Below are 230,686 nucleotides of genomic sequence, written 5' to 3'. Positions count from 1 at the left end.
TGTACAAGTAATTGGCCGCACGAGCGTGCGTCGGGGCCGGGTCCGCCACGGCGGGACCGGATGCGGCGGCCCCGAAGCCCGTCAGTGCGGCGGCGACCAGCGCGAGTCGTCTGCGGTTGTCCTTCGAGACGAGACACCCCCGTGAAGACCCCCTGTTCATCGCGGACCGTGGCGTGAGCTCCGCCGGAAGTCCGGTCGACGGCGGCTGATCAGAACAATTCATATCCGGCCTGGGCATGCGGCCAAGATGGCAGGGTGAGGTAAGAGAAGCGTGAGAGGCCGTCACTCGAGGCCGGGTGGGCGGCTTTTTACCCGGGGCATGGCATTCCTCGGTGAACATTTCCTGCTCAAGAAGCAGGTCCGGCGTGCAACGCGACCTGGTGACCGACAGCCGTTACCGACCTTTTCCGGGTTCGCGCCAGAACGGCGAGGCGGTCGGTGGTGCACGGGGTGGGGTTGGCCAGGCTCCGCTTGCAATACACCCATATCCCCTCCACCGCGTTCGCGTGAGGATCAGGCCCGCACCGGAAGCGGTGATCGGTGACGTTGCGTGCCGGCCGGATACCTGTTGGCAATGGGGCCGGTCGACTCCCCCCTCACGGCCCAATGGCCCCTCCCGTCGGCAGTGCCCGGGCGAAAGCATGGAGTTACTGGCAAGGCAGGGGGTGAGCGAGGATGTTGCAGCTGACGGCAACGAGGGGCACGGAGATACTCCGGCGGGCCCGGAGGATGAGCGACAACGCTCGCCATCAATATGCCGACGCGCAGCGGATGCGCGAGGATCTCGCGATGATGCTGGCCAAGGCCCGCCTGGCGGCTTCCGGCACGTCTTGCGAACCCACCAGGCCGCAAGCAGGGCTGAGCGCCCGGCGGAGGCGGCCGTCCGGCCTGGACCGGTGAAGGGTGGAGCACGCCACCCCCACCAGCCCCGCAGGCAGTATCGGCATGACCTGCTGCCCGGGCGCCGACACCGGCACCTGGCAGACTGCCCCCATCGGGCTTGTTCGTGGTGAAGACACGCAGGGTCAAACCCGCCCCAATGCCACGAACTCCCTTCCCTCCGCGCCCCATTGCTCCGCCACCGCCCACCCCGCCTCCCGCGCGTGCCGCAGCAGCGCCGGCGCGCCGACCCGGGCCCACGGGAACGAGGAGCCCAGGCGTCCCCGGCCGTCGTCCACCCGGACCTCCACCCGTTCGTCCACGTCCGCCGGCACCGCCTCCACGAGCAACACGCCCGCCGGTGACACGACTTCAGCGACCCGTGCCAGCAGGGCCGCCGGGTCCCCGCCGATCCCGACGTTGCCGTCGACGAGGAGGGCCGTCCCCCAACGGCCCTCCCCCGGGAGCCGGTCGAAGACCGAGCGGCACAGGGCCGCTCCCCCGGTGCGGCGGGTGCGGGTGACGGCGGCGGGGCTGACGTCCACGCCCAGGGCCGGGTGGCCCAGGGCGGCCAGGGCCGTGACGAGGCGGCCGGGGCCGCAGCCGATGTCGATGACCGTGCCGTGGCAGCGGGCGAGGACGGTCATGTCCGCCGGGTCCGGCGCGGCGCACCAGCGTTCCACTTCCAGCGGGAGCAGCCAGCCGTCCGGGCGGCGCAGGAACAGCGGGCCGCTGCCGGCCCGTACCGCGTCCGCGTACGGGTCCGCGCACCACGCCGTCATCGGGCGAGCCGGGCGGCCAGGGCCGCGAAGCGGCCGTGCGGGGCGGCGGCGGCCACTCGGGGCACGTCCGACGCCGTGTCGACGTCGCGGAGTTCGGGGAGTTCGCGGACGGCGAGCCCCGCCGCCTCCAGCCGGGCGCGCTGATGTGCGCCCGTCCGCGGCGTCGACATCGGTACGCCGCGCAGGAGTTCGGGGCGGGGGGCGGCCAGCCCCAGGGCCCAGAAGCCGCCGTCCGCCGCGGGGCCGATCCACGCGTCGCAGGCGTGCCAGGCGTCGGCCGTCAGTGCCGGGGCGAGCAACTCGGCCGTCACCTGCGGGGTGTCCATGCCGACGAGAACGGTCGGGCCCGCACACCGCGCGAAGGCGTCCGCAAGGCGCTCGTCCAGCCCGCCCGCACACTGCGGCACGACGTCGAAGCCCGCCGGAAGCCACGGTCCGGGGCGGCCGTCGAGGGCGAGCACGCGGCGGGCGGCGGGCATGGCGCGTACGGCGTCCAGGGTGTCCGCGAGGGCCGCTTCGGCCAGTGCCGCGGCCTCGTCGGGGGTGTACGGGGGCGTGAGGCGCGTCTTGACGCGGCCCGGGCGGGGTTCTTTGGCGATCACCAGGAGCGTCGTCACCGCAGCACCGCCCGCATGTCGCGCACCGCGCACCACGTGCCGCGCCAGGTGCCGGTCACCTTCGACCGGCCCGTGCGCGGCAGGTACGGCACGTCCGTCTCCATCACCCGCCAGCCCTCGGCGGCGGCGCGGACGACCATCTCCAGCGGGTAGCCGCTGCGCCGGTCGGTCAGGCCCAGGGCCAGCAGCGGCTCGCGCCGGGCGGCCCGCATCGGGCCGAGGTCGTGCACGGGCAGGCCCGTGCGGCCGCGGATCATGCGGGCGAGGGCGAGGTTGCCGAGGCGGGCGTGGAGGGGCCAGGCGCCACGGCCCTGCGGGCGGCGGCGGCCGAGGACGAGGTCGGCGGAGCCGTCGCGGACGGCCTCGACGAGCCCGGTGAGCAGGCCGGGGTCGAGCGAGGCGTCGCAGTCGCAGAAGCACACGACGTCCGCGGTGGCGGCCCGCAGCCCGGCGTGGCATGCGGCGCCGAAGCCGCGGCGCGGTTCGTGGACGACGGTGGCGCCGAGCGCGCGGGCGACGTCCGCGGAGCCGTCGGTCGAGCCGTTGTCGACGACGACGGCGCGCCAGCCGTCGGGGATGCGGGCCAGCACCCAGGGCAGGGCGGCGGCCTCGTCGAGGCAGGGGAGGACGACGTCCACGGGGGCCGTCACCTCGGAGGGTGTGGTCGAGTGGGTCACCCCTCTCACCTTACGAAGACAATTCCGGCAATTCGGATCCACGGTCCTTACAGAACAAGGACGTCACTCCTGGTGAGAGCTCTCCGCACGGCATCGCGGGCGCGACAGTGCGAGGCTTGCGGCATGCAGCAGCACCCCCTGCCCCCGTCCCGCGTCCTCGTCGTCGACGACGACCCCACCGTCGCCGAGGTCGTCGCCGGATACCTCGACCGCGCCGGCTTCGCCGTCGACCGCGCCGCCGACGGACCCGCCGCCCTGCAACGGGCCGCGGCCGCCCCGCCCGCCCTCGTCGTGCTCGACCTGATGCTGCCCGGCATGGACGGGCTGGAGGTGTGCCGGCGACTGCGCGCCGACCACGGAACACTGCCGGTCGTCATGCTGACGGCACGCGGCGACGAGGACGACCGCATCCTCGGCCTGGAGGTCGGCGCCGACGACTACGTCACCAAGCCGTTCTCGCCCCGCGAGCTCGTCCTGCGCGTCGAGGCCGTGCTGCGCCGCGCGCGGGCCGCCGTCCCCGCGTCCGCTCCCCCGCTGCGCGCCGCCGGGCTGACGCTCGACCCGGTGGGCCGCCGTGCCACCCGTGACGGAGTCGAACTCGCCCTCACCCTGCGCGAGTTCGACCTGCTGGCGTTCCTGCTGCGGCACCCCGGACGGGCCTGCAGCCGCGAGGAACTGATGCGCGAGGTGTGGGGCTGGGAGTTCGGCGACCTGTCCACGGTGACCGTGCACGTACGACGACTGCGCGCCAAGGTCGAGGACGACCCCGCACAGCCGCAGCTGATCCGCACCGTGTGGGGCGTCGGATACCGCTTCGAGGGCGAAAAGGAGACCGGCTCGTGAAGGATGTCCTGCTGATCGCCCTGTACGCCTTCCTCGGCGCGGCGGCGGCCGGGCTGGTCGGGGCCGTCGCCCTGCGGGCACTGCGCCACCGGTCGGTGGCGGTGTCGCTGACCGTGGTCGCCACGGTGTCGGTGACAGCGATGCTCGCCGGGACGCTGGCCGTCGCGTGGGCCATGTTCCTGTCCTCGCACGACCTCACGGTGGTGACGACGGTGTGCGCGATGGCCGCCGTGGTATCGCTGGCGACGGCGCTGCTGCTCGGGCGCTGGGTGGTCGCCCGCAGCAACGCCCTGACGCAGGCGGCCCGTTCCTTCGGCGAGGGCGGCAGCTTCGCCGCGCCGGGCGGCAGCGCGACCGCCGAACTCGCCGCGCTCGGCCGCGCGTTGGCGGCCACGAGCGAGAAGCTGGCGCGGTCGCGGGAGCGCGAGCAGGCACTGGAGGCGTCCCGGCGCGAGCTCGTCGCGTGGATCTCGCACGACCTGCGGACGCCGCTGGCCGGGCTGCGGGCCATGTCCGAGGCGCTGGAGGACGGCATGGCCGAGGACCCCGAGCGCTACTTCCGCCAGATCCGCACCGAGGTGGACCGGCTCAACTCCATGGTCGGCGACCTCTTCGAACTGTCCCGCATCCATGCCGGGGCGCTGCCGCTGAGCATCGGGCGGATGTCGGTGTACGACCTGGTGGGCGACGCCCTGGCCGGGGTCGGGCCGCTGGCGCGGGAGCACGGGGTGCGGCTCGTGGGCGACGCGGTCGAGGCGCTTCCCGTCGAGGTCGACGGGAAGGAGATGACGCGGGTGCTGGGCAACCTCCTCGTCAACGCGATCCGCCGGACACCGGCCGACGGGACGGTGGCGGTGGCGGCGCAGCGCGAGGCGGACACGGTGGTGGTGTCCGTGACGGACGGGTGCGGGGGGATTCCGGAGGAGGACCTTCCGCGCGTCTTCGACACGGGGTGGCGGGGGACGGAGGCGCGGACGCCTCCGGCGGGGGCGGGACTTGGGCTCGCTATTGTGCGGGGGATTGTGGAGGCCCACGCGGGGCGCGCTGCGGTGCGGAACGTGCCGGGAGGCTGCTGTTTCGAGATCGTATTGCCGGCACCGGGGTGACCGGAGGTGGTTGCGGCCGGTGGGCACAACCAGGGGGCGCGCCCCGTAAGGGGCGCGGGGAACTGCGCGATCAGCCCCCACCGACCCGCACTCAACCCGCCAGCTCGGCCACCCCCTCCGCAAAGCCCACCCCCGGGCGCCAGCCCAGCTCGTCCCGCAACCGCCGCGACGTAGCCGTCACATGGCGGACGTCGCCCAGGCGGTACTCCCCCGTCACCACCGGCTCCGGGCCCCCGCACGTCGCCGCCAGGGCACCGGCCAGCTCCCCGATCGTGCGCGGGCTGTCGCTGCCGCAGTTGTACGCCCTCAGCCCGCCGCCGGGCGAATCCGCCGCCAGCGCGAGCGCATTGGCCTGCGCCACGTCCCGCACGTGCACGAAGTCCCGCCGCTGGCCGCCGTCCTCGAAGACCCTCGGCGCCTCGCCCCGTGCGAGTGCCGAGCGGAAGAGCGACGCCACGCCCGCGTAGGGCGTGTTGCGCGGCATTCCGGGCCCGTACACGTTGTGGTAGCGCAGCGCCACCGCGCTGCCGCCCGTCGCGCGGGCCCAGGACGCCGCCAGGTGTTCCTGGGCGACCTTGGTCGCCGCGTACACGTTGCGCGGGTCCAGCGGCGCGTCCTCGTCCACGAGGCCCGGGGCCAACTCCCGCCCGCAGCGCGGGCACGGCGGCTCGAAGCGGCCCGCCTCCAGGGCCCGGGGGTCCCGCGGGCCGGGGCGGACCGGGCCGTGGGCGGGGCACTCGTAGCGGCCCTCGCCGTAGACGACCATCGACCCGGCGAGCACCAGGGTCCGTACGCCCGCCGCGTGCATGCCGGCCAGCAGCACCGCCGTGCCGAGGTCGTTGCGGGCCACGTACGCGGGCGCGTCCGCGAAGTCCTTGCCGAGGCCGACCATCGCGGCCTGGTGGCACACGGCGTCGATGCCCTTCAAGGCCCGTGCCACGGCCCCGGGATCGCGGACGTCGTCCGTGGGCACGAGCCCGGTGTCCATGACGACGGGCTCGTGCCCACGGGCGGTGAGGGCACTGACGATGTGCGAGCCGATGAAGCCCGCGCCTCCGGTGACGAGTACACGCATGGCCCCGACGCTAGAGGCACTTCACCGGCCGCGCACCGTTCAGGGGCGCTCCGTCACAGGTCCGTAAGACCCGTACTCCGCGCCGCCCAGCGCTGTTCGACCTTGCCGAAGCGCCAGTACGCGAGGGCGATGGCCCACACCACCACGAACAGGCCGACGATGACGAAACCGACGTTGTCGAGGTCGAGACCCGAGATCCAGCCCGTGACCGCGTCGTTCAGGTCGAGCTTCTCGTGCAGGACGCCGACGAGTTCGATGGTGCCGATGAGGAAGGCGACGGCGATCGACAGTCCGGTGATGGTGAGGTTGTAGTAGACCTTGCGGACGGGGTTGGAGAACGCCCACTGGTAGGCGAAGTTCATGAACGTGCCGTCGAGCGTGTCGAACAGGCTCATGCCGGCCGCGAACAGCAGCGGCAGGCACACGATGGCGTACCAGGGCAGGCCGGCGGCGGCGCCGCTGCCCGCCATCACCATCAGGGTGACCTCGGTGGCGGTGTCGAAGCCGAGGCCGAAGAGGAAGCCCAGCGGGTACATCTGGCCGGGGCGGGTGATGGAGCGCGTGAAGCGGCCGAGGATGCGGTTCATGAAGCCGCGCGAGTCCAGTTGCTGTTCCAGCTCGGCCTCGTCGTAGCGGCCCTCGCGCATGGCGCGGAAGATGCGCAGGATGCCTGCGAGGGCGACGAGGTTGAGGGCGGCGATGAGGTAGAGGAAGCCGCCGGAGACGGTGGTGCCGACGACACCGAGCGTCTGGTGGGTGGTGGAGTTCTCGTTCATCAGCGTCCCGGCCAGGTGCGTGCCCCCGGCGACCAGGGCGGCCATGATGACGACCACGCTGGAGTGGCCGAGCGCGAACCAGAACCCGACCGAGACCGGACGCTTGCCGTCCGCCATCAGCTTGCGGGTGGTGTTGTCGATGGCGGCGATGTGGTCCGCGTCGAACGCGTGCCGCATGCCGAGGGTGTAGGCGGTGATGCCGAGCCCGACGCCGTAGACCTTGGAACCCACGGTGTAGTGGTTGGGGACGACGAGCAGGAGGAGCACGCCGAAGGCTATGACGTGCAGTGCGGCTAGGACGGCCAGCAGGCCGGCGGTGCGCACGGTGTCCTGGCGGCGCCATTGGAAGGACGGCGGTGTACTGCGGGGGGTCTCTGTGGTGGGCAGAGTCATCTGCGGGTCACGCTCCAGCACCTCGTGGATCAGTTCGTGAGATGCCGTGGCCGGTCTCCTGGCTTACGGGTCCGTACGCGCCCGCCCCTGCCTTCCCGGCCGCCGGATGCGGCCAGTGGCACCGCGCGCCCCGCAAGGGACGTACGGAAAAGGGCGGAAGCTCCCCGATCACAGTGGCGAGGGCCGCTCCGGAATGGGGCCACAAAGGCCCGCCACCGGTCTTCCCGAACACCACGGCCGGGCCACCCTAACGCCCTGACCTCAGGCGGAGGCAAAGATGTGGCAATTGCCATGCCCATGCAGCGGAACGGGTACCGACACTTCTGTGCCGGGGTCCGCATGTGATGGACGGTCACGCAGGCCGGTGCTACGAGTGCAGCAGTGGGCGACGAGAGAGGGCTGACCGCCATGGCAGCAGAAGACAGAGACCGCAAACCCGGCGTACCGGAGCCCGGCTTCGAGCGCCGCATCGGGCTGTTCCAGGCGACGGCCATCAACATGAGCCAGATGTGCGGGATAGGGCCCTTCGTCACCATTCCGCTCATGGTCACGGCCTTCGGCGGCCCGCAGGCCGTCATCGGCTTCGTCGCGGGCGCCGTGCTGGCCCTCGCCGACGGGCTGATCTGGGCCGAGCTGGGGGCCTCCCTGCCGGGCGCGGGCGGCAGTTACGTGTATCTGCGGCAGGCCTACCAGTACCGCACCGGCAAGCTGATGCCGTTCCTGTTCGTCTGGACGGCGATGCTCTTCATCCCGCTCGCGATGGCCACGGGCGTCATCGGCTTCGTGCAGTACCTCGGTTACCTGTGGCCCGGGATGACGCAGACCCAAGGGGACGTCACCGGGCTGGTGTTCCTCGCGGTGGTCGTCGCGCTGCTGTGGCGGCGGGTGGAGAACATCGCGCGGATCACCGCCGTGCTGTGGGGGGTGATGCTCGCCTCCATCATCCTCGTCATCATCGCGGCCTTCACCCACTTCAGCCCCCACCTCGCCTTCACCTACCCCGCCCACGCCTTCGCCGTGACGACCAACCACTTCTGGCTGGGCTTCGCCGCGGGCCTGACGATCGGCATCTACGACTACGGCGGCTACAACACGGCCGCGTACATGGGCGCCGAGATCAAGAACCCCGGGCGCACCCTGCCGCGTGCCATCGTCTGGTCCATCTTCGGCATCATGGCGGTCTATCTGCTGCTGCAGATCGGCACCCTCGGGGTCGTCGACTGGCACGAGATGCTGGACCCGAACTCCACGGCCGGCTCCTCCGTGGCCTCGGCGGTGCTGGAGCGGACGTGGGGCAGGCGCGCCGCGGACGTCGTCACCGTGCTGATCCTCGTCACCGCCTTCGCCTCGGTCTTCACGGGGCTGCTGGGCGGCTCCCGGGTGCCCTACGACGCCGCGCGGGAGAAGGTCTTCTTCCGCCCCTTCGGCACCCTGCACCCGCGGCACCGCTTCCCGGTGCTGCCGCTGGTGACGATGGGGGTCATCGGCGCGATCGGCTTCCTGATCGGGCGTCACACCGACCTCAACACGCTGATCCAGCTGCTGACCACCGTCATGGTGATCGTCCAGGCACTGTCCCAGGTGCTGGCCGCCACCGTGCTGCGGCACCGCCAGCCGGGCCTGCGGCGGCCGTACCGGATGTGGCTCTACCCGCTGCCCAGCGTGGTCGCGGCGGCGGGCTGGATCGTCATCTACGGCTACGCGGACCGCAGTTCCCCGGGGCGGCACCCCATCGAGTGGTCGCTGGTGTGGGTCGCGGCGGGCTGCGTGGCGTTCGTGCTGTGGTCGGCGTACGAGAAGGTGTGGCCGTTCGGGCCGCGGGAGATCAGCGAGGAGTACCTCCACCCCGTCGCCGCGAGCGGCGAACCCGAGGACGACCCCGGCAGCACCGAACCCGCGTCCGCCTGACGGCGGCCGGCCCCGCGGCCGCCCGCCTTGATCACCTTTGTCCGGCCCGACAGCGGCTTCGTGGCCGAACGGTGATAAAACGGCACCCATGCCCGTGACCTCCGCTCCCGCCTCCAGCCCCCCTGCCGCCTCGCCACGCCGGCTGCTCTGGCACCGGCTGATATTCGGGCTCTGTTACCGGCCCGTCGACGTGCTCGACGAGGCCCGGGACCGGAGCGTCTGGGGGGCGGCCATGTTCCTCAGCCTGCTGTGCGGGGCGCTGGGGACGCTGGGCAAGGACTCCTTCTGGGTCCAGTGGGGCGTGAGTCCCGTCCTCGCCCTGGAGGCCATGGCCATCGCCTCCGGGGTGACGCTGGTGGCCACCCTGTTCCTCGGCGCCGTCACCCACGCCATCGCGCGGCGCCTGGGCGGCAACGGCAGGTTCGCGCCGACCACCGGCCTGTTCGCCGTCGTCTTCTGGGCGACGGACCTGCCGCGCCTGTTCCTCAACACCTGGCTGCCGGTGGACTCCGTGCCGGTGCGGGCGGCCGCCTCCGTCACCGCGGTCTTCGGCTGCGTGATCGCCACGCTGCTGATCCGCGGTCAGCACCACCTGCCCACGCACAAGGCCGTGGCCTCGGTGGCGATCCAGATGGCGGCGGCGGTGGCCCTGCTCAAGTTCCCGCCGGGAAGCGCCTGACGGACCGGCGTACGGTCCGGTGCGCGAAGGCCCGCCCGGTGCGACGGGGGATGCACACCGGGCGGGCTCGAGAACAGTTCTACCTCATCAAGGATGGGGTATGCACCAAAAACCTGTTCGCTTTGTCGATTACCAGCGAACGGGGAGCGAAATCAGGCCACGCGCCCGGACGGCCGGACGCCACCTCAGCTGTTCCCTCGGAACGTCGAGTTCCAGCGTCCCGAAGCGCTCCAGCAGCGCCGCCAGCGCCGTCTCCGTCTCCATCCGGGCCAGCGGAGCGCCCAGGCAGTAGTGGATGCCATGGCCCAGCGCCAGGCTCCCCGATCGGTCCCGCCGCAGGTCAAGGCGGTCGGGGTCGGGAAAGTGGTGCGGATCGCGGTCGGCCGAGGCCAGCGACAGCAGCACCGTCTCCCCGGCCGGCACGGTCACCCCGCCGATCTCTACGTCCTCCAGCGGGAAGCGGCGGATGGCCAGCGCCGCGGGTCCTTCCCAGCGCGCGAACTCCTCGACGGCCGCTCCGAGACCGTCCGGATTCGTTCGCAGCTCCTGCAGCAGTTCCGGGTGATCGAGGAGGGCCAGCACCGCGTTGGCGATGAGATGGACCGTGTTCTCGTACCCGGCGAAGAGGATGAGGAAGGCCAGCGAGGTCAGTTCGTCCCCGGACAGGGTGTCCCCGTCGTCCTGCACCGCGATCATGTCCGAGAGCAGGTCGTCGCCCGGCGCGGCCCGCTTGGCCGCGATCAGGTCCGTGAGGAAGCGCATCATGCTGCCGATCGCCTCCTTCATCAGGTGCGGACGCTCCGGGTCCGGCGTCATCAACCGGTCGGTCCAGGACCGGAAGTCCGGCCGGTCCGCCTGCGGGACGCCGAGCAGGTCGCAGATGACGGCGATGGGCAGCGGCCCCGCGTAGGCGGTCAGCAGATCCGCCCGGCCCGCGCCCTCGACCGCGTCCAGGAGGTCGTCGGCGATCCTCCGCACCGGCTCCCGGAGCCGCTCGACCCGGCCCGGGGTGAAGGCCTTCGCCACCAGGCGGCGCACCCGGGTGTGGTCCGGCGGGTCCATGTTCAGCAGGTTGGCGTCCAGGGCCGGGGGCAGTGAGAAGCCCGCGTAATTGCCGGGCGCGGCATGGCGCTTGTCCAGCGAGAGCCGGGGGTCGGCGAGGCCCCGGCGGACGTCCTCGTAACGCGTCACCAGCCAGGCGGGGCGGCCGTCGGTGCCGGTGATCCGGTGTACGGGGGCCGCTGCGCGGAGCCGCGCGTACGTCCCGTAGGGGTCCTCGATGAGCGGGGCGACGTCGATGGGTTGCATGGCACCTGACCCTATGTGTCCGGCTGGTCGCGCCCGCGCGGCGGAGCCGCATGATGTTGCAGCCCCGCGCCCCTTTCGGGGCGCGGGGTCTGCGGCGCAGGCGGCCTTGACCCCCGTCCAGGGCCGCCTCGTCCAGTTCACGCCGTCAAGGACGGCGTGCCGCGCTGATCTCCCGGAGTTCGTCGAGCACGGAGTCCACCAGCGGGTCGTGGTAGACGTCCGCGACACGGGCCAAGTGCTCGTGCTCCTCGGCCGGATCGGCGCTCACCGTCATCACGACGCTGTCCGCGTGGGGCGTCGCGACGTGCCCGGTGACCTGGTTGGCGAGGCCGCGGCGGAGCGCCGCCGCCTCCACCGCCGCGGCGAGCCGGTGCTCGTCCAGCCCGGCGGCCTGTGCCCGACGCCGGGCCACGTCGAGCGTCATGGGCTCGACATGGCGCCGGATGCCGCGCTGGATGTCCCGGATCTCGGCCATGCGCCGGTTGGCGCGCCACTCCAGATCGGCGAACGGCCAGCGGCCCGACCAGCGGGACTCCTCGATGGTGACCTCGGGAGCATGGGCGGTGACCTCCTCCCACAGCGGCTGCAGCCGCCGCAGCCGGCGCCAGGCGGCCACGCGGGGGCCGACGGCCGGCAGCGAGAAGCCCAGCAGGACGAGCAGCGCGGCGACCGAAGCGCTCATCGGCGCCACGCCGTTGGAGAGCCAGTACACGTCGTGGCCGGCCCAGCTGAGCACGAAGCCGGTGAGCTTGCACAGGCAGTACAGCAGGCCCAGCCAGCAGCCGGCGGCCAGCGTCCGCAGCCCCTTGGAGAGCCAGGAGCGGCCGATGCGGCGGGCGTAGCGCGGGCACAGCCAGCCGAGTCCGGCGAGGCTCGTCCCGAAGACGGCCAGGTACAGCACCAGGAAGGCGACGACGCCGGGGGCGTCCGCGTAGGCGGTGCTGAAGTCGCGCGGATGCTCCACGGCGTCGGGGCGTCCGACCGCAAAGCACACAATGGCCGCTGCCCAGGCCACCGCCACGACGGCCACCGCGAACCGGGACCGGGAGGCGGCGCGGGCGTGGGCCTCCTCGTCGCCGCGGCTGGTCCAGCGCAGCAGCAGCACGGTGGCGCCGGAGGCGAACAGCACGACGGCCGAGTAGAGGAACACCATGGCCAGGTTGGCCACACCGGTCAGCCGGTCGAAGGCGCGGTAGACGCTGGGCGCCGAGAACAGGAAGACGACGGGCACGCCCGCGGTCATCAGCGCGGTCAGCCCCAGGTCGACGTTGCCGCGGTCGCGGAACCAGGCGCGGGCCTTGTAGCCGACGATGGCCCAGGTGACGGCGCTGAAGGTCAGGTAGAGGGCGTCAAAGAACACCGGCACCGCCTTCCGCCGGCCCGCCGCCGGTCTCGCGGATCTGCTTCCGCACGTGCTGCAACGCGGGCCCGAGCGAGGCGGCGAGTTCGGCCGCCTGCCCCTCCAGCAGGGCCTCCTGGCCCGGCGGCGGGGGCACGACGCGCGCCATCAGCAGGGTGCCGAGGATCTCGGTCTCGCGCTCGGTGAGGTTGTCGTAGCAGTGGTGGCGGGCGAGGCCCATGGTCAGGCCCATGCGCCGCATGGCGGTGGCCACGTCGACGGACGGGGTCCACACCTTGAGCGCGTCCTCGGTGACGGCCGGGTCCTGGTCGTGGCCCAGGAGCAGGTGGCCGATCTCGTGCAGCACGATGTGCACCTGGTGCCAGGGGGAGGTCTTCTGCTCGTAGACGATCCAGAACGCGTCGTCCGTGGTGGCCGTCATGCCGGAGACCACCCCGTCCAGGCTCATCGGCACCAGGTGGATGGGCCGGCCCACGTGGCGCGCGACGGCGTCGCACATGCCCTGGAGATCGGCAGACGCGGGCAGCGCGAGCTCATGGATGAGCTGCTTGCACCGCCGTCGTATCCGCCCCACTCGCATGCCTCCTGCACCGTCCTCGTCCTCGGTACGCCGCCAGTACGTGAAGAGCCGCTCCTCGTGCGCTTCTGCCGTGACGGTCACGGGTGTTCCCCTCCCCCCGTGCCCGGCGGGTCGGCGGGGAGGTTCATCTGCTGCCGGAACTGGCAGATGATGGTGGTCAGGCTGTCCTGCACCTCCGGCGGGAGTCCCACCGACCGCAGGGCGATCGCCCGTACGCGCTGATCCCTCATGGCGACGAGGAAGCGGACTTCCTCCTCGACCCGTGCGGCCTGGGAGGCCGACAGATCCCCCATCAGGTAACCGACGGGCACGGCAAAGAATTTCGCCAGCGCCCGCAGCACGTCCGGGCTGGGGTTGGCCCGCTTGCCGTTGCGCAGCATCGACAAGTACTGCTCGGTCAGCGAGACGCCGCCGTACTCCCCGGCCCCGCGGCTGATCTCCTCGGCCACGTGCCCGTTGGTGTACGGCGCCCCCGGCGGGTGCATGTTCGCGAACAGGTAGTTGAGCCGCTGCGCGAGCGGACTGCCCTTCTCACGTGCCGTCCTGTCCGGCCTTTCCCCCCCGACTGCCATCTGCCCCGTCCCCGTTCGTGCGAGCCCTGCTGTCCTGCTGTCCTGCCGTCTTTCACGGCCAGTTAAGCCTGGACCGGCCGCGATGGGCATCGTGCCACGGGATGCGCGGCGAGCACTAGTCCGTCCCTGGTTACGAGGAGGTGAAGGACTTAACCGGGGGTTGAGGACGGGGGTGAGGGCGGAGCCGGCAAGGACGCGTCGAGGAGGCTGCAAGGATTCCGCCACACCGCGCGGGGATTCCCGCCCTCACACGAAGCAGGCGCGCGGGCGCGGGGAACCGCGCCGGGCGCGCCGGGATTCATGGGGGAGGGTGTCATGTCTGCTTCTCGCGGACACACGCAAGCGCAGGCGGACCCGGCGGACCGGTGGCTCACGCTGCCGGGCCGGAAACGGGTCCTGGTCGTCGTGCACACGGTCACCTACGGGCAGCGGCTGCACGACGTGTTCTCGCTCCTGGAGGGCGACTTACGCATCCAGGTGGTCTTCACGGTGGCCCCGCACGCGCTCGGCGAGGGCGCCGTCGGGTATCTGCAGGGCCTGGGGGTGCCCGTGCTGCCCTGGAGGGAGGCGGTGCGGACCGAGTTCGACCTGGCGCTGGCCGCGGGGTCGCGGGGGATCGACAGGCTCCGCGCCCCGGTCGTCCGGCTGTCCCACGGCGCCGGGCACATCAAGCTGGTGCGCGACGGTACGACGGCGCCGCCCGCCGAGCGTCCGACGGGCATGCTCAGCCGCCCGTACCTGACCCGGGGCGGCCGGGTCGTCCCGGCGGCCATAGCCCTCGCCCACGAACGGGACCTGGCGGAGCTGACGCGCTGGTGCCCCGAGGCCGCCCCCGTGGCGGAGATCGTCGGGGATCCCTGCCACGACCGGATCGTCGCCAGCCTTCCGCACCGCGCGCGGTACCGCAGGGCGCTGGGGCTCGGACCGCGGCAGCAGCTGGTGGCGGTGACCACCACCTGGGGCCGCTCCTCGTCCTTCGGCCGCTTCGACGCCCTGCTGCCGCGACTGATCGGCGAACTGGCCCCCGAGCGCTACCGGGTGGCCGTCCTCATCCACCCCAACGTGTGGGCCGGGCACGGGGACTGGCAGGTCCGCACCTGGCTGGAGAGCTGCCGGAGGCGCGGGGTGACGCTGGTGCCGCCGGAGACGGACTGGCAGGCGCTCCTGGTCGCCGCCGACGCCGTCATCGGCGACCACGGCTCGCTCACCTCCTACGCCACCGTGACCGACGCGCCCATCCTGCTGGCGCGCTTCCCGGAGCGGGAGGTCAGCCCGTCCTCCCCCGCCGCCGCGCTCGCCCTGGCGGCCCCCGCCCTCTCGCCCCTCCACCCGCTGGAGCCGCAACTGCGCTACGCCGCAGCGGAGTACCGGCGGCACGAGTACGAGCGGGTCGCGGCGCTGCTCACCTCCGAGCCCGGCCGCTTCGACCGGCTCATGCGCGCGCTGATGTACCGCCTGCTCGGCCTGGGCCGGCCCGCCTACGCGCCGGTCACCCGCCCCGCCGCGACCCCGCCGCCGCTGGAGCCCTCTCCGGCGCTCCGCACCGGGCGGCGGCCGTGACGGCGGGCACGGCCGCGCACCCGCCGGGGCGCCGCCGGGAAGGTGACGTGCACTGGTGCGCGGACCCGGACGCCCGGCGGGACGGGCCCTGGGCGGACTGCGCCGACGTGCTGCACTGCAGCCGTCCGGCACCCGGCACCGGGGCGGCGGTGCGGCGGGCCCGGCGGCTGCTGCACCGTCATCCGGGCTGTCTGCTGGTGGCGGTTCCGTGCGCGGAGAACGGGTACGTCATCGGGCTGCGCGACGGACGGTTCCTCGCGGCGGCTCCGGACGCCGGGACCGCCCGCGGCATGACCGGCCGGGAGGCCTGTGCACTGGCGTCCTTCCTCTACGGCCGGCTGGTCACGGGCCGGTCACCGGAGCGGCCGACCACCGTGGTGCTCTCGGGCGCGGGCCGGACGCTGCGGCTGCGCCTGGCAGTTCTGGCGTGATGCCGACGGCCCCGGGGCCTCGGGCTCAGTCCGGTGCCCCGGGGCCGGTGGCGCCGGTTTCGTGAAGCCGGGCTCTCAGCCGCGTCGCGTCGGAGGGGCTGATCGGTTCGTAGCGTTCCAGTGACCGGGCGAACCACCGGCGGGCCTCCGTGAGGTCGGCCGCGTCCCCTGCCACCAGCCCGATCATCTCCATTGTGCGGGCCTGCCAATGCAGGGATCCGGCGGCCTCGAAGTCGGCCAGAGCTTGCAGGAGTTGCCGGGTGCCCGTCCGCGGGTCCCCGGCACGGGCCGTGGCCCGGCCCAGGTGGGCGAGGGCCCGGGCCGCGTCGTAGGGGTCGGACTCCGCCACGAGTTCGGCCCGGGCCCGCGAGAGGTGGACGACCGCCGCCCCGGGTCCGTTCCGCGCCAGGGCCGTCTCACCCAGGCTCAGCCGGGACAGTGCCGCGCCGCGCCGGTACCCGATGGCCTCGCGCAGGGCGAGGGCGCGGGAGAAGAACTCCTCCGCCTCCTGCAGGCGGCCGGCGCCGAGATGCGCCTTGCCCAGTCCGTGCAGGGCCTGCGCCTGCTGGCGTACGTCCCCGTCCGCGGCCGCCAGGGCGAGCGCATCGGCGAACCACTGAGCCGCCTCGTCGAACCGGCCCGCGTTGCACAGCCCGTTGCCGCCCGAGGTCAGCATCCTCCCCTCGCCCGCGCGGTCACCCGCCCGCCGCGCCGCCGCGAGCCCCGCCTCGTGGGCCTCCGTCCACAACTCGTAGGGCCGCAGCCGGAGGAAGAGCGGCCACATCGCGTCGGCGAGCTGCCATGCGCTGCCGTCCCAGCCCGCCTCGACGGCCAGCCGCAGGGCCGCCATGAGCGTGGTGCGGTGCTCGTCCAGCCAGGCGAGGGCCCCGGCCGGTGCGTCGAACGGCACGGGGCCGGCCGGCGGGTGGGCATAGTCGCGCACGAGCGTGCGATGGCTGGGGGTGAGCAGTTCCTCGGCGGAGGTGGCGGTGGCGAGGCACCAGTCGACGAACCGGCGGCGGATCCGCGTCCGTTGCTCCTCGGGCACCTCGGACTCCGCGCAGCGGCGCGCGTGTTGACCGACGAGGTCGTGGAAGCGGTATCCGCCCGTGCCGAAGTCCTCGAGCAGGTTCGCCTCGACCAGCCGGCCCAACAGGTGCTCCGCCTCCTCCGGCACCGATCCGCCCGCGGCGGCGACCAGATGGGCGTCGTAGTGCGCGAGCGGCAGCAGGCCCAGACACCGGTAGACGCAGGCGGTCCCGGAGTCCAGGACGCCGTAGGAGGCGTCGAGTGCGGTGCGCACGGCCGTCTCCCCTTCGACGCTGAGCACGTCCAGCGGGCCCCGGCCGCGCTCCAGCGCGGAGGCCAGCGCCGACACCGGGCGCCGTGGCCGGGCGGCGAGCTGGGCGGCGGCGAGGCAGACCGCGAGCGGCAGGCACGCGCACAGGCTCACGACCTGACGGGCCGCTCCGCAGTCCTGCGCGACCCGGTCCGCACCGACGCCGCGGCGGAACAGCTCCAGGGCCGCGGCCGGATCGAGCATGCCGACCTGGTGGAACGCCGCGCCTTCGAGCACCAGCCCGGTCAGCCGCTGCCTGCTCGTGACCACCACGAGGCCGCCCGGGGCGGCGGGCAGCAGCGCGCGCACCTGCGCGGCCGACAGGGCGTTGTCGAGCATGACGGCCAGCCGCAGCTCGGCGGTCAACGACCGCCACAGGGCGACCTGTTCCTCGAGGGCAGCGGGAATGGCGGTCACTCCCAGGGCGCGCAGGAAGGCCGCCAGCGCCTCCGACGGCCGCATCGGACCGGTCGGCGCGTAGGCCTGCAGGTCGGCGTAGAGCTGGCCGTCGGGAAACTCGCCGGGCATGCCGCTCAGCCAGCGGGTGACGAGCGTCGTCTTGCCGACCCCCGCCGGGCCGCTGACCACGATCAGCCGTGGTGCGGAACCGCGTTGGGACGCGCGCAGGGCGTCGAGCACCCGCAGATCGCCGACCCGGTCGGTGAAGTGCGCCGGCACCGGCGCGAGCTGGCGCGGCGTGGGCGGCGGCAGCGACGGCGCCGCCGTGTGATGCAGATGGACGCCGCCGTGGATGTCGCGGGCCTGCACGGCGGAACCGTCCACCCGCGCCGCGCGCCCCAGGGCGTTGACATGCCGCGCAGTGATCCCCTCGGCCGTCGGCTCGTCCTCTCCGAGCGAGTCCGCCATGCCCTCCCCTGCCTGCCGACCCCTTGCCCCGAGGCACACGCGCCGCCTCCCGGCAACCGATGGCCCGAGCACTACCCATCTCCGACCGGATCCGACCGTCCGTGACGGTACCGACGGCGATTCACGGCCAGTACCGACCCCCTCACAATCTGGTCCATGGTTTGACGCTATGTCATGCTCAACCCCCGAGATAGCCGTCCCGTGAGGAAGGGGCGCAGATGGAGTTCCGCCTGTTGGGCACCATCGAACTGCGGGCCGGTGACCGGCGCAGCACACTCGGCTCCGGCAAGGAACGCTGCACTCTCGCGGCCCTCGCGTACGACGTGGGCCGCCCGGTCAGCCTGGACACCCTGGTCCACCGGGTCTGGGACGACGAACCCCCGCTCCGCGCCCGGGAAGGCCTCTACACCTACATCTCGCGCATCCGCTCCGCGCTCCGCCGGATCGGCGGGCCGGGCGCGCCCCGGCTGACCATGCAGGCGCACACCTACGTGCTGGAGGCCGACCCGGAGTCCGTGGACCTGCGCCGCCATGCCGCACTCACCGCGCAGGCCCGCGCCCTGGCCGGTGGCAGCGACGCCCAGCAGGTGCTGGGCCTCCTGGACGAGGCGGCCCGGCTGTGGCGGGGCGAGCCCCTGGCCGGGCTGCAGGGCTCCTGGGCCGCGCACGTCCGGGCCGCGGCCGAGGCCGCGCACCTCGCGGTCACCGTCACCCGGGCCGGACTGGGCATGCGGCGGGGCCGCTTCGCGGAGGCCGTCCCCGATCTGTCGGCACTGGCCGGCCGGTATCCCACGGACGAGACCCTGGCCGGACACCTTGCGCTCGCACTGCACGGATCCGGCCGCACCGCCGAGGCCATGCTCCTCCTCCAGCAGGTCACCCGCCGACTCGTGAACGAGCACGGCACCGACCCCGGCGAGGAGCTCCGGCGCATTCAACAGGGCGTCCTGGGCGGCGTCCCCGCCCTGCACCTGATCCCGCACCCGGGCGCGTCCGGCACGGACACGGAGCGCGCCCCGGTCCCCGACAACCTGCCGCGCGACGTGCCCTGGGTGGGGCGCGCCGCGGAGCTGGAGCGGCTGACGACGGCCATGGCGCCGGACGGCGGCGGACCCCGCGCCGTCGTCGCCCTGGAGGCGATCGACGGGATGGGCGGTGTCGGCAAGACCTCGCTCGCCGTCCATGCCGCGCACGAGCTGCGCGACCGCTTTCCCGACGGCCGCATCTACCTCGACCTGCGGGCCCACGCGACCTTCCAGGAACCCCTGGGCCCGGAGGCGGCGCTGGGCCGGCTGCTGCGGCTGCTCGGCATCCCGGCCACGGACCTCCCCCTCTTTCTGGACGAGTTGACGGCTCTGTGGCGCACCATGCTGGCCGACCGGAGGGCCATCGTCATCCTGGACGACGCGGCGGGGCCCGACCAGGTACGGCCGCTGCTCCCGGGCCTCACCCCCTCCCAGGTCATCATCACCAGCCGCCGCAGGCTGACCGGACTGCCCGGCGTCAGGCCCATCTCCCTGGACGTGCTCGCGCCCGCGGAGGCCATCACCCTCTTCAGCGACCGTGTGGGCGCCCGCTGTTGTGCGGACGCCCCGGAAACGGCCGAGATCGTGCGCCTGTGCGGCTACCTCCCGCTCGCCATCGAGATGGCGGCGAGCCGCTTTCTGGCGCACGGTTCGTGGACCGCGCACGACCTGGTCGCCCGGCTCGCGCGTCTGGACCGCCTCGCCGAGATCCGCGACGGCCACCGTGACCTGGCCCGCACCTTCGCCTTCTCGTACCGGTCGCTGACCCGCGTGCAGCAGACCGTCTTCCGCAGGCTCAGCCTGCACATCGGCTCCGAGTTCGGCGCGTACGCGGCCGCGGCGCTCACCGGACTGACGCTCGACGACACCGAGCGGGTCCTGGAGGACCTCCTCAACTGCCATCTGCTGGAGGAACCCACACCGCACCGCTACCGCATCCACGACCTGCTGCGGGAGTACGCCCGGACGCTCGCCGCCGCCGAGTGCGACGACGGCGAGCGGGACGGACTGGCCGTCCACCGGCTGCTCGACTTCTATCTGGACTGCGCGGACCGCGCCGACCGCATGCTCTTCCCGCACCGCCCGCGCACCCCCGTGACGCTCCTCCGCCCTCCGGCGGCGGCACCGTCGTGGCTCGACCCCGTGGGCCCGCAGGAGTGGTTCGCCACCGAGGCCGCCAACCTCCTGGCCGCACTCGAGTACGCGCACGAGTACGCCCCGCCCCGGCAGGCGGCCCTGCTCGCCCATGCGCTCGGCGGATTCCTGGACGCCGAGGGGCTGTGGGCCGTGGCCGAGCCGCTGCACCGGCAGGCGGTCGGCCACTGGCTGGAGACGGGTGACCGCCGGGCCGAGGCCCGTTCCCTGGTGGACCTGAGCGTGGTGCACACCCGCGGCACGCACTACGAGGAGGCCATCCGCTGTGCCAGACGGGCCCGCGAACTCGCCCGCGCCACGGGGGACCTCACCACCGAGCCGGAGGCGCTGCACCGGCTGGCGCTCCCCCTCTCCTACACCGCACGCGACCACGAGGCGCTGGCCCACCAGCAAGAGGCCCTGCTGATCCTGATGCAGACCGGCGACCGATTACAACAGGCCCACAGCCTCAACAACATGGGCATCATGCTGCTCAACCTGGGCCGCCACCAGGAGGCTCTCGACTGCTTCCGCGATGCGCTCGGCCGCTTCCATGAGGTCGACGACCGCCGGGGCCAGTGCCGGATCCTCAACAACCTCGGCGAGATCTACAGCCTCCTCGGGGAGCACGAACGGGCGGCCCGCTCCTACACACAGGCCCTGGCCCTGGCACGGGCCGGCGGCAACCGCGCATACCGGGCGACCGTCGAGATGAACCTGGCACAGGTCCTGATCGAATCCGACGACATCGCATCCGGCGAACAGCCGCACGTTCTGTGCCGCAGGGCCCTGGCCACCTTCCGCAGCATGGGCGACCGGCGCCACGAGTCCATCGCCCTCAACGCCCTCGGCAACGCGCTGAGATGCGCCGGTCACGACGACGAGGCGCTGGCCCACCATGCGGCGTCCCTCGCCCTGGCCCGACGCATCGGCGCCCCGCACGAGGAGGCCCACGCCCTGCGCGACCTCGCCCTGACCGAGATCCGCACCGGCCGACTCCGAAACGCCGCGGGGCACCTGGCCGACGCCCTCACGATCAACCGGCGCGTCCATGCCCGTCTGGAGGTGGTCATGACGCTCGAAGTCCTGGCCGAGCTGCGCATACGGACCGGAGACCCGGACACCGCGGACGCACTGCGCCGCGAGGCGGGGGCGCTGCGCGAGCGGCTGGGGAGGCCGGGGCCCGATCAAGCTCGCGATGAAGTTCGCGACGTTGCGATCAATACCGATCAACTTGGCAGGGGTCCCTAGTCTGTAAAGCCGCGAGGCGCTACGGTCTTCGCCGTGAGGCCGACGATCTTTCGAAAGCAGCACAACTGTGCGCGGTTTCACGGCAGTTCACACCGACCACATCACGTTAGGAACGTACCTAGTGCTCAGTGCCATCGGTCGACGCGCCTTGGCCGTCGTCCTCACCGCCGTCGCCATGACGACCGTCATCGCAGCAACCCCGGCCGCGGCGGTGTGCATCGCCTCCTGAGCGGGGCCGTCGTACCCGCCGGGAAGCCCGCAAGGCGCCTCGGCGGGCCCGCCCGTCACCGGCTGATCTACGGTTGGCTGCAGCGCAGTGCGCACCGGCAACGGGAAAGGGTGCGGAAAGGGGTTGCAAAGCAACTTGCGAGACGGTGCAGGAAACATACCGCGGGAGCCGGGAGCCGGGAGCCGGGTGATCTGGTGGTGCCGGTGGGCGACGACGCCCGCCGCTGGAAGACCTTTCCGGGCAAACGGACCCTGGTGACGGCAGCGCGCACGGTCACCTCCGCCGTCCGCCTCCTCGAAGTCCTCCCCGCCCTGCTGCACTCGGACCCACGCGTCGACGTCGTGTTCGCCTGTGACCCGGGTTCCGCCTTCGGCAACGGCGTCCCCGACCTGATCCGCGCGGCCGGCGCACGTATGATGCCCTGGGACCAGCTCTCCCGCATCACCTGCAAGCTCATCTTCACAGCCAGCGAGAACCTCGAACTGCCCGACGTCGACTGCCCCGTGCTCGTCCTGCCGCACGGCGTCGGCTTCCACAAGCTCGTCCCCGACGCCCGCGGAACCGGTCGGCGGCTCTCCGGGGTGATGGACGACGCACGTGCCTGGCACACCGTCTCCCACCCCGACCAGCTGTGCCAACTGGACCGGTACCACCCGTCCTTGAGCGCCCGCACCCGCATGGTCGGCGACCCGTGCTACGACCGGCTGCTGGCGTCGTCGCCGCTGCGCGACCGGTACCGGAAGGCGCTCGGCCTGCGCGACGGCCAGCGGCTCGTCGTGGTGAGCTCCACGTGGGGCGAACAGTCCCTGCTCGGCACCGACCCCGGCCTTCCGGCCCGGCTCGTGGGCGCGCTGCCCCTCGACGAATACCGGGTGGCCGCCGTCGCCCATCCCAACGTGTGGGCCGCACACGGCGCCTACCAGGTCCGGCTGGTCGAGGCGGCCGCCCTGCGCGGGGGCCTCCTGCTCGTACCCCCGGAGCGCGGCTGGCAGGCGGCCCTGATCGCCGCGGACGCCGTGATCGGCGACCACGGTTCGGTGACGCTCTACGGAGCGGCGCTCGGCAAGCCCGTCCTGCTCGCGGCGTTCGGCGAGGAGTCCGTACCGGACACGCCCCTGGCCGAACTGAGCCGGATCGCTCCACGCCTGGACCCGCACGGTCCGCTCGCGGCCCAGGTGGAACAGGCGATCGCGGAGCACGACACGGAACGCACGGCGAAGGTCGCAGGCGGCGCCTTCGCCGAACCCGGCCATGCGCTGGAGCGGTTGCGCACAACGTTCTACGAATTGCTGGGACTCCCGGAACCGACCGCCGCACCGCCACCGCTCCACGCGTGGCCCGAGCCGTCCGTGGAGCGACGCGAGGTCACGACGATGTCGGTGCGGACTCTCGTCACCGAGGAGGACGGCGAGTGGACGGTGACCGTGCACCGCCGACCGGGAGCGGGCCCGGCACCGGAGGACTCCGGGGCGGAGTTTCATCACCTGTCCTGCGACGACGGGGAGACGGACCTTCGACTCCGCCCGAGCGCCTCGGTGTTCACGTCACGGGAGTCCGCCGGCTCGGCCGTCGAAGCCGTGCGCCGGGCCCGCGAAAGGCTCGCCGAACTGCGGGGACTCCGGTTGATGACCGTGCCCGTGCCGGGCGGCTGGCTGACCGTGCTGCGCGACGGCCGCATCGTCGAGTCGACGGCGACAGGCCCGTTGACGGACCCGGGCCTCATCGCCGCCGTGGCCTACGCATGCCTGCGCACCGGCCATCCCCTGACAGGAACGGTGACGCTACGCGCCGGGGAGCGCGAGGAGGACGTAACCCTGCGGGTGCGGCCCCGCGCCCCGTAAGGGGCGCGGGGCTCTGCTCATTATGCGGCTCCGCCGCATGGGCGCGACCAGCCACGAACAACCCGCGGCCGCACACACTCAGTCCCCCAAGCCCTCCAGCCGCTCACGCAGTTCCCCGGTACGGGGACTCCCATCCGCCTCATGGATCTCCAGCGCCCTGGTCAAATACCGCCGAAGCCCCGCACGGTCACCCTGCCGAGCAGCAATGCCCGCCAACTCCTCGCTCACCTGCGCCTCGTAGTACACGGCCTGCTGCTCGCGGAGCATCTGCACGGCCCGCTCCAGCACGGCCAGCGCCTCGGCCTCGCGGCCCAGCCGGTCGTGCGCCCGGCCCACTGCGGCCAGCGCCCGCCCCGCCATGCGCGCATCGCCGAGCTCCACCAACTGCTCGTACGCCTCCGACAGCGTGGCCAGTGCCCGCTCCGAGTCGCCCGAGGCGTCCTGCGTGCAGCCCATGAAGTAGCGGGCCAGGGCGGCGCCGCGCCATTCCCGGGCGTCGATGTTCAGCGCGAGGCAATGCTCGTACTCCTGCACGGCCCGGTCCGGGTCGACGTGGTCCCAGTAGCGTCCGGCGAATTCCCGGACGGAGGCGCGCAGTACCGGGTGCCCGGAGGCGTCCGCGAGTCCGACGGCACGGTCGATCTCGCGGCGGGCCCGGTCCGCGGCGCCGACGTCCATCAGGGGCCGGGACAGCAGGCTGCGCAGCCGCGCTTCGGCGGCCCCGTCCCCGGTCCGGGCGGCGGCGTCCGCCCCCAGGGTCCCGGACTCGATCCAGTCGGTGAGGTGCCGGTGGTGGAAGTACAGCGCGGTGAGGGACTCGGCGAGCTGCCACGCCTGCCGGTCCAGGCCGTGCGCGGCGGCGGCCCGCAGGGTGGCCAGGGCGTCCGCCCGCTCGGTCTCCAGCCACGCGAGCGCCGCGTCGCGGGCGCCGGACCCGGTGAAAGGGTCCGGCCGGTCCGCGAGCAGGACGCCGTGGTCGGTGATGCGCAGCCGGCTTCCCATGACGGCGCGGTCGGCGAAGGCTGCTCGGGTGACGTAGTGGTCGACGACCCGGCGCACGACGGCTTCCCTCTCCTCTGTCGGCTCGTCGGCTTCGGCAGTCGCCCGGGCGTGCAGCTGCACGAGGCCGTGGAGGCGGTGCCGGCCGTCCTCGGTGGTCTCCAGGAGGCTCGCGGTATCCAGCACGTCGAGCACGTCCTGCACCGAGGCGGGGTCCCGCCCGTCCGCGGCGGCTGCCGTCCCCGCGTCGAAGGTGCGGACGGGCAGGAGCCCGAGCCGGCGGTGGAGACGGGCCGCGTCGGCCGGCAGGTCCCGGAGGACGACGGAGAGGAGGGCGGTCACGCTGTGCCGCCCGGCGCCCGAACCGATGGACAGCGCGGCCATCCTGCCGCTCTCCTCGGCGAGTTCGGCATCGAGCGCGGCCGGGGTGAGCCTGCGGTGCTGCACCAGCCTCGCCGCGGCGATGTGCAGGGCCACAGGCAGTCCGCCGCAGTGCTGTACGAGCCGGTCCACCGCTTCCGCCTCGCCGCGCAGCCGCTCCTCCCCGCACAGCCGGACGAACAGCTCGCGGCCGCTGTCGGCGCCGAGCGGTTCGAGGGGCATCAGGTGTGCGCCGTCCAGGACGAGCTCGCCCAGGCGGCGGCTGCTCGTGACGAGCACGGCGCTGCCGGGCGCGGCCGGGACCAGTGCGCTGACGTGCGCCGGGTGCGTGACGTCGTCCAGGACGACGAGGAGGCTGCGCCCGGCGGTACGGGTCCGGTAGAGCCCGGAGAGCTCGGCGAGGGTGGCGGGCAGATGCCGGTCCGCCACCCCGAGGGCGCGCAGGCACCGGGCCAGCCCGCCCGCGACGTCCGCACCGCCGGGCTCGCCCCGCAGTTCCGCGAAGTCGACATGGATCTCCCCTCCCGGGTATCGGCCACGCGCCTGCTCCGCCCAGCGGCGGACCGTGGTGCTCTTGCCGACGCCGGGAAGCCCGCTGAGCACGGCGATGCGCGGCGGCCCGCCCTCCCCCTCGGCGAACCAGCTGTCCATTTCGGCCAGTTCGACGGTTCGGTTGACGAAATGCGGTGTGCAGGGCGGTACTTCGTGCGGAATCCCGCGGTCCGCCGGAGCGTGCTCGTGGTGCTCGTATGTCACGCTCCGGGCCTGGATGACCGTGTCGGCGCTGCCCGAGAACTCGTTGCGGACGGTCACGGAAACCCCGCTACCGGCCGGTCCAGTTGATGTCCCGTGCCTGGATCACGGTGCCGGAGATGCGTGCGTTCTCGCCGACCGTGTTCGTCACCCGGCTGTTGTCCACCGACACCTGCAGCCGCGCCGCCTGCTCCTCCCACTCCCGGTACTCCGCGGCGAACCGCGGGTCCTGCCGGGCCTGACCGAAGATCAGCGCCGACAGTTCCTGCACCTGTTCGCGGTCCTGCGGGTCGAGCGGCAGCACCAGCGTGCCGCTGTCGCCCTCCTCCTCGCGGCCGCGGCCGAACGCGCGGCGGACGAGGCCCGTCAGGGACTCCCACGCCTGGCGGCCGGCCTCCGTTCCGACGGAACCCGCCGCAGCCGTCACCGCGGTGGTCACCGCGCCCAAGGACACCGGATCGACCATCAGTCAACTCCCCCACCTGAGCAGCCCCAACAGCTTCTGACGCGCTCAGGCTACCGCGGCCCTCCGACAGGCCCTGTGCGGCGTCCCGGTGAATCCTGTCGCGCCGGGCTCTCGTCACCCGCCTCCCCCGCGTAGGACGATGGCACGCTCGCCTCATCCGACCGTCCTCGCACCAGGGAGGAACCCGTTCATGAGACGCACCGGAAGACCCTCGCCCTCGGCAGGGCCCCTGGCCATACGCGGCTTCACCGCCCTGCTCCTCGCCCTGCTGATGGCGACGCCGTTCACCCCGGCCGCGCAGGCCGCCGGCCGGGCGCCGCACACACGCGCGGCCGCACGTGCGGCCGGCGACTTCTGGACGGCCGAGCGCATGGAGGCCGCCCTTCCCGCCGTCGACGGGCGCCGCGCGGAGCACACCGGCGCGGCGGAGCCCGTACCGCCCAGCCACCCCTTCAACGGGCTGCCGCAAGTGGGCACGTTCTTCTGGACGGACGGCCACAACACCGGCCGCTTCTGCGGCGGCACCGTGGTGCGCAGCCCGCACCACGACCTGGTCGTGAGCGCCGCCCACTGCCTGCGCTCGCCCGATCCCAAGAAGCACTTCTCGTTCGTGCCGCAGTACCACGACGGCCTCAAGCCGCACGGCATCTTCCCGGTCGAGCTCATCTACCTCGACCAGCGTTACTACGATCTCGGCACGAACGGCGGCGCGCGCTGGGACTTCGCGGTCGTGCGGCTCGGGCAGCGCGAGGACGGCGAGGACGTGCAGGAGGCCGTCGGCGGGTTCGACCTGTCCTTCCACCCCGGGTACCGTCACGAGGACGTCCGGCTGATCGGTTACCCGGGCAGCAGCGACGCGAAGTACCCCAAGCCGCTCGACTGCCGCTCCTCGACGCACCGTTACACCAGCACGGACCCGGCCGCACCGGGCGACTTCCTGGAGATCGCGTGCGCGGGTTACGTCGGCGGCACGTCGGGCGGACCGTTCCTGGTGCGCGGACCCTGGGGCTACGAGCTGATCGGGGTCATCGGCGGGTATCACACCGGCGGTGACACACCGGACATCTCCTACAGCTCGTACTTCAACGACGCCCTGCTCGACCTGTACCTGTCCGCGGTCGACGGCGAGCCGCCCGCCCACAAGTGACCGACGCCGTGCGGGGCACTGCCCCGCACGGCTTTGCGGTCGTCGTCAGCGCCGGTGCGGGTGACGCGTCAGCGTGTAGCCGCCCACGGCCGCGAGGGCGGCGAGGACGGCACCGCCCACGGTCCACGCCCAGCGGTCCGACCACCAGCTGCCGTTCCAGCCGCCGTCGGGCTCGGCCACGGCCACGGCGTGCAGGGGCGCGCCCAGCTCGCCGCCCCCGGCCTGGGCTCCCCCGGCGTCCTTCGCGGTCGCCTTGACCTCGGCGTGCACGGGCGTGCCGAGGTCGGTGGCGGGCGCGTCCGTGACGGTGAGCCGCAGGTAGTAGGCGCCGGGCAGCGGGTCGTCGGACCAGCGCTCGGCCCACGGCCGCACCGTCCGCAGGGTGCAGGTGAGGGTCACCGTGGCATCCGTCCGCGAGACGTGCTTCGACGGCTCGCCGGAGGCGCAGGCCTGGCGGCGGCGCAGTCCGTCGAAGAGGTCGATCTGCCAGGTGGCCGGCCCGCTGCGCACGGACGCCTCCGGCAGGGTCACCGTCGCGGTGGCCGTGACCTGCTGGCCGGCCCCCGCGGGGAACTGCCAGTAGAGGTAGTCGCCGGTGGAGCCCTGTGCCGCGGCCTGCTCGCCCGGCTTGACGGGCGTGGCGGTACGGAAGGACGTACCGGCCTCGGACGGTGCACTGTCGTCGGCGACGGCGGCCGGGGCCGCCGCGCACAGCGCCGCTCCGGCGAGCAGCGCCGCGGCCACGGTGCGCCGCGTCCGCTCGAAGATCTGCCGGTTCATCAGTTCTCCCTCCACACCGCGACGCGCCAGCGGGCCAGCCAGCCCCACAGCAGGCCGGCGAGCAGGCCGGTCACGCCGAGCACGGCCAGCAGGATCCAGCCCCGGCCCAGGCCGAAGGCGGCCAGGTCGGAGGGGTTGTCGGGGGACTTCACCAGATCCACGGCGAGTTCGACGGGCAGGCCCGGGTCGCGCTTGACGGAGGGCGGTGCGGAGAAGGAGTTGGAGACCTCCAGGCAGACCGACTCGGCCTTCTGGCCATCGTTCTTCTTCGCCTTGCCGGTCGCGTAGCGCAGACCCGTGGCCATGACGTCGGTGCGGCCGCTGCCGGCGTCGTTGCCCCGGACGAGCTCCTGCCCGTTCTCGCCCACGGCTCTCAGCAGGACGCCGTAGTCCCGGTCGACCTGCCGGTCCGCGGCCACGCTGACCGAGGCCCGCAGCTCCTGACCGGGCTTCATCTTGACGCGGTACCAGCGGTGCTCGGCGAACTGCTCGCGGTCGGTGAAGACACCGGCACCGAGCTCGGGCGCGGTGGCGCACGCGTTGGCGCCCTGGACGGGCTTGACGGTCTCGGCAGGGGTTTCGGACCGTTTCACGAGCTGCTTGACGCGGCCGGTGAGCTCCTTGCGGTGCCGCACGGTGGTGTACGTGCCGCCGGTGGCCTCGGCGATGCAGGTCAGCTGCTCGCGGGTCTTGTCGTCGTGGGCCAGGCCGAGGGTGTCCACGGTCAAGTGGGTTCCCTTGGCGGCCAGTTCGCGGGCCACCTCGCAGGGGTCGGGCTGGCCGCAGGTATCCTCGCCGTCGGTGATGAGGACGACGCGGCGGGTGCCGCCGTCGGTGCCGAGGTCCTGGTCGGCACCGCGCAGTGCGAGGCTGATCGGCGTCCAGCCGGTCGGGCGCAGGGTGGCGACGGCCGTCTTGGCGTCGGTCTTGTCCACCTTGCCGACGGGGTAGAGCTGCTTGCTGTCCTTGCAGCCGATCTCCTTGTCGTCACCGGGGTAGGTGGCGCCGAGGGTGCGGATGCCGAGCCGCACGCCGTCCGGCAGCGCGTCGATGACGTCGTCGAACGCCTGCTGCGCGGCGGACATGCGGGAACCGCCGTCGATGTCGCGCGTGCTCATCGAGCCGCTGACGTCGAGGACCAGCTCGACCTTCGGGGAGTCCTTCGGGGGCCCGTCGGCGGCGTGTGCCGGCACCACGCCCCCGGCCAGGGCGGCGAGCAGGGCACACGCGCCCGCCGCGAGCCGTCTTGTGATGATCATCCGAGGATCCTAGGGGCGGTCGGCGGGCGGGCTCAAAACGGGTGTGCGCCCCCCAGTACTTCCTGCAGGGAACTGCCGTGCTCGGCCCAGGCCCGCAGCCGTTCGCGGTCGATCCAGTGGACGCCGTACCGGTCGCCCCACTCCCTCGCGTCGCGCGTGAGGCCCCCGTTGGTCACCACGACGGCGACGTCGGCACCGTGCACGGGTGTTGCGGTGCCCTTCGCCTTGCTCCGGCCCGGTGCCGGCGCAGCACCCCGGAGTGCGTCGACTGCAGGCTCGTCGCGGTTGCTCGCGCAGTTCCCCACGCCTCGTAAGGGGCGCGGGGAACTGCGCGACCAGCCGCAACGGACCCGCCAGCTACTCCCCGCCCTCCAGGTCCCCCTCCGTCTCCAGGAACGCCTCCCGCAGACCCGCGAGGGTCTGCGGGTCCGGCTTGGCCCACATCCCCCGGCTCTCCGCCTCCAGCAACCGCTCCGCGATGCCGTGCAGGGCCCAGGGGTTGGCCTCCTGGAGGAAGGCTCGGTTCTCCGGGTCGAGGACGTATGTCTGGGCTAGCTTGTCGTACATCCAGTCGGGGACGACGCCGGTGGTGGCGTCGTAGCCGAACAGGTAGTCCACGGTGGCGGCGAGTTCGAAGGCGCCCTTGTAGCCGTGGCGGCGCATGGCCTCGATCCAGCGGGGGTTGACCACGCGGGCGCGGAAGACGCGGGAGGTCTCCTCGACGAGGGTGCGGGTGCGGACCGTCTCCGGGCGGGTGGAGTCGCCGATGTAGGCCTCGGGGGCGGTGCCCCTGAGCGCCTTGACGGTGGCCACCATGCCGCCGTGGTACTGGAAGTAGTCGTCGGAGTCGGCGATGTCGTGCTCGCGCGTGTCGGTGTTCTTGGCGGCGACCGCGATGCGCTTGTACGCGCTCTCCATCTCCGCGCGGGCCGGGCGGCCTTCGAGGCCGCGGCCGTAGGCGTAGCCGCCCCAGGTCGTGTAGACCTCGGCGAGGTCGGCGTCGGTGCGCCAGTCGCGGCTGTCGATGAGCTGGAGCAGTCCGGCGCCGTAGGTGCCCGGCCGGGAGCCGAAGATCCTTGTGGTGGCGCGGCGTTCGTCGCCGTGCTCGGCGAGGTCGGCCCGGGCGTGGGCGCGGACGAAGTTCTGCCCGTCGGGCTCGTCCAGCGAGGCGGCCAGCCGCACCGCGTCGTCGAGCAGGCCGATGACGTGCGGGAAGGCGTCGCGGAAGAAGCCGCTGATGCGGAGGGTGACGTCGATGCGGGGGCGGCCCAACTCCTCTGGTTCGATGGGCTCCAGGCCCGTCACGCGGCGCGAGGCGTCGTCCCAGACCGGCCGGACGCCCAGCAGGGCGAGGGCCTCGGCGACGTCGTCGCCGGCGGTACGCATGGCGCTCGTCCCCCACAGGGACAGGCCGACCGACGTCGGCCAGTCGCCGTTGTCGGTGCGGTAGCGCTCCACCAGGGAGTCGGCGAGGGCCTGTCCGGTCTCCCAGGCGAGGCGGCTGGGGACGGCCTTGGGGTCGACGGAGTAGAAGTTGCGGCCGGTGGGCAGCACGTTGACCAGGCCGCGCAGGGGGGAGCCGGAGGGGCCTGCGGGAACGAAGCGGCCGTCCAGCGCCCTTACGGCGTTGCCGAGCTCGTCCGTCGTCGCGGCCAGGCGGGGGACGACCTCGCGCGCCGCGAAGTCCAGGACGGCGGCGACCTGTTCGCCGTGCTCGGTGGGCACGGCCGCCGGGTCCCAGCCGGCGGCCTCCATGGCCTCCACCAGGGCGCGGGCCTTCTCCTCCGCCTCGTCCGCCGTCGTCCGCGTCGCCGCGGACTCGTCGAGACCGAGCGCCTCGCGCAGGCCCGGCAGGGCCGCCGTGCCGCCCCAGATCTGGCGGGCGCGCAGGATCGACAGGACCAGGTTCACTCGGTCGGCGCCGGCCGGGGCGTTGCCCAGCACATGCAGGCCGTCGCGGATCTGGGCGTCCTTGACCTCGCACAGCCAGCCGTCGACGTGCAGCAGGAAGTCGTCGAAGCCGTCGTCCCCGGGACGCTCCTCCATGCCGAGGTCGTGGTCGAGCCGGGCGGCCTGGATCAGGGTCCAGATCTGGGCGCGGATGGCCGGGAGCTTGGCCGGGTCCATGGACGAGATCTGGGCGTACTCGTCGAGGAGTTGCTCCAGGCGCGCGATGTCGCCGTAGGACTCGGCGCGGGCCATGGGCGGCACGAGGTGGTCGACGAGCGTGGCGTGGGCGCGGCGCTTGGCCTGGGTGCCCTCGCCCGGGTCGTTGACGAGGAAGGGGTAGACGAGCGGCAGGTCGCCGAGGGCGGCGTCGGGGCCGCAGGCGGCGGACAGGCCGGCGTTCTTGCCGGGCAGCCACTCCAGGTTGCCGTGCTTGCCGAGGTGCACCATCGCGTCGGCGCCGAAGCCGCCGTCCTCGCGGGAGGCCGCGATCCAGCGGTAGGCGGCCAGGTAGTGGTGCGAGGGCGGCAGATCGGGATCGTGGTAGATGGCGATGGGGTTCTCGCCGAAGCCGCGCGGCGGCTGGATGAGGATCAGCAGGTTGCCGCGGCGCAGGGCGGCCAGCACGATGTCGCCCTCGGGGTTGCGGCTGCGGTCGAGGAACATCTCGCCGGGCGCGGGCCCCCAGTGCTCCTCGACGGCCTCGCGCAGTTCGGCCGGGAGCTGGGCGTACCAGCGCTTGTAGTCGGCGGCCGGGATGCGGACGGGGTTGCGGGCGAGCTGTTCCTCGGTGAGCCAGTCCTGGTCGTGGCCGCCGGCCTCGATGAGGGCGTAGATGAGCTCGTCACCGTCGCCGGACGCGAGGCCCGGGACCTCTTCGTCGCCGAAGTCGTAGCCCTCCGCGCGGAGTCGGCGCAGCAGGGCGACGGCGCTGGCGGGGGTGTCGAGGCCGACGGCGTTGCCGATGCGGGAGTGCTTGGTGGGGTAGGCGGAGAGCACGAGGGCGATCCGCTTCTCGGCTGCCGGGATGTGGCGCAGGCGGGCGTGGCGTACGGCGATGCCGGCGACGCGGGCGGCGCGCTCGGGGTCGGCGACGTAGGCGGGCAGGCCGTCCTCGTCGACCTCCTTGAAGGAGAACGGGACGGTGATGATGCGCCCGTCGAACTCCGGCACGGCGACCTGGGTCGCGGAGTCGAGCGGGGAGAGCCCCTCGTCGTTCTCCTCCCACGCGCTGCGCGGGCCGGTGAGGCACAGGGCCTGCAGGATCGGCACGTCCAGGGAGGCGAGCGCACCCGCGTCCCAGGACTCGTCGTCGCCGCCCGCCGAGGCCTCGGCGGGCCGGGTGCCGCCGGCGGCGAGCACGGTGGTGACGACGACGTCGGCAGCGCGCAGGGCGTCGACGAGTTCGGTCTCGGGGGCGCGCAGCGAGGCGACGTACAGCGGCAGCGCCCGGCCGCCCGCGTCCTCGACGGCACCGCAGAGGGCGTCGACGAAGGCGGTGTTGCCGCTCATGTGGTGGGCGCGGTAGTAGAGCACGGCGACGAGCGGGCCGCCGGGGTTGTCCGCGCGCGGGGTGCGCTCGAGCTCGCCCCAGGACGGGGCGGGGGCGGGCGGTTCGAACCCGTGGCCGGTGAGCAGCACGGTGTCGGAGAGGAACCGCGCCAGCTGGTCGAGGTTGGCGGGCCCGCCGTGGGCGAGGTAGGCGTGGGCCTCGGCGGCGATGCCGATGGGCACGGTCGAGTGCTCCATCAGCTGGGCGTCGGGCGCCTGTTCACCGGTGAGGACGACGACGGGCCGCTCCCCCGCGAGCAGCAGGTCCAGCCCTTCCTGCCAGGCGCGGACGCCGCCGAGGAGCCGTACGACGACGAGGTCGGTGTCCTCCAGCAGCACGGGCAGCTCTTCGAGCGCGAGCCGGGCGGGGTTGGCGAGCCGGTACGGGACCGGGCCGCCGGCCGCGCGGGCGCTGAGCAGGTCGGTGTCGGACGTCGACAGGAGAAGGATGCGCATGCTGCGGCTGGCCCTTCCTCGGGGTCCGCGCCCCGGGTGGTCGTGAGGACGGCGGGAGTTCCTGACTCGCCCGGCGTCTCACCGCCGCGCTCACAGTGGCGGGACCGTGCCGGAATCACACCGGCTTCCTCCCCTGTCGCCGTCTCTGGCGTGGTCATACTAGCGGGGGCGGAGGGGCGCCCCGAAGGGGCGCGAGACAGTTTCGATATGCGGCTCCGCCGCGTGGGCGCGACCGGCCTCCACCGACCCGCAGTCGGCCGACGGGCCCGGCAGCACCCCCCACCGTGGGTATGCTCGCCGCCATGCCCGCCCCCACCGACCCCCCTGTCCGCACCGGCGGCGACCGCTGCCCCGGTGCACTCCGACTGCACACCGCGGACGACGGCGCGCTGGCGCGCATCCGGCTGCCGGGCGGCCTCCTGACGGCCCGTCAGGCATCGGTAATGGCCGACCTGGCCGACGAGTTGGGCGACGGACACCTCGACCTCACCTCCCGCGGCAACGTCCAGCTCCGCGCCCTGCCCGCCACCTGCGGCAGTGAACTCGGCAACCGCCTCCGCGAGGCCGGCCTGCTGCCCTCCGAACAGCACGACCGCGTACGGAACGTGGCGGCGTCCCCGCTCTGCGGCCTCGACGGCCCGGCTCCCGCCGACGTCCAGGCCTGGGCCCGCGAACTGGACCGGCTCCTCTGCGCGAACCCGAACATCACTGAGCTTTCCGGACGTTTCCTCTTCGGCCTGGACGACGGCCGCGGCGATATCGCCGCCCTCGTCCCCGATGTGACATTGATCGCAACGGACGACGGACACGCCCTGCTCTCCTACGCGGCGGCCGGCTCCTGCCTGCGCATCCCCGCTGCGCACGCCCCGCGCGCGGCCGTGCTCGCGGCCGAGTGGTTCCTGAGCGAGCGGCGTCGCAACGGCAGCACCGCCTGGCGGGTCGCCGAACTCCCCGCCGGACAGCGGCCGCGCCTGGACGTGTTGGGGCAACAGCTCGCCGCCGAGGGCATCGCCGCCGAGTCGGCCGAGAGGGCTCCGCGGACGGGCACCCCCACGCCCCCCGGACTCGTCCCCGGCCCCGGCGGCCGGACCGCGCTGTCGGTCACGGCCCCGCTCGGCCGTCTGAACACCGGCCAGTGGCGGCTGCTGTGCGCAACGGCCGGTTCCGGCGAGCTGCGCGTGACCCCGTGGCGCGGCATCGTCGTCCCCGGCCTCCCCGCCGACGAGGCCCCCGCCCGCCTGACGGCCCTCGCGGAGGCGGGACTCGTCACCTCCCCCGAATCCGCCTGGCACCGCGCGGGCGCGTGCGCCGGCCGCCCCGGCTGCGCCAAGTCCCGTGCGGACGTACGGGCGGACGCGGCGGCCTGCCTCGCGCGGTCCGCCCCCGGGCAGCCCCTGCCCGTGTACTGGTCGGGGTGCGAACGCCGTTGCGGCCACCCCGCCGACAGCGGCTGGTGGGTGGACGTCCTGGCGACGGGCGACGGCTACCGCATCGCGATACGCGACGGGGCGACGGAGACGGCACCGGTGACGGTGCCGTCAGCAGACCTGGCCGGCGCGGTGGCGGCGGCCCGTACCACCACACGATGAACGACGAGGGCGACGAGGGCACAGTGTTCGACTACGACAAGGACGGCGCGTCCATCTACCGCCAGTCCTTCGCCACCATCCGCGCCGAGGCCGACCTCGGCGGACTGCCGCCGGACGTCGGCAAGGTGGCCGTGCGCATGATCCACGCGTGCGGGATGACCGATCTCGTCCGCGACCTGGCCTGGTCCCCGCAGGCCGTGGCCCGCGCCCGCGAGGCGCTGCGCGCGGGTGCGCCCGTCCTGTGCGACGCCAACATGGTCGCCAGCGGCGTCACCCGCAAGCGGCTGCCCGCGGACAACGAGGTGCTGTGCACCCTCGCCGACCCGTCGGTGCCCGAACTGGCCCGGCGCATGGGCACCACGCGCAGCGCCGCGGCCCTGGAACTCTGGCGCGACAGGCTGGACGGCGCGGTGGTGGCCGTCGGCAACGCGCCGACCGCGCTGTTCCGCCTGCTGGAGATGGTCGCGGAGGGCGCACCGCGCCCGGCGGCCGTGCTCGGCATACCGGTCGGCTTCATCGGTGCCGCCGAGTCCAAGGAGGCGCTGGCGAGCAACCGGTTGGGGCTGGAGTACCTGGTGGTGCGGGGGCGGCGCGGCGGCAGTGCCATGGCCGCGGCCGCGATCAATGCGATAGCGAGCGAGGAAGAGTGAGCGAGCACAAGTCCGGACGGCTCTACGGAGTGGGCCTCGGCCCCGGCGACCCGTCCCTGATGACCGTACGGGCGGTGGAGGTCGTCGCCGCCGCCGACGTCGTCGCCTACCACAGCGCCCGGCACGGCCGCTCCATCGCGCGCACCATCGCCGAACGCCACCTGCGCCCCGACCACATCGAGGAGCGGCTCGTCTACCCCGTCACCACGGAGACGACCGACCACCCGGGCGGCTACCGGGGCGCGATGGAGGAGTTCTACGAGGAGGCCGCCGCCCGGCTGGCCGCGCACCTGGACGCCGGGCGCACCGTGGCCGTGCTCGCCGAGGGCGACCCGCTCTTCTACAGCTCGTACATGCACATGCACAAGCGGCTGGCCCACCGCTACCCGACCGAGGTCGTCCCCGGCGTCACCTCGGTGAGCGCGGCCGCGGCCCGGCTCGGCGAGCCGCTGGTGGAGGGCGAGGAGGTGCTGACGATCCTTCCGGGCACCCTGCCCGAGGAGGAGCTGACGGCCCGCCTGGCCGCCACCGACTCGGCCGTGGTCATGAAGCTCGGCCGCACCTTCCCCGCGGTGAAGGGCGCGCTGGAGCGCTCGGGCCGCCTGGCGGAGGCACGGTACGTCGAGCGCGCCACGATGAGCGGGGAGCGCACGGGCCGCGTTGCGGACGTGGACCCCGGGTCCGTGCCGTACTTCTCGGTGGCGGTGCTGCCGAGCCATGGGGGTACCTCCCATGCCGTTCAGGCTATGGGGGAGGGCGCCGAGCCCGTTGCGGAGGGCCGGGGCGAGGTCACGGTCGTCGGGCTCGGCCCGGCGGGGCCGCTGTGGCTGACGCCCGAGGCGCGGGGCGCGCTGGCGGCCGCGGAGGACCTGGTCGGCTACACGACCTACCTGGACCGGGTGCCGGTGCGCCCGGGGCAGCAGCGGCACGCCTCGGACAACAAGGTGGAGTCCGAACGCGCCGAGTTCGCCCTGGACCTGGCCCGGCAGGGCCGCCGGGTCGCCGTCGTCTCGTCCGGCGACCCCGGGGTCTTCGCCATGGCCACCGCGGTGCTGGAGGTCGCCTCGGAGGGCCCGTACCGCGAGGTGCCGGTGCGGGTGGTCCCCGGCATGACGGCCGCCCACGCGGCGGCGTCCCGCGCGGGCGCCCCGCTGGGTCACGACTACGCGGTCGTCTCGCTGTCCGACCGCCTCAAGCCGTGGGAGGTCGTCGCGGAACGCCTGCGCGCGGCGGCGGCAGCGGACCTGGTGCTGGCGCTGTACAACCCCGGTTCGCGCAGCCGCACCTGGCAGGTGGGCAAGGCGCGGGACGTCCTCCTGGAGCACCGGGCGCCCGAGACCCCGGTGGTCCTCGGGCGCGACGTGGGCGGCCCGGAGGAGAGCGTACGGATCGTCCGCCTCGGCGAACTGGTGCCGGAGGAGGTCGACATGCGGACGATCCTCATCGTGGGCTCGACGCAGACGCGGGCGGTGCGGCGCGCCTCCGGCGAGGAAATCGTGTGGACCCCGAGGCGGTACCCGGAGGGGTAAGTCGGGGCTGCGCCCCGTAAGGGGCGCGGGGCTGTGACACCATGCGGCTCCGCCGCGTGGGCGCGACCGGCGGATCTTCGTCGCCCCGGCACCACGGCGCCCCGTAAGGGGCGCGGGGAACTGCGCGAGCAACCACGACGGCCCACGGCCGACGTCCCCGGGGCTACGCCCCGGAACCCCAGGGGCAGTGCCTCAACTGCAGGCCGGTAGGGGCTTGTCGCGCAGTTCCCCGCGCCCCTTACGGGGCGCCGTGGTGCCGGGGCGGCACAGCCACGCAACCGCCCCGGCCACGTCAGTGGCCACGGGCACACCCTCCGGCACCGGGGGCCGCCTCACCACGACGACCGGTACCCCCGCCTCCCGCGCAGCGACGAGCTTCGCGGCCGTGGCAACGGCCCCGCTGTCCTTCGTCACCAGCACATCGATGCGATGCCGCCGCAGCAGCTCCCGCTCCCCCTCCACCGTGAACGGGCCCCGGTCCAGCAGCACGTCCATCCGGGCCGGCACCGCACCTTCCGGCGCGTCCACGGAGCGCACGAGGAACCACATATCCTCGAGGTGCGCAAAAGCCGCCAGTCCCATCCGTCCCGTGGTCAGGAACGCCCGTTCCCCCAGCGCGGGCAGCGCACTCGCCGCCTCCTCCAGAGAGGCGACGTCGTGCCAGTCGTCACCGGGCCCCGCGACCCAACCGGGGCGGCGGAGGGCCAGCAGGGGAACATGGACGTCCGCGGCGGCCTGCGCCGCGTTGAAACTGATCGTGCCGGCGAAAGGATGGGTGGCGTCGATGAGCGCGTCCACCTGCTGCTCGCGCAGCCAGCGGGCCAGGCCTTCGGGTCCCCCGAACCCCCCGATCCGTACCTCGCCCGCCGGCAGCCGGGGTTGTGCGACGCGGCCGGCCAGCGAGCTGGTGACCCGCAGCGACGGGTCTGCGACCAGCTCGGCTGCGAGGTGCCGCGCCTCGGTGGTGCCGCCGAGGATCAGGACGTGGCGCACGTCGCTCCCCCTTACGTTCACGTTCACGCTCGCCAACCCTAGGCCAGGAGCGCCCCGTGGCTGACGCCGAGGCAACCGGCGGCCGTACCGCTCAGCTCCAGCACACCGGCCTCCGGCACGGCTGGACGACCGGGGCCTGCGCCACCGCGGCCACCACGGCCGCGTACACGGCGCTGCTCACCGGGGAGTTCCCCGACCCCGTGACGATCACCCTGCCCAAGGGGCAGACGCCGGCGTTCGCGCTCGCCGCGGAGGAGAAGAGTGCGGGCCGGGCGATGGCGGCCGTCGTCAAGGACGCCGGTGACGACCCGGACGTCACGCACGGCGCCCTGGTCCGCGCCACGGTCCGGGCCCTGCCGGCCGGTTCGGGCGTGGTGTTCCGGGCCGGTCCGGGCGTGGGCACGGTCACCCGGCCCGGGCTGCCGCTGGCCGTGGGCGAGCCCGCGATCAACCCCGTGCCCCGGCAGATGATGCGCGAGCACGTGGCCGCCGTGGCGGAGCGGCACCGCGGCACGGGCGACGTCGAGATCGAGATCTCGGTCGACAACGGCGAGGAGATCGCCCGTTCCACCTGGAACCCGCGCCTGGGCATCCTGGGCGGGCTGTCGGTCCTCGGCACGACCGGCATCGTCGTGCCGTACTCCTGCTCGGCCTGGATCGACAGCATCCGGCGCGGCGTGGACGTCGCCCGCGCGGCGGGCCGCCGGCACGTGGCGGGGTGTACGGGCTCGACCTCGGAGAAGGTCGCGGTGGCCGTGCACGGCCTGCCGGAGGACGCGCTGCTGGACATGGGCGACTTCGCGGGCGCGGTGCTCAAGTACATCCGGCGCCACCCGGTGGACCGGCTCACGATCGCGGGCGGCTTCGCGAAGCTGTCGAAACTGGCGGCCGGGCACCTGGACCTGCACTCGTCCCGCTCCCAGGTCGACAAGGGCTTCCTCGCCCGGCTGGCCCGCCGGGGCGGGGCGGACGAGGCGCTGGCGGAGTCGGTCGCCGCGGCCAACACGGGCCTGGACGCGCTGCAGCAGTGCGCGGCCCGGGGCGTCCGGCTGGGCGACCTCGTCGCCGCCACGGCCCGCGACGAGGCGCTGACGGTGCTGCGGGGCGCACCGGTCAGCGTGGACGTCATCTGCATCGACCGCGCGGGCACGATCGTGGGCCGCGCGGACCCGCGGGGCCCGCGCCCTTGAGCTACGGCTGCCCGCACCGCTCTCTGTCCGTCGAGTACAGATAGCTGTCCGGGAACTGCTCCGCCCCCAGCGGCCGCCCCACGACGATCACAGCCGTGCGCAGCACACCCGCGGCCTTCACCTGATCCGCGATGTCCGACAGCGTGCCGCGCAGCACCAGTTCGTCCGGCCGGCTGGCCATCGCGACGACGGCCGCCGGGCAGTCGGCCCCGTAGTGCGGGAGCAGTTCGGCGACGACCTCGTCCGCGTAGCGGGCGGCGAGGTGGAGGACGAGCAGGGCGCCGCTGCGGCCGAGGGTGGCGAGGTCCTCGCCGGGGGGCATCGGGGTGGCCTGGCGGGCGATGCGGGTGAGGATGACGGTCTGGCCGACGGTGGGCACGGTCAGTTCGCGGCCGAGGGCCGCCGCCGCGGCGGCGAACGCCGGGACGCCGGGGACGATCTCGTACGGGATGTCCACCGCGTCGAGCCGCCGCATCTGCTCGGCCACGGCGCTGAAGACCGACGGGTCGCCGGAGTGCAGCCGGGCCACGTCGTGGCCAGCCTCGTGGGCGCGGACGAACTCCTCGGTGATCCGGTCCAGATCGAGCCGGGCGGTGTCGACGAGCCGGGCGTCCGGCGGGCATTCGGCGAGGAGTTCGCGCGGCACGAGGCTGCCCGCGTACAGGCAGACCCCGCAGCGCGCCAGCGTCCGCACGCCGCGCACCGTGATCAGGTCGGCGGCGCCGGGGCCGGCGCCGATGAAGTACACGGTCATGGCTGTTGGCCTTCCTTGGTGACGGACCACTGGGTGACCGGCATGGCCTGACGCCAGCCGGTGAAGCCGCCGACGGGCACGGCACGGGCGACCGCGAGGCGGGTGAGGTCGCCGCCGCGGCGCCGGTACCAGTCGGCGAGCAGGGCCTCGGATTCGAGGGTGACGGTGTTGGCGACGAGCCGTCCCCCCGCGGGTAGCGCGTCCCAGCATGCCGCGAGCAGGCCGGGCGCGGTGAGGCCGCCGCCGATGAACACCGCGTCGGGGACGGGCAGTTCGGCCAGTGCTCCGGGGGCCGCCCCGGTGACGACGCGCAGGGCGGGCACGCCGAGCGACTCGGCGTTGCGGGCGATGCGGGCGGCGCGTACGGGGTCGCGCTCGACGGTGACGGCCCGGCAGGAGCGGTGGGCGCGCATCCACTCGATGCCGACGGACCCCGAGCCGCCGCCGATGTCCCACAGCAGTTCGCCGGGGGCGGGGGCGAGGGCGGCGAGCGTCACGGCCCGGACATGACGCTTCGTCAACTGTCCGTCGTTCTCGAAGACTTCGTCCGGCAGACCGGGGGCGACGCCGAGCCGGAGCGCGCCGGGGGCGGTACGGCACTCCACGGCGATGACGTTGAGCGGGTCGCCGGGCGGATGCGGCCAGTCGTCGGCGGTGCCGTCCACGCGGCGCTCGCAGTCGCCGCCGAGCTGCTCCAGGACGGTCAACCGGCTGGGCCCGAAGCCGCGTTCGCGCAGCAGCGCGGCGACCTCGGCGGGCGTGCCGGCCCCGGTGCTGAGCACCAGCAGCCGGCGGCCCTCGTGCAGGGCGGCACCGAGCGCGGCGAGCGGGCGGCCGACGAGGCTGATCACCTCGGCGTCGTCCAGCGGCAGCCCCAGCCGGGCACAGGCGTACGAGACCGAGGACGGGTGCGGCAGCACCCGCAGCCGGTCGGCGCCGAGCACCTCGACGAGGGTGCGGCCGATGCCGAAGAACATGGGGTCGCCGCTGGCCAGGACGCACACCCGTCGCCCGGCGTGCGCGGCGAACAGTCCCGGGACGGCGGGGCGCAGGGGCGAGGGCCAGGCGACGCGCTCCCCGGGGCACTCCGCGGGGACGAGGCCGAGCTGGCGCGGTCCGCCGACGAGGACCTCGGCCCGGCGCAGGGCGTCCTGGGACGCGGGGGCGAGGCCGGGCCAGCCGTCGGCGCCGATACCCACGACGGTGATGGGGAGGTCAGTCACGCCGGAACTCTACTGACCTGGGCGGATACCCGGGGAGCCGGGTCTCGCCCAGGACCTTGTTGCATAGACTATGCAATTGCAACTGACAAGTAAAAGGCGGAGGCGGAGCGTGAGGCAATCACCGGTGGTGCTGGGGATCGAGTCGTCGTGCGACGAGACCGGCGCCGGTCTGGTCCGGGACGGCAGGCTGCTGGGCCACGCGGTCGCGTCCAGCATGGACGAGCACGCGCGCTTCGGCGGGGTCGTCCCGGAGATCGCGGCCCGGGCCCATGTGCACGCCGCCGCGCCCGTGGTCCACGCCGCCCTGGCCGACGCGGGCCTGACGATGGCCGACATCGACGCGGTCGCGGTGACGACGGGCCCCGGGCTGTCCGGAGCTCTCCAGGTCGGCGTCGCGGCCGCGAAGAGCCTGGCCTACGCGCTGGACGTGCCGCTGTACGGCGTGCACCACCTCGCCGGGCACGTGGCCGCCGACACGCTGGAGCACGGCCCGCTGCCCAACCCCTGCATGGTGCTGATCGTCTCCGGGGGCCACACGTCACTGCTGCTGGTACGGGACCTGGCGCGCGACCCGATCGTGCACCTCGGCGACACCCTCGACGACGCGGCCGGCGAGTGCTTCGACAAGGTGGCCCGCGTCTTCGGCCTGCCCTACCCGGGCGGTCCCGCCGTCGACCGCGCGGCCCGCGAGGGCGACCCGCGGGCGGTGCCGTTCCCGCGGCCGCTCACCACGCGGCCCGAGCACCGCTACGCGTTCTCCTTCTCGGGCCTCAAGACGGCCGCCGCCCGCTGGGCCGAGGAACACCGCGCCGCCGGGCGGCCGTTGCCCGTCGCGGACGGGGCGGCCTCTCTGCAGGAGGCGGTGGCCGACGTGCTCACACGCAAGGCGGTAGCCGCCTGCTCGGAGCACGGCGTGGGCACCCTGGTGGTGGTCGGCGGCGTGGCCGCCAACTCCCGCGTGCGGGCGCTGGCCCAGGAGCGGTGCGCCGCCGCGGGGGTCGAACTGCGCGTCCCGCCGCTGCGGCTGTGCACCGACAACGGGGCGATGGTCGCGGCGGTGGGCGACCTGCTGGTCCGTGCCGGCGCGGAGCCGGCGCCGCTGGACGTGACGGTGGACCCGTCGGCGCCGCTGGAGTACGCGGCGCTGCACCCGGCGGCGTCCGGGCTCTACCAGTTGGCGGGCCGGTAGTCCTTCAGGAAGCACCCGTAGAGGTCCTCGCCCTGCTCGCCGCGCACGATCGGGTCGTAGACCCGCGCCGCGCCGTCGACCAGGTCGAGCGGGGCGTGGAAGCCCGCCTCCGCCAGCCGGACCTTGTCCGGGTGCGGCCGCTCGTCCGTGATCCAGCCCGTGTCGACGCTGGTCATCAGGATGCCGTCGGTCTGGAACATCTCCTGCGCACTGGTGCGCGTGAGCATGTTGAGCGCGGCCTTGGCCATGTTGGTGTGCGGGTGGCCCGCGCCCTTGTAACCGCGGCTGAAGACGCCCTCCATCGCGGAGACGTTGACCACGTACGTGCGGCGCGCCGGGGACGCCGCCATGGCTGGCCGCAGCCGGTTGACCAGGACGAACGGTGCCGTGACGTTGCAGAGCTGCACTTCGAGCAGCTCGACCGGGTCGACGTCGCCGACCGCCTGGATCCAGGTGTTGGTCGCGTCCAGGTCGGGGACGAGCCCGCCCGCGTCGATCGCGGTGCCCGCCTCGACCCGGGCCGGCGAGGCGGAGCCGCTGGTCAGGGCGAGCTCGGTGAGGGCCTGCGGGGTCAGGCCGTCGTGGTTGCCGCCCGCGGGGCCGGGCAGCTCGGGCTGCGCGCCGCTGCCGAAGGCGCCGAAGACCTCGCAGGCCGGCAGCTCGCCGGCCGGGAGCGGGGCGGCCTCGGCGGCTATGAGCTCGCTGTAGGCGGCGTTGGTGCGGCGCACGGTCTGCGCCGCGTTGTTGATCAGGATGTCGAGCGGGCCCTCGGCGGCGACGGAGTCGGCCAGCGCCACGACCTGCGCGGGGTCGCGCAGGTCGATGCCGACGACCTTCAGCCGGTGCATCCAGTCCGCGCTGTCCTCCATCGCCTTGAAGCGCCGGACGGCGTCGTTCGGGAAGCGCGTGGTGACCGTGGTGTGCGCGCCGTCCCGCAGCAGCCGCAGGGCGATGTACATGCCGATCTTCGCGCGGCCGCCGGTGAGCAGGGCCCGCTTCCCGGTCAGGTCCGTGCGGGCGTCCCGGCGGGCGCGGTTCTCCGCGGCGCAGGACCGGCACAGCTGGTGGTAGAAGGCGTCGACCTCGGTGTACCGGTCCTTGCAGGTGTAGCAGGAGCGCGGGCGCTCCAGGATGCCGACGATCTGCGTGGCGGCGGTGGCGGCGAGCGGGATGCCGCGGGTCTCGTCGTCGATGCGGTCGGCGGCACCGGTGGCCGTGGCCTCGGTGACCGCCTTGTCGTGGGCCGTCTTGGCCGCCCGGCGCTCCTGGCGGCGGCGCTGCTTCACCGTCCGGTAGATGCCGGCGGTGGCCCGGCGGACCGTGATCGCGTCGGGGTGGTCGACGGGCAGCGCGTCGAGCTCCTCCAGCACGCTCAGGCAGATCGCCATCCGCTCCGGGTCTATGCCCGCCTGCCCGGCTGCCCCGTGCGCCCCGCCGCGGCTTTCTTCAGTGACCGTCATCGCCGCTGTCGTATCCCAGTCCGTCTGTTCGAATCAAAGCTTCTGTGCAGGGTACGTAGGCGGGAGCAGGAGCGCCAAACCCGTCGAAGCAAGTGACAGGCACATGCCATCCACGGCGGCCACCCCGGCCTCGCACACCCCTCCGCCCCAGCCTCCACCACCCGGTTCCCAAGCCCCGTACATCACATCCGACTTATTGGTCTCTCCGGGTTAATTAGGCGGCATAGAGCGCAAATTGGCCCAACACGTCCGGAATCGCCGGTCACAATTGCCTCTCAACACCCCTTAGAAAGGTTTAACCATGTCGCGTATCGCCAAGGCAGCCCTGCTGACCGCCGCCGCAGGCGTCGCCGTCACCGGCGCCACGGGCATCGCCACCGCCGACTCCGGCGCGGAGGGCGCGGCCGTAGGCTCTCCCGGCGTCGTCTCCGGCAACACGATCCAGGTGCCGATCCAGCTCCCGATCAACCTGTGCGGCAACGCCATCGACATCGTCGGTCTGCTCAACCCGACCTTCGGTAACACCTGCGTCAACAGCTGAGCCGCCCGCCGAGCGCGCGTTCACAGCCGGATCGCGCGCACCGCGCGGGAGAGGGTCACAGTCAGCCGCCGGAGCCCTCTCCCGCGCGTTCGTGGCGCCCATCGACCTCCTGATGGGCGCCACTGGCATGTCCGGACCCGGCCGACGGCTCGCGGTCCCCGCCAGCGGCGCGGGACGGCTCCGGCCGCTTGGCGCCGGGCAGGTCGGGTATGTCGACGATCGGCGGCAGGTCGCGGGTCAGCCGCGTGTGGTGTTCGTCCATGACGTACGCCTGGCCTGTCTGGAGTGGGGACGGTTCACATCCGCCCGTCGGTACGGGGCGGGGGTGCCCGGCGCTCAGGCCGGGGCGAGCAGCTGGCGGCGCAGGTCGGCGCAGGTGCGGCTGAGGATCCGGGAGATCTGCATCTGGGAGACGCCCAGCCGCAGACCGATCTGCTGCTGCGTGAGGTCGCCGAAGAAGCGCCAGTACAGCACGTACTTCTCCCGCTCGGGCAGGGCGTCCAGGAGCGGTTTGAGGGACTGCCGGTCGACGACCAGGTCCAGGGCACCGTCGCCCTGTCCCAGGGTGTCGGCGAGCGGGAGCTCCTCGCCGGGGGCGACCGACTGGTCGAGGGAGAGCGTGTGGTGCACGCCGTCCGCGTCGAGCCCGCGCCGCACCTCCGCCTCGGACAGCCCGGTCTCCGCCGCGAGTTCGCGCAGGCTGACCAGGGTCCGGCGGCCACGCTGCTCGAGCCGGGCGCGGGCGGCGCGGACCGTGGCCCGCAACTCCTGGTCCCGGCGCGGGATGTGCAGGGACCAGACGTGATCGCGGATGTGGCGCTTGAGCTCCCCGTTGATGGTGGGGACGGCGAAGGACTCGAAGGCGAAGCCGAGACCCGGGTCGAAGCGGTCGACCGCGTGCACCAGGGCCAGCGCGGCGACCTGCCGCAGATCCGCCGGGCTCTCCCCGCACTTGCGGTAGCGCAGGCTGATGCGTTCGGCCATGGGCAGCCAGGCGGCGATCACCTCCTGGCGCAGCCGGTCGCGCTCCGCGCCAGGGGGCAGGGAGTTCAGGCGCAGGAAGGGGGCGGCGTCGGGTGCGTCGTGCGTCGACTCGGCCATCACGGTTGTCCCCTCGCTCGATGCGTTGCGCTCCACGGGAAGGGCGGTGCCTCGACTGCGGGCCGGTGGGGGCTGATCGCGCCCACGCGGCGGAGCCGCATATCGATACAGCCCCGCGCCCCTTACGGGGCACGGTTCCGCATCTCTGGTGCGGCTGCCCTTGCGTTCCGCCCGCAAACGCAGTCGATTCAGCATGCCCCCGGATGGATCAGGGCGCGACTCGGAGCGGTCGCGTGATCACGCAAGGTGACGGCCGTGACGTGCGTTACAACCGTGCCGTCTTGACGCACAGCCCGTGTAATCGATTACCTAGGGCCCCATGGCGAACATCAAGGACGTGGCCGAGCGCGCCGGCGTATCCGTCGCCACCGTCTCCCGCGTGCTCAACGGCCGCGCCCCCGTGGCCGAGACCCGGGACCGGGTGCTGGCCGCGGTCGCGGAGCTGGGCTACCGGCCCAACGTGGTCGCCCGCGCCCTGCGCACCGCGCGGACCCGGACGTTCGGGCTCGTCATCAGCGACCTGCGCAACCCCTTCTTCACCGAGCTGGCCGACGCCGTCGAGCAGGAGGCGCGGCGGCTCGGCTACAGCCTGATCATCGGCAACGCGGGCGAGAGCCCCGGGCAGCAGGACGACTACATCCGCACCCTCCTCGACCGCCGGATCGACGGGCTGATGGTCAGCTCCGCCGGCACGGGCTCGTCGATGCTGCACGAGGCCGTCGCCTCCGGTACGCCCCTCGTCCTGCTCGACCGGGCGCTGCCCGGCATCGCCGCGCCCTGCGTCCGCGCCGAGGGCGGTACGGCCCTGGGCGAACTCGCCGCGCACCTGGCCGCGTTGGACCGGCGCCGGCCCGCGGTCATCGTCGCGCCCGCCGGCACCCCGACCGGGGACGAGCGCCTGGAGCAGTTCCGCGCCGCGCTGGCCGGGCACGGGATCGCACTGTCCGCGGAGCGGATCGCGGCCTCGCCCGACCTCAGCCCGGCCGGCGGCCGGGAGATGATGCGCCGGCTGCTGGACCTCCCCGAACCGCCGGACGCCGTGCTGGCCACCGACAACCTGATGGCGCTGGGCGCCCTGGACGAGGTGCGGGCCCGCGGGCTGTGCATCCCCGCCGACCTGGCCCTGGTGGCCTTCGACGACGTGGCCTGGTTCGCCCACCTCGATCCCCCGCTGACCGCCGTCGCGCAGCCCACGCGCGAGCTGGGCCGGGCCGCCGTGCACACCCTGCTGGAGCGGATCGAGGGCCGCGAGGCCCCGTCCGTCCTGCTGCCCGCCCGGCTCGTGGTACGGCGCTCCTGCGGAGAGCCTCCCGTCCACTGACAGACGACACCCAAGAGAGGGGCAGCGCATGACGGGCGTCAACGACGACGTACCGGACGGCGGCCGTGAACTCCTGCGCGTGGCGGGGGTGACCAAGTCCTTCCCGGGCGTACGCGCCCTGGACGGCGTGGACTTGAGCCTGCGCGCGGGCGAGGTGCACGTGCTGCTCGGGGAGAACGGCGCCGGCAAGAGCACGCTCATCAAGATGCTCTCCGGCGCCCACCGCCCCGACGCGGGCCGCATCCTGGTGGACGGGAAGGAGACGGCGATCCACTCGGCGCAGGACGCGGAGCGGCTGGGAATCGCCACGATCCACCAGGAGTTCAACCTCGTCCCGGACCTCACCGTCGCCGAGAACCTCTTCCTCGGCCGCCAGCCGCGCACCCGTCTCGGCCTGATCGACCGGCGCGCCCTGCACGCCCGTGCCGCCCAACTGCTGCGCCGGGTCCGGCTGGACGTGCCGGTCACCGCGTCCGTGCGCGAACTGGGCATCGCCCAGCTGCAGATGGTGGAGATCGCCAAGGCGCTGAGCCTGGACGCCCGCGTTCTGATCATGGACGAGCCGACCGCGGTGCTCACCTCCGAGGAGGTCGGCACCCTCTTCGGCATCGTCCGCGAGCTGCGCGCGGGCGGCACCGGCGTCGTCTTCATCACCCACCACCTGGAGGAGATCGCGGCTCTCGGAGACCGCGTGACCGTCCTGCGGGACGGGCGCTCGGTGGCCGAAGTGCCCGCCTCCACCGGCGAGAACGAGCTGATCCGGCTCATGGTCGGCCGCGACATCGCGGAGCAGTACCCGCGCGAGCGCCCGGCCGCGCCGGGGGCACCGCTGCTGCGGGTGCGCGGGCTGACGCGCGGCGGGACCGGGAAGGGGCCTGCCTTCCGGGACGTCGGCTTCGAGGTCCGGGCCGGTGAAGTGGTCGGCCTGGCCGGGCTGGTGGGTGCGGGACGCACCGAAGTGGCCCGGGCGCTCTTCGGGGTGGACCGCTACGACGCCGGGACGGTCGAGGTGGAGGGCGCGGTGCTGCCCCCGGGCGACGTGCGGGCCGCGATGCGGGCCGGGCTCGGGCTCGTGCCGGAGGACCGCAAGGCCCAGGGGCTGGTGCTGGACGCCTCGTTGCAGGACAACCTGGCCCTCGCCCGGCTGCGCCTCGACACCCGGGCCGGCCTGGTCGACCGGCGGGCGCAGCACCGCGCGGCGGCCGAGGTCGCCGAGCGGCTGAAGGTGCGGATGAGCGGGCTCGGGCAGAGCGCGCGCACCCTGTCCGGCGGCAACCAGCAGAAGATCGTCATCGGCAAGTGGCTGCTGGCCGGGACCCGGCTGCTGATCCTCGACGAGCCCACGCGCGGCATCGACGTCGGGGCGAAGGTCGAGATCTACCGGCTCGTCAACGACCTCACGGCGGCGGGCTGCGCGGTGCTGATGATCTCCAGCGACCTGCCGGAGGTCCTCGGCATGAGCGACCGGGTGCTGGTGATGTCCCAGGGGCGGCTCGCCGGCGAGCTGTCGGGCGAACGGGCCACGCAGGACGCGGTGATGGAGCTGGCGGTGCGGCCGCCGGACGGTACGGACGTCAAGGATCAGGTGCAGAGCGCGATGGAGGGCTCGGATGTCGGCTGAGGCACAGGCCGCGGTGGTGCAGGTGCCCGGGAACGCTCCCGGGCGGTGGTTCTCGAAGGCGGTGCTGCGCAACGGCCCGCTGGGCGGCCTGGCCGCGCTGGTCGTGGTGATGGCCGTCCTCTCGCGGGACTTCCTGAACGGGCAGAACCTCCTCAACGTCGGCGTCCAGGCGTCGGTGACGGCGATCCTGGCGTTCGGCGTCACGTTCGTCATCGTGTCGGCGGGCATCGACCTGTCGGTCGGCTCGGTGGCCGCGCTCTCGGCGACCGTCGTCGCGTGGGCCGCCGCGGACGGCGGCCTGCCCGTATGGCTCGCGGTGCTGCTGGGGCTCGCGGTGGGCGCGGGGGCGGGCCTGATATCGGGTGCCCTGGTCGCGTACGGCAGACTCCCGGCGTTCATCGCCACGCTGGCGATGCTCTCGGTGGGCCGCGGCCTGGCCCTGGTGATCTCGGGCGGCTCCCCCATCGCCTTCCCGTCGCCGGTCGGCAGGCTCGGTGACACGCTGGGCGGCTGGCTGCCGGTGCCGGTGCTGGTGATGGCCGCGATGGGGCTGATCGCGGCGCTGGTCCTGGCGCGTACGTACACGGGCCGGGCGATGTTCGCGATCGGCGGCAACGAGGAGGCGGCCCGGCTGTCGGGCATCGACGTGCGGCGCCGCAAGCTCGTGATCTACGCGCTCTCCGGGCTGTTCGCCGCCGTGGCCGGGATCGTCCTGGCCGCCCGGCTGACCTCGGCGCAGCCGCAGGCCGCGGTCGGCTACGAACTCGACGCCATCGCCGCCGTGGTGATCGGCGGGGCGAGCCTGTCGGGCGGCTCCGGCAAGGCGTCGGGCACGCTCATCGGCGCCCTGATCCTGGCGGTGCTGCGCAACGGCCTCAACCTGCTGAGCGTGTCGGCCTTCTGGCAGCAGGTCGCCACGGGCCTGGTCATCGCGGTCGCGGTGCTCCTGGACACGTTGCGCCGCCGGAGCGCGCGGTGAGGGGCCGGGCGGTCGTGTCGGCCATGGTGCTGCTGGGCACCGTCGCCCTGGCGGGCTGCGACCGGGGCGGGCACACGGACCTGGGGCTGGCGCTGTCCACGATGAACAACCCGTTCTTCGTGGGCATCAAGAAGGGCGCCCAGGCCGAGGCGAAGGCGCGCGGCCTGAAGATCAACATCACGGACGCGCAGAACGACCCCATGCAGCAGGTCAACCAGTTGGAGACCTTCACCAGCCAGGACGTGAAGGCCGCCGTCATCAACCCGGTCGACTCCGACGCGGCCGTCCCCGCGGTGGGCGTGGCCCGCCGGGCGAAGGTGCCGGTGATCTCCCTCGACCGGGGCGTCAACGGGCCCGGGGCGGACTCGACGATCGCCTCCGACAACGTGGCGGGCGGGAGGCTGGCGGCGAAGACCCTGGCCGAGGCGCTCGGCGGCAAGGGGAAGGTCGCCTTCCTGGAGGGCCAGCCCGGGACCTCGGCCGCCCGCGAGCGCGGCAAGGGGTTCGAGGAGGGCATGAAGGACTGGCCCGGCATCCAGGTTGTCGCCCGCCAGCCCGCGGACTTCGACCGCACCAAGGGCATGGACGTGATGGCCAACACGCTCCAGGCCCACCGCGACGTCACGGGCGTCTTCGCCGCCAACGACGAGATGGCGCTGGGCGCGGCCAAGGCGCTCGGCCGGGCCGCGGGGACGTCGGTGAAGGTCGTGGCGTTCGACGGCACCCCGGACGGCATCGCCGCGGTCCGCGCGGGCACGCTGACCGCGACCGTCGCCCAGCAGCCGGAGCTGCTCGGCCGGCAGGCGGTGGCCTGGGCGGTCCGGGCGTCCCGGGGTGAGAAGCTGCCGCAGCAGGTGAAGGTGCCGGTCGTGCTGGTGACGGCGAAGAACGTGGCGCAGTTCGACAAGTTCGACAAGTGAGGGATCGGAAGAACATGCAGGACCTCGACTACGACGTGCTGGTGATCGGCTCCGCCAACGCGGACCTGACGGTCCGGGTGGACCGCCGCCCGGGGCCGGGCGAGACCGTGCCGGGTACGGACCTGGTCGAGTCCGCGGGCGGCAAGGGCGCCAACCAGGCCGCAGCCGCGGCCCGGCTCGGCGCGCGAACCGCCCTGCTGGCCAAGGTCGGTGACGATGCGTTCGGGGAACTGCTGCTCGCCGCGCAGCGGGCCGCGGGCACCGAACTGCGGCACGTGCTCGTGGAGCCGGGTGCGCGGACGGGCACGGCGATGATCGTCGTCGGCCCGGACGGGGACAACCAGATCGTGGTCTCGCCGGGGGCCAACGCCCGGCTGTCGGCGGCGGACGTGCGGGCGGCGCGGGACGTCGTCGCCGCGGCGCGCGTGGTGTCGCTGCAGTGGGAGGTGCCGGAGGAGACGGTGGCCGCGGCGGTGGCGGTGACCGGGGAGACCGGGGCGCGGGTGGTGCTCAATCCGTCGCCCGTGCCGCGCGCGCTGCGCGCGGGGCTGGTGGGGGCGGCGGATCCGTTGGTGGTCAACGAGCATGAGGCGCAGCGGCTTTCCGGGGTGTCCGGGGGGAACCCGGAGGGGTGGGCCCGTGCGCTGCGGGAGTCGGGGGCGCGGTCGGTGGTGGTGACGCTGGGCGGCGAGGGTGCGCTCGTCCTCGCCGGGGAGGGGGATCCCGTACGGATCCCCGGGGTCGAGGTCGAGGTGGTCGACACCACCGGGGCCGGTGACGCCTTCACCGGTGCGCTGGCGGCGCGGCTGGCCCGGGGGGCCTCGCTGGAGGAGGCGGCGCGGTTCGCGGTGCGGGTGGGGGCCGTTTCCGTGACGCGGGCGGGGGCGCAGCCGTCGTATCCGGGGGCGGACGAGATTCCGGGGGCCTGAGCCCGGCGTTCGTCTGCGGGTTGTTCGGGGTTGCCCGCAGCCGAAGCCCCGCACCCCCTGGCGGGGAACCAGCCCCAGGGCCGGTTCCACGTCCAGCAGAGCCAGTTCCTCCGACGCCGCCAGCTCGCCCGGCAGGGAACCCAGCAACCGGTACGCGCGCAGCGCAGCGTCCAGGTGGCGGCCCGCCGCCGTCGGGCGGTGGAGGGTGCGGCACTGGCGGCCCAGCGCCAGGTGGGCCCGTGCCGTCAGGGCGAGGTCGTCCGCCCGGGCCGCCGCCACCAGGGCCGCCCGCAGGCGGCGGTCAGCCTCGTCGAAGTGGCCGTCGGCCGCCGCGAGTTCGCCCAGGCCCAGCTGGGCCGCCGCCTCCCCCGCCGGGTCACCCTGTTCGCGTGCCAGCCGCAGCACCTCGCGGTACGCGGCCACGGCCTGGGCGAAACGCTCCTGCCTCGAGTGGGCACCGGCCAGCCGGCACAGCGCCCGGACCGCCTCGCGCCGTGCGCCGCCGCGCGTCCCGAACAGCAGGGCGCCGGCGCGGTCGTGCGCCTCCTGCCGGTCGTGGGCCGGGTCCTCCGTCTCGGCGCGTTCCCGCGCGTAGAGCCGCAGCAGACCGGGGAGACGGTAGCGCTCGCCGCCGTCGGTGCCGGTGCCCGTGTACGTGAGCAGGTTCACCGCGGCCAGCCGTTCCAGCAGGTCCTCCGCCGCCGCTGCCGGCACGCCCAGCAGGACGCCCACGGCCCAGGCGGTGACGTCCGGCGTGTCCAGCAGGGCGAGCGTGCGGTAGGCCCGGGCCGTCTCCGCGGGCAGCCGGTGGTAGCTGCGCCCGAGGCTGGTGCGCAGGTCGAGCCCGCCGAGGGAGAGTTCGTCCAGCCGCCGCCGCTCGTCCGCGAGCCGGCCGGCCAGCAGGCCGACGGACCACTCCGGCCGGGCGGCCAGGCGTCCCGCGGCGATGCGCAGCGCGAGCGGCAGGCCGTCGCACAGCGCACACAGCCGCCGCACCGCCTCCTGTTCGGCGGTGCACCGCTCCTCCCCCGCGATCCGGCCGACGAGCGCGGCCGCCTCCGGTCCGGGCAGCGGGCCGAGGCCGACCAGGACGGCGCCCCGGGAGACGGCCGTGTGGTCAGCCTGCTGCCGGCTGGTCGCCAGCACCCGGCTGCGGCCGCTGTCCGGGAGGAACGGCAGCATTCGGGCGGGAGCAGGGATGTTGTCGAGCAGGACGAGGACGCGGCGACTCGCCAGCGCCGCCCGGTAGCACGCGGCGCGTTCGTCCCGGCCTTCGGGGATCCGCGTGCCGAGCGCCCGCAGAAAGCGGCCCATCAGAGCGTGGACGACGGCCGGGCCGTCGTCGTGCGCGGCAAGGTCCGCGTAGAGCACACCGTCGGGGAAGGCCGCCGCGGACCGGTGTGCCCAGTGCACGGCGAGCCCGCTCTTGCCGACTCCGGCGGGACCGGTCACCAGCGCCCCGTACGACGGAGTGCTCAGCAGCGTGTCAAGGCACTGCAGTTCCGCCCGTCTCCCGGTGAACCCCATCACGTCCGGCGGAAGTTGGCCCCGCGCAGGCGGCCGCGGCTCTGCCCTGGGCGCCGGCAACGGCACTTCGCGCAGGACCGTGTAGTAGAGGGCCCGTACGGCCGGCCCGGGTTCGCGGCCGAGCTCCGCGGTGCAGCGGTGCCGCCAGGCGCGGAACTCCTCGGCCGCCTCGGCGTGCCGGCCGGAACGGTACTGCGCCAGCATGAGGTTGTGCCGCAGCTGTTCGTGCAGCGGGTGGTCGCGGACGGCGGCCGTCAGGGCCGGGACGAGCTGCCGGTGGCGGCCAGCTTCGAGTTCGGCGCCGCTCCAGGCCGTGCAGACCTCCAGGTGCCGGGCCCGCAGCCGGTCCGCCTCGGTCCGGAGCACCGGGCCGACGAGGCCGGCCGGCGCGGGCCCGTTCCACAGGTCGAGGGCGCGCCGGTAGAGCCGGCCGGCCTCGCCGAACGCGCCCTTGCCCGCCGCTTCGCGTGCGGCGGCTGCCAGGGCGTCGAAGGCGCCGACGTCCGCGCGGACGGCCCCGGCGGGGATCCGGTAGCCGGCGGGGCCGCCCAGGACGACCGGGGCGTCATGGCCCGCGGCGCGGAACGCCGCGCGCAGGGCCAGGACATGCAGGGCGGTGCGGGTCCGTGCCGAGGCCGGCGGCCGCCCGTCCCACAGGGCGGCCGCGAGTTCGGCGGCGGGCACCTCCCGGCCGCGCGCCAGGACGAGCAGGGCGAGGACGGTGCGCTGCGCGCGGCTGCCGATGCCGACCGGTGTGCCGCCGACGCGCACGGACAGCGGTCCGAGGAGGGTGACGCTCACCTCCCGCGGCCCGTCCTGCCGTTGTACCTCCGTCGTGCCGCCGAGTCCGCTCATGTCTGCCCCCGTCGTCCGCGGCCGGGCGGCCGCGCACCGTCGTTCCCCGCGAGGCGGCGCACCCGCGGGGTGGTTCCCCCGTGCCGGCCGACGGGCCGTCACATGGACCTGCGCTCCAGTTCGATGGCGAACCGCAGCCAGGTCTCGGCGGTGTGCCGGGCGGCCTGGGCCACCATCGTGCGGCGATGTGCGGGCACGCTCTCCAGCAGCCGGCGCCACCGCTCGCCGCCCATGGCGTTGGCGCTCAGCAGGTGCAGCAGGGTCCGCCCGCCCTCGGTGAAGCGGAGCGAGGGGTCCTTGCGCAGCTTGGGCAGGGGGGCGCCGCCGGTCTCGTCCGGCGTGCCGTCGGCGGTGGCCTTCGGCGCCGGGGCGGGGCGGCGAGGAGCGTGTAACGTCATCTCGGCGGCGAGCCGGCTCTCTGCGTCGCGCAGTTTCTTGGGCACCGGATCCTGGCCCGTGCGCAGCCGTTCGCGCACGTCCCGTGCGGTGCCGAGCGCTATGCCGGCGACGTCGGCTATCTCGCGCAGGGTGGCCTGCGGCTTGGCCTCGATCAGGGCGCGGGCGCGGCGGCGGCCCTCGGCGGCGTTGAGCGGGCGGACCCGGCCGTCCCGCCCGGTACGGGCGTGCACCTGCGCGGCCTCGCCCGCGGCGCGCCTGCGGAGGGAGGCGACCGTGCTGGCGGAGAGTCCGGCGGTCGAGGCGATGAGCCGGTCCGACCAGTGCGGGTGGGTGTGGATGATGCGGGTGGCGGCGGCCGCGCGGTCGGCCTGGGTGAGCGGCAGCCCCTGAAGGGTGTTCAGGCGGACCGCGTGGACGAAGGCGTCGTCCTCGCTGCCGTCGAAGAAGCGGGCCGTGATGCGCTCGTCGCCGCGCAGCCGGGCCGCCCGCAGCCGGTGCATGCCGTCGACGACGCGCATGGTGGCGCGGTGCACGACGATCGGCGGGAGCGGGCACTGGGCCCCCACGAGCGTCTGTACGTGCCGTGGATCCTCTCCCGCCACCCGGGGCGAGTGGGAGGGCCGCAGGGATCCGACCAGGAGCACGACCGTCCGCTGCGCCTCCAGGCCGCCCGTGCAGCCGTCCTCCGTCCCGTCCTCCGTCCCGCAGGCCGTCTCCGCTGTCGTCGTCTGTCCACACGTCGTCACGACATCCCCCATCCAGAAGAACCTTCTGCCGGGCGACGGACCGCACGGCAGGGGGAAGCCTGGAAACCGCCCCCGCCAACTGGTGATTGATTGCCGGAGCAGGGCGTCCAACACCAGTCGATCCAGTCGCCAGCAGGACGCTATGGAGCGACCGCCACCGCTGTCAACCGCATTACGGCCGCGGGCACATGGACGCACTTGGACCTGGCCGGTGCCCCTTACGCTAGATTGACCGCGGGGAGGGAGGTGGAATCATGAACGAACCGGACACCACGGCCGAGCACACGCTCGCCGACAAGCTGAATCACCTTTTCCGGACAGTGGTGCCGGCCGGCCGGGAGCCGTACACCACCGAGGAAGTGGCCCGCACGATCACGGCGGGTGGCGTGCCGATCTCCGGCAGTTACATCTGGCTGCTGCGCAAGGGCCAGCGGAACAACCCGACACTGCGTCACGTGGAGGCGCTCGCGAAGTTCTTCGGGGTGCCTCCGGCGTACTTCTTCGACGACCGGGTCACGGCCGCCGTCAACGCCGACCTCCGACTGCTGGTGGCTCTGCGGGACACCCAGGTGCAGCGCGTCGCCCTGCGGGCGGCCGGGCTCTCCCCCGAGAGCCTGCACTCGATCAACGAAGTGATCGAGCGGGTACGGGAACTGGAGGGTCTGCCGACCGCTCCGCCCGAGAGGCACTCCTAACGGCTTCCACGGGGCCCGCCCGGGCTCCCTCTCGAAGAGCCGTGATCGCCCCGGTCCGGAGCAGGCCGGGACGGACACGGCGGCCATGGGACAGATACGGGGGACCACGCCGTGAACTTCAAGAGGCTGCACCGGCGAAGCCTGGAGCTGGTCCGCAGCCTGGACATACCGTCACCGTTCGACATCTGGGAACTGTGCGGGCGCGTGGCCGAACGGCACGGCCGCCCCATCCGCCTGGAACCCGTCCGGCTGCCCGTGGACGGGCCCTGCGGACTCTGGATCTCGGCCACGGACGTCGACTACATCTTCTACGAGCAGGACACCGGCCGGCTCCACCAGGAACACATCATCGCCCACGAGTTGGGCCATGTGATCTGCGGGCACAAGGAGAACGCGGTCCTGGGCGAGGAGACGTCCCGGCTGCTGCTGCCGAACCTCGACCCGCAGATGGTCCAGGGCGTCCTGGCCCGCACGTACTACACCTCGGCCGAGGAACAGGAGGCCGAGATGGTCGCGTCGCTGATCCTCCAGGAGGCCAACAGGCCTCCCCTCGAACGCAATTGGACCGTGCCGCGCGAGGCGGCCGAGCGCGTGCAGCGTCTGGACCGTTCGCTGCGCAACACCGCCCCCTCCCCCCAGGACGACCTGTGATACCTGCGTTCCACCTGCTCGGCGCCGTCGCCGCCTGGGCGGGCCTGTTCTACAAGTGCCGTGCCCTGCGCCGGAATCCCGGGGACCGCGCCCTGCTCGCGCTGTGCGCGGTCTTCGCGCTGTCGGGGATGAGCTTCTTCGTCTCGCTGCCGCACGTGTGGATCCTGGTCGACCGGCTGGCCGGAGTGCCCAACATCGCGGCGCTGCTGGCACAGAGCTGCGTCGTCGCCCTGATCGTCGGCCAGCAGACCGTGCTCACCCACTGGGCGCGCCCGCCGGAGACGGCGCGGCGGCTAGTCCGCTGGCAACTGGCCTTCTGCGCCACGGCCATTGCGGTACTGGTCGTGCTCTTCTGCCTGCTCACCCCGGCCCGCCAGCGGCCGAAGGACTTCACGCTCTACTACGTCCACGACCCCTACTACATCGCCTACTTGTCCGTCTACATCGGCATCTACCTGGCCGGGGAGATCAACGTCGTCCGTGCCTGCTCCGGCTACGCCCGGGTGGCCGGGCGTACGTGGCTGCGGCTGGGCCTGCTGGTCACGGCGGCCGGTGCGTTCCTGACCCTCGGCTACGGGGCCATCCGGGCCGGGAACGTCCTCGGCATCGCCTTCGGCTTCGACCTGCGCGCGTGGGAGACCACGGCCTGGGTGTGCGGGGACGTCGGCTCCGCGCTGACCCTGGTGGGCTGGACGCTGCCGGGCTGGGGGCCGCAGGTGGCCGCGGCCGGGCGCTGGGCGACGGCCTACCGGCGCCACCGCCGGTTGTACCCGCTGTGGACGGAGCTGCACCGGGCCGTCCCCTCCATCGCGCTGGCACCCGCGCGCAGCGCGCTCGCCGACCGGCTGGCAGTGCGGCAGCTGGAGTTCCGCCTCTACCGCAGGGTCATCGAGATCCGCGACGGGCAGCTCGCCCTGCGCGCCCACGCCGCTCCGGAGACCGTGACCACGGCCCTGCGCGAGGGCGCACAGGCGGGCCTGTCGGGGGACGCGCTCAGCGCGCACGCCGAGGCGGTGCGGATCAGGGCGGCGCTGACGGCCCGGGCGCAGGGCCGCACCGTGCCCGCCGAGGAGTCCGGGGCGCTGGACCACTGCCCGGCGCACCCCGACCTCGCGACGGAGACCGCCTGGCTGGTGCGGGTGGCGGAGGCGTTCCGCTGACGCGGGCGGGACGTTGATAACGTCCTGCCGACGATCACGATCACCATCCGACCGGGAGGACCACTGTGCCGGAGCACGAGCTCGCAACCACCTCGCTCGGCAAGTCCGTTGACATCCACCGCCCCGAGGGCGTCACCGCCCCCGCCGCGCCGACGGTGCTGCTGTGGCACGGCAGCGGGCCCGACGAGCGGGACGTGATGGGGCCGCTGGCACGGGCGGTGGCCGGGCACGGCGTCGTCGTGCTCGTGCCCGACTGGCGTGCGGACGCGGCGGACGGCGGGCGGGCCGAACTGCTGGACTCGCTGGCCTTCGCCCGCGACCATGCGGCCGGCGGCCGCCTCGTCCTCGCCGGCTGGTCGGCGGGGGCCCCGGCCGCGGTGGGGGTCGCGCTGCGCCCGGAGACGGCCGGGGGCTGGCGGCCCGCGGCGGTCGTGGGCATCGCGGCCCAGTACGACCGCCCGGCGCGCACGACGGGAACGGTGCTGTTCGACGACCTTGCCGCGGGCCGGGCGGCGGACGAGCCCGTGCCGGTGCGGCTGGTGCACGGCACGCAGGACACGCTGGAGGACGTGGCGTTCTCGCGCACGTTCCGCACCGCACTCGCGGAGCACGGCTGGACGGCGGAGCTCGCGGAGATCCCCGCCGACCACGCCGGGTCGATCATGACCGAGTACGACCCGGCCGCACGCCGCTGCCTGGAGAGCCGGGACCCCGCGGTGCGGGAGGCGGCGGCGGTGACGGCACAGGTGATCGCGGACGTCGCGCTCCGGCCCTAGCCGGGCAGGGACGTCAGCCGGCCACCCGGTCCCCGCGCAGGAGGCCCGAGCCCTCCGGCACGGCGGCCGGGTCGCTGCCGAGGTCGACCGCCTTGTTGTGCTCGTCGACGAAGACGACGCGCGGCTCGAAGGCCTTGGCCTCGGCGTCGTCCATGGAGCCGTAGGCGATGACGATGACCAGGTCCCCCGGGCTGATCAGCCGCGCGGCCGCACCGTTGATGCCGATCACGCCCGTGCCCCGGGGGCCCTCGATCACGTACGTGGACAGCCGGGCGCCGTTGTCGATGTCGACGATGTCGACCTTCTCGCCGGGCAGCAGGTCGGCGGCGTCCATGAGGTCGGCGTCGATCGTCAGCGAACCGACGTAGTGCAGGTCGGCCTGCGTCACGGTGGCCCGGTGGATTTTGGACTTCATCATGGTGCGGTACATCGAGGCACTCCCGAAAGATAGGCTCCCTGCCTGCGTTTGTGCAGGTCAAGGGCGTGCCCCCTACTTTACAGGGCCCAGGCGGGTCGTACCGGGGATCGTGCGGCGCCGAGTAGATTATGACGCAGCCCACATTTCCGGTCGTCTGTGATGTGAGGAGCAGGGCATGCGCGAAGGCCTGGTCGTCGGCACGAAGCACACCCATCGCTATGTGGTTCCGCCGGACAAGACGGTACGGCATCTCTATGCCGAATCGCCCGAGTTCGCCACCTTCCCCGAGGTGTTCGCCACCGGATTCATGGTCGGCCTGATGGAGTGGACATGCGTCCGTGCGATGCAGCCGTTCCTGGCACCGGGCGAGGGCAGTCTGGGGACGGCGATCTCCGTGACGCACTCGGCCGCAACACCCCCCGGACTCACCGTCACGGCCACCGTGGAACTGGTGGAGGCACGTGGGCGGCGGCTCACGTGGCAGGTGACGGCGCATGACGGCGTCGACGAGATCGGCTCGGGAACGCACGAGCGCGCCGTGGTCGACCTGGACCGCTTCACGCAGGGCGTCAAGGAGAAACTGCGCCGCGCAACAGCGCTTTCCGAATAGAGAATTGGCCGGACTCCCCGTCCCCCTCGGTCCATGATTCCGCGCAACCTGGCGGTCTGTGCGACGCGTTGTGCGGCATCACATCACCGAAAGAAGAGGGGGCGAGGAGACGTGCGGTCCACGGCCGGACACGATGCACCGCTCTCCCTGCAGGCCATCAGCGAGCTGGTGGCCGCGGAGGAGGCCGAGCAGTCCGAGGTCCTCCACCTCACCGCCAACGAGACGGTGCTGTCCCCGCGGGCCCGGGGCATGCTGGCGAGCCCGCTGGCCGGGCGGTATCTGCTGGAGCACCTGGAGATGCGGCAGTCGTCCCCCGCCCGGCTGGGCAATCTGCTGCTGCGCGGCCTGGACCGGATCGACGCGATCGAGCGGTCGGCGGCCGAGGTGTGCTCCCGCCTCTTCGGGAGCACATACGCCGAATTCCGCTGCCTTTCCGGCCTTCATGCCCTGCAGACCGCACTGGCCGCGCTCTCGGAACCGGGCGACACCGTGATGCGTGTAGCCACCAAGGATGGCGGGAACCCCTTCACTGAGCTGATGTGCCGTGCTTTCGGGCGGCGGAGCCTCAGTTATGTCTTCCACGACGACCAATCGCTGGACGCCGGCCGGACGAGAGAAGTCCTGGAAAGAGCGCGGCCGTCCCTCCTCCTCGTCGACCCGACCAACCATCTCTTCCCCTTCCCCCTCGCCGAACTCAAGGAGATCGCGGGCGACGTACCGGTGGTCTTCGACGCGTCGCACACTCTCGGCCTGATCGCGGGCGGCCGGTTCCAGGACCCGCTCCGCGAGGGTGCGGCGCTCATGCTGGCCAACACGCATGTGACGTTCTTCGGGCCGCAGAAGGGCCTGGTCCTCGGCAACGACCGGAATCTCATGGAGAAACTGGGCTACACCCTCTCCTCGGGAACGGTGAGCAGCCAGCACACCGCCTCGACCATCGCCCTGTTCGTCGCACTGCACGAAATGTGGCACGACGGGCGCGCGTACGCGGACCGCGTGGTGGACAACGCCGGGCTGCTGGCCGCACGCCTCCGGGAGCGCGGCGTCCCGGTCCTCGCCGAGGAGCGCGGCTTCACGGCGAACCACATGTTCTTCGTCGACACGCACGCGGCCGGCACCGGCCCCGTGGTGCTGGACCGGCTGGTGCGGGCCAACGTGTCGGCCAACCGGGTCGTGGCCTTCAACCGGGACACGATCAGGTTCGGGGTGCAGGAGGTCACGCGCCGGGGATACGGCGACGCCGAACTCACCGAAGCGGCCGGCCTCCTGGCCCCGTTGCTCCTCGGCACGGAGAAGCCCGAGCGGATCCGGCCGAGGATCGTGGAACTCGTACGACAGCACGATGCGGTGCATTTCACCGGTGACGCGTCGGCGACGGTCGGCCGGGCGGCGGCCGCCCCGGACCGGCCGGCCGCCTCCGGCCGGCCGCGGTGGATCGCATGGCGGCTGGATCCCGCCACCGCGCTCCCGCAGGGGGACTCCTTCGACCGGGTACGCGAACTCGGCGCCCTCGCCGGGGCGTTCCCGCACCAGATCGACTCCGCGGGCAACATCAGCTTCGCCGATCCCCGGGGCCGCCACTTCGTCACGGCAAGCGGCGCGTACATCAAGGACCTTGCGCCGGAGCACTTCGTGGAGGTCACCGGACTCGACGGCTGGACGCTACACTGCCGGGGCGACCGGCCGCCCTCCGCCGAGGTGTATCTGCACCACCTGCTGCGGGAGCACACGGGCGCCGCGTACATCGTGCACAACCACTGCATTCTGGGACGGGATGCGGAGGACGAGAAGGACGTCCTCGTCCTTCCGCCTCAGGAGTACGGAAGCGTGGCGCTGGCCGAGGCGGTCGCCGACGCGGCGGCCGACAGCCAGGTGATGTACGTCAGGCGCCACGGCCTCGTCTTCTGGGCGCCGGAATACGAGGAATGCCGTGCCCTGGTGGAGCAACTCGGCCGCAGGACCGGGGTGTTCTAGGGCGTGTCCGATGGGTCGGTGCGGGTCCTGCGGCGTCCGGTGCTGGGGGCACCTCCTGGGGGCACCCCCAGCGGTAGCTGGGGGAGCATCGCAAGGCGGAGCACCATCCGCGTACTGGGCGTACTCGGGTGATGCGACAACACGGCGAGGCGCCGTGCCTGGGGGCACCTCCTGGGGGCACCCCCAGCGGTAGCTGGGGGAGGTAGCTGGGGGAGCGTCGCAGGGCCTGTGCTGACCCATCGGACACGCCCTAGCCCCCTAGCGGCGCACGGAGGTCGTCTCCTCGGCGGGAGCCGCCGCCCTGACCCGGTCGTCGCGCAGCGCCGGGCGGGTGACGAACACGGTCAGCAGCGTCACCACCCCTGCCGCGAGCAGGCACCGGGGATAGCCGAACGCCCCGGCCGAGACGGTGAACAGATAGGGCGCACCGAAGCCGATGTAGATGAGCATGTAGAAGATCGCGACGAAGGCGGCCAACTCGCCTTCTTCGGCCAGGAGTTCCACTTCCCTCAGCCCCGACACGAGCAGCATGCCGTAACTGGCGCCGAGGAGAAGCGCGGCCGCGGGGACGACCGCGACCCAGCCGGAGGCCGCGGCTCCGGCGGCGACGACGAATCCGGCGGTGGCCAGCAGCAGCCCCACGACGGCGGCCCGCGCCGTGCCGCCCCGCGCGGCGAGCCGTCTCGTCATCGGCTGCACGGCGATCCCGGTGCCGAGGGTCAGGGCGGTGACGGCCCCGGTGAAGGCGACGCCGAGCCCGTGGGTGTGCGGAGCGGCCAGCGCCGTCAAGGTGGCGAAGACGGCGGTCGCGGTGCCGAACACCCACGGCGCCCAGACCGCCACGCCCAGCAGGAACCGCTTCCGCCGCGCCGCGCGGGGAGCCCGCCAGGGGGCGGGGTCCCGCTCCGCTGCCGGATCCGGCAGCCGCCACGCCAGGGGCGTCACCACGGCCATGATCAGCAGGTGCGGGACGTACGGCATGATCCGCGGCAGCGGGAGCCACTGTCCGGCCATGCCGGAGACCAGCGGTCCGCCGCCGAAGCCGGCGGACAGGAAGACGGCCGCCCGGCGCGCGCCCGCACCGGCCGGGGCCTGCACCGACAGCTCCTTCACCCATGCGCTTCCCGCGCTGAAGGCGGCCCCCGACGCCACTCCGGCCAGGAAGCGGCCCACATAGAGCAGTTCGGGCCGCGTTCCGCCCGCCATCAGCACGAGCGTCGCGACCGAAGACAGCAGCACGACCGGCCGGATGACGGTGCGCCTGCCCCGGCGGTCCGAATACGGCCCGGCGACGAGCAGGGCGGGGATGAGGCCCAGTGCGTACATCCCGAACATCGCCGTGAGGGCCGCCTCGGAGAGCCCGTTCTGCTCCCGGTACACCCGCAGCATGGGCGAGAACTGGTTGGCGCCCCATCCGACGCCGAACATCGCGAGGGCGGCACGCGCCCAGGCCGGGGGAACCTTCGACCGCATGCCCGGCTCCCTCTCGTCGGGAAACGCCAGAAGCGTTGGCGATGCGGCCATGCTAGGCGAGGCCCGTTGGCACGGCCACGCAGTTATGCGCCGACCGGGCCGGGGCGGGCGGCGTCACTCACTGCACCCCCGTCGCTTTGAGTGACCGCCGCACGCGGCGACTGGGACGTTAGCGATCTCGTGCGGGATATTGCAACTTGCTGCACCGGCGCGCAACGTACTGCACCGCCCCTCGGCAGCAATACGGACATTTGCTCCCGGAGCCCGAACTGTCGCCCCTGCGACTGGATCACCCTTTCACCAGGGCGTTAAAGTCCTGCGGTCAGGGGGCCGAACGCAGACGCGCGGGGGAGAAGAGCAGTGCTGCAGCAGGGGGGAGACGCGCGCATCCACCGGGCGAAGGCCGAAGTCGCCCGCCGCCTGCGGTACGTCCGGCAGCACCACCCCGAAGGACCGTTCACGCTGGCCGGACTCGCGGAGCGGGCCGGGGTCTCCAAGCGGACCCTGTCCCACGCCGAATCCGCGGACGGCTGCAACCTCACGCTGGAGACGCTGCTCAAGGTCTCGCACAGCCTGGGCATTTCGCGCGACGCCTACTTCCTCGACGAGCAGGTCTTCGAGCAGGTGAACACAGAACTTGCCGAACCGGCCGAGCCCGTCGCGCCCGCCGCGCCGGTGGACCGGCTGGCGGGGCTCATCGGCGAGATCCTCGCCTCCGCCGCCCAGGCGCAGCACGCCTTACGGGACCTCCCGGCGCCCCCTCCGGGCCGGCCGGGCCGCGACGACGAACGTCGATGATGGTGATGCGCTGGCGGCGGAGGAGATCCGCGAACGACACCGGGCCGGCCCCGTCCTTCCGGCAGCAGTGCGAGGAGCGCGTCCGCGCCCTCGGGCTGCCCGAGGGCGAGTTGACCCTGCAGGCGCTCTGCGCCCACATCGGCGCCTGCCTCGGCCGCACGGTCCACCTGGTGCCCCTGCCGCTCCCCGCGGGCAGCCCGGACGGCATGTGGATCTCGGCCGAGGGCAGCGACTTCATCGCCTTCGAGGCGCGGCTGGCCCCGGTCCACCAGCGCCAGGTGATCCTGCACGAGCTCGGGCACCTGGTCTGCGACCACGAGGCCGCCCCGGTGATGTCCCCCGAGGCGACCCGGCTGCTGATGCCCTCCCTCGACCCCGGCCTGGTGCAGCGGGTGCTGGGGCGCGAGCACGCCCACTCCCCCGCCGAGCGCGAGGCCGAGTTCGTCGGTTCGCTGCTGGGGCGGCGGATCGGCACCTGGACGCCGCAGCGGACGTGGCAGGTGCCGCCGGAGGCGGCGGAGCTGGCGGCCCGGCTGTCGGCGCTCGAGAGCCCGGCACACCGGAGCGGAGAAGAGAAAGCGCAATGAACCAGCTCAACGGCATCATGTATCCGGCGTGCGCCGCAGTGAACCTGCTGGCGTTCCTCTACAAGCTGCGGATCCTCCGCAGGGACCGGTCGCCCGCCCAGTGGGCGCTCGTCGGGAACTTCCTCTTCCCGTTCCTGATCTTCACGGTCTCGACCCCGGCGGTCTGGGTGGCCACCAGCGAGGCCGTCGGCATCCGCAACTTCTCGGGGCTGTTCACCCAGAGCTGCGTGATGCTGCTGACCGCCTGCCAGCAACTCGTCCTGCTGCACCTCACGTACGAGCGCGACGTGGCCTGGCGCAGGGCCGCGCCCCGGCTCATCGGCATCGGCGCGGTCCTCGCCGTCATGGTGACGCTCTTCTCGGCCGCCACCGAACTGCAGGAGAAGCCCACGGACTTCGCCCTGTCCAAGGCGCAGTTCTACCCCGCCTACCTCGCCGTCTACCTGATCGCCTACGCCTGGAACCAGGTCGACGTGTGCATCCTGTGCTGGCGCTACGCGGGCATCGCCCCGACGCCCTGGCTGCGCCGCGGGCTGCGGCTCGTCAGCATGACGCTGCCCGCCGCGATGCTCTACGCGGGCTGCCGGTTCGCCGACATCGTGGCCGGGCAGTTCGGCACCAGCGGGCACGCCTGGGAGCCGCTGGTGCCGATCGCGGTGACGGTCAACACCATCGGCAAGACGGCCGGCTGGACCATGCCCGACTGGGGGCGTTCGCTCAGCGCCCTGCGCGAGCGCGCGGAGCTGCGCCGCGCCCACCGCGAACTCACCCCGCTGCACGCCGCGTTGACGGCCCACGTCCCCGAACCCGTACTGGAGCTGGAGCCCGGCGCCGACCGGCGCACCCGGCTCTACCGCACCGTGATCGAGATCCGGGACGCCCAGTGGGCGCTGCGGGTCTGGATGGACCCGGCGGTCGCCGCGGCGGCGCGGTCCCACGGCGCGGAGGCCGGCCTGTCGGGCGATGCCCTGGCCGCCGCGGTCGAGGCGGCCCAGCTCGCCGGGGCGCTGCGGGCCAAGGAGGCGGACGTGCGGCCCGTCGAGCACGCGAGCACCCCGCTGGCGGCCGGTCCCGAGGACCTGGCGGCCGAACTGGCCTTCCAGCGCGGGCTCGCCCGCGCCTTCGCCGCGTCGCCGGCCGTCGCGGCCGCTCTCGCGCAGACCCCGCTCACCGCCGCCCCGGAGAGGACCGCATGACCCGCCAGGCCCCGACCGCCCAGCACCTCCCGCAGCCGTTCGACGCCGCCTTCTTCGCCGACCCGTACCGGGGATACGCGCGGCTGCGCGAGACGGCGCCCGTCCACCGGATAGCGCTGCCGGACGGCTCCCCGGTGTGGCTGGTGACGCGGGAGGCCGACGTGCGCGCCTGGATCACGGATCCGCGACTGTCGGTCAACAAGGCGCGCTCGGGCGTCGGTTACAAGGGCTTCTCCCTTCCCCCGGCCCTGGACGCCAATCTGCTGAACATCGATCCCGAGGACCATCTGCGGCTGCGCCGCCTGGTCTCCAAGGGCTTCACACCGCGCCGGGTCGAGGACCTGGGCGGGCTCGTGCAGGCGGCGGCCGACCGCCTCGCCGACGGGCTCGCGGCCGGCATGGACGCGCACGGCGGCGCCGATCTGGTCACCGCGTTCAGCAATCCGCTGCCGCTGGTCGTGATCGGCGACCTGCTGGGCGTCCCGGAACCGGACCGGCGGCCGTTCTCCGCCTGGATCGGCACGATGCTGGCGCCCGAGCACCCGGGCCAGGTGACGGAGGCCGTCGGCCGCGTGCACCGCTTCCTGCAGGAGCTGGTCGCCGCCCGGCGCGCGGCGCCCGGGGACGACCTGCTCTCCGCCCTGATCGTGGCCCGCGACGAGGGCGACCGGCTCGACGAGGACGAGCTGGTCTCGCTGGCGTTCCTGATCCTGATGGCGGGCAGCGAGAACGCCCAGCACCTCATCAGCGGCGGCCTGCTGACGCTGCTGCAGCACCCGGAGCAGCTGGCCGCGGTGCGCGCCGAGCCGGAGCTGCTGCCGGGCGCCGTGGAGGAGCTCCTGCGGTACGCGCACCCCAACCAGATGGCCATCCGCCGATTTCCCGTCGAGCCGGTGGAGATCGGCGGCGTCGCCGTGCCGCCGGGCGACACCGTCATGCTGTGCCTGGCCTCGGCCCACCGCGACCCGGAGCGCTACCCCGAGCCCGACCGCTTCGACATCCGCCGCGCGGACAAGGCCCACCTGGCGCTCGGCCAGGGCATCCACTACTGCCTGGGCGCGCCGCTGGCCCGCATGGAGATCCGGATCGCGCTGGCGACGCTGCTGCACCGCTTCCCGGACCTGGAACTCGCGGTGCCCGCAGACGAGTTGCAGTGGCGCACGTCGTTCCGCTCGCGGGCGCTCAGGGCTCTTCCGGTCCGCGGTACGGGCCGACGCGGGCGATGAGCAGGGCGACGTCGTCCTGGTCGTTGTCCTCGCGCAGGGCCGTCAGCAGCAGGTCGCAGGTCTCCTCCAGGTCGCGCCGGGGCCCGTCGAGGAGGGCGAGCAGCGCCTGCAGGCGGACGTCGATGGCCTCGTCCCGGGTCTCGACGAGGCCGTCGGTGTAGAGCACCAGCTGGTCGCCGGGCGCCAGGGTCATGCCGATGCTCTCGAAGGGGACGCCGCCGACGCCGAGCGGGGCGCCGGTCGGCAGGTCGAGCAGGAGGGGGCGTTCGCCCGGGCGCATCAGCACCGGGGGCAGGTGCCCCGCGGTGGCGACCCGGCAGAGGCCGGCGGCGGGGTCGCAGACGGCGTAGACGCAGGTGGCGATCGTCTGGTCGAGACCACTGGCGGTCCGGTCCAGGTGCTCCAGCACCTGCGCGGGGTCGAGGCCCAGCCCGGAGAGGGTGCGGGAGGCGGTGCGCAGCTGGCCCATGGCCGCGGCCGCGTTGATGCCGCTGCCCATGACGTCGCCGACCACCAGGGCGCTGGCGCCCCCGGACTGCGGGACGACGTCGAACCAGTCGCCGCCCACCTGGCTGGCCGCCCCGGCGGGCTGGTAGCGGTAGGCGACCTCCATGCCCTCGGGCTGCTGGGGCCGCTGGGGCAGCAGATTGCGCTGGAGGGTGAGCACGGTGGCGCGCTCGCGCTGGAACCAGCGGGCGTTGTCGATACAGACCGCGGCCCGGGCGGCGAGTTCGGCGGCGAGGACGACGTCGTCCTCGCCGAAGGGCTCGGGGTTGCTGACGCGCTTGAGGTCCAGGGCGCCGAGGACCTCGCCCCGGGCGATCAGCGGGACGGCGATGTAGGAGTGCACCCCGGCGCGCTCCAGCAGGGCGGCGGCCTTCTCGTTGCGGGCGATGCGGGCCAGGTCCCCCGGGCCCACGCGGGGCAGGTGGACGGGGCGGCCGGTGCGCACGCACCGGCTGACCAGGCGGTCGGCGTCGTACTGGGCGATCTGCCCCGTCGGGTCGGCGGCGGCCGCCGCCGAGGTGGCGCCGGGGGTGCGGGCGGCGGCCACGGCCAGGGCCCGGAAGACGACGTCCCCGTCGCCGGTGACCGCCGGGCCGCCCTGCAGGATGACGTCCAGCACGTCGACGGCGGCCACGTCGGCGAGGCGGGGCACGACGACCTCGGCGAGTTCCCGGGCCGTCTGGTCGAGGTCGAGCGTGGTGCCGATGTGCACGGAGGCGTCGGCGATCAGCTGCATGCGGCGGCGGAACTCCTCGATGGCGCGGTGCCGGTCGGTGACGTCCACGACGGAGACGGCGAGGCCCAGCACCCGGCCCCCGGGGTCCTCCAGGCGGTAGTACGAGACCAGCTGGGCCTGGCCGGATACGGCGGCGCCGCCCGCCAGGCCCACGGCGAGCTGGTCGAGCAGCGGGGTGCCGGTCGCGAGCACACGGAGCAGGTCGGCCTCGATCTGCGTCACGTCGGCGTGCGGCAGGGCCTCGGCCACGGTCTTGCCGAGGTGCTCCTCGGCCGGGAGGCCGTGCATGCGCTCCAGGGCGGGGTTGACCATCAGGTAGCGCAGGTCGGTGTCCAGGACGGCCAGCCCGATCGGGGAGCGGTCGATGAGCTGCAGCGAGAGCGCCAGGTGGCGTTCGACGTCGCGCAGCACCCTCTGGTCGGTGGCGATGCCCAGGGCGTAGCGGTGGCCGTGCTGGTCGTCCAGGCGCATGTTGCGGAACTCCAGCAGCAGCGGCCTGCCGTCCTTGTGCAGGGCGGGGAAGACGCCGGCCCAGCTCCTGCCCTCCCCCATCACGTGGGCGAAGAGCCCCAGGACCTCCTTGCGGTGCTGCTCGGCGACCAGCAGCGGGGCCGCGTGCCGGCCGAGCGCCTCGGCGGCCGTCCAGCCGAAGAGATCCTCGGCCTGCCTGCTCCACAGCACGATCCGCCCGTCCTGGTCGAGCACCACGGCGGCCACGCCCAGCTTGTCCAGGAGGCTTCCGGGCGCGTAGGCGACGGGCCCGTCGGACTCCTGGCGCGGCGGGAGCGCGTCGCTGGTGCCCATCCCGGGTCCTCCTTCCGCCGCCGCCCTAGGGGGTGTCCGATGGGTCAGTGCGGGCCCTGCGGCGTCCGGTGCTGGGGGCACCTCCCAGCGGTAGCTGGGGGAGCATCGCAAGGCGGAGCATCATCCGCGTACTGGGCGTACTCGGGTGATGCGACAACACGGCGAGGCGCCGTACCTGGGGGCACCTCCTGGGGGCACCCCCAGCGGTAGCTGGGGGAGGTAGCTGGGGGAGCGTCGCAGGGCCCGCACTGACCCATCGGACGCCCCCTAGCCGCCGCAGGTTTCCATGGTCCCCCCGAACCGGGCGGGTCCGCAGCCTGCGGCTCACCGGGCGGGGGCGGCTCCCGGGAGCGGAAGGGTGAACCAGACGGTGGTGCCCGTGCCGGACGCGTGGTGGCCCCACCGGTCCGCGAGCTGTTCGACGAGCCACATGCCGCGGCCGTTCTCGCTGTCCGCCGCGGCCTGCCCGCACCGCGGCGCCCGGCCCCCGGTGTCGGTGACCCGGGCGAGCAGGTGCGCGGGGGTGCGGCCGAGGGAGAGCTCGACGTCGCCGGTGCCTCCGCAGCCGTGCACGACGGCGTTGGTGACCAGCTCGGAGAGCAGCAGCACGGTGTCGTCGGCGAGGTCCTGCAGTCCCCACTCGGCGAGCAGCCGCCCGGCGAAGCGCCGGGCGGCAGCCACGGACCGGGGCGAGGCGGGGAGCGAGACGGCGTGCCCGGGCGCAGGGGTGGAGGCGGCGCGGGCCACGGGCGCGGGACTCAGGGTGTCACGGGTGAATACAGGCATCTGGCCCTGGCTCTGGTGCGATCGAGTGAGCGGGTTCCTCAACGTTCGCTCGCTTTCCGCCAGAGGTCTATACCCCAGGAGTCACAGAATCCTCACGAAGTGCGGTCCGCGCAGTCCCCCGGCCCGCAAGGGGGCGCGGGGAACTGCGCGGCCGGCCTGGAGCAGGCGGAGCGGCTAGGCGCTCGGGCACTGCTTCCAGGCGAGGTGGTAGATGGTGTTGATGTCGGCGTCCGTCGAGTCCATGGCCATGAAGCTCGTCGTTCTCCTCGGGTCCGAGGAGCCGGCGCCGACCCTCAGCTCGGTGTTGATGTTGAAGTTCCGCTGCTCACCGCAGGGCGCCCAGACCAGCGAGGCGACGTCGACGGAGTCGGTGACCTGCCAGTTGTCGCTGTACGGGCCGCTGAAGTAGTGGCTGCTGGGCGTGGTGACGGGCGAGCCCTGGAAGTAGTACGAGGCCTTCTGCTGGCCGTTCGCGCCGTCCGCGAGGCTGGCGAAGCCGCGGTAGTCGGCGCTGGCGATCGCGTAGGTGAAGCCCTGCGGGACGTGGACGATCAGGTTGAGCTGGCAGTTCTTGCGGAAGTCCGTGGGCTTGGCACCCACACCGACCTGGGCGAGGTACTCGCTGTAGGTGACGGTGAAGGCCGTGTTGTCCGGGGAGACCGCCACGGCTGCGGTTCCCGCGGGACAGCCCGATCCGTTGACCGTGGCGATCTCGATCACGATCTTGTCGGGCGGCGGGTCCTTGATGGTGCTGGGGTGGGTGGAGAACGACGAGGCGAGTAACGCCGCTATCGCTCCTGCTGTGAACAGACCGCCGGGCATGGCGCTCCAATCATCGGTTGTCTTCGGACCGCGAAGGCCCGAGGGGAAGACAAGGAAGACCTGGGAATCCTCACGGGGTACCCCTGAGCGGTAGGGCAGGCGTCCGGATTCGAGGAGTGCCGGGCCGTGATGCGCATGTCAGCGCGCGGTTTCCCACGGCCCGTGGGACGGACGAGCGTTCGGAATGATAGGGAGGGCGCGGGGAGTTGGCCAGACTTACCGGCAGGGGGAGGGAGTGCCTCCGGAAGGGGGGTTCCGCAGATCTGGCCGAAAATCGTCGTCAACCCTTGTAACGCCTGGTCAAGGGGGCGCGGGGCGCCCCGGGACCCTTGCGCCGCGGCACCTCGTCGCGCAGACTGGCTTTTAGGCAGAGCTAAAGGTGGCATCCTCGGAGGAGGACATCCCCGTGGGGACATCCTCGTGGAGGAGCAGCACATCTGACGACGCGACAGCTGTCGCGGGAGCACTGGGGGGCACCATGGCCTGGGGACGGACGGACAAGGCGGGAACCGACTACGGCGACCCCCAGGCCGCGGGCGGCAGGCTGGCCCGGCAGGCGACGGCCTCGCTCGCAGGGCTCCTCGCCGAACGCGGCATGACCCGCAAGGACTTGGCCGACCGCATGGGCGTCTCGCCGGGCCGGGTGAGCCAGATCCTCTCCGGCGGCGAGAACCTCACCCTCCGCTCCCTCGCCGCCGTCGCCGAATGTCTCGACGCCAGGGTCGAGATCGTCTTCTCCGACTCCCCCGGCACCCACGAGCCCGCCGGCACCAGGCCGGACGCACACCACGCGACCGCACCGGCCGGGACGTACGCCCACTCACGCCTTCGCTGAACCGCCGCCCGCCATCTGCTCCATGGCCGCACACGACAGGTGCTGCCGCTTGAGCTCCAGGAGCCGCTCCGCATCGCTGCGCTTGCCGTGGGCGTGCGCCAGCTCCAGCAGGCAGACCAGATACTGCTCCGTCTCACCGAATGCCCGGCGCACCCGGCGGATCTCCTCCCGCGTGGCCGGCCGGGCCTGCTGCTGACAGGCCTTCTCGACCTTCGTCTCCACCGTAATCCACCGCTGCGCGGCCGTCCGCACCTCGTTGTGACGGTCGTTGATCTCCCGCTTCATCTGGGTGCGCAGCCGTACGGGACGCCCCGGGGCGTCCACCCGCTGCAGCAGATGATGACGGACACCGCCCGCAAAGGCGTCGATGTCCCAGCAGTCGCGGAATCCCCCGGCCATACGCTCGCACCACTCGGCCCGGTCGGTCCGCAGACGCAGGGCCAGCTGATACAGCAACAGCGAATTGCCGAGGGTGAGCACGGCCATGACGGCGCTCTTGTCACCCTGCTCCCCGCGGCCGCGCGGCGCGACGCCCCAGCCGGCCGCGGCACCCACCGCCACGGGCGGCACGCTCGACGCGTGCGGCAGCAGCAGACCACTGGCCACGGCCGCCATGCCGGAGGTCCACAGCACCACGGCGACCGTCAGCCCCACCGAGCGGACCGTGCCCAGCAGCCGCCCGTCCTCGCGGAACCGGAAGATCAGGCACACCCAGGTCACGGGCGCGCACACGGCGGCGGGCAGTACCCACTCCGAGATCAAGGACGCCTGGTCCCCTGCCACATCGGCTCCCAGCTCTCACTCACAGCCCACCGTCACAACAAAATGATGTTCCCATCGCCCACTGTCACGGCGGGCAACGATCGGGCCAAGCTCCGGGGCGACCGCACGAATCGAGCCAGGACATCGAGCCAGGACAGGGCACGGTGCCGGGAGCACCATGGAAGGGCAGACGGCCATGGTCCCGACCCGGCAGGAGCCCGCCGATGGCGCGCGGAGCGTTGCGGATCTACCTCGGGGCCGCCCCCGGGGTGGGGAAGACCTACGCCATGCTCGAGGAGGGCCGGCGGCTGCGTGACCGGGGCGCGGACGTGGTCATCGGGTTCGCCGAGCCGCACGGACGGCGGCTCACCGCCGCCCTGGCCGAGGGGCTGGAGACGGTCCCGCGCCGCACCCTGGTGCACCGCGGGGCCTCGTTCACCGAGATGGACCTGGACGCCGTGCTCGCCCGCCGCCCGCAGACCGCCCTGGTCGACGAACTGGCCCACACCGACGTGCCGGGCTGCCGCAACGCCAAGCGCTGGCAGGACGTGGAGGAGCTGCTGGACGCGGGGATCGACGTCGTCACCACGCTCAACGTCCAGCACCTGGAGTCCCTCAACGACGTGGTCGAACAGATCACGGGCACCGTCCAGCACGAGACGCTGCCGGACGAGGTGGCCCGGCGGGCCGCCCAGATCGAACTGGTCGACCTCCCGCCCGAGGTGCTGCGCCGCCGTATGGTGCACGGCGACATCTACCCGGCGGACCGCATCGAGTCCGCGCTGACGCACTACTTCCGGGTCGGCAACCTCACCGCACTGCGCGAACTGGCCCTGCTGTGGCTCGCCGACCGGGTAGAGGAGGGGCTCCAGCGCTACCGCACCGACCACGGCATCTCCACCCCCTGGGAGACCCGCGAGCGGATCCTGGTCGGCCTGACCGGCGGCGCGGAGGGCGAGACGCTCATCCGGCGCGCCGCCCGGATCACCGCGCGCACCCCCGGCAGCGAGCTGCTGGCGCTCCACGTCGTCCCGGGCGATGCGCTCGTGGGCGGCAGCCCGGCCGCGCTCGACGGCCAGCGCGCCCTCGTGGAGTCCCTGGGAGGCAGCTACCACCAGGTCACCGGTGACGATGTCGTCGAAGGGCTGCTGGAGTTCGCCCGGGCGGAGAACGTCACCCAGATCGTGCTGGGCGCGAGCCGCCGGGGCCGGCTCTCGCTGCTGCTGCGCGCCGGGGTGGGGCAGCGGACGATCCACGGCTCCGGGCCCGTCGACGTGCACGTCGTCACGCACGAGGCGGCGGCCGGCTCCGGCGCCCTGGCCCGGCTGCCGCTGCCGCTGCCGTACCGGGGCACCGGCCGGCGGCGGTACTGGCTGGCGACCGCGGGCACGGTGCTCCTGCTGCCCGCGCTGACCTGGGCCCTGACGGCGCTGCGGGGCCGTCTCGACCTCTCCGCCGACCTGGTCCTCTACCTGCTGGCCGTCGTGGTGATCGCCCTCGTCGGGGGGCTGTGGCCGGCCCTGGTCGCCGCCGTGGCCGCGGTGCTGCTGGCGGACTACTGGTTCACCCCTCCCGCGTACTCCTTCGCCGTCGAGCACGGGCACGACGTCCTCGCGCTCGTCGTCTTCGTCACCGTCGCCGCGCTCGTCGGCTCGGCCGCGGGGACGGCCGCCCGGCGCACGTACCAGGCGGTGCGCGCCACGTCCGAGGCCCGGGCCCTGAGCCGGCTGGCCACGGCGATGATGCACGGGCAGGACCTGCCCGCGCTCATGGAGCAGATCCGGGAGAACTTCGGCCTCACCGCGGTGAGTCTGCTCGAACGGGACCCCGGTCCGGGCGCCCGGCCCCGCTGGTACGTCGTCGCCAGCGCGGGCGACCGGCCGCCCGAACGGCCTTACGACGGCGACCTGGAGAGCCCCGTCGACGACAGCCTCACCCTCGCGGCGCGCGGCCAGGGGCTGAGCCGGGAGGACCGGCAGCTCCTCGCCGCGTGCGCCGCGCAGCTCGCGGTGGCCTACACCCACGGCCGGCTCGCCCGGCACGCCGAGGAGACGGACACCTTCGCCGCCGCCGAGCGCACCCGCGCCTCGCTCCTGGTCACGGCGGTACGCGAGTTGAGGGCGTGCCTGGACACCGCCGCCGGGGCCCTCGCGCGGACGGACGAGCCGGAGCAGGCGCGGACGCCCGCCGTCCGGTCGTCGGTGCGCCGCGCGCGGCGGCTCGCCGCCGATCTGGACGACCTGAGCCGACTGCACGCCGGAGCGCTCGACCTCTACCTCCGCCCGGTGGAGCTCGGCGAGGTACTGACCACGGCCCTGGACGACCTCGGTCCCGGCGGCCACACGCTCGTCCTCTCGCTGCCGGAGGAGCTGCCCGACGTCATCGCCGACGCGGCCCTGCTCACCCGCGCCCTCACCGCCCTCGCCGCCGACGCGCTGCGCCACAGCCCGGCCGGCCAACCACCCGTCGTCACCGCCGAGTTGCTGCCCGGCGGCCGGCTGGCGCTGCGCATCACGGACGGGACGGACGGCTCCCCGGCCCCGGCCGAGCGGGGCCGGACGCTGGCCCTGCGGCTGTCCCGCGATCTCGTCGAGGCCATGGGCGGTTCGCTGCGGTCCACGGGTGCGCGCGCCGCGGCCTTCGCGGTGACGCTCGTCCTGCCGGCCTCGGCGGCCCCCCCCCCCCCCCCCCCCCCCCCCCCCCCCCCCCCCCCCGCCGCCCCGTGATCCCACGCGTCAGCGTGTTCCCGGGCTGCACACCCCGCGTACCACTAGCGTGTGCGCCTGTGTACCCACCTTGTTCCTCCGGCGGCGCACCCGTGTCCGGGGTTCAGAACAAGCCATCGAACGCAATAAAGCCCCCGTCAATATGGCGCCCCTCGGCGTCAGGAGCGCGCTAAGAGGGCTCGCCAGGGCGGTTGTCCGGCGCTTCGCTACCGGTGGCTCGAACGAGTCGGCGCACACGCCGTCGGTCCGTCCCCCACAGCTCCCTCACAGGAACCGACGGCTCCTTCTTCCCACTTCCTCCCCTTCACGAGGTGTATCGCCCATGGCTGATCTCGCCTTCGTCGGCCTCACGATCGTGGCCTTCGTCCTGCTCCACCTGGCGGTCAAGGGGGTGGAGCGGCTGTGAGCATCGAGAACGTCGTCGGCCTCGTCGTGGCCGTGGGCCTGCTGCTCTACCTGCTGTACTGCCTGATCTTCCCGGAGAGGTTCTGAATGAACGACACCCTCGCGGGCTGGCTGCAGATCCTCGCCCTCGTGGCCGCACTCGCCCTGTGCCACCGGCCGTTGGGCGACTACATCGCGCACTGCCTGACCACCACCCGCCATCTGCGCGCCGAACGGTTCCTCTACCGCGCGGGCGGCGTCGACGGCGACGCCGAACAGACCTGGCCCGCCTACATGCGCAGCCTGCTGGCGTTCTCCGCCGTGTCCGTGCTGTTCCTCTACGCCTTCCTGCGGCTGCAGAACCACCTGCTGCTCTCGCTCGGCATGAAACCCGTCGCCCCGGACCTGGCGTTCAACACGGCCACGTCCTTCGTCACCAACACCAACTGGCAGGCGTACTCCGGCGAGTCGGCCATGGGACACCTGGTGCAGATGGCGGGCCTGGCGGTGCAGAACTTCGTCTCGGCGGCCGTCGGCATCGCGGTGGTCGCCGCCCTGATCCGCGGCTTCACCCGCAAGCGCACCCACCACATCGGCAACTTCTGGGTCGACCTGACCCGCATCGTGCTGCGCGTCCTGCTGCCGATCTCGTTCGTCTTCGCCCTCGTGCTCGTGGCGGCAGGGGTGATCCAGAACTTCCACGGCGTCCAGGCCCTGACGACCATCGCCGGCGACCACCAGAGCATCACCGGCGGTCCCGTCGCCTCCCAGGAAGCCATCAAGGAACTGGGCACCAACGGCGGCGGGTTCTACAACGCCAACTCCGCCCACCCCTTCGAGAACCCCACCGGCTTCACCGACCTCATTGAGATCTTCCTGCTCCTGGTGATCCCGTTCGCCCTGCCGCGCACCTTCGGCACCATGGTCCGCGACCGCCGCCAGGGGTACGCGATCGTCGCCGTCATGGCGCTGATCTGGGCGGCCTCGGTGACGGTCGTCACCATCAACGAGCTGCACAGCGTGAGCAGTCCGGTGGGGCACGCGGCGGGCGGCATGATGGAGGGCAAGGAGCAGCGGTTCGGCATCTGGTCCTCCGCCCTGTTCGCCGTCTCCACCACGCTCACCTCGTGCGGCGCGGTCAACGCCGCCCACGATTCGTTCTCGCCGGGCGGCGGCGGACTGCTGATCTTCAACATGATGCTGGGCGAGATCGCCCCCGGCGGCACCGGTTCCGGCCTCTACGGCATTCTCGTCCTGGCCGTCATCGCGGTCTTCGTCGCCGGGCTGATGGTCGGCCGCACGCCCGAATACCTCGGCAAGAAACTCGGCAGCCGCGAAATCAAGTTCGCTTCCCTCTACATTCTCACCACCCCCGCCATCGTCCTCGTCGGCGCGGGCATCGCCATGGCCCTGCCCGGGGAACAGAAGGCGATGACCAATTCCGGTCCGCACGGCTTCTCCGAGGTGCTCTACGCGTTCACCTCCGCCGCCAACAACAACGGCTCGGCCTTCGCCGGGCTGCAGGCCAACACCGCCTGGTACAACACCGCCCTCGGCCTGGTCATGGTCTTCGGCCGCTTCCTGCCCATGGTGTTCGTGCTGGCACTGGCCGGCGCCCTGGCCCGGCAGCGCCCGGTGCCCGTCACGGCCGGCACCCTGCCCACCCACCGGCCGCAGTTCGTCGGGCTGCTGACCGGCGTGATCCTCATCGTCGTCGGCCTCACCTACTTCCCGGCGCTGGCGCTGGGGCCGCTCGCGGAAGGGCTGCACTGATGTCCGAGTCGCTCCCCCAGCAACAACCCCAGCACCAGCCGCACCGCGTCTCGGGTGGCCTGCTCGACCCCCGGCAGCTGCTCACCTCGTTCCCCGACGCCGTGCGCAAGCTCGACCCACGGCTGATGGTCCGCAACCCGGTGATGTTCGTCGTCGAGGTCGGCGCCGTGCTGACGACCCTGTCGGCGCTGAAGAACCCCAGCGTCTTCGCCTGGGTGATCGCGGCATGGCTGTGGCTCACCACCGCCTTCGCCAACCTCTCGGAGGCGGTGGCCGAGGGCCGGGGCAAGGCCCAGGCCGAGACGCTGCGCCGCGCCCGGACGCACACCACGGCCCGCCGCGTCCCGGACTGGCGGTCCGGTGCCGAGGCACCGCGGGAGGAGGAGGTGGCCGCCTCCGAACTGCAGTTGGGCGACCACGTCGTCGTCGAGGCGGGGCAGATCATCCCCGGTGACGGGGACGTCGTCGAAGGCGTCGCGTCGGTGGACGAGTCGGCGATCACCGGTGAGTCGGCTCCGGTCATCCGCGAGTCCGGCGGCGACCGCTCGGCCGTCACCGGCGGTACGAAGGTGCTGTCCGACCGCATCGTCGTGAAGATCACCTCCAAACCGGGCGAGACCTTCATCGACCGCATGATCGCCCTGGTCGAGGGCGCGGCCCGGCAGAAGACGCCGAACGAGATCGCCCTCAACATCCTGCTCGCCTCGCTGACCATCGTCTTCATGATCGCCGTGGTCACCCTCCAGCCCTTCGCGATCTACGCGAAGGCCGAGCAGAGCATCGTCATCCTGGTGGCGCTCGTGGTCGCCCTGATCCCGACCACCATCGGCGCCCTGCTCTCCGCGATCGGCATCGCGGGCATGGACCGGCTCGTCCAGCGCAACGTCCTGGCCATGTCCGGCCGCGCGGTCGAGGCCGCCGGCGACGTCAACACCCTGCTGCTCGACAAGACCGGCACCATCACCCTCGGCAACCGCCAGGCCGCCGAGTTCCTCCCGGTCCAGGGGGTGGGCGCCGACGAACTGGCGGACGCCGCCCAGCTGTCCTCGCTCGCCGACGAGACGCCCGAGGGCCGTTCCGTCGTCGTCCTCGCCAAGTGGCGGTACTCGCTGCGGGCCCGCGGCGAAGGGGAGCTGGAGGGCGCCGAGTTCGTCCCCTTCACCGCGCAGACCCGGATGAGCGGCGTGGACGTCGACGGCCGCCGCATCCGCAAGGGCGCGGCCGGCTCGGTGACCGCCTGGGTGACCGACAGCGGCGGCCGCCCCGGGGAGGAGGTGCACGAGATCACCGAACGCATCTCGCAGAGCGGCGGCACCCCGCTGGTGGTGGCCGTGGACGACGCCGACGGCGCCCGGGTGCTGGGCGTCATCCACCTCAAGGACGTCGTCAAGGAGGGCATCCGGGAACGCTTCGAGGAACTGCGCCGCATGGGAATCCGCACCGTCATGATCACGGGTGACAACCCCCTGACCGCACAGGCGATCGCGGAGGAGGCGGGGGTCGACGACTTCCTGGCCGAGGCGACGCCCGAGGACAAGATGGCCCTCATCAAGCGCGAGCAGGCCGGCGGCAAGCTGGTCGCGATGACGGGCGACGGCACCAACGACGCCCCGGCGCTGGCCCAGGCCGACGTGGGCGTGGCCATGAACACCGGCACCTCGGCCGCCAAGGAGGCCGGGAACATGGTGGACCTGGACTCCAACCCCACCAAGCTCATCGAGATCGTCGAGATCGGCAAGCAACTGCTGATCACCCGCGGCGCCCTGACCACCTTCTCCATCGCCAACGACGTCGCCAAGTACTTCGCGATCATCCCCGCGATGTTCGCCGTCGCCTACCCCGGCCTCGACAGGCTCAACATCATGAAGCTGCACAGCCCGACGTCGGCCATCTCCTCCGCGATCATCTTCAACGCACTCATCATCGTCGCGCTGATCCCGCTCGCCCTGCGCGGCGTGCGCTATCGGCCCTCGTCCGCGGCGTCCCTGCTCAGCCGCAACATCTGGCTGTACGGGCTCGGCGGGCTCGTACTGCCCTTCGTCGGCATCAAACTCATCGACCTGGCCGTCCAGTTCGTCCCCGGCCTCCACTGACGGCAGCCAGAAAGCCCAGAAGGCGAAGAAGGCGAGTTTTCATGCTCCTGCGTCTCCCACCCGCGGCCCGGCAGTACCTGTCGGCCCTGCGCATCCTGCTGGTGCTGACGGTCGTCACCGGCATCGCCTACCCCCTGGCCGTCACCGGCATCGCGCAGGCGGTCTTCCCCCGCCAGGCCGGCGGCTCCCTGATCGAGGATCACGGCAGGCCCGTCGCCTCCGCGCTCCTCGGCCAGAACTTCGCCCTGCCGAAGCGGAACCCCGCGGACCCGGCCGAGCAACTGCGCCCCGATCCGCGGTGGTTCCAGCCCCGTCCCTCGGCCGCCGACGCGGGCAAGGGGGCGGGCCCCTACGACCCGACGAACTCCGGCGCGTCCAACCTCGGACCCACCAACCCCGATCTGGTCAAGACCGTCGGCGATCGTCGCGCCGCGGTGGCCGCGTTCGACGGGGTCGATCCGGGCAGCGTCCCGGCGGACGCCGTTACCGCCGGCGGTTCGGGGCTGGACCCGGACATCTCCCCCGCCTACGCCCGCGAACAGGCGGCCCGGGTGGCCCGGGCGCGGCAGCTGCCCGTCGACCGGGTACGCCGGCTCGTCGAGCAGCACGTCGACGGGCGCAGCCTCGGATTCCTGGGCGAGCCCCACGTCAATGTCGTGGAGCTCAACCAGGGCCTGGCGTCGCTGGGATGAACCACCGCTACCGGGGCAGCGCGGCCAGGAACTCCAACAGGGCCGCGTTGACCTCCTCGGGGCGCTCCTGCTGGGTCCAGTGACCGCAGCCGGGAAGGGTGATGCTGCGGTGCAGCCGCGGCAGGATCCGGTCCAGGTTGGAGAGCACCTGGTCCATGCCGGGGAAGCTGCGGACGAGGTCGCGGTCGCCGGACACGAAGAGGGCCGGGGCCTCGATGCCGCGGCCCTCGAAGGGGGCGAGCAGCTCCCAGTTGCGGTCGATGTTGCGGTACCAGTTCAGGCCGCCGGTGAAGGCGCGGTCGCCGTGGTGCGCGTACTCGCGGGCGAAGACCCGGACATCCTCCTCGGTGAGCCACGCGGGGAGCTCCTTGGGCTCCCGCATGGTGTCGAGGAGCGTGGCGCCGTCGGGGACGACCCAGGGGCGCGGCGGGTCCGTGGCCGGGCTGCCGCCGTCGCTGCCGGACAGGAGACTGCGGAAGGTGACCGTCGGGTCCTGCGCCAACTCGGCGTCGGCGACGCCCGGTTCCTGGAAGTACTGCTGGTAGAACCCGTCCCCGAGCACCGCGCGCAGCCGGGGCAGCGGGGGCTCCTCGCCGCGCGGCAGGTGCGGGACGCTCAGCCCGGCGACCGCACGCACCACGTCCGGGCGCAGCAGCGCCGTCGTCCAGGCGACCGGGGCGCCCCAGTCGTGGCCGACGACGACCGCGCGCTCCTCGCCCAGCGCGTGGATCAGCCCGATCACGTCGCCGGTGAGGTGCAGCAGGCTGTAGGCGGCGATGTCGTCGGGCTGGTCGCTGCGGGCGTACCCGCGCTGGTCCGGCGCCACGACCCGGTATCCGGCCGCGGCCAGGGGCGCGAACTGGTGGCGCCAGGAGTACCAGCACTCCGGGAAGCCGTGCAGCAGCAGGACCAGCGGGCCCTCCCCCTGCTCGGCGATGTGCAGCCTGATGCCGTTCACCTCGACGTGGCGGTGTTCCACCGCGACGCTCATGTGCCCTCCCCTGCTCGAAGGTTGATTCCCGCACGATACGCCGCGTGGCGACCGCGCGGTCAGTGCGCCCCGTGCGCGAGCCGTTCCAGGTCGGCGACGGCCGACTCGACGTGCGGCAGGGTCAGTATCTGCCGCTGGGCGCAGCGCACTTCTTCGGCGATCCGGGCATCGCCGAGCAGCCGCCCGCAGACGGCGGCGACCCGCCCGGGGTCCGGGACGGCGGCCGGGCCCGCGATGCTGTCGCCCAGCCCGAGCTTCTGCACCCGGTCCGCGTTGGCGGGCTGGTCGCCGAAGCGGGGCGCCACGGCCATGGGCACACCGGCGCCCACGGCCTCCCTGATGCTGTTGTATCCCCCGTGGGTGACGAGCAGTTGGGCGCACCGGAGCAGCAGGGGCTGGGGGAAGCGGTCCACCAGGTGCACGCCGCCGTCCGCCGGGTCGTGCGCGACCGGGAGACCTCCGGTGGCGACGACGGCCACACAGTCCAGCTGCGCCAGCCCCGCGACGACGGCGTTCAGCACCGGCGCGGCGTCGAAGGCGTTCCCCGGCAGCCCTGCCAGCATGGGCAGCACGGTGCCGAAGGCGGCGATCACCAGCGGTCTGTCCGTGGGCAGTTCGGCCATCCAGCCGGGCAGGGCCTCGGCGGGGTCGACGTCCGCGGGCTGGCGGTAGGCGAAGGTCGTGACGGCCGGGTGGGCCGTGAACGAGAAGGCGGGCGGCATGCAGTCCAGGCGGCCGTGCCGGTGGATCCAGTACGGATCGTCCGCGGCGGGCAGTCCCAGCCGGACGCGGTGTCCGTTCAGGACGGGCAGCAGGTGCACCGGGTCGAGGTGGTTGGCCGCGCCGGACGGCGCCGCCACGTGCGGAACGCCCAGCACCTCGGCCACCAGGCACCCGGCGAACTCGCCGCCGTCACGGACCAGCAGGTCCGGGCCGAAGTCGCGGGCGGCGGGCAGCAGCGCGGCACAGCTGTCGGCGAGGTGGGGGCCCGCGAAGAACTCCACGGCCCCCGCCCCCGGCGGCCCGGCCGCAGCGGCGGCCCCGCCCTCGCGGAAGCGACGGGCCATGTGTTCGTGGAGATCCGCCATGACCCCCGCGGTCCGCACCTGCCGGCCCGCGAAGCCGGCCACGAACTGCGGGGGTGCGGCGACGAGCACGGCATGGCCCGCCGCGGCCAGTGCCGAGACCAGCGGCAGCAGGGCCCTGGCATGCGAGGAGGATCCGGTGACGGTACAGAGCACGCGCACCCGGAAATCCCTGTCCCCGGAACCGCAAACGGAAACCCGCATTCATCCCCGGGACGGAAAATACCCCGGGCGGATTGACGCCCGGGGTATTTCTCTGCGTATATTGGATGTTTCCCTGCCCGGTCAATTCAGGCCAGGGGCAAGCTTTATAGGGGCATTCTATCGGGGCGGGAGCCGAATTGTCAAACGAGGAAATGCAGCGCGAGCAGGAATTCCTCGGTCTGCTGTACGCACGGCTCGCCGAACTGCGGGCGCGCGCCGAGGAGTCGGTGCGCGAGGCCCTGGGCCGGGACGGGCGCACCTTCCAGGCGCGCCTGGAGCGGGACGTGGCGGTGGCCGAGCAGTCCGGGCTGCTCGCCGCGTTCGACTCCGGGGAGCACGGACTGTGCTTCGGGCGGCTGGAGTTCCGCGACGGGCGCGACCACCACATCGGGCGCATCGGCATACGCAGCGACGACGCGGAGCGCACCCCGCTGGTCGTCGACTGGCGGGCCGAGGTCGCGCGGCCGTTCTACCTCGCCACCGGGCACACCCCGATGGGGCTGCGCCGCCGGCGGCACATCACCACCGAGCAGCGGCGGGTCACCGCGCTGCACGACGAGATCCTGGACCTCACCGACCCCGAACGCACCGGCCACGAGGGCGCGGACGCGGACGCGGTGCTGCTCGCCGCGCTGGACTCGGCGCGCACCGGGCGGATGCACGACATCGTGCAGACCATCCAGGCCGAGCAGGACCGCATCATCCGCGCCCCGCACCACGGCGTGCTCGTCGTCGAGGGCGGCCCGGGCACCGGCAAGACCGTCGTCGCCCTGCACCGCGCGGCGTACCTGCTGTACGCGCACCGGGAGCAGCTCGCCCGCCGGGCCGTGCTGATCGTCGGGCCCAACCCGGCGTTCCTCGGCTACATCGGCGAGGTGCTGCCCGCGCTCGGCGAGACGGGCGTGCTGCTGGCCACGCCCGGCGAGCTCTTCCCGGGCGTCGTCGCCACCGGCACCGACACCCCGCGGGCGGCCGCGGTCAAGGGCGGCGCGGCCATGGCCGAGGCGCTGGCGCGGTTCGTCCGCGACCGGCAGACCCTGCCCGCCCCCGAGATCGTGATCGACCACGAGGACGGCGAGCTCCGGCTGGACGCGGAGATCGCGGAGGCGGCCGGGCACCGGGCGCGCGAGACCGGGCTGCCGCACAACCTCGCCCGCCCCTACTTCGCCTTCGCCGTGATCGACGGGCTCACGGCCCGACTGGCCGACCGGCTCGGCGCGGACCCGTACGGCGGGCCGAACCTCCTCGGCCCGGACGACGTCGCCCAGCTCGGCAAGGCCGTCGCGGCCAGCACCGACGTGCACGCCGCCGTCGACGAACTGTGGCCGGCCCTCACCCCGCAGCAGCTGGTCGCCGACTTCCTCGAAGAGCCCGTGCACCTCCCGGAGGCGGACGCCGCGGCGATCCGCCGCGCGGGCGGCGCCTGGACGCCCGCGGACGTGCCGCTGCTGGACGAGGCCGCCGAGCTGCTCGGCGAGGACGACTCCGCGGCCCGCGCCGCCGCCGAGGCCGCACGGCAGGAGCGGATCGCCTACGCGCAGGGCGTGCTCGACCTCTCCTACGGCTCCCGCACCCAGGAGTTCGAGGACCGCGAGGACGAGGACTCGGAGGTGCTGGCCGCCCACGACCTGGTCGACGCGGAGCGGCTGGCCGAGCGGCACGAGGAGGCCGACCACCGCAGCGCGGCCGAGCGCGCCGCCGCCGACCGCACCTGGGCGTTCGGCCACATCATCGTGGACGAGGTGCAGGAGCTGTCCGCGATGGCGTGGCGGCTGCTGATGCGACGCTGCCCGACGCGGTCGATGACGCTGGTCGGCGACCCGGCGCAGACCGCCGAGCCGGGCGGCTGCGGCGCCTGGGAGAACATCCTCCCGCCCCACGTCGGCGACCGCTGGGAGCACGTCCGGCTCGGCGTCAACTACCGCACGCCCGCGGAGATCATGGAGGTGGCGGCGGACGTCGTGCGGTCCGCCGACGCCTCCTTCGTACCGCCGCGGTCCGTGCGCTCCACGGGCGTACGTCCCTGGGCGCTGCGGGCCGGCGAGCTGCCCCGGGCGGTGCACGAGGCGGTCGCGCGCGAGGCGCGGGCCGAGGGCCGTCTTGCGGTGATCGCCCCGCGCGAGCTGCTGCCCGCCCTGGCCGCAGCCCTCCCGGACGCGTCCTCCGGGCCCGCGCCCGATCTGACCCGGCCGGTCGTGCTGTTGGACCCGCGGCAGGCCAAGGGGCTGGAGTTCGACGCGGTGATCGTCGCGGAGCCGGCGGGGTTCGGCGCGAGCGATCTGTACGTCGCGCTGACCCGGGCGACGCAGCGGCTGGGCGTCGTGCACACGGGCGCCCTCCCGGCGGGGCTGGAGGGGCTTATGGGATGGGAGTGACTTCAGTGATCATTGGGCAGTAGCATGTCAACCATGGTCGCTCACAAGGCAGTTGTCGCAGTCGAGGTCAGGCCCCACCCCATCGCGGCGTGGTTCCATCACCTCCTGACGTTCCCGGTCGTCGAGATCGACGGCCGGGAGCACGTCATGAAGTGGGGCACCGGGAAGATTCCCGTTGCCGCCGGGCAGCACCGCATCCGCGTTTTCTTCCGGTACCGGGGGCAGAAGGAGGTTCGGCTCGCGCTGGCGAGCCGGGAGTTCACGGTGGACGGGTCCGCCCGGCGGGTGAGCATCACGGCTCGGCTGGGCGCGCGGAACGGGAGCCGGTTCCGGATCAGTGAACCGGCGACGCAGGCCTGACCTCCTGCAGCTGCAGGTCGTCGGTGGCTGGTCGCGCAGTTCCCCGCGCCCCTGACGGGGCGCGGCCTTCCGGGGTTGCGCACACCACCGCCGAGCCGATCATCACCAGGGCGAAGCTCCACAGGCCCATGGTGAGGATGATCGAGCCGTGCAGCACGATGTCCATGGCCAGTCCCGCCTTGCGCCAGCGGTCGGAGGCCAGGACGGAGACGCCGATGGCGATCTCGATGACCAGCGCACCCCAGGTGAGCGCGACCACGACGAACGCGTTCTTGGACAGGCCGAGGAAGAGGCCGTCCCAGGGCTGTCCCACACCGAACATGTTGTCGCGCAGGAAGTAGTACTCGGCCGTGCCGTTGGCCCAGTCCGCGACGCCGAACTTGCTGATGGCGCTGTCGAGATAGAGGTAGGCGATCTGCACCCGGATCGCCAGGAAGGCGACGAACGTGACCGTGCGCCACGAGGGGGCGAGCTCCCCGGTGGGCTGCTGCCAGTGCCAGGTGCGGTCGTCGGCCAGCCCGATGGGGATCAGGAGGAAGCACATGATCATGGCGACGGACTCGCCGCCGTCGGGCACCGCGATGCCGACCGCGATCGAGTAGGTGGCCCAGGCGTGCGGAATCGCCGTCCAGCGCGGACGGTATCCGCTGGCGGCCACCGCCAGGATCACGATCAGCAGCCAGCGTTGGGCCTCGTGCTCCGCCCCGGTGCCGCCGAGGCACAGCGCGGAGGCGGCGCGGACGGAGTTGCAGTGCGGGTAGTCGCCCATGCCGACGACCGGCACGAGCAGGGCCTTGACCGGGGTCAGCAGCAGATAGCTCAGCTGGGCCGCCGCGATGACGGTGCGCCCGGCGCCGAACCAGGGGGAGCGCATGTCGTGCCGGGCGGTGCGCCGGGCGAGGCGGTCGGCGAGGGACTGTACGGCGGGCATTATCGGCATCGGATGTCCAGGTGGGCGACGTGCTCGACGCGCCGGTCGTAGGAGACTTGGTTGCGGAAGCTCCACGGCACCGTCTTCTCCCGGGTGAGGTAGGCCTCACCGCAGACCGTCGGCACGGGGCTGGTGTTCTTCACCTTCAGCGCGGGTTTCGCCGACGCCTCCCGGAGACAGTCGTCGAGATAGCCGGCGCAGTCGGACCAGTGCTGCGTGGCGGCCGAGCTGAAGAAGCCGATCTCCGGGCCCTGGGCCCGCTGGGTGCGGGAGAGGCCGAAGAGGTTCGCGGGCGAACCCTGGGGCGTGTTCAGGAGGTTGTGCACCGAGCCGTCGGCTCCGTAGGAATAGATGCCGATCTGCTCGCCCTCCGGGTTCCGGGTGAAGAACGCCCAGTTCTCCGGAGTGAGGATGTTCAGGACCGGCCGCACCCCCTTGGAGTGGCGGCTGCTCAGCGCGTTGGTCGGCAGCGTGTAGAAGAGCGACAGCGCGAGGTGCCCGAAGACGAGCAGGCAGACGGTGGCGAACAGAGCGAGCTGGCGTACCGGGCCCTTCCCGGTTCCCGTCGGCGTCGGGCGGTGTTCTGTGGACGTACTGGTCATCCGGACATGGCCCCTATGCGGCGCTGGTACGGGTCGGGTCCCGTGCGGGTGAACGGGCCCTGCCGGACCGCGTTGTGCGCGACGCGGCCCGGCAGGGTGTCGGTGGGTCAGAGGCTCTTGGCCACTGCGGAGACGAAGTTGCCGGCGTCCAGGCTGTTGGGCTTGCTCATGTCGAAGCCGTAGCTCACCGCGGACGGGACCACGACGAGGGCGACGACCGCCTCGGTCGCACCGGCCACGTTGGCGTAGCCGATGGCGTTGATGGCACCGAGGACGTTGATCTCGATCACGGCGTTGGCGTCGTGCCAGACCCAGCCGTTGGCGCGGTCCGGGCTGTTGCCGGACTTCTTGTGCTGCGCGATGTAGGTCTTGACGTCGTCGTTCAGCCGCTCCATACCGGCCTTGGCCGCGTACGGGTCGCTGATCTGGACGGGGACGGTGACCTTGTCGTGGAAGTCGGTGTCGATCGCCTTGAGCTCCTTGGTGAACTCCGCGATCTGCTCGGGCGTCACCTTGTCGGCATCGGGCGTGCGGTGCGACCGGATCTGCTTGGCCAGGTCCGGGTGTTCGTCCGCCGCCTTGCCCTTGGCGAAGATGAGCAGGCCGACGATGTCCTCGTCGGAGTACTTGACGGTGTGCTTGGCGGCCTTGCCGGACAGCGGCGCGGTCACCCCGGAGTTCTTCGCGGGGGCGGCCACGGCCGCCGTGCCGGTGACGGCGCCCACGGTGAGGACGGCCGCTGCGCAGACGAGCGCAGCGCTCTTCTTCAGCTTCATTGAGGTACTTTCGTCGAGTCGTTGTCGAACGGGTTCCACCGCCCGGACGGCGGCGGGCCGGCGCTCCGCTCGCGGGCATGCAGAGGAGGAGCCCGGCGCTTGAGGACCGGTGGCGGAGGGAGTCGCCTCCGCCACCGGAAATCCGCGAAATGGTGTGCCGCGCGGCCGGTTCAGGCGGGGCCGTGGTGCTCGCGGCGCGCGGCGGCGTTGGCCGCGGCGACGGACGACACGGCGACGGCGATGTCCACGGCACCGCTCGCGGCGACGATGGCGACGTAGGCCCAAGTGGGGCCGTCGGCGAGGCCGTTGACCAGAACGGCGGCCGCGGCGACGAGCAGGACCGGGACCAGGCGCAGGTAGCGGCGGCGGGCAGCGTGCTGCCCGGCCTGCCAGGCGGCGTCGCTGTCCAGGGTCTCCCGGGTCCGCACGCCCACGAAGGTGTTCCGGCCGAGGGTGCCCTTCTTGCCGGCGCGGGTGACGGCGAGGACGACGAGAGCGGCGACGAGATAGATGGCGGCGAGAATGACGCCCACGGCGAGATGAGAACTCACGGTGCTGCTTCCCCCTTGGCGAGCCCACGTGATCGGCGACCCGGCCATCGTGGCACTGTCGTTCGAGGCGATCAACGGGGGGCGGTGAAATATTGATGACGTCCTGCCGCAGTTGAACATCCCCACACCACACCGCACTTGAGGCCGCTGCCGCACCGCCGCACCCGGCCCCTACCGGCCGGGGCCGGAAAACCGCAGCACCGAATAGCGCACAATGTCCCGATACCGCCCCCTACTCTGAGGGGCATGACGCAGACACCGGCAACGCGCGCCTATGACGAGCGCGCCCTCGTCCAGGGCACCGCCTGGGTCCTCGTCCTGCTGGCCCTCGGCATGGACGTCTTCCACCAGTCCTGGCGGTCCCTCGCCGTCGTGGCCGGGCTGGTCCTGCTGGTCAGCATGACCATCGCCCTGCGGCACGAGAACGTCAACCTGGTGTCGTTCCTGAAGAAGACCGGCATCTGGTCCGCCCTGATGGTCGCCGTGCTCGTCGTGGAGCTCGGCGTCCACGCGCACTGGGACATCGACTCGGTGACGAGCGGACAGGTCACGACCGCCACGGTCCTCGTGATGATCGGGGACCTGGTCGCCGAGGCCCGCGACCACGTCAGCGAGAAGGTCGGCAGCCACCAGCAGAACGACCGGATCCGGGACTCCGTCAACACCATCGGCCTGACGATCGAGAAGCTCCGGCAGCTCAGGGCAGGCCGGCGAGGACGCTGAGCAGCCCGTCGATCTCCTCCGCGGTGTTGTGGACGTGCAGGCTGACCCGCACGGAGTGCTCCCGCTCCCCCGCCCCGGCCTGGCAGTGGCCGTCCGTGCGCACCATGAAGCCGTGACTGAAGAGGATGAAGCCCAGGTCGCCGGAGTCGATGTCGCGGTGCCGGAAGGTGACGATCGCGGTGCGCCGCTGCACGCGGGAGTCCGCCGCCAGGCTGAGGCCGCAGCCCAGCACCCGGTAGGCGGGCAGCCGGCCCAGGCCGTCGGTCAGCCGGGCCGCCAGGGCCGTGCACCACGCCTCGATGCGGTCCGGGCCCGCCCGGTCCAGCCAGTCCAGGGCCGCCGAGAGCGCCGCGATGCCGGCCGTGTTCGGGGTGCCGTCCCAGCCGCCGGGCGCGAAGCGCGGGCCGCGGCGGCCGCGCGACCACACCACGCCCGTGCCCGGCAGGGCCAGCGCCTTGTGCGCGGAGAAGACCACGAAGTCCACGTCCAACTCGGCTACGGAGACCGGGAGGTGGCCGACGCTCTGGGCCGCGTCCAGACAGATCGGCACGTCCGGGCCCACCGCCCGCCGGATGCGGTGGACGTTCATGTCGCCGCCGTAGACGTGGTGCACGTGCGTGGCCGCGACGAAGCGGGTGCGCGGGCCCACGGCGGCGGCCAGCGCGGCCGGGTCGTAGTCGCCGGAGCCCTCCTGGTAGGGCAGTTCCCGCACGCCGACCCGGACGCCCTGCGCGGCCAGCAGGTGCACGGTCTCCAGCCAGGGCGTCAGGTTGGCCTGGTGGTCGGCGAACGGGACGACGATCTCGTCCCCGTCCGCGAGCAGGCCGGGCAGCCAGTCGCGGGCGACGGTGCGCAGCCCGTCCGTCGTGCCGGCGGTGAAGTGCACGGCGGAGCGGTCGGGGGCCGGGTCGCCGAGGAACTCCTTGACGCGGTCGCGGGTCCGTTCCACCAGCGCCGTCGTGGCGTTGGCCCAGGGGTACGTGCCCCGGCCCGCGTTGGCGTTGCTCGTGGTGAGGTAGTGCTGCACGGCGTCCAGGACGGCCTGCGGCTTCTGGGAGGTGGCCGCGCTGTCCAGGTAGGCCAGTTCCGGGTGCGCGACGATGATGGGGAACTGGGCGCGCAGGGAGCGCTGCCACGCGGCGAGGTCCTCCAGCGGTCCGGCCATGTCACTCACGCACCAGCGGGGCGCCCGCGTCGCGCCAGGCGATGATGCCGCCGGCCAGGCTGCGCACGTCGGGGTGGCCCATGCGGGTCAGCAGGGCGGCGTACCGGGCGGACTGTTCGCCGACCGGACAGGCCAGCAGGACGGGCTGCTGCTTGCTGAACGGCAGTCCGCCGCGCAGGAGTTCGTCGAAGAGCTCGTCGACGATGTTGATCGACCCCTCGATGTGCAGGGCGGCGTAGGCGAAGGAGCTGCGCAGGTCGATCACCAGGGGCTGCTGTTCGGCGATCCACCGCTGGGCGGCCGCCGTGTCGACGGCCGCCGCCGACTGCACCTCGGCGGGGGTGAGAGTGTCCACGGAGTTCTTCACCGGCGGCCGGTTGAACAGTTCGGGACGGTGCCGGCGCACGTAGCTGAGGTAGCTCTCGCCGCGGTCGCAGACGATGAAGACCGCGGTGGCGCGCTCCGTCAACTCCTCCTCGGCGGTCCGCAGATGGCGGACGGCGCCGTAGTAGGCCGCTCCCCCGGTCGGCCCGGCGAGGATGCCGCAGCGGCGGGCCAGGGTGAGCATGCCGTCGATGGCCTCGTCGGTGCCGACCGCCTCGATGGTGTCGTAGGTGTCGGGGGCGAAGAGGCCCACCTCGTGCACCTCGTCGACGGTGCGGATGCCGGGGATGAAGTCGGCCTTCCTGCCCACGAGTCCGACGACCCGGACGTCCGGGTCGTGGGCGCGCAGCACACGGGCCACCCCCGTGGAGGAGCCGGCGGTGCCGATGCAGGCGATGAACCAGTCGGGGGCGCGCCCGTCGAGGTCGGCCACGATCTCCGGGCCCGTGCCCGTAGCGTGGGCCTCGGTGTTGCGGTCGTTGAAGTACTGGTCGGTGTGCAGGTGGGCGCTGCCGGGCCGGGTGAGCTCGCGGTGGAAGAGGGTCAGCGGGTCCTCGGTGAGCGTCGGGTCCAGGCACTCGGTCTGGCCGGGCAGTTCCTCGATCTCGGCGCCCAGCAGCAGCAACAGGTCCTTGATCTCCGGGATGCGCATCCGGTTGGTGACGCTCTTGAACGGCAGCCCGTGCATGCCGGCGATCAGGGCCAGCGCCTTCGCGGTGTTGCCGCTGGACAGCTCGACGACGGTCTCGCCGCGCTGCACGGCGCCGGGCAGGCCGGGCCGGGCCATGTTCCAGGCGGCCCGGTCCTTGACGGAGCCGAAGGGGTTGAGCATCTCCAGCTTCGCGTAGAGGTCGATGCGGCGCAGGCCGTGCACGGCCGGGTCGATGCGGACCAGCGGGGTGTCCCCGATGACCTCGGTGATGCTGTCGTACCTCATGCCTGTCCGTCCCCCTGACGCGTGATCGGCCAGTACTGCTCGTCGAGGCACCACTGCCAGCCGCCCGCAGCGCGGTGGACCGCGACCTTGCGGGCAGGGGACTGCCGTTGGGCGCGGGTGGCGCCGAAGTCCATGCAGTAGCCCGCGGTGTTGGCGAAGGCCAGCAGGTCGCCGGGGCGCGGCGGGCGGGGCAGGAAGACCGTCCTGCGGGTGATCAGGTCGCTCTCCAGGCACAGGCTGCCGGTGAGGTGGACGCCGACCGGCGGCCCGCCCGGGCCGTCGCCGTCGCGGCCGACGAGGACGGGATCGACGAGCACGCCGTGCTCCTCCAGGCCGATGTCGCTCGCCTTGGCCGCGAGCCGGACCAGCTGCTCCCCGGAGTCGGTCCGCCGCACCTCCAGCACCCGGGCGAGGGTGAACCCGCACTGGTCCAGCAGGGCACGGCCGGGTTCGGCGTGCAGGTCGTAGAGGTTCTCCAGCAGCAGGGCGCCCAGCGGGCGGCCGAGGGAGGGGGCCGGCAGGGAGAGCAGCGCGTCCAGGTAGGCGGCGCCCGCGACCGGGCGGTGCGAGGGGTACAGGCCCAGCGTGCCGCGCAGGGTGCCGCTCTCGGCGCGCAGGCCGTAGCCGTGTCCGCCCCAGGTCAGCGGGGGCCGCTTGCCGAGGACGGCATGGGTCAGCGCGGTGGTGTAGCGGTCCCACTGGGCGCCGTGCGCGAGGTAGTCGACGCCGAAGCCGCCGCCGACGTCGACGGCGCGCGGCCGGAAGCCGCGGCGGCGCAGCGCGTCCATGGCGTGCAGACAGCCCTCCAGGGCCACCGCCTTCTCGTCGAGGCTGGTGGTGTCCAAGTGGTAGGCGGTGCCGATGGGTTCGACGGTGTCGCGGTGGCGTTCGACGGCGTCCAGCAGCCGGTCCAGCGACCCGGCGGAGGTGCCGAAGCGGCTGGGCCGCGACCGTATCCGGACGCCGGGCGCGCGGAAGTCCGACAGCCGCAGCAGGATCCGCACCCGGGGCAGGCCGTGTTTGCGGACGAGGCCCGCGAGCCCCTCCAGCTCGCCCTGGCCGTCGATGTGGACGATGGCCCCGGTCAGCGCGGCCAGCCAGAGGAACTCCGGGTCCTTGGGGCCGGTGGCCACGATCCGGTCCGCGGTGAACCCGGCACCGAGGGCGTGCTGCAGCTCGCCGAGCGAGGCCGCGTCGAGGGCGGCGTCCGTCACGGCGAGCCGCCGCACCAGGGCACTGGACCGGTTCGCCTTGTGGGCGTAGAAGACGCTGCCGGAGAGGTGGTGGCGCCGGTAGACCGCACGGAAGTGCCCCGCGTTCTCGGCGGCCCGGTCGGGCAGCAGGACGGCGAGCGGGGAGCCGAGCGCGTCGGCGAGCGAGTGCAGGAAGGCGCCGGCCTCCAGCAGCGGGGCGAGCGGCGGCTCCAGCCGCGGTTCCAGATACAGCGGTTCCAGGTGCTCGGGTGCCTGGCTCATCCCGGTTCCCCCTCCTTCGGGCGGACGCGGACCGCGGCCGGCATGAGCCCATGATTGCCTTCCGGCCGTGTGGCGTCCATTGCCTGTCGGCAGGCCGTGGCCGTGATGGCCCTCTTGCCGTGGCGGCGAACAGCCGCATTCTTTGGGGAAGTTGCCCGGGATGCCGAGGCGCTCCGCGGGGCGCGAGTCCGCTGAGGGGGTCACATGACGCATTCGCCACCGAGAACCGGCGCCGACGGACCGGCCGTGGCCGGGGTGCCCGGCCGCGTCCACCTCGTGGCCGTGCTGGGCGGCATGTCCGGTGTGCTGTACGGGTACGACTCCGGGGCGATCTCCGGCGCGCTGCAGCCGCTGTCGGACCGCTTCGGGCTGGACTCCACCGGGCAGGGCCTGGTCACCAGCCTGATCCTGCTCGGCGCCCTGCCGGCGATCGTCGCCGGCGCTCTGGCCGCGCGGCGCTGGGACCGGCGGCATCTGCTGATCCTGGCCGGCGCCGTGTTCCTGGCCGGTTCGGTGGGCTGCGGCCTGGCACCCGACGCCGCGGTGCTGATGGCCTCCCGGTTCGTCCTGGGCTTCGCGGTGGGCCTGGCGAACATGTTCGGCCTGATCCACCTCAGCGAGCTGGCCCCGAAGCACCTCCGCGGCCGGATCACGGCGCTGTACCAACTCGCCGTCAACGTGGGCATCCTGCTCGCCTACACCGTCGACGACGCACTGTCGGACGCCGGGGCCTGGCAGTGGATGCTGGGCCTCGGGGCGCTCCCGGCGGCACTCTTCCTGGCCGGCATCGTCGCGAGCCCGCCGGGCCCGCGCTGGCTGATGCTGCGGGGCCGCGAGGCCGAGGCGGCCCGGGTGCTGCGCGGGCTGCGCGCCGACGCCCGGACCGCGGACGAGGAAGTGGCCGGGATCCGCGCGAGCCTGGCCGAACAGCACGCAGGCGTGCAGGAGTTGCTGGGGCAGTACCGGTCGGCGCTGCGCATCACGCTGACGCTGACGTTCTTCCAGGTGTTCACGGGGATCAACGCGGTCGTGTACTACGCGCCCGTCATCTTCTCCCACGTCGCCGGGGGCGGCGGGACGGGCGCGGGCAGGATGGCCAATTACGGCGTGGGCACGGCGCTGGTCCTGTCGACGGCTCTGTCCCTCCCGTTCATCGAACGCCTGGGCCGAGTGCGGCTGTTGACCGTCTCCCTGGCCGCACAGGCGCCGCCGATGGCGCTGCTGGCACTGTTCCCGCAGGTCACCGTTCTCGCCGTGCTGTGCGTCTTCGTCTACACCTTCGCGTTCGGCTTCGGCCTCGGCCCGGTGTTCTGGCTGTACTGCCCGGAGGTGCTGCCGCTGCGGGCGCGGGCGCTCGGCATGGGCGTGGTGACGTTCACCCAGTACTTGCTCAACTTCTCCTTCGCGCTCGCGTTCCCGGACGTGCTGCGGGCGCTGGGCAGCGGGGTGTTCGGGGTGTTCGCGGCGCTGTCGGCGGTGGCCGCCTGGTACGTGCGCAGCCGGGTGCCGGAGACCGCGGGGCGGTCGCTGGAGCAGATCGAGGCGTACTGGAGGCGGAGGGATTGATGGAGACGTCGGTACTCGGCCGGTCCGGTGTCGCCGTGACGCGGATCGGCTTCGGGGCCGGGCCGCTGGGCGGCCTGTTCCGTCCGGTGACGGATGCGGAGGCGGAGGGCGCGGTAAGTGCCGCCTGGGAGGCGGGGATCCGCTACTTCGACACCGCCCCGCACTACGGCGCGGGCCTGTCCGAGCAGCGGCTCGGCGCGGTGCTGCGGGGGTGCCCGCGGGACGCGTTCACGGTGTCCACGAAGGTGGGGCGCCTGCTCGGCGCGGAGGGCGACGGCGGTGCGCCCGAGTTCCCGGGCGCACCGGACCGGGTGCGGATCCGCGACTACAGCCGCGAAGGGGTGTTACGGAGCCTGGAGTCGAGCCTGGGGCGGCTCGGCCTGGACCGGGTGGACGTGGTGTACGTCCACGACCCGGACGCGTACTGGGAGCAGGCGGTGGGCGAGGCGTTCCCTGCACTGGCGCAGTTGCGGACGGAGGGCGTGGTGCGGGCGATCGGGGCCGGCATGAACCAGACCGCCATGCTGGCGCGGTTCGTGGCCGAAACGGATCTGGACGTGGTGCTGTGCGCGGGGCGCTGCAGCCTGCTGGACGGGAGCGCGCAGCGGGAGTTGTTTCCGCTGTGCCGGCGGGAGGGAGTGGCGGCTGTCGCCGCGGGGGTGTTCAACAGCGGGGTACTGGCCGATCCTCGGCCGGGGTCGGCGTACGACTATGCGGTGGCGCCTCCGGCTGTGGTGGCGCGGGCGCGGCACATCGCCGCGGTGTGCGGGGCGCACGGCGTGCCGCTTGCGGCGGCGGCGCTGGCGTGGGCGGCGCGGGATGCGGCCTGTGTGCTGGTGGGCATGCGGAGCGCGACGGAGGTGGCGGAGGATGTACGGCTGGCCGACGTCGCCGTACCGCCGGGCCTGTGGCGGGACTTGGCGCGGTCGGGGTTGTTGCCGTGAGGAGGGTGGTTGCTGCCGGTGCGCACAACCCCGGGCGAGCGCCCCGTCAGGGGCGCGGGGAACTGCGCGAGCAACCACGACCGGCCCGCAGCCGAACGCACCACGCCCCACGGGGGCCGTTCCGGAACCGCCGACTTCGGGGCGAACCCTCAGGTTCGCCCCGTATGGTTCCCGCATGCCATTGACGCGCCCCCGCAGGCCCGGCTCACGGCTCGTGAACGTCTACCGACTCCTCGCCGCCGGCGCCCTGGCCGGCATCCTCCTCGCGGGCATGGCCATGCCCGCCCTCGGCGTCCTCGGGCTGACCGCCAAGGCCGCGACCGACGACTTCAACGGCCTTCCCGACGCCCTCACTTCCTCGCCGCTCACCCAGTCCTCCCGCATCTACGACGCGAAGGGCGGCCTCATCGCCACCGTCTACGACCGCAACCGCACCGTCGTGCCCGGTGATCGCATGGCCCCGGTGATGCGCAAGGCACTCGTCGACATCGAGGACAGCCGCTTCTACCGGCACGGCGCGGTGGACCTCAAGAGCGTGCTGCGTGCGCTCGACCGCAACACCACCAACGGCAGCGTGGTGCAAGGCGCTTCGACGCTGACCCAGCAGTACGTGAAGAACGTGTTCGTCGAAGAGGCGGGCGACGACCCGAAGGCCGTCCGGCAGGCCCAGCGCCAGACCCTCGACCGCAAGATCCGGGAGCTGCGCTACGCGATCGAGCTGGAGAAGACCCTCACCAAGGACGAGATCCTCACCGACTACCTCAACATCACCTACTTCGGCGAGCAGGCGTACGGCGTCGAGGCCGCAGCGGAACGGTACTTCGGCGTCCATGCCGCGGACCTGTCGCTGCCGCAGGCGGCACTGCTGGCCGGGCTGGTCCGGTCCCCGTCCTCCTACGACCCGGTCGTCAACCCGCAACTGGCCCGGCAGCGCCGCGACACCGTCCTGCGCAAGATGGCCCAGTACGGCACCATCACCACCGCGCAGGCCCGACAGGCCATCGCCCAGCCGGTGAAGCTCGACCAGAACCCGCCGCACGAGGGCTGCATCACCGCGGAGCAGGGCGAGGGGTTCTTCTGCGACTACATCCGCCGGACCGTCCTCGACGATCCGGCCTTCGGCGGGACGGCAGCCGTCCGCCGGGCGCTGTGGCACCGCGGTGGCCTGCAGATCCGTACGACCCTGGATCCCCGGGCGCAGCAGGCCGTTCAGCAGTCCGTGACCTCCCACGTCTACACCACCGACCAGGCGGCCGCGGCGACGACCCTCGTGCAGCCCGGCACCGGCCGGATCCTGGCGATGGCCCAGAGCCGCGACTACGGCACGGGGGCGCACGAGACCGGGCTGAACCTCAACGTCGGTACGGCCATGGGCGGCGGGCTCGGATTCCCCACCGGCTCCACGTTCAAGCCCGTCGTCGCGGCGGCGGCGCTGGAGGACGGCGCCCGGCCGGACCGGAAGTATCCGTCCCCGTACTCCATGCCGTGGCCCGCCATGACCGACTGTGCGGGGCGCGGCTACACGGACGGCGGGCAGCAGGTGCACAACGACAGCCCGTCCCTGGTCGGCCCGTTCGCGATGCCGGAGGCCATGGCCAAGTCCGTCAACACCTACTTCGCCCAGCTGGAGGCCGACACGGGCCTGTGCAAGGTCGCCGCGATGGCCGGCCGGCTGGGCATCGCGCGTCAGGCCGACGGGAACGCGCTGCAGGTCGTGCCGTCCCTCACGCTGGGCACCAACGACCTGACCCCGCTGGACATGGCGAGCGCCTATGCGGCGTTCGCCGACCACGGCACCTACTGCACGCCGGTCGCCGTCACCTCCGCCACCGGGCCGGACGGCAAGGAGATCGCGGTGCCGCGGGCCGACTGCCACCAGGCCATGTCCTCGGGGACCGCCGACGCCGTGTCGTCCATGCTCAAGGGCGTCGTGGAGGACGGCACCGGCAAGCCGGCGGGGCTGAGCGGCCGGGACAGCGCGGGGAAGACCGGCACCACCGACGAGGGCAAGCAGGTGTGGTTCGTCGGCTACACCTCCGACGTGTCCGGCGCCACCGTCGTCAGCGACCCCGCGAGCCCCCAGGACCTCGACGGGCAGAGCATCGGCGGCGCCGTCATCGGCCAGGCGTTCGGCGGCACGCTGGCGGGGCCGATCTGGCGCGATGCGATGGAGGGGGCGCTGTAGCGCCCCCTCCCCGTAGGGGCCCCGTCAGGGGCGCGGGGAACTGCGCGACCGGCCACGACGCGCCTGCAGTCGAGGCACCCGGGGCTTCGCCCCGGACCTCCGGGGTCGTGCTTCGGCTGCAGGCAGCCGGGAGCTTGTCGCGCAGTTCCCCGCGCCCCTGACGGGGCGCCCACCTGACGGGGCCCCTACCCCGCCAACACCGACTCCGCTGCGCTCCGCCCGAGAAGGTCGTGCAGGAGCCGGGTGGCCGGCAGGGCCGGGTCGAGGTAGACGTGCTCGCGGCGGTGGCCGACGACGGCGAGGAGTTTGCGGAAGGTGTCCTTCGCCTCCTCCCGCCGCCCGGCGCGGTGCTGGGCCTGCCCGAGCAGGCCCAGGTGCAGCGGGAGGCGCAAGTGGCTCCTGGAGAGCCGGAGTTCGTCCAGGGAGGCGTGCATGAGCGCGAGGCCCCCGGCCTCCCGGCCGGAGTGGGTCAGGGCCCAGCCCCGGGGCACGCTCAGCATGGCCTTCCAGTAGAGCAGTCCGTGGTCGGCGGCCACCTGGATGCCCTCGTCGGTCGCGGCGAGGACCGCATCCGCGTCCCCCTCCCAGGCGGCCAGCACCGCGTCCACGTACAGGGCGAAGGACCGGTCGGAGGGCCGGCTCTCGTAACCGGTCAGGCGCAGCAGTTCCGCGCGGCGCTGCGCGGCCGTCTCCCGGTCGCCGATGATCCAGCGGGTGAATGCCTCGTAGGAGCGGCAGGAGACGCGCGGGTCGTGCTGGAAGGTGCGGGCCAGTTCGTGTCCCTCGCGGGCGAAGCGGTCGGCCATCTCGACGGCGGGCTCCAGTTCGCCGAGCGCCTCGGGCAGCCGGCCCCGGACGTGCAGCACGATGCCCTCGCCGTAGGCCGCGCCGAGCAGGGCCACCGGTTGCTGCGTCCGGGCGGCGATCTCCCGTGACAAGCCGGAGAATTGGCGCGATTCGTCATAGCGGCCGGTGACCAGGAGTGCTGCGCACAGGGCCCACAGCACCGACGGGTCCTCGGGTGCCTCCGTGACCGTGCTCAGGGCCCGGCCCCGGCCCAGGGCCGCCTCGGCCTCGGCGTCGCCGTAGCCGCGGGTGGTGGCCAGCACCTGGCCGAGCTGGATGTGCAGCCGCTGTTCCAGGCCGCGTGCCGAGGTGTCGTCGGGCGACAGGTAGCCGACGAGGTGCACGGCGCGGCGCAGCCAGGTCTCGACGTGTTCGTACGCCAGGTGCTGTTCGGCGTGCTCGGCGGCGCGCAGCAGCCGGGGCAGCGCCTCCTCGGCGTGGATGGTCTCCTTGGCGTTCCAGGTGTGGTGGGCGACCCGCTCGATCTCCTCGCCCCCCAGCTCCCCGTGCCGCCGGGCGCACAGGGCCTCGGCGGTGCGGGCGTGCAGCCGGTGGCGTTCGTCTCGGGGGATCTCGTCGACGAGCGTCTCCCGCACCAGGGCGTGGGCGAAGTGCAGCCGCCCGGGGTGGTGCGGGTCCTCGCCGAGCAGTTCGGCGCGGATCGCCGACTCCAGTGCCGTGGCGACGGGTTCGGGCTCGGTGTCGGCGGTGCGCAGCAGCAGGTCCGTGTCGATCTCGTCGCCGATGACGGCGCACAGCTGCAGGAGGCGCAGGACGTGGTCGGGCAGCGCGGCGAAGCGCTGGCGCAGCGCCTCGCGCACGCCGGTGGGGATCCGGGTGAGGAAGACGTCCGTGGCGCCGCTGTCGTGCAGGCGGCGGGCATCGCCGAGGAGGGAGAGGAGCTGCATGACGAAGTACGGGTTGCCCTCGCTGCGCCGGTGCAGCGTCTCGACGACGTCCGCGTCCACCCCCGGCCCGGCCGCGGCCTCGACGAGGGCGGCGACGGCGGGGCGGGAGAGCCCGTCGAGCCGCAGCGTCTCGGTGCGGGGGCCTCTGAGGACGTCGGACAGCAGCCGGCTCATCGTGGCGTCGGAGTCGACGGCGAAGTCCCGTGCGGTGAGCACGATGCTCAGCGAGTGGCCCTGGCGGCGGGTGCCGAGCAGGGCGAGCAGTTCCAGGGAGGGGGTGTCGGCCCAGTGCAGGTCCTCCAGGAGCAGCACGACCGGGCGCTTGGCGGCCAGGGCGACCAGGACCTCGCAGACCGCGTCGTGCGTGAGGAAGCGGGCCTGGGCCCAGTCGGCCTCGGAGGCCGGCAACGTCCCGGTCCCGGCGAGCCGTTCGGGCATCAGCGGGGCCAGGAGCGGGCCGAAGGGGGCGGTGGCGGCGCGGAAGGCGTCCGGCCGGGCGGCCGAGAGGCGGCGCAGGACCTGGGTCCACAGCCAGTAGGGCGGCACCCCTTCGCCGGGATGGCAGTGGCTCCACACCACGTCGAGGTTCTCGTAGGCGGTCTCCAGGCCGGGGGCGAGCTCCGTCAGCAGCCGGGTCTTGCCGACGCCGGCCGGGCCGAGGACGGCCGCCACATGGCCGTGACCGGTGAGCGCACCCGCCGCGGCGGTCACCAGGCGGTGCAGCTCCTGGTCCCGGCCGACCAGCGGCGAGGGGGCGGGCTGGCGGGCCGGTTCCGGGGCGGCTGCGGCGGAGGGAGCGTGGGACGGTGAGTCGGCCGGGGGCTCGACGGGCAGCACGGGCGGTGCGGCGCCGTCCGGTTCCGCGACGGCCGGTTCCTGGCGGAGGATCGCGGTGTGCACCCGCTGGAGTTCGAGGGCGGTGTCCACCCCGAACTCCTCGACGAGATGGCTGCGGGTGCGCTCGTAGACCTCCAGCGCGTCGGCCTGCCGGCCGAGCCGGGACAGGGCCGTCATCAGGTGGCCGACGAGCCGCTCGCGGGTCGGGTGGCGGCGCACCTCGCGGTCGAGTTCCGCGGCCACCTCGTCGGCGGACCCGAGGACGAGCCCGGCCTCGGCGCAGGACTCCAGGGCGGTGAGCCGCAGTTGCTCCAGCCGGATCGTTTCGTCGGCCAGGGGCGGGTGCGCCGCGAACTCCGTGTACGGGGAGCCGCGCCACAGGCCCAGCGCCTCGGTGAGCCGGTCGCGGGCGGTGCGCGGGTCGTCGCGGTCCAGCAGCTGCCGCCCGGCGGTGACGAGTTGCTCGAAGCGGCCGGCGTCGGTCCGTTCCGGGGCGAGGTCGAGGACGTATCCGGGCGCCCGGTGGCGCAGCACCGAGGGCGTGCCGTCGCCGGCCGCGCGGTCCAGGACGCCGCGCAGATGGGAGACGTGGCTCTGCAGCGTGGCGACGGCCTGCCGCGGGGGGCCGTCCGGCCACAGCTCCTCGACGAGCAGCTCGGTGGGCACGACCCTGCCCAGGCGTATGAGCAGCAGCGCGAGCAGCGTCCGGCGGCGCGGCGGGCCGAGCGGCAGGTCGTCCCCCTCGTGCTGCGCCGTCATGGGGCCCAGGACGCGCAGCAGCGGTCCGGGCGGCAGGCCCCGCCCGGTGTGCGACGGCGTGCTCGGCGACTGCGGTGCGGGCATACGGAGTTCCTGTCGTTCTACGCGCGGTCTGTGCCGGACAGGGCTGGTTGTGACCGCCCCCCTCCGGAAAGTGATCTTGGCATAGGGAACGAATCATTCCAAGACCTCCTATCAGCCAACGGCAGCCCAACGGCAAGCCAACTGCAAGGAATCGGCAAGCACGGCAGCCCGGGCGGCAAGGTGCCGCCAGCGTCCCGACCAGGCCACGGCAAGGGCGGTGACGCACGATGAGGCAGCGCCGGCCGGCGACCCCCCACCGCCGGCCGGACACTGCACCGGACCGGACCCCGGCGCAGACCGCACAGCAGACAGGGACCAGCAAGCCCCCATGCCATTCGCGATTCTCTTTCCTGGACAGGGCGCACAGTCACGGGGAATGGGAGCGGACGTCTTCGACCGCTACCCCGGCCTCACCCGCTTCGCCTGCGACCTCCTGGGCTACGACCTCGTCGCGCTGTGCCGCGACGACCCCGACGGCCTGCTCTCCCGCACCGACCACACCCAGCCCGCCCTCTACACCGTCAACGCCCTGCTGACCTTCGAGCGCACCCACCGCGAGGAGCGGCGGGCCGACTGCTATCTCGGGCACAGCCTGGGCGAGTACAACGCCCTGCTGGCCGCCGGGGCCTTCGACTTCGAGACGGGCCTGCGGCTCGTCCAGCGACGCGGCGAGCTCATGGCCGCCGCGTCCGGCGGCGGCATGACCGCGGTCATGGACACCCCCGAGGAGCGCCTGCGGGACATCCTCGCGCAGGACGGCGTCGAGGGGGTCGACGTGGCCGGCTACAACACGGACACCCAGCTCGTCATCGCCGGCCCGTCGGAGGTGCTGCGGGATGCGCAAGCGGCGCTGCAGCGCCGGGACGTGCGCTGCGTCCCGCTGCGCGTCAGCGCCCCGTTCCACTCGCGCTACATGGAGCCGGCCCGCGCCGCGTTCGAGGAATTCCTCCGGCAGTTCACCTTCGCGGAGCCGACGGCCCCGGTGATCGCCAACGTGACCGGGCGCCCCTACGAGAAGGGCGCGATCGTCCGGACGCTGAGCGAGCAGCTCGTCGCTCCGGTGCGCTGGACGGACAGCATTCGCGGCCTGCTCGCCCACGGCACCCCCCTGGAGTGCGAGGAAGTGGGCGGCAAGTCCCTGCTGCGCATGGTCGACGGCATCCGCGCCTCCTCCCCCTCTTTCTCCCCCGCCACCGCTTCCTCCGCCCCGAACAGGACCTGACACGTGGACAGAACAGAGAAGATCCGGCAGTTCGTCGAGGACCGTTTCCTGGTCGAGTTCGGCGGCGACATCACGTCCGGCAGCGACCTCTTCAAGGCCGGGGTCATGGACTCCTTCGGCTACATCCAGCTCATGAGCTTCCTGGAGGACGAGTTCGGCATCGGCATATCCGACGAGGACATGCTCACGAGCGTCTTCGTCTCGCTCGACGCGATCGACGGCTTCGTGGCCGCAAAGCTCTCCGAACGCCAAGGGGACACTGCATGTGCGGGATAGCCGGATTCCTCGCGCCGTCGCTCCAGGGCGGCGCCGCGGCACCCGAGACCGTCACCGCGATGCTGTCGCAGATCCGGCACCGCGGGCCTGACGAGGCGGGCTACTACCTCGACGACGGCATCGCGATGGGCATGGTCCGGCTGGCGATCGTCGACCTCGCCTCGGGGCAGCAGCCGATGCCGGACGCCTCGGAGCGCCACTGGATCTGCTTCAACGGTGAGCTGTACAACCACCTGGAACTCCGTGCCGAACTGGAACGGCTCGGCCGGGTGTTCCGCACCCACTCGGACACCGAAGTGGTCCTGCAGTCCTGGATCCAGTGGGGACCCGCGTGCCTGCCGCGTTTCAACGGCGCTTTCGCGTTGGCGATTAGGGACGCGGAGTCGGGCGAGCTCTTCCTGGCCCGTGACCGCTACGGCAAGCGCCCGCTCTTCTACGCCGACCGCCCCGGCGCCTTCCTGTTCGCCTCGGAGATGAAGGCCTTCCGCGCCTTTCCCGGATTCCGTTTCGAGCTCGACCCCCGTGAGCTCGAAACGATCTACTCCGTGTGGACGCCGCTGCCCGACCGCACCCCTTTCCGGGGCATCCGCCAGCTCCCGATGGGCAGCGTCCTCACCGTGCGCGGGGAGCACCGCGCACTGCACACCTACGAGGAACTCGGCCTCGTCGCGGACCCGTTCACGGGCACCGAGGACGAGGCGGCGGAGTACGTCCGCGAGACGCTCCGCACGAGCGTCGAGCTGCGGCTGCGCAGCGATGTCGAGGTCGGCGTCTATCTGAGCGGCGGCCTCGACTCGTCCATCGTGACCCGGCTCGCGACGGACCTCTCCCCGTACGAGGTGCGCACGTTCTCGGTGGAGTTCGAGGACCGCACCTTCGACGAGTCGAGCAGCCAGCAGACCGTGGCCTCCCACCTGGGGACCCGCCACTCGTCCATCGCCGTGACGGGCGCCGACATCGCCGAGGCCTTCCCGTCCGCCGTCCACCACGCCGAAGTCCCCTCGTTCCGCACCGCATTCGTCCCCATGTACCTGCTGTCGCGCCACGTGCGCACGGCCGGCATCAAGACGATCCTCAGCGGCGAGGGCGCCGACGAGGCGTTCCTCGGCTATTCGCTCTTCCGCGAGACGCTGCTGCGCGCTTCCTGGAACGAGCTGCCGGACGAGGAGCGGAAGGCGAAACTCGCCGCGCTCCACCCCGAGCTGGCCCATTTCGGCCCGGCCCACCAGAAGCACATGGCCGGGCTCTTCCGGCAGTTCTCCGTGGAGCAGCTGCCCGGCCTCTTCTCGCACGAGCTGCGCTACCAGAACGGCCGGTTCGCCGCCCGCCTGGTGAAGGACCGCACCGAGCCCTTCGCGGACCTGCTCGAACTCGTCCGCACCACACCGGGCTACGCCGCGCTCTCCGCCGTCGAGAAGGCGCAGTGGCTGGAGTACAAGACGCTGCTCCCCGGCTATCTCCTCTCGACGCAGGGCGAGCGCATGGGCCTCGCGCACGGTGTCGAGAACCGGTGCCCGTTCCTCGACCCGGCGGTGGTGCGGGCGGCCGCATCGGTGAATCTGCGGTTCGACGACGGATTCACCGAGAAGGAGATCCTCAAGAAGGCGTTCCGCGGCGAGCTGCCCGAGGTGAGCATCACCCGGCGCAAACAGCCGTACAAGGCACCGGGCAGCGCCGTGTTCAAGGCGCAGCGGCCCGACTACCTGGAACTGCTGCTCTCCGACGCCGAGCTCGGGAAGCTCGACTGCGTCGACCCGGTCTTCGCCCGCAAGCTCGTGGACAAGGTCATGTCCACCCCCGACGCGGAGATCAGCACCAAGGAGGACCAGGCGTTCGTCTATCTGCTGTCGACGGCCCTTCTCCACCGGCAATTCGTGATGAACAGGGAAGACGTGATGGGCACCCCGTCGGATGCCGAGCTGAAACTGCACACCATCGTGGACAGGCGGGGCGCATGAGCACGAACGACATCGCCGTCATCGGCCTGGCCCTGAGATTCCCCGGCTCGGACACCCTCGAGGAGCTCCTGCAGCATCTCGTCGCCGGGCGGTCGCTGATTTCCGAGGTGCCGGCCGAACGCTGGCCGAAGGAACGCTGGTTCGGCGATCCGAAGGGCGGTGCCGAGAAGACCAGCAGTATCTGGGGCGGGTTCGTCGAAGACGCCGACTGCTTCGACGCCTCGTTCTTCAGCATCTCCCCGCGCGAGGCGGAGAGCATGGACCCGCAGCAGCGGTTCGCCCTCGAACTCGCCTGGAAGGCCATCGAGGACGCCGGATACCGCGCGAGCGAGTTCGCGGGCACGAAGACCGGCGTCTTCATGGGCGTGTGCCACGCGGACTACGCGGAGCTCATGGAGCGCGAGGGCGTCAAGACGGACGTCTACTTCCCCACCGGCACCGCGTACTCCATCATCGCCAACCGCATTTCCTACGTCCTCGACCTCCAGGGTCCGAGCATCACCAACGACACGGCGTGCTCGTCCTCGCTCGTGTCGGTCTACGAGGCCGTCTCCGCGCTGCAGAACGGCGAATGCGGCCTCGCGCTCGCCGGCGGCGTCAACCTGGCCTGGTCGCCGAAGCACTTCGTCGCCTTCAGCCAGGCGAGCATGCTCTCGCGCACCGGCCGCAGCCGCGCCTTCGACCAGAACGCCGACGGCTACGTGCGCGGCGAGGGCGGCGCCGTCCTGCTGCTGAAGCCGCTCGCGCAGGCGGTCGAGGACGGCGACCCGGTCCACGCCGTCATCAAGGGCATCGCCACCAACCACGGCGGCAGGACCAGTTCGCTCACGGTCACCAACCCGGCGGCACAGGCCGACCTGATCCAGGGCCTCTACGACCGCGCCGGCATCCGCCCGGAGACGGTCTCGTACATCGAGGCGCACGGGCCGGGGACGCCCGTCGGCGACCCGATCGAGATCATCGCCCTCAAGCGGGCGTTCGCGAACCTCCACGCGGCGCAGGGCACCGAGGCCGAGGCCGGCACCTGTGGCATCGGCTCGGTCAAGACCAACATCGGGCACCTCGAAGGCGCCGCGGGCGTCGCGGGGATGGCCAAGGTGATCGGCGCCCTGGCGGCCGGGACGCTGCCCGCGACCGCGGGCTTCGAGGTGCAGAACAAGCTCATCAAGCTCGACGGCAGCCCGTTCGGCATCGTCGGCGACACCCGGCCGTGGCCCGCCCCGGCCGGCGGCGCCCCGCGCCGCGCGGGCGTGAGCTCGTTCGGCTTCGGCGGGACGAACGCCCACGTCGTGCTGGAGGAGCACCGCACCGAGGAGCACCACGAGGCGCAGGAGGGGCCGCACATCGTCCCCCTCTCCGCCAAGACCCCCGAGCGGCTGCGCGCCGTCGCCCGCGCCCTCCTCGACCACCTCCGCGCGCCCGAGCCCGGCGACGAGGTGGCCGCCGCGCTGCGCCCGCCGCAGGCCCTCGCCGACATCGCGTACACCCTGCAGTCCGGCCGCGAACCGATGCCCGCCCGCGTGGCGTTCGTCGTCACGGACACGGCCGAACTGCGCACGGCGCTCGCGGAGTTCGTGGACGGCACGCTGGACGACGGCACGGCCCACGGCACCGCCGACGACACGGCGGCCCGCTGGGCCGGGGGCGGCACCGTCGACTGGGCCGGACTCGGCAGCCCCGGGCGCCGGCTGCGGCTCCCCACGTACCCGTTCGCCCGGGAACGCCACTGGTTCCGGGTACCGGAGACGCAGCCCGGCCGGCAGGCCGTGCTCCACCCGCTCGTGCACCGCAACACCTCCGACCTCTCCGAGCAGCGCTACAGCTCGGCCTTCACCGGGGACGAGCCGTTCCTGGCCGCGCACCAGGTGCGCGGGGCCCGCGTGCTGCCCGCAGTGGCCTACCTGGAGATGGCCCGCGCGGCGGTGGAGTACGCCACCGGGGACGGGGCGCTGCTGCGGCTCCGGGACGTCGCGTGGCTGCGGCCGCTCGTCGCGGACGCGGCATCGGTGGACGTCCACGTGGGGCTCGTCCCCGGCGACGACGGCCGGATCGCGTTCGAGGTGTACTCCGGCCCGTCGGCCGTGGTGCACAGTCAGGGCACCGCCGAGCCATGCGCGCCCGGCGAGCCGGTGACGCTCGACCTCGACGCCGTGCGCGCCGCGTGCCCCACGCCGCGCGATGCCTCGGACGTCTACGCGGCGTTCGACGGGCAGGGCCTCCAGTACGGGCCCGCCATGCGCGGGTTGAGCGACATCCGGCTGGGCTCCGGGGAACTCCTCGCGCGCATCGAGCAGCCCGCGGCGGCCGGTGCGGACGAGGGCGCCAACACGGACGAGGACTTCGTCCTGCCGCCGAGCGTGCTCGACGCGGCCTTCCAGGCATCCCTGGTCCTGATGGCCGAGACGGCGGACGCTCCCGCCCGCGGCCCCGTCCTGCCGTTCGCGCTGGAGCAGATCGACGTCCACGGCCCGTGCCCGGCCGAGACGTGGGCCTGGGTGCGGCGGCGCGAAGGCGACGGCGTGCTCGACACGTTCGACATCGACCTGTGCGACGCCGACGGCGTCGTCGCCGTCCGGCTGCGCGGCCTGGTGCAGCGGACGGTCGCCGAGAAGACCGGCCGCGTCGTCACGGCGACGTGCGAGTGGACCGACGCGCCCGCGCCCGCCGGGCAGGGCGCCGCCGCGCTGCACGGCTTCGTCGCCGGCAAGACCGCGGCGCCCGCAGGGGACTTCACGCTCACGCGCCTCCCCGACGTCACCCCCGACCGCGTCGCCGACGGTGTGGACGCCGTGCTGGGCACGGTCTTCGCACGGGTGAAGGAACTGGTGGCGTCCCGGCCGGGCACCGCGCAGCGCTGCGTCGTCCTCGTCGACGACCGGGTGCCGCGGCACTTCCACGCCCCGCTCACCGGCCTGTTCCGCACCGTCGCCCTGGAGAACCCGCTCGTCTCCGGCCGCGTGGTGCGCATCGCGGGGCTCGGCTCCGCAACCCCCGCACGGCTCGCGGAGGTTCTGCGCACCGAGGCCTCGGACACCGGTGCCGACGCCGAGATCCGCTACGCGGCGGACGGAACCCGCCAGGCGTGGCGCCCCGCCGACGTCGCGCTCGGCGACGGCCCGGAGGTCCCGCCGCTGAAGGAGGGCGGCGTCTACTGGCTGACCGGCGGACTCGGCGGCCTGGGCCGGCACTTCGCCCGCTACCTCGCACGCCATGCGGGCACCACGGTCGTCCTGAGCGGCAGGACCGCCGACGAGGCGGCCCTGGCCGTACTGCGCGAGGCGGGAGTCGACGCCCACTTCGTCCCCGCCGACGTCGGCAGCAAGGACGACGTGGAACGCGCCGTCCGCACGATCCTGCGCGAGCACGGCTCGCTCGACGGCATCGTCCACGCGGCAGGCGTGCTGCGCGACGCGTACGTCCTGCACAAGGACGCGGACGACCTCCCGGCCGTCATGGCGCCGAAGGTGCGCGGCGCGCTCAACCTCGACGCGGCGACGCGCGATCTGCCGCTCGACTTCTTCGCCGTCTTCTCGTCCGTCGCGGGCGTCTACGGCAACTCCGGCCAGTCCGACTACGCAGCCGCCAACACCTTCCTCGACGCCTTCGCCGGGCACCGGCGGACGCTCGCCGACGTCGGCGAGCGGTCGGGCCGCACCGTCGCCCTCAGCTGGCCGCTGTGGGCGGACGGCGGGATGACGGTGGACGCCGTGACGCAGGAGGCGATGCGCCGGCAGCGCGGCTGGGAGCCCCTGCCGACGGAGCCCGGCCTGCGCGTGTTCGGCAGCGCCCTGGGCGACGGGCCCGGGCACGTCGTCGTGGCGTACGGAACGGACGCGACCATGGCCCCCGAGGGCCGCGCCGTCGCCGCACCGGTGCCGGCAGCCGTCGCGGAACCCATCGCCGAGGGCGATCTGACCGAGCGGACGGCCGTCTTCCTCAAGCGGCTTCTGGGCGAGGTGCTGCACCGCGACCCCGGGACGATCGACCCGGAGGTCAACCTCGTCGAGTACGGGATCGACTCGCTCAGCATCCTGGAGACCACCGGACGCCTGGAGGACGTCTTCGGCCCACTCTCGAAGACGATCTTCTTCGAGTACGTGAACGTCGAGGGCGTGGCGGGGTACTTCGCGGAGGCGCACCGCGAGAGGCTCGAAGCCGTCCTCGGCGGCGGGCAGGCCGTGGCGGCCCCGGCGGCCCCTGTGGAACAGCGCGCGCCGCGCGCCCGCTTCGCCACCGCACCCGTCCCTCAGGCCGAACCGGCCGCCACGCGCGACGACTACCACGACATCGCCGTCATCGGCATCTCCGGCCGCTACCCGGGCGCCGAGACGCTCGACGAGCTGTGGTCCGTCCTCGAAGAGGGCCGCCACAGCTTCGAGGAGGTCCCCCGCGACCGCTGGGACCACGACGCCCTGTACAGCCGCGACCGCGACGTTCTCGGCAAGAGCGTCATCCGCACGGGCACCTTCCTGCGCGGCATCGACGAGTTCGACCCCCGCTACTTCCGCATCTCGAAGCGCGAGGCCGAGCGGATGTCACCGGAGGTGCGGCTCTTCCTGCAGGCCGGCGTCGAGGCGCTGGAGGACGCGGGGTACTCGCGGGAGACGATCCAGCGGCGGTACCAGGGCGACGTGGGCGTGCTCGTCGGCACGATGAGCAACCACTACAACCTGTACGGCTTCCAGAACAACCTCACGCGCGGGGCCCCGGCGAGCGGCAGCTACACGGGGACGCTCCCCAACATGCTGTCGTACTTCTACGGGCTCACCGGTCCGTCGGTCTTCCTCGACACCATGTGCTCGGGTTCGTCGACGTGCGTGCACCAGGCCGTTCAGATGCTGCGCAACCGCGAGTGCCGGATGGCGGTCGCGGGCGGCGCGAACCTCCTGCTGCACCCGTACAACCTCGTCTCGTCGTCGCAGGAGCACTTCACGACCGCGACCTCGGACGTGATCCGCAGCTTCGGCCTCGGCGCGGACGGCACCATCCTCGGCGAGGGCGTCGGCGCCGTCGTCCTCAAGCCGCTCGTCGAGGCCGAGCGCGACGGCGACCACGTGTACGCCGTCATCAAGGGCACCGCCCTGTCCAACGCCGGTGTGCGCAACGGGTTCACCGTCCCGAACCCGCACATGCAGGCGCGCGCGGTCGAGAAGGCCATCGAGGACGCGGGCGTCGACCCGCGGACCATCGGCTACGTGGAGGGCCACGGATCGGGCACCTCGCTCGGCGACCCGATCGAGGTCAAGGCGCTCACCACCGCCTTCCGGAAGCACACGGACGCCACGCAGTTCTGCGCCCTCGGCTCGGTGAAGTCCAACATGGGCCACCTGCTGCACGCCGCCGGCATGGTCGGCCTCGCGAAGGTGCTCCTGCAGCTCCGCGAGGGCACGCTCGTGCCGTCACTGCACAGCTCCGAGCTCAACCCGGACATCGACTTCGCCGCCACGCCCTTCCGGGTGCAGCGCGAACTCGCCCCGTGGGAGCCGGTGACCACGACCGAGGGCGGACGCACGGTCGTCCACCCACGGCGCGCCGGCCTCACCTCGATCGGTGCGGGCGGGATGAACTCGCACATCGTCCTGGAGGAGTACGTGCCCGCGGCCGGCGCCCCGCACCGCGAACACGACGGGCGCGCCGAGCTCTTCGTCTTCTCCGCGATGACCGACGAGGCGCTCGCCGCGTACCTCACCCGCTTCCGCGCGTACCTGGCCGGGGCCGACGAGTCCGACCTGCCAGCCATCGCCTTCACCCTGCGCGTGGGCAAGAACGAACTCCCGCGCCGCTGGGCCTTCTTGGCACGCGACGCGCACGCGGCCGCCGAGGCGGTCGACCGCTATCTTGCAGGCGACCACGACCTCACCGCCGCCCTCGCGGACGCCGACCCGCGGACGGCGAAGGCGCGCGAGCTCGCCACCGCGTGGGCGGGCGGCAAGCGGACCGACTGGGAGCTGCTGGACGACACCCGCCCGCAGCGGCGCGTGTCCCTCCCGGCCTACCCCTTCGAGCGGGTGCGCTGCTGGGTCGAGCAGGAGGACGGCGCGCCGTCCGTGCTCGCGCCGCTCGCCCTGCGCGACAAGGTCCACCCGCTGCTCGGCCGCAACGAGTCCGACGTCGACGGCCTGCGCTACGGCCTCGACGTCCACCTCGGCGACCTCGCGGACTACGGGCTGCAGCACGGCCGGAAGCCGGGCATCATCCCGACGTTCGCCGTCGAGTCGGCGTTCGCCGCGGCCCGGGTCTCGGGGTTCGCTGCGGATGCGGTGGTCAACGGCCTCCGGATGCCTGATCCGGCCGACTGGACGGCAACTGAGCGCCTGGTCACGGAGTTTGCCGTCACGGGTAACGGCACGGCCTCCGGTGTCGTGTCGGCGGAGAGCACGTCGGGCGCACGCGTGCCGGTCGCGCAGTTCACCGTGCGACCGGGGGACGGCCGGGTCGCGCCGGCTCACGAGCCGCTCTCGCTGGACACCGCGCTGCGTACCCTCGGCAAGGCGGAGGCCCTGGCGGAACTGGCCGCGGACGGAGTGGAGTACGAGCCGCTGTTCTCCGGGCTGACGGAGGCGTACTGGCTGCGCGACGGCCGGATCGTCCTCGGCGTCGCCACGCCGGAGCTCCAGCGGGACCACGCGCGGCGCAACGTCACCGTCCCGCCGTTCGTCCTCGCGGCCGTCGCGCAGGCGGTGCACCTCGCGGCGAAGGCCTCGCCGCGTGGGGTCGACGAGGTACGGCTGTACGGCGATACCGCCGAAACCGCGTACGTCGTCTGCGACTTGGCAGCCGGACGCGTCCGGCTGCTGAGCCGGGGCGGCGCGGTGCTGGGCGAGCTCACCGGGGTGCACTGCGACGAGGAGGCTGAGGAGGCTGCTGCGTCTGTTGCGGTGCAGGCCGCCCCTGCCGACAGCGTGCTCGCCTCCGTGATCGGCGAGCTGCGCGACATCGCGGCGGGCATCCTCAAGTTCGAGGCGGACGAGCTGGACGTCCACACGACGTTCGACGCCTTCGGCTTCGACTCGATCTCGCTCGTGTCGTTCGCCAAGCAGGTGCAGGAGCGACTCGGCGCCGACCTGAGCCCCGCGGCGTTCTTCGACGTGAACACGTTCGACGCGCTGGGGAGGCACCTGGTCGCGGAGCTGGGTGCGCAGGTGCCGGCCGTCGAAACCTTCGAAGTCGAGGAAGCCGTCGCCCCGGTGGCCCCCGCCCCCGACGGCTCGCCCCTGCGGATCGCCGTCATCGGTGCCGCGGGCCGCTTCCCCGGCGCGCCCGACCTGGCCGCGTACTGGGCGAACCTCGTCAACGGCAGGGACTCCGTCTCGGAGTTCCCCCTGCACCGCTACGACGCCGCCTACCGCGCCACCGCCGAGGCGTCCGACTTCCCGCGGCACGCGGGTGTCCTGGACGACGTCGACGCCTTCGACGCGGGCTTCTTCCAGATCTTCCCGCGCGAGGCGGAGCTGATGGACCCGCAGCACCGCCTCGCCCTCGAAACGGTCTGGAACGCGCTGGAGGACAGCGCGTACACACCCGCGGACCTCCCGAAGAACACGGGCCTGTTCCTGGGCGTCTCGGGCACCGACTACGCCACCCTCCTCACGGCGTACGGCACGCCGCCGGACGCGTTCACCTCGACGGGCAACGCGCACTCGATGCTCGTCAACCGCATCTCGTACGTGCTCGACGTGCGCGGCCCCAGCGAGCCGGTGGACACGGCCTGTTCGAGCTCGCTCGTCGCCGTGCACCGGGCCGTCGAGGCCATCCGCTCGGGGGCGTGCGACGTGACGGTGGCGGGCGGGGTGAACCTGCTGCTGAGCGTCGACACGTTCGTCAGCGCCCACCGCGCCGGGATGCTCAGCCCGGACGGCCGCTGCAAGACCTTCTCCGCCGACGCGAACGGCTATGTGCGCGGCGAGGGCGTCGGCGCCGTCGTCCTCAAGCCGCTGGACGCGGCCGAGCGGGACGGCGACGCGATCCTGGGCGTCATCGTCGGCAGCGCCGAGAACCACGGCGGCCGGGCCAACTCCCTGACGGCGCCGAACGCGGACGCCCAGGCCGAGCTCGTCACCGCGGCCATGAGCGGCACGGACCCCGACACCGTCGGCTACATCGAGGCCCACGGCACCGGGACCGCGCTCGGCGACCCGGTCGAGGTGCGCGCGCTGCAGACCGCGTTCCGGCGGCTGGGGAGCAGCAACCGCGGCACCTGCGGGCTGGGTTCCGTGAAGACGAACATCGGCCACCTGGAGGCCGCGGCGGGCATCGCCGGCTTCCTCAAGGTGCTCCTCGCGATGCAGCACGGCGTCCTCCCCGCGACGCAGCACTGCCGCGAGGTCAACCCCTACATCCAGCTCGACGGAGGACCTTTCCACATCGTGCGCGAGAACGAACCCTGGCAGCGCCTCCGCGACCGCGACGGCGCCCTCGCACCGCGGCGTGCGGGCGTGAGCAGCTTCGGCTTCGGCGGTGCGAACTGCCACGTCGTCGTGGAGGAGTACGCGCCCGACGGCGACGTCCGTGCCGACGCCGCCGCGCAGACCGCCGTCGTCGTCCCGCTCTCGGCCCGCACGGGCGAGCAGCTGCGCGACCGCGCGGCGGGCCTGCTGCAGTACCTGGAGACGGCAGAGCGCCCGGCGACGCTCGCCTCGATCGCCTGGACCCTGCAGGCGGGGCGCGCCCCCATGGCCGAGCGGGCCGGCTGGACCGTGGCCTCGCACGGCGAACTCGCCGACCGGCTCCGCGCGTTCCTCGCGGGCGACGGCGGCCGGACCGCGGAGCCGGGGACGGTGCTCGCCCGCTGGCTCGCGGGGGACGTGCCCGACTGGCGTGCGCAGTACGGTGCGCGGACGCCGCGGCGTGCGCATCTGCCGGCGTACCCGTTCGCACGGGAGCGGTACTGGATTCCCGGGCGGGAGACCGGGACCGGTGTCGGTACGACGCTCCTGACGCCGCGCTGGACCGAGCAACCTGCAATGTCCGGTGGCGCCCGCCACGACCGCCGCGTGGTGGTCCTGTGCGGGACGCTCACGTCGGCGCAGAGCACGCTGGGTGGCGTTCGCTGTCTGACGGCCGAGTCGCCGCGGCAGCGGACCGACAGCCGCTTCGCGGACGTCTCGCGCCAGGTCTTCGAGATCGTCCGGGAGCTGGCGTCCGAGGCGTACGAGGGCAGGACGCTGGTGCAGGTGCTGACGGACGAACCGACGGACCTCGCACTGGAGGGCCTGCTGCGGACGGCGGCACTGGAGCACCCGCGGCTGGCGGGCCAGGTCATCTGCCGTGAGGGCAGGGCCGGTTCGGTCGCGGTGACGGCCGAGGAGAACGCGGCGGACGACCACGTCGTCATCCGCTACCGGGACGGCGTGCGCACCGTGTGCACCTGGGATCCGGCGGCGCCGCAGCCGGGCGGTGCGGGTGTGCCGTGGCGGGACGGCGGCGTCTACCTGATCACGGGCGGTGCGGGCGGCATCGGTGCCGTCGTCGCGCGCCGGATCGCGCAGGACGTGGCGCGGCCGGTGCTCGTCCTCGCCGGCCGGTCCGCACGGGACGCGCGCACCGACGCGCTCCTCGGCGAGCTCCGGGCCGCGGGGGCGGACGCCCGCTACGAGCAGGCGGACGTCTCGCGCTGGGAGGAGGTGCGCCACCTGGTGACGCACGTCCGGGAGAGCGCGGGGGAGATCCACGGCGTCATCCACTCCGCCGGGGTGATCCGCGATGCGGTCCTGACGCGGAAGACGGCCGGGGAGTGGGACGAGGTGCTGGCACCGAAGGCCGCCGGCCTGGTCAACCTGGACCGCGCGATCGGCGGCGCGCCGCTCGGCTTCCTGATCGCCTTCTCCTCCGGCGCCGCCGTCACCGGCAACCCCGGGCAGGCGGACTACGCCACGGCCAACGCGTTCGTCGACGCCTTCGCCGCGGAGCGCGCTGCGCGCGTGGCGGCCGGGGAGTGCTCGGGCCGCACGCTGTCGGTCGCGTGGCCGCTGTGGAAGGACGGCGGGATGACGGTCGACGAGGCCGGCCTGGCCTACCTGTGGCAGAGCCGGGGCCTGTCCCCCATGGCCTCCGCCGACGGCCTCGCGGCCCTGACGGACGCATGGGCACTGGGCACCGACCGGGTGTGGGTCCACCACGGCGACCCGGCACGGGTGTTGGAGCCCGCCGCACCGAAGCCGGAGCCCGCCGCACCGTCCGGGCGGCTGGCCCGGGAGACCCTCCGCCTCCTCACGGCGCTGTACGCACGGGTCACCAAGCTCGCACCGGGCGCAGTCGACCCGGACGAGCAACTCGGCTCGGCCGGCCTCGACTCGATCACGGTGCTGCAGCTGAACAGGGAACTGTCGGCCGTGTTCGGGGAGGTCTCGAAGACGCTGTTCTACGAGTTCCCGACGCTGCGCGCGGTCGCGGTTCACTTGGCGGACCGGTACGCGCCGGAAGCGCGGGCGTGGACGGGGGTGCCGACACTCGGCGGGCGCGCAGGCGCCGAGGGTACGGCCCCGCGTGGCGGCACGAACTCCGAGGCCGCAGCAGTCGACTGCGGGCACGTCGCGGCTGGTCGCGCAGTTCCCCGCGCCCCTTACGGGGCGCCCCTCCCGCCGAAGCCGTACGACGACGTGCCCCCCGCAGAGCGTCCGGCCCCCGGTGAGCGCGAGCCCATCGCCATCATCGGCATGAGCGGCCGCTACCCCGGCGCCCCGGACCTCGCCGCGTTCTGGGAGAACCTCAAGGCCGGCCGCGATGGCATCGGCGAAGTGCCGACGGACCGCTGGCCGCTCGACGGGTTCTTCGAGCCCGACCGGTCGACCGCCGTCGCCACCGGCCGCAGTTACAGCAAGTGGGGCGGGTTCCTCGACGGGTTCGCCGACTTCGATCCGCTGTTCTTCCGGATCTCGCCGCGCGAGGCCTACGCCATGGACCCGCAGGAGCGGCTCTTCCTGCAGGCCTCGTGGGAGGTGCTGGAGGACGCGGGGTACGCCCGCGCGGAGCTCGCGCGCCGTCACGGCCGGCGCGTCGGCGTGTTCGCCGGGGTCACCAAGTCCGGCCACGCGCGGCACGGCGCGGCACGGCTGCCCTCCGGGGAGACGGTGGTGCCGGCGCTGTCCTTCGCCTCGCTCAGCGCCCGTACCTCGTACGTGCTGGACCTGCGCGGCCCGAGCCTGACGCTCGACACCATGTGCTCGGCGTCGCTCACCGCGATCCACGAGGCGTGCGAGCACCTGTACCAGGGCGCGTGCGAGCTCGCCATCGCCGGTGGCGTCAACCTCTACCTGCACCCGGTGGACTACATCGAGCTGTGCAGCTCGAACATGCTGGCGGCCGGCCCCGAGTGCCGCAGCTTCGGCGACGGCGGCGACGGGTTCGTCCCCGGCGAGGGCGTCGGCGCCGTCCTCCTCAAGCCGCTGTCGCGCGCCCTCGCCGACGGTGACCGCGTGCTGGCGGTGATCCGCGGGACGAGCATCAACCACGGCGGCCGGTCGCACGGTTACACGGTGCCCAGCCCGGGCGCCCAGGCGGAGCTGATCCGCGACGCGCTGACGCGCGCAGGCGTCTCGGCGCGCGAGGTCGGCTACGTCGAGGCGCACGGCACCGGCACCGAGCTCGGCGACCCGATCGAGGTGACGGGCCTGACCCAGGCCTTCGAACAGGACACGGCCGACCGGCAGTTCTGCGCGCTCGGGTCCGTGAAGTCGGCCATCGGGCACCTGGAGGCCGCCGCGGGCATCGCGGGCCTCACCAAGGCCGTCCTGCAGATGCAGCACCGGCAGCTCGCGCCGAGCCTGCACGCCGACACCCTCAACCCGAACATCGCCTTCGAGCGGACGCCGTTCTTCGTGCAGCGCGAGCTCGCTCCGTGGCAGCCCGGGCACGGGACGCGCATCGCGTCGGTCTCGTCGTTCGGCGCGGGCGGCTCCAACGCCCACGTGATCCTGGAGGAGTACGAGGAGTACGCGGCCCCCGCCGCACCGGCGGCCGGTGACGGCGAGCACCTCGTCGTCCTGTCGGCACGGACGCCGGAGCAGCTCCGCGACGCGGCCGCCCGGCTGGCCGGCTTCCTGGAGCGGCACGACGTCGCCGTGGCGGACGTGGCCTTCACGCTCCAGACCGGGCGCGAGGCGATGAAGGAGCGCCTGGCCACCGTCGCCTCGTCCACCGCCGAACTGCGGCGCGCGCTCGGCGCGTTCCTCGCCGAGGGCGACACGGCGGCGGGCGTCCACCGCGGGACCGCCGGGCACACCCGGGGGATCCTCGCGGAGATCGCCGGTGACGAGGACCTCCAGGAGTTCCTCGTGGCGCGCTGGGGCCGGGCGGGCAAGCTCGGCCGGCTCGCCGCCCTCTGGGCCGACGGCGCGGACCTCGACTGGCGTGCCCTGGACGCCGGGGCGCCGCGCCGCCGGATCGCCCTGCCCACGTACCCGTTCGCGCGCGACCGCTACTGGATCGGCGACCTCGCCCCGGTCACGACCGGCACCATCACGTCCGCTCCGCCCACCGCGGAGCCGGAGGAGACCATGAACGTCACGCTGGACGAGCAACTCCCGCGCATGGTGCGGGAGACGCTCGCGAAGGCGCTCGCGATGCAGGAGCACGAGATCGACGGCGCGCTCGCCTTCGCGGACTACGGCCTGGACTCCATCCTCGCCGTCCGCGTCGTGCACGAGCTCAACGAGGCGCTGTCGCTCGACCTTTCGACGAGCGTCATCTACGACCACAGCACGGCCGACCGCCTCACCGCGCACATCCGCGAGGAGTACCGCAACGCCGCACCCGTGCCCGCACCCGCACCCGCACCCGCACCCGTAAACGTCCCTGCCGCCCCCGTCCCCGTCCCCGCTCCGCGGAGCACCGGGCGTACGCCCATCGCCGTCGTCGGGATGAGCGGCCGGTTCGCCGGTTCGGACTCGACCGACGAGCTGTGGGACCGTCTGGCGGCCGGTGACGACCTCGTCACCGAGGCCACCCGCTGGGACCTGCAGGGCGCGCGCTGCACCCGCGGTGGGTTCCTCGACGGGATCGACGAGTTCGACCCGCTGTTCTTCAACATCTCCGGCGTCGAGGCCGCGGTGATGGACCCGCAGCAGCGGCTGCTGCTGGAGGAGTCCTGGAAGGCGCTGGAGGACGCCGGTTACGCGGGCCGGCAGATGAACGAGCGCCGCTGCGGCGTCTACGTCGGCTGCTGGGACGGCGACTACCAGAACGTCGTCGGCGAGAACGCGCCCGCCCAGGCCTTCTGGGGCAACACGGCCTCCTTCGTCCCCAGCCGCATCTCGTACTTCCTCAACCTCAAGGGCCCCGCCATCGCGGTCGACACCTCGTGTTCGAGCTCGCTCGTCGCGATCGACCTGGCGTGCAAGGACCTGTGGGCGGGCGAGACGAGCATGGCCCTGGCGGGCGGCGTCTACGTGCAGAGCACGCCACGGCTGTACGACCTGGCCGGGCGCGCCGGGATGCTCTCGCCGACCGGGCGCTGCCACGCCTTCGACCACCGCGCCGACGGGTTCGTCCCGGGCGAGGCCGTCGGCGTCCTCGTCCTCAAGCGGCTGGAGGACGCCCTCGCGGACGGGGACCACATCCACGGGGTGATCCACGGTTCCGGCGTCAACCACGACGGTGCGACGAACGGGATCACGGCGCCGAGTTCGGTGTCGCAGGAGAGCCTGCTGAGCGAGGTGTACGCGTCCTACGGCATCGACGTCGAGCAGATCCAGCTCGTCGAGGCGCACGGCACGGGCACGAAGCTCGGCGACCCGATCGAGTTCGAGGCGCTGACCCGCGCGTTCCGCAAGGGCACGGACCGGACCGGGTACTGCGCGCTGGGTTCGGTCAAGACGAACCTGGGCCACGCCCAGCACGCGGCGGGCGTCGTCGGTGTGATCAAGGTGCTGCTGGCGCTGAAGAACGAGCAGATACCGGCGTCCCTGCACTTCGAGACGGCCAACGAGGCGGTCGACCTGGCGGCCGGCCCGTTCTACCTGCCCACGCGCACCCACAAGTGGGAGGCGCCCGGCGCCGGTCCGCGCCGCGGCGTGGTGAGCTCCTTCGGCGCGAGCGGCACGAACGCGCACCTCGTCATCGAGGAGGCACCGGCCGCCCTGCACACCCGGACCCCGCGCACCGCACACCTGATCGTGCTGTCGGCGCACTCGCGCGAGCAGCTCGCGCAGCAGGTGACGCGCCTGGCGGCGCACTGCCGCCGCGAACCGGCCCTGGACTGCGGCGACATCGCCTACACGCTCCTGGCCGGGCGGGAGCACTTCGGCCACCGCTTCGCGTGCGTCGTCCGCGACCGCGACGAGCTCCTGACGGTCCTGGACGAAGGCCTGGGCGGGGCACGGGCGTTCACGGGCGAGGCGGCGCCCGCGGGCGGCGACCCCGTGCGCAGCGGCGACCTGGAGACGCTCGCGCGCCTCTACGTGCAGGGCGCCGCGCTCGACCACGCCGCGCTGTTCGCACCGGGCGACCGCAACCGCGTGTCGCTGCCGACGTACCCGTTCGCCCGCGAGAGCCACTGGGCGGCACCGGAGCCGCCGCGCCGGTCGGCACGCCCCGTGCCTGCTCCGGCAGTCGGAGCGGCACCGCCCGTTCCTGCCCCGGCCGTTCCCACGGCACCGCCCGCCGGCAGCGCCGCACTCCACACCCCCGTCACACTCACCGGTGACGAATCCGTCCTCCGCGACCACCTCGTGCACGGCCGCCGGGTCCTGCCCGGTGTCGCCCACCTGGAGATGGCCCGCGAGGCCGCGGCCCGTGCGCTCGGGGCCGGCGCCGCGGAACCCCTCACGATGCGCAACGTCACCTGGGTGCGGCCGCTCGTCTGCGACGGCACGCCCCTCGACGTGGACGTCCGGGTGAAGCCCGCGCACGACGGCGGGGTCTCCTTCGAAGTGACCGCGGACGCCACGGTGTTCAGCGAGGGACGCGTCGCCCGGAACACCGGTCCGCGCCCGGCGCGAGCCGACCTCGCGGCCCTGCGCACGGCGTGCCCGGACCCCGTGTCCGCGGCCCGCATCGGCGAGGCGCTCGTGTCGATGGGCATCGCGCACGGCCCGGCGCTCCGCGCGATCGGCGAGGCCCACGCCGGGCCCGGCACCGTCCTCGCCCGGCTCGACCTCCCGGCCACGGCCGACGGCGAGGCGGAGTACGTGCTGCACCCGGCGCTGATGGACTCGGCCATCCAGGCCTCCATGGCCCTGCACCTGACCGAGGACAGCGCGTCCGAGGACACGACCGTGCCCTTCGCCCTCGACCGGCTCGACCTCTTCGCCCCCTGCACGTCCTCGATGTGGGCCGTCGTCCGCACCGCGGACTCCGGGCGGACGAGCAGCACGGTCGAGCGGCTCGACATCGATCTCCTCGATGCGGACGGCACGGTGTGCGTCCGCATGACCGGCTACGCCTCGCGCCGCTCCCCCGCGCCGGTGCCCGCCTACTTCGCGCCCGTGTGGGACACGGTCCCGGCGGCCGGTGAGCGTGTCCCCGCCCCGCAGGACCGTGTCCTCGTCGTGGGCGGAACGGATGCGCAGCGAGCCGCGATAGCAGTCGATCACCCCGACTGCCGTACGTGGCGCCTCGCCCCGGACGCGCCGGTCGACGCGGTCGCCCGCGCCCTGCAGGCCGAGGGCCCGCTCGACCACCTCGTGTGGATCGCCCCCGGCACGGCGCCGGTACCGGGCGACGCGGCGGGGTTCGTCGCCGCGCAGGAGGAGGGCGTCATCGCCGCCTTCCGCATGATCAAGGCCCTGGTGCGGACGGGCCACGACGCCCGCCCGCTGGGCATCACGCTGGTCACGCGACGCGCCCTCGTCACGCACTCCGGCGAGGACGTCCTGCCCGCCCACGCCGGGCTGCACGGCCTGTTCGGCTCCCTGGGCCGGGAGTACACGCACTGGACCGTCCGCCGCACCGACCTCGACGACACCGTCTGGCCCGCCGGCCTCACGGCCCTGCCCGCGCACTCCCACGGCGACACCTGGGCGCTCCGCTCGGGCCAGTGGCTCGGCCGCCGGCTCGCCCCGTGCGCCACGGGCCCCGCGCCCGCGGCCCCGTACCGCGAGGGCGGCGTCTACGTGGTGATCGGCGGTGCGGGCGGCCTGGGCACGGCCTGGACACAGCACGTCGTGGAGCGTCACGGAGCGCGCGTGGTGTGGATCGGGCGCCGGGCGCACGACGCATCCGTCGAGGCACAGTTGCGCGCGATCCACGGCCGCGGCGAGGTCCACTACATCGCGGCCGACGCCACCGACCCGGCGGCGCTGCGCCGCGCCCACGCCGAGATCAAGAACCGGTACGGGCGGATCGACGGCGTGATCCAGGCCGCGCTCGTGCTGCGCGACCAGACCCTGGCCGCGATGGAGGAGTCCGACTTCCGCGCGGCCCTGGCCGCGAAGGTCGACGCAAGTGCCGCCATGGCCCAGGCGTTTGCGGGCGAGCCGCTCGACTTCGTCCTGTTCTTCTCCTCGCTCCAGTCGTTCAGCACGGCGGCCGGGCAGAGCAACTACGCGGCCGGGTGCACCTTCGCCGACTCCTACGCACACCTGCTGTCCCGGCACTGGACCTGCCCGGTGAAGGTGATGAACTGGGGCTGGTGGGGCAGCATCGGCAGCGCCGCCTCCGACTTCCACAAGCAGCACATGGCCCGGTGGGGGCTGCTGTCGATCGAGCCGCCGGAGGGCATGGAGGCCCTCGGCACGCTCCTCGGCGGTCCGCAGGCGCAGGCCGGCTTCGTCAAGGTGACCGGGCTCGACGCCCTCGAAGCGATCGATCCCGCGACGCGGACGACGGTGTACGGACGGGCTGCGGAGCGCATCCCGGCCCACGCGGTCACCGCACGGGCCGCGGCGCCGGACGCGCGCGAGACGCTGCGCACGATGGCCGAGTGGCGCTCGGCGGAACGCGACCCGATGCTCGCCCGGTTGACCCGCGCCCACCTGCAGGCGCTCGGCGCCGACAGCACGGCGTCGCGCGAACGGGCCGGGATCCTCGACCGGTACGCCACCTGGCTCGACCACGCGCTGCGCATGGCGCCCGGCTCCGTCCCGCCGCTCGACGTGCTCACCCGCGAGTGGGACGAGCGCCGCGCGGCCTGGTCCGCCGACCCGGACAAGAAGGCCGAACTCGCGCTCGTCGACGCCACCCTGCGGGCCCTGCCCGACATCCTGACCGGCCGCACGCGCCCGACGGACGTCATGTTCCCGCGCGGCTCCGTCGAGCTCGTCGAGGGCTGCTACCGCAACAACCGGGTGGCCGACACCTACAACCGGGCCATGGCCGACGCCGCGGTCTCCGTGGTGACGGAGCGGCTGCGCCGCGAGCCGGGTGCGCGGCTGCGCATCCTGGAGATCGGCGCGGGCACGGGCGGTACGAGCGTGGGAATGTTCGCCGCGCTGCGCCCGTTCCAGGAGCACATCGAGACCTACACGTACACGGACCTGTCCAAGGCGTTCCTCAACCGCGCGCGGACCGAGTACGGGCCCGACGTGCCGTACCTGACGTGCACGCGCTTCGACGCGGAGCAGCCGCTCACCGGCCAGGGCATCCCGGCGGGCAGCTTCGACCTGGTCATCGCCGCCAACGTCCTGCACGCCACCAGCGACACCCGCAACACGCTGCGCAACGCCAAGGCGGCGCTGCGCGACGGGGGTTGGCTGCTGCTGAACGAGCTCGCGCAGTTCGACGTCTTCAGCCACCTCACGTTCGGTCTGCTCGAAGGCTGGTGGCTGTTCGAGGACGCGCCCCTGCGCATCCCGGGCTCGCCCGCGCTGTCGCCGGAGAGCTGGCGGGAGGTGCTGCACGGCGAGGGCTTCCCGTCGGTGGTCTTCATGCTGCCGGAGGCGGATGCGCTGGGGCAGCGGATCATCGCGGCGGAGAGCGACGGGGTGACGCGCCAGCGGGTCGCCGTGCAGGCGGTCCGTAAGCAGGAGGCGGCGGCGCCGGCACCGGCCCCCGAGCCCGCGCCGCAACTGCCCGTCGCGGACCGCGGCGAGACACTGACCGCGTACCTGCGCGAGAAGGCCGCGGAGACCCTCCGGATCCCCGCGGAGAAGATCGACCCGACGGTGCCGCTGTCGCACTACGGCATGGACTCGATCCTCGTCCTGCAGCTCACCAACGCGCTCCGCGAGGACCTGGGCGAGGTGTCGTCCACGCTGCTCTTCGACGCGGAGTCGGTGGAGGCGCTCGCGAAGCACTTCCTCGCCGAGGGCGGTGAGCGTGTCGACGCGCTGACGGCCCGCCTGCAGCCCGCCGCGGCCCCGGTGCCGGTCCCCGAACCGGCGCCCGCGGCGCAGGGGCTCGGCACGCTGTTCCGCACGGCGGCCCGGACGGGCAAACTGGAGCGGATCAGCGCGCTGTTGACCGCGGCCGCGGAACTGCGGCCGACGTACGCGGCCGGCGGCCCCGAGCCGGAGACCATGCGGCTCGCGGACGGCGCCCGCGACCTCCCGCTGGTCTGCCTGCCCTCGCTGATCGCGCCCACCGGGGCGTACCAGTTCCTGAAGTTCGCCGCCGCACTGCGGGACCGGCGCGAGGTGTGGACGGCCGCCCTGCCCGGCTACGGCACCGGCGAGCCGCTTCCGGAGACCCTGGAGGCGGCGGCCGACCGGCTGGCCCGCACCCTGCAACAGCGGTTCGCCGGGCGGAGGTTCGCACTCGCGGCCTACTCGTCGGGCGGCTGGATGGCCCACGAGACCGTCCGGAGGCTGGAGGCCCTGGGCACCCCGCCGGCCGCACTCGTGCTGCTGGACTCCCCCGGGTCGACGGGCACGGCGATGTGCCGCGGCATGGCCACGATCACCCGCCGGCTGGTCGACCAGTTCCCGCAGCTGCCCGTCGAGGACGACCAGCTCACCGCCATGGCCTGGTACGCGGAGCTGTTCGACGGCTGGAAGCCCGGCCCGGTGGCCGTACCGACCCTGTTCGTCGGGGCGCAGCAGGAGTGCCTGCAGGAGGTGCTCGGCGACGGCCTGCCGGACTGGCGGCCCGACTGGCGCCTTCCGCACACCCGCCGGGAGGTGACGGGCAATCACTTCTCGATGCTCGAAGAGGACGCCGCCACCACCGCCGCAGCAGTCCACCAGTGGCTGACCGAGCACGTCGGTTGACCGGAACTCCGTCCCCACTGATTGAGGAAACCGACATGAATCATCTGACCAGCCTGCGCGACTACCTCGACGCACTGGCCAAACTTGACGACCTGCGCGTGATCGACGAGGAGGTGGACGTCGAGCTGGAGATCGGCGCCATCGCCCGTTACGCGACCGAGAACCGGGCGCCCGCGCACCTGCTCTCCCGGATCCGCGGCCACGAGCCCGGCCTCCGGGTGCTGACCGCCCCCGCCGCGCTGAGCAGCGACCCCGAGTACCCGTACGCGCGGGCCGCGTTGTCGCTGGGCCTGGATCCGCGGACCCCGCCGCTGCGCCTGATGGACGGCCTGGTCGCGGCCCAGGCGGCGGAGCCGGTACCTCCGGTCGTGGTGCCGACGGGCCCGTGCCAGGAGAACGTCCTCCTGGGCGACGACGCCGACCTGACCCGCTTCCCGTTCCCTCTGCTGCACCAGGGCGACGGCGGCCGGTACGTCAACACCGTCGGTACGTTCGTGCTGCGCAGCCCCGACGGGAAGTGGACGAACTGGGGCATCGCCCGGACCATGCTCCACGACGCGCACCGCATGGCCACCTTCACCGGTTCGCCGCAGCACATCGGCGTCATCGACGACATGTGGCGGGAGCGCGGCGAGCACACGCCGTTCGCGCTGGTGCTCGGCGCCGAGCCGGCGGTCCCGTTCGTCTCCGCCATGTCGCTGCCCGAGCACGTGGACGAAGCCGCCTATCTGGGCGCGTACTTCGGGCACCCGCTGGAGGTCGTGCGCTGCAAGACGGTCGACCTGGAGGTGCCGGCGAGCGCCGAGATCGTCATCGAGGGCTACATCGACCACGACGACCTCATCCCCGAGGGCCCGATGGGCGAGTTCGCGGGCTACGTGCCCGAGCCGCACCAGTGGAACCTGCCCGCCTACCGCGTCACCGCCATCACGCACCGCGACGACCCGATCATGCCGGTGGTGTGCGCGGGCAAGCCCGTCGACGAGGACCACACCCTCATCGGCCTGACACACTCGGCCCGTTGGACGCACCACCTGCGCGAGAAGGGCATCCCGGTCACCGCGGCCTGGATGATCCCGGAGTCCGCCGTCCACGTCCTGGCGGTCACGGTGGACCGCGACTGGCGGGAGAGGACGGGGTTCGACTCGTCGGAGGAACTCTCCCGTGCCGTGGGCGAGGCCGTCGCCGGCTTCCCGCACGGCGGCTGGTGGGTCACCCGGATCATGGTGCTCGACAACGACATCGACCCGACCGACCTGCGCGACGTCCTGTGGGGCTGGGCCACCCGCTCCCACCCGTCGGACGGCTCGCAAGTCCTGCACGACACGGCGATCATGCACATCATGGCGTGCTACACGGACGAGGAGCGCGCCACGGGCCGGGGCCCGACGGTCGTCTACGACTGCATCCGCGACCTGCGGAAGCTGCACAGCACGGCGTTCGCGGACAACTACCCGGCGGCGGTGCAGCGCAGGTCGCTGGACCTGATCGCGGGGGCGCGGAGGCCGTAGGAAACGCGGGTTCCCCGCGCCCGTAAGAGGCGCGGGGAACTGATGGAGCGACCAGCCTTCAGGCGATGAACCCCACCTCGGGGTACCGCCGGGAAGCCCCCTCCAACAGGTGCCCCGCGTCGGCACGTCCGCACAGGTGCAGGTCGAAGAAGACCCGCACCGTGGCCCGCACAGCGGCCACGGCGCGGGCGGCCGGAATGGTGCCGACCTGCGGGAAGCCGCCCTTCATCTGCGGTGCGAGCGCCACGACATCGGTGAACGACAGATGCTGCGCATCGGCGAGCCGCAGGCACCGGTGCCAGCCGCGAAGGTGCTTCCAGGTCTCGGTCCACGCCGGATCCTTGCGCAGGCCGTCGTGGTCGGCGGTGTCCATCAGCAGGAACGGCCGGTCCAGCCCGTCGGTGACGACAGGCCCGAACAGCGTGCCGTCCAGGTCGATGCCGGCCCGCACCCGGCGGTCCTGGTGCATGAGGGCCGCCGAGGACGCGCCGCCGAGCGAGTGCCCGAACGCGCCCACGCGGCCGAGGTCGAGGCTCCCGCGCAGACCGTGCGGCAGCGGGCGCCGCTCGGCGTCGGGGTTGCCGCCGCGGTCCAGCACGGCCAGGCGGTCGAGGACGAACCGCAGGTCGTCGGCGCGCACGGCAACCGCCTTGACCATCTCGTCCTTGTCGCGCCCGACGACGGTCTGCGTCTGCACGTGACCGTCGGGGAACTCCACCTCGCCGGAGTCGTGCGGGTGGTCGACGGTGACGACGACGTAGCCCCAGGACACCAGGTCCTCGACGACGAGGGTGTTGAACGAGCGGTCCGATCCGAACCCGGGCGAGTACAGCAGCACCGGCCGCCGGTGCCCGCGGCGGGCCACCGGCGCGGTGTCGGCGCTGTGGGTCATCGGCATGGCGAAGCCGTCGAGCTTGCCGGGGTAACGCCCCTTCACCGCACGGGCGGCGCCCTCCGGCAACCACGGCAGCATCGCGTGACCGCGGGTGCCGTGGGCCGGGTAGTGCAGGGTCGCCATCAGCTCGCGCGGCTTCCCGGAGTCCGTCCACGGGTCCTTGCGGGCCGGGTCGACGAGGTGCAGCTGCACGGCACCCACGCGCTCGGGGCCGGTGGGCCCGTCGAGGCGGAGGGGGGCGAGAGCCGGGGCGGGCGCGGCAAAGGCGGCGGGGGCGGCGGCACCTGCGGCGAGCACACCGAGGCCGGCGGCTATCACGGTGCGGCGTGCGGGTCGGACGATCGACACGATGCTCCTTTCGACGGGCCGTCAGCCTAGGTCACTCCGTTGGGGTCAAGGAGGTTGGGGCCCAGTCCCAACCCCGAGAAGTGGTGAAAGGACGGGACCGGGGCCCCAACACCCCCTACCGCTCGAACCAGACGTGCACCTGCCCCGTCCCGATCCCGTTCTCGTACTCGCCGAAGCGCCGCCCACGCCCACGCCACGACGCCCCGCCCAATGCCCCCGCCAGCATCAGGTAGTGACCGAACCGGGCCTCGGGCGCGTACCGCAGGTACTCCGGCATGGTGTCGATCACGCGGTCGTGCCGCCCCTCCTCCAGCAACGCGATGCGCTGTTCGTCCGCCGCCCGCGCCTCCGCCGTGACGATGTGCGCCGGGTCACCGGCCATCCGGTTGCGCAGTTCGGCCAGCGGCCAGAAGCGGTGGGACAGGCCGCCCGAGGCCAGGAGCAGCACGCGCCGGTCGACGCTCGCGATCGCTTCCCCTATGCATGCACCCATCTGCAGGAAGTCCTCGGTCGTGGCCGTCTGGCAGACCGAGACGGACACCCACGGCTTGTCCGGACGCCCCAGGTACGTCCAGAGGTTGAGCGTCGCGTAGTGGATCGGCAGGTACGGATCGTCGTTCGCGCTCAGCCACAGCGAGCGCTTCTCCGCGAACTCCGCGACGGCACCCGCCAGTTCCGGATCGCCCGGAACGTCGTACGGCAGACGGCTGATCGCGCCCGGCATCTCGTCCGAGGTGAACAGACCCTCGCGGCGCGCATGGGACGTGATCACCGCCTCCGTGGTCGTCGCCCAGTGCGAGTCGAAGACGACCACCGTGTCGTGGTCGGTCGCCTCGATCACCTCGCTGCGGAGCCGCTCCAGGCCCGTCACCAGCGTGAAGTCGCGGCCGCCGTTCTCCCGGAGCCGCATGTCCTCCGGGAACATGATGACGGGCGCGTGCGAGAGCAGGCCCGCCCCGGTGATGTCACCCATGGTCGGCCTCCGGGACCAGCAGGAGCTTGCCGCTCGTGCGCCGCGCCGCCAGGTCCGTGTGCGCCCGGGGCGCCTCGGACAGCGGGTACGTCCCGCTCACCGTGAACGTCAGCGTCCCGTCCAGGAGACCGGCGAACACCTCGCCCGCCCGCCGCTCGAACTCCTCGACCGTGGCCCGGAAGTGCTCCAGGTACGGGCGCGTCAGGGTCAGCGAGCCGCCCCACAGCAGCCGCATCACGTCGACGGGCGGCACGGCGCCGCTGGCGCCGCCGAAGAGGACCAGCGTGCCGCGCATCCTCAACGACGCCAGGCTCGCGTCGAAGGTCGCGGCGCCGACGCCGTCGTACACCGCGTGCACGCCCTCGCCGTCGGTGAGGCGGCGCACCTCGGCGGCGAGGTCGTCGGTCTCCGTGTAACGGAGCACCTCGTCCACGCCGTTGGCGCGGGCGAGCTTCTCCTTCTCCTCGGTGGACACCGTGCCGATGACGCGCACGCCGCGCCGCTTGAGCAGCTGGGTGAGCAGCAGCCCCACTCCACCCGCGGCCGCGTGCACGAGCACCGTCTCGCCCTCGCGCGCCGGGTAGGAGTCGTGGGCGAGGAAGTGGGCGGTCATGCCGTGGACGAGTACGCCGCCCGCGGTGCGCAGGTCGAGCCCGTCGGGCACGACGATCGCCTTGTCCTCCGGGACGAGGACGCGTGTGGCGTAGCTGCCGAGGACGGTCGTCCAGGCGACCCGGTCGCCGGTCTTGAACCGGGTCACCCCGGGGCCGACGGCCAGGACGGTGCCCGACCCCTCCTCGCCGGGTACGCACGGGACGGGCAGCGGGTAGCGGCCCTCGCGGCGGTACAGGTCGATGAAGTTGACGCCGGCTGCGGCGAGTTCGACGAGGATCTGCCCCTCCCCCGGGGCCTCCGGGTCGGGCTTCTCGACGTACAGCTGGACCTCGGGTCCGCCGGTCTCGCGGATCTCGATCGCATGCATCAGTGGGTGCTTCCCTTCACATCGGTCAGTTCGACCTGGTACGTGCGCAGCCAGTCGTCGAGGCGGACGGTGGATTCCACGAGGATCCGCTCGAACTCGGACAGGCTGCCGGCGGACGTCTTGGCGGTGAGGCGGCGTACGGCGTCGCCGTCGAGGAACGGGCTCAGCGGCGCCTCGCCCTCGCCGGAGGCCGTGGCGAGGCCGGTGATGAGGGCGCGGTCGTAGGCGGGGTCCTGGATCGAGGGGTAGGCGGCCTTCTTGCGGCGCAGCACCGACTCGGGCAGCAGGTCGGCGGCGGCCGCGCGCAGCAGGGCCTTCTCCTCGCCGCTGAAGGTCTTCATCTCCCAGGGGACGTTGAAGACGTACTCGACGAGCCGGTGGTCGCAGAACGGCACCCGCCCCTCCAGGCTGCTGGCCATCCCCATGCGGTCCTTCTTGTCCAGCAGGATGGGGAGCCAGCGGGTGAGGGTGATGTAGCCGAGTTCGCGGGTACGGCGCTCCTCGGCGTTCTCCCCTTCCAGCACCGGGACTTCGGCCAGGGCCGTGCGGTACAGGTCGGCCTGGTACTCGGCGAGGTCGATCCCGTCGACGAACCAGGGATGGAACAGGTTGCGCGCGTCGAGGCCGCGGTGGGCGCCGAGCTTGAGCCAGGGGAAGGTGTCGGCGCTGCGGGCCCCCGGGTCGGAGAACCAGAGGTAGCCGCCGAAGACCTCGTCGGCGCCCTCGCCGGACAGCGCCACGGTGGCGTGCTCGCGCACGGCGGCGAAGAGCAGGTACAGCGAGACGTCCAGGTCGGCGAAGTTGAACGGCAGGTCCCAGGCGCCGAGGACGGTGCGGCGGACGGCGGGGTCCAGCAGCCGGGCCCGGTCGAGGACGACCGCGTGGTGGTCGCTGCCGACGTGCCGGGCGACTTCGAGGGCGTACGGGCCGTCCGGGGTCGGGCGGATGGCGTCGGCCTGGAAGTTCTCGGTGTGTCCGGCGAAGTCGACGGAGAACGTGGACAGTTGGGCGCCGTCCGCGGCACGGACGCGTGCCGCGAGGGCGGTGACGGTGCTGGAGTCCAGGCCGCCGGACAGCAGCGACACCAGCGGCACGTCCGCGACCATCTGGCGCGGCACGATGTCGTCGAGCAGGTCGCGGACGGTGGCGATGGTGGTGCGCAGGTCGTCGGTGTGCGGCCGGGACTCCAGGGCCCAGTAGCGCTCCTCGCGGATGCCGTCGCGGCCGACGCGCAGCAGGTGGCCGGGCTTTACCTCGTGCATGCCGCGGAAGGGCACGCGGCCGGGGGTGCGCAGGAACAGCAGCGCGTCGCACAGCTCCTCCGCCCCCGCGGCGGCCTGCGCCAGCGGGTTGGCGAGGATCGCCTTGGGCTCGGAGCCGAAGAGCACGCCGCCCGGGGTGGGGTGGTAGAAGAGGGGTTTGACGCCCAGCCGGTCCCGTACAAGGAGGAGTTCCTCGCGGGCGGTGTCCCAGACGGCGATGGCGTACATGCCGTTGAGGCGGTGGACGAAGTCGGCGCCCCACTGGAGGTAGGCGCGCAGGGCGACCTCGGTGTCGCTGCGGGTGGTGAACCGGTGGCCCAGCAGGGCGAGTTCCTCGCGCAGTTCGCGGAAGTTGTAGATCTCGCCGCCGTAGGAGATCACGGCCCGGGGCAGGCCGTCGCGCGGGCCGGGCTCGGGGGTGCGCATCGGCTGCGTGCCGTGTTCGAGGTCGATGATCGCGAGGCGCCGGTGGCCGAGGGCGGCGTGGGTGTCGCACCAGGTGCCGCCCGCGTCGGGTCCTCGGGCGATCAGGGTCCGGGTCATGGCCTCGACGGCCGGGGCCTCGTGGGTGAGGTCGCGGGTGAAGTCCACCCATCCGGTGATGCCGCACATGTCAGACGACCTCGCTTCCGGGCAGGCCGCCGGTCCGGTCGAGCCAGGGGCCGCGGCGCCAGCCGTCGATGTCGTAGTCGTCGAGGCAGTCCTGCACCATGGCCTCGTAGCGGGCGAGGCTGCCGCGGCGGGTCGCCCAGCGCAGCGCGTCGAGGCGGACCTGCTCGCCGTTGCCGGAGTAGTTGCGCTCGTACAGTTCGTGCCGGCCGCCGAACTCGGTGCCGATGGCGTCCCAGACCAGCTTGAGCAGCTTGATGCGGTCCTCGGCGCTGGAGTCGGAGCCGCGGTAGAAGCGGTCGATGAGCGACCGCAGTTCGGGGTTCGCCAGGTCGCGGCCGCTGGAGGGCACGGCGAGGGGCGCGCCGCCGAGGGTGGTCTCGAACAGCTCGTGGACCCGGTCCCACACCTGCGCGTTGTACATCCGCATCGCGGAGGCGTGCTCCAGGCGCGGCACGACGGTGCCGCCGCTGCCGGGCTCGGGGTCGTACGCCATGGCCGAGGTGAGCGCCCACACCATGTCCCGCATGGTGATCAGCTCGCCGACGGCGGCCTGCACGCCGCGGAACTCGTCGGTGCCGTTGGCCCTGGTGCCGCGGGAGAGCAGCCCGGCCATCATCTCCAGTTTGACGCTCAGCCGGGTGCCGGACTGGAAGTTGTAGAGGTTGGGGAAGCCGGAGGTGGCGTAGAAGCCGGTGGCGCGCGGGATGTCGCGATGGACGAGGACGTCCTCCCAGGGGATCAGGGCCTCGTCGAGCAGCAGCACGCTGTCGTTCTCGTCGAACCGGCTGCTCAGCGGGTAGTCGAACGCGTCGCCCTGCCCGTAGGGGGTGCGGCAGACCAGCTTCACGCCGGGGTTGTCCATGCGGACGAAGAAGACGAGGGCGAACGCCTCCGCCTTGCCGGGGGCGAGGACGGCCGAGCCGACCGGGGCGACGAAGCCCGCGTTGGTGATCGCGGAGCCGGTGGCCAGCATCTTCGCCCCGCTGACCACGACCCCGGCGTCGGTCTCGCGCACGGCGTGCACGAAGACGTCCTCCATGTCGTGGATCGGCTGCTTGCGGTCGACCGGCGGGTTGATGATGACGTGGTTGAGGTACAGCGCCTTGCTCGCGAACTCCCGGTACCAGGCGGTGGCGTTGGCGGCGTACGGCCCGTAGTAGTCCGCGTTGACGCCGAGGCCGCTCATGAACGACGCCTTGTACTCGGGGCTGCGCCCGAGGAACCCGTAGCCCATCCGCGCCCAGGTGGCGATGGCCTCGCGCGCCTCGACGAGCTCGGCCGCCGAGCGGCTGGGCTTGAAGAACTTGTGGGTGCGGATGCCGGTGTCGGCGTCGACGCCGGTGAGCACGTCGGCGGTGGCCGGGTCGTGCAGGGCGTCGTACAGCCTGGCCACGGACAGGGCGGAGTTGCGGAAGGCGGGGTGGGTGGTGACGTCCTTGACGCGCTCGCCGTTCAGATACACCTGGCGGCCGTCGCGCAGGCTCTCCAGATATTCGGCACCGGTCATGAGGTCGTTGGTGGCAGTCATCGGACCAGTCCCGGGTTGTCGAGGGCGGGGGTGCCGAGCACCTGGACGCGGCGCAGGTGCCGGGGAGCACCGCTGGTGAAGGAGTTGCGGCCGTGCAGGAGCGTGTAGTTGTCGGTGATGACGACGTCGCCGGTCTGCCAGGCGTGGGCGTACAGGTGCGCGGAGTCGTACAGCGCCGCCTGCAAGTCGGCCTGGAAGGCGGCGAGTTCGGCGTCGGGGAGCCCGGTGAAGGTCAGGTCCGGGTGGTTGACGAAGCCGGTGTCGTCGGCCGCGGTGGGCTCGTTGTAGCGGATGACCGGGGTGCCGGTGACGGGGTGGGCGTCGACGACGGGCGCGACGGTGACGCTGTCGTAGTACTCCATTGCGCGCCGGTAGGTGCCGGTGACCCCCGACCAGCGGGCGACGGTCTCCGGGTCGGTGTTCTCCAGCACGGCGGCGGTCTGCGAGAACGTCGTCTCGCCGCCGTTGCCGGCGCCGGGTGCGTGGACGCACTGGAACACCTGGAACTCGGGGATCTGTTCGCGGTACATGCCGTCCCAGTGCATGGGCATGTGACTGTGGTCGAAGATGTGGTCCTCGGGCTTCTCCTGCTCGACGAGCTCCAGCACGGTCCCGAAGGGCCAGACGCTGAGCTCTCCGAAACCCTTGCAGTACGTGGAGAGTTCGTCGGCCGTGTCGAAGACGCCGAACCCGCGGAGCAGCACGAGGTGGTGCTCCCGGACGAGGTCGCGCAGGGCGGCCGCGTCAAGGTCGGTGATGTGCTCTCCGGACGCCGGTATGGCAAGCCCGAAGGGCGAGATGGGGGTGGTGTTCATGGAGTTCTCCTGTGATTGCGGCACTCCGCGCCCCGTCAGGGGCGCGGGGCGGTTACATATGCGGCTCCGCCGCGTGGGCGCGACCAGCCCAAGCCGGCCCGCACCGGCTAAAGCACGTAATGAGTGGGACGCCCACCGACGAACACGGCCCGGGCGCCGGCCCGTTCGGCTTCCGCGCGCTTCATGAGCGCGTGCCGCCCGTCACGCTCAACGGCAACCGAGTGCCACGGCGTAAGCCACGCATCCGGCGTATCGCCGAGCAGAATGCCGATCTTCTCCGTGCTGCAGGGCTGCGGATGGATCGACAGCCGGATCGCCGAAGGGAACAGCTTGCCCAGCAGATCCCCCCAGGCCCGGCTGCGCTGGATGACCCGGTAGGCCAGGTCACGGCACCGCCGCTGCAGCGCGGACCGGGTCCCGGTGTAATCCGGACCGGAGAGGTCCTCCAGCATGAACCGCGTGATACCGCGGTACATCGCGAGCGGTGCGCCGCCGGCGCGCACCTCGGCGCGCAGGTCGTCGAGCGACGGGGCCCAGGCCGCGGACAGCATGGTGCGCATCTCCTCGTGTCCGGCGCCGCTGTAGACGTCGTCGAGGGTGAACTGTTCGAGGTGGCCGGCACCGATCCGGGTGATCATGCGGTCGAGTTCGCGGGCGTAGGCGGTGACGTTCTCGTCGCTCACGCCGAGCAGGTCGTTGAACACGCGCCCGTCGGAGCAGATGGTGATGGCGGCTCCGGGCGGGTAGATCTCGCTGATGCGCTCGCACAGTTCGTCGAGGAAGCGCAGGGCGAGTTCCTCGGCCAGGTCGGGCAGCGGGCCCAGGACCTTGGCCGGGTTGGGGGACTTCGTGGGGAATGCGGGCAGCACGAAGTCGATGCGCCGCCCGCTCTCCATGGCGCTGCGGACCGTGTCCAGGTGATGCCTGGCGCACCGCAGGCAGACCCTTCCGGTGCAGCCGCCGTCGCGCATTCGGCGCTGGTGCGCCAGGACCTCCCGGATCACTTCCATGGAAACCAGCTCGATATCGGGTGCGGCGAGATCGGACACCGCGCCTCCCTTCGTGGACTGGCTGCCACGCTGCTCGGCGCGCGCATGAGAAACGCACAGAACCTGCACACTTATCCGGTGCCGCGCCCCGAAGACGCGCCCCGTAAGGGGCGCCGGGAACTGCGCGAGCAACCACAGCCGGCCCGCAGCCGAAGCACCACGCACCCGCCGAGCGCTCAGGTACGCACCCCCCGTTCGGCGCGCCCCGCCCAGTACGGCATGCGCAGCCCGCGGAACCCGCCCAGCGCCCGGCCGAAATGGTCGGCCGCCGCACCGGAGTCGCCGAGGGCGGCGTGGGCGCGGCCCAGCCAGTAGTCGGTGAAGGCGGCGCCACGGCGTTCGCCGAGCTCGGTGAAGACGGCGGCCGCCGCACGGAGCGGCCCCAGCGCCCGGGCCGCGGCCGCCGGGCCGGTGGCGTGCTCGGCGTGTGCCCGGCCGAGGGTCATCAGCGCGTAGGCCTCCCCGGGGCGGTGCCGCACCCTGCGGAAGAGGACGAGGGCGCGGTCGAGGTGGCCGGCGGCCCGGTCGGTGCGGCCGGCGGACAACTCGGCCCAGGCCAGCAGTTGCAGGATGTCGGCGAGGGCGAGCGGGTGCCCGAGCCGTTCGGCCGTCTCCAGGGCGGGTGCCAGGGTGTCGACGGCCTCGGCCCCGCGACCCTGGCAGACGAGCGCGAAGGCGAGGCTGCGCAGGGCGATGACGCGGCCGTGTTCGTCGCCGAGCCGGCTCATCACGGCGGCCGCGGAGGCCGCGTCGTCGTGGGCGAGGTCCGCCATGCCCCGGTCGGCGACGGCGATGCTGCGGTGGGTGCGCAGCCGGGCGGCGTGGTGGGCCTCGCCCAGTTCGTCCAACTGCGCGATGGCGGTGGCGTACCGGGTCATGGCGTCGTCCACGCGGCCGCGGACGGCGGAGACGCGGGCGAGGGAGCCCTGGGCGACCGCGGCGGCGACGGCGTCGCCGGCCGCTTCGGCGCAGGCGAGTGCGGCCCGTGCCACGTGTTCCCACTCGTCCCACCAGTTCCGTACGTGGCAGACGTCCTCCATAGCGGAGGCGAGCGCGGCGGCGTGCGTGCAGTATCCGGACGCGGCGGCGAACTCGGCCGCGGTGACGAGGTTGGTGCGCTCGCCCTCCAGCCAGCCGACCAAGTCGCCTTCGGCCTGCGGGAGTTGACTGCAGCCGTTGCCGCGGATGAGCTGGTGGCCGGCCACACGCACGCGGGAGAGCCAGCCGTCCAGGACCCGGGCCACCGCGGCCTGCTGCCCGGCCGCCGGTTCCTCGGCGAGGGCGCGTTCGGCGGCGTAGACGTGCAGCAGGTCGTGCATCCGGAAGCGCGGCTGGCCCTGGACGTCGATGCCCTGGACCTGGAGCAGGTTGGCGTCGAGCAGGACGTCCACCGCATCGTCCGCATCGTCCGCACCGTCCGTACCGGGGGCGTCGAGCAGGGCGGCGAGGGCCCAGCCGGGGAACTCCGGCGAGGGGAGCATGCCGACGGCGCGGAAGGCGCGGGCGGCGTCGGGGGCCAGGCCGTGGTAGCTGGCGGCGACGCTGGTGCGGACGGCGAGGTCGCCCACCGTGAGCTCCTCCAGCAGGGTCCGTTCGTCGGCGAGCCGGTCGGCGAGGCGCCGGATCCGCCAGTGCGGGCGGCTCGCGAGGCGTGCCGCGGTCACCCGCAGGGCCAGCGGCAGTCCGGCGCAGCTGGCCAGGATCCGTTCGGTCTCCTGCGGTTCCGCGGCGAGCCGCCGGGGGCCGACGATGCGCTGCAGCAGGTCCTGCGACTCCGTGTCGTCGAACGGGTCGATGTCGATCAGTTCCGCGCCGGTCAGCCCGGTCAGCCGGGCCCGGCTGGTGACCAGGGCCGCGGAGCCGGGCGTGCCGGGCAGCAGCGGGCGGATCTGGGCCTCGTCGCGGGCGTCGTCGAGCAGCACCAGCACCTTGCGGCCGGACAGCAGCGAACGGAACATCGCCGCGCGGTCCTCGGTCGTCTCGGGGACGGACGAGCCGGAGACGCCCAGGCCGAGCAGCAGGTCGGCGAGGATGGCGCCGGCGTCGCGGTGGGGGCCGCGGGCGCCGTCCAGGTGCAGGAAGAGCCGGCCGTCGGGGAAGGCGTCCCGCAGCCGGTGGGCGAGCCGGGTGGCGAGGGTCGTCTTGCCGACGCCGGGCAGGCCGGTGAGGACGACGACGGGGACGGAGCAGGGCGAGTCCGTCCGGAAGGGCGTGCCGGGCGGCGGGTCGAGCAGTCCGCCGGCTCTCGCCAGCACCCGGCCTCTGCCGACGAAGTCGGTCTCGTCCGCGGGGAGTTGGCTCCCGGCCTGCCAGACGACCCCGGCGTGCACGGGCGGTGCGGGGTCGGGCGGGGCGCCCAGCGCGGGGTCCCGGGCCAGTACGGCGCGGTGCAGGCGGCGGAGTTCGGAGCCGGGTTCGAGGCCGAGTTCGTCGCGCAGGACGGCGCGGGCGCGGGCGTAGGACTTCAGGGCGTCGCCCGGGCCGTTCCAGCGGTACTGGGCGACCATCAGCCGGGCCCACAGGGATTCGCGCAGCGGGTGGCGGGCCACTTCGGTGCGCAACAGGGCGGTCAGCTCGCGGGGTTCGCCGAGGGCCAGCCGGGCCTCGGCGTAGTCCTCGAGTGCGGCCAGCCGCGCCTCTTCGAGGCGGGCGGTCTCGATGTGCAGGGCGTCGTGGTGGACGACTCCTTCGTACGGGCCGCCGCGCCACAGCCCCAGCGCCTCCTGCAGGGCCTGGGCCGCGGCCCGGTGCTCCCCGGTGGCCAGAGCGGTGCGGCCCCGCGCGGCGAGCTCGTCGAACCGGTTCAGGTCCAGTTCGCCGGGGCGCAGCTGCAGCCGGTAGCCGCCGTGGCCGAGGCTCAACCTGTCCTCTCCGGAGGCTGGGTTGAGCGCTCGGCGCAGGACGGCGACGTAGCTGCGGACGTTGGCCTGGGCCGACGCCGGCGGGGCCGCGCCCCAGATCGCGTCGCTCAGCCGGTCCGCGGTGACCGGGGTTCCGGCGTGGACGAGCAGCATCGCGAGCAGGGTCCGCTGCTTGGGGCCGCCGAGCGGCAGGGCACGGCCGTCGGCGTGCGCCGCCAGGGGCCCCAGCACCTTGAACTCGACGCGCGGAAGCTCCACCGCAGGACCGCCCTTCTGTGGCCGCACGGCAGGGAGCGTGCGCACTCTTTACGTAAGGTTCGAACAACGACGAGTTCGACCCTACGGTCCGGGCGGCGGAAGGGTGTCCGGTGGAACGTGTGACGCCGGTGCGGCCGGTGTGTCAACGCACGGCCGGGCGGCTTTGTTTCACGCTGGGTTCGTGCGGCGCCTCACGCCGCGGACGCTGTGGCGAGCGACACCTCGGACGGCCTGACGACGACGAACCCCTGGCCCGATGCGGCGGCGAACCCCTCGGTGTGCCGGGCGAGATGCTCGGAGATCGGCGTCCTCATGTGGTACAGGACGACCGAGGAGGAGACGCCGAAGATGGCGGGCGAGTCCACGAAGAGCGGGGCCTCGGCCTTGAGGTAGTCTAGTCCGGCCTGGATGTGGGCGGCGGTGACGGTCCCGCCGGCGCCGGGGCGGTGTTCGACGATCTGCTGCACCATGGCCTCGCAGATCGGGGCGAATTGGGCATCCTCGTCGATGGCCCGGTCGGTCCGCTCCGTCACCTCCTGGTAGACGGGCAGGTCCATGAGCTCGGACAGGGCCCGTACCCGGAAGCGCGCTGCGTCCGGCCCCAGCCGCTCCAACGCCCGCCGGATGCGGCGCCGGACGTCCTTGAGCGTGGTCCGTACCGATTTGGCGGCGCTCTCCGGGGTGCGTCCGTCGGCGACGAGCATCGAGTCGATGTGGGTGTCGACGTACACGACGTCGATCTGCTCGAAGGCCTCGCCCGCCCATGCCAGGAGGGCGGTGAGCCGGTCCTGGTTGAAATAGCTGTTGCCCGCGCTGATGCCGATGAGGGCGTGCTCACCGCGCTGCCATAAGGTGCGGCACCGTTCGCTGAGCGGCTCCGCGCCCATCTCCAGAAGCGGGGGCTGGGGCTGGGACTGGGACTGCGTAAAGACACCCTCCGTCATGACGTCAGCTCCTGCAGTGCGGTGGCGGTCTGCAGGCACAATTCGTCGAGGATTCCGGCGAGATCGATGTCGCCGCCCATGGGGGAGAACATGACCCCGTCCAGGCGCTCCCGCACCGCGGTGAGCGCAGGGGTGGCCGCCCCGGCCTGCTCCAGAATCTCCAGCGTGCGGCGGGCGGCGTCCGCGCAGCGGAACGCGCCGTAATCCGCGGGCTCTTCGAGGAGCCCGCGGCCGCTGCTCAGGAGATAGGCGGCCAGGAGGGCTATTTCCTCATGCAGTCGGTTCTGCGACAGCACCGTTTCCCCAGGTTTCATAGCTGATCACCTCGTTCTTGTCACGACGTTCGGACGGCGTGCGCCCCTGCGCGGGACGGCCGACGGGCACCAACAGCAGCGGCTCCAGGTGCTCCGGCAGGCTCAGCAGCCGCCGGACCACCTCCTCGCGGAAGCTGCTGACCGGGCAGCCGCCCAGCCCCATGGCGTGCGCGGAGAGCAGCAGGTTCTCCACCGCCATGGCGACGCAGAGCTTCGACGTCTCGTAGATCTTCCGTGAAATACCGCCGGTAAAGCCGGCGGCCATGCGCCGGTCGACACAGGCCACGACAATGAATGCGGGCGTGCCGATCATTCCCGGCGAAAACGCCCGGAGCCGCCGCACACTTTCCGGTTCCCGCACCACGACGAACGACCACGCCTGTTTGTTGGAGGCGGTGGGCGCCGCGAGCATGCATTCCAGCAGCTGCTCGACGGTCGCGTCGTCGACGGGTTCGGCGGCGTAATTCCGCACCACGCTCCGCGTGCGCAGGACGTGGAGCGTCTCCGGCAATGGAGTGCTCGGCATGCTTCCCTTTCCCCAGCTAACTCTCAGGCGTCACATGTGGCACAGGCGCCACATGTGTATCGCACATGGACGAGCCCATTCAAGGCTTGGCCGAGTGAATAAACCTTGAAATAAAGCGGAGTTGAGCACTCAGGGGCGATTTTCGGCCGCACCGCCGAGAACCGGCCTGCAGCGGCCGGAAAACGGAACCGCCCCGACCGGCGCAGTGCCGGTCGGGGCGGTACGGAGAACGCTGGTGACGGTAGGTCAGACCAGCGAGGCGACAGCCTGGTTGAAGGTCTCGGACGGACGCATCACGGCCGCGGCCTTGGCCGGGTCGGGCTGGTAGTAGCCGCCGATCTCGGCGTGCCGGCCCTGGACGGCGTTCAGCTCGTCCACGATCTTCCGCTCGTTGGCGTTGAGCGTCTCGGCGAGCGGGGCGAAGGCCTTGGCCAGCTCCGCGTCGTCGGTCTGCTTCGCCAGCTCCTGGGCCCAGAACAGGGACAGGTAGAAGTGGCTGCCGCGGTTGTCGATGCCGCCGATGCGACGGGTCGGGGACTTGTCCTCGTTGAGGAAGGTCGCCGTGGCGCGGTCGAGGGTGTCGGCGAGGACCTGGGCGCGCTGGTTGCCCGTGGTCTTCGCGTACTGCTCCAGCGACGGCACCAGCGCGAAGAACTCGCCCAGCGAGTCCCAGCGCAGGTAGTTCTCCTTGACCAGCTGCTGGACGTGCTTCGGCGCGGAGCCGCCGGCGCCCGTCTCGAACAGGCCGCCGCCCGCCATCAGCGGGACGACCGACAGCATCTTGGCGCTGGTGCCCAGCTCCAGGATCGGGAACAGGTCGGTCAGGTAGTCACGGAGCACGTTGCCCGTGACGGAGATCGTGTCCTCGCCCCGGCGGATGCGCTCCACGGAGAGCTTGGTGGCCTCGACCGGGGACAGGACGCGGATGTCCAGGCCCTCGGTGTCGTGCTCCTGCAGGTACTGCTCGACCTTGGCGATCAGGTTGGCGTCGTGGGCGCGGGTGGCGTCCAGCCAGAACACCGCCGGGGCGCCGGTGGCGCGGGCGCGGGTGACGGCCAGCTTCACCCAGTCCTTGATCGGGGCGTCCTTGGTCTGGCAGGCGCGGAAGATGTCGCCGGCCGAGACGACCTGCTCCAGGACCGCGTTGCCGGCCCGGTCGACCAGGCGGACGGTGCCGGTGACCGGGATCTCGAAGGTCTTGTCGTGGCTGCCGTACTCCTCGGCCTTCTGCGCCATGAGGCCCACGTTCGGGACCGAGCCCATGGTGGACGGGTCGTAGGCGCCGTGGGCGCGGCAGTCCTCGATGACGGCCTGGTAGACACCGGCGTAGCTGCTGTCCGGCAGGACCGCGAGGGTGTCGGCCTCCTGGCCGTCCGGGCCCCACATGTGGCCGGAGGTGCGGATCATGGCCGGCATGGAGGCGTCGACGATGACGTCGCTCGGCACGTGCAGGTTGGTGATGCCCTTGTCCGAGTCGACCATCGCCAGGGCCGGGCCCTCGGCGAGCTCGGCGTCGAAGGACGCCTTGATCTCGGCGCCGTTCGCCAGCGACTCCAGGCCCTTGAAGATGCCGCCGAGCCCGTCGTTCGGGGTCAGGCCGGCCGCGGCCAGGTCCGCGCCGAAGGCGGCGAAGGTCTTCGGGAAGAAGGCCCGCACCACGTGGCCGAAGACGATCGGGTCGGAGACCTTCATCATCGTGGCCTTCAGGTGCACGGAGAACAGCACGCCCTCGGCCTTGGCCCGGGCGACCTGGGCCGCGAGGAACTCGCGCAGGGCCGCGACGCGCATGACGGACGCGTCCACGACCTCGCCCGCGAGCACGGGCACCGACTCGCGCAGCACGGTCGTGGTGCCGTCGTCACCGACGAGCTCGATGCGCAGGGCACCGTCCTCGGCGATCACCGTGGACTTCTCGGTGGCGCAGAAGTCGTCGACGCCCATGGTGGCGACGTTCGTCCGGGACTCGGAGGTCCAGGCGCCCATGCGGTGCGGGTGCGTCTTGGCGTAGTTCTTGACCGACGCGGGGGCACGGCGGTCGGAGTTGCCCTCGCGCAGGACCGGGTTGACGGCGCTGCCCTTGATCTTGTCGTAGCGGGCGCGGATCTCGCGCTCCTCGTCCGACTTCGGGTCGTCCGGGTAGTCCGGCAGCGCGTAGCCCTGCTGCTGCAGCTCGGCGATCGCGGCCTTCAGCTGCGGGATCGAGGCCGAGATGTTCGGCAGCTTGATGATGTTGGCCCCGGGCGTCTTGGCCAGCGCACCGAGCTCGGCGAGGGCGTCGCCGATGCGCTGCCCCTCCTCCAGGTGCTCGGGGAAGCTCGCGATGATCCGGCCGGCCAGCGAGATGTCACGGGTCTCCACGGCGACCCCGGCCGCGGCGGCGTACGCCCGGACCACCGGCAGGAACGAGTACGTCGCCAGGGCGGGGGCCTCGTCAGTGTGCGTATAGATGATCGTCGAGTCAGTCACCGGGTGCTCCGCTTCACGTCTGTAACATTGCTCGACATCAAGATATCTCGTGAGCGGGGGTGTCTCGACAGGGGCCTGTTACGCGCCCCGTGGCACCGCCGTCATCAGCAACGACGACGGCCGGGGGATGCTGACCGACCGGACCTCGCGCGGGGTGCCCTCGGTCACGGGCCGCAGGCGCCAGCGGGACGCGACCGCGGCCAGGGCCACGGTCATCTCGGCCCAGGCGAAGGCGTCGCCCAGACACTTCCGGTTGCCTGCGCCGAACGGGATGAAGGCGGTCCGGGACGGCCGGTCTGCCTGCGGGGCGAGCCAGCGGTCCGGGGCGAAGCGGTGCGGGTCCCGGTAGCACCGGGGGTCGCGGTGGAGCGCGTAGATGCTGAAGGCGACCTCGCTGCCCTCGGGGATGTGCACTCCGCCGATTTCCACGGGCTCCCTGGCCCTGCGCATCGACAGGGGGATCGCGTGCAGGCGCAGGACTTCGTTGAGCACCGCCGTGGTGTACGGGAGGGCATCGGGATCGGCGTAGTCCGCACCGGTGCCGACGAATGCACTGATCTCCGCGTGCAACCGCCGGTCCGCATCGGGCGCGCGGCCCAGTTCGTGGAAGGCCCACGCCAGTGCCGCGGACGTGGTCTCGGTGGCGGCCACCGTGATCGTGACGAGTTCGTCCCGGACCTGCTCCGGGCTCATGGCCTCACCGGTGTCGGCATCACGCGCCGCCAGGAGCAGCGACAGGAGGTCGCCGTGATCCGTACCGGCCTCCTTGTACCGCGCGATCACCTGGTCGAACTCCCGGCGCAGCCTGGAGGCGGCGGTGTCGAACCGGCGGTTGACGGGCACGGGGAGGTGGTCCAGGAACTTCGGCAGCACGGCCCGGGTGACGGCGTCCCGCATGATCACCGGCAGTGAGCGCTGCATCTCCTCGACGGCCGGACGGGCCATGCGGGAGGCGAACATCGCCTCGGCGAAGGTGGCCAGCACCAGTTCGGTGATCATCCGGTTCAGCTCGACGACCTGCCCGGGCTGCCACGACTCCGCGAGGTCACGCGCATGGCGGGCCATGATCTCGATCCAGTCCGCCACCCTGCTGCGGTGGAATGCCGGGCGTACGAGGCGCCGTTGACGGTCGTGGAACTCCCCGTCGGACGTGGCGAGACCGTTGCCGAACAACTGCCGCACCCGGTCGGCGTGTCGCCCCCGGTCGAAGGCGCGCGCGCGATTCACCAGGACGTCGCGGACGAGTTCGGGAGAGGTGACGAAGTACACCGGCCAGGTGCCGAGGTCCACCCGGACGGTGTCCCCCGACTCGTGCAACGACTCCAGGAATCCCAAGGGGTCCTGCCAGAGTGCCAGAGTGTGGCCGAGCAGGGGCACACGCCCCGGCGCCGCCGGTACTCCGGGAACCTTGTTGCTCACGTGGTCCGTTCCCCCGCGCAGATCGATGAGTTCAGTGGGTGATGAGGACGTCGTCGAAGGTGCCCTTGATCCTCGGGAGATCCAGGTCGTACCGACGGGTCTCCCCGATCCAGATGAGATCCGCGAAGGCATACGCCCTCAGATCGGTGGCAAGACGCGCCGCCTCCGCAGCCGCTTCCGGAGGCAGGCCGAGCGAGTCGGCGAGACCGGGAAGCTGCCCCTCGATGTCCAGGAAGATCTGTTGCCGCTGCTTGGCCCGGTCCAGCACCCGGGCCACGGCCTCCGCCAGGGTGCACCCCTCGCTCGCAGCGACGACCCGGACGACGTTGCAGGTCTGGCCGTCGGCGATGTCCTTCTCCAGGCCGTAGACATCGTTGTGCCAGGCCAGGATGTCGGCGAAGCACAAGGCCAGTTCCCGGAAGAGCAGGCTGTCGCGCAGCGCGTCGGGGATGCGGATGCGGGAGACGATCTCCAGGACGTCCGCCTGGAAGAGCATCGCGATGGTGTTGCGGCGCACGGTGACGAACGTGGCCGCGTCCGGGACCCGGCCCTTCGCGTGGTAGCGGTTCTGCAGCACGATGGCCTGCATGTAGTCCAGGAAGTGTCCGGTGATGCGCTGCCGTGCCCGCGGCGAGAGCCCTGCAGTCAGCCGGGGCCAGAGATCGGCGAATCCAGCGATCACGGGGTTGCCCTGCGTGGCGTCCACGTGCCCTGTGGCGATGGCCCGCATGTCTCGCAGGACGCGACGCATACGCTCTTCCCGTTCGCCCCAGTCGTAGTTGTCGTACTGGTCGTCGGCCAGCGACCCCCAGCAGAACCACTGAATGCCGAGCACCAACTGCTGCAGGTCCACGTTCGGTGTCGAAATCCCGTGATACAGGCCGAACTTGAACGAACGCAGATGCTGCTCCTGCGCCTCGCAGGTGAGGAACCCGAGCTCCCACAGCCAGGCGATCACCTCGTCCTCGGCTTGCGCCGCAGCCGGGTTGACCATCGGGCAGGGCGGGTCGTAGAAGCCGTCGACGAGGACGGCCAGATCGATCATCGGCATCGGACGGCCTCCTTCTCGGGAGTCGGGGAGTTCATGAGGTGCGCTCCGTCGCGCTGTCCGCGAGGCGCCGGAGCATCGCGACGACGGCCTGCGGGAAGGGGGCCCGCTCCAGCGCGCTCAGCGCCTCCCTGCGACGCCGCGTGATCAGGCGTTCCACTTCCTGGCGGGCCAGGGTCTCCTCCAGGACGGCGCGGACGGCACGGGCTTGCAGAGCATCGAGGGTGGGGTTGCCCACCGAAGCCTTCAGGACACGGAGCTGGGCAGGCGTGGCCCGCATGGTGGCGAAGGCCATCAGGACCGTCTGCTTGCCTTCCCGAAGATCGTCCAGCGTGGGCTTGCCCGTCTTCGCGCAGTCCCCGAAGACACCCAGGAGGTCGTCCCGGAGCTGGAAGGCCTCGCCTATCGGAAGCGCATACGCCGAACATGCCTCGGTCACGGATCCGTCGGCACCCGCCAGTGCGGCGCCGAGATGCAAGGGACGTTCGAAGGTGTACTTGGCCGTCTTGAACCGGATGGTCGTCAGGGCCTGCTGCACGTCGTCGCCCGGCCCGCCGGTGAAGAGCAGGTCCAGGTATTGGCCGAGCATGACCTCCGTGCGCATGGCGTGCAGCACCGGGAGGGCGGCACGCAGCTGGGCAGCAGTGAGTCCGGCGGTCTGGAGTATTTCGTCGGACCAGGAGAGTGCCAAGTCCCCCAGCAGAATGCCCGTGTTGCGGCCGAATTTGCCGCTGTCCCCCGGAAGGGCGCGGCGACGGTGCAGAGCCGCCAGTGCCCGGTGAGCGCTCAACCGCCCCCTGCGAGTCTCGCTTTCGTCCATCACATCGTCGTGGATGAGGGCGAAGGCATGGAACAGTTCCAGACTCGCCGCCACCCGGAGCAGCGGACCGGCGTCCCCCTTGCCTCGGGCGGCATGCCATCCGCATATGCACATGGTCGGCCGGATCAACTTACCCCCCGCAAACACCAGCCCTCGCAATACGGCGACAAGGTCGGCAATATGAGGAGAGGCCGCAGAACGTATCCGGTCGGCAAAGAAATTCTCCAGAACCGTCCTGACCTCGCACCGAATCCGCGCCGGCGTCAGGACCTCAGGCGTGGCGAGCATGGCCATGACTCGTTCCCCTTCGCATCGTTGCACCGACCCGGCGAGGCGACAGCCGCCGCATCGGCACCAGGGAATCCTTGAGGACTCTGAGGAATGCGTTCGGTGTACCGGAACGGGCCCTTCAGGAAAGGCCAAAGCTTTTCCCTTCCTGAATGGGCGCACCCGAGCCTTGCCCATTCGGCGTTCATGCAAACCGTGTAGGGCACACCTGAGGCCGACACCGAAGACAACGAATCGTTTCTGGGCGCGCGCATTGTCAGCACGCGCCCCACACTCCTCACAAGGTCCGCACAAGCGGCTTTACAGCGATTCGCCGCTCAACGGTGAATTCCCAGCCTCCGCGGCCTCAGGCCGGCGTCGGCCAATTCCCGGCGCGCCTTCGCCACCACGGCATCGGCACCGCAGGAGCTGGCGACCTCGACACCGCGGTACAGGCTCTCGGCCGCCTGCACCAGGCGGCCGGTACGGCGCATCGCAGTGCCGAGGTCGACCAGGGCGCCGGCGAGTTCGTAGACCGAAGGCGACTTTTCCAGGTGCCCGACGGCCTTCTGCAGCATGTCGGCACTCTCGGGCCCGTCGTGGACACGGGCCGCCGCATACAGGGCCTGCCCGATCGCCGATTCCGTGCCGAAACGCTCAGCGCGCTGCACGGCTTCCTTCGCCAGGTGCCGCGCCCGCTGGGGGTTGGTTTCGTACGTGGCGAGGGCCAGGTGCGGCTGCCAGGGGCACCAAGCGGGATTGTGCACGCCCCGGGCGTCGAGGCGGCGTCCCACCACCGTGAGTTCCTCGACAGCCTCCTCGTGCGCGCCCTGTGCCAGACGCAGTTCACCGAGGACCGCCTGGGCGTCCGGAATGATCACGACGGGCGGGAACGGCTTCCCGAAGTCGTACCGGTCTGCCAACTCCTGGGCAGCATCCACCTGTCCACGGGCCAGCAGAATCTCGATGAGGGTACTCACCGCATACCACTGCGCGGGGGTACCGGAGCCGACCCGGTCGGCGGCCCACAGTCCGGCGCGCGCGAAGTCCTCCGCGTCCGAAAGCCGTCCAGTACGGTATCGGACGTATCCCAGCAAGGTGTAGCCGATGGCCAGTTGGCCACCACGCCATCCCTTGCGCTCGGAATCGGCGATGCCCTCGGCGAAGAGCTCCTCCGCCCGCTCGGGCCGGTCGCAGTACATGAAAGTGAGGGCCAAGAGCATCGGCACCTCGGAGCCCCAGTGCTGGTCGGTCCAGCTCAGGCCCGACCCCAGGGCCCGCTCCGCGTGGTCCAGGGCGACTCCGACCGGCTCTCCGCGGACCATGGCGTCCCACGCGCGCAGCCCCAGCGCGTACCGTTCGGTGAGATCGCGTCCGGTCAATCGCTGTGCGAGCTGCGTCAGCAGCCGCGAGCGCCCCGGACCGTCCTCCTCCTCGGGCGTGAAGGCCGCCCGCAGGAAGTGCTCGGTGTGCATCCGCAGCCGGATCCGCGGGTCGGTGGTCTTCTGCGCCTCCGCCGCCAGTACTTCGGCGGCTTCCGGCACTTGACCGGCATGTGCCAGGGACCGCGCCAGTCGGATGACGGCGTCCACGCGCATCTCCTGGCCGAGCAACGGTTCCTCCAACGCCGCCCGGAGGTGGTTGACCGTGACCGACGGGTCGTGCAACAGGGCCGGACTGCCCAGCTCGTACAGGACCGAGGCCTTCATCTCCGCCGGCGGGGGCTCGCGCAGGGCGCGGTCCAGACAGCGCCGGGCTGCGTCGGGAGCACCCGTGCGCAGATATTCACGGGCCGCCTCCTGCAGGTGCCCGGCCACCCATTCGTCCTCCTCCGGGTGGGTCTCCAGCAGGTGACGTGACGCCGCTGCGGCGCCCTTCCCGGCCTCGATGAGCTCCCACGCGGCCTTGCCGTGCAGGGCCACCCTCATGGCAGGAGGGATGTCGCGGTAGACGGCCGTCGCGATCAGCGGATGACCGAACTCCGGTGTCTCGTCGCCCCGCACGATCTCCGTGGCCGCCAGCCGGTCCAGTGCCTCGCCCGCCTCCGTGGGGCTCAGCCCCGCCACCGATGCCACCAGCGAAGCCGAAGCCTCCGTGCCGAGAACGGCCACGGCCCAGGCCATCCGGACCACGGAGGTGCCCATCCGCTCCAGCCGGTCCAGTACTCCGGCGCCGGACACGGCGCCGGACATGTCATGGAGCTGCGCCGCGTTCTCGCGCGTCGGGGCCAGACCCTCCTCGCGCACGGCACCGGCCAGCTCGACCGTCTCGAAGGGATTGCCGCCCGTGATCTTCCAGACTTCCCGGCCGAACTCCTCGTCGACGTCGGCGCCGATACCGAGCTCGCGTTCGACGAGCCTGGTGACAGCCGCCGGGCTGAGCGGCGCCAGGTCCAGTGGGCGCATCCGGTTCCGGTTCAGCATGTCGCCGAACGCCCGCGGAATGTCGGGAACTTCGTCGGGACGGTAGGCGACAACCACCAGGACAGGCAGATCGTCGACGCGGCCCGCGAAGGAGGAGAGCCACGTCAGCGACTCGGGATCCGCCCAGTGGGCATCGTCCAGGACCACGACCAGACTGCCGCGGGACACGGCCACATTGGTGACCAGCCAGTCCAGTCCGTCGCGCACACCCTGCGGGTCGGGTTCCGCCGAGTCCGCCGCGGGGCACAGCCCCAGGACGGGGCCGACGATGCTGTACCAGTCCCCCAGCACGTTGTTCCGCTCGGACTCGGTGTACGAGGCCAGGAGCGGCTGGAGCAGCTGCCGCAGGACGTAGAAGGCCGAACTCTGCTCGTTCTCGCCGCCACGGGCGTACAGCGTCGTGCACTCCTGTTCCCGGGCAAGGTGCCGGATTTCGGCCAGCAGCGTGGTCTTGCCCGCACCGGCCGGTCCGGCGAAGGTGAGCAGTCCGCCACGGGGCGCCCGTTTGCCGCCGTCCGTTCCCTCGACAACCGCCCGTCCGGCGAGCTTGTCCAACGCCGCCCTCGCCGCTGTCCGTTGGGCATCCCGCTCAAGGGTCTCCGCAGGCTCCCGCCCGTCCCGCGAGCGTGTCTCCGGCGTTTCTGCAGACTGCGTGTCGACCCGACCCGTCACTGTGGCCTCCCGGTGAGATGCGGCGCCGCGCACACTGCCGCTCCCGCTCGGTGACGGAACGGACGGGGCCCGGCCCGCTGGGACCCTGCGGTGCGGCCCACGGCATCGCGTAGCGTAGGCCCGCCCGATGCGCTGATGGCGCGTTTCTGCAATTGCCGGGACGCCCGTTACCTGATGTGATGATCGGCCTTGCGATCACCATGCCTGCTGCGGTAAAAGACGCCTCCTCACAGCACCTTCGGAAGGGCCCGAGGACCACCTTTCCCCCGATTCCGGAACCCCCGACACGGTTCGCCTGTCTCTAAAGGTGACCATGTACGCGCCCCTCCCCGGGGGGGCGCCCGGCCATCCGGAGCGAGCTCTGCCGATGATGTACTCCCCGCCGACCGCCTACCGGTCCCGGCGTCGCGCGTCCTCCCGCGTCAAGCGCTGGGGCATCGTCGTGGCGTGCATAGCCGTGCTCGGTGCCATCGCCTGGCCCGTCCTGAACTATTTCGACGTCTTCTCCGACAAGGGCGACGCGATCTCCTTCGGCGGCGGCCCGTCCGACGGCAAGGGGCAGTCCGCCGGGTCCAAGGCCCTGATGCCCACCGGGCCCAAGGCGGACTTCACGGTCTCCGGCACGGTGCCCGAGGACGGCAGCAAGATCGCCGTCACGACGTACCAGGGCAAGAAGTCCGGCTTCACGGGCAAGGTCTGGGTCTGGGCGCCCAAGCAGTACGACGACCCGCAGTACAAGAACAGCGGCTTCCCCGTGCTGATCGCCCTGCCGGGCGGTGCGGGCTTCCCCAACAACTACTGGATGGGGACGAACCTCAAGCTGGAGGCCTCCATCCAGAAGTGGGCGGACGCGGGCGAGAGCCTGCCCTTCATCCTCGCCATGCCGGTGCTCAACCCCGAGAACCACGACCTGGACAAGCACGACCCGAAGTCCGGCCTGTACTGGGACGGCAGCGACATCCCCGGCCAGCCGAAGATGGGCACCTGGCTGACCGAGGACGTGCCCGAACTGATCAAGGAGAACTTCCGCACGGTCAAGTCCCGCGACGGCTGGGCCTTCATGGGCTCCTCCACCGGCGGCTCCGCGGGCCTGAAGTCCGTGCTCCAGAAACCGGACAAGTTCAAGGCCGTCATCTCCTCCGGCCCCGACATCGTGCCCGACTCCCGGCTGTGGGCCGGGCACGAGAAGGAGAAGGAGGACAACGACTCCGATGTCCTTGCCAAGCGTCTCATCGCCAGGGGTGGCCCTGAGGTCTATCTGGGGCTCCAGGTCGGCGCGAGCGAGCCGGTGAAGCCGCCGATCGACAAGTTCATCGCGACGTACGGCGACAAGGGCCCGGTCAAGACCAAGTACCACGTCATCCCGGACGGCGACCACAACGCCGCGACCTACGTGCCGAACATGGAGTCCGGCGGACTCATCCAGTGGATCAGCCGGCACATGCAGGGGCCGGTCTCGTAGAGCACGCACGCCGTAAAGCACGCACGCCGCTGCCGGGGCCACCGGATTCACGGAAATGCACTCGTCCGGGTGTGGTTCGGTGATTGCCGGTCCCGGCCCGGCGCGAAAGGCTCTGTGGCCGTGACTCAACACGGCAGCACCGAACACAGCAGCTACGAGCTGGTCCGCACCACCCTGGTCCAGGCCGTCGGGGCCGACCCCACCGCGCTCACCCCCGCCACCGCGCTCCGCGACCTGGAACTGGACTCCCTGGGCCTGGTCGAACTGGCCATCACCCTGGAGGACCGCACCGGGAAACCGATGACCGAGGTCACCGAGCACAGCACGCTGGCCGACGTCGCAGAGCTGATCGATGCCGCCGGTGCGGAGCTGCAGGTACCGGCCGCCCGCACACCCGGCCCCGCAGCCGGCACCTTCCGATGAACCGCCACACACACCACCCGGTGGCCGTCACCGGACTCGGCGTGGTCACCCCGGCCGGCATCGGCGAACAGGCCACCTGGCAGGGCCTGCTGGCCGCCCGCTCCACTGCGACGCGCGACCCGGTGCTCGCCGGGCTCCCCGTGGACATCTCCTGCCAGGTGCCGGGTTTCGACGCGCACCGCCTCATCGGCAAGCACCTCGCCTGGCGGCTCGACCGCGCGGGCGCGATGGCCGTCCTGGCCGCCCGGCACGCCACCGCCGACGCGGGCCTCTCCCCCGCCGAGTGGGACGCCGCACGGGTCGGCGTGGTGATCGGCACCGGGACCGCCAGCATGGAGCGCTACGACGCGGAGTACGCCAAGCTCGGCGCAGGACGCCCTCTGTCCATCTCCCCTTTGGCCGTCACCCGCAGCGTGCCGAACATGCCGGCCGCCGACATCGCACTGGACCAGACTGCGCACGGCCCCAACTTCGCCGTCTCCACCGCCTGCGCCTCCGGCACCACCGCTCTCGGCGTCGCCCGCGACCTGCTGCGCGCCGGAACCTGCGACATCGTCCTGGCGGGCGGCACGGAATCCGCCCGCTGCCGGATGCCCGCGGCCTGCTTCCACCGCATGGGGGCCCTCTCCCAGCGCATCGGCCAACCGGCCGCCGCCTCCCGGCCGTTCGATGCCGAGCGCGACGGATTCGTCCTCGCCGAGGGCGCCGCGGTGCTCGTGCTGGAACGTCCCGAGCACGCCCGGGCGCGCGGCGCCCGGCCCCGCGCCTACGTGGCCGGCTACGGCGCCAGTTGCGACGCCCACCACTTCGCGGCCCCCGACCCCGAGGGGCGCGGTGCCGCGGCGGCGCTGCGCGCCGCGCTCCGGGACGCCGGTCTGGACCCGGCCGACATCGGCCACGTCAACGCCCACGGAACCGGCACCCGCCTCAACGACCAGGCCGAATGCCACGCGCTGCGCTCGGTCTTCACCGACCCGCCGCCCGTCACCTCGCTCAAGGGAGCTCTCGGCCACGCCATCGGCGCGGCCGGCGCGATCGAGGCAGCCGTCACGGTGCTGAGCCTGCAGCACGGGACCGTCCCGCCCACCGCCAACCTCGACCTGCAGGACCCGGACATCGACCTGGACATCGTGACGAAGGTCCCGCGCTCCCTCGCCCTGTCGGCGGCGGCCAGCACCTCCTTCGCCTTCGGCGGCCAGAACGCCGCCCTGATCCTCCACGCCGCCTGACGCCATGCAGACCGCTGAACAGCCTGTCCTCGCCTGGCCGGAGCGCATCGCCGCGGAACTGCCCTACGACATGGGGTCCGACGCCTTCCGCGACGACCCGTACCCCTTCTACGAGCAGCTGCGCCACGCCTCGGGCCCCGTCCACCGCACCCCGGCCGGCGCCCTGGTGGTGACGGGCCACCACGCCTGCGCCGCCGTACTGCGCGACCCCCGCTTCGGTCACGGCGCCGCCACCGCGAGCGACATGACGAACTACGGCGTGCGGGCCCGCGACTTCGTGCTCACCGATCCCCCGGAGCACGACGCACAACGCGGCCGGGTGAGCGGCGCGTTCACCGCAAGGGCCGTCGAACGCCTGCGTCCGGGGATCGCCCGCCGCGCCGATGCCCTGCTCCACCGGGCCCTGCAGGCCGGAGCGGCCGACGTGGTCGCCGACATCGCGCGGCCGCTGACCGCCGGTGTCGTTCTGGAGGACCTCCTCGGCCTGCCCCCCGGCCACGGTTCCCGCTTCGAGCAGGACACGGAGCTCATCGCGCGCGGCATCGACCCCGACCAGGTCACCGATCCGGCCACCCGCACCCGCATCGCACGGGCCCGCCTCGGCTTCGTCCGTGAGGTCAAGAACGTCCTCGCCCATCAGGCCTCCGGGCCGGGTGTCATCGGCGCACTGGCCGCTCCCGCCTCCCCCTGCCAGGCCCCGCCCTCGCCCGTCGAGACGATCAGCACGTGCGTCCTGCTGATCACGGCCGGCTACGAGACCACCGTGGGACTCATCGGCAACGCCACCCACCACCTGCTCGCCCATCCCGACGAGTTCGCCCGGCTCGCCGCGACCGGGCCCTCCGAACAGGCGATGCAGAACGCCGTGGAGGAATTCCTGCGCTTCGATCCGCCGATCCAAGTCGTCATGCGCAGCGCACTGACCGATGCGGACGTGGCCGGCGTGCCCGCGCCCCGGGGCACCGTCGTGGTGCTGCTGCTCGGCGCGGCCAACCGCGATCCGGACGTCCATCCCGACCCCGGCAGGCTCGACCTCACCCGCCGCCCGCGGCACCTCGCCTTCGGCCTGGGCCCACACTTCTGCCTCGGCACCCCGCTCGCCCGGCTCATGGCCCGGACCGTCCTCGACGGGCTCGTACGCTGCCGGCCCCGGCGGTGCGACGAGGAGCCCGTGCGGTACGGGCCCGCCCGCGTCGTCCGCCGCGTACAACGGCTGCGCATCCGGCTCGACGGGCCCGTCTCCTGACCTCCGCACCACGATCCGGACGAGAAGCAGGGAACCCATGGACGACGGACAACGGCAGCACTTCAGCATCGACGGCTTCCGGTACCAGTGCACGATGTGGGAGCAGCGGGACGCCCTGCTGGCCCCCTGCGTCGTCCTGCCGGGCCTGTACCAGACGGCTGCCCAGGTGAACGGGCTGGTGAAGCGCCTGCTGCCCCGTATGACGTGCATCGTCGTCAAACCCCCGGGGCTGATCGACACGGACGACCTCCCGTCGGCCCTGGGGCCGGACTTCCTTGCGAAGGCCGTCCACGAGGTGATCGGCCGCTACGGCGTCGGCCCGGTCAACCTCGTGAGCGTCTCCGCGGGAACGCCCATCGCCTACTTGACCGCCTTGCGTTTCCCCGACTGTGTGCTCCGGTCCGTCTTCATCGGTTTCGTGAGGCATCCCGCAGCAGTGAAGGACAGCGCCAGGACGGCGGTCCGGCTGCTCAGGGCCGGCCGCCTCGCCGAGTGGGCCGACATGACGCTGGAGCAGCTCGTGTGCCAGGACCCGGGCCGTCATGTGCGGGGGCGGGCGACGATCACCGGCCTGCTCCGGCGGCGCATCATCAACGGTGACCGCTCCGAGACCGAGCAGATGATCCGGATTCTGCGCCGGGGCATCCGGCACCTCGACTGGTTCCCGGGCGTCGGCCTCCGGCAGCCCGCCCTGTTCTTCACCGGGGAGCACGACACCGCCACACCGCCCGCAACCGCCCTGCAGACCGCCGCCCTGTGCGCGGACGCGCGGGTCACCACCGTCAAGGAGTCCGACCACATGGTTCTGCTCCAGCGGCCGGCCGAGGTGGCCGAGCTCGTCGTCCGGCACTGTTCCGGTCAGAGCCTTGAGGCCCTGCCGTACTGTCACGCCGTGCAGTACTTCGGCTCCGCCGCCCCGGAAGCCACCAGTTCCAGCGCCCCAGCACCTGCATGAGCGCGGGCATGAGCACGAGCCGCACGACCGTGGCGTCCAGGGCGACGGCGACGGCCACGGCGAAGCCGAACTGCCTTACCTGCGCGCTGCTGACGACGAGGAACGAGGCGAAGGCGGCCACCATGATGACCGCGGCCAGTGAGATCGGCACTGCGGTGCGGGCCAGGCCCTCGGCCACGGCACGGGTGTTGTCCCCGCAGGCCAGGAACTGTTCGCGCATTCGCCGCACCAGGAACATCTCGTAGTCCAGCGACAGCCCGAACAGCATGACGACGGTGATCAGCGGCACGAAGTGGTTGATCACCGGGTGCCCGCCCGTGCCCAGCCAGGGTGCGCACACGGCCAGGATCCCGAACGTGGCCGCCGCCACGGCCACGTTGACGACGACGGCCTTGAGCGGGAGCAGCAGGCTGCGGAAGGCGACCAGGAGGAAGAGGAAGGCGCCGGCCAGGAGGCAGGCGCCGACGGTCACGACGCTGCCGTCCACCGCCGCCCGCTGGTCGGCCAGCGCGCCGGGCACGCCGCCCACCAGGGCCGTCCTGCCCGGCGGCAGGGCATCGGGCAGGATCCGGTGGCGGAGCCGGTGGAGCAGTTCGGCGGTGGGGGCCGAGTCGAGTGGGGTGCGCGGCAGGACCATCACCAGTGTCGTGCCGCGCTGGTTGTCGACGGTCGCGCTCGCCGCGACGCCCGGATCGGTCTCCAGGGCGGCCATCAGCCGGCCCAGCCCGGCAGGCGGCTCGGTGCCGGGGTGGGGCAGCACGGCCATCAGGGTGGCGGCCGCTCCGTCGAGGCCGTCCCTCTCCAGGACGTGCAGGGCGGTACCGCTCGGCGTGCCCGTCAGCGAAGCGCGGTCGAAGTCGAAGCCGGTGTGCAGGCCGCCGGCCGGAAGGGCGGCCAGGACGAGGACGGCGACGGCGGCGCAGATGGCCCGCCAGGGATGCCTCATCAGGCGCAACGCCCATTCCTGCCAGCCGTGTCGACCGGACCCCGGGCGGGCCGGGGCGGTCGCGCGTACGTACTGCGGCCACTGTGCGAGGCAGGCCGGAAGCAGCGTCACCGCCGCGAGCAGGGCCACGGCCGTGACCGTGACGGCGCCCAGGGCGCACGTACGGACGATCGGCATGCCCACGGCCAACAGGCTTGCGGCGCCGGCCATGAACGTGAGGGCGGAGTAGCCGACGGTCCTGCCCGCGGTGACGGTGGCGGCCACGGCGGCCTCGGGGCCGTCCGCGCCCGCGGCGAGCCGTTCGCGGCAGCGCATGAGCAGGAGCAGGGCGTAGTCCAGGCCGACGCCGAGGCCGAGGGCGGAGGTGGTCGCCATGGTGAGGAGGTCGACGTGGCCGCCGGACGCGCGGTCCGCCAGCGCCAGGGCCACCGCGACCGCGGAACCGGCCACCAGCAGGGGCAGCACGGCCGGCAGCGGGCGGCGCAGCACGGCGAACAGCGCCAGGAACGCCGCCAGCAGGGCGAGGGTGTCGGCGAGCCGGACGGTCGGCATGACGGCTGTCTGCATGTCCTGTACGGCCGTGGTGGCGCCCAGCAGGTCGGCACGGATCCGTCCGCCGGAGGCCCGTTCCGCGGCGCGTTCCGCGGTGAACTGCCAGTCGTGCACACGGGGTTGGCGCTCCTGGGCGGTTCCGGAGGCTCCGACCAGGCGGTACGCGCTGTGCGCGACGGCGTTGCCGGGCACGTTCCCGGGCACGGGCAGGTCCGTCACCCCGGACACGCCGGGCCGTGCGGCCAGCGCCGCCGAGACCTCTTCCACCGTCTTCCGGTAAAGGGAGTCGTCCGTGGCGGGTCCGGACGGGTGGAACACCAGGACCATCTGCTCCGCCCCCAGCTCGGGGAACGCCTGTTGCAGGGCCCGGGCCGCCCGCGCGGACTCCGTGCCGGGGAGGAAGAGGTCCGGCACCGCCAGTGTTCCGGAGAACCCGGGAAGGCAGAGGGCGGACAGCAGCAGCACTGCGGCCCACGCGCCGATGCACCATCGCCGCCGTCGCACCACCGCAGCGGCAAAGGCGCCGGCCAGGCGTTCCACTCCTGTCGAAGTCCGCTGAACGGAGGGGTCGTTGGCGGGAGGGGCGGACACCGGCATCACAGAGAACACCTTTTCCGGGATCTACTGACGGTGCGTCATACTATGCAAAACCGGACATGAGACGTCCATCGGAACGCACCCGACGGGAGAAGAAATGACAATCCTCCTACGAAGAACCCGGCACCGCCTTCTCGCCGCCGTGACGGCGGCCGCAACGCTCACCGCCGTGGGCGGCGCCTCCGCCGCCCCGCGCAACTCCGGGATGCTCGCCCTGACTTGCGACGGCCACACCGCACCCCGGTCCCCCGTCGCCATCACGCCCCCGCTCGGCACCCGGTCCCGGCACACCGCGGTGCGCGGCACCCTGCTGCTCGACCACTGCTTCTCCCCCGACGGCACCGCGGCCCGGCTGCGCTCGGCCACGGTCGGCCTCGGACTCTCCGGCACGGCCTCCTGTTCCGGTGCACACGACCTGACCGGGTCGGGCTACGTGACCTGGTACGCGACCCCCGACCGCACGGGCAGGCCGGCCGGCAGATCGACGCTCGGCGTCAAGGGGCCGCGTGCGGGCACGTGGTCCGCCGCCACTCCGCTGCCCACGATCGTCGTCCGCACCGGGACCCTCGCCGGGCACACCGTCACCGTCGGCGCGGTCGGCACCCCCGCCGCCATGCACTGCTCGACCCGGGGGCTGCGGTCCCTCTCCGGGGCGTTCTGGGTGACCGTGCACCCTGGCAGCTGACGCGCCCCCTGCGCCAAGCTGTGCGGATGTCAGACGAGTTGAACACCCCTCGCCGCATCGCCGACGCCCACGTCGCGCAGCTCGCGGCACTCGACCCGCTGATCTCGGCGCGGCTGGGTCTGCACCCGGAGGACGACCGGCAGCCGGACCTGTCGCCGGACGGCTTCGACGCCCTCGCCGACGCGGCACGCCGCACGCTGACCGCACTGGACGCCGCACCCCCCGCCCCGGAACCCGTCGAGCAGGCCTGCGGCCGGCTGCTGCGCGAACGCCTCACCGCGGAACTCGCCGTGCACGACGCCGGGGACACCTTCCGGCAGCTGCGCAACGTCAACTCGCCCCTGCACAGGGTGCGGAGGATATTCCACCTGCGGCCCACCGCCACCGAGGACGACTGGGCGGCGACGGCCCGGCGGCTGCGCAACGTGCCCCGGGCCCTGGACGGCTACCGCGCGACGCTGTCGGAGGGCATATCCCGCGGTCTGCTGTCGGCGCCGCGCCAAGCCGAGGCGTGCAGGGGCCAGTTGGGTGCGTGGACCGGCCAGGACGCCGGGACCGCGGGCTGGTTCGCGGAGTTCGCCGCGAACGGGCCGAAGCGGCTCCGGCCCGAGCTGGACGCCGCCGCCCGCCGCGCCACCGCAGCCGTCGCAGCGTTCCGCGACTGGCTCCAGGACGTCTACCTGCCCGCGGCGGACGGCACCCCGGACGCCGTCGGCCGCGAACGCTATCTGCGCTCCGCCCGCTGGGCGACCGGCGCCGACCTCGACCCGGCCGAGGCCTACGCGTGGGCCTGGGAGGAGTTCCACCGCACGGCCGCCGAGATGCGCCGCGAGGCCGATCGCGTACTGCCGGGCGCGGACGTGCTGACGGCCATGGCCCACCTCAACGAGCACGGCCACGCGGTGGAGGGCGTGGAGGCGGTCCGCGACTGGCTGCAGCAGATCATGGACGAGGCCGTCGACGCCCTCGACGGCACCCACTTCGACCTCTCCGGCCCGCTCCGCCGGGTCGAGTCCAGGATCGCGCCCGCGGGCACGTCCCCGGCCCCGTACTACGTCGGCCCCAGCCTCGACTTCAGCCGGCCGGGGCGGACGTACCTGCCGACCCTGGGCCGGACGGTCTTCCCGACCTGGCAGCTCGTCAGCACCTGGTACCACGAGGGCGTACCCGGCCACCATCTCCAGCTCGCCCGGCGGGCGGGCCTCGCCGGCCGGCTCAGCCGGTACCAGGTCACCCTCGGCTCGGTCAGCGCCGACACCGAGGGCTGGGCGCTCTACGCGGAGCGGCTCATGGACGAGCTCGGCTTCCTCACCGACCCCGCCCGGCGGCTAGGCTACCTGGACAAGCAGATGCTCCGCATCATCCGGGTGATCGTCGACATCGGCATGCACCTGGAGCTGACCGTCCCCGCGGGCGCCGGCTTCCACCCCGGCGAGCGCTGGACCCCCGGGCTGGCCACCGCCTTCATGGCCGCCCACCACGGCAGCCCGGCCGCCCGCCGGACCGGGGAGATCGACCGCTATCTCGGCTGGCCCGGCCAGGCCATCGGCTACAAACTCGGCGAACGCGCCTGGCTGCAGGGCCGCGAGGCGGCTCGCCGCCGTCACGGGGCCGGTTTCGACCTCAAGGCGTGGCACACGGCCGCGCTGTCCCAGGGGGCGCTCGGGCTCGACGACCTTGCCGGGAGCCTGGCGGCGCTGTAGGGGGGCTGCTGCCGTCTGTCCACTGCGGGTTGTTTACGGCTGAGCGCGCAGTTCCCCGCGCCCCTTACGGGGCGCGCAGCCTCTCGACGGGCGGCCGTGCGTGCCCGGGGCCATCCTGGAGGGGAGGGGAGCCGCCCATGAATCCCGGACGGACCAGGTGGGATCCGCAGCACGGCCGGTGGGAGACGACGGCCCGGGGCCGGGCCGTGCTGACCGACCCCCGGCTGAACAAGGGCACCGCCTTCCCGCACGACGAGCGGCACGCGCTCGGTCTCGTCGGCCTGCTGCCGCCGCACGCGCTCACGCTGGAGCAGCAGGCCGCCCGCGCCTACACGCAGTACGGCGTCCAGCCCAGCGACCTGGCCAAGCACGTCTATCTGACCGCCCTGCACGACCGCAACGAGGTGCTGTTCTACCGGCTCCTCGGCGACCACCTGGACGAGATGCTGCCCATCGTCTACACCCCGACCGTCGGCACGGCCATCGAGCGCTACAGCTACGAATACCGGCGCCCGCGCGGGGTCTATCTGTCCGTGGACGCGCCCGAGGACATCGAACGCTCGTTGCTCGCCACGGGGTTGGGGCCGGACGACGTCGACCTGATCGTGGCCACCGACGGCGAGGCGATCCTGGGCATCGGCGACTGGGGTGTGGGCGGCATCAACATCTCGGTGGGCAAGCTGGCCGTCTACACCGCCGCGGCCGGCATCGACCCGGCCCGTACCATCCCCGTCATGCTGGACGTGGGAACCGGTCGGCGCCGTCTGCAGGAGGACCCGCTCTATCTCGGCAACCGGCACCCGCGGGCGGAGCGCGCCGCCTACGACGCCTTCCTCGACGCCTACGTGGAGACGGCGACCCGCCTCTTCCCCCACGTCCTGCTCCACTGGGAGGACTTCGGCGCGGACAACGCACGGCGCGTGCTGGCGCGCTTCCGCGAGCGGGTGCCGACCTTCAACGACGACGTCCAGGGCACCGGAGCGGTGAACCTGGCGGCGGTGCTGTCCGGGGTACGGGCCAGCGGCACGCCCCTGCCCGAGCACCGGATCGTCGTCTTCGGCGCCGGCACGGCGGGCATCGGCGTCGCCGACCAGCTGCGCCAGGCGCTGACCGACGAGGGTCTGACGCCGGAGGACGCCGCCCGGCTGATCTGGTGCGTCGACCGGTACGGCCTGCTCACCGACGACACGGCCGGCCTGCGCGACTTCCAGGCCCCGTACGCCCGCCCCGCGGGCGAGGCGGCCGGCTGGGCACGCGATGCGGCCCTCGGCGGGATCCCGCTCGACGAGGTGGTGCGCAGGGTCGCGCCGACCGTCCTCATCGGCACGTCCGGCCGGGGCGGCGCCTTCACCGAGCCGATCGTGCGGGAGATGGCAGCGTCCGTGCAGCGGCCCATCATCCTGCCGATGTCCAACCCCACGCCCCTCGCCGAGGCGGTGCCCGCCGACCTGCTGGCGTGGACCGGCGGGCGGGCCCTGGTGGCCACCGGCAGTCCGTTCGCACCGGTGCCGTACGACGGGGCCGTCCACCGGATCGGGCAGGCCAACAACGCGTTCGTCTTCCCCGGGCTCGGCCTCGGCAGCATCGTGTCCCGGGCCGCCCGGATCACCGACGGCATGCTCACCGCCGCGGCCCACGCCGTCGCCGCGCAGGTGGACCCGGCCGAACCCGGCATGCCGGTCCTGCCGCCCGCACGGCGGTTGCGCCCGGTCTCCGCCGCGGTGGCCGTGGCGGTCGCCCGTGCCGCGGCGCGCGACGGGGTCGCGCGCGCGGTCGTGGACGACACGATCGACAGCCGGGTCCGGGCGGCGATGTGGTGCCCGGACTACCGCCCGGTGCAGGCCGTTTGAGCGGTCAGCCGCGCGGAAGCCATTCCGGCCGGCCCGCGCCGCGCGGCATGAGGACGGTGCGGAAGGCGCCGGGGGTCCCGGACATGACGACCTGGTCGGTGACGCCCTGGTAGCGGCCGCACGGGGTGTCGGCGGTGAAGGTGTCGGGATCGAGGTAGGCGTGCCGTTCGCCGGTTCCGGCGAGTTCGCGGGCGTAGTCCTTGTCGAGGACGCCCAGGCTGAGGATCCACAGGGCGACGCGGGTGAGCGAGACGTGCACGCGGTAGCTGCCGCCCTCGGTGGCGCGCCGCATGAGGGCGGCGATGACGCCGGTGGTGGCGAGCCAGGGGACGAGGTAGTCGTTGACGACCTTGATCGGGGGCAACGCCGGGTTGTCGTCGGTGCCTTCGAGGTTCATCATGCCGGCGACGCAGCCGGCGGTCTGGTCGAAGCCGACGCGGTGGGCCCAGGGGCCGTGCTGTCCGTGCAGGCTGACGGTGGTGTGGATGATGCCGGGGCGGATCTCGGCTGCCTGCTGCGCGGTCAGGCCCCTGCGTTCCAGGTAGCCGGCGCGGTGGTTGGCGTAGAAGACGTCGGCGCCGCGCAGCAGTCGGCGCAGGACGGCCGAGGCCTGCGGGTCGCGGCCGTGGTCGAGGGTGGCGGAGCGCACGCCGATCTGGGCGGTGTAGTAGAGGAGGTCGTTCTCGAACTGGCCCGGCCGCCAGATGTTGAGGGCGTCGGCGCCGTGCTGGGCCATGGTGCGTCCGATGGCGGCCCCGGCGATGACGTGCCCCAGGCCCAGGGCCCGTACGCCGTCGAGCGGTTGGGCGGCGCCGGGCGGGAGCGGCTCGGGCTCGCTGTCACCGATCTTCTCGATCTCTATCAGGGGCAGGTCCGCCAGGACGTCCCGGTACTGGCGGGTGCCGAGGAACTCCCGGGTGCTGCGCAGCATCGGCATGACGACGCCGGCGTCCGCTCCGGCCCGCTCCAGCTCCGCGCCGTCCCAGCGGGCGACGGCCTGGGAGATCGCCAGGGCGTCGTCGGGGGTGCCGAGCAGCTTGAGGGTGCGGGACTTCAGCGCCGGGTAGACGTTCAGCGGCATCACCCAACGCCCGTCGCCCGCGCGGTAGAAGGAGAGGGCGAAGGGGTCGTCGGGGGCGACGACGGGGTAGCCGTTGAGCGTCTCCCACTTCGCGTCGTAGAAGGGGCACAGCCGGTGCGGGGCCTTGCGCAGGTCCATGGCGATGTCCTGGCCGGGGCCGCCGCGGTGCTGCCACAGCCTGGCCAGGGCCACGGACTTGGCGGTCAGGCCGAGGGCGGGGGCGGCGGCCAGCCGCAGGGTGGAGGGCACCACCGGGTCGGCGCCGGTGAAGGTGACCGTGCCGCCGGCGTCCTGTGCGCTCATGCCGACGCCGCCGAGGACGTCGTCGAGCGCGGCGTGGATGTCGAAGTGGTCGTCGGCCTCGCCGGTGACGGGCTTGTCGAGCGTGGTCTCGATCTTCTCGGTGAGGTTCATGCTGCTGCCTCTTCTGTCGGTTCGTGCGAGGTGTCGGCGAGGGCGCGCATCAGGGCGATCTGTGCGCGGTCGCGGCGGGCGGCGAGTTCGCCGGCCGGCTCGCCGGCGAAGGCATCCTCGGCCTGGGCGGTCAGCAGGGCGACAGTGGGTTCGTCGAAGGACGGGCTGCCCAGTCCGGGCCAGGTGGCCTCCATGGCGCGGCCGAGGTGCTGCAGGAAATGCGGCAGGCCGCCGGGGCCGCCGCCGAGGTGGAAGGTGCGGAAGGGTCCGGCGACCGCCCAGCGCAGGCCGATGGAGGCGGTGACGATCTCGTCCAGCTCGGCCTCGGTCACCACGCCCTCGGCGACCAGGTGCACGCATTCGCGGAAGAGCGCGGACTGCAGGCGGTTGGCGACGAAGCCGGGGATCTCCTTGCGCAGGATCTGCGGCTTCTTGCCCAGGGAGGCGTAGAAGTCGCGGGCCTGCAGCAGCACTTGGGAAGAGGTGCGCTCGCCGGGGACGACCTCGACCAGTGGCACGAGGTGCGGCGGGTTGAAGGGGTGCCCGACGACGAGCCGCTCCGGCTGCCGCATGGCCTCGGCGATGGCGGTGGCGGGGATGCCGGAGGTCGAGGTGGCCAGCAGCGCGTGGGCGGGGGCGGCCTGTTCGACGGTCTGCCAGATCTGCTGCTTGACGGCCAGGCGTTCGGGGCCGTTCTCCTGCACGACGTCGGCATCCGCGACCGCGGCGGCCAGGTCGGCTTCGAAGCTGAGACGTGCGGTCAAGTTGTCGGTGGGCAGGCCAAGTTCGGCCAGGGCCGGAACGATCTCGTCCAGCCCGGCGAGGACCTGGTCCCGCACGTCGGGGCGCGGGTCGCTGACGACGACGTCCAGGCCGTGGGCGAGGAACAGCCCGGTCCAGGAGATCCCGATCACGCCGCCGCCGATGACGGCGGCGCGCCGGCGGGGTGTTGAAGCGCTCATGGTGTGCCTCTCAGCGGGCGAGGTAGTCGTGGACGACCTCGGCCGGGCTGAGGGTGAGGTCGGTCAGGATGTGGGCGGCGGTGACGACTTCGAGGACCGGCAGGTCGGCGAGCGGCGCCAGGGCGTGGGCGAACAGCTCCAGGCGGGCCGGGCCGCGGAAGGCGCTCTTGACCGTGATGTCGGTGATCTGGGTGCGCACCAGTTCGCAGATGCGCGGCCGGCCGTCGTAGCCGGGCACCGCCTTGACCATGAAGGTGGGCACGCAGATCTCGGCGCGGGCCTCGTCGGGGTCCATCGGGTGGTGCTTGTAGCCCATGGTGGCGGTGGCCACCCGCAGCGAGCCGTAGTCGAGGGTGCCGACCAGGGTGTCGGAGTCGACGTAGAGGCGGGGCGAGCCGGCCTTCTTGGGGTAGGCGCTCAGCTCCCGGCCGCTCGAGATCGCGGGCACGCTGTCGAGGTACATCGCCAGGTTGTACTCGCCGCGCTCCCCCGCGTACTCGACGGGGACGACCTGGCCCGCCTCCGTGTAGTCGCCCAGGCCCGTCACGTCCGGCATCCGCATGACCTCGAACCGCACCAGCGGCTCGGGCAGGGACAGCGGCTCGGGGACGACCCGGCGCAGGGCCTCGGGGTCGGTGCGGTAGGTGATGGTGAGGTACTCGCGGTCGGTGAAGCGGTACCGGGTGGGGGCGAAAGCGGGTGCGTCCAGCGGGGTCGTGAACAGCCGGGCGACGTCGTGCATGTGCATGGTTGGCTTCCTCGGGCTTCCTCGGATGGCGCCTGTGCCTGTGGGGGCGGGGAGCGGAACGTGCCGCTCGGCGCCCGGAACCACTCCACGCCAGGGAAGCCGGGTCTGTCCAATATATGTTTCCCGCATGCTCGATATGCTTGAGCATATGGAGTTCACGGATCGCCTGCTGGAGCAGTTCCTCGCGCTGGCCGAGGAGAGGCACTTCGGCCGGGCCGCGGAGCGGCTCTCGATGAGCCAGCCCCCGCTCAGCCAGGCGATGCAGCGGCTCGAACGCGGCCTCGGCGTACGGCTCCTGGACCGCGGGCCGGGCGGCGTGCGCCTCACCCCCGCGGGCGCCGCCTTCGCCGTGGAGGCACGGCGGCTGCTCGACGCCCGGACCGCCGCCGTCGAGCGCGTACGGCGCGTGGCGCGCGGCCTGGAGGGCGACGTGCGCGTGGGCTACGTCAGCATCCTCAGCCACCGTCATCTGCCCCGGCTGCTGCGTGCGGCGGCGGACGAACTCCCCGGCCTGCGCATCCACTTGCGGCAGGACACCACGGCCGCGCTCGTGGAGATGGTCCGCTCGGGCACCCTGGACATCGCGTTCGTCCGGGATCCGTCGCCCGTGCCGGAGGGGCTGGCCGTCCGCGACTTCGCCGTCGAGCGCATCGTCGCGGCCCTGTCGCACGAGCACCGCCTGGCCGGGGCGGAGTCCGTCGCGCTCGCGGACCTCCGCGACGACGACTTCGCGCTCCCCAGCACGGCCACCCTGCCGGGGCTCGCCGCCCAGGGCCGGCTGGCCTGCCGGGAGGCCGGGTTCACCCCGCACTGCCGGGCCGAGGCCGACGATCTGAGCGGTCTCCTCGGCTACGTCGCCGCGGGCCTGTGCGTCGGCCTCCTGCCGGAGGACCTGCGCGACCTCGCCGTCCCCGGGATCGCCTTCGTGCCGCTCCGCGACGCGTCCCCGCACCTGCACACCACGGTCGCGGCCGTGCACCGCCCCGACGCGGACGCGGCCGTGCACCGCCTTCTGGACCTCCTGACCCGGCACGCGAGCCGCTGACTCCACCGCCGGGCGGCATCCTGGAGGCATGGAGATCGAGATTCTGGTGGTGCGGGACTGCCCGCACGAGAAGCCGGCGGTCGAGCTGCTGCGCCGGGCGCTGGACGACACCGGGCGGACGGGCGCCGCCTGGGTGACGCGGGTGGTCGCCGACCAGGACGAGGCCGAGCGGATCGGCTTCACCGGGTCGCCGACCTATCTGATCGACGGGCGCGACCCGTTCGCCGAGCCCGGCCGGCTCCCCGGGCTGACGTGCCGGGTGTACCGCACGCCGCAGGGGCTCGCCGGCCTTCCTGACCTCGACCAACTGCGGGATGCGGTACGTGCCCGCGCCCCGAAGGGGCGCGGGGAACTGCGCGACAAGCCACAACAAGCCCGCAGTTGACGCACTGCGCTTCCCGCGGGACCTCAGGCCGTCACAGAAACTGACGGTACGTCAACCCGCGGCGGCCGCACAGGCGCCGGGGGGCGGCGGACCAGCGCCAGGGTCACGAGCCCGCCGAGCACGCCCAGCACCCCGGAGACCCAGAAGACGTCCCGCAGCCCGTCGGCGAACGCCGCATGCACCAACTCCTGCACCGCGTCCCGCTGTCCGGGCGCGGTGCGGGCGATCAGCGGGGCGGCCTGGCCGCCGGCCAGCGCGTCCGCGGAGACGCCGCCCCCGTGGCTGCGCAGGGACCCGGACAGCCCGGCGTGGAAGACCACGCCCAGCACCGCGATGCCCAGGGCGTTGCCGAGCTGGCGTGCGGTGTTGACCGCGCCGCTGGCCATGCCGGCGCGCTGCGGCGGCACCGCCGCCATGGCGGTGGAGGCGAGCGCCGGGGTGCTCAGCCCGACACCGACTCCGGCCACCGCGAAGCCGGCGGCCAGCACCGTCCAGGTGGACCCGGCGTCGATGACGGTCATCAGCAGCGCGCCGCCGCCGATCAGCAGCATGCCCACGCCGAGGGTGAGCCGGGGCGAGACCCCGTGCAGGAAGCGCCCGCCGAGCGAGGCGACGACGAAGGACGCGGCGCTCATCGGCAGGCACGCCAGGCCGGCCGCCACCGGGCCCATGCCCCGCACGGACTGGAGCCAGAGCGAGGTGTAGGCGAGGTAGGAGAACGCCGCCACCGACAGCAGCACCGCGGTGATCATGAGGCCGGTGAACGAACCCCGCCGGAAGAGGGCGAGGTCGAGCATCGGCTGCGCCCGGCGCGGCTCGATCAGCAGGAATACCAGCAGGGCCAGGGCCGCCAGGCCGAACAGCGCCAGGGTGGCGCCGGAGGTCCACCCGTAGTCGGAGCCCTTGATCAGCGCGTAGGTGACGGCACCGGCGGCCACGGTGAAGGCGGCCATGCCCGGCAGGTCCATGCCCCGGCCCCGAGCCGCCTTGTCGGCCGGTGCCTGCACGTACCGCATGGTCATGACGATGGCGAGCACGCTGACGGGCAGGTTGACGAAGAAGATCCAGCGCCAGTCCAGGTACTCGGTCAGCAGTCCGCCCAGGATCGGCCCGGCCGCCGACGCGGCACCGCTGACCGCGCCCCAGGCCCCGAAGGCCACGCCCCGGTCCCGGCCGTGGTAGAGGCGGGCCACCAGGGCGGTCGTGGTGGCCAGCATGGCCGCGCCGCCCACGCCCTGGACGCCGCGGAAGGCGATCAGCACCGCCGGGTCGGTGGCCAGGCCGCAGGCGAGCGACGCCAGGGCGAAGACCGCCACCCCGGCCACGTACACCCGGCGGTGGCCTATCCGGTCGGCGAGCGACCCCAGCCCCAGCAGCAGCGCGGCCAGCGCCAGGGCGTAGATGTCCATGACCCACTGGAGGTCGGCGAAGGACGTGTGCAGACTTCTGGCCATGTCGGGGAGGGCCACCACGACGATGGTGACGTCCACCAGCAGCATGAAGGTCCCCAGGCACACCGCAGCGAGCGGCAGCCACTTGCGCATCAGAGCACTCCTGAATGTCTTGACCGGATCGAAGGCCGGATCGAAGGGAAGTCCGACCAAGCTCACACGGAGCGACTGGATCCCGAACCCAGCAGGCCTGCCCTGACGGATTTCCATGACGGACGGTCCTGTCATGATGGAAATATGAAGACCACGCCCACGGCCGCCCCCGCCCCCGCCCCCGGAGAGCACCTGGACGCGCTGGACCGCCGGCTGATCCACGCCCTGTCCCTCGACGGCCGGGCCTCGTTCAGCCGTCTGGCGGCCGTCCTGGGCGTCACCGACCAGACGGTCGTCCGCCGCTACCGGCGGCTACACGGCGAACGGCTGCTCCGCGTCATCGGGCTCCCGGTCACCGACCGGCTGGGCATGTCGGAGAACTGGCTGCGCATCCAGTGCGCCCCGGGCGCCGCCGTGCCGATCGCCGACGCGCTGGCCCGCCGCCCGGACACCGGCTGGGTGAAGATCCACTCCGGCGGGTCCGAGGTGGCCTGCGTGGTCCGCTCCACCAGTGCGGACGAACGCGACGCCCTCCTGCTCCAGAAGCTGCCCCGCACCCAGCACGTCACCGGCTTCACCGCGCAGAGCCTGCTGCACACCTTCACCACCACGACCCCCAGCCGGTGGCTGGACGGCAGCGGCCTGACCGACGAACAGGTCCGGGAGCTGGCGCGTCCGCAGCCCGCCGGGGACGAGGAGATCCGGCCCGACGCCGCGGACCGCATCCTGCTGGACCTCCTCGCCCGGGACGGCCGCACCGGCTACCCCGAACTCGCCCGGGCGACCGGCCAGTCGGAGTCCACCGTCCGCCGCCGGCTGGAACACCTGCGGGAGACCGGCACCCTCTGCTTCGACGTCGAGATCCTCCCCGTCCACTTCGGACTGACCACCCAGGCCGCCCTGTTCGCCACGGTGGCCCCGCACAATCTGGACGAGGCGGGCCGCGCCCTCTCCCGACACCCCGAGATCCCCTGGGTGGCCGCGGCCACCGGCACCACCAACCTGGTGGGCACGATCCTCTGCCGCGACCGCCGTGCGCTCTACGCCTATGTGACCGAGCGCATCGGCGCACTGCGGACCGTCCAGCAGCTGGAGATCGTCCCGGTCCTCCGCCACGTCAAACGGGCCGGCCTGCTCACCGACGGCGTCCGGCTCTGGGAGCCGCCGGGGCGGACGGTGCCGTCCGGCTGAAGCGCCGTCAGGCCGATGTCGTGGCGGCAGCGTCCTCGGCCGCGCGGGACCTTCCGAGCAGGGCGCACAGCAGCGCCGCGAGGAGCGCCACCACGGCCAGGACGCAGCTGGTCGCGTCGAAGGAATCGGCGAAGTCACCGGCACCGACGGGGTGTTCGGGCGCCTGCGGGTTCGCCCCCAGGAAGGCGCAGTACAGCGCACCGATGGCGGCGACGCCGAGCGCCATGCCCGCCTGGGTGACGGTGTTCAGCACACCCGAGCCCGCACCAGCGTCGTCCGGGTGGACGCGCGAGAGGACGGTGTCGATCAGCGGCGCCACCACGAGTCCCTGGCCGAAGCCGGATACGCCCATGATGCCGGCGAGGAGCACGGCCTGGACACCGGGCTCCGTACCGGTCACCGCCGGCACGGCGAACAGGCTCACGGCCATGACGACCCCGCCGGCGACGGAGACGCGGATGCCGAACCTGGCGGCGAGCCTGCGGCAGGAGGAAGAGGCGATGATGAACCCCACTCCGAGCGGCACGAACACCAGACTGGCCTTCATCGGGGTCAGCCGGATGCCGGACTGCAGGTGGTAGGTGAGCACCAGGAAGAGGCCGGCGTTGCCTGCGAAGAACGCCAGCACGGTGGCCATGCTCAGCGGGAAACCCTTGGCGCGCAGCAGGCGGGCTGGCAGCAACGGAGCGCCGCCGCGGGCCTCCACGCGTCCCTCCCAGCGCAGGAACGCCACGACGACCAGCGCGCCCAGCGCGAAGCACGCGTACGTCCACCACGGCCAGCCCTTCTCGGAGCCGACGGTCAGCGGGACCAGCACCAGCGGCAGCAGCACGGCGGTGAAGGCCACGCCGACGAAGTCCAGCCGCGGGTTGTCCGCACTGCGGCTCTCGGGCACCGCCGGCACGGCAGCGACGAGGACGGCGAGGCCGATCGGCACGTTGATCAGGAAGATCATGCGCCAGCCCAGACCCGCCACGTCCAGATCGAGCAGCAGCCCGCCGCCGACGAGGCCGGCGATGACGCCGGAACCGATGGCGGCCCCGTAGGCGCCCACCGCACGCGTGCGGTCCCGGCCGTGCACGAAGACGGCCCGCAGGATGGACAGCACCTGAGGCGTCATCAGGGCCGCCGAGAGGCCCTGGAGGACGCGTGCCGCGATGAGGGCGTTCGCCGAGGGGGCCAGGGCACACAGCAGGGAGGTGACCGTGAACGCGGCCACGCCGTACTGGAACACCTTCTTGCGCCCGACGCGGTCGCCCAGCCGGCCGCCCGTCACCATGCCGGCGGCGTAGGCGATCGCATAGCCGTCGATCACGAACTGCATCTGGCCGAATCCGGCATGCAGATCGGACTGGACCTCCGGGGCCGCGACGTTGACGATGAACATGTCGATCTGACTCATGAACATCGCGAGCAGCACGACCCCCAGACCGGCCCAGTCGCGGGCGGTCGGCCGGCCCTCACGAGGGTCACCGCCCGTCCCGTCCGCTCGTGCCGGGGCCCGGCCCTCTGCTGATTCCCTTGCTAATGCACTCATGGCCACCACTGGATGTCGGAGTGTGTCGGAGCTGAACAGGTTCGGGGTCCACGCCCCGGCAGCGGACCGGCGACGTACCATCGGAGCCCCGAAGCCCTGCATTTAGATCTTAATTTATGCCTAAACGTAGCACACGAGGAGACGTGCCCATGGAGTCTTCGCAGCAGTCCAGGGACGGAAGTTCGAGGCCGGAGGGCGACCCGGTGGACGCCATAGCCGTCGCCTGGCGCCGGGAGCGCCCGCAGACCCCGGTGACCTCCATCGGCGTGGTCACCCGCATCTGGCAGCTCGCCAAGCACTTCGGCGACGACCGCCGTCGGGTACTGGCCGAGGCGGACGTCGACCCGGCCACCCTCGACCTGCTCAGCGTGCTGCGCCGCAGCGGACCGCCGTACACCCTGAGCACGCGCGAACTGGCCGAGCACTCGCTGGTGACAGCCGGCGCGATCTCCCAGCGCCTGGCCCGGGCCGAGCGCGAGAACCTGGTCGTCCGGCGCCCCGCCCCGGACCGCTCCCGGGCCGTCCTGGTGGAGCTCACCGCAGCCGGTCACGACCTCGTGGAGCGTACCGTCGACCGCGTCCTGGACCGCGAAGTGGAGCTGCTCGAGGGCCTGTCGGACGAGCAGCGCGAGGTGCTCACCAAACTACTGCGCACCCTGCTGGACGACGTGCAGGCCAGGCTGAACGTCCACGGAGTCTCCCAGGTGGGCCACCCCTGACGGCACCGCCGGCGCCGACGGGGGCGGCGCCGGGGCGCCGTGCGGCGCCACGGCGTCAATAGCCGTACGCGCTGGGGGCGTTCTGCCCGGCGTCGACAGGGAGATTCGCCCCGTTGACCGCGCGGGCCTGGTCGGACACCAGGAAGGCGATCACCGCGGCGACGTCCTCCGGCGCGACCAGGCTCCCCATCGGGAACTCCCCCTCGAACGCCCGGTAGGCCTCCGGATCCTGCTGCCTGAGCCTGTCCCAGCCCTTGCCCGGGATCAGCATCGAGCCGGGCGAGACACAGTTGACGCGAATGCGCTGCGGCCCCAACTCCCGGGCGAGGGAGACGGCGAGGTGTATCTGCGCGGCCTTGGCGGCGGCGTACTGGGCCGGGGGCGCGGGCTTCCAGCCGGAGACGGAGGCGACCAGGACCGCACTGCCTCGGGTACGGCGCAGGTGCGGGACGGCGGCGCGCAGCGCGAGCGCGGGGTGGACGACGTTGAGGCGATAGGTCTCGCCCCAGTCCTCGGACGTGGCGGCGAGAAGGTCGCCGCCACGGGCCCCGCCGGCGCAGGTCACCAACCCGTCGATCCGGCCCAGCGCCTCGGCCGAGCGCCGGACGAAGCCGTCCAGCGCGGCCTCGTCGAGCACATCCAGGCACTCGGCGTGGACGGTACTGCCGTGCCGCTCCCGCAGCTCGGTCGCCGTCGCCTCCACGGACTCCCCGTCTCGGCCGCACAGCGCCACGTCGCAGCCCTCCTCGGCGAGCCTGCGCGTGGTCGCACGGCCCAGTGCCCGGCTCCCACCGGTCACGAGAACCGCCCGCCCGGCGATGCCCAGCCCCGTCTTCGTCCCCTGTGTTGTCATCCCGATACCTGATCCCCGGGTCGTGTGATGTGTGGTGCCTGCAAGGGCGCGTCGTGCGACACGGGCCCGGGTCGCACGACGCGCAGCGGGTGGTGGGTGCCTGCGGTCAGCCCGTCTTCGCCGGGTCGCGCTCGATGTGGGCGGCGAGGATCTCGTCGATTCGGGCCAGGACGTCCTGTTCCAGCCGCACGCCCGAGGCGGCGGCGTTCTCCCGGACCTGATCGGGGCGGCTGGCCCCGATGATGGCCGAGGTCACCGACGGGTTCTGCAGCACCCAGGCGACCGCGAGCTGACTCATCGTCAGTCCGATGCCCTCGGCCACCGGCTTCAGCTCCTGCACGGCGCGCAGCGCGCTCTCGTCCCGCATCCACCGACCGACCAGCATGTCGACGAATCCCTTGCCGACGGGGTGGGTCACCCGCGAGCCGGACGGCGGCTCGGCGCCGGGGCGGTACTTGCCGGTGAGGATGCCCTGGGCGAGCGGCGAGAACACGACCTGTCCCAGGCCTTCGCGGTCACAGGCCGGGACGACCTGGGACTCGGCGACCCGCCACAGCATGGAGTACTGCGGCTGGCTGGCCACCAGCGGCACCCGCAGCTCCCTGGCCAGACCGGCCGCCCGGGTGATCTGCTCCGCGGTCCACTCGCTGACACCGATGTAGAGCGCCTTGCCGCCGCGGACCAGGTCCGCGAAGGCGAGCATGGTCTCTTCCAGTGGAACGGACGCGTCGAAGCGGTGGGCGTAGTAGAGGTCGACATAGTCGGTGCCCAGCCGGCGCAGGGACGCCTCGCAGCCCTCGATGACGTGCTTGCGGGACAGGCCGTGGTCGTTGGGGCCCGGGCCGACGGGGTGACACACCTTGGTGGCCAGCACGAGTCCTTCACGGCGCTCACCGGCAAGTGCCTTGCCGAGCACGGCCTCGGCCCGCGTCTCGGAGTACACGTCGGCGGTGTCGAAGGTCGTGATGCCTGCGTCGAGCGCAGCCCGCACGCACTCGTGCGCGGTCGTCTCGTCGATCTGGGCCCCGTGGGTGATCCAGTTCCCGAAGGCGATCTCGCTCAGGACGAGGCCGCTGCCGCCGAGTTTGCGGAATTCCATGGTGTTCCGTCGCTTTCTGAAGGGGGCGGTTCCTGCAGTCGTCGGGGCGGCCCGGTCGGGTGGGCCGCGGGCTCCGGGGCGCGCGGGGCCCGGCGGGGCGTTCACAGCAGGCTCGCCATGAACGCGACGACGGCCTCGGCCTGTTCGGGGGCGAGCCGGGGATCGCAGGCCGTCTCGTAGGCGGGGAGCGGGAACGGTGAATCCAGCTCGTCAGGGGTGGCCACGCACTCGGTCACCGGTGTGTGCGCCGTCTCCAGCATCAAGCCGCCGACGGGCAGCCCGCGGTGGCTCAACGTGGAGACGAAGCACGCGATCTCCGCCGTGATGTCGGTGACCGTGCGGGTCTTCTGCCCGGCGGCGCTGACGCGGGTGTTGCCGTGCATCGGGTCGCAGATCCACACGACCCCGGCAGCCTCTTCGCCCAGGGCGTCCAGTAGGACGGGGAAGCGCCGGCCGATGTCCGCCGTTCCCATACGCACGATCAGCGAGAGCCGGCCCGGCAGACGGCGGGGGTTGAGCAGCCGGACCAGCGCGGCGACCTCGTCCGGATCGACCTTCGGACCGATTTTGACGCCCACAGGATTGGCGATGGAGGCAGCGAACTGAACGTGTTCGTGGTCGAGTTGCCGGGTCCGCTCGCCGATCCACAGGAAGTGGCCGGAGGAGCCATAGATCCCGGTGCCGCCCGGCAACGGCCGCACCAGTGCCCGCTCGAACTCCAGCAGCAGTGCCTCGTGGCCGGCGTAGGTGCGCTCCGGCGCGGTCCGTCCGGCCAGCCCCAGGTCGCGTTCGAACAGGGTGCTCAGCGTGGTCTCGGCGTGGCGATAGGCGCTGAGCAGCCGGGCAGGGTCGGCTGTGCGCGCCTGCGCGGTGGGCTCGGGCGCATTGACCGCGTCGCCACGGTAGACCGGCAGCACCGAGCCGTCGGGGAGGGATTCGGTGGCGCTGGAACGGGGTTTGGCGTACTGGCCGGCGATCCGGCCGATCCTGACGACCGGCAGTCCGGTGGCACCGACGAGGGTGTCGGCGAGCCGGTGCAGCTGGTCGGCCTTGTCCAGCACGGTGGCGGGGGTGGCGTCAGCGAAGCGCTCGGCACACTCCCCCACCTGCAGGACGAACGCCTCGCCGCGCGCGGCCCGCGCCAGTTCGGCCGTCAGGTCGTCGCACACCGAGGCGTCGACCAGCTGCGGTTTCCGCTCCAGGATGCGCAGGACTCGTTTGAGGTCGTCGAGCGAGGCCCATTCGGGCTGCTGCCGGGCCCGGGCGGCCAGGAGCAGATGCGTGGGGGTCATGTGTTCCTCCAGGTGGTGGGCACCGTTTCCACGGCGGGGTCCGGGGCGGGCGGGGCGAGGAAGTGAAGCCGGGCCGCTTCGGCGGCTGCGGTCACCTCGACGGCCAGCGGCCGGTCCCGGTCCAGGGGAGAAAAGCGCGTGAGGAGCTGTTCCCAGAGCCCGTCGCCGGGCCGACTGTCCGTCATGTGGGCCAGCTGATTGACCGCGAGGAGCAGCGAGCCGAGGATCCACCAGCCCCGGTCCACCATCTCGGCAACCGCGTTCGCACTGTTCAGGGCCATCGGCACCTGATCCTGGTTGTTGAGGTTGGTCGGCAAGGCGGTGAACGACGCGGGCTGGGCGAGCTGGCGCAGGCGGGCCAGGTGAGAGGTGGCGGCGATCTGCACGCCGGCGAAGCCGCTTCCGGATCCGGGGCGGGGGGTGAGCAGCGGAGGCAGACCGCCGTTGGCCGACGGGTCGAGTACCAGGGCAAGTTGACGCTCCATGAGGTACGCCACCTGGTGCAGGCAGGAGGCGTGCGCCTCGGAGACGAAGCCGACCGGCGCGGCGTGGAAGTTCCCGCCGTGCAACAACTGCCCGTCCACCAGCACCGGGTTGTCGGTGCACCCGCCGGCCTCGTCCGTCAGCACCCGCGCCTGGAATTCCAGTTGGTCGAGCACCGCCCCCAGCACTTGGGGAGCGCAGCGCAGCGAGTAGCGTTCCTGCAGGGGCCGGTCCGGTCCGGGGCGGTGGCCCGCGGCCAGTTCGCGGCGGATCCAGGCGGAGACGGTCCGCTGCCCGGGCTGGTTGCGCACCCGGCTCAGGGCGTCCTCGTACGGCTCGCGGGAGGATCCCAGCAGCGCCGCAGTCCGGCCGGTGACCGCGGCGGCGGCCCGGGTCAGCGCCATCGCCTCCCGGTGGGTGTGCAACGCGCGGGCCAGACAGGCGCTGCTGCCGTTGACAAAGGCCAGCGCCGAACGGGCCTCCCACCGCACGGGCCGTACGCCCAGCGCCCGCAGGACGTCGCCGGCCGGTTCGCGCACCCACCGCCCGCCGACGTACCGCCAGGCTTCCTGGCCGTGCGGGTCGCCCGCGGCGGCGAGCGCGGCGTGCGCGAGCGGCACGAGGTCACCGCTCGCACTGAGGCTGCCCTCCTGCGGCACGACCGGGGTGAACCCGGCGTTCCACTGGTCCGCGAGCAACTGCCAGACGTCGGGGGCGACTGCTGAGTGCCCCAGTGTCATGCCGCGCAGCCGGAGCCAGACCATGGTGCGGGTGACCTCCGGCGGCAGCGGCAGGCCCTGGCCCACGGCCAGGTGGTTGACCAGGCCCAGCCCCTGCGCCTCCGGGTCGGGATCGGCCCGGTGGCCGACGAGCGGGCCGAATCCGTGGGTGACGCCGTAGACCCGGCGGTCGTCCTCGAGGCCGCCGAGCAGTCGGCGGGCTTCGTGCAGGCGCCAGCGTTCCGGTTCCGTGAGGTCCAACCGCGCGTCGCGGTCGCTGTGGGACAACAGCCGGCCGACGCGGTCGGGATGGCTCTGGCTGTGGGGGGTCATGGCAGCCTTTCGACGGCGTGTTCGGGTCAACTGGGCTGGAAGCCGAGGTCGCCGACCGCGTTCTCCAGGCTTGCGGCCAGGGCGATCAGCAGCCGCTCGCTGCCGCGGCGGCCGACGAGCTGGACGCACAACGGGGCGCCGCGCTCGTCCCGGTCGACCGGCAGGGTGAGCGCGGGCAGGCCGGCAAAGCTGGCGACGGGCGTGTAGGCGACGCGCCGGTCGTAGTCGGCGTCCTGCGGCGAGGGAATGGTCGAGGTGCGGGCGTCGGCCGTGGCCACGTCCGGAGGCGCGGCCGGGTCCAGCGGCAGCAGCCAGACGTCGACGCCGTCGGTGGTGAAGGCCTCGTCGACCGTGCCGCGGCACGTCATCAACCGGTCCAGGATCCAGGCGTAGCGGTCGTCGTCGACCGTGGCGCCGACCTCCAGGGCCGTGCGCGTGGTCTCGTGCAGCTCCGTGCTCGTCCACTTCTGCCACAGCTGGTACGCGTCCCAGGCCTGGCGGGCGCACAGCTCCCAGGCGGGACCGCGCATCCGCCACAGGGCGTCGATGCGGACCTCGGTGAGGCCGTGCCCGGCCGCCTCCAGGTGGCGCTGTGCCGTGCGGAGGGCGCCGCGCATCACGGGGTCGCATGTGCCTTCGGGCCCGTCGACGTTGGCGACGACGCCGACTCGGTACGGGCCCGGGGCCGGGGCGATCTGGCCGCCGAGGCGGTCCAGTCCCAGCAGGGGCCACAGGTGGGCCAGGTCCGCGGCGCTGCGGGTCACCCAGCCGAGGGCGTCCATGGGCGGCGAGAGCGGGAACACGCCGGCCAGCAGCGAGGGGTGGTGCGTCATGCGGAGTCCGACCGTGCCGCACTGCGCGGCCGGCCAGCGCACGGAGCCCAGCACGTCGGTGCCCAGGGCGATGTCGCAGATGCGGGCGGCCACCGAGACGGCGGTCCCGGTGCTGGAGCCGCCCGGGTCGATGTGCGGGACGTAGGGGTTGAGGCAGCCGGAGCCGACGCCGATGTTCAGCTCGGTGGTGGTGACCTTGGCCGTGACGGTGGCGGTGTCCGCGGGCAGGCCGGCGATCGCAGGGGTGGAGATGCGGGCGTGGTGGCGGTGGCTGCGCAGCCCCAGACCGGTGGGGAACCCGGCCACGTCGACGGTGTCCTTCACGCCGACGCGGACCGGCTGCGCGCGGGTGCCGAGGGGGACGTTGCGGGTGCACGCGCGATACCGGGTGTCGGCCTGTCGCGTCCACTGCGTCTCCTGGTCGCGCCACGTCCCGGCGTCCAGCTCGCCCGAGGCGCGCCGGGCGATCCGGTCGTGCAGCGGCATCGTCAGGGTCTCGGGCAGCACGGGTGCGCTCTGCGCGGCCATCCACCCGGCTTGCTCGGCGTAGGCGGTGATGGCGTCTGCCGGGAGGGAGTGTTCAGGCACGGTGGACCTCTTCGGTGGTGGGGCGGGGGCTGTCGGCCGAGTGGGGTGTGTGGGGATCCGCTGTGGTGAGCCGGGGCATGAGCACCTTTCCGGTGGCGCTCCTGGGGATGCGCGGGACACGGTGCACGGCGCGGGGTGCGGGCAGCTCCGCACGGAGCCGGGCCAGCCTGGCCCGCAGGGTGGCCGGGTCCAGCCCCGGGTCGCCGGTGGCGTAGTACAGCTCGTAGTGCTCGCCGCGCAGCGGGTCGGCGACGGCCACGCAGGCGACGTCGATCCCGGGGCCGCAGTCACGGGCCAGCTCCTCGACCCTGCCGAGGTCGCAGCGCAGGCCGTTCACCTTCACCAGGCGCGAGGACCGGCCCAGGTGGTGGAAGGTCCGGTCGTCCGCCCAGGTGACGAGGTCGGGTAACTGCCAGGCGGCGGGCGGGGCGGTGGCGCCGCGGCGACGGGCCAGCCTCGGGCCGGCCACGCTCAGCAGCTGTTCGCCGGGACTGCCCGGGCCCACCCGGCGCACGTCGGGCAACAGCCGCCATGGAAGGGCAGGTTCGCCCTCTGCGGTGATGCGCCGGTGGGCGACGGCCCCCGTTTCCGTGGCTCCCAGCAGTTCGTGCGCGGTGAAGCCGGTGCCGGACAGCCGTTGGACGGCACGGTGCGCGGCCGGCGTGGTGGGGCCGGTGCTGTGCAGCGCGACGACGTCACCGTGCCGGGCCAGCTCCTCGGTGCGGCGCACGAGCAGCTGCCAGGTCGACGGCAGGCAGACCAGCAGGACCCGTGCACCGCCGGGGAGTCGGAGGGCGCCGAGGTGGTCGGTGGCCGCGCGGGTCACCGGGATGCCTTCCAGAGCGGGGAGGATCTCGGCGTACAGCCGACCGTAGAGGTGCTCGGGCGGCGCGTACGACACCACATGGTCCACCCGGCCCACAACGGTGTCCCGCACCAACTCGGCCTCCCGGCACAACTGGTCGGCGGTGCGCAGCCACTCGACCGGTTTCCCGGTCGATCCGGAGGTGGTGAAGACCGTCGCGCCCATCACGGTTCCCGCAGGGCCGCGGCGTCCTCCAGACGGTCGCGGGTGAAGCGCACCATCCGCTCGACGGTGGAGAACCAGTGGCGGACGTCGTCGGCGACGAAGTCCACCTCGATGTCGAAGGCCTCTTCCACGGCGGAGATGCACTCCATGGCAGTGAGGCTGTCGTAGCGTTCCCCCAATGCCTGCTGGAGGTCGGCGTCGGAGGGCACGGCGGCGAAGGCGTCGCCGAGGCGGGTGTTCAGGACGGCGCGGATGCGGCTGTGGATGTCCTCAGCGGCCGGCACGGTCGTGGTGGTCATGGCATCTGTTCCTTTCGGGTCCCGTGGGGGTCAGGAGGAGGTGGTCGCGGGGGCGCCGTCGGCTCGGCGCAGGGCCCCGGCTCCGCCGAGGTAGACGTGGGAGGGGGAGGTCGGCCGAAACTCCAGGTAGAAGAAGGGGGTCCGGCCGTCGGTGCCGAGCGCCCCCGCGATGCACCCGGCCAGGCCCTCCAGGAACTCCTCGTCGCGGTCCGGCCCCACGCAGCAGGTGACCGACGCGTGGTGGATGCCGTCGCCGTCGTGCGGGAGGGCCTCGACGGGCAATCCGCCGGAGAAGACACTGCCGGATTCGGAGGTCTCGAAGCGCACGACGACGTGGCCCGCCTCGACGCCGTGCTGTGCGAGCCAGCGGGTGATGCGCAGTGCGACGGCGCGGCGGCGGGGCACGGGCAGCGCGGGGCTGCTGATGGTGATGGTGGGCATGGGGGATCCAGGGGCTGGTGGGGGCCGGGGGTTCGGGTGCGGGGGATTTCGGGGGCGAGGCCCCGGTCAGGACAGGGCGAGGGCCGGGAGTACGACGCCGGCGTCATCGGCCCGCCGGGCCAGCAGGGTGCCCAGGCAGTCGGCGAGCGGCCCGCCGCTGCCGGGGGCGAGCGGGGACCACGCGGTACCCGCGGAACCGTGCACCCGGTCCAGGAAGGCCCGCAGATGGGCGGTGTCGACGGGCAGTCCTGCGCGGTCGGCCGCCAGGACGGCTTCGTAGGTCGACAGCAGGTCCGGGATGCGGTGGCCCTCGTTGGCGAAGCCGCCGCCGCGCACCCGGTGCCGGGTCAGCAGCGCGTCCGTCGCCTCCGCGACCTCGTGGCCGAGCAGCCCGAAGGCCCGTTGGGCCTGGAGACCGGCGCGCAGGGTCGCGGGGGCTCCTGGCACGTTCCCGTAGAGGTGGGGCTCCGCGCCGGGCCGTCGGCAGGAGTCGAGGAATGCGTGAGCCGCGGCGGTGTCGACGACCGGGCGGCCGGCGTCGAGCAGGGCGGTGGTCTCCAGGGCCGCGGCGGTGGAGACCATGTCCGAGCCGCGTCCCTCCCAGTAGCCGAAGCCGCCGTCGGGGTTCTGGAGGAAGGCCAGCCAGCCGGCGATCCGGTCGCGGGCCGGCGTGTCGCCGGCGAATGCGCCCGCGGCCAGTGCCCACAGGGTGCAGCGGACCTCGCTGCCCCGGCCGGGCATGTACATCACGCCGCCCTCGTTGGGCAGTTGACAGCCTTCCAGCCAGCGCACCGCAAGCGGGTCCGGCCGCTCGGGCCCGGCGGCCAGCACCGCTGCGGCGGTGCTCAGCGCGTCGGCCGCGGCGTCGGGCTCCCGGTAGGTGTAGCCGCCCTGCGGGCAGCGCAGTTCGGCGATCCGGGCCGCGACGGCGTCGCCGATCGCGTCGAGCGGGGCCTTGAGGGCCTTGAGCGTGCCGACGGCACAGAACGACGCCCAGACGTCTTCGACGTCATAGCCGCTCCAGCGGACGAATGCGCCCGAGGGGCCGCGCAGTTGCATGACCCAGTCCCGGCAGCCGTCGGGGTCGCGCGGGGCACTGCCCAGCGCCTCCAGCGCGCCGACGGCGCGGTAGGTCGCCCACATGCACGGCACTTCGGCCCGCGGTGAGAAACGGAAGCCGCCGGCGGCATCCTGGCGCTCCGTCAGCCACTCGGCCAAGGCCGCCTCGTCCCACGGAGCAGCCCCGGCGGCGCCGGCCGCCACGGCCGCACGCCACGCCATGACTCCGTAGTAGCAGGCCCGCACATCGGCGTTGCCGCGCCGGGCGTCCTGCGGCGTCCAGCTCAAACCGCCTTCGGCACACTGGAGTTGACCCAGCCAGCCAAGCAGTCCTTCGGCGTCGGGCAACGGGACACCGCACAGTTCCACGGCCGTGCGGCTGGAGAAGTGGGTGGCCCAAGCGTCGGGCCCCTGCCCGGGGAGCATGGCATAGGCCGCACCGGACCAGGTGCCCTCGAGCCACTGCGCGGTGGCATCGAGGTGCGGCACGGGGTGTCCCATGTCACGCAGCGCCTGGGTGCAGTAGAAGGTGGCCCAGGCGTCGGAGAGCATGCCCCGGCTCCAGGCGTAGCCGCCGTCCGCGTTACGGCGCCCGGCCAGGTAGGCGGCCGTCTCTCCCGCCCCGGCCATCTCGCCGGTCCGGCCCAGCCACGCGAGGGTGCGCACGGCGGCGTAGGTGCACCAGAGGTCGGGTTCGCCGCTGACCGAGCCGGCGCCTTCGGGCGCCTTGGGGGCGATGGCCGTGGTCATCAGGCAGCCTCCAGCCGTCGGATGTTCGACCGCTTCCAGCTCTTCTGCGAGGCGCCGCTCTTGGTGTTGGCCGGCAGGGAGTTGACGAACACCACACCGTCCCAGCGGAGTCCGAGGAGTTCCTCGGAGCGCTGCTGCACGAGCTCGCACGCCCGGGGCTCGCCCGCCCGGTCTGCGCCGAAGCCGCGCTCCAGCAGGAGCCGGGCGTAGCCGCCGGAGCTGTCGAGCTCCAGGAGATAGCCGGTGGCATCCGTGCAGCCGTAGACGACCTCCTCCACGGAGCGCACCGACAGGGGCACGCCGTGCACCGACAGGCCGTCGGCGGCTCGGCCGTGGACCATGACGACCGGTGTGGCACTGCCGCACGGGCAGCCCGCGGTCACCGTCACCTCGTCGCCGGTGTCCAGGCGCAACAGCGGGCGTCCGTAGGCGTTCAGCGGGGTGACCACCAGCCGTCCGGCGCCCTCTCCCCGCAGGGGGACGACCTCGCTGCCGGTGTCCAGTTCGAAGCAGGTGGCGGTAGGCAGCAGGTGCTGGTGGCCTTCGGGACAGGTGGCCGCGAGGGTGCCGGTCTCGGTGCTGCCGTAGCTGGCGTCGTACGCCGCCGCCTGCCACCACTGCCCCAGACGGCGGCGGAACGGCGCGGTGTTGACCTCGCCGAGTAGCATCAGCTTCTCGACGGAGCTGCCGATGTCGTCGAGCCGGCCGCGCTGGGCGAGCAGCCGGGTGAACTGCAGGGCGACGCCCGGCGCGACGAAGACGGCGGTGGGACGGAAGGTCTGCCACATGGCCTCCAGCCGGTCCCAGCTGGAGATTCCGGTGGCGAAGGGGTAGCAGCGGATGTGCGCGAGGTCGAGGTACTCGCAGACGCCGGCCACCAGATCGGCCACCGGGACGATGTCCGAGGGCAGCAGGATGGCCACCCGCTCATCGGTTCCCAGCAACGGGCGCCACGCCTCGGCGACAGAGACGGTGTTCCAGATCACGTCCTGCGCCAACCGCGGGGTGGGGGTGGGGGATCCGGTGGTTCCCGTGGTCTCGTAGTACTTGGCGGCCTGTCCCGGCTCGATTGCCGCATAGTGCAACGGCCGGGCTTTCAAAGCCTCGCGGGGGGTTACCGGAAGTTGCCGGAAGCGCTCCATGGAGAACTCCCCGATATCGCGGTAGGCCGCACTGCCGCGGGCGCGCCGCCAGGCATCGGCGAGTTTCCTCGCATAAAAGGTTTCATCCGGCATTCGCTCGCGGTGTCCGCGCATCTCGTTCTGGGCTTCACGGAGCACCGCGATGCGCTTCTCGGCGTGCAAGATCACTACAACCTCGCTCATGGCTGGAATGGCGCGGCAGACAACGCTCCTGCCCGGTGGGGGCGCTGTGGCGGCACCGGGTGAACGGGCCGGTCCGGACAGCGAATTCGGCAGGCGGGAGGGCCGAACCACCAGCAACGTATAGCACTAAAGGTAGTCCGTGCAAGGGACATCAATATCCTGCCAAGCAACGGCCGTTGGCTTGAAACCAACGGCCGCGATCCTCATTGGCGAGGTAGCATGCCATCCGCTGTCACGATGTGTTTCCCTGTTCGTACAGCGATGCCCGGCATGGCCGTACCGCCGACGAGAGGGCCATTCACCGAGCCTCTCCGCGTATCCCGCGACGGCGATTCACTGCCCACGGATGCCGCTACTCCCCACCCCTCGTTGGAGCTTGTCGATGTGCGGAATTGCAGGATGGGCCGACCTTGAACTCAACCTCGCCCAGGAGGTCTCCAGTGCCGAGCCGATGATCCGGTCCATGGCCTGCCGGGGTCCCGACGCCTCGGGAATCTGGGCCGGCCCGCACGCGATACTCGGGCACCGCCGGCTGTCCATCATCGACCTCGAAGGCGGCCGCCAGCCCATGCTCGAACCCAGGCGCGGTGCAAACGGCCCTTCGGTCGTGCTGAGTTACAGCGGCGAGGTGTACAACTTCCGTGAATTGCGTACGCAGCTGGAGGGACACGGGCACGCCTTCCGGACGCGTTCCGACACCGAGGTCGTGCTGCGCGCCTATGCCGAATGGGGTCCCGACTTCGTCGAGCGGCTCAACGGCATGTTCGCCTTCGCCCTGTGGGACGAGGTGGCGCAGCGTCTGATGCTGGTGCGCGACCGGCTCGGCATCAAGCCGGTGTACTTCGCACGCCTGGGCAGCGGGGTGCTCTTCGGCTCCGAGCCCAAGGCCCTGCTGGCGCACCCGGGGTTCTCCGCGTCCGCCGACCTTCAGGGGCTCGCGGACATGCTGGGCCTGACCAAGTCCCCGGGCAGCACGCCCTATCGGGGGATCGAGGAGGTCCCGCCGGGGTGCACGGTGACGCTGGACCGCAGCGGACTGCGCACCCGGCGCTACTGGAGCCTCGGCCGACGCGAGCACACCGACGACCTGAAGACGTCCGCGCACCGGGTGCGCGAGCTGCTCCAGGACACCGTGGTCCGCCAGATGGTCGCCGACGTCCCGTTGTGCAGCCTGCTCTCGGGCGGCCTGGACTCCAGTGTGCTGACGTCCCTGGCGTCCGCGGCCGAGGCCCGGGCCGGCGGGGGGCCGGTCAGGTCGTTCGCCGTGGACTTCGTGGGAAACGAGGCCGACTTCCAGGCCAGTGAGTTCCGTCCCGAGCGGGACTCCCCCTACGCCCTGGAGACAGCGCGCCACCTCGGCACCGACCATCACGTCATCGAGCTGTCGGCCGACGAGCTCACCCGGGACGACGCCCGCGGCGCCGTGCTGCGCGCCCACGATCTGCCGTTGACCTTCGGCGACGTGGACACCTCGCTGCACCTGCTCTTCCGCGGCATACGGCAGCACTCGACGGTCGCGCTGTCCGGGGAGTCCGCGGACGAGGTCTTCGGCGGCTACCTCTGGTTCCACGACCGGGCCGCCGTCGAGGCCGAGGCGTTCCCCTGGCTCAGCCGGATGCAACTGATCACCCCCGAGCTGCTGACCCCCGGATTCCGCGCGGCCACCCGCTTCGAGGAGTACCGGGCGGACAGCTACCGGCAGGCGCTCGCCGAGGTCGAGCACCTGCCGCACGAGGACGCCCGCGAGCGCCGGATGCGGGAGATCTGCCACCTCAACCTCACCCGATGGCTGCCGGTCCTGCTGGACCGCAAGGACCGCCTCAGCATGGCCGCAGGCCTGGAGGTGCGGGTCCCGTTCTGCGACCACCGGCTCGTGGAGTACGTCTACAACACGCCCTGGGACCTGAAGGCGCCCGGCGGCGAACCCAAGGGCCTGCTCAAGCGGGCCGCGGCGGGCCTGGTCCCGCAGTCCGTGATCGACCGCAGGAAGAGCCCGTACCCCACCACCGCCAACCACCTGTACGAGAAGGACCTGCGCAGCCGCGTCCAGGAACTCCTGGCGCGACCCGCCGCCCCCGTCTTCCAGATCGTCGATGCCACCGGGCTCGCCGGGCTCCTGAACCGCCCCGAGGGTTACTTCAACACCCAACTGCGGCGCAACAGCATGGAGACCGCGCTGTCCCTCGACTCATGGATGCGCGAATACGGCATCGCCCTCGCCTGACCCGCGGCCGGCCTCAACCGGCCGGTGGCCGGCGGACCTCGCCCGTGCCCAGTGCGATCACGGCGCGGGGCCGCATGGATTCCTCGCCGCGCCGGGAGAGCAGGACGATCTCCCCGACATCGGCCGGGAGTGTGCCGAGCCGGGCGGCGCACTCGGCGGCCAGGCTCTCGGGGTTCTGTGTGCGGCCGAGGGACAGGTGCGGGGTGAAGCGGCCTCCGCAGAGCGGGAAGCGGGACTCCAGCGCCCGGTGGAGCCGGGTCCACGGCGCGAGGCCCGCGGCGGCCGGGTCGAGCCACACCGTTGCGAAGTGGCGGTGCCGGAAGTACCGCACACCGGACAGCCGTGCCGTGAACGCCGGGCTCTCCGCCGCCCCGGCGGAGAGCAGCGGCACGGCCCGCGCGAACTCCTCCTCCGGCACGAAGCCGAACAGCAGGTTCACGTGCGGCGGCCACCGCCGCACCTGCGGGTCGTGCTCCCAGCGGATGTCCTGGATCGCCGGCCAGAGCCCCTGGGGCGGCAGCCATGCCACCGCCGTCCGGGGCGTAGGGTTCCCGTCCACACCACCATGGTCCGGCCCGCGCCCCGAAGGGGCGCGGTCTGTTGCATCGTGCGGCTCCGCCGCGTGGGCGCGACCAGCCACGACGCACCCGCACCCGCGACAACCCCACCCCCGGCGGAGCGCTACCGCTGGACCAGCGCGCGTGCCGCCCGGGCGATGTGGGTGCGGGAGATCCCGGCCTCGTCGAGGAGTTCGGCCGTGGTGCCGGAACCGGGGAGGACCGTGACGGCGAGGTGGGTGAGGGCGGGGGCCAGGCGCTGGGCGGTGAGGGCGGACTGGACGGCCTCGCCGAGGCCGCCTTCGGGGTGGTGGTCCTCGGCGACGACGAGCGCGCCGGTCTCGCGGGCGGCGCGGGCGAGCGTCTCGGTGTCGAGGGGTTTGACGGAGTACAGGTCGACGACGCGCGCACGGATCCCCTCGTCGGCCAACTGGTCGGCGGCGGCCAGGCATTCGTGGAGGGTGACGCCGGCGCCGACCAGGGTGACCGTGTCGCCGTCGCTGCGGCGCGGGGTCTTGGAGCCGCCGACGGGGAACGTCTCCCCGGGGGCGTACAGGACGGGGTAGGCGCCGCGCGTGGTGCGCAGGTAGGAGATGCCGGGCAGGTCGGCCATGGCGGCGGTCAGTGCCGTGGCGCAGGTCGCGTCACCGGGGTAGAGCACGGTGGAGCCGTGCACGGCGCGCATCATGGCGAGGTCCTCCAGGCCCATCTGGGAGGGGCCGTCGGCGCCGATCTCGACGCCGCAGTGGGATCCGGACAGGGCCACGGTGGCCTGGGAGACGGCTGCCATGCGGATGAAGTCGTGGGCGCGGGTGAGGAAGGCCGCGAAGGTGGCGGCGTACGCGCGGTAGCCGCGCGCGGCCATGCCGACGGCGGCGGCGATCATCTGCTGTTCGGCGATGTAGGTCTGGAAGTAGCGTTGCGGATACGCCTTCTTGAAGTCCTCGGTGTGGGTGGAGTTGCCCACCTCCGCATCGAGGACGACGACGTCGGGACGGGCCCCGAGGGCGGCCAGCGCCTTGCCGAAGGCGGATCGCGTGGCCACGGCCTCCCCGACGTCGTAGCGGGGCAGTTCGACGGGTCCGGCGGGTGGCTGCGACGTCCGCGCACCGGCCGGGGGCCTGGGCCCGCGGGCCAACAGGTGCCGTACGCCGCCGAGTTCCGTGACGGCCCGTGCGGCGAGCTCTTCAGGCAGCGGCTTGCCGTGCCAGCCTTCGCGATCGGCGACCTCGCTCACGCCCTGCCCCTTGACGGTCCTGGCGATGACGACGGTGGGGGCCTTCCCGTCGGACGCGGTGGCCAGGGCCCGGTCGACGGCGTCGAGGTCGTGGCCGTCCACCGTGATCGCGCGGCAGTCGAACGCCTCGACGCGACGGGCGTAGGCCGCGGTGTCCCAGCCCAGCTCGGTGGGACCGCACTGACCCAGGCGGTTGACGTCGACGACGGCGGTGAAGTTGGCCAGCCGGTGCCGCCCGGCCTTGTCGACCGCCTCCCAGACCGACCCCTCGGCCATCTCGCTGTCCCCGCACAGCGTCCACACCCGGTAGGGCTGCCCTTCCAGGTCGCGCCCGGCCAGGGCGATGCCGACGGCGTAGGCGATGCCCTGCCCCAGGGAGCCGGTGGCCACGTCCACCCACGGCAGCACCGGCGTGGGGTGCCCCTGCAGCCGGGCGCCGAAGCGCCGGTAGGTGTTCACCAGTTCGTCCTCGCCGACGACGCCCGCGGCCCGGAACATCGCATACAGCAACGGCGATGCGTGCCCCTTGGAGAAGACCAGGTGGTCGTTGGCCGGGTTGCCGGGGTCGTCCCAGTCGTAGCGCAGGTGGCGGGTCATCAGCACCGCCATCAGGTCGGCGGCCGACAGGCTCGACGTGGGGTGCCCGGACCCGGCCGAGGTGCTCGCGCGCACGGAGTCCACCCGCAGCTGTTGCGCCAGCTCGAAGACCCGGGACAGGTCGGCCTCGGGGCCGAGGGGCTCGGTGGGGGCCTGTGCCGTCATCGTGACTTCCTCTCGCCGGCCGCTCCGTCCATCCTCGCCGTCCGGCGCTCCCCCGGCGGCACGGGCTGGGCCGGACGGGTGCGGCTCCCGGACGGAGCAGCACCGCTGGCCGCCCGCCCGGGCGGGCAGTAGGAAGAGGGTGGGAACGGCGTCGCACCAGAGGGACACCGGAAGGACACCACAAGAAGCGGAGGAGCGGTCCGGGATGCAGATCGTGGTCGATCTCAATCGGTGCCAGGGGTACGCCCAGTGCGTGTTCCTCGCCCCGCAGGTGTTCGAACTGCACGGCGAGGAGGCCCTGTTGTACGTGCCCACGGTGCCCGAGGGCCAGGACGAGCAGGTGCTGCGCGCCGCGGCGGCCTGCCCGGTGCAGGCGATTCTGGTCGGGGAACAGGCGGGTGAGGGCGCCGGTGTCCGGTGAGATGCGTGACGGGCGGATCGTGATCGTCGGAGCGTCGCTGGCCGGGCTGCGCGCAGCCGAGACGCTCCGCGAGGAGGGGTTCGAGGGCGAGCTGACCCTGGTCGGGGACGAGCCGCATCCTCCCTACGACCGGCCGCCGTTGTCCAAGACGGTGCTGCTCGGCAGGGCGGGTGCCGAGCAGTGCGGGCTGCCGGCCCGCCGCGAGCTGGACGCGACCTGGAAGCTCGGCGTGGCCGCCACCGGGCTCGACCCCCTCGGCAAGAACGTGCTGCTGGCCGACGGCGAGCATCTGCCCTTCGACCGGCTCCTGATCACCACCGGCACCCGGGCCCGGCCCTGGCCGAACCCCGAAGAGGGCGCGCTGGAGGGGGTGTTCACGGTCCGCACGAGCGACGACTCCGCCCGCCTCGCCGCGGCCCTGGACGCCGGGCCCCGCCGCGTCCTGGTCATCGGTGCCGGGTTCACCGGCTCCGAAGTCGCCTCCGCGTGCCGGGAACGGGGCCTGGAGGTGACCGTCGCCGAGCGCGGCCGGGCGCCGCTGATCGGTGCGCTGGGCGGGACGGTCGCCGACTGGGCCACGAAGCTGCAGCTGTCGCACGGCGTCGACCTGCGCTGCGGGGTCACCGTGACCGCACTGAAGGGCAGCAAAGGCCGTCTCACCGGGGCCGAGCTCTCCGACGGGAGCCGGATCGAGGCCGACGTCGCCGTGGTCTGCCTGGGTGCGGTCCGCAACACCGAGTGGCTGGCCGACTCCGGCCTCGCGGCCGGACCCCGGGGCGTGGCCTGCGACGCGGGCTGCCGCGTCTTCAATATGTACGGCATCGTCACCGACGACGTCTTCGTCGCCGGCGACGTGGCCCGCTTCCCCCACCCGCTCTTCGAGTACCAGCTGATCGCCTTGGAGCACTGGGGCAACGCCGTCGCCCAGGCCGAGGTGGCCGCGCACAACATGATCAGCCCCGGTCCGCGCCGACGGCCCCACCTGGCCGTACCGTCCTTCTGGTCCGGCCAGTTCGGCCTCAACATCAAGTCCGTCGGCGTGCCGACCTTCTCCGACCAGGTGGTCATCGCCCAGGGCTCGCCGGACGAACGCCGCCTGGTCGCGGTCTACGGGCACCAGGGCCGCATCACCGCCGCGGTGGCCGTCAACCGGGCCAAGTGGCTGGAGCACTACGAGCGCCTGATCGAGACCGCGGCCCCGTTCCCGCCCGGACCCGGCGCCGCCGACCACCTCGCGGACAGCGAACCCGTGCCCTCCGACGTCCCGGACCCCCGGGTCCTCACGCACGGCCCGACCGTGGCCCTCACGGGCCATCTGCCGGACCGCCGCCTGACCCTGATCCGGCCCGCAGGCTGAACCCCAGGAGCCCGTCCGATGTCCTCCGAAACCCTCTTCCGCCGGATCACCGACTACGCCAACCGCGCCGCCCCCTACCCGCTCTACGCCGAACTCCGCGAGCACGGCGTGGCGCGGCAGGAGGACGGCCGGTACCTGGTGGGCACGTACCACGAGATCGAGGCGCTGCTCCACGACCCGCGCATCAGCTCCGACGTGCGCAACCGCACCGAGCCCGACCCCGACCTCGTGCCGACGGAGGGTCTGCCGCCCGCCTTCATCGGGCGCGACGACCCCGAGCACGACCGCCTCCGCCGCCTGGCCATGCGGCCCTTCGGCCCGCCCCACTCCCCCGGCCGGATCGACGCCCTGCGCGACGACATCGCCCGCATCGCCGGGCAACTGGCGGACGGACTCCGGGGCAAGGAGCGCCTCGACCTCGTCGACGACTTCGCCTTCCCGCTCCCCGTCACCGTCATCTGCGACCTGCTCGGCGTGCCGGCCGAGGACATCCCCCAGGTCCACACCTGGGCCGACACGGTCGTCAGCGGACTCGACTTCGCTCCCGGCGAGGAGCAGGCACCGCGCCGACGCGCCGCCCAGGAGGCCCGGATGGCGATGGGCCTGTACCTCGGCGGGCTCGCCGAGAAGCGGCGCGGCCATCCCACCGGCGACATGCTCTCCGCCCTGGCCAACGACGACGGACCCGACGGACGGCTCACCCAGGAAGAGCTGATGGTCACCACTGTCCTGCTCCTGATCGCCGGGCACGAGACCACCGTCAACCTCATCACCAACGGCATGCTCACCCTGCTCCGCAACCCCGAAGCACTCGAACGGCTGCGCAGGGAGCCGGAGTTGATGCCCAGTGCCGTGGAAGAGCTGCTGCGCTACGAACCCCCGGTGCAGTTCCTGCCCCAGCGCACCCCGCTCGCCGACATCGAGGTCGGCGGGGTCACGATCCCCGAGGGCGCCCCGCTGGTCCTCGTCCTGGCCTCCGGCAGCCGCGACCCCCTGCGCTTCGCCGACCCCGACCGCTTCGACCCCGCCCGCAAGGACAACGTGCACTTCGGCTTCGGCAGCGGCATCCACAACTGCTTCGGCGCACCGCTGGCCCGCCTGGAGACGCAGATCGCCCTGACGACGCTCATCAAGTGCCTCGATGGACCACGGCTGTTGGAGGATCCGCCGGAGTACCGCAACAGCCCGGTGCTGCGCGGCCCGCGCCACCTGCCCATCGGGCAGGCGGGGCGCTGAGCGGTCAGGGCAGCGACGGGGCCCGCGATCTCACTCCCCGTCCGGCTCCGTGCGGCGGCACACCAGTACCCCGGCGACCGCCGCCAGCCGTCCCGTGAGCGCACCGGCGTCGCCGCGGCCCTGCACCACCAGCGCGATCTCCACCACCTGCTCGGAATCGCGCCCGACGGGGCCGGAGACCGTACGCACTTCGTGCACGGAGAAGCCGGCCTGCGTGCACCGGTCCAGCAGTTCCCGCAGGAGGCCCCGCCCCTGGAGGTAGGCGATGCGGTACGCGGCCGTCGCACCGCCCGGGGACGGGAGGCGGGCCAGCGCGGGCCGCAGGACGTAGGAGATGGCGAGGTACGCCGCGACGGCCAGCGCGGCCAGCAGGGGCAGGCCGGCGGCAGCCGCCGCACCCACCGCCGCGGTCAGCCAGACCGTCGCCGCCGTCGTCAGCCCCTGCACCGAGCCGCGGTGGACGAAGATGACGCCCGCGCCGATGAATCCCAGCCCGGACACGATCTGGGCGGCAACCCGGGACGGGTCGAGCACCACCGTGCCGAGGTGCAGCACGTCGGTGAACCCGTACTTGCCCACGAGCATGAACACCGCTGCCGCACTGCCGACCGTGGTGTAGGTCCGCAGCCCGGCCGCCTTGTGCCGCAGCTGCCGTTCGATCCCGATGATCCCCGAGAGCAGCAACGCCTCCAGGAACTCGACGACCTGCACCCAGCTTTCACCGGCCGGCTCGACCACCTCTGCCAAAACTGCCATACCGGCTCAAACGACCGAAACCTCCGCGCGCTACGGCCGCCCTTCAACGAGTGCCGGCCGCCACCATGGTGCGCGGCGAGTCGACCAGCACGGCGCTGGCGCCCAGCTTCGCGGCGGCCGCCAGGTCGGCGGGCGTGTTCACCCCGAGCATCACGATCGGCAGACGGTGACCGCTGCCGGGCGCGGAGCGGAAGCAGGCGACGGACTCGCGGGTCCACAGCTGCGCGGTGACCGGGGAGTCGCCGGTGCCGAGCGTGAACTTCTCCTGGAGCGTCATCTGCCGCTTGATCTCGAATCCGGCCCACGAGGCGGCAGGGTTCGGCGTGCTCTTGCAGACGTGTTCGAGGGCGACTTCGGCCAGGCGTTGACGGGTCGCATCCCTGGACTCGGCGACCTGCGCCCCCGGCATGGCGGCCAGCAGCCGGGTCGCCTCCGCGTCCGTGGAGTACAGCCGGACTCTCCCCCATGCCTTCCGCTCGTTCAGCACGCGCGTGACGGCGTCGACGACGTGCCGGGCCGGGGTCTGCTTCAGGTCGAGGTAGACCTGCTTGTCCTGCGGGACGGCGTCCAGCGCGGCCTGGAGCGTGGGGATCGGGACGGGGTGCGAACGGTAGGGGTACGAACCGTCCGGGCCCTTGAAGTTGTAGCCGGCGTTCAGCCCGGCCAGCTCGTCCAGGGTCTTGTCGGCCACCGCCCCGGATCCGTCGGTCAGCGCGGACAGATCGGTGGGGCGGTAGAGCACCGGCACCCCGTCCTCGGTCGCCTGGACGCTCAGCCACTCACCGTCCGCCCCTGCCGCCAGGGACCGTTCGATGGCTTCCACGGTGTTCTCGGGCGCATCGCCCGTCCCCGCCCGGTGGGCGATGATCGCCGGCCCGGACCGCGCGGGTGCCGCACCCTTGCCGTCCGACCGGGCCGGCGCCGAGGTGCCGGCCGTCAGCGCGGGCACGGCACAGGCCAGGGCCACGGCTGTGGCACAGAGGGAATGTCTGGGAAACTTCATGGTCAGCTCCTGCTCGGGGCACGGGACTTCACACGCCGGGTGCGGAGCGTACCGAGATGCCGTGCCGTTCGAGCAGCGCCGCCGTCACCCCGTCTCCCGGCGCCAGCCTGCCGGTGAACGACCCGTCGTACACCGCGCCGCGCCCGCACGAGGGGCTGCGCGGCATCAGCAACGCCTCGGTGCAGCCTCCGTTCCGCGCCGCCGCGAGGGCGCGTCGCGCCCCGTCCACGAACTCTGCGGTCACGTCGCGCCCGGTGTCCTCGACGACCCGTGCCGTCCCGTCGAGCACGTCGTGCCCGTCGCCGCCCACGAGTTCCGCGGGCCGCCGCGGTGTCACGAGCCCGCCCGCGACCTCCGGACAGAACGAGACGACCTCGCGGCCGGCCACGGCCTCCTCGGTCTCCGGCGACATCTTGTGACGTCCGTCGAAGCGGCACGGGACTCCGCGCAGACACGCGCTGACCAGGATTGCTTCCATGCCGCCAGGCTAGCCGTGACGGGATGCGCAGCCGTACTGCCCTGCCTGAGGCACCCTACCGGGGCCCGTGCGTCACCCCTATGCTCCAGCGCACCATCCAACCCTTCACTCACACCAGGGAGTTGTCGGAGCTGTGGAACGTACGGGCACTACCCGCAGAGGTTTCATCGGCGGCGCGACGGCCGTCGCCGCCACGGCGGCGCTGAGCGGGACGGCGCGGGCCGCGGGCCGCGCCGCCGGCGGCCGGTCCGTCGCCGTGCTCGGCGGCGGGGTCGCCGGGCTGACGGCCGCGCACGAACTCGCCGAGCGCGGTTACACGGTGACGGTGTACGAGCGCAAGGACGCCCTGGGCGGCAAGGCGCGCAGCATGGACGTCCCCGGCACCGGAAGCGGCGGCCGCAGACCCTTACCCGGGGAGCACGGCTTCCGCTTCATACCGGGCATCTACCAAAATCTGCCGGACACGCTGCGCCGCATCCCCTTCCCCGGCAACCCGAACGGCTGCTGGGACAACCTGATCGCGCCGAGCGAGACGCTGGTCGCCCGCACCGGGCGCGAGGACATCCGGATCCCCATCCCCGGCGGCGGGCGCCGGCCGTCCCCGCTCACCCCGGACGAGCTGCGGCGGACGCTCGTGGGCTTCCTCGAGACCGCCTTCCGCGTGCCCGGCTACGAAGTCGCGTACTTCGCGGACCGGTTCCTGGTCTGGCTCACCAGCTGCGAGCAGCGGCGGACGCAGGACTGGGAGAACGTGCCGTGGTGGGAGTTCACCCGGGCCGCGCGCATGTCCGCCGACTACCAGCGGCTGCTGTGCATCGGCCTCACCCGCAACATCGTGGCGACCAAGGCCGAGGTGGCGAGCACCAGGACGGTGGCGACCCTCGGTGAGGCGTTCGTCTTCAACGCCCTCGGCCTGGGCGGGGACGGGGCCATCGACCGGCTGCTCAACGCGCCCACCGACGAGGCGTGGATCGGCCCGTGGGTGACGTATCTGCGTTCCCTGGGCGTGGAGTTCCGTACCGGATGGGCGGTGCGGGACCTGCGGCTGGAGGCTGGGCGGATCACCGGGGCCGTCCTCGAAGGCGCGGACGGCGCCCGGCACACCGCCGAGGCCGACTGGTTCGTCTCCGCGATGCCCGTCGAACACGCCCGTACGACGTGGAACGCGGACGTGCGGGCGGCGGATCCGCAGCTGGCCCGCTGCGACAAGCTGCGCACGGACTGGATGACGGGCATCCAGTTCTACCTCTCCGAGCCCACTCCCATCGTCAACGGCCACATCAACCACATCGATTCGCCATGGTCGCTCACCTCCATCTCCCAGGCCCAGTTCTGGTCCGGTCACGACTTCCGGCGGGACTTCGGCGACGGCACGGCCGCCGACTGCCTCTCCTGCGACATCTCCGAGTGGGACAAGCCGGGCATCCTCTACGGCAAGACGGCCAAGCAGTGCACCCGCGAGGAGGTGGCCAAGGAGGTGTGGGCCCAGCTGAAGGCGGGTCTCAACGACACGGGCCGCACGGTCCTGAAGGACTCCGTCCTGCACTCCTGGTTCCTGGACCCGGCCGTACAGCTCGGCGGCGGCCGGGCCGCCAACGACGAACAGCTGCTCATCCATCCCGTCGGCACCTGGCCCAACCGCCCGACCTCCCACACCGCCATCCCCAACTTCTTCCTCTCCGGCGACTACGTCCGCGTCGACATCGACCTGGCGACGATGGAGGGCGCCAACGCCTCCGCCCGGCAGGCCGTCAACGCCCTGCTGGACGAGGCCGGTTCGGGGGCGGAGCGGTGCACGGTGACACCGCTGTACCGGCCGCGGGAGCTGGAGGGTTTCAAGCAGCGGGACCACCTGCGGTGGCTGCTGGGGCTGCGGAACGTCTTCGACGTGGGGTGACCCGGCCCCCGGAGGCTGGCCGGATGCGGGCTTGCCCGCATCCGGCGGGGCCTGGTGAGGTGATCGTCATGTCGGTGGACAACTCCCCGGGTTCCGGCGGCCGGAGCCTGCTCACGCTGGACGACTACCGGGCCGCGGCCCGTCCGTTGGTCGAGCCCTCGGCGTGGGACTACGTCGACGGGGGCAGCGGCGACGAGACGACCCTGCGCGAGAACGCGACCGGCTACCGCCGCTATCGGCTGCGCCCGCGCGTCCTCGTCGACGTCTCGCGCTGCGACATGCGCACCACGCTGCTCGGCTCCCCGGTCGCCCTGCCCCTCGCGGTCGCCCCCATGGCCTTCCAGGGCCTGGTCACGCACGAGGCCGAACGGGCCTGTGCCCGCGGCGCGGGAGCGGCGGGCGCGCTGATGGTGGTCAGCACGTTCGCCACCACGCGGCTGGAGGACGTCGCGCGGGCGGCGACGGGGCCGCTGTGGATGCAGCTGTACGTCTTCCGGGACCGTGCGATCAGCGAGGACCTGGTGAAGAGGGCCGAGGCCGCCGGGTACCGGGCGATCGTCGTCACCGTGGACGCTCCCGTCCAGGCGCGCCGGACACGGGACTTGCGCAACGCCTTCGCCCTGCCCCCGGGCCTGGCGCCGGCGAACTTCCCCCAGGGCCCCGCCGACGGCTCGTCCGCCGAGGTGGCCGCGCGGGTGGCACGGCTCATCGACCCCGCCCTCACCTGGGACGACCTGGCCTGGCTGCGTTCGCTGACCCGGCTTCCGATCGTCCTGAAGGGCGTGCTGACCGCCGAGGACGCGGCGCGCGCAGCCGAGTCGGGAATCGCCGGAATCGTGGTGTCCAACCACGGCGGCCGCCAGCTGGACGGCTCGGTCACCGCGCTCGAAGCGCTCCCCGAGGTGGTCTCCGCCGTCGCGGGACGCTGCGAGGTCCTGGTCGACGGAGGCGTCCGCCGCGGCTCGGACGTACTGGTCGCCCTGGCCCTGGGCGCCCGGGCCGTCCTGGTGGGGCGGCCCGTGCTCTGGGGCATGGCCGTCTCGGGGGCCGAGGGCGCACGGGACGTGCTGTCCCTCCTCGCCGCCGAACTGGAAACCGCCATGGCCCTCTGCGGCCGCCCCGACCTCGCATCGGTGGACCCGGGCCTGCTGCTCGGCTGACGGCGGCGGGGTGAGGGTCAGTGGGCTGCGTGGATGCAGAAGGGCCGGCCGGACGGGTCGAGCAGGACGGTCCAGTGCTCGCCGCCGGGCTGGTGGCCGGGCTTGGTGGCGCCCAGTTCCAGCAGGCGCTTCCCGGCCTCGGTGACGTCGGGGAAGGAGAAGTCCATGTGGAACGGGAGCTCGTCCTCGGGCCAGTCGGGAGCCCGGTAGGAGGGGGACGTGTAGAAGAGGTACATCGCCCCGTTGACGTAAAAGCCGCAGGCGGCCTCGTTGCCGGCCTCGTCGGGGTACGTCTCGGTGACGGTGGCGCCCAGGGCGGTGGCGTAGAAGTCGGCCAGGGTCCGGCCGTCGCGGGCCCACAGCGCGTGACACATGATCGTCCCGTTCAGGGGCCCGCCGGTGCTCGTCGTCATGGTCAGCGGACGACCTTGATGCCGAAGTGGCCGCCGAACTGCCGGCCCGCCCCCGCCGACCGCATCCGCGCCCGCGCACCGGGCCTGGCCACGCGCCTGCAGCCGGTCGACGGGCACACCTGCCGCGTCGACGCCTCCGACGGCCACCTCCCCCGCATCGCCCGGACCCTCGCCGGCCTCGACGCCGACTACACCCTCGACGCCGACCCCGATGTCGTCGCCCACCTCCGCGCCGCCGCCGAGCGGGCCTTGAACGCGGTGCGGTGACGGGGGCTACGGGTGTCGTCCACCACCCCCACTGCGTCGAGTACCTGTTGCCGGCTCGGCCTTGGCGGACAGAGAGGCTGGAGCTTCCCACGGGTTACGAGCACGGATGAGCACCGCCAAGGTGGTCCGAGCCTCCCGCCGCCTCGTGGGGCGCCGCGCAAAAGTGGCGGTCAACGCAAGAACGGTGACTGTTACCGCGTACAGGGCAACACCGACCGCAGACAGAAGCCCGATGTTCACCGGGCCACGCACCTTTCTTCCCCCCACTCAGGTACGCCCGGTCACACGACCGGGGTGCGTTCTGCGTCTTCACCATACGGCACCCGACAACCCGAGCCCAGCGCAGGCGACTTGCCATCGACAACTCGCGCGGATCCCCTCCGCTTCCTGCCGATCAGCCGCCCGCCCCCGCACGGGCGGCCTCACCGCCCCCCTCTGCTCACCCCTCGGCCCCGTCACGCAAACGCGCTGTGCCCCGTTATCGACTTGCCGACGATGAGGGTGTTCATCTCCCGGGTCCCCTCGAAGGAGTAGACCGCCTCCGCATCGGCGAAGAACTTGGCGATCTCGTACTCGAGAACGATGCCGTTACCGCCGAAGAGTTCACGGGCCCAGGCGACGCATTCGCGCATCCGAGTCGTGGTGAACGCCTTGGCGAGAGCGGCCTGTTCGGCGCTGTCCCGCCCGGCCGCGGCGAGTTGGTTGAGGCGGACGACCATGCCGAACATGGCGGTGATATTGCCGAGCATCTTCACCAGCAGATCCTGGATCAGCTGGAAGGAGCCGATGGGCTTGCCGAACTGCACACGCGTGGCCGCGTATTCGCGGGCGAGTTCGTAGGCGCGTACCGCGACCGCCAGTGCCTGCCAGGCCACTCCGCCCCGCGTGCGCGCCAGGACGGCGGCGGTGTCGCGGAAGCTGCCGACCTTCTGCAGGCGGTTCGCCTCGGGGACCCGTACCCCGTCGAGGGTGATGTCGGCGTTCTGCACGGTCCGCAGCGCGATCTTGCCCTCGATCTTGGTGGCGGTGAACCCGGGGGTGCCCTTCTCCACCACGAATCCCTTGACGTTGCCGTCGGCCGTGTCGCGGGCCCAGACCACCACGAGGTCGGCGAAGGTGCCGTTGCCGATCCACCGCTTGGCGCCGTCGAGGACCCAGGTGTCGCCCTCGCGCCGGGCGGTGGTGCGCATGCCGCCCGCGACGTCGGAGCCGCCCTCGGGCTCGGTCAGGGCGAAGGCGCCGATCTTCTTCATCGCGGCCATGTCCGGCAGCCAGCGGTCCCTCTGTTCCTGGCTGCCGCCGCCGTGAATGCTGCCCATGGCCAGTCCGGTGTGGACTCCGGAGAAGACCGCCAACGACGGGTCGACGCGGTTGAGTTCCAGGCTGAGGAATCCGGAGAACAGTTCACTGCGGCGACGGCCGTCGCCGTACTCGGGGTAGGCGTAACCGGCCAGCTGGAGCTTGGCCATCTTCTCGATCACTTCGAAGGGGAATTCCGCCCGGTCCCAGGCGGCGTTGGCCAGCGGCTTGATCTCGCTTTCCAAGTAATCCCGAACAGTGGCCAGTTCGGCCCGTTCCGCATCACTGAGCAGATCGGCGTATCCGAAGAAATCAGGCGTGGGGTTGGCAGGCTTGGGCATGGGTGACTCCTCTGCAGTCGGTTCAGTGGTCCAACGCGGCGTTCAGCGCGAGCTGTTTGCGGTCACGGAGCGTGGCGCGCTGCCGGTACGCCTCGGGGCCGTCCCCGTACGCCGCCTCCGTCTGGCGGACGAGCGTGGCGACGGCATCGGCGTCCAGCTCCGGGCGGCCGAGGCGCTGCCAGCCCTCGGCGAGGCCGGGACCCAGGTGCTGCATCATGTGCCGGATGCCGCCGGGACCGCCGCCGAGGTGGAAGCTCTCGAAGGGGCCGATGGCGGCGTAACGGCCGCCCAATGAAGCCTTCATGAGCGTGTCGAGCTCCCCGGCGTCGACCACGCCGCTGAGGACGAGGTGGATCGCCTCCTGGAGCACCGCGCCCTGCAGCCGGTTGGCCGCGAATCCGGGGAGCTCCTTGTGCAGTCGCACGGGCGTCTTGCCCAGCGCCCGGTAGCAGGCGATGGCCGCCTCCACGGTCTGCTCCGCGGTGCGCTCGCCCGGCACGATCTCCACGAGCGGGACGATGTGCGGCGGGTTGAAGGGGTGCGCGACCAGCAACCGCGCGGCGGCCCCGTCCGGCAGCTGCTCCGCGATCCGGGTGGCGACGATGCCGGAGCTGGAGGTGGCCAGCAGCGCGCCGGCCGGGGCGTGCCGGGCGATGTCGGCGAAGAGCCGCTGCTTGAACTCCAGCTTTTCCGGGCCGTTTTCCTGCACCAGCTGCGCCCCGGCCACGGCCTCGGCCGGGTCGTGGGTGGTACGGATGCGTCCGCGCAGGTCCGGCACGGTGCTGCCGGGCAGACCGGCGGCGAGCATCGGCAGCGCCTCGTCGACGGCCGCGTCCAGGTCGTCCCGCGGATCGGTGACGGTCACGTCGTGTCCGTACGCGGCGAACAGTGCGGCCCATGCGAGGCCGATCGTGCCGGCACCGACGACAGCGGTGTTCATGAGAGCCCCTCCTCGGTCAGGTAGTCGTGCACCGGAACGACCCGGTCCAGCGTGAGATCCGTGACGATGTGGCTCGCCGAGACGACCTCGCGCACCGGCAGGTCCGCCAGCGGCGCCAGTACGTGCGCGAAGAGCTGCAGCCGCGCGGGCCCGGTGTGGGCCTCCTTGATCACGAGATCGGTGATCTGCGTGCGGACGAGTTCGCAGACGCGCGGCGAACCGTCGTAGTCCGGAACGGTCTTGAGCATGTACGTGGGCACGGCGATCTGCTCGCGCGCGAGTGCGAGGTCCATCGGGTGGTGCTTGTAGCCCATCGTGGCGGTGGCCACCCGGACGCTCCCGTAGTCCAGCGTCCCGACCAGTGCGGCGTGGTCGGCGTACAGGGCCGGGGTGCCCATCGCCTTCGGATAGGCGCTCACCTCGCGGCCCGCGGCGGTGGCCGCGAAGCTGTCCAGGTACATGGCGTGCAGGTACTCGCCGTGCTCGTCCCCGTACCGCACCGGGATCGCCTGCCCGGCCTCGACATAGGGGCCGTAGCTGGTGACGTCGCCCATCTTCATGACCTCGAACCGCACCAGCGGTTCGTCCACGTCGACGGCCAGCGGCTCGGGCACCACGGCCCGCAGCGCCTCGGGGTCGGTGCGGTAGACGATGCTGAGGTACTCGCGGTCGGTGAAACGGACGGCGGCGGGGGCGTACGCGGGGGCTGTGGCCGGGGTGTTGAGTGTCCGCAGGATCTGTGCGCGGTTCATCGTCCGCTCCACTGCGGGGCGTGCTTCTCGACGAAGGCGCGCACACCTTCGGCGAAGTCGGCCGAGCGCAGCAGCGTGCCGATCTCGGCGGCCGATGCATCGAATGCCTCCGACTCCGGGGCTCCGTCGGCCTGTTGGACGGTCCTCTTCACCGCGGCCAGGGCCAGCGGCGCGTTGGCCGCGATCTCCTCGGCGAGCTCCAGGGCAGCCGGCAGCGCCTGCCCGTCGGGGGCGACGTGGTTCACGACGCCGAGGTCGCGGGCACGTTCGGAGGTGACCGTGCGGCCGGTGAGGAGGAGCTCCATCGCCAGGTGGTGGGGGATGCGCCTGGGGAGGCGTACGACTCCCCCGCCGCCGGCGATCAGGCCGCGCTTGACCTCGGGGAGGGCGAAGCGGGCGCCCTCGGCGGCGACCACCAGGTCGCAGGCCAGGGCGAGTTCGAAGCCGCCGCCCAGGGCGTGGCCTTCGACGGCCGCGACGAGCGGCTTGGTGGTACGGGCCTCGGTGAGCCCGGCGAAGCCCTTGCCGGGGACGGTCACCTGTTCGCCGCGGGCGGCGGCCTTGAGGTCCATGCCCGCGCAGAAGGTGCCGTCCGCGCCGGTGAGGACGCCGACCCGCAGGCCGGGTTCGGTCTCCAGGCGGTCGACGGCGGCGGCGATGCCCTGGGCGACCTCGGCGTTCACGGCGTTGCGGGCCTGCGGCCGGTCGATCGTGACGACGAGGGCGCTGCCGACGACGTCCGTACGGACTGTGCTGTTCATCGCCGCACCTCACCGCGGGCGAGTTCGGCGAGCACCTCGTCGGTGTGCTGGCCGGGCAGCGGCGCATGCCGGCGCACCGTGGCCGGGGTGGCGGAGAACGCCAGCGGGATGCCGACCACCCGGTAGGCGCCCTCACTGGGGTGCTCTGCGACGTCCAGCAGATGTCCCCCTTGCACGTACGGGTCCTCGGCGGCCTCGTCGAGCCGCAGCACGGGGCCGAAGGGGATGCTGTGCTTGGTGCACACCTCCGCCCACTGTGCGGTGGTGAGTTCGGGCGTCACCGTCTCCAGCAGCTCGGCCAGGGCCTCGCCGTCGCGCACGGAGTCGATGAACTCGCCGTTGACGCGCGGGTCCTCGGCCAGGTCGGGGCGCCCGGCCGCGGCGAACAGGTCGCGGAAGTTCTGCGGGCTGTACGGGATGACCATCGCCAGGCCGTCCTTGGTCGGACGGGCCCGGTGCCCCTTGTTCATCGACAGCGGGAAGCCGGTCGGTCCCATCGGCGGCTCGAAGGTGCGGCCCTGGAGGTGCTCGACCAGGTTGAACGCCAACAGCGTGTCCACCATGGGAATTTCGATCTGCTGTCCGCGGCCGGTCGCGCGCTGGTGGACGAGGGCGGCCAGTGCCGCGTACACGATCGTCAGGGCGGCGACCTTGTCGCCGAAGATGCTCGGCAGCACGACCGGCGCCCCCACGTCGCCGGCGCGCTGCGCGAGGTCCAGCAGCCCGGAGGCGGCCTGCACCGTCTCGTCGTACGCGGCCAGCCGGGCCCGGTCGGAGTCCGAACGGAAGCCCTGTGCATGGGCGTGGACGAGGCGGGGGTTGGCGGCGGCGAGGCTGTCGTAGTCCATGCCCAGGCGGCGCAGGGCGTCGATGCGCATGTTGGTGATCAGGATGTCGGCGGTGCCGATCAGTTCGAGGGCCTTGGCGCGGTCGCCCTCGTCCTTGAGGTTGAGCGTCACGCTGCGCTTGTTGCGGTTGACGTTGAGGTTCAGGGGCGTCATGCCGGGCGTGCGGTGCAGTGCGCCGACCCGCACGGTGTCGTTCGGCGACTCGATCTTGATGACGTCGGCGCCGAGGTCGCCGAGGATCTGCGCGGCGTACGGGCCCATCACCACCGTGGCCATGTCGATGACGCGCACTCCGGCCAACGGGCCGGCTGTTTCTTCTTTTCCAGCGGATTCCATTGCCACTCCATTGACGGAAACGGGACCGGGATCTCGTGGAAAACGCTAGTCCGGGGCGATGGAGAAACCCAAGCGATCAGTGACACCGGTGCACGAAAAACGGCGTGACCGCAGCGGTCACGCCGTTTCCCAAAGGCCGGTCAGGAGAAGACCGTCCCCGCCTCCCGCACCAGTCCGTGCAGGTCACCGTCCGGCTCGGCCCGGTCGCGGCGCCAGACCAGCCCGGTCGCCAACGAGGGCGAGAAGTCCCGGAACGGCAGGACGACACTCGCCCCCTTTTCACCTTCCCGGTCCTCCGCACTCAGCAGCGTAATTCCGAAGACCGAACCGTTCGCCACGATTTCACGCACGCTCGCATAATCCCCGATATTGAGGTTGACCTCCTTGTGGATTCCCGCGGCTTTCAGGCGCACCTTGAGCTGGTCGAAATAGGTGGGGAGTGTGCCGGGCGCGGAGGTCACATACGTGTAGTCGGTGAGTTCGCTCAGCGACACCGAGCTCCGCCCGCCGAATGCGGCGGCGGGCAGCAGTGCGCCCAGCGGCTCGTGCAGCAGCTCCAGCACCTCGATCCCCTCGGCGTGCACGGGCAGATGCACCAGCGCCATGGCGAGGTCGCCGCGCTGCACGGCGTTGAGCAGATTCCCGCTGTTCCCGGGCCAGCGCTTGACGTCGTATTCCTCTTCCCCGGCACAGCGCGCTTCGAGCCGCGCGAGCTTTTCCCGCAGTTGCGGGTGCAGGGCCGGCACCACGCCCACGTACGCCGCCCGCCGCCCGGGCCCCAGGGCCCGGCGCAGCTGCCAGGGAATGTCGTCGAACCGGCCGAGGACGTCCTTCGCGACGGGCAGCAGAGCCGCACCGGCGCGGGTCAGTGCGACATGGTGGGAATCCCGGTCGAACAGCCGCTGGTCGAGTTCGCGTTCCAGGTCCCGTATCCGCTGGCTCAACGGCGAGGTGGCCATGTGCAATTGACGCGCGGCGCGGGAGAAACTGAGGTTCTCGGCGACCGCCACGAAGTAGCGCAGGTGAAAGATCTCCACCGCCGGACCCTATCGGGGATGATCGCGAGGCGGCCCGGCGGCTGTTCCTCCCTCGGGGCTCACTGCCGTTCGGTTCCTGCGGCCAGGGGGCTGCGCCGGAGCAGGGCCCGGGTGGGCAGGCCCGTGGCGGCGAGGGCGAGCAGGACGGTCGCGGCGGCGAGCGGCAGGGCCGTGCCGGCCGGGACGTACGGGGCGGCCCCCGTGACGCCGCGGGTGACCGGCACCAGGGTCGTCCAGGCGATGGCGCCGCCCACGAGGAGCCCGGTGCCGACGACGAGCAGCGCCTCCCAGCGCATCATGCCGCGGACCTGGCGGCGCGTGGTGCCGGACAGGCGCAGCAGGGCGACTTCGCGGCGGCGGTCGAGCACGGTCATGACCAGGGTGTTGGCCGCGGCGACGGCGGCGAAGCCGCCGAGGACGGCCGCCATCACGGTGTTGGCCCAGGCGTTGAGCTCCTGGTTGCGGTCGGCCTGCGCGGCGAAGCCGGCGGCGTCGGTGACCCGGGTGCCGGGTGTGCCGAGTGCCTGCAGATGGCGGGCGACCGCGGCGTGGTCGGCGCCGGGTGCGTCGCGGACCAGGACCTGGGAGTCGAGGGCGGCGGCGGTGTGGGCGGCGACGGTTGCGCGGGGCAGCAGGATCTGGCCGAGGCCCAGGCCCCGTTCGTAGGTGGCGACCAGCTTCGGCCGGACCGGCGTGCCGTCGCCGAGCCAGAGTCGGACGGTGTCGCCGGGCTCGGCGTGCATGCCGCGGGCGAGGGCGGCGTCGAGGGCGACCGTCCCGGCGCCGAGGTCGCCGAGGGAGCCGCTCGTGACGCCGAGGTCGAGGACGCGGGCCAGCCCGGCCGGGTCGCCGGAGACGCCGAGGGCGGTCGCGGACAGCAGGACGTCGCCGCTGCGGTGGACGGCTCCGGTGCGCAGGACGCCGACGGCGGCCTCCACCCCGGGGACGCGGGCGGCCCGTTCCGCGGTGGCGGCCGGGAGGCCGGGGCCGTCGGGGGCGAGGACGTGGTCGGCGACGACGCCGGTGCGGACGTGGTCGTCGGCGACGTGCCGGATGGTGCTCTGCAGGAAGACGAGCGTGCCGCAGAAGGCGGTCACCATGGCGATCGGGGTGATGGCGGAGGCCAGCCGGTGGGCGTGGGCCCGGGTGTTGTCGGCGGCCAGCGAGCCGGACGCACCGGCGGAGCGCAGCGGCAGGCCCAGCACGGTGGTGCACAGCCGGGCCAGCGGCGGGCCGAGCAGGGCGACGGCCACCAGGAGGCACATGACCACGCCGAGCGCGGTGTCGGCCGCGTTGTCGCCGTTTTCCCCGGCGGCGACACCGGCGAGGACGACGCCGCCGGCCGCGGCGGCCAGGCCGAGGGCGGTGCGGATCACGCCCGGGCGGCGGCGCGGGACGGCGGCCTCGCCCAGGGCGAGGCCGGGGCGGAGTTTTGCGGGGCGGCGGGCGGCGACGTAGCCGGCGATCAGCGCGGAGACCAGGGTGGTGCCGATCGCGACGGCCATGGGCAGGACGCCGATGTCGAGGGAGACCTGCTCGGGTACGGCCCCGCGGTCGACGAGCCGGCCGAACCACCAGGAGGCCAGGGCCAGTCCGGGCAGGATCCCCAGGGCGCCCGCGGCGGGGGCGACGATCAGTGCCTCGGTGGCGACGGTGCGGCGGATCTGCCGCGGGGTGGCGCCGATGGCCCGCAGCAGGGCGAACTCGCGCGAACGCTGGCCGGTGGCCAGGGCGATGGTGCCCATGACGACGAAGACGGCGGTCATGGCGGCGATGCCGCCGAAGGAGCCGCCGAGCCCGGTGAGGGCCGACTTGGCCTCGGTGAGCCCCGGTTCCTCGGCCTGCCCGCGGGCGTCCCCGGTCAGCACCCGGGCCTTGTTGCCGACGGCCCGGCGGACCTCGTGGGCGAGGGCCGCGTCGCTCGTGCCGGGACGGGCGCTGACGGCGATGGCGTCCGCCGCGCCCGGATGACCGGAGAGCCGGTCCGCCGTGCCCTCGGCGAACCAGGCGGTCGCGCCGCCCGTGCCGGCCGGGGCGAGGCCCGAGACACGGTAGGCGGCGGTGCCGCCGGGGGCGACGAGCGAGACGCGGTCGCCGGTGGCCAGGTGCGCGGCACGGGCGGAGGCGGCGTCGAGGACGACCTCGCCGGAACGCGGGGCGCGGCCCTCGGTCAGGGCGGGGGTGCCGAGGCCGATGGTGGCGCAGGACCGTCCGGTCCAGGTCCCGTTCACGTTCCCGTCCCCGGACTGGACGGGGAAGGAGAGGTCGGGCACGGCAGCGGCCACCCCCGGCCGGGCCGCGATCTTCGCGGCCAGCGCGGCGTCGACGCGGGGACGGTCGGGCACCGCGGCATCGACGGTGTACCGGCCGTCGCCCTTGCCCGCGGTGATACGGACATGGGTGTCCCCGGCGACCACCACGGGGGTGTCCTGGTAGCGCACGGGGGCGACGTGGGCGGTGATTCCGGTCTGCAGCAGGACGCCGCAGGCGGTGATGATCGCGGCGCTGAACATCAGCGCGACGAGGCTGCCCGCGAACGAGGCGGGCCGGAAGCGCACGGACGCCCGTGCCAGGCCGTTCGTCACGCCGCCGCCCCCGCGTAACGGCCGCCGGGAGCAGCCGACTCGGCGGTCAGCGCGATCATCCGGTCGGCGACCGTCTGCGGGTCGGGCCGCATCAGCTCACCGGCGAGGAGGCCGTCGGCGAGGAAGAGCACCCGGTCGGCGTGCGAGGCGGCCACCGGGTCGTGCGTGACCATGACGACCGTCGCACCGAGCGCGTCGACCGCCCTGCGCAGCAGGCCGAGGACCTCCTGGGCGGTACGGGTGTCCAGCGCGCCGGTCGGCTCGTCGGCGAACACCACCTCGGGCCGGGTGATCAACGCCCGCGCGATGGCGACCCGTTGCTGCTGCCCGCCGGAGAGCTGCCCGGGGCGGCGCCGGCCATACCCGTCCAGCCCGACCTCGGCCAGCAACTCCTGGGCCCGGCGCCGGTCCTGGCGCTCCCCCGCGAGGCGCTGCGGAAGCAGGACGTTCTGCAGCACGGTCAGCGAGGGCAGCAGGTTGAACGACTGGAAGACGAACCCGACGCTGCTGCGCCGCAGTCTGGTCAGCCGGTCCTCGTTCAGCCCGCTGATCTCCTGGCCGCCCAGCAGCACCTGCCCCGCACTCGGCCGGTCGAGCCCGGCGGCGCACTGCAGGAACGTGCTCTTGCCGGACCCGGACGGTCCCATCACCGCGGTGAAGCTGCCGCGCGGCAGGGCGAGATCCACGCCCCGCAGCGCGTGGACTGCGCCCTCGCCTCGGCCGTACGAGCGCCGCACGGCACGTAGCTCGACCGCGGGGCCGTGCCCCGGATACTGCGGGGTGGACGGCATGATGACCCTTTCCTTTGTCCTCCGTGATGCCTACGACGGTAGAAAAGGCCAGGTCAGCGGGCCATGGTGACAGCCGGGCAGTGTGGGGTGGGGTTTTCCCCCGGTCAGACGGTGCCGGTCGGATTGAGGATGCTGAAGCGCCAGGTGCCGTCGGCGCTGCGGCGGGCCACGTTGGTGGTGGTGCCGGACGACGACCGGCAGGCGGTCCGCCGCACCACCCTCCTGCGCGTCCACGCCCACATCGACCGGCACCTGGCCGGCCCGTTCGCGGTCGGCCGCACGGTGGCCTCGATCGTCGCCCGGTGGGGGTTCCTGGACCCGGCCCGCTTCAGCCACGCCTTCAAGGCGGCCCACGGCCTGAGCCCCAGCGACTACCGGGCCGCCCACGGCGTCGGGTGATACCTGTCGTCGGGTGATACCTGTCGATACCTATAGAATCGCGGGTGTCTTCGCGAATAAGTTGCAGAAACAAGCCCGCCGCATGGCGCCGGCCACGGGTGGTTCTCTGGGCCACGGCGGGTGTGGCGACCCTCGTACTCCTCGTCGCGCTGGAGATCGCCGCGCGGCGGTACACCGGCGAGCCGGGGCCGCTGACCGAGCAGGCGCGAGAAGTGATCTTCGCCCCCAAACCGGGACCGCTGTACGGCGGCATGGCGCTGATGATGGTGGTGCTCACCTGGCGGGAGCGGTTCATCGCGGCCGGTGCCGCGGTCGGCATCGACATCGTCTTCGTGCTGGTGCGGTGGGCGGCCGGCGTCCACGTGCCCGAGGGCCGCTTCTTCGGCAACGGCGCGCTGTGGGTGATGCTGGGCTGTGCGGTGATCGCCGTCACACGCCGCACCGGCCGGGAACGCGTCCTGCTGCTGCAGGGCGTCGGGCTGGGCCTGCTGCTGGTGGCCGGCCGCAAGACCGGTGACACCTGGCTGCTGATCACGGCGAAGACGCGTCCGATGGTGCTCGACCCCTACCTGGCGACCGCCGACCACGCGCTGGGCAACCCGTCGTGGGTGGTGGGCCGGCTCCTCGAGGCCACCGGCCCGGTCGGTACCCATCTCGTCCACGTGGTCTACGCCCAGCTCGCGGTGGCCGCGGTCGTCGTCGCGGCGTACCAGCTGCGCAACGTGGCGGCCGAGCGCCGCTTCCCGCGCCACCACCTGGTGCGCACCTTCCTGGTGATCGGCCTCCTCGGACCGGCCATCTACATGATCTTCCCGGTGGTCGGCCCGGTCTTCGCCTACGGCCCGGGCGCCTCCGGCACCGGCGGCGTGCAGTGGGCCGTGGCCAACCTGTGGCCGCACACGCCGCCGCCCGTCCATGTCCCGCACCCGGTGCCGTACGACGCGATCACGCCGCGCAACTGCATGCCCAGCCTGCACACGGCGTGGGCCACAGCGATCTTCATCCACTCCCGCAAGGGCCCGCGCCTGCTGCGCTGGGCGGGGGCGTTCTGGCTGGTGGCCACGCTCACCGCGACGCTGGGATTCGGCTACCACTACGGCGTGGATCTCATTGCCGGCGTGGTGTTCGCGCTCACGATCGAGACGGCTCTGCGCGCGTTCGACCGCGGCTGGGACCGGTCGGGAATCCGGCTGGTCGCCTACGGCGCCACGGTCTTCGCCGCACTGCTGGCGGCATACCGCTTTCTGCCGATGGAAATGGCCACGCATCCATGGGTGTTCGGGCCGCTTCTCATCGTGGCGATGGGCTCCGTGATCCACGGCTACGTACGGACCACCAAACGGTGGGACGCGAAGGCCGCACCGGCGCGGCGACCGGAACCGGATCCGGAACTGCAGCCCGAACTGGTGTGACGTCACCGTCGCACGGCGGCGGCCCGGCGGGAGGCCCGTAGATCGGCGAGCGCGACCGTGAGTGCAGCGAGGACGAAGAACACCACGGTCGCCAGGCCCAGTTGCAGGGCGGTCGCCCAGTCGTGATGGCTGGCGACATGGGCGAAGAAGACCGCGCCCACGGCGGCGATGCCCGCCGCCGTGCCGATCCGCTGCCCGGTCTGCAGGACACCGGCGGCCGCCCCGGCCAGCTCCACCGGGACCTCGGTGAGGGTGAGCGCGGTGTTCGGCGCGATGGTGAGCCCGGAGCCGATCCCGGCGAGCAGCAGGGGCAGGGCGGTCGCCCAGGGCGCGCCGTGGCCGGGTACGCACCGGACGGCCACGAGGGCACCGGCGAGTCCGAGCAGGACCCCCAGCAGCCCGTGGACGACGAGGCGGCGCCCGTACCGGGCCACCAGGCGCCCGCCCGCGGCGGCCGCGAGCCCCGAACCGATGGCGAAGGGCACCAGGGCCAGGCCCGCCTGCAGGGCGCTGTATTCGAGCCCGTTCTGCAGGAAGAGCGAGTAGATGAAGAAGATGGTGGTGAATCCGGCGAAGTACACCGTCCCCAGGAGGGCGCCGAGCGAGAACGACCGGAGCCGGAACAGCCGCAGGTCGAGCGCAGGCGCGCGGCCCCGTCGGCCCTGCCTGCGCTCCCAGCACCAGAAGGCGGCCAGGACGAGCGCGCCGACGGGAATCAGGAACCACTTGCCGCGCCCCCGCCACTGCTGCTCCTGTACGAAGGGCAGCATCAGGCAGACGACGCCGACGCCCAGGAGCAGCACACCGACCGGGTCGAACCCGTTGTTCAACGCCCTCTCGTCCGCGGCCTTCGAGGGCAGGATCCCGGGGGCCAGGACGGTCGCCGCGATGCCGATGGGCAGGTTCACGAAGAACACCCACCGCCAGCCGTGGTCGGCGCCGAACGCCTCGATGAGCAGCCCGCCCGCGACCGGTCCGACCGCCGTGCTGATGCCGACGACGCTGCCGAGCATGCCGAACGCCCGGGCGCGCTGCGCTCCCTCGTACATCTGCTGGATCATCCCGAACACCTGCGGCGTGACCCATCCCGCGGCGGCCCCCTGCACCAGCCGGGACGTCACCAGCCAGCCGGGGGAATCGGCCAGCCCGCAGAACGCCGAGGCCAGGGTGAACAGCGCGATCCCGAGGACGAACGCGTTCTTGCGGCCCCGCTGGTCACCGAAGCGTCCGGCCGGTACGAGGACCAGGCCGAAGGTGAGCGCGTATCCGGACACCACCCAGGACAGGTCGGCCGGCGCGGCGCCGAGGCCGTGCTGGATGGACGGCAGCGCCACGTTCACGATCGACGTGTCGAGCAGCGTCATGAACGAGGCCGTCAGGCACACGCACAGCGCCTGCCGGCGAGGCCGGTCCGCGGCCATGGACTCGCCGGAGGCTCTCATGCCCTCAGTCAACATGCGTTCGCCGGGGCGGGTGCGTACCGTGCGTCCGGACGGGTGACGAATCAGTCCTGCCGCTCAGCGAGCGGCTCCTCGCGCATCGCGAGCGCCAGCACGAAGGCGACCGCCAGGAAGGGCACGGTCCACCCGAAGACGGCGCGGAAGGCCGAGGCGCTCTCCCCCGTTCCCGGCTGCGGGGAGCGCAGCCCGGCGGCGAGGATCGCGCCGAAGAGGGCGGCACCGAAGGCACCACCGAGCGTGCGGCAGAAGTTCAGTACCGCGGTGGCGGCGCCCACGTCCTCGTGCCCGACCGTGTTCTGGCCCGCCAGCAGCGCGACCTGGATGAAGAGGCCGAGCCCCACGCCGACGACCGCCAGCGGGACGACCAACCACCGGGCACCCGTGTCCGGCCCCGCGCGGCCGACGACCGCCATCGCACCACCGGCCAGCACCGCGCCCGCCACCGGATAGAACTTGTACCGCCCCGTCCGCGCGATCACCGGCCCCGAGAGCGCCGCGGCCGCGACGATGCCGAGCAGCATCGGGATGACGAACAGCCCTGCCACGAACGCCGACTTGTGCTGCACGAGCTGCAGGAACATCGGCACGTAGAGCAGGGCGGCGAACAGCACCATCCCCACGATCAGGTACTGCGCCGCCGCCAGACCGAACACCGGGCGGCGGAAGAGCCGCAGGGGCGTGATCGGTTCGTCCGCCCCGCGCTCGACGAACAGATACAGGACCAGCGACGCACCCCCGAGACCGATCAGCCCCAGGATCACGGGCGAGCCCCACGCATAGCGGTGCCCGCCCCACGTGGTGACCAGGAGGGCGGACGTGGTGAACGCGGCGGCCACCAGCGCCCCGAGGACGTCCACCCGGCCGCCCGCGTCCGCCGGCCGCGGTAGGCGGAGCCGCAGGGCGACGGCCAGGAAGGCGACGGCGCCGATCGGCAGGTTGACGTAGAAGATCCAGCGCCACGACAGCCCGTCGGCGAACGCGCCCCCGAGCAGGGGCCCGGCGACGAGCGCGAGCGCGGCGACCATGCCCAGGAGCGCCTGGTGCCGGGCCCGCTGCCGCGGCGCCGCGATATCGCCGGTGATGGCCATCGAGAGCGAGGCGATGCTGCCGCCGCCGATGCCCTGCAGAGCACGGCAGAAGACGAGATACGGCAGGCTGTCGGCGGTGGCGCTCAGCAGGGAGCCGGCCAGGAAGACCGCGAGGGAGAGCTGGAAGACCTTCCTGCGGCCGTACATGTCGCCGAGCTTGCCGAAGACGAGGGTGGTCACGGCGCCCGTCAGCAGATAGGCGGTTGCGATCCACGAGGCGTCGGTGGCGGTGCCGTGCAGGTCCCTGCTGATCGACGGCAGGGCGGTCGTCACGATCGTCTGGTCCAGGGTCGCGACGAACAACGCCAGCATGAGCGGCAGCATCACCATCACGGCCCGGCTCCCAGCGCCGACGGATGTTCCGGATGGCTGCGGTTGCGGCAGATCCACCACAGCCAGGCCGCGTAGTCGGTGCAGGCCCGCGCCGAGGCACGTTCGCCCAGGGCACGTGCGGCGACGTGCAGGACGGCACCGGTCAGGGCCGTCGTCCGGTACTCCTCGGCGCACAACACCCGCATCATGCGCTCGCGTTCGACGATGCTCTCGCGCAGGACCGCGTACATGCTCCGGCGCAGCTCGGCCGTGGACCGTCCGGTGTCGCAGAAGATGCGGTGCAGGGCCGCGGCGAGGTGCTCGCCCGCACGGCCCGCGGCCCGCCGGCGGCGGCCGTGTTCGGCGACGCGGGCGGTGTGCGCGAGGCATTCGGCGTCCCGCAGCGCGAAGGTCAGTCCGGAGGCGGTGAGCGGGTGGCAGGTGCCGACGGCGTCGCCCACCAGGGCGTACTGGCCGCGGCCGTGGAAGCTGCGCGGGCGCAGGCGGTTGGCGGCCCACTGGACGCCGCCGTGTTCCAGGGCGTCGTGGAAGGCATCGGCCAAGTCGTCCGGGAGGAAAGGGGTGTAGGCGCGGCGCAGGAAGGTCGGCAAGGGGGCGGAGCGGAGCGACAGCAGAGGGACGTCGAGGGCCAGCCGGACGGTGTCGTGGTCCAGCGGGTACGCCAGAGCGGGGCCGGGGCCGCCGGCGAAGACATGGCCGTAGCCCTCGGACGGCAGCTTCACCCCGCGCAGCAACACCCCGGCGGTGCGCGAGACCATGGCCGGTGATGCCGCCGTGGGCCGCAACGTGCGCCGGACCAGGGACGTCTGCCCGTCGGCGCCGACAACGCGCCGCGCGCGGGCGTGCCGTGTGGGCCCGTCGCCCTGGTCGTACGTCACGGTGGCGTGCTCGACGGACCGGACCCGGGCGCCGAGGGCCACGGTGATGCCCGGGTGGGCGGACGCGCCGGCACGGAGGGCGGTGACCAGGTCCTCGTGCCGGACGACGGCGGCACGTTTGCCGTCGGGGCAGGGGAGGGTGATGGGCGTGCCGCCGTCCTCGGGGTGCAGGACGAAGCCCAGGGTGGGTGTGGTGCGGGCCGTCGGCAGCTCGACGCCGAGCCGGTGCAGGGTGCCGAGCCCGGTGGGGTGGATCCACTCACCGGCAAGTCGCTTCGACGGTCGGCGCGTTGCCTCCAGCAGCAGGACGCCGAGGCCGGTACGGGCGTGCGCGAGGGCCGCGGCACAGCCTGCCGCGCCTGCGCCGATGACGGCGACGTCGTACGTAGTCGGGGTCATGGCTTCCTGCGGCGGTAGCGGAGGAGGCAGGGTTGGCGGGGCGGGGCGACCAGCGCCAGGCGGGCCGGACGGAGGTCGGGGTCGACGAGTTCGAGGTCGAAGTCGCGGAGGAGGACGCTCCAGAAGATTTTGATCGATTGCTGGGCGAAGGACATCCCCAGACAGGGATGGTGTCCTCCGCCGAATCCGATCAACGGGCTGGGCGTGGCGCGGTGTTCAGCGCGACTGACGTAGCGATCGAGGTCATAGCGGTCGGGATCGCGGAAGACCTGGGGCAGACGGTGGGCGGCCACTGGGGACACGATGACCAGGTGACCGCGTGGCACCAGATGGCCGCAGATGTTCACGTCCCGGGACGCAGTACGCATGACGCCACGAGCAGATGGGCGCAGGCGTTCCCCTTCCGTCATGCAGTGCCCCAACCAGTGCATGTTGTTGAGCAGTTGCAGGGTCGGCACTGGCGTCTCACCGAAGAGTGCGTCCTGTTCGTCGCGCACGACGGACAGCCACCGCGGGTGTTGCAGCAGGAGGGCGCCCGTCCATGCGGACTGCGCGGCAGTGGTCGCGTAGCCGCCGAACAGCAGACTCATCACGACGGAGGCAGCGACGTTCACGTCGGGCACGACGCCGTCCGGCCGGGGCGTGCTGGTGATCGTATCGAACAGGCCCTGCTCGCAGCCTTGAGGGCGGTCCCCGGGCCCGATGTCCTTGACCGCACGGGCGAGGGTGGTGCGTGCGCGGTCCCGTCGGCGGTAGACCGGCAGCGGCGCCCCCGGGCTGATCGCCAAAGATGTGAAGAGAGCGGAAGCCAATTGGTCCAGAAGGGCGGGAAGAGCCAGACCCATCGCACGGCCGAACCGGGTCCCGACAATACAGTGGGCGGTGAAGAGGGACGCCACCTCGCCGGAGGCCGTGACGAGGTCGACCGTACCGCACCGGCCCCAGTCCGCGGTGTACTGCTCGACCTGCTCGTACATGGTTGCCACATGCCGTGCCATGGCCTCACGCCGCAGGACCGGGCGCGTGACCTTCTTCTGCCAGGCATGGAGTTCGGGGGGATCATCCAATACATGGCCCGTACCGAACAAAGGCGTGATGCGGCTGTGGGTGAACTGACGGTGGAAGTCGGTGTCGTCCTGTCCCAGGACGACAGCATTGAGGTGCGGGCTACAGAAGGAAGCCGCCTTTGTGCCCAGGAATGTGAAGGCGATGGCTTCGCCCAGCGCAGCGTGATGACGCAGCAGGAATTCCCCGGGGTCGCGGAGGAAGGGAACGGCGTGGCCGATCAGCGGAAGACCTCCGGGGACGGCGGGCAGCTTCCGGGCCGTGTCCGGCCCATCGCCGGTCATGTCTCTTCCTCCGCGCGGCGAGCATGCCAGTATCCGATGAAGAACGCGCCGCTGCGGGCCCCCTCGCACGTCGCACGGGCGCCATCGGTCATCATCCGCAGTAGAGGCGGTAGTTCCTCGCGGGGCGGGAGTTCTGCGACGAGTTTGTCCAGCAGGTCCCAGTTGGGCGCCCAGTCACCCATATCCCGGCCGTCGCTGACGTGGATGTCGGTGAATCCCGCGGCCGTCAGTCCCTGTCGGAGATCGTCCACGGTCGCCAGGGCGGCGAGGCCATGGGCCCGGCAGATGGCCTCGGCGTTCGCGTCCGCCTCCGCTCCCGCGGCCCGCATCCAGTCGTAGCCGGTCCACACCGCGCCCGGCCGCAGCACACGGGCGACCTCGCGGTGGGCGCGGGACTTGTCCGGTACGTGGCACAGCGCTTCGAAGCTGTAGGCGGCGGTGAAGACCGCGTCGTCGAAGGGCAGGGCGGTGGCGTCGGCGACACGGAAGGAGACCCTGTCGTCCAACCCCTGCTTCCGGGCGTTGTCCTGGGCTTCCCGGACGCGGTCGGCCACCAGGTCGACGCCGACCACCCGTGCACCGGTGTGGGCGGCGATGGTGCAGGCGGGGCCGCCGACGCCGGAGCACAGGTCCAGCACGTAGGCATCGGCCGTGAGCCCGGCCCGGTCGGCCAGGTCCTTCTCGTGAGCCTCGGTGGCCTCCTCACGGCTCTGCCCGGGGCGGTAGCAGGCCATGTGCTGAGAAGGCCCCCAGCCCACCCGGTAGACGTCCCCGACCAGGGCGTAGTACTGCTCCACCATTGCAGTGGACTCGTCACGGCGGCGCCCGGGGTCGGCGACGAAGGCCTGGAACTGTCCCGTCGTATCGGTCTCGGTGCTCATGCCACTCCCTGTGGTGTGCCGGGGTCCGGGGTGAATGGGGTGACCGCCCGTAGGTAGCGGCCCAGGGCCAGGGTCGGGAAGTAGGCGGGATATTGGCGGTAGTTGATCATCATGGTGGTGAAGAAGACACCGTTGACCTGGTCTTCGCACCAGGAACCGTCGGGGCGCTGGACGGTGCACAGCCACCGGACGCCGTCGGTGACGGACGGGTGCCCGGGACCGAGCGCGTCCAGCCCGGCCAGCACGGCCCAGCTGGTCATCCCGGGCAGGGCGTGGCCGAGCGCGATGTAGCGGCGCTCGACGCAGCTCCGCCAGTCCTCCCCCCATCCCCCGTCCGCCAGTTGGGTCGCCACGAGCCAGTACCCCAGGGCACGCAGGGCGGGATCATCAGGGGAGGCGCCCGCCGCGCGGAGCCCGCGGGCGGCGTGGAAGGCGGCGTAGGTGTAGTTGATGCCCCACGCGCTGGCGAAGGATCCGTCCGGGTTCTGGGCGGAGCGCAGGAAGGCGGCTCCCCGCTTGATCGCCGCGTCGGCCCGTCGGCGCCCGTCCGGCGGGAGGAGCGGACGCATTCGGGCCAGAGCGGTGAGTGCGGAACCGGTGCAGTCCACGGACGACGAGTCGACCATGCAATGGGCGAACATCTCCGTCGGGTTGAGCGCTTCGAGCCACCGGCCGACGCGTTGGCGGTCGAGTGTGCCGAAGCCGCCGTCACGGTTCTGCCGGTCGAGAATGATGTCCAGCGCGGCGGGCAGGGACCACGCCGGAAGCCGGGCATCCGCCACGCTCAACAGCGCGTTGACGGCTTCCGCCGTGCAGTCGCCGACCGGCCAGCGGCTGTCGCGGTCGGAGAGTGCCCAGCCGCCGGTCACCGTGCGCAGCGGCGGCACCAGTCCCGGATAGGAAGTGATCTGGGCGTCGCGCAGATATCCGGACGCCCGCAGGACCGCCGGTTCCACGTGTTCCGGCCGGTGTTCCGTCCCCGACGCCATGAGGGCGCTCACGGCGAAGGAGGTTTCCCACACCATGGTCCGGTCGCCGCAGAGGCGCAGCCCCCGCTTCTCGTCCGACCAGATCCAGTACTCCAGCCTGCCCACTGCCGCGTCGAGCAGGGGGTGATGCCGGTCGTGTGCGAACAGCACCAGGCACTCCGCCAGCGCGTTCACCGAGGACAGTCCGTGCACCGGGGACGCGTGCTGCTCGTCGACGACGGCGCGGTGACAGCGTTCCAGGGCGGCGCGGCGCAGCCGGCGGCTGTGTACGCGTTCCCAGCCGCGCAGGCCCTGTTGGAGCGCGCGGAGGAGGCGGCCGCGCGGGACGACCACGTCGGAACCGGGGCCGGCCGGTGTCGTGCCGGCGAACAGCTCACCCCTGAGCTCGTCGGCCACCGTCCCCAGGTCCACGCGGAACCGTGCGCCGTAGAGATGGCTCATGGCCTGGTAGAGCATGCGGGTCCAGCCGAGCATCCGCTCCGGGTGGAAGGGGACCCACCGCGGCAGAAGCATCGCCTCCGGCGGGAACGGTGCCACCTCGCGGTACGGCACCAGCCCGAGGACCGCCAGCCAGAACATCCCCCATTGCGGAACGGCCCGCGTACCGCCCGGCTGCGTGCCGAGCCACTTCCGGGCGTCGGCGGCCAGTGGATCGTCCGGGCCCACGCCGAGCAGGCGCAGCGCGACATACGCCAGTACGGTGGCGTACGGCGAGGGAGGGGCGACGGGGTGCATGCCCCAACCGCCCTGCGGAGTGCGCGTGTTACGGAAGTACGTGATCATCCTCTGCCGGGAGGTCTCGCCCGGCGGGCGCCCCAGCGCGCGCATGACGATGACGTACTGGGAGAGGATCGTGGTGTTCCACTCCATCTCCCCTTCCCAGGAGCCGTCGTCGGCCTGCAGCCCCAGGAGGCGCCCGCACGCGGCGCCGTAGGCGGCGCGTACGTCCGGGAGGACATCACCGGCGTTCATCGGGAGGCGCTCCTTCCGCGGTCGGGTGCGAGAAGGAGGAAGCCGTACGGCCGGCTGGAGAGCCCTGGTTCGTCCCCCAGCGCTATGCATGGCCGCTGTTTCGGGACGGGGAACCGTCATTCATCCGGAATGACGGTAAATATGCCTGGCCGTACGATCCGTGTGCGAGCGGTTCCGGGCATCGGCCCACGCGTCAGTGCGGGGCCGGGAGCGTTTCGACGGTGCCGTTCAGCCGGGCCCGCTCGGCCGCGAGAACCGCCATGTGGCTGGCGAGGGAGTCTCGCGGGCCCGACCTGATCCGTGCGGGGTTTCCGGTGGCCACGGCCTCGACGAAGGCGTCCATGAGCCCCGCGTCCCCGCCGCCGTGGCCGCCGGCCGCGGTCATCTCCCCCTGCCGCAAAGGCGTGACGTCCTCTTCGCTGCGGGTCAGGAAGTCGTAGATCCGCATGGTCCCGCCGTCACCGTACAGCTCGCCGCGGGTGCCGAAGATGCGGGTCTTGCGGTGTGCGGCCTCGTTGAACGCGGTCATGGTGAAGGTGGCGGTGGCTCCGCCGGGGAACTCCATCGCGACGACCTGGTGGTCGACCACATCGTTGTCGCAGGCGTACACGCACCGGCCGTAGGGTCCCGTGCGCAGGGCCCGGTCGAGCGCTTGCGGCGTGAAGTCGTCGACGACGACGCTGAGCGGCCAGCGGTGTTCGCCGCGGTCGAGCATGCCGCCGTAGAAGTGGGTGGCCGAGAACGGGCAGCTCGGCGCGACCGGGCACTCCACACACCGGTCGGCCGCCCCGGCGGGCCGGTTGGCCGGGGTGAAGTGCGAGAGGCGGCCGAAGCTGGAGATCCGCTGCGGCGGCTGCCCCACGACGTACTGCAGCCAGTCCAGGTCGTGGCACGACTTGGCCATCAGCATGGTCGTGGCCGCGTCGGTGCGGCGCCAGTTGCCCCGGACGAACGAGTGGGCCTGGTGCCAGAAGCCGACCGGCTCCAGGTGCTGGACGTTGACGATGTCACCGAGCCGTCCGGAGTCGACGACGACCTTGAGCGCCTGCGTGTACGGGGTGTAGCGCAGGACGTGGCCCACGGCGAGCATGACGCCGGCCTCCTCGACCGCGGCCACGACCCTTCGGCAGGAGTCCTCGTCCAGCGCCATCGGCTTTTCCAGCATGATGTGGTAGCCGAGGGCGGCGAAGGCTTCGGCGGGCTCGACGTGCGCGCGGTCGAGGGTGCAGATCAGCACGGCGTCGGCGAACTTGCCGCGAGCCGCGAGCTCCCGCCAGTCCGCCACCGCATTCGCGGACGCGATGCCGTGTGCTTCGACGAGCCGTGCGCGGCGCACGTCTCGCGGCTCGGCCACACCGACGACGGTTGCCCGGTCAGGGTGCTCCAGAGCCCACTTGGCGTATCCGGTGCCCCGGTCGCCGGCGCCGATGACGAGGAGAGAGACAGGCGGCATGGTGCAACCCTATTGAGTCCCGTGCGCCGAAGAAGGCGCTTTCACGCGAGGAGCGGCGGCATGACCGACGAGGACAAGTGGTCCGTACAGTTGAGCGGAGTACCGGAGACCCTGCTGTGGAACCTGTACCAGCGGGCGTGTGAGGCCCGAAGTCCCCGGCCGGTTCTGGCGGATCCCAAAGCCGTCTGGCTGGCCGACCGTATCCGGTATCCCTTCGAGGAGACTTTCGGGGCGCCCAACGCATTCCATGCGCAGGGTCATGCCTTGCGGGTGCGCACCTTCGATGCCGCCGTGCGCGCCTTTCTCGACGAGCACCCGGACGGCACGGTCGTCGCCCTCGCCGAGGGGCTGGAGACGCAGTTCTGGCGGGTGGACAACGGGCGCGCGCACTGGCTGTGCGTGGAGTTGGAGGAGACCGCCTCGGTACGGCGCGCCCTGCTGCCGGGCGGTGAGCGGCAGCGCATTCTCGCCCGGTCCGCGCTCGACCTGTCCTGGCGGGACGAGGTCGACGCCTCCCGCGGCGTGCTGATCACCGCCCAGGGGCTGTTGATGTATCTGCAGCCCCCCGAAGTACGGCAGCTGATCGCGGGGTGCGCCGAGCGGTTCAAGGGCGGTGCGCTGGTCTTCGACGCGGTACCCCGGTGGTTCAGCGCCTTCGCGATGCGGGGCCGACTGCGCGTCGGGCAGGGGTACACGGCGCCCCCGATGCCGTGGGGACTGGACGCCGGGGAACTCCCCGAGGTGCGCACGGCACACCCGGCGATCACCGAGGTGCGGGAACTGCCGCCGCCGCGCGGCCGGGGCCCGTACTACGGAGCACTGACGCCTTTGCTGCACCGGCTGCCCGCCGTGCGGAACGTACGGGCCACCATGACCGCCATCGCCCGCTTCGCCTGAACCGGCCGGCTGTTTCAACACGTTCTTTCAACAGGTTCTTTCAACACACCCTTTCAAACACACAAGCCGACCGGAATCAACCACGGCATCACCCGCCTCATTCCTGCGGGCGATTCCCTCCACAGTCAGGAAATGAGAGGCTGGAAAACCGCGACTTTGTTCTGCATTTTCGCAATTTCCGCATTTTCCGAACAACGCATGACGTGAGCTGCCACCTCCGGCGGCGAGGGAGCGCCGAGTGGGCATCGACGAACGGATCCGTATCGTGCTGTCACGGCGATTCGGGGTGGACCCGGGCGCGATCGCCCCGGAAGTCCCGCTGCGCCGCCTCCGCCTGGACTCCCTGGCCCTGGAGGAGTTGCGGCTGATCATCGAGGACCGGCTCGACATCGACCTGGAGGACGTCGACTTGAGCTCGCGCAGTACCGTGGGCGAGCTCATGACGGCCGTCCACGGCAAGCTCACCGCGTGATGGCTTCGCACCGGAAACCCTTCGTCGCGGCCGTGACCGGTCTCGGCGTCGTCTGCGCCGCCGGTGTCGGGGTCGAAGAGGCCTGGCACAACGTCGCCCACGGCAGCGCCCCCGTCTCCGTGGGGCCGCTCGCGGAACTGCACGGCCTGCCCTGCGACTTCATGTACACCGTCCCCGGCCTGGATCCCGACCGGGTCCTGGGGGCGGCCGGCACCCGGCTGATGGACCGCTTCGCGCAACTCGCGGTGATCGCCGCCAGAGAAGCCGTGGCGGACGCGGGGCTGGGCGCCTCGGTGTGGGACAGCGGGCGCGTCGCCGTGGTCATCGGGTCCGCGCACGGCGGGCTCGTGGTCTACGACGCGCAGCAGGACGCCCTCTCCAGGAAGGGGCCCCGGCGCGTCTCCCCGATGGTCGCCCCTCTCAGCGCGCCCAACAACGCCGCCAGCAGCGTCTGCATGGATCTCGGGGCCCGCGGGCCGAGCCTCGCGGTGAGCGCGACCTGCTGTTCCGGCACGATCGCCATCGGCACCGCCCACCAGCTGCTGCGCGCCGGAGTCTGCGACATCGCCGTCGCCGGTGGTGCCGAATCGGTGCGCTCGCGGCTGATCTTCGCCGGGACCTGCCGGATGAGGGCGCTGTCCACCCGCCGCGACGACCCCGCCACGGCGTGCCGTCCCTTCGACGTGGACCGGGACGGGTTCGTGATCGGCGAAGGGGCGGGGCTCCTGGTCATGGAACGCCCGGAGCACGCCCGTGCCCGCGGGGCACGCGTGCGGGCGGGTGTCGCCGGTTACGCGTCGACCAGCGACGCCCACAACCTGGTGGCACCCCACCCGGACGGCGCCGGTATCGAGCAGGCGATGCGGGCCGCGCTCACGGACGCGGGTGTCGGGGGCGGCGACGTCGGCCACGTCAACGCGCACGGCACGTCCACCGTGCTCAACGACCTGATCGAGGGCTCGGCGATCCACCGGGTGCTCGGCGACGACGCATTGGTCACCTCCACCAAGGCGATGACCGGTCACGCGCTGGGCGCAGCGGGAGGCATCGAGACCGTCCTGACCGTACGCGCCCTGGAGACCCAGCTCGTACCGCCCACCGTGAACCTGACGACGCCGGACCCGGCCATCCCTGCCCAGGTGGTGCGCGACGGCCCGCGCAAGCTCGGGTTCGGCTGCGCGGTGAAGACCTCGCTCGGGGTCGGCGGGCACAACGCCGCCCTTGTCCTGGTGCGGGAGTGATGCATGACCGACGAGATCCCCGGGATCCACGAAGTCGACGAGATCATCCGGCCGCTGACGGTGGACGGACTGCGGTACGCCTACCGCGTCCTGCCGCAGCCCCGGGCCGTCACCGAACCGGTCGTCGTCTTCGGCGGCGCCCTGCAAGGCATGTTCGGCTGGCCGCAGATGGAGGACCGGCTGGTCCCGGTGGCGAGTCTGGTCACCGCGGACCTGCCCGGCATGGGCGAGGCCTCCCCGTTCCCCCCGGGGCGCAGCGTCGAGAGCCTGCACACCGCGGTTTCCCGGATCATCGACGACCTCGGTGCCCCGCGGGTCAACCTGTTCGGCTACTCCTACGGCGCTGTTCTCGCCTACTGCCAAGCTCAGTGCAACCCCCATCGCATCGCCCGGCTGCTGATCGGAGGAGTGCCTCCCGCGCTGCAGACGGAGGAGACGCGCGCCGCCCTGCGGCGGGCCGTCGAGCTACTCGCCGCGGGGAACGCACCGGAGTTCGCGACCCGGGCCGCCGACAGCATGTTCTGCCTCGACGAGCGCCGGGTGGTCCGTCACCGCCACCTGGCGTACCGCTACGTGCGCCGCTCGCTCCTGCACGCCGCCCTGCGCTCGCCCCACGCCGTGAACATGCTCCTCCACGCACTGGACACCGAACTGTTTCCCGCAGGGGGCCTGTCGGGAGTGCCGACGCTGGTGTTCGCCGGCGAGCACGACACCGTCAACTCTCCCGAGGCCCAGCGCGAGTTCGCGTCCGGCATCGACGGCAGCCGCTTCGTCTCCATTGCGGAGTCCGATCACTGGGTGGTGCTGGAGCGCACCGCGGAAGTGGCCGACCTGGCGCTGCGCTTCTTCACCGACCGCCCCCTGACACCCTCGGAGTACCTGACCGAGCATCCCCTGCCGGGCTGTGCCGGAACGCTTCCCCGCCCACGCCGCTAATTCAACGGTGTTGTGGACACCCGCCGTTCAGGATCACTCGTGGAGGTGCGCGCATTCGGAGCGCTCGAAGTCGGGCAGCCCGGCCTCCGTGATCGTCCTATCCGCCGTCGCGGACACGGCGATGCCCCAACTGCGGCAGAACTCACGCAGATCGCGCCCGGACTGCCGGCTGGTGTAGACGGGCAGGTGCGTTGCCGTGCCGCGAGAGGTGTTCCGGTCCCGCCGGATCTGCTGGGACACCTTCGCCCAGAAGTCGGCCCCGAATTTCAGGCGCAGCTGTTCGAGGGCGCAGAGCTTGTCCCAGACGTCCATGGCACTGACGGATCCCGCGTTGAGCTTGGCTAGGCCGGCGAGACCTCGATCGTGGTGCCCCGCTTGTCGTAGAACGCGGCGGGCGCTTGCTCCGTGGCCGCGCCGGGGGCTTCCCTGGGCGGCGCAGACATGGACGGTGAGGCGGCGACTGTGCTGCCGGGGGCCGATTCCGCTCCACCGCACCCGAGTATGTCCATACCTGTCGGCCACCCGCTCCCCCACGGTCCGTCCCGGCACCGCGGCCGCCCTGCGGCCACCTCTCGGCCACAAAACGGCACAACACCGGAAAGGCCGCCCTCGCATCTCTGCGAGAACGGCCTCCGACCTGCGAAAATCGCTGGTCGGGACGGCGGGATTGGAACCTACGACCCCTTGACCCCCAGCCTAGTTGACGACCCACCAGAAATAGACAAAACCCCGAAAAGGGGCTTCTTGATGCGGGGCGGGTCAGCTCATGGTGATGGCGATGCTGCCGTTGCCGCCCTGCCTCCCGCCTGGGTGCTTTGGGCCTGGGCGCCGGTGCCGCCGCTTCCGGCCCCCGCGCCGCCTGCACCGCCGTTGACGGTGTCCGATATCCATGGGAGGTCGGCACTATCAGTGCCGGCGGTAACGGAGTTGACGGTGCCCCCCAGGAAGTCTCTTGCAGGTACCGGTGGGGGCTCCGCCTCCACCGCCTGTGGAGCCGCGAGGGTCGACGGTTGATCCCCCGTTGCCGCCGTTGCCGCCGTGGGAGTCGGATGCCCGTACCGCGGTTGCTCCTTCGGCTTTCCCTGGCCACCACGACCGGTTCCTCCGCCACCAGCAGCGATATACAGCAGGGAACTGACTTCGATGGCACTGGCACCGCCACCGCCGCCTCCCCCGGGGCTGCGGTGCGAGTCTCCCCCAGGCCCGCGGGCCCTGGCGCCGGCACCGCCCGCATGACTGCCCGCGGTGCCGCCTTTGCCGCCGTCAGGCCGTCGGCCGCCCGAACCGCCGGTCGCGACCTCCAACAGGAGGCGGTGCCCGGCCAGGCCCGTGACGGTGCACTGGATCGTCGGACCGCCCCCGCCCCCAGCCCCTGGGGCGGGGCCGCCTCGTAGCGGGCGCGGCGCTTGGCGCGGTGGTGGCGCGTCAGCCGGTCGGTCGCTCCTCGGAGGTCGGCTGGGTGGCGAGCAGTGTGGTGATCTCCTCGGCGAGCTGCGGGCCGAGCTCGCCCCAACCGTCCTTGTAGCCGTAGACGCCGGCCAGGGTGCGGGCCTCGTAGTCGCCGTTCATGATCTCGATGTCGGCGGCGGTGATGAGCGCCGGGTGGGGAACGCCGACGGCCGCCGAGACCTTCAGGAGTTCTTTGCGGAGGGTGCGCAGGTAGACGGCGGCCCGGGTGGCCTTGGAGGTCGGGTCGAGACCGCGGGCCAGCCGCGGGTTCTGGGTCGCGACGCCGGTGGGGCACTTGTCGGTGTGGCACTTCTGCGACTGGATGCAGCCGATCGACAGCATCGCCTCACGCGCCACGTTGATCATGTCGGCACCCAGCGCGAAGGCGACCGCGGCGTTCTCGGGCAGGCCGAGCTTGCCGGAGGCGATGAAGGTGAGGTCGTCGGTCAGCCCCAGCTCGGCGAAGGTGCCGTAGACCCGGGAGAAGCCCATCCGGAAGGGCAGCGACACCGAGTCGGAGAAGATCAGCGGTGCCGCCCCGGTACCACCTTCGCCGCCGTCGATGGTCACGAAGTCGACACCACGATCACCACGCGCCATCAGCGTGGCCAGCTCCTGCCAGAACTCCATCTCGCCCACCGCGCTCTTGATCCCGACCGGCAGACCGGTCTCGGTGGCGAGCAGTTCGACGAAGTCGAGCATCGAGTCGACGTCGCTGAACGCAGTGTGCCGCGACGGGGAGGCGCAGTCCTTGCCGAGCGGGATGCCGCGGATCTCGGCGATCTCCGGGGTCACCTTCGCCCCCGGCAGCATCCCGCCCAACCCCGGCTTGGCGCCCTGGGAGAGCTTGATCTCGATCGCCTTGACCGGGGCGCCGGCGATCACGTCCTTGAGCTTGTCGATGTTGAAGCTGCCGTCCTCGTTGCGGCAGCCGAAGTAGGCCGTACCTATCTGGAGGATGAGGTCGCCGCCGTTGCGGTGGTACGGCGAGAGGCCGCCCTCGCCCGTGTTCTGCATCGTGCCCGCCAGCGCCGCCCCCTTGTTGAGCGCGGTGATCGCCGCGCCGGAGAGCGATCCGAAGCTCATCGCCGAGATGTTCACCACGCTCGCCGGTCGGAACGCCTTGGCGCGCCCGCGCGGCCCACCCAGCACCTTGGCCGACGGCAGCGGGGCCTGCGGGTCGTGCGCGTCGGGCAGCGGAGCGTGGGCGAACGTACGCTGCTTCAGGTACGCGTGCCCCTGCATGTGCTCGATGTCGTTGTCGGTGCCGAACCCGAAGTAGTTGTTCTCGCCCTTCGCCGACGCATAGATCCAGGTGCGCTGGTCCCGACTGAACGGGCGCTCCTCGTCGTTGGAGGTGACGATGTACTGCCGCAGCTCCGGGCCGATCGTCTCCAACAGGTACCGGGCGTGACCGATCACCGGGAAGTTCCGGAGCAGGGCGTGCTTCTTCTGCACAAGGTCACGAGCGGCCACGAGTGCCAGTGCGGTTGCGGTGGCCGTGGCGATGCTCCGGGCGCGCATGAACGTTCCTCTCCTCGATGCTCGACCCCCTCGCCGTGCGGTGGAGCCGTCGTGTCGTGCCGTATCGGGCGTTGGGCGGCGGGCACGACCCAAACGGGCGTCAGCGTCCGTCGGAGAACGCGAAATGATATTAGGGGCTCGTCGGGACAGGAGTGGGGGCAGGGTCGTCGGTGAGGCGGTCGCCCCGGCTCACCGAGGGGGTGGGCGACCGCCAGGCACCGTCACGTGACCAGGCGTAGCCAGGCATCCGCGAGTGCGGCGTGGCCAGCCGGCGTCGGATGCACGCCGTCCGCGGCCCAGTTCTCCGGTCCGCTCGCCGCGGCGAGTCGGACGAACAAGCTGTCCGCGGCGAGCAGCTGCGCGCCGTATGCGCGGGCGAGCTCGCGCACGACCTGGATCTTCGGGTCCAGATCGGCCCGCCACTCCTTCCGGACCGCCGCGTCGATACGCGCGTGACCGGCACCGGCCACGACGGTGCCACTGATCGGCAGCAGGAACGGCTCGATGAGAACCAGCTCCGTGCCCGCCTCGGCCAGCGGCGCGAGCAGACGTTCGTAACCCGCTGCGAAGTCCTCCGGGGGAATCACCCGGCCGTCCGGGTCGATCGTGTGCCAGCCCATGTCGTTGACGCCGACGAGGATCGACACCACGTCCGGGCCCGCGTCGAGCACGTCCGCCTGCCACCGGGCTTCCAGATCGCTCACCTTGTGGCCCCCGATCCCGGTGTTGAGCCAGGTCACGGGCCGGTCCGGGTGCCGGAGTCCGAACTCGCCCGCGACGCGCAGCGGGTAGCCGAACCCGAGGCCGTCCTCGCTCTCCAGCCGCCGGCTGTCGGTGATCGAATCCCCGGTGAACATCACGGTGGCTCCCGGACGCAGGGTGATCGTCATCTGTGCTCCTTGGCATGGGGGTTGGGGGAGAGGGGAGGCTTGCCGGGAACGGGGCGGCGCATCAGGATTCCGCAGGGCCGAACCACTCGCCGGCGGCCCGCTCGAACGCCTGCCGGTCGATGTCGCGACCGTCCGCCCAGGCCACGATGCCGTCCGGCCGGACCAGCACGGCGCCCAGCCCCAGGTTGTCCTCGGCCGCCCCGGCCACGTAACGCAACCGACGCTGCCAGCCCGTCGCAGCATCCCGCAGGCGGAGTTCCGCGCTGAAGTCGAGCACGACGCCCCGTCCGTCGTGCATCAGGCCGGCGAGACAAGTGCCGTCCGCAAGACGGAAGTCCGGGGTGTTGCGACCGACCAGCGGGCGGTCGCTGCCGAGGTCGTGGCGGATCGCCCAGCCCGAGAGCCTCCCGTACGCATAGGTCGTCCCGTCCCGGGTCCCGAGCAGGTCGCGGATCACCCCCTGGAGGGCTCGACCGTGCGGGCCCGGCGCCATGGCGGACACCTGGGCGCGGGACCAGTCGAGCACTCGCGCGCCGACCGGGTGGCGTTCGCGGGTGTAGGTGTCGAGAAGGCCGTCCGGCGCGTGCCCGCGCACGGTCGCCGCCAGCTTCCACCCCAGGTTCACGGCGTCGCCGAGCCCGGTGTTGAGTCCCTGGCCGCCCAGGGGGGAGTGGGTGTGCGCGGCGTCGCCCGCCAGCAGGACGCGTCCCCGCCGGTAGCTCGTCGCCTGCATCGCCCGATCGGTGAAGCTCGACGCGAGGTGCACCTCGTTCAGCGTCACGTCGGTTCCGGACACCCGGCGCAGCACCGTCTGGAGGTGGTCGCGGGACGGCTGGTGCGTACGGTCGAACGCGCCGCCGTCGAAGTCCACCATGCCGACGTGCCCCGCCGTGTCCATCCGGAGGTACATGCCGGTCGGTGTCGGGTTGATCCCCGGGCGGAGCTTCTCGGGATCGGCGAGGGCGGCGACCATGGTGTAGCCGGTGAACCTCGGCTCGGTGCCGACGAATTCGAAGCCGGCGAGCCGACGCACCACGCTGCGCCCACCGTCGCAGCCGATGACCCAGCGCGCCGGGTACTCGCGCTCGCCGGCCCGCACGACCACGCCCTCGTCGTCCTGCGCGACGCCGGAGACGGTGACGCCACGCCTGATCTCCACGCCGAGCTCGGCCGCCCGCTCGGACAGTACGGCTTCGACCGCATCGAGGCTGGTCAACGCGACGTCCGGGGCCGGGCTGGGCAGTCGGAACGGCAGCGCGGCGAGGTCGACCCCGGCCGGGTCGAGCACCATGCCGGCGAAATGCCCCACTCCGCCGCGGATGGGGGACGACCCGTCCGCACCGAAATCCGCGGCGAGTTCGTCATGGGAACCCGAGGCTTTCACCAGCGGATCCAGCATTCCGCGGCGGTGGAACCCCTGAAGCGATGTGGCGAACACCCCCCGCATTCCCAGCGGTTCCGCCCGCCACGGGGACCTGGGCTCCGGATCCCGCTCCAGCACCACGACGGAGCAGCCGGCGAGCCCCAGCTCGCAGGCGAGGAAGAGACCGACCGGGCCAGCGCCCACGATCACCACGTCAGACATGAGAAAACCCCTTCCGAAGACGGAAACCTGCGACGCATCCAGGCTGTTGGGGATCCCTCACAGCGGGCTCACACGGCGCTGACACGACCGTGCACCGGCGCCGCCCTGATGTGAGGACCCGACTGCGCGTGCGCGAAGATGGGGGAATGGACGGGGGCGCGCGGCTTCGCATCACGCTGCTCGGTGCCTTCGAGGCGTCTCGCGGTGACGCCGTCCTGCCCGTCCCGGGCGCCCGCCTGCAGGCCCTGCTCGGGCGGCTGGCGCTCGCCGGCGGACGCCCGGTCGAGCGGAACGCCCTGGTCGACGCGATCTGGGCCGAGGCCCCGCCGACCGACCCCGCCCACGCTCTCCAGGCCCTCGTCTCACGCCTGCGCCGAACCCTCGGCTCCGCCGGCCAGGTCGCGCAGCGCGCGGGCGGCTACCAACTGGCCGTGCGCGCCGCCGACGTGGACGCGCTGCGGTTCGAGCGGCTCGCCCGCGACGGCCGGCACCGCCTGCGTGCCGGCGACCCACAGGCGGCGGCCCTGCTCGGAGAGGCCGTGGCGCTGTGGGGCGAGCACCCCGGCACCGAGCCCGCGGTCGTCGCCGGGTTGGCGCCCGCCGTCGCGACCCGGCTGGCCCACGCCTCGGTCGAGGCCGTCGCCGACCTCGCCGACGCCGAACTCTCCCTGGGCCACGCCGACGTGGCCGCCACCCGCCTGGCCGCCCTGCTCGCCGACCACCCCGTCCACGAACGCGCCGCCGCGCTGCTCATGGACGCGCTCGCCGCCCAGGGGCGCCAGGCCGAGGCCCTCGCCCGGTACGAGCAGGTCCGCGCAAGCCTGGCCGACGCCCTCGGGATCGACCCGGGTGCCGGCCTGCGCGCACGCCACCTGCGCCTGCTGCGCGCCGACCCGCCCGCCGCCGACGCCGCCCGGACCGGACGGAGCAACCTGCCCGCGCCGCTGACCCGTTTCATCGGCCGCGGCGACGACCTCGCCCGGATCCAGGCGCTGTTCACGGCCGGTCGCCTGGTCACCGTGGTCGGCCCCGGCGGCGTCGGCAAGACGCGGCTCGCCGTCGAGGCTGCCCGCCGCCACCGGCCGGAGTACCGCGACGGTGCCTGGATGATCGACCTCGCCGCGGTCACCGAGCCCACCAAGGTCGGCACGGCACTGCTGGCCGCGATCGGACTGCGCGGCTCGGCGCTGTTCGAGGTGTCGGCCGAGCTGCACGGTGATCCGGTCGGTGAACTGGACGTACTGTCCGACCAGTTGAGCGGCCGGGAGATCCTGCTCCTGGTGGACAACTGCGAGCACCTCATCGACGCCGTGGCGCGCCTGGTCTCAGCACTGCTGGCCCGCTGCGCCGGACTGCGGGTGCTGGCCACCAGCCGGGAGCCACTGGCGATCGACGGCGAGGCACTCGTCCCGCTCGGCCCGCTGCCCCTGCCCGAACCGCACGCGGACGTCGAAAGGGCACGCCGGACGGCGTCGGTGCTGCTGTTCCGCGAGCGGGCGGCGGCCGTACGGCCCGGGTTCGACGTCGACGAACACCACCTCGGCGATGTGCTGCGCATCGTGCGGGGCCTCGACGGCCTGCCGCTCGCCCTGGAGTTGGCCGCGGCCCGCCTGCGCACCCTCTCGCTGCCCGACCTGGCCGCCGGACTGTCCGACCGGTTCCGCCTGCTGACCACCGGCAGCCGGACCGCCGTCCGACGGCACCGCACCCTGCGCGCGGTCATCGCGTGGAGCTGGGACCTGCTCGACACGGACGCGCGTACGGTCGCGGAGCGGATCGCGGTGCTCGACCAGACCGCACGGGCGAGCACGATGTTCGCCGCGGCCCGCGAACGCGTGCTGTGCTCGGCGTCACCCGAGCTGGCGATCGTGCTCGACGCCCGGGAAGCCGGTCTGCGGGTGCGGATCGGTGACCTCGGCCGGGCACGCGAGCTGGTCGAATCCGCCGAAACCGGGCTCTCCGAGCAACTCCTGGCCGTCCGCCCCCACGGGCAGGCGCTGGTCGCCACGGCCCGCGGTGCGCTCTGTCTCGCACTCGGCGACAGGCCGGGCGCCGAGGAGGCGCTGGACCGGGCGTACGCGGCGGCGGTCGACAGCGGGGACCTGCCGTTCGCCGCGACCGTGGTGGTCACCGTGGCCGAACTCGCCGCGCTCTACGGGCGGTACCGGGACGTTGCCGCCCTGCTCGGCGCGGCTGCCCGTCTGCGGGGCTCCCATGACCACACCGACCCACAGGTCCGCACGCTGAGTGCCCGCAGCCGGCTCACACTCGGCGACACCCGCTTCACCGAGGCATACGAGACCGGCTGGCAACTGGACCCGCCGGCGGCCCTGACCCGGACCGATCCGGCGCGACTACGACGGCCATGCCTACGGAATCGTCAGGCGGTTGACGTACTCGGATCCTTCGTGGAGGAGGCCGCTCCGCAGGTGGATACTCATCACCATGCGCGTTGACTTCGATCCTGCACACATGCCCCGCAACGACTTCTACAAGCTGCTGACCGCCACGGTCGTGCCGCGGCCGATCGCCTGGGTGTCCACCGTCTCCGATGACGGGACGGCCAATCTGGCACCGCACTCCTTCTTCAGCATCGCCAGCGTGGCGCCGCCCGTGGTGCAGTTCAGCTCCGTCGGACGCAAGGACACCCTGCGCAACATCGAGGCCACCGGCGAATTCGTGGTCAACTTCACGCCGGAGGAACTGTTCACGCAGATCAATGACACGGCTACCGACTTCCCGCATGGCGTGAGCGAGTTCGAGGCGGCGACGATCGATGCCGAGCCGAGCCTGCGGGTGAAGCCGCCGCGGGTCGCGGCCTCGCCGGTGGCACTGGAATGCGAACTGCACAGCACTCTCCGGATCGGCGATGGAACCGTGGTGTTCGGGCGCGTCCTGCACGCCGTCGTCTCGGACGACGTCCTGGTCGACGGACACCCGGAAATCAGCAGGCTGCGCCCGCTGTCGCGACTGGGCAAGAACGAATGGGGGACGGTCAGCGGCGTGCGCGACCTCGCCCGCATTCGGCATGAGGACTGGCGGGGACCTGCGGCCGACCGCTAGCCAACGCTGAGCGCGGGCGAGCGAGTGAGGGTTTACTTTGGAAGCGATCACCATGCGCTCCGCCACTACTCGGGGGCGCGTCTACCGGCGCTGCGGCTGCCGGGACCACCTGCACCACCAGCTCGGATCACGCTGTCCACGGCTCCTCACCGATCCCGATCACGGGACCTGGACGTTCGCCGTCGATCTCCCCTCACCCGCGCAGACCGGCCACCCACTCCCCCACAGCCGATCCCAGCGCCGAAGATCCCCCGCACCTGCGACCACCTTGCGACCACAAGCCGGCACAACATCGAAAAGGCCGTCCTCGCATCCTGCGAGAACGGCCTCCGACCTGCGAAAACGCTGGTCGGGACGGCGGGATTTGAACCCACGACCCCTTGACCCCCAGTCTAGTTGACAACCAATCAGAAACGGACGAAACCCCCAAAAGGGGGCTTCTTATTGTGGGGCATAAGGGACGGCGTTCGGTGGCGCGCGTGTCGTGTGGTCCCAAACTGGTCCCAGAACCCGCCGAGTTCGACACATCCCGCCAACTTGACTCAGCGTCTCGCAGGACAGCATCACCGAAGGCTCTGTAACAACGCCTAACAGAATGAGTTGATCTGTCTGAGGGTGATGAGGCAGCAGGCCAGGCGGAGGAAGGCTTCGTGGATGTCGGCTCGTCTCTCCCAGCGGATGCGGAGGCGTTTGAAGCCGTGGAGCCAGGCGGTTGGGTCGGCCGCGCGGCGAGGTGCCTGCCGTGGCAGGTCCTTTTCCGTGCGGCCTCCCGCCGAACCGGACGTGACGGTTTCCCTGTCATCCGGCTCTCCAGTGACTACTGCGTGAGTGATTCAGCCGTTCGTGCGACGTGGATGCGGTCGTGGCAACTGACGCAGGCCACAACGGTCTTGCGGCGCCGGTCGAGCATGACGCGCGCCCAGTCGGACGGCGGCCACCCGGAATGCGCGAGATCGGCGAGAGCACGGATGTGATGCACTTCGACATCACCGGTGCTTCCGCAGATTTCGCAGGTGTCCGCAAGGAGCCGGGTGATCAGCTCCTTGTGGGGATAGTCCACCCAGACAGGCCGTCGGTCGGTGATTTTCGCCGACCGTTGCTGTTGGAGTGGGATTCCACCGAACGTTGCCACCAGTGGTTTCCTGTTCTTCCGCTCGATGCGGGCTTCGAAGCAGACTCGGATCCCGTTGGGTGTGTCGATTCTGGCCTTGTGCTTGGCAGCCATCTTCGACACCGATGAACGGTGCTTGGCGGCGAGGGTCTTGAGCATGGAGGTCTCCATGACCCATCGCAGCCGGTGCAGCCGGAAGACATCTCCGGCGAGCAGGTAGTACTGGACGATGCCCCGGTAGACGGCCCCGAATGTCGCGACGATCGCGTGATCGCTGCTGCTGATCAGGGCATTTCTCCTCGCGGGTTTTCCCCATGCGAGATAGGGGGCAGCCTTGGCCTTGATCACGTCCAGCGGGACACGGAGAGCGATCTGACCGTTGACACGACGGTAACGGCCCGTCTTCTTCGTGTCGTTGTGCTGGGTAGTGATCTCGTAGCCGAGAAACCTCGCGGCCCGGGTGCGGGCGTGCGTGATCAGCGTCTTGTCCTGGGAAAGTTCCAGCTTGAGTTCGTCACGCAGGAACTCTGCCAGGCGCCGTTTGATCTGTTCGGCCTCGGCCTTGGGTCCGGTGAAGCCGAGGAGGTGGTCGTCCGCATAGCGGATGTACCGGATCCTCCGGTAGCCCGGATCATTCGGATCCGAGCTCGGCAGGCTGGTCATCTGCTGACGCAGCATCCGGGCCTGGGCCCGGTCGCCGCGCCGGCGGGCTTTCGCCAGGAGATTCTGCAACTCCAGATAGGCGGGGTTGCGGGCCCGGCGGCCTCCTCGGGTGTATTCCGGGATAAGAACTGTCTCGACGAACTCGTCCAGCTTGTGCAGGTAGATGTTGGACAGGACCGGGGAAGCCACGCCGCCCTGCGGGGCGCCGGAGAGCGTGGCTCCCCACCTCCAGTCCTCCAGGTATCCGGCCATCAGCATGTTGCGCACCAGCCGGAGAAACCGCTGGTCATGGACCTTCTCGCCGAGGATCGACAGCAGCACCTGGTGGTCCAGGCTGCCGAACGAAGCCTGAACTTACTACCCGCATCGAGGACTTCGCCCGGGCTCTGGCTGCCGTGTTCCTGGTCGGTGTGGAGGTGGCGGGGCGATGACATCGGTCCAGGTCACGCGGGTCCGGCACCCTCTTCAGGGACGGAGGCTGCGGGTGCTCGGTCAGATGCACTGTCGTGGGCGGCTGGAGTTGCTGCTGGTGCTGCCGGACGGAAGCAAGTCGCTCATCCCGGCAGGCTGGACCGACTACGCAGCCGCGGAGACAGGCCTTGCCGCACGGCCGGCTGCGACGGCAGCCGAGGTGCTGGCCCCGCCTGGGGCACTACTGGAGGCGTCCGTGATGGTCTCCGCGCTTTTGCAGCGGACTGCTGCCGGGAAAGAGCAGGTTGCACAGGCTCTCCTGCCCGAGGAGGACGACCGTGCAGCCCACCCGGCTCGACCTTCCCGCCAAGCAACTACCCCCGCAGCCGAACCAGCTGATCGACCGGATTCCGGCCGCACACCTGCAGGAAGCCATCACGCAACTGGCCCGTCTCATCGCCAAGATGGCCGCCGCACGCCGGACGGAGGCCGACGATGAGTGAGAACAGCAAGGTGACCACGTCCCACCGGCAGCGGGCGGCGATCGTGTACGTCCGCCAGTCCACACTCCTTCAACTGGAGCGCAACAAGGAGTCCACGGCCCGGCAGTACGACTTCGTCGAACGAGCGGTGGCGCTGGGGTGGCCCCGGGCGGCCGTCGGCATCGTCGACGAGGACCAGGGGCACTCCGGCTCGAGTGCGGCCGGACGCTCCGGCTTCGCAGAGCTGGTCTCCCAGGTCGGCCTGGGCCACGTCGGCATCGTCCTCGCCCTCGAAGTGAGCCGCCTCGCCCGCAACAACGCGGACTGGTACCGCCTGCTCGACCTCGCCGGCATGACCGACACGCTGGTCGCGGACACCGACGGCGTCTACCATCCGGGCCGGTTCGACGACCGCCTGGTGCTGGGCATGAAGGGGACCATGGCCGAAGCGGAACTGCACATTCTGCGGGCCCGTCTGGACGGCGGAGTCCGCAACAAGGCCGCCCGCGGCGAACTCCGTCGCGGCCTGCCCGTGGGCCTGATCTGGGGCGAGACCGAGGGCGAGATCCTCTTCCACCCCGACGAGGCCGTCACCGGCGCGATTACCCTCGTCTTCGACCGTTTCGCCGAGTACGGCTCGGCGCGCGCGGTGTGGCTGTGGCTGCGCGGGCAGGGCCTGAAGTGGCCACTGCAGCCGACCGGATACGTCAACGGCACCGAGATCGTGTGGGTCGAGCCGACCTACCACGCAGTGCACACCACACTCACCCACCCCGCCTACGCGGGCGCCTACGTCTACGGCCGCACCCGCTTCGAGCGCCGGCTCGACGAGCACGGACAGGTCCGCAGCCACCGGCGGGTCCTGCCCCGCGACCAGTGGCAGGTCCTGATCGTGGACCACCACCCGGGCTTCATCACCTGGGACACCTACCTGACCAACCAGGACAAGATCGCCTCCAACACCCGGCCGCGGCGGCACGAGCCCGGCACCGGCGCCGTCCGTGAAGGGTGCGCGCTGCTGCAGACCCTGGCCGTCTGCGGGATCTGCGCACGCAAACTCGCCGTCTTCTACAAAGGCCCCACCAAGGCGGTCCCCGGCTACTACTGCACCGGCACCGGCCAGCTGGTCGACGGCCGAGGCACGCGACATCTGCAGGTCGGCGGGCAGGCCATCGACGCCGCGGTGGCCGACGCATTCCTGGTCGCCCTCACCCCCACAGCCCTGCAGGCCTGCCTCCAGGCCGCCGACGTCCTGGAGGCCGGCCACGACGCGGCACTGGCCCAGCACCGGCGCGAAGTCGAACGCGCCCGCTACGACGCCTCACGCGCCGAGCGCCGCTACCGGGCTGTCGACCCGGACAACCGCCTGGTCGCCCGCAGCCTGGAAGCCGACTGGGAAAAGACCCTCACCGCACTCGCCGCTGCCGAGAACGACCTCGCCCGCCGCGAACGCCGCCGCCCCGTCCCCCTCACCGAAGCCGAACGCACCGCCGTCCTGGCCCTCGCCGATGACCTCCACACCGTCTGGCAAGCCGAGACCACCACCGACAAGGACCGCAAGCAGCTGCTGCGGACCCTGATCGAAGACGTCACCCTCACCGTCCACCGCGACACCCCCGACCCGCACGCCACCGTGCTGATGCGCTGGAAAGGCGGCGCCACCACCGAGCTGGCCGTCCCGATCCGCCGGCCACAGCCGAAGATCCGCACCGACGAGGACACCGTCGGCCTCATCCGCCGCCTGGCCGTGCACTACCCCGACGCCCAGATCGCCGGAATCCTCAACCGCCAAGGACGCCGCACCGCCCGGGGACTGCCCTTCACCGCCACCCGAGTCCAATGCACCCGATTCCACTGGCACATCCCCTGCCACCGGAAAAACACCCATCCCAAAGAACTGCAGGGCGAGTTGGTCACCATCGTCCAGGCCTCCGCCGCACTCGGCCTCGCCCCTTCCACCCTGCACCGCTGGCTCAACGACGGCTTCATCGCCGGCGAGCAGGACACCCCCGGCGCCCCCTGGCGCATCCGCCTGACCAACGACCTGCGCGGCCTGTTCGTCGATACCGCCCCCGACGGCTGGCTCGCGATGCTGGAGGCCACCCTCGCCTACGGCGCCTCCCGCCAGACCCTGTTGCAACGTGTCAAGCGCGGCGACCTCAAGGCCGTACACCTTCGCACCGGACGCAGGAAGGGCCTGCGTATCGAACCCCCAACCCCTCGACGCAGCATGTCCGAACCCGCACAATCAGCACGAGGAGCAGTGTGACGATGCATCAAAACAGTCGGCGATGTGTAAGGTAGGCCGCCGACGAGGTGTTCG

General features: G+C 72.6%; 169 protein-coding genes, 8 pseudogenes and 2 riboswitches (1 of these 179 cut by a window edge). Of the genes and pseudogenes, 77 read left to right on the top strand and 100 right to left on the bottom strand.

Annotated elements, in window-relative coordinates:
* Positions 1-160 carry the 5' portion of a hypothetical protein gene (locus tag ACLHRZ_RS05035; RefSeq protein WP_490417013.1) on the bottom strand. 875 nt of this gene lie to the left of the window's left edge, so the window shows 160 of its 1,035 coding nt (coding positions 1-160); it begins with the start codon at positions 158-160; its stop codon lies beyond the left edge, outside the window.
* A gap of 569 nt (positions 161-729) precedes the next feature.
* Between ACLHRZ_RS05035 and ACLHRZ_RS05030 the strand changes: the two genes are divergently transcribed.
* Positions 730-900, top strand: a complete 171-nt coding sequence (locus ACLHRZ_RS05030) for a hypothetical protein (RefSeq protein WP_490417012.1) — start codon at positions 730-732, stop codon at positions 898-900.
* A gap of 125 nt (positions 901-1,025) precedes the next feature.
* On the opposite strand, the gene ACLHRZ_RS05025 is transcribed toward ACLHRZ_RS05030, so the two are convergent.
* The 3 genes from ACLHRZ_RS05025 to ACLHRZ_RS05015 are packed head-to-tail and all read right to left on the bottom strand — an operon-like array spanning position 1,026 to position 2,964.
* A complete protein-coding gene (locus ACLHRZ_RS05025) occupies positions 1,026-1,661 on the bottom strand; it encodes a class I SAM-dependent methyltransferase (protein WP_490417011.1) in 636 nt (211 codons plus the stop codon).
* On the bottom strand, positions 1,658-2,278 hold the full coding sequence (locus ACLHRZ_RS05020) for a TIGR04282 family arsenosugar biosynthesis glycosyltransferase (RefSeq protein WP_490417010.1): 621 nt from the start codon (positions 2,276-2,278) through the stop codon (positions 1,658-1,660). The genes ACLHRZ_RS05025 and ACLHRZ_RS05020 overlap by 4 nt, the downstream gene beginning before the upstream one ends.
* A complete protein-coding gene (locus ACLHRZ_RS05015) occupies positions 2,275-2,964 on the bottom strand; it encodes a glycosyltransferase family 2 protein (protein ID WP_490417009.1) in 690 nt (229 codons plus the stop codon). The genes ACLHRZ_RS05020 and ACLHRZ_RS05015 overlap by 4 nt, the downstream gene beginning before the upstream one ends.
* 114 nt (positions 2,965-3,078) lie before the next feature.
* Between ACLHRZ_RS05015 and ACLHRZ_RS05010 the strand changes: the two genes are divergently transcribed.
* Entirely contained in the window at positions 3,079-3,798 is a 720-nt protein-coding gene (locus ACLHRZ_RS05010) for a response regulator transcription factor (RefSeq protein ID WP_490417008.1), read from the top strand.
* Positions 3,795-4,904 carry a sensor histidine kinase gene (locus ACLHRZ_RS05005; RefSeq protein WP_490417007.1) on the top strand — a complete coding sequence of 370 codons (1,110 nt, stop codon included), beginning with the start codon at positions 3,795-3,797 and terminating at the stop codon, positions 4,902-4,904. Before ACLHRZ_RS05010 ends, ACLHRZ_RS05005 begins: the two co-directional genes overlap by 4 nt.
* A 91-nt stretch (positions 4,905-4,995) precedes the next feature.
* Here the strand turns inward: ACLHRZ_RS05005 and ACLHRZ_RS05000 are convergent, their stop codons facing one another.
* Positions 4,996-5,979, bottom strand: coding sequence for an NAD-dependent epimerase/dehydratase family protein (locus ACLHRZ_RS05000; protein ID WP_490417006.1), 984 nt, complete (start codon positions 5,977-5,979; stop codon positions 4,996-4,998).
* A 53-nt stretch (positions 5,980-6,032) separates the two neighbouring features.
* Entirely contained in the window at positions 6,033-7,148 is a 1,116-nt protein-coding gene (nicT, locus tag ACLHRZ_RS04995) for a Nickel transporter NicT (protein ID WP_490417005.1), read from the bottom strand.
* Between the two features lie 31 nt (positions 7,149-7,179).
* Positions 7,180-7,399: riboswitch (cobalamin riboswitch) on the bottom strand.
* A gap of 157 nt (positions 7,400-7,556) precedes the next feature.
* Between nicT and ACLHRZ_RS04990 the strand changes: the two genes are divergently transcribed.
* Positions 7,557-9,056, top strand: a complete 1,500-nt coding sequence (locus tag ACLHRZ_RS04990; protein ID WP_490417214.1) for an APC family permease — start codon at positions 7,557-7,559, stop codon at positions 9,054-9,056.
* Positions 9,057-9,144: 88 nt separating this feature from the next.
* Positions 9,145-9,735 carry a YIP1 family protein gene (locus ACLHRZ_RS04985; RefSeq protein ID WP_490417004.1) on the top strand — a complete coding sequence of 197 codons (591 nt, stop codon included), beginning with the start codon at positions 9,145-9,147 and terminating at the stop codon, positions 9,733-9,735.
* Between the two features lie 129 nt (positions 9,736-9,864).
* Here ACLHRZ_RS04985 and ACLHRZ_RS04980 read toward each other — a convergent pair whose 3' ends face one another.
* From ACLHRZ_RS04980 to ACLHRZ_RS04965, 4 genes are all read right to left on the bottom strand, one after another.
* Positions 9,865-11,043 (bottom strand): cytochrome P450 family protein, encoded by a 1,179-nt coding sequence (locus ACLHRZ_RS04980; RefSeq protein WP_490417003.1) that lies wholly within the window; start codon positions 11,041-11,043, stop codon positions 9,865-9,867.
* A 145-nt stretch (positions 11,044-11,188) separates the two neighbouring features.
* On the bottom strand, positions 11,189-12,403 hold the full coding sequence (locus tag ACLHRZ_RS04975; protein WP_490417002.1) for an MAB_1171c family putative transporter: 1,215 nt from the start codon (positions 12,401-12,403) through the stop codon (positions 11,189-11,191).
* The gene (locus ACLHRZ_RS04970) at positions 12,393-12,977 is read right to left on the bottom strand and encodes a hypothetical protein (RefSeq protein ID WP_490417213.1); all 585 of its coding nucleotides are present in this window, start codon (positions 12,975-12,977) and stop codon (positions 12,393-12,395) included. Before ACLHRZ_RS04970 ends, ACLHRZ_RS04975 begins: the two co-directional genes overlap by 11 nt.
* A gap of 83 nt (positions 12,978-13,060) precedes the next feature.
* Complete coding sequence (locus tag ACLHRZ_RS04965) at positions 13,061-13,555, bottom strand: helix-turn-helix domain-containing protein (protein WP_490417001.1); 495 nt, start codon at positions 13,553-13,555, stop codon at positions 13,061-13,063.
* A gap of 315 nt (positions 13,556-13,870) precedes the next feature.
* On the opposite strand from ACLHRZ_RS04965, the gene ACLHRZ_RS04960 reads away from it, so the two are divergent.
* Positions 13,871-15,115 (top strand): hypothetical protein, encoded by a 1,245-nt coding sequence (locus ACLHRZ_RS04960; protein ID WP_490417000.1) that lies wholly within the window; start codon positions 13,871-13,873, stop codon positions 15,113-15,115.
* Positions 15,112-15,546, top strand: coding sequence for a hypothetical protein (locus ACLHRZ_RS04955; protein ID WP_490416999.1), 435 nt, complete (start codon positions 15,112-15,114; stop codon positions 15,544-15,546). The genes ACLHRZ_RS04960 and ACLHRZ_RS04955 overlap by 4 nt, the downstream gene beginning before the upstream one ends.
* 25 nt (positions 15,547-15,571) lie before the next feature.
* On the opposite strand, the gene ACLHRZ_RS04950 is transcribed toward ACLHRZ_RS04955, so the two are convergent.
* Positions 15,572-17,752 (bottom strand): ATP-binding protein, encoded by a 2,181-nt coding sequence (locus tag ACLHRZ_RS04950; RefSeq protein WP_490416998.1) that lies wholly within the window; start codon positions 17,750-17,752, stop codon positions 15,572-15,574.
* A 218-nt stretch (positions 17,753-17,970) separates the two neighbouring features.
* Here ACLHRZ_RS04950 and ACLHRZ_RS04945 point away from each other — a divergent pair, with 218 nt between their 5' ends.
* Entirely contained in the window at positions 17,971-21,162 is a 3,192-nt protein-coding gene (locus ACLHRZ_RS04945) for an AfsR/SARP family transcriptional regulator (protein ID WP_490416997.1), read from the top strand.
* Between the two features lie 432 nt (positions 21,163-21,594).
* A complete protein-coding gene (locus ACLHRZ_RS04940; RefSeq protein WP_490416996.1) occupies positions 21,595-23,232 on the top strand; it encodes a hypothetical protein in 1,638 nt (545 codons plus the stop codon).
* Between the two features lie 78 nt (positions 23,233-23,310).
* On the opposite strand, the gene ACLHRZ_RS04935 is transcribed toward ACLHRZ_RS04940, so the two are convergent.
* Positions 23,311-25,425 (bottom strand): hypothetical protein, encoded by a 2,115-nt coding sequence (locus ACLHRZ_RS04935; RefSeq protein ID WP_490416995.1) that lies wholly within the window; start codon positions 25,423-25,425, stop codon positions 23,311-23,313.
* A gap of 10 nt (positions 25,426-25,435) precedes the next feature.
* Entirely contained in the window at positions 25,436-25,831 is a 396-nt protein-coding gene (locus ACLHRZ_RS04930; protein ID WP_490416994.1) for a hypothetical protein, read from the bottom strand.
* A gap of 190 nt (positions 25,832-26,021) precedes the next feature.
* Here ACLHRZ_RS04930 and ACLHRZ_RS04925 point away from each other — a divergent pair, with 190 nt between their 5' ends.
* Entirely contained in the window at positions 26,022-26,978 is a 957-nt protein-coding gene (locus tag ACLHRZ_RS04925; RefSeq protein ID WP_490416993.1) for a trypsin-like serine peptidase, read from the top strand.
* A gap of 45 nt (positions 26,979-27,023) precedes the next feature.
* Here ACLHRZ_RS04925 and ACLHRZ_RS04920 read toward each other — a convergent pair whose 3' ends face one another.
* The 4 genes and pseudogenes from ACLHRZ_RS04920 to cobN form a co-directional block, all read right to left on the bottom strand.
* Positions 27,024-27,758 (bottom strand): hypothetical protein, encoded by a 735-nt coding sequence (locus tag ACLHRZ_RS04920; protein ID WP_490416992.1) that lies wholly within the window; start codon positions 27,756-27,758, stop codon positions 27,024-27,026.
* Entirely contained in the window at positions 27,758-29,017 is a 1,260-nt protein-coding gene (locus tag ACLHRZ_RS04915) for a VWA domain-containing protein (protein WP_490416991.1), read from the bottom strand. Before ACLHRZ_RS04915 ends, ACLHRZ_RS04920 begins: the two co-directional genes overlap by 1 nt.
* 32 nt (positions 29,018-29,049) lie before the next feature.
* Positions 29,050-29,238, bottom strand: a pseudogene (locus ACLHRZ_RS04910) (restriction endonuclease); the annotation flags it as partial.
* A gap of 136 nt (positions 29,239-29,374) precedes the next feature.
* The gene (gene cobN / locus ACLHRZ_RS04905) at positions 29,375-32,971 is read right to left on the bottom strand and encodes a cobaltochelatase subunit CobN (protein WP_490416990.1); all 3,597 of its coding nucleotides are present in this window, start codon (positions 32,969-32,971) and stop codon (positions 29,375-29,377) included.
* 34 nt (positions 32,972-33,005) lie between these two features.
* Positions 33,006-33,130: riboswitch (cobalamin riboswitch) on the bottom strand.
* 143 nt (positions 33,131-33,273) lie between these two features.
* Between cobN and cobG the strand changes: the two genes are divergently transcribed.
* Genes cobG through ACLHRZ_RS04890 form a run of 3 tightly spaced genes read left to right on the top strand, consistent with a single transcriptional unit; the run spans position 33,274 to position 36,739 of the window.
* Positions 33,274-34,560 carry a precorrin-3B synthase gene (cobG, locus tag ACLHRZ_RS04900; RefSeq protein ID WP_490416989.1) on the top strand — a complete coding sequence of 429 codons (1,287 nt, stop codon included), beginning with the start codon at positions 33,274-33,276 and terminating at the stop codon, positions 34,558-34,560.
* A complete protein-coding gene (locus ACLHRZ_RS04895; RefSeq protein WP_490416988.1) occupies positions 34,557-35,210 on the top strand; it encodes a precorrin-8X methylmutase in 654 nt (217 codons plus the stop codon). The genes cobG and ACLHRZ_RS04895 overlap by 4 nt, the downstream gene beginning before the upstream one ends.
* Positions 35,207-36,739: a precorrin-2 C(20)-methyltransferase gene (locus ACLHRZ_RS04890; RefSeq protein ID WP_490416987.1), complete on the top strand. Its 1,533-nt coding sequence runs from the start codon at positions 35,207-35,209 to the stop codon at positions 36,737-36,739. The genes ACLHRZ_RS04895 and ACLHRZ_RS04890 overlap by 4 nt, the downstream gene beginning before the upstream one ends.
* Before the next feature lie 192 nt (positions 36,740-36,931).
* Here the strand turns inward: ACLHRZ_RS04890 and ACLHRZ_RS04885 are convergent, their stop codons facing one another.
* Positions 36,932-37,759, bottom strand: a complete 828-nt coding sequence (locus ACLHRZ_RS04885; RefSeq protein WP_490416986.1) for a cobalt-precorrin-6A reductase — start codon at positions 37,757-37,759, stop codon at positions 36,932-36,934.
* 29 nt (positions 37,760-37,788) lie between these two features.
* Here ACLHRZ_RS04885 and ACLHRZ_RS04880 point away from each other — a divergent pair, with 29 nt between their 5' ends.
* A complete protein-coding gene (locus tag ACLHRZ_RS04880; protein ID WP_490416985.1) occupies positions 37,789-38,922 on the top strand; it encodes a cobalt-precorrin-5B (C(1))-methyltransferase in 1,134 nt (377 codons plus the stop codon).
* Position 38,923: 1 nt separating this feature from the next.
* On the opposite strand, the gene cobM is transcribed toward ACLHRZ_RS04880, so the two are convergent.
* A complete protein-coding gene (gene cobM / locus ACLHRZ_RS04875) occupies positions 38,924-39,676 on the bottom strand; it encodes a precorrin-4 C(11)-methyltransferase (RefSeq protein WP_490416984.1) in 753 nt (250 codons plus the stop codon).
* On the bottom strand, positions 39,673-40,899 hold the full coding sequence (gene cbiE / locus ACLHRZ_RS04870) for a precorrin-6y C5,15-methyltransferase (decarboxylating) subunit CbiE (RefSeq protein WP_490416983.1): 1,227 nt from the start codon (positions 40,897-40,899) through the stop codon (positions 39,673-39,675). Before cbiE ends, cobM begins: the two co-directional genes overlap by 4 nt.
* Positions 40,900-41,023: 124 nt before the next feature.
* Here cbiE and tsaD point away from each other — a divergent pair, with 124 nt between their 5' ends.
* Positions 41,024-42,088 (top strand): tRNA (adenosine(37)-N6)-threonylcarbamoyltransferase complex transferase subunit TsaD, encoded by a 1,065-nt coding sequence (tsaD, locus tag ACLHRZ_RS04865; RefSeq protein WP_490417212.1) that lies wholly within the window; start codon positions 41,024-41,026, stop codon positions 42,086-42,088.
* Here tsaD and ACLHRZ_RS04860 read toward each other — a convergent pair.
* A complete protein-coding gene (locus tag ACLHRZ_RS04860; protein ID WP_490416982.1) occupies positions 42,067-43,548 on the bottom strand; it encodes an SDR family NAD(P)-dependent oxidoreductase in 1,482 nt (493 codons plus the stop codon). The genes tsaD and ACLHRZ_RS04860 overlap by 22 nt on opposite strands.
* Before the next feature lie 301 nt (positions 43,549-43,849).
* On the opposite strand from ACLHRZ_RS04860, the gene ACLHRZ_RS04855 reads away from it, so the two are divergent.
* Positions 43,850-44,089, top strand: a complete 240-nt coding sequence (locus ACLHRZ_RS04855; RefSeq protein ID WP_490416981.1) for a chaplin — start codon at positions 43,850-43,852, stop codon at positions 44,087-44,089.
* Positions 44,090-44,150: 61 nt separating this feature from the next.
* Here the strand turns inward: ACLHRZ_RS04855 and ACLHRZ_RS04850 are convergent, their stop codons facing one another.
* The gene (locus ACLHRZ_RS04850; protein WP_490416980.1) at positions 44,151-44,351 is read right to left on the bottom strand and encodes a hypothetical protein; all 201 of its coding nucleotides are present in this window, start codon (positions 44,349-44,351) and stop codon (positions 44,151-44,153) included.
* 74 nt (positions 44,352-44,425) lie between these two features.
* A complete protein-coding gene (locus tag ACLHRZ_RS04845; RefSeq protein WP_490416979.1) occupies positions 44,426-45,190 on the bottom strand; it encodes a sigma-70 family RNA polymerase sigma factor in 765 nt (254 codons plus the stop codon).
* Positions 45,191-45,509: 319 nt separating this feature from the next.
* Here ACLHRZ_RS04845 and ACLHRZ_RS04840 point away from each other — a divergent pair, with 319 nt between their 5' ends.
* From ACLHRZ_RS04840 to ACLHRZ_RS04825, 4 genes and pseudogenes are all read left to right on the top strand, one after another.
* Complete coding sequence (locus ACLHRZ_RS04840; protein ID WP_490416978.1) at positions 45,510-46,511, top strand: LacI family DNA-binding transcriptional regulator; 1,002 nt, start codon at positions 45,510-45,512, stop codon at positions 46,509-46,511.
* 28 nt (positions 46,512-46,539) lie between these two features.
* Entirely contained in the window at positions 46,540-48,132 is a 1,593-nt protein-coding gene (locus tag ACLHRZ_RS04835; protein ID WP_490416977.1) for a sugar ABC transporter ATP-binding protein, read from the top strand.
* A pseudogene (locus ACLHRZ_RS04830) lies at positions 48,122-50,031 on the top strand (ABC transporter permease/substrate-binding protein). Before ACLHRZ_RS04835 ends, ACLHRZ_RS04830 begins: the two are co-directional and overlap by 11 nt.
* Positions 50,032-50,045: 14 nt before the next feature.
* Positions 50,046-50,960 carry a ribokinase gene (locus ACLHRZ_RS04825; RefSeq protein WP_490417211.1) on the top strand — a complete coding sequence of 305 codons (915 nt, stop codon included), beginning with the start codon at positions 50,046-50,048 and terminating at the stop codon, positions 50,958-50,960.
* A 1,611-nt stretch (positions 50,961-52,571) separates the two neighbouring features.
* Here the strand turns inward: ACLHRZ_RS04825 and ACLHRZ_RS04820 are convergent.
* Both ACLHRZ_RS04820 and ACLHRZ_RS04815 read right to left on the bottom strand, forming a co-directional pair.
* Positions 52,572-53,342 (bottom strand): annotated as a pseudogene (locus tag ACLHRZ_RS04820) (AfsR/SARP family transcriptional regulator); the annotation flags it as partial.
* 98 nt (positions 53,343-53,440) lie between these two features.
* The gene (locus ACLHRZ_RS04815; protein WP_490416976.1) at positions 53,441-54,487 is read right to left on the bottom strand and encodes a ParB/RepB/Spo0J family partition protein; all 1,047 of its coding nucleotides are present in this window, start codon (positions 54,485-54,487) and stop codon (positions 53,441-53,443) included.
* 254 nt (positions 54,488-54,741) lie between these two features.
* Between ACLHRZ_RS04815 and ACLHRZ_RS04810 the strand changes: the two genes are divergently transcribed.
* The 4 genes from ACLHRZ_RS04810 (at position 54,742) to ACLHRZ_RS04795 (ending at position 57,769) form a co-directional block, all read left to right on the top strand.
* Positions 54,742-55,182 (top strand): helix-turn-helix domain-containing protein, encoded by a 441-nt coding sequence (locus ACLHRZ_RS04810; RefSeq protein ID WP_171078811.1) that lies wholly within the window; start codon positions 54,742-54,744, stop codon positions 55,180-55,182.
* A gap of 111 nt (positions 55,183-55,293) precedes the next feature.
* Complete coding sequence (locus ACLHRZ_RS04805; RefSeq protein ID WP_490416975.1) at positions 55,294-55,833, top strand: toxin; 540 nt, start codon at positions 55,294-55,296, stop codon at positions 55,831-55,833.
* A complete protein-coding gene (locus ACLHRZ_RS04800; RefSeq protein ID WP_490416974.1) occupies positions 55,830-56,993 on the top strand; it encodes an MAB_1171c family putative transporter in 1,164 nt (387 codons plus the stop codon). The genes ACLHRZ_RS04805 and ACLHRZ_RS04800 overlap by 4 nt, the downstream gene beginning before the upstream one ends.
* A 65-nt stretch (positions 56,994-57,058) precedes the next feature.
* Positions 57,059-57,769 (top strand): alpha/beta hydrolase family protein, encoded by a 711-nt coding sequence (locus ACLHRZ_RS04795; RefSeq protein ID WP_490416973.1) that lies wholly within the window; start codon positions 57,059-57,061, stop codon positions 57,767-57,769.
* Positions 57,770-57,782: 13 nt separating this feature from the next.
* Here ACLHRZ_RS04795 and panD read toward each other — a convergent pair whose 3' ends face one another.
* Positions 57,783-58,199: an aspartate 1-decarboxylase gene (gene panD, locus ACLHRZ_RS04790; protein ID WP_490416972.1), complete on the bottom strand. Its 417-nt coding sequence runs from the start codon at positions 58,197-58,199 to the stop codon at positions 57,783-57,785.
* Positions 58,200-58,362: 163 nt separating this feature from the next.
* Here panD and flK point away from each other — a divergent pair, with 163 nt between their 5' ends.
* Both flK and ACLHRZ_RS04780 read left to right on the top strand, forming a co-directional pair.
* Positions 58,363-58,797: a fluoroacetyl-CoA thioesterase gene (gene flK, locus ACLHRZ_RS04785; protein ID WP_490416971.1), complete on the top strand. Its 435-nt coding sequence runs from the start codon at positions 58,363-58,365 to the stop codon at positions 58,795-58,797.
* A gap of 111 nt (positions 58,798-58,908) precedes the next feature.
* On the top strand, positions 58,909-60,771 hold the full coding sequence (locus tag ACLHRZ_RS04780; protein WP_490416970.1) for a fluorothreonine transaldolase: 1,863 nt from the start codon (positions 58,909-58,911) through the stop codon (positions 60,769-60,771).
* Between the two features lie 258 nt (positions 60,772-61,029).
* Here the strand turns inward: ACLHRZ_RS04780 and ACLHRZ_RS04775 are convergent, their stop codons facing one another.
* Positions 61,030-62,244, bottom strand: coding sequence for an MFS transporter (locus ACLHRZ_RS04775; protein WP_490416969.1), 1,215 nt, complete (start codon positions 62,242-62,244; stop codon positions 61,030-61,032).
* Between the two features lie 360 nt (positions 62,245-62,604).
* Between ACLHRZ_RS04775 and ACLHRZ_RS04770 the strand changes: the two genes are divergently transcribed.
* From ACLHRZ_RS04770 to ACLHRZ_RS04755, 4 genes are read left to right on the top strand one after another with little or no spacing between them, the layout of a single operon-like run.
* Positions 62,605-63,042, top strand: a complete 438-nt coding sequence (locus ACLHRZ_RS04770; protein WP_490416968.1) for a helix-turn-helix domain-containing protein — start codon at positions 62,605-62,607, stop codon at positions 63,040-63,042.
* On the top strand, positions 63,039-63,629 hold the full coding sequence (locus tag ACLHRZ_RS04765; RefSeq protein ID WP_490416967.1) for an ImmA/IrrE family metallo-endopeptidase: 591 nt from the start codon (positions 63,039-63,041) through the stop codon (positions 63,627-63,629). The genes ACLHRZ_RS04770 and ACLHRZ_RS04765 overlap by 4 nt, the downstream gene beginning before the upstream one ends.
* Positions 63,626-64,825 (top strand): MAB_1171c family putative transporter, encoded by a 1,200-nt coding sequence (locus ACLHRZ_RS04760; RefSeq protein WP_490416966.1) that lies wholly within the window; start codon positions 63,626-63,628, stop codon positions 64,823-64,825. Before ACLHRZ_RS04765 ends, ACLHRZ_RS04760 begins: the two co-directional genes overlap by 4 nt.
* Positions 64,822-66,051 carry a cytochrome P450 family protein gene (locus ACLHRZ_RS04755; RefSeq protein ID WP_490416965.1) on the top strand — a complete coding sequence of 410 codons (1,230 nt, stop codon included), beginning with the start codon at positions 64,822-64,824 and terminating at the stop codon, positions 66,049-66,051. Before ACLHRZ_RS04760 ends, ACLHRZ_RS04755 begins: the two co-directional genes overlap by 4 nt.
* Here ACLHRZ_RS04755 and ACLHRZ_RS04750 read toward each other — a convergent pair.
* The 3 genes from ACLHRZ_RS04750 to ACLHRZ_RS04740 all read right to left on the bottom strand — a co-directional run bounded on the left by ACLHRZ_RS04750 (position 66,008) and on the right by ACLHRZ_RS04740 (position 69,706).
* The gene (locus ACLHRZ_RS04750) at positions 66,008-68,098 is read right to left on the bottom strand and encodes a SpoIIE family protein phosphatase (protein WP_490416964.1); all 2,091 of its coding nucleotides are present in this window, start codon (positions 68,096-68,098) and stop codon (positions 66,008-66,010) included. The two genes, ACLHRZ_RS04755 and ACLHRZ_RS04750, sit on opposite strands and share 44 nt — an antisense overlap.
* Positions 68,099-68,422: 324 nt before the next feature.
* Complete coding sequence (locus ACLHRZ_RS04745) at positions 68,423-68,884, bottom strand: ATP-binding protein (RefSeq protein ID WP_490416963.1); 462 nt, start codon at positions 68,882-68,884, stop codon at positions 68,423-68,425.
* A gap of 174 nt (positions 68,885-69,058) precedes the next feature.
* Complete coding sequence (locus ACLHRZ_RS04740; protein WP_490416962.1) at positions 69,059-69,706, bottom strand: DUF4360 domain-containing protein; 648 nt, start codon at positions 69,704-69,706, stop codon at positions 69,059-69,061.
* A 478-nt stretch (positions 69,707-70,184) separates the two neighbouring features.
* Here ACLHRZ_RS04740 and ACLHRZ_RS04735 point away from each other — a divergent pair, with 478 nt between their 5' ends.
* Positions 70,185-70,541: a helix-turn-helix domain-containing protein gene (locus tag ACLHRZ_RS04735; protein ID WP_490416961.1), complete on the top strand. Its 357-nt coding sequence runs from the start codon at positions 70,185-70,187 to the stop codon at positions 70,539-70,541.
* Here the strand turns inward: ACLHRZ_RS04735 and ACLHRZ_RS04730 are convergent.
* A complete protein-coding gene (locus ACLHRZ_RS04730; RefSeq protein WP_490416960.1) occupies positions 70,527-71,324 on the bottom strand; it encodes a hypothetical protein in 798 nt (265 codons plus the stop codon). The two genes, ACLHRZ_RS04735 and ACLHRZ_RS04730, sit on opposite strands and share 15 nt — an antisense overlap.
* Before the next feature lie 203 nt (positions 71,325-71,527).
* Between ACLHRZ_RS04730 and ACLHRZ_RS04725 the strand changes: the two genes are divergently transcribed.
* The 5 genes from ACLHRZ_RS04725 (at position 71,528) to kdpC (ending at position 78,971) form a co-directional block, all read left to right on the top strand.
* Positions 71,528-74,029: a sensor histidine kinase gene (locus tag ACLHRZ_RS04725; protein WP_490416959.1), complete on the top strand. Its 2,502-nt coding sequence runs from the start codon at positions 71,528-71,530 to the stop codon at positions 74,027-74,029.
* Positions 74,030-74,431: 402 nt separating this feature from the next.
* Entirely contained in the window at positions 74,432-74,521 is a 90-nt protein-coding gene (kdpF, locus tag ACLHRZ_RS04720) for a K(+)-transporting ATPase subunit F (protein ID WP_490416958.1), read from the top strand.
* Entirely contained in the window at positions 74,522-76,186 is a 1,665-nt protein-coding gene (kdpA, locus tag ACLHRZ_RS04715) for a potassium-transporting ATPase subunit KdpA (RefSeq protein ID WP_490416957.1), read from the top strand.
* Entirely contained in the window at positions 76,186-78,279 is a 2,094-nt protein-coding gene (gene kdpB, locus ACLHRZ_RS04710) for a potassium-transporting ATPase subunit KdpB (RefSeq protein ID WP_490416956.1), read from the top strand. The genes kdpA and kdpB overlap by 1 nt, the downstream gene beginning before the upstream one ends.
* 41 nt (positions 78,280-78,320) lie before the next feature.
* On the top strand, positions 78,321-78,971 hold the full coding sequence (gene kdpC / locus ACLHRZ_RS04705) for a potassium-transporting ATPase subunit KdpC (RefSeq protein ID WP_490416955.1): 651 nt from the start codon (positions 78,321-78,323) through the stop codon (positions 78,969-78,971).
* A 7-nt stretch (positions 78,972-78,978) separates the two neighbouring features.
* Here the strand turns inward: kdpC and ACLHRZ_RS04700 are convergent, their stop codons facing one another.
* Positions 78,979-79,962 carry an alpha/beta fold hydrolase gene (locus ACLHRZ_RS04700; protein WP_490416954.1) on the bottom strand — a complete coding sequence of 328 codons (984 nt, stop codon included), beginning with the start codon at positions 79,960-79,962 and terminating at the stop codon, positions 78,979-78,981.
* A 59-nt stretch (positions 79,963-80,021) separates the two neighbouring features.
* The gene (locus tag ACLHRZ_RS04695; protein ID WP_490416953.1) at positions 80,022-81,209 is read right to left on the bottom strand and encodes a glycosyltransferase; all 1,188 of its coding nucleotides are present in this window, start codon (positions 81,207-81,209) and stop codon (positions 80,022-80,024) included.
* 194 nt (positions 81,210-81,403) lie between these two features.
* Here ACLHRZ_RS04695 and ACLHRZ_RS04690 point away from each other — a divergent pair, with 194 nt between their 5' ends.
* Complete coding sequence (locus tag ACLHRZ_RS04690; protein ID WP_490417210.1) at positions 81,404-83,626, top strand: HelD family protein; 2,223 nt, start codon at positions 81,404-81,406, stop codon at positions 83,624-83,626.
* A 33-nt stretch (positions 83,627-83,659) separates the two neighbouring features.
* Positions 83,660-83,986 (top strand): hypothetical protein, encoded by a 327-nt coding sequence (locus ACLHRZ_RS04685; RefSeq protein WP_490416952.1) that lies wholly within the window; start codon positions 83,660-83,662, stop codon positions 83,984-83,986.
* Here ACLHRZ_RS04685 and ACLHRZ_RS04680 read toward each other — a convergent pair.
* From ACLHRZ_RS04680 to ACLHRZ_RS04665, 4 genes are all read right to left on the bottom strand, one after another.
* Positions 83,961-84,917, bottom strand: a complete 957-nt coding sequence (locus ACLHRZ_RS04680; RefSeq protein WP_490416951.1) for a sporulation-delaying protein SdpB family protein — start codon at positions 84,915-84,917, stop codon at positions 83,961-83,963. The genes ACLHRZ_RS04685 and ACLHRZ_RS04680 overlap by 26 nt on opposite strands.
* Positions 84,917-85,519, bottom strand: a complete 603-nt coding sequence (locus ACLHRZ_RS04675; protein WP_490416950.1) for an SdpA family antimicrobial peptide system protein — start codon at positions 85,517-85,519, stop codon at positions 84,917-84,919. Before ACLHRZ_RS04675 ends, ACLHRZ_RS04680 begins: the two co-directional genes overlap by 1 nt.
* Before the next feature lie 107 nt (positions 85,520-85,626).
* The gene (locus ACLHRZ_RS04670; RefSeq protein WP_490416949.1) at positions 85,627-86,295 is read right to left on the bottom strand and encodes a sporulation delaying protein family toxin; all 669 of its coding nucleotides are present in this window, start codon (positions 86,293-86,295) and stop codon (positions 85,627-85,629) included.
* A 170-nt stretch (positions 86,296-86,465) separates the two neighbouring features.
* The gene (locus ACLHRZ_RS04665; protein ID WP_490416948.1) at positions 86,466-86,846 is read right to left on the bottom strand and encodes an SdpI family protein; all 381 of its coding nucleotides are present in this window, start codon (positions 86,844-86,846) and stop codon (positions 86,466-86,468) included.
* 246 nt (positions 86,847-87,092) lie between these two features.
* Here ACLHRZ_RS04665 and ACLHRZ_RS04660 point away from each other — a divergent pair, with 246 nt between their 5' ends.
* Positions 87,093-87,569 carry a hypothetical protein gene (locus ACLHRZ_RS04660; RefSeq protein ID WP_490416947.1) on the top strand — a complete coding sequence of 159 codons (477 nt, stop codon included), beginning with the start codon at positions 87,093-87,095 and terminating at the stop codon, positions 87,567-87,569.
* Here the strand turns inward: ACLHRZ_RS04660 and ACLHRZ_RS04655 are convergent.
* The 3 genes from ACLHRZ_RS04655 to ACLHRZ_RS04645 are packed head-to-tail and all read right to left on the bottom strand — an operon-like array spanning position 87,544 to position 91,530.
* Positions 87,544-88,734: an aminotransferase class V-fold PLP-dependent enzyme gene (locus ACLHRZ_RS04655; RefSeq protein WP_490416946.1), complete on the bottom strand. Its 1,191-nt coding sequence runs from the start codon at positions 88,732-88,734 to the stop codon at positions 87,544-87,546. The genes ACLHRZ_RS04660 and ACLHRZ_RS04655 overlap by 26 nt on opposite strands.
* A 1-nt stretch (position 88,735) precedes the next feature.
* A complete protein-coding gene (locus ACLHRZ_RS04650; RefSeq protein ID WP_490416945.1) occupies positions 88,736-90,055 on the bottom strand; it encodes a pyridoxal-phosphate dependent enzyme in 1,320 nt (439 codons plus the stop codon).
* The gene (locus tag ACLHRZ_RS04645) at positions 90,052-91,530 is read right to left on the bottom strand and encodes a type III PLP-dependent enzyme domain-containing protein (RefSeq protein ID WP_490416944.1); all 1,479 of its coding nucleotides are present in this window, start codon (positions 91,528-91,530) and stop codon (positions 90,052-90,054) included. The genes ACLHRZ_RS04650 and ACLHRZ_RS04645 overlap by 4 nt, the downstream gene beginning before the upstream one ends.
* A 204-nt stretch (positions 91,531-91,734) precedes the next feature.
* Here ACLHRZ_RS04645 and ACLHRZ_RS04640 point away from each other — a divergent pair, with 204 nt between their 5' ends.
* From ACLHRZ_RS04640 to ACLHRZ_RS04630, 3 genes are all read left to right on the top strand, one after another.
* Complete coding sequence (locus ACLHRZ_RS04640; RefSeq protein WP_490416943.1) at positions 91,735-93,096, top strand: sugar porter family MFS transporter; 1,362 nt, start codon at positions 91,735-91,737, stop codon at positions 93,094-93,096.
* Positions 93,096-94,040 (top strand): aldo/keto reductase, encoded by a 945-nt coding sequence (locus tag ACLHRZ_RS04635; protein ID WP_490416942.1) that lies wholly within the window; start codon positions 93,096-93,098, stop codon positions 94,038-94,040. The genes ACLHRZ_RS04640 and ACLHRZ_RS04635 overlap by 1 nt, the downstream gene beginning before the upstream one ends.
* Positions 94,041-94,215: 175 nt before the next feature.
* Positions 94,216-96,225, top strand: coding sequence for a transglycosylase domain-containing protein (locus tag ACLHRZ_RS04630; protein ID WP_490416941.1), 2,010 nt, complete (start codon positions 94,216-94,218; stop codon positions 96,223-96,225).
* A gap of 185 nt (positions 96,226-96,410) precedes the next feature.
* Here ACLHRZ_RS04630 and ACLHRZ_RS04625 read toward each other — a convergent pair whose 3' ends face one another.
* Positions 96,411-99,659: an ATP-binding protein gene (locus ACLHRZ_RS04625; RefSeq protein WP_490416940.1), complete on the bottom strand. Its 3,249-nt coding sequence runs from the start codon at positions 99,657-99,659 to the stop codon at positions 96,411-96,413.
* Between the two features lie 328 nt (positions 99,660-99,987).
* Between ACLHRZ_RS04625 and fabD the strand changes: the two genes are divergently transcribed.
* Genes fabD through ACLHRZ_RS04600 form a run of 5 tightly spaced genes read left to right on the top strand, consistent with a single transcriptional unit; the run spans position 99,988 to position 123,708 of the window.
* Complete coding sequence (fabD, locus tag ACLHRZ_RS04620) at positions 99,988-100,881, top strand: ACP S-malonyltransferase (protein WP_490416939.1); 894 nt, start codon at positions 99,988-99,990, stop codon at positions 100,879-100,881.
* Positions 100,882-100,884: 3 nt separating this feature from the next.
* Entirely contained in the window at positions 100,885-101,157 is a 273-nt protein-coding gene (locus ACLHRZ_RS04615; RefSeq protein ID WP_490416938.1) for a phosphopantetheine-binding protein, read from the top strand.
* Entirely contained in the window at positions 101,145-103,115 is a 1,971-nt protein-coding gene (asnB, locus tag ACLHRZ_RS04610) for an asparagine synthase (glutamine-hydrolyzing) (RefSeq protein ID WP_490416937.1), read from the top strand. Before ACLHRZ_RS04615 ends, asnB (ACLHRZ_RS04610) begins: the two co-directional genes overlap by 13 nt.
* On the top strand, positions 103,112-122,197 hold the full coding sequence (locus ACLHRZ_RS04605) for an SDR family NAD(P)-dependent oxidoreductase (RefSeq protein WP_490416936.1): 19,086 nt from the start codon (positions 103,112-103,114) through the stop codon (positions 122,195-122,197). The genes asnB (ACLHRZ_RS04610) and ACLHRZ_RS04605 overlap by 4 nt, the downstream gene beginning before the upstream one ends.
* Positions 122,198-122,232: 35 nt before the next feature.
* A complete protein-coding gene (locus ACLHRZ_RS04600; protein ID WP_490416935.1) occupies positions 122,233-123,708 on the top strand; it encodes a UbiD family decarboxylase in 1,476 nt (491 codons plus the stop codon).
* Between the two features lie 58 nt (positions 123,709-123,766).
* On the opposite strand, the gene ACLHRZ_RS04595 is transcribed toward ACLHRZ_RS04600, so the two are convergent.
* The 16 genes from ACLHRZ_RS04595 to ACLHRZ_RS04520 all read right to left on the bottom strand — a co-directional run bounded on the left by ACLHRZ_RS04595 (position 123,767) and on the right by ACLHRZ_RS04520 (position 146,073).
* A complete protein-coding gene (locus tag ACLHRZ_RS04595; protein WP_490416934.1) occupies positions 123,767-124,951 on the bottom strand; it encodes an alpha/beta hydrolase family protein in 1,185 nt (394 codons plus the stop codon).
* Positions 124,952-125,066: 115 nt separating this feature from the next.
* A complete protein-coding gene (locus ACLHRZ_RS04590; protein ID WP_490416933.1) occupies positions 125,067-125,924 on the bottom strand; it encodes a DODA-type extradiol aromatic ring-opening family dioxygenase in 858 nt (285 codons plus the stop codon).
* The gene (locus ACLHRZ_RS04585) at positions 125,917-126,906 is read right to left on the bottom strand and encodes a quinone oxidoreductase family protein (RefSeq protein WP_490416932.1); all 990 of its coding nucleotides are present in this window, start codon (positions 126,904-126,906) and stop codon (positions 125,917-125,919) included. The genes ACLHRZ_RS04590 and ACLHRZ_RS04585 overlap by 8 nt, the downstream gene beginning before the upstream one ends.
* Entirely contained in the window at positions 126,906-128,780 is a 1,875-nt protein-coding gene (asnB, locus tag ACLHRZ_RS04580) for an asparagine synthase (glutamine-hydrolyzing) (RefSeq protein WP_490416931.1), read from the bottom strand. Before asnB (ACLHRZ_RS04580) ends, ACLHRZ_RS04585 begins: the two co-directional genes overlap by 1 nt.
* A gap of 1 nt (position 128,781) precedes the next feature.
* A complete protein-coding gene (locus ACLHRZ_RS04575; RefSeq protein ID WP_490416930.1) occupies positions 128,782-130,308 on the bottom strand; it encodes a 4-hydroxyphenylacetate 3-hydroxylase family protein in 1,527 nt (508 codons plus the stop codon).
* Entirely contained in the window at positions 130,305-131,123 is an 819-nt protein-coding gene (locus ACLHRZ_RS04570; RefSeq protein ID WP_490416929.1) for a TauD/TfdA dioxygenase family protein, read from the bottom strand. Before ACLHRZ_RS04570 ends, ACLHRZ_RS04575 begins: the two co-directional genes overlap by 4 nt.
* Positions 131,124-131,230: 107 nt before the next feature.
* Entirely contained in the window at positions 131,231-132,172 is a 942-nt protein-coding gene (locus tag ACLHRZ_RS04565) for an L-tyrosine/L-tryptophan isonitrile synthase family protein (protein ID WP_490416928.1), read from the bottom strand.
* Between the two features lie 176 nt (positions 132,173-132,348).
* Complete coding sequence (locus tag ACLHRZ_RS04560; protein WP_490416927.1) at positions 132,349-135,318, bottom strand: AfsR/SARP family transcriptional regulator; 2,970 nt, start codon at positions 135,316-135,318, stop codon at positions 132,349-132,351.
* A 164-nt stretch (positions 135,319-135,482) separates the two neighbouring features.
* Complete coding sequence (locus ACLHRZ_RS04555) at positions 135,483-136,235, bottom strand: tRNA-dependent cyclodipeptide synthase (protein WP_490416926.1); 753 nt, start codon at positions 136,233-136,235, stop codon at positions 135,483-135,485.
* Positions 136,232-136,549, bottom strand: a complete 318-nt coding sequence (locus ACLHRZ_RS04550) for a DUF6092 family protein (RefSeq protein WP_490416925.1) — start codon at positions 136,547-136,549, stop codon at positions 136,232-136,234. Before ACLHRZ_RS04550 ends, ACLHRZ_RS04555 begins: the two co-directional genes overlap by 4 nt.
* Positions 136,506-137,075, bottom strand: coding sequence for a nitroreductase family protein (locus tag ACLHRZ_RS04545; protein ID WP_490416924.1), 570 nt, complete (start codon positions 137,073-137,075; stop codon positions 136,506-136,508). The genes ACLHRZ_RS04550 and ACLHRZ_RS04545 overlap by 44 nt, the downstream gene beginning before the upstream one ends.
* A gap of 246 nt (positions 137,076-137,321) precedes the next feature.
* Complete coding sequence (locus ACLHRZ_RS04540; RefSeq protein WP_490416923.1) at positions 137,322-139,541, bottom strand: NADP-dependent isocitrate dehydrogenase; 2,220 nt, start codon at positions 139,539-139,541, stop codon at positions 137,322-137,324.
* A 78-nt stretch (positions 139,542-139,619) separates the two neighbouring features.
* Positions 139,620-140,960 carry a cytochrome P450 gene (locus tag ACLHRZ_RS04535; RefSeq protein ID WP_490416922.1) on the bottom strand — a complete coding sequence of 447 codons (1,341 nt, stop codon included), beginning with the start codon at positions 140,958-140,960 and terminating at the stop codon, positions 139,620-139,622.
* 31 nt (positions 140,961-140,991) lie between these two features.
* A complete protein-coding gene (locus tag ACLHRZ_RS04530) occupies positions 140,992-142,011 on the bottom strand; it encodes a terpene synthase family protein (protein ID WP_490416921.1) in 1,020 nt (339 codons plus the stop codon).
* A gap of 31 nt (positions 142,012-142,042) precedes the next feature.
* Positions 142,043-143,116 (bottom strand): polyprenyl synthetase family protein, encoded by a 1,074-nt coding sequence (locus ACLHRZ_RS04525; RefSeq protein ID WP_490417209.1) that lies wholly within the window; start codon positions 143,114-143,116, stop codon positions 142,043-142,045.
* A gap of 317 nt (positions 143,117-143,433) precedes the next feature.
* Positions 143,434-146,073 (bottom strand): ATP-binding protein, encoded by a 2,640-nt coding sequence (locus ACLHRZ_RS04520; protein WP_490416920.1) that lies wholly within the window; start codon positions 146,071-146,073, stop codon positions 143,434-143,436.
* Between the two features lie 430 nt (positions 146,074-146,503).
* Between ACLHRZ_RS04520 and ACLHRZ_RS04515 the strand changes: the two genes are divergently transcribed.
* From ACLHRZ_RS04515 to ACLHRZ_RS04495, 5 genes and pseudogenes are all read left to right on the top strand, one after another.
* Positions 146,504-147,652, top strand: coding sequence for an alpha/beta hydrolase (locus ACLHRZ_RS04515; RefSeq protein WP_490416919.1), 1,149 nt, complete (start codon positions 146,504-146,506; stop codon positions 147,650-147,652).
* Between the two features lie 120 nt (positions 147,653-147,772).
* Positions 147,773-148,075, top strand: a complete 303-nt coding sequence (locus ACLHRZ_RS04510; protein WP_490416918.1) for an acyl carrier protein — start codon at positions 147,773-147,775, stop codon at positions 148,073-148,075.
* Complete coding sequence (locus ACLHRZ_RS04505) at positions 148,072-149,304, top strand: beta-ketoacyl-[acyl-carrier-protein] synthase family protein (RefSeq protein ID WP_490416917.1); 1,233 nt, start codon at positions 148,072-148,074, stop codon at positions 149,302-149,304. Before ACLHRZ_RS04510 ends, ACLHRZ_RS04505 begins: the two co-directional genes overlap by 4 nt.
* Positions 149,305-149,308: 4 nt before the next feature.
* A complete protein-coding gene (locus tag ACLHRZ_RS04500; RefSeq protein ID WP_490416916.1) occupies positions 149,309-150,550 on the top strand; it encodes a cytochrome P450 in 1,242 nt (413 codons plus the stop codon).
* Positions 150,551-150,587: 37 nt separating this feature from the next.
* A pseudogene (locus ACLHRZ_RS04495) lies at positions 150,588-151,325 on the top strand (alpha/beta fold hydrolase); the annotation flags it as partial.
* Between the two features lie 7 nt (positions 151,326-151,332).
* Here the strand turns inward: ACLHRZ_RS04495 and ACLHRZ_RS04490 are convergent.
* A complete protein-coding gene (locus ACLHRZ_RS04490; RefSeq protein ID WP_490416915.1) occupies positions 151,333-153,600 on the bottom strand; it encodes an MMPL family transporter in 2,268 nt (755 codons plus the stop codon).
* Between the two features lie 97 nt (positions 153,601-153,697).
* Between ACLHRZ_RS04490 and ACLHRZ_RS04485 the strand changes: the two genes are divergently transcribed.
* The 3 genes from ACLHRZ_RS04485 (at position 153,698) to ACLHRZ_RS04475 (ending at position 157,838) form a co-directional block, all read left to right on the top strand.
* On the top strand, positions 153,698-154,285 hold the full coding sequence (locus ACLHRZ_RS04485) for a hypothetical protein (protein ID WP_490416914.1): 588 nt from the start codon (positions 153,698-153,700) through the stop codon (positions 154,283-154,285).
* A 26-nt stretch (positions 154,286-154,311) separates the two neighbouring features.
* On the top strand, positions 154,312-155,988 hold the full coding sequence (locus ACLHRZ_RS04480) for a DUF885 domain-containing protein (protein WP_490416913.1): 1,677 nt from the start codon (positions 154,312-154,314) through the stop codon (positions 155,986-155,988).
* Positions 155,989-156,125: 137 nt separating this feature from the next.
* The gene (locus tag ACLHRZ_RS04475; RefSeq protein WP_490416912.1) at positions 156,126-157,838 is read left to right on the top strand and encodes an NAD-dependent malic enzyme; all 1,713 of its coding nucleotides are present in this window, start codon (positions 156,126-156,128) and stop codon (positions 157,836-157,838) included.
* 4 nt (positions 157,839-157,842) lie between these two features.
* On the opposite strand, the gene ACLHRZ_RS04470 is transcribed toward ACLHRZ_RS04475, so the two are convergent.
* The 3 genes from ACLHRZ_RS04470 to ACLHRZ_RS04460 are packed head-to-tail and all read right to left on the bottom strand — an operon-like array spanning position 157,843 to position 161,043.
* Positions 157,843-159,333 (bottom strand): CoA transferase, encoded by a 1,491-nt coding sequence (locus ACLHRZ_RS04470; RefSeq protein WP_490416911.1) that lies wholly within the window; start codon positions 159,331-159,333, stop codon positions 157,843-157,845.
* The gene (locus ACLHRZ_RS04465) at positions 159,330-160,295 is read right to left on the bottom strand and encodes a 3-hydroxyacyl-CoA dehydrogenase NAD-binding domain-containing protein (RefSeq protein ID WP_490416910.1); all 966 of its coding nucleotides are present in this window, start codon (positions 160,293-160,295) and stop codon (positions 159,330-159,332) included. The genes ACLHRZ_RS04470 and ACLHRZ_RS04465 overlap by 4 nt, the downstream gene beginning before the upstream one ends.
* A 10-nt stretch (positions 160,296-160,305) precedes the next feature.
* On the bottom strand, positions 160,306-161,043 hold the full coding sequence (locus tag ACLHRZ_RS04460) for an acetoacetate decarboxylase (RefSeq protein WP_490416909.1): 738 nt from the start codon (positions 161,041-161,043) through the stop codon (positions 160,306-160,308).
* Between the two features lie 148 nt (positions 161,044-161,191).
* Between ACLHRZ_RS04460 and ACLHRZ_RS04455 the strand changes: the two genes are divergently transcribed.
* Together ACLHRZ_RS04455 and ACLHRZ_RS04450 are read left to right on the top strand one after the other, a co-directional pair.
* Positions 161,192-162,088 (top strand): LysR substrate-binding domain-containing protein, encoded by an 897-nt coding sequence (locus tag ACLHRZ_RS04455; protein WP_490416908.1) that lies wholly within the window; start codon positions 161,192-161,194, stop codon positions 162,086-162,088.
* A gap of 28 nt (positions 162,089-162,116) precedes the next feature.
* The gene (locus ACLHRZ_RS04450; RefSeq protein ID WP_490416907.1) at positions 162,117-162,473 is read left to right on the top strand and encodes a hypothetical protein; all 357 of its coding nucleotides are present in this window, start codon (positions 162,117-162,119) and stop codon (positions 162,471-162,473) included.
* 23 nt (positions 162,474-162,496) lie between these two features.
* Here the strand turns inward: ACLHRZ_RS04450 and ACLHRZ_RS04445 are convergent, their stop codons facing one another.
* Positions 162,497-164,017, bottom strand: a complete 1,521-nt coding sequence (locus ACLHRZ_RS04445; RefSeq protein WP_490416906.1) for an MFS transporter — start codon at positions 164,015-164,017, stop codon at positions 162,497-162,499.
* Positions 164,018-164,161: 144 nt separating this feature from the next.
* Between ACLHRZ_RS04445 and ACLHRZ_RS04440 the strand changes: the two genes are divergently transcribed.
* Positions 164,162-165,208, top strand: coding sequence for an Lrp/AsnC family transcriptional regulator (locus tag ACLHRZ_RS04440; RefSeq protein WP_490416905.1), 1,047 nt, complete (start codon positions 164,162-164,164; stop codon positions 165,206-165,208).
* A 7-nt stretch (positions 165,209-165,215) separates the two neighbouring features.
* Here ACLHRZ_RS04440 and ACLHRZ_RS04435 read toward each other — a convergent pair whose 3' ends face one another.
* Positions 165,216-166,745 (bottom strand): MFS transporter, encoded by a 1,530-nt coding sequence (locus ACLHRZ_RS04435; protein WP_490416904.1) that lies wholly within the window; start codon positions 166,743-166,745, stop codon positions 165,216-165,218.
* A gap of 149 nt (positions 166,746-166,894) precedes the next feature.
* Here ACLHRZ_RS04435 and ACLHRZ_RS04430 point away from each other — a divergent pair, with 149 nt between their 5' ends.
* A complete protein-coding gene (locus tag ACLHRZ_RS04430; RefSeq protein ID WP_490416903.1) occupies positions 166,895-167,464 on the top strand; it encodes a MarR family winged helix-turn-helix transcriptional regulator in 570 nt (189 codons plus the stop codon).
* 55 nt (positions 167,465-167,519) lie between these two features.
* Here ACLHRZ_RS04430 and ACLHRZ_RS04425 read toward each other — a convergent pair whose 3' ends face one another.
* The 10 genes from ACLHRZ_RS04425 to ACLHRZ_RS04380 form a co-directional block, all read right to left on the bottom strand.
* Positions 167,520-168,317 (bottom strand): SDR family NAD(P)-dependent oxidoreductase, encoded by a 798-nt coding sequence (locus tag ACLHRZ_RS04425; RefSeq protein WP_490416902.1) that lies wholly within the window; start codon positions 168,315-168,317, stop codon positions 167,520-167,522.
* A 106-nt stretch (positions 168,318-168,423) separates the two neighbouring features.
* Positions 168,424-169,416, bottom strand: a complete 993-nt coding sequence (locus ACLHRZ_RS04420; protein WP_490416901.1) for an aldo/keto reductase family protein — start codon at positions 169,414-169,416, stop codon at positions 168,424-168,426.
* 101 nt (positions 169,417-169,517) lie between these two features.
* Positions 169,518-170,708: a 3-deoxy-7-phosphoheptulonate synthase gene (locus ACLHRZ_RS04415; protein ID WP_490416900.1), complete on the bottom strand. Its 1,191-nt coding sequence runs from the start codon at positions 170,706-170,708 to the stop codon at positions 169,518-169,520.
* On the bottom strand, positions 170,705-172,243 hold the full coding sequence (locus ACLHRZ_RS04410) for an aromatic amino acid ammonia-lyase (RefSeq protein WP_490416899.1): 1,539 nt from the start codon (positions 172,241-172,243) through the stop codon (positions 170,705-170,707). The genes ACLHRZ_RS04415 and ACLHRZ_RS04410 overlap by 4 nt, the downstream gene beginning before the upstream one ends.
* 26 nt (positions 172,244-172,269) lie before the next feature.
* Positions 172,270-173,664: an amidase family protein gene (locus tag ACLHRZ_RS04405; RefSeq protein WP_490416898.1), complete on the bottom strand. Its 1,395-nt coding sequence runs from the start codon at positions 173,662-173,664 to the stop codon at positions 172,270-172,272.
* A complete protein-coding gene (locus ACLHRZ_RS04400; RefSeq protein ID WP_490416897.1) occupies positions 173,657-174,694 on the bottom strand; it encodes a class I adenylate-forming enzyme family protein in 1,038 nt (345 codons plus the stop codon). Before ACLHRZ_RS04400 ends, ACLHRZ_RS04405 begins: the two co-directional genes overlap by 8 nt.
* Positions 174,694-174,993, bottom strand: a complete 300-nt coding sequence (locus ACLHRZ_RS04395; protein WP_490416896.1) for an acyl carrier protein — start codon at positions 174,991-174,993, stop codon at positions 174,694-174,696. Before ACLHRZ_RS04395 ends, ACLHRZ_RS04400 begins: the two co-directional genes overlap by 1 nt.
* Positions 174,994-175,023: 30 nt before the next feature.
* On the bottom strand, positions 175,024-175,434 hold the full coding sequence (locus tag ACLHRZ_RS04390; RefSeq protein WP_490416895.1) for a hypothetical protein: 411 nt from the start codon (positions 175,432-175,434) through the stop codon (positions 175,024-175,026).
* Positions 175,435-175,500: 66 nt separating this feature from the next.
* The gene (locus tag ACLHRZ_RS04385; RefSeq protein WP_490416894.1) at positions 175,501-177,243 is read right to left on the bottom strand and encodes a prenyltransferase/squalene oxidase repeat-containing protein; all 1,743 of its coding nucleotides are present in this window, start codon (positions 177,241-177,243) and stop codon (positions 175,501-175,503) included.
* Complete coding sequence (locus ACLHRZ_RS04380; protein WP_490416893.1) at positions 177,243-178,568, bottom strand: phenylacetate--CoA ligase family protein; 1,326 nt, start codon at positions 178,566-178,568, stop codon at positions 177,243-177,245. Before ACLHRZ_RS04380 ends, ACLHRZ_RS04385 begins: the two co-directional genes overlap by 1 nt.
* 382 nt (positions 178,569-178,950) lie before the next feature.
* Between ACLHRZ_RS04380 and asnB (ACLHRZ_RS04375) the strand changes: the two genes are divergently transcribed.
* Positions 178,951-180,792 (top strand): asparagine synthase (glutamine-hydrolyzing), encoded by a 1,842-nt coding sequence (gene asnB / locus ACLHRZ_RS04375; protein ID WP_490416892.1) that lies wholly within the window; start codon positions 178,951-178,953, stop codon positions 180,790-180,792.
* Positions 180,793-180,805: 13 nt separating this feature from the next.
* Here asnB (ACLHRZ_RS04375) and ACLHRZ_RS04370 read toward each other — a convergent pair whose 3' ends face one another.
* Both ACLHRZ_RS04370 and ACLHRZ_RS04365 read right to left on the bottom strand, forming a co-directional pair.
* Positions 180,806-181,351, bottom strand: a complete 546-nt coding sequence (locus ACLHRZ_RS04370; protein WP_490416891.1) for a 2'-5' RNA ligase family protein — start codon at positions 181,349-181,351, stop codon at positions 180,806-180,808.
* Between the two features lie 122 nt (positions 181,352-181,473).
* Positions 181,474-183,348, bottom strand: a complete 1,875-nt coding sequence (locus ACLHRZ_RS04365) for a transketolase (protein WP_490416890.1) — start codon at positions 183,346-183,348, stop codon at positions 181,474-181,476.
* Between the two features lie 205 nt (positions 183,349-183,553).
* Here ACLHRZ_RS04365 and ACLHRZ_RS04360 point away from each other — a divergent pair, with 205 nt between their 5' ends.
* Genes ACLHRZ_RS04360 through ACLHRZ_RS04350 form a run of 3 tightly spaced genes read left to right on the top strand, consistent with a single transcriptional unit; the run spans position 183,554 to position 186,362 of the window.
* Positions 183,554-183,769, top strand: a complete 216-nt coding sequence (locus ACLHRZ_RS04360; RefSeq protein ID WP_490416889.1) for a ferredoxin — start codon at positions 183,554-183,556, stop codon at positions 183,767-183,769.
* Positions 183,759-185,126 carry an NAD(P)/FAD-dependent oxidoreductase gene (locus tag ACLHRZ_RS04355; protein WP_490416888.1) on the top strand — a complete coding sequence of 456 codons (1,368 nt, stop codon included), beginning with the start codon at positions 183,759-183,761 and terminating at the stop codon, positions 185,124-185,126. Before ACLHRZ_RS04360 ends, ACLHRZ_RS04355 begins: the two co-directional genes overlap by 11 nt.
* A gap of 18 nt (positions 185,127-185,144) precedes the next feature.
* Complete coding sequence (locus tag ACLHRZ_RS04350) at positions 185,145-186,362, top strand: cytochrome P450 (RefSeq protein WP_490416887.1); 1,218 nt, start codon at positions 185,145-185,147, stop codon at positions 186,360-186,362.
* 30 nt (positions 186,363-186,392) lie between these two features.
* Here the strand turns inward: ACLHRZ_RS04350 and ACLHRZ_RS04345 are convergent, their stop codons facing one another.
* The 3 genes from ACLHRZ_RS04345 to ACLHRZ_RS04335 are packed head-to-tail and all read right to left on the bottom strand — an operon-like array spanning position 186,393 to position 188,599.
* Positions 186,393-187,118 carry an MgtC/SapB family protein gene (locus ACLHRZ_RS04345; RefSeq protein WP_490416886.1) on the bottom strand — a complete coding sequence of 242 codons (726 nt, stop codon included), beginning with the start codon at positions 187,116-187,118 and terminating at the stop codon, positions 186,393-186,395.
* Positions 187,119-187,161: 43 nt separating this feature from the next.
* Positions 187,162-188,121 carry a glycerophosphodiester phosphodiesterase family protein gene (locus ACLHRZ_RS04340; protein ID WP_490416885.1) on the bottom strand — a complete coding sequence of 320 codons (960 nt, stop codon included), beginning with the start codon at positions 188,119-188,121 and terminating at the stop codon, positions 187,162-187,164.
* Positions 188,122-188,149: 28 nt separating this feature from the next.
* Positions 188,150-188,599, bottom strand: a complete 450-nt coding sequence (locus tag ACLHRZ_RS04335; protein ID WP_490416884.1) for a 2-thiouracil desulfurase family protein — start codon at positions 188,597-188,599, stop codon at positions 188,150-188,152.
* 133 nt (positions 188,600-188,732) lie between these two features.
* On the opposite strand from ACLHRZ_RS04335, the gene ACLHRZ_RS04330 reads away from it, so the two are divergent.
* Positions 188,733-190,496: a hydroxysqualene dehydroxylase gene (locus tag ACLHRZ_RS04330; protein WP_490416883.1), complete on the top strand. Its 1,764-nt coding sequence runs from the start codon at positions 188,733-188,735 to the stop codon at positions 190,494-190,496.
* A 68-nt stretch (positions 190,497-190,564) separates the two neighbouring features.
* Positions 190,565-191,656, top strand: a complete 1,092-nt coding sequence (locus ACLHRZ_RS04325; protein ID WP_490416882.1) for an alpha-hydroxy acid oxidase — start codon at positions 190,565-190,567, stop codon at positions 191,654-191,656.
* 17 nt (positions 191,657-191,673) lie between these two features.
* On the opposite strand, the gene ACLHRZ_RS04320 is transcribed toward ACLHRZ_RS04325, so the two are convergent.
* Positions 191,674-192,069 carry a VOC family protein gene (locus tag ACLHRZ_RS04320; RefSeq protein WP_490416881.1) on the bottom strand — a complete coding sequence of 132 codons (396 nt, stop codon included), beginning with the start codon at positions 192,067-192,069 and terminating at the stop codon, positions 191,674-191,676.
* A gap of 18 nt (positions 192,070-192,087) precedes the next feature.
* Between ACLHRZ_RS04320 and ACLHRZ_RS04315 the strand changes: the two genes are divergently transcribed.
* On the top strand, positions 192,088-192,336 hold the full coding sequence (locus tag ACLHRZ_RS04315; protein WP_490416880.1) for a hypothetical protein: 249 nt from the start codon (positions 192,088-192,090) through the stop codon (positions 192,334-192,336).
* 455 nt (positions 192,337-192,791) lie between these two features.
* Here ACLHRZ_RS04315 and ACLHRZ_RS04310 read toward each other — a convergent pair whose 3' ends face one another.
* The 8 genes from ACLHRZ_RS04310 to ACLHRZ_RS04275 form a co-directional block, all read right to left on the bottom strand.
* Complete coding sequence (locus ACLHRZ_RS04310) at positions 192,792-193,976, bottom strand: acyl-CoA dehydrogenase family protein (RefSeq protein WP_490416879.1); 1,185 nt, start codon at positions 193,974-193,976, stop codon at positions 192,792-192,794.
* Between the two features lie 22 nt (positions 193,977-193,998).
* Positions 193,999-194,916 carry a 3-hydroxyacyl-CoA dehydrogenase NAD-binding domain-containing protein gene (locus tag ACLHRZ_RS04305; RefSeq protein WP_490416878.1) on the bottom strand — a complete coding sequence of 306 codons (918 nt, stop codon included), beginning with the start codon at positions 194,914-194,916 and terminating at the stop codon, positions 193,999-194,001.
* On the bottom strand, positions 194,913-195,668 hold the full coding sequence (locus tag ACLHRZ_RS04300; RefSeq protein ID WP_490416877.1) for an acetoacetate decarboxylase: 756 nt from the start codon (positions 195,666-195,668) through the stop codon (positions 194,913-194,915). Before ACLHRZ_RS04300 ends, ACLHRZ_RS04305 begins: the two co-directional genes overlap by 4 nt.
* On the bottom strand, positions 195,665-196,429 hold the full coding sequence (locus ACLHRZ_RS04295; protein WP_490416876.1) for a crotonase/enoyl-CoA hydratase family protein: 765 nt from the start codon (positions 196,427-196,429) through the stop codon (positions 195,665-195,667). Before ACLHRZ_RS04295 ends, ACLHRZ_RS04300 begins: the two co-directional genes overlap by 4 nt.
* A complete protein-coding gene (locus ACLHRZ_RS04290; protein ID WP_490416875.1) occupies positions 196,426-197,613 on the bottom strand; it encodes a CaiB/BaiF CoA transferase family protein in 1,188 nt (395 codons plus the stop codon). Before ACLHRZ_RS04290 ends, ACLHRZ_RS04295 begins: the two co-directional genes overlap by 4 nt.
* 140 nt (positions 197,614-197,753) lie before the next feature.
* A complete protein-coding gene (locus ACLHRZ_RS04285) occupies positions 197,754-198,650 on the bottom strand; it encodes a LysR family transcriptional regulator (RefSeq protein ID WP_490416874.1) in 897 nt (298 codons plus the stop codon).
* A 59-nt stretch (positions 198,651-198,709) separates the two neighbouring features.
* Positions 198,710-201,235 carry an ABC transporter permease gene (locus ACLHRZ_RS04280; protein WP_490416873.1) on the bottom strand — a complete coding sequence of 842 codons (2,526 nt, stop codon included), beginning with the start codon at positions 201,233-201,235 and terminating at the stop codon, positions 198,710-198,712.
* Complete coding sequence (locus ACLHRZ_RS04275) at positions 201,232-202,026, bottom strand: ABC transporter ATP-binding protein (RefSeq protein WP_490416872.1); 795 nt, start codon at positions 202,024-202,026, stop codon at positions 201,232-201,234. Before ACLHRZ_RS04275 ends, ACLHRZ_RS04280 begins: the two co-directional genes overlap by 4 nt.
* A 129-nt stretch (positions 202,027-202,155) precedes the next feature.
* Here ACLHRZ_RS04275 and ACLHRZ_RS04270 point away from each other — a divergent pair, with 129 nt between their 5' ends.
* The gene (locus ACLHRZ_RS04270; protein ID WP_490416871.1) at positions 202,156-202,425 is read left to right on the top strand and encodes a helix-turn-helix domain-containing protein; all 270 of its coding nucleotides are present in this window, start codon (positions 202,156-202,158) and stop codon (positions 202,423-202,425) included.
* Between the two features lie 98 nt (positions 202,426-202,523).
* On the top strand, positions 202,524-203,837 hold the full coding sequence (locus tag ACLHRZ_RS04265) for a phosphatase PAP2 family protein (protein ID WP_490416870.1): 1,314 nt from the start codon (positions 202,524-202,526) through the stop codon (positions 203,835-203,837).
* A 2-nt stretch (positions 203,838-203,839) separates the two neighbouring features.
* Here the strand turns inward: ACLHRZ_RS04265 and ACLHRZ_RS04260 are convergent, their stop codons facing one another.
* The 7 genes from ACLHRZ_RS04260 to ACLHRZ_RS04230 form a co-directional block, all read right to left on the bottom strand.
* Positions 203,840-205,279, bottom strand: a complete 1,440-nt coding sequence (locus tag ACLHRZ_RS04260) for an MFS transporter (RefSeq protein WP_490416869.1) — start codon at positions 205,277-205,279, stop codon at positions 203,840-203,842.
* Between the two features lie 62 nt (positions 205,280-205,341).
* Positions 205,342-206,715, bottom strand: coding sequence for an MDR family MFS transporter (locus tag ACLHRZ_RS04255; RefSeq protein ID WP_490416868.1), 1,374 nt, complete (start codon positions 206,713-206,715; stop codon positions 205,342-205,344).
* Positions 206,715-207,995, bottom strand: a complete 1,281-nt coding sequence (locus ACLHRZ_RS04250; RefSeq protein WP_490416867.1) for an FAD-dependent monooxygenase — start codon at positions 207,993-207,995, stop codon at positions 206,715-206,717. Before ACLHRZ_RS04250 ends, ACLHRZ_RS04255 begins: the two co-directional genes overlap by 1 nt.
* Entirely contained in the window at positions 207,992-209,344 is a 1,353-nt protein-coding gene (locus ACLHRZ_RS04245; protein WP_490416866.1) for a cytochrome P450, read from the bottom strand. Before ACLHRZ_RS04245 ends, ACLHRZ_RS04250 begins: the two co-directional genes overlap by 4 nt.
* The gene (locus ACLHRZ_RS04240; protein WP_490416865.1) at positions 209,341-210,225 is read right to left on the bottom strand and encodes an SAM-dependent methyltransferase; all 885 of its coding nucleotides are present in this window, start codon (positions 210,223-210,225) and stop codon (positions 209,341-209,343) included. Before ACLHRZ_RS04240 ends, ACLHRZ_RS04245 begins: the two co-directional genes overlap by 4 nt.
* Positions 210,222-212,186, bottom strand: coding sequence for a hypothetical protein (locus ACLHRZ_RS04235; RefSeq protein ID WP_490416864.1), 1,965 nt, complete (start codon positions 212,184-212,186; stop codon positions 210,222-210,224). Before ACLHRZ_RS04235 ends, ACLHRZ_RS04240 begins: the two co-directional genes overlap by 4 nt.
* 193 nt (positions 212,187-212,379) lie before the next feature.
* Positions 212,380-213,639 (bottom strand): Gfo/Idh/MocA family protein, encoded by a 1,260-nt coding sequence (locus tag ACLHRZ_RS04230; protein ID WP_490416863.1) that lies wholly within the window; start codon positions 213,637-213,639, stop codon positions 212,380-212,382.
* Positions 213,640-213,699: 60 nt separating this feature from the next.
* Here ACLHRZ_RS04230 and ACLHRZ_RS04225 point away from each other — a divergent pair, with 60 nt between their 5' ends.
* From ACLHRZ_RS04225 to ACLHRZ_RS04210, 4 genes are all read left to right on the top strand, one after another.
* On the top strand, positions 213,700-214,536 hold the full coding sequence (locus tag ACLHRZ_RS04225; protein ID WP_490416862.1) for a class I SAM-dependent methyltransferase: 837 nt from the start codon (positions 213,700-213,702) through the stop codon (positions 214,534-214,536).
* A gap of 238 nt (positions 214,537-214,774) precedes the next feature.
* Complete coding sequence (locus tag ACLHRZ_RS04220) at positions 214,775-215,008, top strand: acyl carrier protein (protein WP_490416861.1); 234 nt, start codon at positions 214,775-214,777, stop codon at positions 215,006-215,008.
* Positions 215,008-216,249 carry a beta-ketoacyl-[acyl-carrier-protein] synthase family protein gene (locus ACLHRZ_RS04215; RefSeq protein WP_490417208.1) on the top strand — a complete coding sequence of 414 codons (1,242 nt, stop codon included), beginning with the start codon at positions 215,008-215,010 and terminating at the stop codon, positions 216,247-216,249. Before ACLHRZ_RS04220 ends, ACLHRZ_RS04215 begins: the two co-directional genes overlap by 1 nt.
* A 3-nt stretch (positions 216,250-216,252) precedes the next feature.
* On the top strand, positions 216,253-217,185 hold the full coding sequence (locus tag ACLHRZ_RS04210) for an alpha/beta fold hydrolase (RefSeq protein ID WP_490416860.1): 933 nt from the start codon (positions 216,253-216,255) through the stop codon (positions 217,183-217,185).
* A 33-nt stretch (positions 217,186-217,218) separates the two neighbouring features.
* Here the strand turns inward: ACLHRZ_RS04210 and ACLHRZ_RS04205 are convergent.
* The 4 genes and pseudogenes from ACLHRZ_RS04205 to ACLHRZ_RS04190 form a co-directional block, all read right to left on the bottom strand.
* Positions 217,219-217,506: pseudogene (locus tag ACLHRZ_RS04205) on the bottom strand (M60 family metallopeptidase); the annotation flags it as partial.
* 1,104 nt (positions 217,507-218,610) lie between these two features.
* Positions 218,611-220,158, bottom strand: a complete 1,548-nt coding sequence (locus tag ACLHRZ_RS04200; RefSeq protein ID WP_490416859.1) for an FMN-binding glutamate synthase family protein — start codon at positions 220,156-220,158, stop codon at positions 218,611-218,613.
* A gap of 221 nt (positions 220,159-220,379) precedes the next feature.
* A complete protein-coding gene (locus tag ACLHRZ_RS04195) occupies positions 220,380-221,048 on the bottom strand; it encodes an SGNH/GDSL hydrolase family protein (protein WP_490416858.1) in 669 nt (222 codons plus the stop codon).
* Between the two features lie 61 nt (positions 221,049-221,109).
* Complete coding sequence (locus ACLHRZ_RS04190) at positions 221,110-222,633, bottom strand: FAD-dependent monooxygenase (RefSeq protein WP_490416857.1); 1,524 nt, start codon at positions 222,631-222,633, stop codon at positions 221,110-221,112.
* A gap of 146 nt (positions 222,634-222,779) precedes the next feature.
* Here ACLHRZ_RS04190 and ACLHRZ_RS04185 point away from each other — a divergent pair, with 146 nt between their 5' ends.
* Entirely contained in the window at positions 222,780-225,089 is a 2,310-nt protein-coding gene (locus tag ACLHRZ_RS04185) for an AfsR/SARP family transcriptional regulator (protein ID WP_490416856.1), read from the top strand.
* Positions 225,079-225,696, top strand: coding sequence for a flavin reductase family protein (locus ACLHRZ_RS04180; protein WP_490416855.1), 618 nt, complete (start codon positions 225,079-225,081; stop codon positions 225,694-225,696). Before ACLHRZ_RS04185 ends, ACLHRZ_RS04180 begins: the two co-directional genes overlap by 11 nt.
* A 587-nt stretch (positions 225,697-226,283) precedes the next feature.
* On the opposite strand, the pseudogene ACLHRZ_RS04175 reads toward ACLHRZ_RS04180, so the two are convergent.
* Together ACLHRZ_RS04175 and ACLHRZ_RS04170 are read right to left on the bottom strand one after the other, a co-directional pair.
* Positions 226,284-226,406 (bottom strand): annotated as a pseudogene (locus ACLHRZ_RS04175) (IS5/IS1182 family transposase); the annotation flags it as partial.
* 107 nt (positions 226,407-226,513) lie between these two features.
* Positions 226,514-227,812: pseudogene (locus ACLHRZ_RS04170) on the bottom strand (group II intron reverse transcriptase/maturase); the annotation flags it as partial.
* 85 nt (positions 227,813-227,897) lie between these two features.
* Between ACLHRZ_RS04170 and ACLHRZ_RS04165 the strand changes: the two are divergent.
* The 3 genes and pseudogenes from ACLHRZ_RS04165 to ACLHRZ_RS04155 all read left to right on the top strand — a co-directional run.
* A pseudogene (locus ACLHRZ_RS04165) lies at positions 227,898-228,095 on the top strand (DUF5372 family protein); the annotation flags it as partial.
* Positions 228,096-228,219: 124 nt separating this feature from the next.
* Positions 228,220-228,384 carry a hypothetical protein gene (locus ACLHRZ_RS04160; protein WP_490417226.1) on the top strand — a complete coding sequence of 55 codons (165 nt, stop codon included), beginning with the start codon at positions 228,220-228,222 and terminating at the stop codon, positions 228,382-228,384.
* Positions 228,377-230,632, top strand: a complete 2,256-nt coding sequence (locus ACLHRZ_RS04155; protein WP_490416854.1) for a recombinase family protein — start codon at positions 228,377-228,379, stop codon at positions 230,630-230,632. The genes ACLHRZ_RS04160 and ACLHRZ_RS04155 overlap by 8 nt, the downstream gene beginning before the upstream one ends.
* Positions 230,633-230,686 lie beyond the last annotated feature (54 nt).

The sequence above is a fragment of the Streptomyces sp. AM25 genome (assembly GCF_058146165.1).
This window is presented reverse-complemented; position numbering and strand designations above follow the sequence as displayed.

Coding starts and splice junctions, on each gene's coding strand:
- ACLHRZ_RS05030 (WP_490417012.1), top strand. CDS start 730: ATGAGCGACAACGCTCGCCATCAATATGCCGACGCGCAGCGGATGCGC.
- ACLHRZ_RS05025 (WP_490417011.1), bottom strand. CDS start 1,661: ATGACGGCGTGGTGCGCGGACCCGTACGCGGACGCGGTACGGGCCGGC.
- ACLHRZ_RS05010 (WP_490417008.1), top strand. CDS start 3,079: ATGCAGCAGCACCCCCTGCCCCCGTCCCGCGTCCTCGTCGTCGACGAC.
- ACLHRZ_RS05000 (WP_490417006.1), bottom strand. CDS start 5,979: ATGCGTGTACTCGTCACCGGAGGCGCGGGCTTCATCGGCTCGCACATC.
- nicT (WP_490417005.1), bottom strand. CDS start 7,148: ATGACTCTGCCCACCACAGAGACCCCCCGCAGTACACCGCCGTCCTTC.
- ACLHRZ_RS04990 (WP_490417214.1), top strand. CDS start 7,557: ATGGCAGCAGAAGACAGAGACCGCAAACCCGGCGTACCGGAGCCCGGC.
- ACLHRZ_RS04985 (WP_490417004.1), top strand. CDS start 9,145: ATGCCCGTGACCTCCGCTCCCGCCTCCAGCCCCCCTGCCGCCTCGCCA.
- ACLHRZ_RS04980 (WP_490417003.1), bottom strand. CDS start 11,043: ATGCAACCCATCGACGTCGCCCCGCTCATCGAGGACCCCTACGGGACG.
- ACLHRZ_RS04965 (WP_490417001.1), bottom strand. CDS start 13,555: ATGGCAGTCGGGGGGGAAAGGCCGGACAGGACGGCACGTGAGAAGGGC.
- ACLHRZ_RS04960 (WP_490417000.1), top strand. CDS start 13,871: ATGTCTGCTTCTCGCGGACACACGCAAGCGCAGGCGGACCCGGCGGAC.
- ACLHRZ_RS04950 (WP_490416998.1), bottom strand. CDS start 17,752: ATGGCGGACTCGCTCGGAGAGGACGAGCCGACGGCCGAGGGGATCACT.
- ACLHRZ_RS04945 (WP_490416997.1), top strand. CDS start 17,971: ATGGAGTTCCGCCTGTTGGGCACCATCGAACTGCGGGCCGGTGACCGG.
- ACLHRZ_RS04930 (WP_490416994.1), bottom strand. CDS start 25,831: ATGGTCGATCCGGTGTCCTTGGGCGCGGTGACCACCGCGGTGACGGCT.
- ACLHRZ_RS04925 (WP_490416993.1), top strand. CDS start 26,022: ATGAGACGCACCGGAAGACCCTCGCCCTCGGCAGGGCCCCTGGCCATA.
- ACLHRZ_RS04920 (WP_490416992.1), bottom strand. CDS start 27,758: ATGAACCGGCAGATCTTCGAGCGGACGCGGCGCACCGTGGCCGCGGCG.
- ACLHRZ_RS04915 (WP_490416991.1), bottom strand. CDS start 29,017: ATGATCATCACAAGACGGCTCGCGGCGGGCGCGTGTGCCCTGCTCGCC.
- cobN (WP_490416990.1), bottom strand. CDS start 32,971: ATGCGCATCCTTCTCCTGTCGACGTCCGACACCGACCTGCTCAGCGCC.
- cobG (WP_490416989.1), top strand. CDS start 33,274: ATGCCCGCCCCCACCGACCCCCCTGTCCGCACCGGCGGCGACCGCTGC.
- ACLHRZ_RS04895 (WP_490416988.1), top strand. CDS start 34,557: ATGAACGACGAGGGCGACGAGGGCACAGTGTTCGACTACGACAAGGAC.
- cobM (WP_490416984.1), bottom strand. CDS start 39,676: ATGACCGTGTACTTCATCGGCGCCGGCCCCGGCGCCGCCGACCTGATC.
- ACLHRZ_RS04860 (WP_490416982.1), bottom strand. CDS start 43,548: ATGACGGTCACTGAAGAAAGCCGCGGCGGGGCGCACGGGGCAGCCGGG.
- ACLHRZ_RS04855 (WP_490416981.1), top strand. CDS start 43,850: ATGTCGCGTATCGCCAAGGCAGCCCTGCTGACCGCCGCCGCAGGCGTC.
- ACLHRZ_RS04850 (WP_490416980.1), bottom strand. CDS start 44,351: ATGGACGAACACCACACGCGGCTGACCCGCGACCTGCCGCCGATCGTC.
- ACLHRZ_RS04845 (WP_490416979.1), bottom strand. CDS start 45,190: ATGGCCGAGTCGACGCACGACGCACCCGACGCCGCCCCCTTCCTGCGC.
- ACLHRZ_RS04840 (WP_490416978.1), top strand. CDS start 45,510: ATGGCGAACATCAAGGACGTGGCCGAGCGCGCCGGCGTATCCGTCGCC.
- ACLHRZ_RS04835 (WP_490416977.1), top strand. CDS start 46,540: ATGACGGGCGTCAACGACGACGTACCGGACGGCGGCCGTGAACTCCTG.
- ACLHRZ_RS04825 (WP_490417211.1), top strand. CDS start 50,046: ATGCAGGACCTCGACTACGACGTGCTGGTGATCGGCTCCGCCAACGCG.
- ACLHRZ_RS04810 (WP_171078811.1), top strand. CDS start 54,742: ATGAACGAACCGGACACCACGGCCGAGCACACGCTCGCCGACAAGCTG.
- panD (WP_490416972.1), bottom strand. CDS start 58,199: ATGTACCGCACCATGATGAAGTCCAAAATCCACCGGGCCACCGTGACG.
- flK (WP_490416971.1), top strand. CDS start 58,363: ATGCGCGAAGGCCTGGTCGTCGGCACGAAGCACACCCATCGCTATGTG.
- ACLHRZ_RS04775 (WP_490416969.1), bottom strand. CDS start 62,244: ATGCGGTCGAAGGTTCCCCCGGCCTGGGCGCGTGCCGCCCTCGCGATG.
- ACLHRZ_RS04765 (WP_490416967.1), top strand. CDS start 63,039: ATGATGGTGATGCGCTGGCGGCGGAGGAGATCCGCGAACGACACCGGG.
- ACLHRZ_RS04760 (WP_490416966.1), top strand. CDS start 63,626: ATGAACCAGCTCAACGGCATCATGTATCCGGCGTGCGCCGCAGTGAAC.
- ACLHRZ_RS04755 (WP_490416965.1), top strand. CDS start 64,822: ATGACCCGCCAGGCCCCGACCGCCCAGCACCTCCCGCAGCCGTTCGAC.
- ACLHRZ_RS04750 (WP_490416964.1), bottom strand. CDS start 68,098: ATGGGCACCAGCGACGCGCTCCCGCCGCGCCAGGAGTCCGACGGGCCC.
- ACLHRZ_RS04745 (WP_490416963.1), bottom strand. CDS start 68,884: ATGCCTGTATTCACCCGTGACACCCTGAGTCCCGCGCCCGTGGCCCGC.
- ACLHRZ_RS04740 (WP_490416962.1), bottom strand. CDS start 69,706: ATGCCCGGCGGTCTGTTCACAGCAGGAGCGATAGCGGCGTTACTCGCC.
- ACLHRZ_RS04735 (WP_490416961.1), top strand. CDS start 70,185: ATGGCCTGGGGACGGACGGACAAGGCGGGAACCGACTACGGCGACCCC.
- ACLHRZ_RS04725 (WP_490416959.1), top strand. CDS start 71,528: ATGGCGCGCGGAGCGTTGCGGATCTACCTCGGGGCCGCCCCCGGGGTG.
- kdpA (WP_490416957.1), top strand. CDS start 74,522: ATGAACGACACCCTCGCGGGCTGGCTGCAGATCCTCGCCCTCGTGGCC.
- kdpB (WP_490416956.1), top strand. CDS start 76,186: ATGTCCGAGTCGCTCCCCCAGCAACAACCCCAGCACCAGCCGCACCGC.
- kdpC (WP_490416955.1), top strand. CDS start 78,321: ATGCTCCTGCGTCTCCCACCCGCGGCCCGGCAGTACCTGTCGGCCCTG.
- ACLHRZ_RS04700 (WP_490416954.1), bottom strand. CDS start 79,962: ATGAGCGTCGCGGTGGAACACCGCCACGTCGAGGTGAACGGCATCAGG.
- ACLHRZ_RS04690 (WP_490417210.1), top strand. CDS start 81,404: ATGCAGCGCGAGCAGGAATTCCTCGGTCTGCTGTACGCACGGCTCGCC.
- ACLHRZ_RS04685 (WP_490416952.1), top strand. CDS start 83,660: ATGGTCGCTCACAAGGCAGTTGTCGCAGTCGAGGTCAGGCCCCACCCC.
- ACLHRZ_RS04680 (WP_490416951.1), bottom strand. CDS start 84,917: ATGCCCGCCGTACAGTCCCTCGCCGACCGCCTCGCCCGGCGCACCGCC.
- ACLHRZ_RS04675 (WP_490416950.1), bottom strand. CDS start 85,519: ATGACCAGTACGTCCACAGAACACCGCCCGACGCCGACGGGAACCGGG.
- ACLHRZ_RS04670 (WP_490416949.1), bottom strand. CDS start 86,295: ATGAAGCTGAAGAAGAGCGCTGCGCTCGTCTGCGCAGCGGCCGTCCTC.
- ACLHRZ_RS04660 (WP_490416947.1), top strand. CDS start 87,093: ATGACGCAGACACCGGCAACGCGCGCCTATGACGAGCGCGCCCTCGTC.
- ACLHRZ_RS04655 (WP_490416946.1), bottom strand. CDS start 88,734: ATGGCCGGACCGCTGGAGGACCTCGCCGCGTGGCAGCGCTCCCTGCGC.
- ACLHRZ_RS04650 (WP_490416945.1), bottom strand. CDS start 90,055: ATGAGGTACGACAGCATCACCGAGGTCATCGGGGACACCCCGCTGGTC.
- ACLHRZ_RS04645 (WP_490416944.1), bottom strand. CDS start 91,530: ATGAGCCAGGCACCCGAGCACCTGGAACCGCTGTATCTGGAACCGCGG.
- ACLHRZ_RS04640 (WP_490416943.1), top strand. CDS start 91,735: ATGACGCATTCGCCACCGAGAACCGGCGCCGACGGACCGGCCGTGGCC.
- ACLHRZ_RS04635 (WP_490416942.1), top strand. CDS start 93,096: ATGGAGACGTCGGTACTCGGCCGGTCCGGTGTCGCCGTGACGCGGATC.
- ACLHRZ_RS04630 (WP_490416941.1), top strand. CDS start 94,216: ATGCCATTGACGCGCCCCCGCAGGCCCGGCTCACGGCTCGTGAACGTC.
- ACLHRZ_RS04625 (WP_490416940.1), bottom strand. CDS start 99,659: ATGCCCGCACCGCAGTCGCCGAGCACGCCGTCGCACACCGGGCGGGGC.
- fabD (WP_490416939.1), top strand. CDS start 99,988: ATGCCATTCGCGATTCTCTTTCCTGGACAGGGCGCACAGTCACGGGGA.
- asnB (WP_490416937.1), top strand. CDS start 101,145: ATGTGCGGGATAGCCGGATTCCTCGCGCCGTCGCTCCAGGGCGGCGCC.
- ACLHRZ_RS04605 (WP_490416936.1), top strand. CDS start 103,112: ATGAGCACGAACGACATCGCCGTCATCGGCCTGGCCCTGAGATTCCCC.
- ACLHRZ_RS04600 (WP_490416935.1), top strand. CDS start 122,233: ATGAATCATCTGACCAGCCTGCGCGACTACCTCGACGCACTGGCCAAA.
- ACLHRZ_RS04590 (WP_490416933.1), bottom strand. CDS start 125,924: ATGGGTGACATCACCGGGGCGGGCCTGCTCTCGCACGCGCCCGTCATC.
- ACLHRZ_RS04585 (WP_490416932.1), bottom strand. CDS start 126,906: ATGCATGCGATCGAGATCCGCGAGACCGGCGGACCCGAGGTCCAGCTG.
- asnB (WP_490416931.1), bottom strand. CDS start 128,780: ATGTGCGGCATCACCGGATGGGTGGACTTCACCCGCGACCTCACCCAC.
- ACLHRZ_RS04575 (WP_490416930.1), bottom strand. CDS start 130,308: ATGACTGCCACCAACGACCTCATGACCGGTGCCGAATATCTGGAGAGC.
- ACLHRZ_RS04570 (WP_490416929.1), bottom strand. CDS start 131,123: ATGAACACCACCCCCATCTCGCCCTTCGGGCTTGCCATACCGGCGTCC.
- ACLHRZ_RS04555 (WP_490416926.1), bottom strand. CDS start 136,235: ATGACGGAGGGTGTCTTTACGCAGTCCCAGTCCCAGCCCCAGCCCCCG.
- ACLHRZ_RS04550 (WP_490416925.1), bottom strand. CDS start 136,549: ATGAAACCTGGGGAAACGGTGCTGTCGCAGAACCGACTGCATGAGGAA.
- ACLHRZ_RS04545 (WP_490416924.1), bottom strand. CDS start 137,075: ATGCCGAGCACTCCATTGCCGGAGACGCTCCACGTCCTGCGCACGCGG.
- ACLHRZ_RS04530 (WP_490416921.1), bottom strand. CDS start 142,011: ATGCCGATGATCGATCTGGCCGTCCTCGTCGACGGCTTCTACGACCCG.
- ACLHRZ_RS04525 (WP_490417209.1), bottom strand. CDS start 143,116: ATGCTCGCCACGCCTGAGGTCCTGACGCCGGCGCGGATTCGGTGCGAG.
- ACLHRZ_RS04515 (WP_490416919.1), top strand. CDS start 146,504: ATGTACGCGCCCCTCCCCGGGGGGGCGCCCGGCCATCCGGAGCGAGCT.
- ACLHRZ_RS04505 (WP_490416917.1), top strand. CDS start 148,072: ATGAACCGCCACACACACCACCCGGTGGCCGTCACCGGACTCGGCGTG.
- ACLHRZ_RS04500 (WP_490416916.1), top strand. CDS start 149,309: ATGCAGACCGCTGAACAGCCTGTCCTCGCCTGGCCGGAGCGCATCGCC.
- ACLHRZ_RS04490 (WP_490416915.1), bottom strand. CDS start 153,600: ATGCCGGTGTCCGCCCCTCCCGCCAACGACCCCTCCGTTCAGCGGACT.
- ACLHRZ_RS04485 (WP_490416914.1), top strand. CDS start 153,698: ATGACAATCCTCCTACGAAGAACCCGGCACCGCCTTCTCGCCGCCGTG.
- ACLHRZ_RS04480 (WP_490416913.1), top strand. CDS start 154,312: ATGTCAGACGAGTTGAACACCCCTCGCCGCATCGCCGACGCCCACGTC.
- ACLHRZ_RS04475 (WP_490416912.1), top strand. CDS start 156,126: ATGAATCCCGGACGGACCAGGTGGGATCCGCAGCACGGCCGGTGGGAG.
- ACLHRZ_RS04470 (WP_490416911.1), bottom strand. CDS start 159,333: ATGAACCTCACCGAGAAGATCGAGACCACGCTCGACAAGCCCGTCACC.
- ACLHRZ_RS04465 (WP_490416910.1), bottom strand. CDS start 160,295: ATGAGCGCTTCAACACCCCGCCGGCGCGCCGCCGTCATCGGCGGCGGC.
- ACLHRZ_RS04460 (WP_490416909.1), bottom strand. CDS start 161,043: ATGCACATGCACGACGTCGCCCGGCTGTTCACGACCCCGCTGGACGCA.
- ACLHRZ_RS04455 (WP_490416908.1), top strand. CDS start 161,192: ATGGAGTTCACGGATCGCCTGCTGGAGCAGTTCCTCGCGCTGGCCGAG.
- ACLHRZ_RS04450 (WP_490416907.1), top strand. CDS start 162,117: ATGGAGATCGAGATTCTGGTGGTGCGGGACTGCCCGCACGAGAAGCCG.
- ACLHRZ_RS04445 (WP_490416906.1), bottom strand. CDS start 164,017: ATGCGCAAGTGGCTGCCGCTCGCTGCGGTGTGCCTGGGGACCTTCATG.
- ACLHRZ_RS04440 (WP_490416905.1), top strand. CDS start 164,162: ATGAAGACCACGCCCACGGCCGCCCCCGCCCCCGCCCCCGGAGAGCAC.
- ACLHRZ_RS04435 (WP_490416904.1), bottom strand. CDS start 166,745: ATGAGTGCATTAGCAAGGGAATCAGCAGAGGGCCGGGCCCCGGCACGA.
- ACLHRZ_RS04430 (WP_490416903.1), top strand. CDS start 166,895: ATGGAGTCTTCGCAGCAGTCCAGGGACGGAAGTTCGAGGCCGGAGGGC.
- ACLHRZ_RS04425 (WP_490416902.1), bottom strand. CDS start 168,317: ATGACAACACAGGGGACGAAGACGGGGCTGGGCATCGCCGGGCGGGCG.
- ACLHRZ_RS04420 (WP_490416901.1), bottom strand. CDS start 169,416: ATGGAATTCCGCAAACTCGGCGGCAGCGGCCTCGTCCTGAGCGAGATC.
- ACLHRZ_RS04415 (WP_490416900.1), bottom strand. CDS start 170,708: ATGACCCCCACGCATCTGCTCCTGGCCGCCCGGGCCCGGCAGCAGCCC.
- ACLHRZ_RS04410 (WP_490416899.1), bottom strand. CDS start 172,243: ATGACCCCCCACAGCCAGAGCCATCCCGACCGCGTCGGCCGGCTGTTG.
- ACLHRZ_RS04400 (WP_490416897.1), bottom strand. CDS start 174,694: ATGGGCGCGACGGTCTTCACCACCTCCGGATCGACCGGGAAACCGGTC.
- ACLHRZ_RS04395 (WP_490416896.1), bottom strand. CDS start 174,993: ATGACCACCACGACCGTGCCGGCCGCTGAGGACATCCACAGCCGCATC.
- ACLHRZ_RS04390 (WP_490416895.1), bottom strand. CDS start 175,434: ATGCCCACCATCACCATCAGCAGCCCCGCGCTGCCCGTGCCCCGCCGC.
- ACLHRZ_RS04385 (WP_490416894.1), bottom strand. CDS start 177,243: ATGACCACGGCCATCGCCCCCAAGGCGCCCGAAGGCGCCGGCTCGGTC.
- ACLHRZ_RS04380 (WP_490416893.1), bottom strand. CDS start 178,568: ATGAGCGAGGTTGTAGTGATCTTGCACGCCGAGAAGCGCATCGCGGTG.
- asnB (WP_490416892.1), top strand. CDS start 178,951: ATGTGCGGAATTGCAGGATGGGCCGACCTTGAACTCAACCTCGCCCAG.
- ACLHRZ_RS04365 (WP_490416890.1), bottom strand. CDS start 183,348: ATGACGGCACAGGCCCCCACCGAGCCCCTCGGCCCCGAGGCCGACCTG.
- ACLHRZ_RS04360 (WP_490416889.1), top strand. CDS start 183,554: ATGCAGATCGTGGTCGATCTCAATCGGTGCCAGGGGTACGCCCAGTGC.
- ACLHRZ_RS04350 (WP_490416887.1), top strand. CDS start 185,145: ATGTCCTCCGAAACCCTCTTCCGCCGGATCACCGACTACGCCAACCGC.
- ACLHRZ_RS04345 (WP_490416886.1), bottom strand. CDS start 187,118: ATGGCAGTTTTGGCAGAGGTGGTCGAGCCGGCCGGTGAAAGCTGGGTG.
- ACLHRZ_RS04340 (WP_490416885.1), bottom strand. CDS start 188,121: ATGAAGTTTCCCAGACATTCCCTCTGTGCCACAGCCGTGGCCCTGGCC.
- ACLHRZ_RS04335 (WP_490416884.1), bottom strand. CDS start 188,599: ATGGAAGCAATCCTGGTCAGCGCGTGTCTGCGCGGAGTCCCGTGCCGC.
- ACLHRZ_RS04325 (WP_490416882.1), top strand. CDS start 190,565: ATGTCGGTGGACAACTCCCCGGGTTCCGGCGGCCGGAGCCTGCTCACG.
- ACLHRZ_RS04320 (WP_490416881.1), bottom strand. CDS start 192,069: ATGACGACGAGCACCGGCGGGCCCCTGAACGGGACGATCATGTGTCAC.
- ACLHRZ_RS04315 (WP_490416880.1), top strand. CDS start 192,088: ATGCCGAAGTGGCCGCCGAACTGCCGGCCCGCCCCCGCCGACCGCATC.
- ACLHRZ_RS04310 (WP_490416879.1), bottom strand. CDS start 193,976: ATGCCCAAGCCTGCCAACCCCACGCCTGATTTCTTCGGATACGCCGAT.
- ACLHRZ_RS04305 (WP_490416878.1), bottom strand. CDS start 194,916: ATGAACACCGCTGTCGTCGGTGCCGGCACGATCGGCCTCGCATGGGCC.
- ACLHRZ_RS04300 (WP_490416877.1), bottom strand. CDS start 195,668: ATGAACCGCGCACAGATCCTGCGGACACTCAACACCCCGGCCACAGCC.
- ACLHRZ_RS04295 (WP_490416876.1), bottom strand. CDS start 196,429: ATGAACAGCACAGTCCGTACGGACGTCGTCGGCAGCGCCCTCGTCGTC.
- ACLHRZ_RS04290 (WP_490416875.1), bottom strand. CDS start 197,613: ATGGAATCCGCTGGAAAAGAAGAAACAGCCGGCCCGTTGGCCGGAGTG.
- ACLHRZ_RS04275 (WP_490416872.1), bottom strand. CDS start 202,026: ATGCCGTCCACCCCGCAGTATCCGGGGCACGGCCCCGCGGTCGAGCTA.
- ACLHRZ_RS04270 (WP_490416871.1), top strand. CDS start 202,156: ATGCTGAAGCGCCAGGTGCCGTCGGCGCTGCGGCGGGCCACGTTGGTG.
- ACLHRZ_RS04260 (WP_490416869.1), bottom strand. CDS start 205,279: ATGAGAGCCTCCGGCGAGTCCATGGCCGCGGACCGGCCTCGCCGGCAG.
- ACLHRZ_RS04255 (WP_490416868.1), bottom strand. CDS start 206,715: ATGGTGATGCTGCCGCTCATGCTGGCGTTGTTCGTCGCGACCCTGGAC.
- ACLHRZ_RS04250 (WP_490416867.1), bottom strand. CDS start 207,995: ATGACCCCGACTACGTACGACGTCGCCGTCATCGGCGCAGGCGCGGCA.
- ACLHRZ_RS04245 (WP_490416866.1), bottom strand. CDS start 209,344: ATGACCGGCGATGGGCCGGACACGGCCCGGAAGCTGCCCGCCGTCCCC.
- ACLHRZ_RS04240 (WP_490416865.1), bottom strand. CDS start 210,225: ATGAGCACCGAGACCGATACGACGGGACAGTTCCAGGCCTTCGTCGCC.
- ACLHRZ_RS04235 (WP_490416864.1), bottom strand. CDS start 212,186: ATGAACGCCGGTGATGTCCTCCCGGACGTACGCGCCGCCTACGGCGCC.
- ACLHRZ_RS04230 (WP_490416863.1), bottom strand. CDS start 213,639: ATGCCGCCTGTCTCTCTCCTCGTCATCGGCGCCGGCGACCGGGGCACC.
- ACLHRZ_RS04225 (WP_490416862.1), top strand. CDS start 213,700: ATGACCGACGAGGACAAGTGGTCCGTACAGTTGAGCGGAGTACCGGAG.
- ACLHRZ_RS04215 (WP_490417208.1), top strand. CDS start 215,008: ATGGCTTCGCACCGGAAACCCTTCGTCGCGGCCGTGACCGGTCTCGGC.
- ACLHRZ_RS04210 (WP_490416860.1), top strand. CDS start 216,253: ATGACCGACGAGATCCCCGGGATCCACGAAGTCGACGAGATCATCCGG.
- ACLHRZ_RS04200 (WP_490416859.1), bottom strand. CDS start 220,158: ATGCGCGCCCGGAGCATCGCCACGGCCACCGCAACCGCACTGGCACTC.
- ACLHRZ_RS04195 (WP_490416858.1), bottom strand. CDS start 221,048: ATGACGATCACCCTGCGTCCGGGAGCCACCGTGATGTTCACCGGGGAT.
- ACLHRZ_RS04190 (WP_490416857.1), bottom strand. CDS start 222,633: ATGTCTGACGTGGTGATCGTGGGCGCTGGCCCGGTCGGTCTCTTCCTC.
- ACLHRZ_RS04185 (WP_490416856.1), top strand. CDS start 222,780: ATGGACGGGGGCGCGCGGCTTCGCATCACGCTGCTCGGTGCCTTCGAG.
- ACLHRZ_RS04180 (WP_490416855.1), top strand. CDS start 225,079: ATGCGCGTTGACTTCGATCCTGCACACATGCCCCGCAACGACTTCTAC.
- ACLHRZ_RS04155 (WP_490416854.1), top strand. CDS start 228,377: ATGAGTGAGAACAGCAAGGTGACCACGTCCCACCGGCAGCGGGCGGCG.